Here is a 226,334-nt window from a genome sequence, read left to right as displayed (position 1 = left end):
CGCTCTTTCGCAGTGGAGGGCTACCCCCTCTGTGTCGGGCTCATACGGTACATAGCTTACTATCACGATGCTGCCTTTGATCGACACCTCGATCACGGCGCCGCGGTTCAGGAGGTCGTGGTGCGTCTGCACAGCCTGCAGTGCGTCGCCGACCGTCTCCGAGTGGCGCATCAGCGTCCCGAGCAGACCAAGTGAGGCAAGAGTGGTGCGCTGACCGACGAGGAGGCCGAAGTGGGCGCACCGCGTCTGTTCACCGGCCCAAGCGATTAAGCGCCCTAATGACGAGAACGAGATCGCTTCGATGCTGTCGAAGACCTGTGTATCGATGTCTACCTTCTCAAGCACGTCTCTATAGTCGATATTCAACTCGGTCAAAACATCGCAGATCGACTTTACGACGGAATTATGAAATAAATCAGCGTTTATTCCCTGAAGATAGACCGAATTTTCATCGTACTTAGGATTTTTGCATCCTACACCTGATCCGCCGTTCCGATCACCGCCAGACGACGCTTCGTAAGTCATGGCTGTGCCTCTAGCGTTTCTGAGTCATACAAAGGAAACTAATTGCAATTCAAGGATTTAGCAATAAGGGAAAATAGCAATGATTTAATCTATCAGGCGATAGAATATATTAACGTACGTTAATCAGCTTAGTTGTGCGCGAGTTATTTGAGCCTTCTGAGCGTGGTCTCGACCCGCTACTTGGCAATACCGGCCCCAAGAAGCCAAACTTCCTCACCTCGCGCCAGAGACGAACAGCGCTGAGCGGCGGGCAGCCGTCAGTTCGGCACTCGGCACTCATTGCTCGTGGGCGGCGGGATCGTCTGGCCTTCCTCGCCATTCGTGACGGGACTTGTGGAGTCCGACCCCTCCTACGCCGCGATCGCGTCCGTGTACCGGGCGGGACGGGCCAGCAGGATCGCCGTCCGGACTGCCATGCGCATCTGAGCCTCGGACGAGTCCCTCGCTGCCAAGACCGCGCGGGCGTGAGGATTAGCCTCCATGACCGCGCAGACATCGATGACGAGGCCGTCTGCAAGCTGGCGCGGGCCGGGCGTAGGGTCGTTCAGGTAGTCCGTCACGGCCGCGTCGAGCTGTTCGTCGGTGATGCGCTTGAGCTTGTAGAGGTTCTCGATGGTCGGAGTGGCAGCCATGATCGTCGGCTAGAACGGGCAGCTGGCGCGGAGGTTTCAGAGCGCCGCGCTCAGCGCTGTAGACAGCGGACCGAACTACCCGGGCCTCGCCAGCAGGATCGCGGTCCGCACAGCCATGCGCATCTGCGCCTCGGAGGCATCCGGATCCGCCAGTACCTTGCGGGCGTAAGGGCTGGCCAGCAGGATCGCGCAGACGTCGATAGCGATGCCCTCCGCGATCGTGCGCGTACCGGGCGTCGGATCGTTCAGGTAGTCCGTCACGGCTGCGTCGAGCCACTCGTCTGTGATCTCACCGGCGCGGAGGCGTTCCTCGATGGTGGGTGTCTTGGGCATCGTGAGCCCCATGGCTCGCACATCGAAGGGATGCGGGCCGGGCTTCTCTGGGGGAGCATGGCTCAGCTCGCCGCTCGCTGCCGGCTTCAGGGACCCGGAGCAAGCGCACACAGTCTAGTGCAGTCTAGCAGCCCGCCTCAGAGGCCCAGCCGGAGGCATTTGAATTAGGCCTCAACTCGCGCCCGCCGCGCGGCCCGCCGGACTGCTTCCAAGGACTTTTAGGAGGGGACGTTTCGCGTTCCATACACGCCCTTACGCATCCGGCGCACCCTCGCGCAGGACCCAGTCGGGCAAAGGAAGGCGGCCCAAAGTGCGAATCGGCCCGCCCTCATGCGCGAGATCGAGCCAGCAGCTAGTAACTGTGGCGGCGGTGAACACGCCGGGCCGTCCTTCGAGCCGACCGATGCGCAACTCCGACCCTAGTCACTGCCTTGATGACCAATCCGTCGCACGCCTCAGATGCCGCAACTCCGGCCCAAGAACTGCTGAGCGGGGTTGCCTTTGCGCCGCTCCCTAGTCCAAGTACGAGTGCCACGGCGACAGACAACCCCGCAAGTCCCAGATAACGCATCGTCATCTCCCTTGCCTCATCGCGACCCGAATGAGCACTGCCGTCCCACTATTAGCGTTTTTTGTGTACGCCGCTTGATCCAGTGAGACACGGCCATTGTTCCAGCCCGCCCGCTCTCACTGCGGCGGGCTCTTCTCTTGAGACGCATCCCTCGTCCCATGTCCGGGCTTGTGCGAACGGGCGGAGCTGTCCGCCCTCATCGAGGCTACAAAGGCCCTCCTAGAGCCTCAGAACCGGCCCAGGAAGCTCAGCCCTACAACTCAGAAGGCCCTACTGCTATAAACCGAATCGGGCCCTACGGGTCGGCCCCGAACGACCACGCGGGCGTGCCTCGCGGACTGCTGGGAGAGATCCCGATGTACCAGCACATTCTTGTCCCTACCGACGGGACGTCGATTTCCGCCTCGGCCGTCAAGAACGCCGTGTCGCTCGCCAAGGCTGTCGGGGCAAAGGTGACGGTGCTCACGGTAGTTGCGCGGTTCCCGGCAGTGCCTTTGGGGGCCTCGAACCCATACGTGGATGAGTTCACGCGACATGCCCATGCCGACGCCGATCGTAGTCTCACCGAGGCCGAGCAGGAAGCCAAGCGGGTCGGTGTCGCTTGCGAGGTCGTGAAAGTCGAACACCGGCAACCGTTTGAGGCCATTATCGAAACCGCCGAAGCCCGCGGCTGTGACCTCATCGCCATGGCCTCGCATGGCCGTCGTGGCTTTTCCGCCCTCGTCATCGGCAGCGAGACTATGAAGGTTCTCACGCATTCCAAACTGCCGGTTTTAATCTGCCGCTGATCGTCCACGACCCATCAAAGGCTGCCAGGCCTTCTCCACATCGTGGATCACGCTCGCGAGGTAGAATTTGATCCGGCGCACCGCCTGGGCATGGCTCCCCAAAATGGTGAGAGCGATGGTGCCGCCGACGTTGGTGGGCAAGGCGGATGAGTTCCTCGGCCTTGCTGGCAGCGATCCGTTCGGTCGCCGCGCGCAGGATCGTGCCCGAGAGTCCAATCGTGATCCTGATCTCGAACGCTGCCACCTCGGTCATGATCGGATCGGTGCCCCACCGACTCGATATCGGTCGTCGATGACCCCAGCCTCGATACTGTTCGGGCAGGGCTGCTAGTGCAGTGACGCCTTCAAAACGTACATAGCTCAGCGCGATTTCTCGTGCGTTTGCAGGCAATTAGCGGACGCGCACATGGTGTGTTCGTCGGCGTCTGTGCACTAGGCACGGCGGCGCTCGTCCGTTTGGTCGGCCTCTACAGAATAAATTCGCACACACGAGCGCAAATCGAGGTCGTTTCCCCGTGCAATAGACATGATCCAGCCGCGCACGACGTGCACTGTCCTGTCCGATCAAGCGCCGCGGAGCGGCGAACACTATCGTCCAAACTGAGCTGCTGGAAGGCCGTCACGGGCTTGTTCAGGCACGATCGCTCGTGGGCGCCGCGCCGGCCAATCTTACACGTCAGGGAGACGACGTCATGAAGCGCTTCATCATCGCAGTCTCCGCCATTGCCGCCCTGATCCTGACCAGCGTCGCCGCCGAGGCGCGCGGCTTCCGCGGCGGCGGTGGCGGCTTCCGCGGCGGCGGCTTCCACGGCGGAGGGTTCCGGGGGGCCGGGTTCCGCGGCGGAGGATTCCGGGGCGGCGGCTTCCACGGCGCACGGGTCGCGGGCGTGCGCGGGGGCTATCGTGGCGGCTACCGCGGCGGCTACGCCTACCGGGGCGGCTACGGCCGCTATGGCCGCTACGGCTACGGCCGGTACGGGCGCTACGGCTACGGTGCCTACGGCTATCGCTACCGGCCCTACGGCTATGGGCTGGCGGCCGGGGCCGTGGGCGCGGCGGCGGCCGCGGGCTACTACGGGTCCACCTATGGCGGCTGCGGTCCCTACCGCTACTGGGACTCCTATGCCGGCGTGTGCCGTCCGTACTGAGCGCGGCCGCAGCGACGACGCGATCTCCCCCAACGGGACGCCATAACGGCGGGGCCCCGACGACACCATCCCCGGACGCACGCGGAGCCTCCCTCATGCGCACCACGATCGCCGCGCTGCTCCTCGCCGCCGCGGGGTTGGCCTCGCCGTCAGCCCTGGCGCAGTCGGGCGGATACGCGCCGGAGCCGAACCTCCTCGTGCACGGGAACTATTGCGGCCTGGGCAACCGGGCGCCGCTGCCGCCGGTCGATGCGCTCGATGCGGCCTGCGCCCGCCACGACGCCTGCACGCCCACGGGCGGGCTGCCGTCCCGCCGCTGCAACCTGCGCCTGTTCCGGGAGGCGGACCTGATCTCGCGCGATCCGCGCCAGCCCGACGACGTGCGGGCCACGGCCGGCTTCATCGCCTTCGGCGCCTCGGTGCTGCCCTTCGACCCCGCGCCCCGGCCCGTGCTGGTCGGGGTTCCGGCGTGGACCGACCCCTATGCCGGCCGGCGCGTGCGCGCCGTGTACGTCTACTAGCACGTGTCGCCGGTCCGCGTGCGGCCGCGATCGCCGCCGGGACCGAACGACCCGTCGTCAGCATCCGATGATCCTCGCCATGCGGATCCTGTCACTCGCCGATGCCGTTGCCCAGATCCCCGACGGGGCCAGCCTGATGGTCGGCGGCTTCATGGGCGTCGGGACGCCCGAGCCGCTCATCGACGAACTCGTGCGGCAACACCGGCGGGATCTCACCGTCATCGCCAACGACACCGCCATGCCAGGTCGGGGCATCGGCAAGCTCGTCACGGCCGGGGCGCTGCGCAAGGCGGTCGTCAGCCATATCGGTCTCAACCCGGAGACCCAGGCGCAGATGCTCGCGCGGACGCTGGAGGTCGATCTCGTGCCGCAGGGCACGTTGGCCGAGCGCATCCGCGCGGGCGGGTGCGGCCTGGGCGGCGTCCTCACCCCGACCGGAATCGGGACCCTCGCCGAGGCGGGCAAGCGGCGGATCACGGTCGAGGACCGCGAGTACCTGCTCGAACCAGCCCTGCGCGCCGGGTTCGCGCTGATCCAGGCCTTCCTGTGCGATTACCTCGGCAACCTCACCTACGCGCTGACCGCGCGCAACTTCAATCCCCTGATGGCGATGGCGGCCGACACGGTGATCGTGTGCGCCGAGCACATCGTCCCGACCGGCGTCATTGCGCCCGACCACGTCGTCACGCCGGCGCCGCTGGTCGATCACGTCATCGCATGCGGGTGAGCCGATGGAACCGCAGGTCGTCATCGCCACGCGCATCGCCCGCGAACTCCGCGACGGGATGCTGGTGAATCTCGGGATCGGCATCCCGACGCTGGTCGCCAACCACGTCCCGCCCGGGATGACCGTCTTCTTTCAGTCCGAGAACGGCCTGATCGGCACCGGGCCGGTGCCGGAGCCCGGCATGGCCCTGCGCTGGCTGACCGATGCGGGCGGCAAGGCCGTGACGGCGCTGCCGGGCGCCTCCACCTTCGACAGCGCGACCTCCTTCGCGCTCATCCGCGGCGGGCACCTCGACCTCACGGTGCTCGGCGGCCTGCAGGTCGATCAGACGGGGCGGCTCGCCAACTGGATGGTGCCGGGCCGGATGGTCCCCGGCATGGGCGGGGCGATGGACCTCGTGACCGGGGCCAAGCGGGTTATCGTGGCGATGCAGCACACCGCCAAGGGCCGGCCGAAGGTGGTGCGGGACTGCACGCTGCCGCTCACGGCCGAGCGCCGCATCGACCTCCTGGTGACGGAGCTCGCGGTGATTGCCTTTCCGGACGGTCGCGCCACGCTCATTGAGACGGCACCGGGCGTGAGACTCGACGAGGTGCGCGCCGCCACGGATGCCGACCTCGCGATCGCTCTGGCCGAAGGAGCGTGACAGTCGGTCGCCATCGTCCCCGCTAGCCGCCTCCCGTAACGACAGCAGCTTCGCGACGTGAACCGTACCGCCTTCCGGTCGCAGCCGCACCGACGTCACGCAGCGCTCAAACAGCGCCAGCATCGCGGCATTGTCGGACATCACCTCGGCGGTGAACTCCGCGAGGCCCTGCTCGCGCGCGAGGGCGATGAGGTCGCGCATCAGCGCGGCGCCGGGGTCGCAGTCCTGCCACGCATCCGCGACGCGAAGGCCAATTCGGCGGTGTCCGGCGCCGGCACGATGAAGCGGCCGCTGCCGACGATCGCCGGTGCGTCGCCCTTCTGCGCCTCCGCCACCAGGGCGACGTGCACGAGGAAATCGACGCTGACGAAGTAGCCGGTCTCCCACTCGCTGAAGGCGCGCATGGGCGCGACGAATCGGAGGGCGCGGGCGCGGTCCGACCCGCGCGATGGCGGCGAGCAGGCCCTCCCGGTCGTCCGGAAGCAGCGCCCAAACAACGAGGGCGCGCCCGTGGCGCACGCGCTCCGCGGCGGCGTAGCGCAAGACCGGGACCGCGGCGGCCTGCTCTGTCATCAAGGCCCTCGTCTCTCAGAGTGGCGGCAGCGCATGGACGGCCTCGGCCGTGCCGGTCATGGTCAAGACGCTGCCCTCCTCGCGCGGGGTCGGCGCCGGCGCACCGACCTCGCCACTGCCGGCCCGACGACCGCGAGCAGCGTCTAGCCGTTTTGCGCCGCCCGCACGTGGCGCACGCGCCCGACCACGTGCTCGTGGTGGGCGTGGAGCCAGCGCCCATGCAGCGTCGGGATCAGCGAGGCAGCGGCCATCGGCACAGCCAAATCGGCACGGTCGGTCAATTGGGTCCCCTCGGACTGTGCGCAGATCCCGCTCGCGGCGAGCAGCAACAGCCCGGCTGCGTCATGCTTCGGGCTCACCATCGCGCGTCCCGTGATCGTGAGCCACGGCCCAACCCCGGACCGCGCCCATCCTTGTCCGCTCCGGCCCTGGCAGTTTGATCCAGATCAACGTTGCGCTGCAAAAACCCCGATCGCGGTGTCACGTTCGATCAAGCGGGGGTCGACGCCGTCCGTGAGATTAGCGCGCAAGACACCGCTGCGAGGCACGGTGGCGGGGCAGAGCGAACGGGCCCTCTGCTCGGGTCCTTTAGCGCGTGCTCCGGGCCGCTCGCCGATCCGTCGACGCCGCCCCGAGACGGGCTGAGCAGGAGAGTGCATCGTGGCGAGTTCGACGACGCAGGAGGCGCCGGCCCGGCATCGCCGGCACGAGAAGTACGAGCGCCTGGTCGCGGCCGCGCAGGCGCTGCCCCGGCTCAAGGTCGCGGTCGTGCACCCGTGCGACGAGGCCTCCCTCGGCGCGGCGCTGGAGGCGGCGGATCTCGGGCTGATCGAGCCGATCCTGGTCGGTCCCCGGCCGAAGCTCCTGGCGGCGGCCTCGGCGCTCGGCAAGGACCTGGCGGAATTCCGCGTCGTCGAGGCCGCCCACAGCCACGATTCGGCCGCCCGCGCGGTGGCGCTGGTGACCGCCGGCGAGGCCGAGGCGCTGATGAAGGGCAGCCTCCATACCGACGAGCTGATGGCGGCGGTGGTGCGGCGCGACGGCGGGCTGCGGACCGCCCGCCGCCTCAGCCACTGCTTCGTGATGGACGTGCCAAGCCACGACGAGCCGCTCATCGTCACGGACGCGGCCATCAACATCGCGCCCTCCCTGGAGGAGAAGCGCGACATCGTCCAGAACGCCATAGACCTCGCGCACGCCTTCGGGATCGAGACCGTGCGGGTCGCGGTCGTCTCGGCGATGGAGACGGTCAACCCGAAGGTCCCCTCGACGATCGAGGCCGCCGCGCTCTGCAAGATGGCGGATCGCGGCCAGATCACCGGCGCGGTCCTCGACGGGCCGCTCGCCCTCGACAACGCCATCGACCTCGGGGCGGCGGCGATCAAGAAGATCCGCTCGCCGGTCGCGGGCCGCGCCAACGTGCTCGTCGTGCCGGATCTCGAGGCCGGCAACATGCTGGCCAAGAGCCTGACCTTCCTGGCGGATGCGGACGCGGCCGGCATCGTGCTCGGCGCCCGGGTGCCCGTCATCCTGACGAGCCGCGCGGATTCCCGCCTGACCCGGCTCGCCTCCTGCGCGGTGGCCTCGCTCTTCTCCGCCGCGCAACGTGCGGCCAAGCCCTTACCCGAGGTCTGACGATGATCCCGGCCTTCCTGGTGCTCAATGCCGGCTCGTCGAGCCTGAAGTTCCAGGTCTTCGAGCCTGGGCCGGACGGCGCCCCCCGCCGGCTCTACCGCGGCCTGTTCGAGGGGCTCGGCGACGCGCCCCACCTCGTGGTGCGCGACAATACCGGCGCGGTGGTGGCCGACGAGCGCCTCGACAGCGGCGGCTTCGGTCACGAGGAGGCCCTGCTCCACGTCGCCGATTGGCTGATGGCCCACCGCAGCGGGCACCGGCTGGCGGCGGTCGGGCACCGGGTCGTGCATGGCGGCATGGCGCATGCGGGTCCGGTGCGGATCGACGACGCGGTGCTGGCGGCGCTGGAGCGCCTCGTACCGCTCGCACCCCTGCACCAGCCGCACAACCTGGAGCCGATCCGCATCCTGCGCCGGCAATTCCCAGACCTGCCGCAGGTCGCCTGCTTCGACACCGCCTTCCACCGCGGCCAGCCCGAGATCGCGCAACTCTTCGCCCTGCCGGTCGAGGTCGCCGACCTGGGCGTGCGCCGCTACGGCTTCCACGGCCTGTCCTACGCCTTCATCGCCGATCATCTCGCCGCGACCGATCCCGCCCTCGCGCAGGGCCGGGTGGTAGTGGCCCATCTGGGGAACGGCGCGAGCCTGTGCGCCCTCGACGGCGGGCGCAGCGTCGCCACCACGATGGGCTTCTCGGCCCTCGACGGCCTGCCGATGGGGACGCGCTGCGGCAGCCTCGATGCGGCCGTGGTGTTCTTCCTGCTGCGGGAGATGCGGCTGACCCCCGAGGCGGCCGAGCGCATGCTCTACACCCGCTCGGGGCTCCTCGGCGTCTCGGGCCTGTCGAACGACATGCGCACCTTGCGCGCCCGCGCGGCCGAGGATCCCCGCGCGCGGACCGCCATCGACCTCTTCGTCTACCGCATCGGGCGCGAACTCGGGTCCCTCGTCGCGGCGCTCGGCGGCATCGACGGTTTCGTCTTCACCGGGGGCATCGGCGAGAACGACGCCGCCACCCGGGCCGAGGTCTTGCGGGGCGCCGCCTGGGCGGGGTTCCGCCTCGACGAGGGCGCGAACGAAGCCGGCGGTCCGCAGATCACCCGCGGCCCCGGCCCCCAGGCCTTCGTCATCCCCACCGACGAGGAAGCCATGATCGCGCGGGGCATGCGCGAGGTGCTCGACGAGGCGCCCCTGCCGGCGCTGTGACACGAAGCGGGAGGCCATGATGGACACCCAGACGACGACCGTCACGCTCGCGAGCGAGCCCTTCATGTCGGCGGACGACCTCGCCGCCTACTCGGCCCGGATGCGGGCCGCCAAGGCCCTCAAGGAGCTGGAAGGGCAGGACCGCGCCGCCCTGGCGCGCGAGGAACTCGTCAAGCAACTCTCCGTGCCGATCCCGGTCACGCCCGAGAAGCTGCACGAGATCACCCAGCGGCTCCTCGACAAGCTGCGCATCGCCGCCGAGCAGGGCCAGAAGGAACTGCTGGTGATGCGCTTCCCGAACCTGATGTGCACCGACAAGGGCCGGGCCATCAACAATGCCGAAGCCGGCTGGGCCGAGACGCTGACGGGCCGGCCGCGCCAGGCCTACGAGTTCTGGCGCGACCGCCTGCACCCCGCCGGCTACGGCCTCAAGGCGATGATCGTCGACTGGCCGGACGGCATGCCGGGCGATGTCGGCTTCTTCCTCACCTGGGAGTCCACGCGCCACTGAGCGCCACCGCGACAGGACATGCGTCATGGCAGAAACCGGACGACCCGCGATTCCCCAAGGCCCCGCCCGACACCTCGCCCAAGGACCCGCCCAAGGCCCCGTCCAAGGACCCACTCAAGGCGCCGCGACGGCCGGCGGGCTGCCCCCGCTGCTCCCGCTCCAGGCCCGCATCGGCGAGGTCTACCGGGACCGCTGCGCCGCGGCGCTCGAGACCTACCTCGACGCCACGCGGGAGGCGAACCGCGCCTGGTTCGACGCCTTCAAGCCCGTGACGCCGGCGCAGGCCCTCGGCGACACCCTCACCTACTGGACCGACTTCGCCCAGCGCTCGCTCCTGTTCTGGGACACGCTCCGGCAGCGCGGCAACAACTGGCTCGCGCACGAGGCGGCCGGCAAGCCGCCGCTCCTCGCCTTCGACTGGGAGATGGTCGCCGATGCCCGCCGCTATCCGCGGCCGGTGAACTACGCCCTCGCGCGCATCCGGCCGCCGCCGCACCTGCGCACGGATGCCGAGAAGCGCCCCTACGTCATCATCGATCCGCGGGCCGGGCACGGGCCGGGCATCGGCGGATTCAAGCCCGATTCCGAGATCGGCGTGGCCCTGCGCGCCGGGCACCCGGTCTACGCGGTGATCTTCTTCGCCGAGCCGGTCCCGGGCCAGACGCTGGCCGACGTGGCGCAGGCCGAGGCCGCCTTCCTGCGCCTCGTGCGCGAGCGCCACCCGACGCGCGGCAAGCCCGTCATCGTCGGCAATTGCCAGGGCGGCTGGGCCGCGATGCTGGTGGGGGCGCTCGACCCCGAGGCCGCCGGCCCCATCGTGGTGAACGGGGCGCCGATGTCCTACTGGGCCGGCAACGACGCCGAGAACCCGATGCGCTACGCGGGCGGGATGCTCGGCGGGTCGTGGACGGCGCTCTTCGCCAGCGACCTCGGCGGCGGCGTCTTCGATGGCGCCCACCTCGTCGACAACTTCGAGTACCTGAACCCGGCCAACACGAATTTCGGCAAGTCCTACAACCTCTTTTCCAAGATCGACACCGAACAGGCGCGCTACCTCGAATTCGAGCGCTGGTGGGGCGGCTACTTCCTGATGAACCGGGAGGAGATCCGCTGGATCGTCGACAACCTGTTCGTCGGCAACCGGCTGGCGAACGGCGGCGCCGAGTGGGCCGAGGGCAAGGCCTTCGACCTCAAGGCGATCCGCTCGCCGATCATCCTGTTCGCCTCGCTCGGCGACAACATCACGCCGCCCCAGCAGGCCTTCAACTGGGTGGCCGACCTCTACCCGACGACGGAGGATCTCAAGGCGAACGGGCAGGTCATCGTCGGGCTGATGCACGAGAGCGTCGGGCATCTCGGCATCTTCGTCTCGGCGAGCGTCGCGCGCCGCGAGCACGCCCAGATCGTCGATCTCCTCGACTATATCGAGCACCTGCCGCCCGGCCTCTACGGCATGAAGGTCGAGGAGGAGCGCGTCGACGGGACGGTGCGCTACGACGTGGTGCTGCGCGAGTTGCAGGTCGAGGACCTGCAGACACTGCAGAAGTACGCCCGCAAGGACGAGGTGCCGTTCGCGGCGGTGAACCGGGTCTCGGAGTTGAACGCCGCCGCCTACGAGACCTTCGTGCATCCGGTGGTGAGCGCGCTCGTGCCGCAGGAGGTCGGGGCGCTGTCGCGGGCGCTGCATCCCCTGCGGGCCCGGCGCTGGGCGCTCTCCGACCTCAATCCGGCGCTCGCCTCCCTCGGCCCTTGCGCGGATCTCGTGAAGGCGCACCGGGTCCACCGGGACGACACGGGCGCCTGGGCCACGGCGGAGCGCCGGGCGGCGGCCGGGATCATGGCCGGGTGGGACCTCTACCGGCAGATGCGCGACGCCGCGGTCGAGAACCTGTTCTTCTCGGTCTACGCGACGATGAGCGTGGTCGCGCCGCGCGAGGAGGAGAAGGCGGCCGCCGCTCTCCCCGCCGAGGCGGCGCCGGCCCTCCATGACGCCATGAGCCGGATCGCGGAGGGCGGCTTCACCGAGGCGGCCGTGCGGGCCGGCCTGCTCGTCTCCCGCCTCGGCCGCAGGGAGCGGCGGCTGTCCACCTTCAAGCGCATCCGCGAACTCGTCGGCCGCGAGGTCGGCCTGCTCGACATGCCGGCGAGCGCCGCGGCCCAGGTGGTGCGCCAGCAATCGACCCTCGTCGAGCACGCCCCCGACAGCGCGATGGCCTCCCTGCCGGACCTCGTGCGGACGGCGGAGGAGCGCCGTCGCCTCCTCGCCGTCCTCGATCGCCTGATGGACCAGATCGACCTGGAGCCGGAGCAGCGGGCGATGATGCCGCGGTTCCGCGATCTCCTCGGGACGGCACCTGAGCCCGTCCCGGCGCCCGAACCCGCCCCCCGCCAGCGCAAGGCCGGCTGAGTTCGCCATCCGGCCGGGGCGCGAGCCGGCCGAGCCCGTTCCGGAGACGAGAGTCATGACGCAGATCCCTAACGGCAACGCCCTCGCCGGCAAGCGTGCCCTCGTGCTCGGCGTCGCCAACGCGCACTCGATCGCCTATGGCTGCGCCCGGGTGTTCCGGCGGCTCGGGGCGGAGATCGCCCTCACCTACCTCAACGAGAAGGCCAAGCCCTACGTCGAGCCGCTGGCGCGCGAACTCAACGCGCCGATCTTCGTGCCCTGCGACGTGCAGCGGGAGGGCGATCTCGAGGCGGTGTTCCGCCAGATCGCCGAGACCTGGGGCCGCCTCGACATCGCACTCCACTCCATCGCCTTCGCGCCGAAGGAGGATCTGCAGGGCCGGCTCGTCGACAGTTCTGGCGAGGGCTTCGGCATCGCTATGGACGTGTCCTGCCACTCCTTCATCCGCATGGCGCGCCTGGCCGCCCCGCTGATGACGGAGGGCGGCACGCTGCTCACCATGAGCTACCACGGCGCCAGCAAGGTCGTGCCGAACTACAACCTGATGGGGCCGGTCAAGGCGGCGCTGGAGAGCGCGGTGCGCTACCTCGCCTACGAACTCGGCGACCGCGACATCCGCGTCCATGCCGTGTCGCCCGGCCCCCTCAAGACCCGGGCGGCCTCGGGCCTGAAGGATTTCGACCTCCTGCTCAACGAGGCGGTGGCGCGCGCGCCCATCGGCGAACTCGTCGACATCGATGATGTCGGCCTCACCGCCGCCTACCTGACGACGCCCTTCGCCGCGCGCCTCACCGGCATGACGGTCTACGTCGACGGGGGCCTGAGCATCATGGCGTGAGCGGCGTCATGGCCGGACTCATCGCCGATCTCCAACGTCCCTGACGGAGGGCAACATGCGGGTCTTCCGGGATTTCGAAGAGATCAAAGCAGCCGTCGGGACGGAAGTCGGGGTGAGCGGCTGGATCGAGGTGACCCAGGAGCGGATCGAGAGTTTCGCTCATGCGACCGGCGACAATCAGTGGATCCACGTCGACGTCGAGCGGGCGGCGCGTGAATTGCCGACGGGAACCACGATTGCCCACGGGCTGCTCACCTTGAGTTTCGCGCCGGTATTCATCCGTGACGTGATGAGCCTGGAAGGATTGAGGAACACCCTCAATTATGGGGCGAACCGCATCCGCTACTTGGCTCCCGTGCCGGCCGGATCACGGCTGCGCGGCCGCACGACCATCGCTGCGGCGGAAGACGCCCCGCCGGACGGCTTGCGGGTCACCTACGGCATCACGTTCGAGATCGAGAACCACGAGCGTCCGGCCTGCGTTGCGGAGGTCATCGCGCTGCACTACCGTTGAGTCGCAGCGCCATCGCCGATGCGGCCGTGCCGGGCAGAAGCACCAGCCTCGCATTCTGACCGCCCCTGACCTCGAGGGTCTCGCCGAGCAATTGAACCGGCGAACCGACAAGTGGAGGCAGGCGATCGAGGGCGCCATAGTGGACCGGAGCGCGCTGCCCCACGCGCGGGCCAAGGCATTCGTGTCAGGACACGCTGTCGCGAATTCGAATATCCGGAAAAGGCCCGTAACCGGACGCTCTCGCAATGCATCGCAAACGTCCTGAAGGGGTCAGGGGCAGGCGCTTCAGCAAGGCTTAAAAAATTCCAGATCGCTCCGGCCTCGCGCCGTCGTTAGGGAAGATAAGCCTTTTGTGCATCGCCAGTATATAGCCGTCCCGCAAGGTCGCCCCTATTTCCTGGTAAAAAGAATGGGTCGCTTTTTAGGGGTGCACGACCGCGGGTGCACAAGCAGCAAAGCCAGGACTACCAGGCAGGTAGCTCGGTTCATCCTCGACCGCGCTCTCACCGTCAGTCACGGACACGCCGATGATCAAGGCCGCTGCTGCGAGGAGCGATCACATCGATCACAATATCACCAAGGCGCAGTCTGGCAGGATCGCTCGGTGCTTCCATCTCAGCTTTGCAGTCTTCGCGGGGGCGGAGCGACTCGTCCCGGGTTCACCAGCCATATGTCGGACGCGAACGATCCCGCATGACCAGCGCAACGACACCGCGTTGCGTCCACCGAAGCCCACTCAGATCCAAAGGCTGTGTTGGGGCCCATGTTAGGGCCAGAGTGCAAAAGGCTCAAGAAAAGCAAACAAATTCAAGCGCTTACGAAGCGCAGGTGGCGGAGAGGGAGGGATTCGAACCCCCGATGGACTTGCGCCCATGCCGCATTTCGAGTGCGGTGCATTCAACCGCTCTGCCACCTCTCCGGCGCCGCGCCTGGCCGCTCGGGCCGGGTTTCGCGTCGCGCCAGCGTCGCTTTCGCGTCGCAGGCGGGCGCCTTTAACACGGCATCGCGACCGGTCACAAGCGCCGATCGCGCGATGCCGCGAGAAAACGCGAGTCAGCCCGCGGAGCCCCGCCCCGAACCGGCGAGGCTCACCCGCCGGGCCGCCGGGAGGCGCGGCTCGGCGGCGCGCAGGCTGCGGCTGCGCGACTGCGCGTGCAGCACCGAGCCGGCGAGCCCCGCCGCCTGGATCAGGTCCGCCTCCTCGCAGGTCGCCGCGATGCGCAGCCCGATCTCGTGGGTGTGGCTCTTCCCGTACAGGTACGCGGCCAGCCGGGCCCGGGTGCGGGGCGGGATGTCCGCCACGATCGCGTCCACCGTCTCGCTGTCGCCCCGGTAGATCTGGCCGAGAACCGACAGAGGCACGGGACATTCCGCCTCGTCGGTCGACTGGGGTCGGGCGTTCGGCAGCGGCATGGCGCACCTGTGAGCGGGGATGCGGCAAGCCTGTGAGCGTACGATTAACAATCACTTAAACCGGCACCGAGCGAGCGCCGGAACCGCCACGAAGGCAAGTTGATCGGCAGAAAGGACGCAGGCCCGCCGCCCGCGACCCTGCGTCGGTCACGGGTGCCGATGGATCGGATCGACCCAGTAGACCGTCTCGGGCGGCTCCGCCGGCGCCACGTCGGGCAGATTGACCACCACCGCCTCGTTGTCCGAGCGCACCAGCACGCATTCGAGCGGCTCGTCCGGCGAGGCGTTGATCTCCTGGTGGGGGACGTAGGGCGGCACGTAGATGAAGTCACCCGGCCCCGCCTCGGCGGTGTATTCCAGGCGGTCGCCCCAGCGCATGCGAGCGCGCCCGCGCACGACGTAGATCACGCTCTCCAGCGCGCCGTGATGGTGCACCCCGGTCTTGGCGTCCGGCTGGATCGCCACGGTGCCGGCCCAGATCTTCTGCGCGCCGACCCGCGCGTGGTTGATCGCGGCCTGCCGGAACATCCCCGGCGTCTGGGCGGTGTTCGGGTCGAGCCGGTCGCCGGTGATCACCCGGACGCCGTCGTGCTTCCAGCGCGGCGACGCCTCGCCGTGATCGGGGTCGTGGGGCTCGTCCGCCATGTCGTCGGCTCCTCTCCGGTCGCCCCGTCATCCTGCGCCAGGCCGCGCCGCGGCGCCAGCGCAAAGCCGCCGCCCCTCGTTCGTTTTACCGAACGTCTAGGCCGCCAAGTCCCGGCGAATACCGGTGCGCGACCGCTCAGAAGGAGGGATCTTCTCGCGGAACCGTCTCGGCGCGAAGGCTTCTGCTCCCTCGATTTGTTCTATAGAAAGAACATTCCGGTTGACAGGGCGGAGCCCGCCTGGGATCTTCGCGGAGGACGGAGGGGGCGCCCCGCCGTGCCAGCGCGCCGGGGCCGCCCCGGCCTTCCCGGAGACCTGCGGCGATGCGGCCGATCCCGATGCGACGCGACCGCCTCCGCCACGCCGTGCGGGGCCCGGCCCGCACCCTCCTCGACGGCTGTCGCGGCTGAGCCTCGCCCGCGTCACCCCCCCGTCACCGCGCGCCGCAGCGGCGCGCCCCCCCGGCGCGCGCCGGCGAGAGGAGTCGTGTCACCATGTCGTCAGCCCGCATCGTGGAGGTCGGCGAGACCTCCGCCGGCATCGTCGTGCCCGAGGCCGAGGGATTCCGCTTCTTCGCCGCCCATCCGGATTTCGTCCGCCTCGAGGGCCGGATCTTCCGCAGCCCGCGCCACGCCACGCGCGCCGCGAGCGAGCTGAGGGCGCGTCGGGGCAAGCCCTCGCGCCACTGACCGCGCGCGGGCGGCCCCTCGTCCCGACGCCCGGGATGCCGACGCATCGGGCCGTCTCGACGCGTCGACACCGAGCCGAGGGCTCGGCGACGCGTCGAGAACGGAACCGGCGGTCACGTCCGTGACCGCCGGGATCAGCGGTTGCGCGCGAGGAGCAGGATCCAGCCGATGCCGATCGTCAGGACCAGGATGCCGATCGTCGCGAAGGCCGGGGTGCCGTGCTCCATGAGCTTCGGGGCGAGCTGCGTGGCGAAGGCCGCCACCACCAGCCCCACCGCCACCCGGGCCGCCGCCCGCTCGATCCCCCGGGTGAGCTTGTCCATGCCCTTGAGCTCGATCTCCACCGTGACGCGGCCCTGCTTCAGGCGCACCAGCATCAGGTGGACGAGGGTCGGCAGCTCGGAGGCGGCCCCGTAGAGGCCGGCGGCGAGCCCCTCGAACTTGCTCTTGACCTCCTTGAGCGAGAAGCGCGTGCGCATCGTGCGCTTCACGGTCGGGCCGGCCGCCGCGAAGAGGTCGAATTGCGGGTCGAGCTGGCGCATCACCCCGTCGGCCGTGACGAGGCCCTTGAACAGGATCGCCAGGTCGGTCGGCATGGCGAGGTCGTTCTCGCGCGCCATGGTCATGAAATCCGTGAGCACCACCCCGAGATTCAGGGTCGCCCCGTTGTGGCGCATCACGAAGGCCTGCGAGGCGGCCTCCAGGCGGGTCAGGTCGGGCGCGCTGCCGCCGGTCCAGTCGAGCAGCACCGCCATCAGCCCGTCCGCGTCCTCCTTCAGCATCGCCCCGATCAGGATCAGGAGCTGGGCCCGGCGGCGCTGCGACAGCCGCCCGATGATGCCGAAATCCACGAAGGCGATGCGGTTGCCGGTCAGGCAGAGCAGGTTGCCGGGATGCGGGTCGGCGTGGAAGACGCCCTCGATCAGCGACATCTGCAGGAAGGCGTCGGTGCCGCGCTGCGCCAGCACCACCCGGTCGTAGCCCTCCTCGTCCAGCCGCTTGATGTCGGTCGGGGGAATGCCGTGGATGAACTCCTGCACGAGCACCCGCTCGGAGGTCCATTCCCAGTAGATTTTCGGGAAGACAATGTCGTCCCGGTCCGCGAACAGCCCGGCGAGCAATTCGCAGTTGCGGGCCTCGTTCAGCAGGTCGAGTTCCTCGCGCAGGCCCTGCGCGATGTGGCGCATCTGCTCGTGCGGCCGGTAGCGCGTCATCTCCGGCCACTCGCTCTCGACGATGCGCGAGGCGTGCGAGAGCAGCCGCAGGTCGGCCTCGATGATCTTCTGCACGCCGGGGCGGCGCACCTTGACGATCACCTCCTCGCCGCTCTCCAGCCGCGCCCGGTAGACCTGGGCAATGGAGGCGGAGGCGAGCGGATTGGTGTCGAACTCGGAGAAGATCTCGCTCGGGGGAGCGCCGAGGTCGGCCTCGAGTTGCGGGCGGATCACCTCCCAGGGCACCGGCGCCACCCGGTCGTGGAGCTTGCCGAGTTCCTCCGTCCATTGCGGGGCGAGGAGGTCGGCCCGGCTCGCCAGCACTTGGCCGAGCTTGATGAAGGTCGGGCCCAGCGCCTCGATGGCGCGGCGCATCCGCTCGGGCTGCGACAGGCGCGTGAGGTCGACCGCCGGCGTGCTGCGCCAGGCGAGGCGCGGGATCGCCCGCAGGCCGAGGCGGTCCACGACCTGGTTCACGCCGAACCCGATCAGGATCCCGGCGATCTCCTGGAGGCGCTGCCGGTCGCGCGCCGCAACGAAAGCGGTTTTCAGCATGGATGCATCAGCTCAGCCCGGCTGCCATGGGAGGTGAAGCACAGTGTGGGGCTGCCGCGCTGCGCTCCTTGACGAAACAGGCGCGCCGCCCGGCGCCGGATCGAGTCATGCCCGGGTCGTTCGGGTAGGCCCTCAACTTGGCGGGACTTTGGCGGGCGGCGGACGGGCCGGGCTCCCCGGCAGGGCCGCGGGTACGGGAGCGGCACGGGACAGGCCACGGCGACATTCATTCCGTCCGGCGCGACGACGACGCTCGCGGTAGCGCATGCGCCGGGCCGGCACAACGTGGCGGATCCGCCACGGCCGCCGGCGGGCCGGCGGCGGAGACGGCAAAGAAAAGCCCCGCGGTCACCCGACCGCGGGGCCGAGAAGGGGCGGAAGGCCTCCCGCCCCTCGCTCTCGCGAAGCCCCGGACCAACGGTCACGGACGTGACCGTCGGTCCGGTTGCCGAAGTAACGCGAGAAGTGACGTCACATGCGGCCCGCGCCCGAGGCGCCGGCGCCGCCCGCCTTCCCGGCGCCGCCCGAGGCGCCCGCCGCGCCGCCCTGGCCACCGCCCTGGCCGCCGCGCATCGTGCTGCCGGTGGTCTCGGGCGCGCCGCCGCGGCCCTGGCCGCCCGAGCGGTCGCGCAGGCCCTGGGACTGGTCCTGGCCGCCGCGGCCCATCCGGTCCTGACCGGAGCGGTCCTGGCTCATGCGGTCGCTGCTGCCCTGCCCGCGCTCCTGACCGGCGCGCTGCTCGCTGCGCCCGCGCTCGCTCGTGCCGCGCTCCTCGCGGCGCTCGCCGGTGCGGATCTCGTCGCGCCCGCCGCGCACCGAACTCCGCTCGCTCGAGCGCACGTCGACCCGGTCGTGCCGCTCGCCGCGGATCCCGACGCTGCCGGTCGTGCTCGACCGCTCGGTGACCACGAGCCGGCGATATTCCGGCGAGCCGTAGACCACCCGCCGGCCGTGGACCACGACGTAGCGCGGCCCGCTATGCTCGCGGACGACGAGGCGGCGGTACTCGGGCGAGCCGACCCGCACGCGGCGGCCCTGGATCACCACGAATTCCGACCCGGCATGGCGCACGCCGCGCTTCTGGCGCTGCTCGATCACCACCAGGCGGCGGTACTCGGGCGAGCCGTAGACGACGCGCTGGCCCGCCACCGTCACCGTGCGACGCCCGCCGACGTGCTCCTCGCGGCTGCTGGTGCGCACGCTGCCGTGCTCCTCGCGGGTCCGCTCGGCATGCACGCCGCGCTCGTGCCGGACGCTGTCGCGGCCGCCCCGCATCTCCTCGCGGGCCTGGCGGCCGTCGCGGTCGCGCCCGTCCATCCCGGCCTCGTGCCGGCCGCGGCCCTCGCCCTTGTCGTCGCGGGCACCCATCTCCTGCCGGGCGCCGCGCTGGCCCGTGTTGCCTTGGCCCGTGTTGCCTTGGCTCATCTTGCCTTGGCCCGTGCCGGCCTGGCCCATGTTGCCCTGGCCCATGTTGCCCTCGCTGCCGTTCTCGCTGCGGGCGCCCTGCCCGCCGGCGCGCGTCGCCCCGCCGGACGAGGCATCGCCGGAGGACCGGCCGCCGGAGCCGCTGCCCGACATCGCGGCGCCCTGCCCGCCCGCGGACCCGCCCGGCGACCCGGCGCCGGTCTGGGCGAAGACCGAGGTGCTGATCAGCAGGGCGGCGAGGCCGACGGTCACGCGGCCCATGGACGATTTCGTCATGATGCTCCTCCGAGAGTGCAGAAAAATCTGCCTCAAAACGTCGTCTCATGACTATCGTTCCATTCCGCCGGCATACCTCGCCGCTATTGCCAAGGTGATCGTCATTCCTGTTCTGGTGAGTGGCAGGACAAGACAGATCGGAAGCGCCGCGCCGGGGCTCCGCCGGGGGCCGAACCGTGCGGCGCGCGGGCGCGCCGGCGGGAACCTTGCCGGGTGATTGGCGTTTTCGGGGACCGTGGCCGTGAGCCCGGCCACCCTGAGCCCGGCCACCCGCCGCGAGGGACGCATCGACGACATGCTGGCGGAGACCTCGACAGCGCCCGAGCGTGACTGGCTGGATCTCGGGTCCTCCCCGGCTCCCGCCCCTCCCCCGCCGCAGGCGCCGCCTCCCGGATGGTCCGCCCGGATCGCCGGAGAGGCCGTCCGCGTCGGACAGGCGGTCGCCGCGCGCTGGCAGCCGGCCCTCGCCGCCAGGGTCGCGCCCCTGCGCCTCACGGCGGGCCGCGCCGGCGCCCGCCTCGCCGCCCATCCCCTGGCGCGGCGCGCCCGCTCCGGCGCCGGAGCCGCGGCCGAGCGCCTCGCCGCCCTGCGCTGGAGCCGGCTCGCCCTCGCCCTCGGCCTGCTCCTCCTCGTGGGCTGCGCCGCGCTCCTCGCCGTGAGCGCCGCGACCCTGCCGCGCCTCGACGGGCCGGGCCCGGCCAGCGCGCCGGTCACCGTCAGGGCCGAGGACGGCGAAGTGCTCGCCACGCGGGGCAGCCTGCGGGGCAGGCCCCTGCCCGCCTCGGCCATCGCGCCGGCGATGCGGCGCGCGATCATCGCCGCCCAGGATCCGTGGTTCATGGATCCCCACCGGCTCGACGCCGCCGGCGTCGCGGCGGTGATCCGCGGCGCCTTCCGGGACACGATCAGCCCCGGCCCGCGCGAGGGCAGCGCGCGGCTCACCCAGCGCCTCGTGCGCACCCAGCTCCTCGGCGGCGAGCGCGGCCTCGTGCGCAAGCTGCAGGAAGCGATGCTGGTGCTCTGGCTGCAGGCGCGGGCCAGCCCCGACGAGATCGTGGCGCGCTTCCTGAGCGGTGCCGCCTTCGGCCCCGACCTGATCGGGCTCGACGCCGCGAGCGAGCGGCTGCTCGGCAAGGCCCCGCGCGACCTCACCACCGCGGAGGCCGCCCTCCTGGCCGGGCTCACCCTGCCCCCCGCCGACCTCCGGCCGGACCGCGACGTGGAGGCCTCCCGTGCCAGGGCCCGGGGCGTCCTCGACGCCATGGTGATGACGGGCGCCATCACGCGCCTGGAGGCGGAGGAGGCGGGCCGCGCGCTCGCGGCGATCAAGTCGCCCACCGCGACGGCGGTCACCCGCAGCGGGGTCGTCGACCTCGCCGTGCTGGCGGCCCGCGACCGCCTCGGCGACGAGGTGCGGAACGCCTCGCTGCGCATCTCCCTCGACCGGTCGCTCCAATCCGCCGCCGAGGCGGCCGTGAACAAGCGCCTCGACGCGGCGGCCAGGAACCGGGGCGACCGGGCCGGGCTGGTGGTCCTCGGCCCCGACGGGGCGATCCTCGCCGCGGTGAGCGGCGGCAGCCCGCTCGCGGCCGATCCGGCCGGGCGCGCCGCCGCGGAGGCGAGCCTGCGCCGGGTGACCCGCGACGGGCGCCCGGTCTACGACCGGCCCCAGGCGGCCACGCTCGACCCCGCGACCGTGCGGGCGCGGGCCTTCGCGCTGCTGTCCGGCCTCGCCCGCTTGCCCGAGGGCGTCGCGGCGGCACCCGCCGCCCGGGACGGCCTCGCGGTCGGGCCGGCCGGCGACGTCACCCTGGGCGTCTGGGTGGCGTCGGAGGACGAGGGCGCCGCGAGCGCGGGCCCGTCCGAGATCTTCCAGGACCTCGCCGCGAAGCTCCGGGACCGGAGCGAGCCGCCGCCGCGGGGGGCCGCCGCCCGCCGCACCTGGCAGCCCCCCGAGGAGCCGCGCCATCCCCCGCCGCTGCGCGGCACCGCGCGGGTGGTCGATACCGGCCGCCTCAAGGTCGAGGGCCAGCCGGTGCGGCTGTTCGGGGTCGAGGGCCAGGGCGGCCGCGCGGCCCGCGAGTTCCGCCAGTACCTGCGCCAGCGCGACGTCTCGTGCGAGCCGGCGGGCGAGGCGGAGGTCTATCGCTGCCGGGCGGGATCGCAGGACCTGTCCGAGGTCGTGCTGTTCAACGGGGCGGGGCGGGCCGCCCCCGGGGCCACGCCGGAGCTGCTCGCCGCGGAGGCGAACGCCAGGGCGCGCAAGGCCGGCATCTGGCAGGAGTGATCCGGGATCGGCCTGATCGAAGCGGCTCCCGGATCACGAGCCCGCGCGGCGCCTGAGCGCGGCGCCTGAGCGCGGCGCCTGAGCGCGGCGCCTGAGCGAAGCCGACATCCGCATGGCGAAGCAATCCGTCGGATGTCGTATGAACCGGGCGAGGACGCGCCCGGCGCGCCTTCCCGTGCGAAACACCGTTCCGCAACATTGACAAGTCGCGCGCGGGGCCGAAGCATGCGCCCGGGCTCGCCAGAAGGCCCGGACAGGGATCACCCGCGTGAGGAAAACGCTCCTAGCCGCCGCGTGCGTGGCCGCGTGGCACGGCGCGGCCTGCGCCCAGCAGGCCGCCCCGCCGGGCATCTCGGACGGGGTCGTCCGGATCGGGTTCCTGCTCGACATGTCGAGCGTCTACGCGGACGTCACCGGGCCGGGCAGCGCCGCGGCGGCGCGCATGGCGGTGGAGGATTTCGGCGGCAAGGTGCTGGGCGCGCCGATCGAGGTCCTGGTGGCCGACCACCAGAACAAGGCCGACATCGCCGCCGCGACCGCCCGGGCGTGGTTCGACACCGAGAAGGTCGACGCGATCCTCGACGTCGCCGCCTCCGCGACGGCGCTCGCGGCGGCGGACATCGCCAAGGCCAAGCACAGGATCATCGCCTTCAGCGGGCCGGGGGCCGTGCGGCTCACCAACGAGGCCTGCTCGCCCGTCTCGATCCACTGGGCCTACGACACCTACGCGCTCGCCAACGTGACGGCCCAGGCCACCGTGAAGGCGGGGGGCGATTCCTGGTTCTTCATCACGGCCGACTACGCCTTCGGGCACGACCTGGAGCGGGACGCGGGGGCGGTCGTCCGGGCCCAGGGCGGCACCGTGGCGGGGAGCGTGCGGGCCCCCCTCAACACCCCGGATTTCTCCTCGTTCCTGCTCCAGGCGCAGGCCTCCGGCGCCAAGGTGGTCGGGCTCGCCAATGCGGGCCGCGACACCACCAACGCCATCAAGCAGGCCGCCGAGTTCGGCCTGACCCAGGGCGGCCAGAAGCTCGCCGGGCTCCTCGTCTACATCAACGACGTGCACAGCCTCGGCCTCGCCCCGACCCAGGGCATGCTGCTGACCGAGGGCTTCTACTGGGACCTCGACGAGGGCACGCGCGCCTTCTCGAAGCGCTACTTCGCCCGGACCGGCCGGATGCCGAACATGTCCCAGGCGGGGGTCTACTCGACGGTGACGCACTACCTGAAGGCCGTCGCCAAGGCCGGCACCGACGAGACCGACGCGGTGATGCGGGCGATGCGCGAGACGCCGGTGGACGATTTCTACGCCCATGGCGGGCGCATCCGCGAGGACGGGCGCATGGTGCACGACATGTACCTGTTCGAGGTGAAGCGGCCCGGGGAATCGACCGGCGAGTGGGACCTCTACCGGCGCGTGGCGACCATCCCGGGCGATCAGGCCTTCCAGCCGCTCTCGGCCTCCCGCTGCCCGCTGGTGAAGAAGTGACCCCGCGCTGGCGCCGCCGCCCGGAGGGCTCGACCTGGGGCGAGTTCGGGCCCGACGACGAACTCGGCCGCCTCAACCTGCTGACGCCCGAGAAGGTGCGCCAGGGGGTGGCCGAGGTGCGCGAGGGCCTGACCTTCTGCCTGAGCCTGCCCCTCGACTACCCGGGCGGCAACGTGCTGAACCCGCGCCGCCACCCGCCGAAGATCACCCCGACCGTGCGGGCGAGCGGCCGCCCGAACTTCAACTTCCCGGTCTGCGAGGAGGTGCCCGACGCCACCGACGTGATCAGCGACGACCTCGCGGTGCTGCACCTGCAATACTCGACGCAGTGGGACGGCCTCTGCCACGTCGGCTCGCTCTTCGACGCGGACGGCGACGGCGTGCCGGAGCCCGTCTACTACAACGGCTTCCGGGCGGACCGGGACATCGCCGGGCCGAGCCGGGCCGAGGAGGCGGGGGCCCCCTCGCGCGCCCGGGCGCTCGGCATCGAGCGGCTCGCCGAGCGGGGCATGCAGGGCCGCGGCGTGATGATCGACCTGCGCGCCCATCTGGGCGACGCCCGCCAGGCGGTGGGCTACGCCACCCTGCGGTGGATCCTGGAGGCGGACCGCGTCGCGGTCGAGCCCGGCGACATGGTCTGCCTGCACACGGGCTTCGCCGAGCGGCTGCTGGGGATGAACCGGGCGCCCGATCCGGCGGAGGTGCACCGGCTCGGGGCCGGGCTCGACGGGCGCGATCCCGACCTCCTTGCCTGGATCACCGAGTCGGGCCTCTGCGCGCTGATCGCCGACAATTACGCGGTCGAGATCTATCCGGCCGGCCCGATGCGGGGCTGCTGCGCCACGCTGCCCCTCCACGAGCACTGCCTGTTCCGGCTCGGCGTCAATCTCGGCGAGCTGTGGCACCTCACCCCGCTGGCGACCTGGCTGCGGGCCAACGGGCGCTCGCGCTTCCTGCTCACCGCGCCGCCCCTGCGGCTGCCCGGGGCCGTCGGCTCGCCGACCACGCCGATCGCCACCGTGTAAGAGCGGGAGTGTCGGCCCGGCCCGACGCGGGCTTGAGCGAAGCCGACATCCGCATGGCGACCCCATCCGGCGGATGTCGCATCAGAAGTAGGAGCGCACCAGCCCGCTCACCAGCAGGTTCCAGCCGTCGATCAGGACGAAGAACAGCACCTTGAAGGGCAGCGAGATCACGGTGGGCGGCAGCATCATCATGCCCATCGACATCACCACCGTGGCCACGATCATGTCGATGACGAGGAAGGGCAGCGCGATCAGGAAGCCGATCTCGAAGCCGCGGCGCAGCTCCGAGATCATGAAGGCCGGGATCAGGATGCGCAGGTCGACCTTCTCGCCGGCCTCGGCCTTGGGGAAGTTGCGGCTGGCGAGGTCCGCGAAGGTCTGGAGGTCCTTCTCGCGCACGTGGGACTGCATGAACTCGCGGAACGGGTCGACGACCTTGCCGAAGGCGTCCTCCTCGCTGATGCGGTTCTCGGTGAGGGGCCGCACGCCCTCCTGCCACGCCCGGTCGAAGGTCGGCGCCATCACGTAGAAGGTCATGAACAGCGACAGGCTGACCATGAACAGGTTGGCGGGCGTGCTCTGAAGCCCGAGCCCGGAGCGCAGGAAGGACAGGGCGACCACGAAGCGCGTGAAGCTCGTCACCATCACGAGCAGGCCCGGCGCCACGGACAGGACCGTGAGGAGCGCGACCATCTGGATGATGCGCCCGCTCGCCGCGCCGTTCCCGGGCGGCAGCAGCGCGTCCAGGGACGGGAGGCCGGAGGCGGCCTGGGCGGCGGCGGGTCCCGCGGCGAGGAGCGCCAGGATCCCCGCGAGGGCGAGACAGGCGAGGGCCGGGAGGGCACGCGTCATCGGGAGGATCCGCCGCATCACTGGATGATCAGGGTCTCGACCACGAGCTCGTGCACGGCCCCCTTGGTCCGCAGCATCACGCGTTCGTTGAGGTCCTCGCGCAGGTGCATGAGGCCGCTCGCCCCCTGGATCTGCGCCAGCGACACGGTCCGCAGATAGGCCAGGATGTCCTGGCGGATCTCCGCCACGGCCACGTCGGGATTGGCCACCGCGCCGGTCCTGTAGATGATCGAGCCCTCCAGGCGCACCCACATCTCGCCGGAATCGACGAGGTTGGTGACCAGGGGACCGACGCTGCGGGTGCTGAGGTCGCCCGTGTAGGTCAGGACCTTCTCGGCCCGGGCCTGCTCCTCGGTCTTCTTCTTGTCGACCGCCTTTTCGACGGTGGTGAGCAGGTAGTAGCCGAGGCCTCCGCCGGTTCCGCCCGCGCCGAGCGTCAGCACGGCGAGGGCGAGGAGCCAGCCCTTGCCCTTCTTCGGCGCGGTCGTGGAATCGGGCGAATCGGCCATCGGGCGTGTCCGGGTCCGGGAGCCCGGGACGGGCCTCCGACGCCGCTCTCTTGCCGCCCGGAGCTTGCGCGAGGCAGGTGCCGGGGCCGGCCCGGGGACCTTCGACGAGGGCCCGGGGCCGTCAGCCGGCCGCCGCGGCCGGGAGCGCCGCCTGATCCTCGCCCATCACGGCGGCGGGCGGCCCGAAGCGGACGATGCGGCCCGCCTCCATCACGGCGACCTGGTCGGCCGCCATGTAGGTCGACGGGCGGTGGGCGACGATGATCGTGGTGCGGCCCGCCATCAGGCGGCGCACCGCCTCCTGCACCCGGGCCTCGGAGGCGGGATCGAGGGCGCTCGTCGCCTCGTCGAGGAGGAGGATCGGCGCGTCCTTCAGGAAGGCCCGCGCCAGCGTGACGCGCTGGCGCTCCCCGCCCGAGAGCCGCGCGCCGCCCGGCCCGACCCGGAAGGCGAGCCCCTCCGGCAGCGCCTCGACGAAATCCGCCGCCGCCGCGCGGGCCGCCTCCCGCACCTCCTCGGCCGTCGCGCCCGGGCGGCCGAAGGCGATGTTCGCCTCAATCGTGTCGTCGAACAGCATCACGTCCTGCGTCACCATGGCGATCGCGTCGCGCAGGGAGCGCAGCGTCACGGCGCGCAGGTCCTGGCCGTCGATGAGCACGCGGCCGGCGGTGACGTCCTGCAGCCGCGGGATCAGGTCGAGGAGCGTCGACTTGCCGGCGCCCGAGCGCCCGACGATGGCCGTCACCGTGCCGGGCCGGCACACGAGGTCGATCCCGCGCAGGACCGGCGCGCCCTCCCGGTGGGCGAAGACGACCCCCTCGAAGCGGATCTCCCCCGGGCCGACGCGGAGCGCGGGCGCCCCGGGATCGTCCCGGATCGCCGGCTCCTCGTCGAAGGCCTCGAAGTAGCGCTGCAGGGCGCCCGCCGCCTGCTGCAGCGTGGCGTTGAGGCCGCCGAGGGTCCGGGCGGGCTGCGAGGCGAGGAGCAGTGCGGTGACGAAGCCGGTGAAGTCGCCGATCGAGCGCTCCCCCGACATCACGCGGTCGCCGATCAGCACCATCACGGCGGCGACGCCGAGCCCGCCGCCGATCTCGAGCAGCGGATCGAGGCGCCCGCGGGCGTTGGCGGCCTTCATCTTCAGGCGCCGCACCTGCTCGAATCCCTCGCGGGCCCGGGCCGAGAGGAGATCCTCCAGCCCGTAGACCTTGGCGACCCGCGAGCCGAGCAGGCTCTCGCCGATCAGCCCCGCCGTCGTCCCCACGGTCTCGTGGATGGCGCGGGCGTAGCGGCGCAGCTTCTGGCCGATCTGGCTCACCGGCCGGGCGACGAGCGGGACCATCACCACCGACACCAGGGTCAGGAGCGGGTCCATCCACAGGAGCGCGGCCCCGAGCGCGATCAGCATGGCGAGGTCGCGCAGGAGCACCGTCGAGAGCCGCGTCAGCGCCTCGGTGACGGGCGCGAAATCGGCGGTGAAGCGCTGGGCGAGGGCCGCGGGGCTCTCCCGCGCGGTGCGCCCGACATCGGCGCGGACCAGCCGGGCGAACAGGTCCGAGAGCATGTCGGCCTCGACCCGCGTGACGATGCGGTTCGTCAGGACGAGCTGCGCCAGAAGCGCGGTGCCCCGGAAGGCGGTGGCGAGCAGGATCGCCGCCGGCACGTAGGAGAGCGAGGTGCGGTCGTTCGCCCCGTAGGCCTCGAAGGCGAAGCGCACGACCACCGGGTAGATGCCGGTCGAGGCGCCGACCACCGCGATGGCGAGGGCGAGCCAGGCGAGCGGCCCCTTCTGGCGCGAGAGCCAGCCGTGCCAGACCCGCAGGACCATCGCGCGCCGGGTCATCGCGCCGCGCCCTGCGCGTCAGTCGCGCCTCCGGCCGGATCGGCCGCCCGCGACGGGGCGCGCTCGCGCATCTTGGCCTCGCGCATCTTGGCCTCGCGCATTTTGGCCTCACGCATCTTGGCGATGCGCAGGAAGCGCCCGAAGGCGAGGATCGTCGCCATCGCGAAGCCGTCGGCCCCGGCGAGGAAGAGCCGGCGCAGGATGTAGAAGCGCAGGAAGGTCGAGGGAAACTCGACGAGGAGGCGGAGGGTCAGGGAGAGGCGCGAGCGCGGCGCCGAGGTGCGCGCGGCCAGCTCCGCCACGTAATTCGCCTTGGCGACGGCGTGGTTCCAGTCGCGGTAGGTGAAGTGCCATGCCACCGCACGAAGTCGCCGCGGCGCCTCGTCGGTGCGGATCTCCAGGTGATCCCAGTTGGGGTTGTCGATGGTGCGCGCGACGCGGCGGTCGTAGAGGTAGATCTGCTCGGTGCAGAACGCGAAGGGAGGCGGCCGGTCGCGGTGCGGCAGGGCCATGGCCTTGCGCACCTTGGCGAGCGCGGGCGGAGGGCCGGGCCGGAACAGCGCCCGGATCTCGCGCACCAGGGCGGGCGTCAGCACCTCGTCCGCATCCATGCTGAAGACGTGGTCGTGGCGGCACTCCCCCTCCCCGAACCGCCGCTGCGGCCCGAAACCCGCCCAGGGGTTGGTGACGACCCGCGCCCCGAGGGAGCGGGCGATCGTCGCGGTCGCGTCGGTCGAGCCCGAGTCGATCACGAGGATCTCGGCCCGCAGCGGCAGGGCGGAGCGGATCGCCGCCTCGATGCGGTCGGCCTCGTTGAAGGCCCGCATCAGGACCGTCAGCGGGATGGGTTCGTCGTCGGCTCTGGTCAATCGTCTCGGCTCCGGGCGCCCGCTTGAGCGGTGCGAGTGTGGCGGAACTTGGTCGGCGGTCCTCGCCCGGGCCGATCCGCGGGCCCGATCCGGTCCCGCCGCGCCGCGGAACGCCCGTCCCGGTCGGCACCGGCCCGACCGCCCGACGCCCGCGCTGACGCAGTGCGGGCCCCGTGCGCCGCCCCACCGCGCCAGCGCCGGGCAAGTCCCGCACGCGGCCCGTACTGTCGTTCGTGACAATGTGGGCGCCGGCCGATCGGGTGCGCAGGTCCGAGGATTGGGTCTGAACTTGCCATTTGTGAAGGCGCCGGCAGCGTGAATCGGCCATACTGACAAGGTCGGTCCGCGGCCCGTCGGCCACCCGGCCTGTCCGTCCGTCAATGCGGGAGCGCATCTGCGGGCGGGAGGGACGCGTCCGAGGCCCCCAAAGCGACTGCCCTGCCGGCCCCGCCGGCAGGGCACTTTTCGCGAGGGCCCCTGGCCCTTGACCCCTGGCCCTTGACCCCTGGCCCTTGACGCGGCGGCGGGACGCGGCAGATGTCGGGGCCGCGGAGGACCCGCCACACCCGAGAGGGGCCACCCGGTGGAGGATTATCGCGCCGAGCTGCTGCGCCAGGTCCGGGCCGGCGACATCGCCACCGGCGAGGCCGCGAGCGCCTGCCTGCCCGGCCTGCTGCGGCGCCTCGATCGGCACGAGCGCGGCGTCGCGAGGAACATCCCGGTCCTGTCCCTCTACCATCGCTGGCGTCGCCACAGATTGCGCCTTCAGGTTGCGGATGCGCGCTGGCACATCGAGCAGGGACGGGCCGCCCGGATGGGCGAGCTGCTCGGCCGCCGCTGAGGCCGGCCGCGCGCCCTGCCCCAACGAAGGCCGCGCGGCGCGCGGGCGCGCCGGCTTTGCGCCGCTGAGGCCGGCCGCGCGCCCTGCCCCAACGAAGGCCGCGCGGCGCGCGGGCGCGCCGGCTTTGCGCCGCGCCCTCCGGATGTTCTATGCTGAAATCGTGGGGAACCGTTCGGCAAGTTGCAGCTCAGCACAGAGACAATCTCCACTCGCTTGTGGGGCGGGCCGACCGGTGGGGGAGCGGGTGACAATCCGGTGATGCGGGATGTCTTGCGACATTGGGCCGGAACGGTCCGCGGCCGGACGCCGTCCCGGTCGAGGTCGTCGGGCCCGATCGCGAACCGGCTCGCGATCCTGTCGGCGGCCGTGCTGCTGTCCCTCGCGGCGATCATCGGGTTCGTCGCCTGGCGGAGCTACCAGGTCTCCCTGCGCGAGGCGCGGATCGACGCGGCCAACCTCGCCCGCGCCCTCGACCAGCACACGGCGCGCACGATCGAGGCGGTCGGGCTCAATCTCGGGATCGCGCAATTCGCGATGGAGCGCGACGGGCTCGAGACCTTCGCCCGCACCGGCCTGGCGCTCCTCACCCGGCTCGCGGCCGCCTCCTCGCCGATCCGGGACATCGCGGTCCTCGGCGCGGACGGGAGCGTCCTCGTCGGTACCCGCGAGCACGCCGAGCCGGCCGGGGACCGGAGCTACTTCACGGTCCACCGGGACGACCCGCTGGCCGGCCTCTTCATCAGCCCGGCCTTCCGCGACCGCGCCGGCGACGACCGGGCCATCGTGGTCAGCCGCCGCCTCGCCCTGCCGGACGGGCGGTTCGGGGGCGTGATCGCGGCGACCCTCGACGTCGACTATTTCCGCCGGTTCTACCGGACCATGGAGGTCGGCCCGGGCGGGGTCGTCGCGCTGCTCGGGGCGGACGGGCGCCCCCTCGTGGTCCATCCGTGGCGCGACGACGGCGGCGACCTGCCCCGCCTCGATCTCGCCGCCGCGCTGCCGCCCGGGGCGGAGGCCGGCCTCGTCACGGAGGCGGCCGATGCGCAGGGCGTCCTGCGCCTCGTCGCCTACCGCCGCGTGGAGGCGCTGCCGCTCGTCGCGGTGGTGGGTCTCGCCCGCGAGGACGCGCTCGGGTCCTGGCATCGCCAAGTGCTGGTCCTGACCGGGATCGCCCTGGCGGCGCTCGGCCTGACCTGGCTGATCGGGCTGCGGCTCGGTCGAACCCTGGCGCAGCAGCGGGCGAGCGAGACCCTGTTCCGGGCGATGTTCGAGGCGGCGAGCGAGGCGCAGTTCATCTGCCGGCTGGAGACGGACGGGTCGTTCCGGCTCGAAGCCTGCAACCGGGCCGCGGCGGCGCGGCTCGGCGCGGCGCCCGAGGCGCTGGTCGGGCGGCCCCTCGGCGGGGCGCTGCCGGCCGGGCGGGCCGCGCGGATCGAGGCGGACCTGCGCCGCTGCCTCGCCGCGGGCAATCCGATCCGCCTTCAGGAGAGCGGGGATGGGGCCGGGCGGGTCTTCGAGGAGGTGCTCACCCCCCTGCGGGACGAGGCGGGCCGGCTCGACCGCGTCCTGGCCTCGATCCGCGAGATCACCCACCTCAAGCGCGCCGAGGCGGAGACGCGCGAGGCGGTCCGCCGGCTGCTGATGGCCGAGGAGATCGCGCATGTCGGCCACTGGCGCATCGACCTGCGCGACGACAGCATGACCTGGTCGCGGGAGGTGTTCCGGATCCACGGCCTCGAACCCGGCAGCGTCGCGCCGACGCTCGCGGCCGCGCTCGGCTTCTGCCACCCGGACGACCGGCCCGCCGTGGCGGCCTCGATCGAGGCCCAGATCGCGTCGAAGCAGCCCGCCACCGACGCGATGCGCATCGTCCGGCCGGACGGCAGCATCCGCCACGTGGTCACCCGCGCCCTGTGCGAGTTCGGCCCGGACGGCGCCGTCGCGGCCCTGTTCGGCACGCTGAGCGACGTCACGGAGCTGCGCCGCGTCGAGCGCGAGGCGGCCGAGGCCGCCTCCCTCCTCGCCACCACGCTCGAGAGCATGGACCAGGGGCTGATCGTGGTCTCCCCCGAGGGCCGGATCGAGATCTGCAACGCGCGGGCGCTGGCGCTCCTCGGCCTGCCGCCCGAGCTGATGGCCGGGAAGCCCACGACCCACGAGGTGCTCGAGCACCAGTGGCGGAGCGGCGAGTTCGCCGGGGCCGAGGAGGAGGTGCGCCGCCTGATGCGCGCGGGCGGGATCGTGCCCGAGCCCCACACCTACACCCGCGTGCGGCCGAACGGGACCGTGCTGGAGATCCGCACCATGCCGATGGCCGGCGGCGGCCTCGTGCGGACCTACACCGACATCACGGCCCGGCGTCAGGCCGAGGAGGCCCTGCGCGAGAGCGAGAGCCGCCACCGGCTGATCGCCGAGAACGTCAGCGACGTCATCACCCTGCGCCGCGCCGGCGGGGACGGCGCCCTGCTCTACGTCTCACCCGCGATCCGGACCGTGCTCGGCTACGCGCCCGAGGACTTCGCCGCGCGGCCCGCAGAGTCCCTGCTCCACCCCGAGGACCGGGACCGGGTCGCGGCGGTCACCGCCGCCATCGACGCCGCGCGGCCCACCGCCACCAGCGTGCACCGGCTGCGTCACCGGGACGGGCACTGGGTCTTCGTCGAGACCGCCCTGACCTGGATGCAGGGGGAGGGCGCGCGGGGCGCGCGCATCCTCGCGGCGATGCGCGACGTCAGCCGGCGCGTCGCCGCCGAGGCGGCGGTGCGCGAGAGCGAGATGCTCTACCGGCTGCTCGCCGAGACCACGAGCGACGTGATCACCCGGCTCGACCTCGGCCTCGCGTGGCAATACGTGTCGCCGGCCTGCCGCGCGGTCCTCGGCTACGAGCCCGAGGACTTGCTGCGCCAGCGCCCCTCCGCGGTGGTCCATCCGGACGACCTGCCGGCCCTGCAGGACCTCGCGCGGCGCCTCGCCGCCGGCGAGATCGCGGGCGAGCATGTGACGACCACCTTCCGCACGCGCCACGGGCGCGGCGGCTTCGTGTGGACCGAGGCCGGCCTGAGCCTGATGCGGGACGAGGGCGGGGCGCCGGTCTCGATCGTCTGCTCCCTGCGCGACGTGACCGCCCGCAAGGCCGCCGAGGCCGCCCTGGAGGCCAGCGAGGCCCGCTACCGGTTCCTCTCGGAGAACGGCAGCGACATGATCGTCCAGGCCGACCGGGACAGCGTGCGCCGCTACGTCTCGCCGGCCTGCCGCGAGATCCTCGGCTACGAGCCGGAGGAGATCGTCGGCACCAAGCCCCTCGACGGCGTCCATCCGGACGACCGCGCCGCCCTCGCGGCGACCCTCGCGGACCTCGCCGCGGGGACGCGCGACGTCGCCACGAGCCGCCAGCGCTACCGGCGGCGGGACGGCAGCTACGTCTGGGTCGAGGCGAAGTTCCGCCTCCTGCGCGACGCGGAGGGACGGGCCGAGGGCTACGTCGCCTCGGTGCGCGACGTCTCCGAGCGCCAGCGCCAGGCCGAGGCGCTGGAACTCGCCCGCGACGCCGCCGAGCAGGCGAGCCGGGCCAAGACCGACTTCCTCGCCTCGATGAGCCACGAGATCCGCACGCCGCTCAACGGCATCCTCGGCTACACCGACCTCCTGCTCGACGATCCGAGCCTCGGCGGCGGGCAGCGCCGGCAGGCCGAGCGCATCCAGTCGGCCGGGGCGGCCCTGCTCACCATCGTCAACGACATCCTCGACTTCTCGAAGATCGAGGCCGGCCAGATCGAACTCGACCCGCAGCCCTTCCTGCTCGACGCCCTCCTCGACAACACGGTCTCGGTGGTGCGCGGCTTCGCCCGCAAGAAGGCGATCGCGGTGGCGGTCCGCCTCGACGGCGCGGCCCCGCGCACGCTGGTCGGCGACCAGGACCGCCTGCGCCAGATCCTGCTCAACCTCCTCAACAACGCGGTGAAGTTCACCCATGCGGGCTCGGTCACGCTGGCTGTGGCCTGCGAGAGCCCGCCGGGGGCGACGGCTTGCCTGCGCTTCGCCGTCAGCGACACCGGGATCGGGATCCCGCGGGACAAGCACGAGCGCCTGTTCCAGCGCTTCAGCCAGGTGGACAATTCGATCCGGAGGGATTTCGGCGGCACCGGCCTCGGGCTGGCGATCTCCAAGAACCTCGTCGAGCTGATGGGCGGCACGATCGGGGTGGAGAGCGTGGTCTCCGAGGGCACGACGTTCTGGTTCACCGTGACGCTGCCGGTGGGGGGCGCCGTCGCGGCGCCCGCCGCGCCGGGCCGCGCCGCCCTCGCCCAACTCCCCGCCCGGATCCTCCTGGTCGAGGACCTGGAGATCAACCAGGACATCGCCCGCGCCGTGCTGGAGGCGGCCGGGCACGAGGTCGACGTCGCCTCGGACGGGCTGGAGGCCATCGTGGCCGTGCAGGCCAAGTCCTTCGACCTCGTGCTGATGGACGTGCAGATGCCCGGCATGGACGGGCTCACCGCCACCCGCCACATCCGGGCGCTGCGCCCGCCGGTCTGCACCGTCCCGATCGTCGCCATGACGGCGAACGTGCTGCCGGCCCAGATCGCCGAGTTCCGCGCCGCGGGCATGGACGACCACGTCGGCAAGCCGTTCAAGCGCGACGACCTCCACCGGGTGGTGGCCCGCTGGAGCCGGGCCCAGGAGCGGGCGCGCCCGCTCCCCCCGGGCGCCCCCGACGGGCCCGTCCTCGACCGCGCCGTCTACGAATCGGCCCGCGGCCTGCTCGGCCCGCAGGGCGTGACGCGCCAGCTCGCCCGCCTCGTGGCCCAGCTCGACGAGCGGCTCGGGGAGGCGCGGCTCTCGCCGGAGGATCGGGACCGGCTCGCCGGCGACGCGCACGCCATCGTGGCGGCTTCGGGCCAGCTCGGCTTCGTCGAGCTCTCCCGCGCCTGCGCCGCGCTCGAGGCGGCCTGCGAGAGCGGGCTCGGCCTCGATCCGGCGGTGGCGCGGGTGCGCGCGGCGCGGCGCCGCGCGCTCCTGGCGATCGAGGGCCTGCGCGCGGTCGCCTGATCCGGGGGCGCGCGAGCCCCCGGGCGGCGGGGCGCCCCCGGCGCGGGCCCTGCCCGCGGCGACGGCGACACGCCCGGGGAATCCCCATAGGCTTCGCCGCTCCGGGAGAGGGACGGCCGCAGCCATGACCGAGACCAGCCGCGAGGCGATCCGCCGCCATTACGGGGAACCGAGCCCGCGGGCCGTGAACAAGCAGCTCGCGCGCCTCGACGCCCACGCGCGCGCCTTCATCGCGCTCTCGCCCTTCCTGGTGATCGCCTCCGCGGACGCGGCGGGGCGGGGCGACGCCACCCCGCGCGGCGACGCGCCCGGCTTCGTCGCCGCGCCGGACGACGCCACGCTGGTGATCCCGGACCGGCCCGGCAACCGGCGGGTCGACACGATGCTGAACGTCGCCGAGAACCCGCAGGTCGGGTTGCTCTTCCTGGTGCCGGGCATCGACGAGATGCTGCGCGTGAACGGCCGCGCCCGCCTCACCACCGACCCCGCCCTGCTCGCGCCGCTGGCGGTGGCCGGGCGCGCGCCGGTGGCGGGCCTGATCGTCGCGGTCGAGGAGGTATTCTTCCATTGCGGGAAGGCCGCGATGCGCGCGCAACTCTGGGCGCCGGAGGCGCGGGTCGAGCGCGCGCGCTTCCCGACGCTCGGGTGCATCCTCGCGGACCAGATCGCCGGCGAGGACGCGGCCGAAGCGGAGCGGGCCATCGAGGAGAGCTACCGCACCCGGCTCTACTGATCCGGGATCCGCTTGGTCGAAGCGGCTCCCGGATCAGGATCCTGCGCGGCGCCTGTGCGCGGCGCCTGAGCGAAGCCGACATCCGCATGGCCGAAATGGGAGATGGCAACGCCATCGACCGGATGTCGGATGAGGCGCCGCAGCGCCCCGCCCGCCCCGGATCGGGCCCTGGGCCACAAGCCCAAGGGGCCACAAGCCCAAGGGAACGCAAGCCAAATTGACCACTCGCCCGAGACGAACAAGCCAAACAAAAAACCCCGCCGCGCGCGCGACGGGGCCGAACCCTTGCGGGCCGCGATCTTACTGCTGGGTCTTCAAGTAGGCGACGAGGTCGTCGATCTTCTTGTCTTCCTTGAGTCCGGCGTAGATCATCTTGGTGCCGGAGACCAGGCCCTTCGGGTTGGCGAGCCACTTGTGCATGGTGGCCTCGTCCCAGGTCAGGCCCGAATCCTTGAGCGCGGCGGAGTAGCTGTAGCCCTCGTGGGTGCCGGCCTTGCGCCCGACGACGCCCTTCAGGTCGGGGCCGACGCCGTTCTTGCCGAAGGCGTGGCAGGCCTTGCACTGCGAGAACAGCTTCTCGCCGGCGGCGGCGTCCTGCGCCTGCGCCGTCAGGGGGGCGAGCAGCGCGAGGGCGGCACCGAGGATGAACTGACGCATGAGGGTCCCTCCGATAGGCCTCGATCGACGGCCAGATTGCCCGTGGGCGAGCGTGGATATGGCCTAGGTTTCGAGCTGGTAAAGTTAAAAACGCGACCGGGTCGATCCGGGTGCGTGCGGCGAAAAGAAGCTGCGCCGGCGGGCAAATCAATGGGACGAAAGTTCATGGCGCGACAACGCGTTGTGGCGCGTGCCGGTGCGTGCGGCGCGGGAGCGGTCTATACGGTTGCGGGAACGATGCGGGCCTCCGTCCCGCCGACCCCGAGGAGACGCCATGACGATCGCCTTCCCGGCCCCCGATCCCGCCATCCTCGCCCGCCGCGACGCGATCATCGAGGGCCTGCGCCCGCTGGTGGCGCCCGAGGCCCTGGTGACGAGCGAGGACGAGCGGCGCGCCTTCGAGACCGACGGGCTCACCGCCTATCGGCGCATGCCGCTCGCGGTGATCCTGCCCTCCAGCACGGCGGAGGTCGCCGCGGTGATGCGCTACTGCCACGCCGAGGGCGTGCGCGTGGTGCCCCGCGGCGCCGGCACCTCGCTGGCGGGCGGCGCCATCGCCCAGGAGGACGCGGTGATCCTCGGCGTCGCCAAGATGAACCAGGTGCTCTCCCTCGACTACCGCAACCGGACCGCCCGGGTGCAGGCCGGCATCACCAACCTGGCGATCAGCGGCGCGGTCGCGCACGAGGGCTTCTTCTACGCCCCCGACCCGTCGAGCCAGCTCGCCTGCACCATCGCGGGCAACATCGCGATGAATTCGGGCGGGGCCCACTGCCTGAAATACGGCGTCACCACCAACAACCTGCTCGGCGTGACGCTGGTCCTGGTGGACGGCACCGTGGTGGAGATCGGCGGCGAGCACCTCGACGGCGCGGGCTACGACCTCTTGGGCCTGATCTGCGGCTCGGAGGGGCAGCTCGGCGTGGTCACCGAGGCGACGGTGCGGATCCTGCGCGCCGCCGAGGGCGCGCGGCCGGCCCTGATGGGCTTCGGCTCGGTCGAGGCGGCGGGCGCCTGCACGGCCGCGATCATCGGCGCCGGCATCATCCCGGTGGCGATCGAGTACATGGACCGGGAGGCGATCACCATCTGCGAGGCCTTCGCCAAGGCCGGCTACCCCCTGGACGCCGAGGCGATGCTGATCATCGAGGTCGAGGGCTCGCCCGAGGAATGCGACGCGATGCTGGCGCGCATCGTCGAGATCGCCAGACCCTTCAACCCGACGAGCCTGAAAGTCTCGCAATCCGAGGCCGAGAGCGCGGCGATCTGGAAGGGACGCAAATCCGCCTTCGGGGCGACCGGCCGGATCTCGGACTACATCTGCATGGACGGCACCATCCCGACCGGGCAGCTCGCGCCGGTGCTGGAGCGGATCGGCGAGATCACGCGGCATTACGGGCTGCGCTGCGCCAACGTCTTCCACGCGGGCGACGGCAACCTGCACCCGCTGATCCTGTTCGACATCAACACGCCCGGCGAGATGGAGAAGGCCGAGAAGGCCGGCGAGGACATGCTCAAGCTCTGCGTCGAGGTGGGCGGCTGCCTCACGGGCGAGCACGGCGTCGGCATCGAGAAGCGCGACCTGATGAACGTGCAGTACGCGCCCGAGGACCTCGCCCAGCAGATGCGGGTGCGGGCCGTGTTCGACCCGGCCTGGTTGATGAACCCCGCCAAGGTGTTTCCGCTGGAGGGGCGCATCGCCGCCTGACGGGACCGGGGCCCGCCCGGGGGGATCGGCGCCGCCCGGGCGCGGCGCTGCGGCGCCGACTCGCGCCGAGCGTCACAAAAAACCCGAACTCCCCGGGCACCTCCGGCCGGGTTCCCGCCCGCCGATCGGGTCAGCGCCCGCAAAGACGGGCTCGATCGTCGCGGGCCACATCGCTCTCGGGGCTTGCCAGTGATCATCCGCCACCACGCCGCGACCGACGCCTTCACGCGCCTGCACCGGACCTTCACGGTCCATCTCGGCATCGCCCTGGTCTTCGCCTGGGGCACCGCCCTGGCGGCGGCCTGCTACGCGCCCTGGGTGCGCAACATCCGTCCCCTGCTCGATCCGGGCAGCGGCCGGGTCGAGAGCACGCTGTCCTTCCTGTTCGCGATGCCGGTGGTGCTGACCCTCGCCTGGGCGGCGGCGCAGTTCGGCCGCGAGACCCTGCGGCGCACGCAGCTGCTCGCGAACGCGGCGGCGGAATTCGCCCTCGCCGCCGCGGTCGCCTTCGGGGTGTTCTACGTCGCGATCGACCGGGCCGTGGCGGCCCTCTCCCTCGGGTTCTGAGCGGATGGCGCCGGGAGCGCCGATCCGGCGGGTGCCGCCGATGCCGGCCTCCTGGCGCGACTTCTGGAACCGCGACACTCCGATCTACGTCAACGATCGGCACCGGTCGCGGCACTACGCGGGTCTCGCCGAGGATCTCGTCGGGCTCGTGCCCGGTCCGCGGGCGACCCTGCTCGATTACGGCAGCGGCGAGGCCCTCTCGGCCGATCGGGTCGCCCGCGCCTGCGCCCGGCTCTACCTCTGCGACGCGGCCCCCCGGGTGCGCTCCGGGCTCTCCCGCCGCTTCGGGGCGGAGCCCCGCATCGTGGTCCTGGCGCCGGAGGACCTCCCCGCCCTGCCCGATCGCGGCCTCGACCTGATCGTCGCCCATTCGGTGGCGCAGTACCTGACCGCGGAGGAGTTCGCGGGGCTGCTGCGGCTCTGGCACGCCAAGCTGAGGCCCGGCGGCCTGCTGATCGTGGCCGACGTCATCCCGCCCGACCTCGGCCCGCTGGCGGATGCCCTCGCGCTCCTCGGCTTCGGCTATCGCGAGGGATTCCTCGCGGCGGCCCTCGCCGGGCTCCTGCGCACCGCCCTGTCGGATTACCCGTCCCTGCGCCGCCGCCTCGGCCTCACCCGCTACGACCGTGACGAGATGCTGGCGCGGCTGCGGGAGGCGGGGTTCGACGCCGAGCCCCGCGCCAATCTCGGACATAACCGGCGCCGCCTCGCCTTCGCGGCCCGCCGCCCTGCGGCGCGGGCGCCCGCTTGAAAGGCGCCGGCCGGCGCCGATCTCCCGTCCTCGACGCGAATCCCACCGAGGCCGAGGCGATGCCGCTCTCCCGCCGCTCCCTCCTCGCCGGCGCGGCCGCCCTGGCCCTGCCGCGCCGCGCCCGCGCCGCCGAGGATGCCGAGGTCGCGGTGATCGGGGCCGGGGCGGCCGGGCTCGCGGCCGCCGCCGCGGTCACGCGGGCGGGGCACAGCGTCGCGGTGCTGGAGGCGCGGGCCAGGATCGGCGGGCGCGCCTTCACGGATGGCAGCCTGGGCCCGGACCGGGCCTTCGACGCCGGCGGGCAGTACATCCACTGGGCCGAGCGCAATCCCTGGAAGGCGGTCGCGCTCGCGGACGGCGTGCGGCTCACCACGGACGAGGCGGGTCCCTGGCCGAGCCTGATCATCGACGGCGCGCCGGCGACCGACGAGACCCGCCGCCGCCGGCGCGCGGGTTTCGTGCAGCTCACCGCCCTGCTCGACCGGGACCATCCCGGCGAGGACCGCTCGATCGGCGAGGCGGCCCGGGCCGTCGACCCGGCCCTCGGGCAGGCGGCGGCCGGGCTGACGCGGCTCTCGCTCGGGGAGGAGCCCGACCGGGTCTCCCTGCACGATTACGACCAGCTCTGGGCCGGCGAGGATCTCTGGGTCGACGGCTACGGGGCCCTCGTCGCCCGCCACCACGCGGGCCTGCCGGTCCGCACCGGCTGCCCCGTGCGGCGGGTGGATTGGAGCGGCCCGGGCGTCGCCCTCGACACGCCGGCGGGCCGCCTGCGCGCGGCCGTGGCGATCGTCACCGTGCCGGTCGGCGTGCTGGCGGCCGGGGCGCTTCGCTTCACCCCCGAGCTTCCCGCCGATCTCGCCGCGGCGATCGACGGCCTGCGCATGGGCGCCTACACCAAGGTCGCCCTCGCCCTCGATCCGGCGCGGGCCGGGGACCCGCGCGACGCGGTGATCCTGCGCTCGGCGCGGGGCGACGCGCCCGACCTCACGGCCTATCTGGAGATGCGCCCCTTCGGCCGCCCGCTGGCGGTGCTGCACCTGGGGGGCGACGCCGCCCGCCTGCTCTGCGAGGCCGGCGAGGCGGCCGCGGTGGCGGCGGCCACGGACGCGTTCGCCAGCGTGTTCGGCGCGACCGCGCGGGCGAGCGTGACCGCCGGGCGCCTCGCCGCGTGGTGGACCGACCCCTTCGCGCGCGGCAGCTACTCGCTCGCCCGGCCGGGCCGGGCCGGTGCCCGGGCGGCCCTGCGACGGCCGGTCGGCGAGCGCCTGTTCTTCGCCGGGGAGGCCGCTTCGGGCGGCGGCGCGATGACGGTGGGGGGCGCGACCTTGGACGGCGAGCGGGCGGCCGCGGCGGCGCTGGCGGCGCTCGGCCACTGAGCCGCCCGGGTGGGCAGGGGCGGCGCGCGCCCTATATGAGGAAGGGAGCGGCCCCGGGGCGACGCGATGGCGCGATCCGTCCCGCGCCGGGCCGCCGGGCAGAAAGGCCGATGGATGTCGGGAGAGAACAGCGCGACCCGCGACCGCGCCGAGACTCGCGCCGCCCGCGCGCAGATGCAGGCGGAGGCGGCCGCGGTCGCCTGGGCGGATCTGGAGAAGGCGAACCGCCAGCGCGACGAGAACATGGCCCGCCTGCGGGCGATGCGCCTCACCAAGGAGGCCGAGGCCGCCGAGGCAGCCCGGGCCGCCCCGCCCCGCAAGGCGCGCAAGCGCTGAGGATCACCCGCCGGAGCGGCCGCCGCTTCGGCGGCGGGAATGATGGGGGGACCGGAATCCGAGCAGAACCGCGCCGGGCCGTTCTGCTCAGGCCCCGGCGCGAGGCGTCAGTGCAAGGCGCGCCGGGGCTCCCCGGTGCGCTGCTCTTCCCAGGCTTCGAGGTTGGAGCGGGTGACGCCGCCGTCGCAGAGGCGGCTGCTGAGGTCGATGAAGGCCCGCTCGCGCGATTCGAGATCCTCCGCGCTGCCGGTCTCGTCGTCCTCCGCGTCCTCGGCGCTCGCGAAGCGATCGAAGGCGGCCGAGAGCTGCGCGAAGGCGAGGGCGACCGGCATGGTGCGGAAGATGGTGACGAAGTCGTCGTCCACGTCCCCGGTACAGAGGTCCCGCATTCGCACCGCGTAGCCATCCGCGTGCTCGGCGATCTCGTATTGCCAGTGACGGCCTTCGCAGGCTGCTAGGATCATCGCGCTCTCCCGCCCGTGCCCCTTGTCGAATGCGGGGCGCGCCAGGGTGGTTCCGCGCGGGGCGCGCTGCCCTTGCCGGAAACGCACCGGATCAGCGCCGCGTGCCGGCCTCGAAGACCGCCCGGCCGCCCACCCGCAGCTGGGTGCCGTTCCCCAGATCGACGAAGCCCGGCGCCGGCCCGGCCCGCAGGGGCTCCGGGCGCGGCGCCTCGCGGCAGCCCGGCCGGTCGGGGAGCCGCACGCCGGGCGGGGCGTCCTGCGGGCAGAGACGCGGGCGCGCCTCCCCGCCCCGCGCGGCCCCCGCCGCGGCGACGAGCCCGAGCAGGACGAGGAGGGCGGCACGGGGTGGGCGCATGGGCCGAGCCTCTGCGGGCGTGAGGAGGGCGCGCGGCGACGCCTCGCGGGGATGCGCGGCGCGCGGGCGCGGCGTCAAGGGACGCGCTGCCCCATATCGGCCGTGGTGATCTGGAGCGTGCGCGGCCGCCCGTCGCGCAGGATGGTCAGTTCCAGGGTCCGGCCGACGCCCGCCTCCTGGATCGCCGCCGTGAGGTCGGCCAGGCGGTGGACCGGGCGGTTGTTGACCCCGACGATGATGTCGCCCAGTTCGCCCGTGGCCGGGTCGACGCCGCGCAGGCCGGCGGCGGCGGCCGGCGATCCGCGCAGCACGCGCACCACCGCGACCCCGTCGATGCCGAGCCGGGCGGCCGCCTCCTCCTGCGCCGCCACGATGCCGATCCCCGGGCTCGGCGCGCGGCCCGTGCGGATCAGGTCCGGCACGACGCGGTTGACGACGTCGATCGGCACCGCGAAGCCGATGCCGGCGCTCGCGCCCGAGGGCGAGAAGATGGCCGTGTTGACCCCGATCACCCGCCCGGCCGAGTCGAGGAGCGGCCCACCGGAATTGCCCGGGTTGATCGCCGCGTCGGTCTGGATCACGCCCGAGAGCTCCCGCCCCTCCTGGGTCGGCAGGCGCCGCTGCAGGGCGCTGATCACCCCCGAGGTCAGGGTGTGGTCGAGCCCGAACGGGTTGCCGATCGCGTAGACGAACTGCCCGACCTTGAGGTCGGCGGAGCTGCCGATGGCGATGGGCGGCGGCATGGCGCTCACCCGCCCGAGGCGCAGCACCGCGAGGTCGTAGTTGGGCGCCGCGCCGACCAGGGTCGCCGGCACGATCTCGCCGCTCGACAGCCGCACCGAGATCTCCGAGCCGCCCTGGATGACGTGGTTGTTGGTGACCACGTGGCCGCCCGCGTCCCAGACGAAGCCGGTCCCGGTCTGCTCGCTCCCCTGCCCGCCCTGCTCGGTGCCGTCCGTGCCCTGGCGCATCAGGTCCTGCACGCTGGGGGCGCGGCGCGCGAAGACGTAGACAACCGAGGGGGCGGCGCGCTCGAACAGCGCCACGGTGGCGGCCTCGGCGGGGGCGAGGTCGCCGCGCGGGGTGACGGCCCGCGGCTGCTCCACCGAGAACAGCAGGGCGGTCAGGTAGGGCTGCGCCACGAACAGGGCGAGCAGCCCCAGCGCGGCGCCGAGGGCGATCCGCACGAAACGATCCGGCACGTTGGCACTCCCCGGCAGCCGATCCGCCCCGCAACTGGGCTTTGCCCCTAACTGGACCAGCCGCGGGGCATCTTCAATGCGCGGGTTTCCCGCCCTCCGCGTCGGCTACGGAAAGGATGCAACCGCCGAACGCATTAAGCCGTCGTCAGCTATCGCGGGCGAGTCGCCGCCGTGGTATCCGTTCGGCGGCCATCATATCGCGCAGCAGAGGCGGCCGTCGTGCAGGGTCATCGGTGACATGAATGCTGCCGCGCCGCGCACCGCCCCTCTGGATTTACATCGTCGGTCTGAACCTGACTTTACTGGTGCCGGCGCTGGCGGTGACGGCCGTTCTGCTGCACCGGTGGGTCGTGGCGGAGCAGGCGCGCCTGGAGAACGCCACCGCCGCCCGCAACGCGCAGGCGCTGGAGAAGGTCGACCGGTTCCTCGCCTCGCAGATCGCGATGTTGCAGGCACTGGCGACCTCCCCGGCCCTGGAGGCCGGTGACCTCGCGCGGTTCAACCGGCAGGCCACCGCCCTCTACGCGCTGCAGGGCACGAACATCATCCTGCGGGACCGGACCGGGCAGGAGTTCGTCAACACCCACGTCCCCTTCGGCACCGCGCTTCCGAGCATCCTGCGCGACGTCGACGCCGCAATCGTGGCGACGGGGGCGCCGGCGGTGTCGGACTTCCTGATCGGCGCCGTGTCGCGGGAGCCGGTGGTGCGCGTGAGCGTGCCGGTGACGCGGGAGCAGGGCGTCGCCTACATCCTCAGCGCGAGCATCCCGGCCGGGCAGATCGGCGCGCTGATCCGCGAGGCCGGCGTCGCCCCGCCCTATTCGGGCTCGGTGAGCGACCGCCGCGGCATCATCATCGGGCGCTCGGCCGCGACCGAGTCCGCGGCCGGCAAGCCCCTGCCGGGCTTCGGCGAGATCGCGGGCGAGCGCGGCAGCTGGAGCGGCCGGAACATCGTCGGCGAGCTGGTCTTCGGGACGTACCAGCGCTCGGCCCTGTCGGGCTGGACCTTCACGGTCGGGATCGAGCGGCAGGCCCTGCAGGCGCCGCTGACCGCGTCGCTGCGGGTGCTGGTGCCGGTCATGGTCGGCCTCGGCCTCCTGGCCGCGGCGATGTCGGTCCTGGTCGGGCGCCGGATCCTGCGCGCCAACGACGTCCTGCTCGCGGGGGCCCGTGCCCTGGCGCGGGGCGAGGTGATCGCCCCGGCCTCGACCAGGGTGGGCGAGGCCGACCAGATCGGCGTCGCCCTCGCCTCCGCCTCCCTGCAGCTGCGGATGCAGGCGGACGCCCTCCAGGCGATCAACCGGGACCTGGAGCGCCGCGTCGCCGTCCGCACGCGCGAGCTTGCCGGCAAGGAGGCGCTGCTGACCATGACCCTGGACGCGATGGACCAGGGGCTCGTCATGGTGGACGGGGCCGGCATCGTCGCGGTGACGAACCGGCGCGCCGCCGACCTCCTCGGCCTCGACCCCGCCTTCCTGGCCTCGCGGCCGAGCTGCGAGGCGATGCGCGAGGCGCTGCAGGCCAGGGGCGAGTTCGCCGCCCTCGACCCGGCGATCCGGGACGGGCTCCGGGACCGGGACCTCGACCGGATCGGCGCCCGCTACGAGCGCGTGCGGCCGAACGGCCAGGTGCTCGAGGTCGCCAACACGGCCACGGCGGATGGCGGGATCCTGCGCATCTACACCGACGTGACCGCCCGCAAGGCGGTCGAGACGGCGCTCGCCGAGGCGCACCGGCTCGCCCAGCAGGCCCGCCGCGCCGCCGAGGCCGCGAGCGCCGCCAAGACCGACTTCCTGGCGACCATGAGCCACGAGATCCGCACGCCCCTGACCGCGGTGCTGGGCTACGCGGATCTGCTGACGGCGCGCAGCGACCTCGAGACCGAGCAGGCGCGGCTGGTCGGCCGGATCGTGACCGCCGGCGAGGCGCTGCGGACGATCGTGGACGACGTCCTCGACTTCTCCCGGATCGAGGCGGGCCGCGTCGACCTCGCCCCATGGCCCTTCTCCCTCGCCGACCTGATCGAGGAGGCGCTGGCCCTGGTCCGCCCCGAGGCGGACCGCAAGGGCCTGCCGATCGCCGTCGCGATCGAGCCCGGCCTGCCGCCGCGCCTCGTCGGCGACGTCGACCGGCTGCGGCAGATCCTGCTCAACCTCCTCAACAATGCGGTGAAGTTCACGCCGGCCGGCAGCATCGGGCTCGCGGTGGCGCGGGACCCGACCGGCCCTGCCGAGGGGGGCGGGCTGCTGATCTCCGTCCGCGACACCGGGATCGGCATCCCGGCGGACAAGCACGCGCGCCTGTTCGAGCGCTTCAGCCAGGTGGACGGCTCGATCCAGCGGCAATACGGCGGGACCGGGCTGGGGCTGGCGATCAGCCGCCGCCTCGTCGAGGCGATGCACGGGCGCATCGGCGTCGAGAGCCGCGAGGGCGAGGGCTCGACCTTCTGGTTCCGCCTCGCCCTGCCGGCCGCCGAGCCGGACGCGGATCCGCGCGGCGGCGGTCCGGCGGAGCGGCCGCGGGTCGGGCCGGGGCGCATCCTCCTGGCCGACGACGTCGCCATCAACCAGGAGATCGTCCGCCGGGTGCTGGAGGCCCGCGGGCACGTCGTCGAGGCCGTCGACGACGGGGCGGCGGCGATCCGGGCCGTGCAGGAGGGCCGCTACGACCTCGTCCTGATGGACGTGCAGATGCCGGGGACGGACGGGCTCACGGCGACCCGCCGGATCCGGCAGCTGCCGGGCGACCGGGGCCGCGTGCCGATCCTGGCGCTCACCGCGAACGTGCTGCCCGCCCAGGTCGCGGCGTTCCGCGCCGCCGGCATGGACGACCACATCGGCAAGCCGTTCCGCCGCGACGACTTCGTCGCGACGGTGGAGCGCTGGCTCTCCGGGCCGCTGCGGGCGCCGCGCCGGGCGGCCGGTTGAGGCTCGCGGCGAGCGCGCGGGCGACGATCATCGGCGGGAACCGGGAGCCGGGCGTGGCGATCGAGACCGGCCGCGCGCCCTCCCCCTTATGCGGCGGGATCCGCCCGGCCGGCGATCCGACGCGGCGGCGCGGCGCCCTCCTCCCACCTTCATCCCATTGGCCCTCCTCGCGGCGGCGCCTATAGTTGAGGGCAGCACCACCGAACGAGGGCCCCAGGCCGATGACCCGCATCCCGGATTTCTCGGACATCGCCTTCTCGGCGCCGGGCGAGGTCGCGCCGGCGGCGGCCCCGGGTGAGCCCTGGATGACGCCCGAGGGCATCCCGGTGAAGGGCCGCTACGGCCCGGAGGATCGTCGGGGCCTCGACTTCCTCGACACGTATCCGGGCGTCGCGCCCTTCCTTCGCGGCCCCTACCCGACCATGTACGTCACCCAGCCCTGGACGATCCGGCAATATGCCGGCTTCTCCACGGCCGAGGACTCGAATGCCTTCTACCGGCGCAACCTCGCGGCGGGCCAGAAGGGGCTCTCGGTCGCCTTCGACCTCGCCACCCACCGCGGCTACGATTCCGACCATCCCCGCGTCTCGGGCGACGTCGGCATGGCCGGGGTCGCGATCGATTCCATCTACGACATGCGCACCCTGTTCGCGGGCATCCCCCTCGACCAGATGACCGTGTCGATGACCATGAACGGCGCCGTGCTGCCGATCATGGCGCTCTACATCGTCGCCGCCGAGGAGCAGGGCGTGCCTCCGGGCAAGCTCGCCGGCACCATCCAGAACGACATCCTCAAGGAGTTCATGGTCCGCAACACCTACATCTACCCGCCGGCCGGCTCGATGCGGATCATCTCGGACATCTTCGCCTACACCTCGGCCCACATGCCGAAGTTCAACTCGATCTCGATCTCCGGCTACCACATGCAGGAGGCGGGGGCGACGCAGGACCTCGAACTCGGCTACACGCTGGCGGACGGGGTCGAGTACATCCGGGCGGGCCTCGCCGCCGGCCTCACCATCGACCAGTTCGCGCCGCGCCTGTCCTTCTTCTGGGCGATCGGCATGAACTTCTTCATGGAGGTCGCCAAGATGCGGGCCGCGCGCCTGCTCTGGGCCAAGCTCGTGAAGGAGTTCGGGCCGAAATCGGACAAGTCCCTGGCCCTGCGCACCCACTCGCAGACGAGCGGCTGGTCGCTCACCGCGCAGGACGTGTTCAACAACGTCACCCGCACCTGCGTCGAGGCGATGGCGGCGACGCAGGGCGGCACGCAGTCGCTGCACACCAACGCCCTCGACGAGGCGCTGGCGCTGCCGACCGACTTCTCGGCCCGGATCGCGCGCAACACCCAGCTCTTCCTGCAGCAGGAGAGCGGCACCACCCGGATCATCGATCCCTGGGGCGGCTCCTACTACGTCGAGCGCCTGACCCGCGACCTCGCGGGGCGCGCCTGGGAGCACATTCGGGAGGTCGAGGGCCTGGGCGGCATGGCCAAGGCGATCGAGGCCGGCATCCCGAAGCTGCGCATCGAGGAGGCCGCGGCCCGCGCCCAGGCCCGGATCGATTCCGGCCAGCAGACCATCGTGGGCGTCAACAAGTTCAAGCCGGACGGCGACCGGCCGCTCGAGCTCCTGCGCGTCGACAACGGCAACGTCCGGGCGATGCAGATCGACAAGCTCAAGCGGCTGCGCGCCGAGCGGGACGAGGCGGCGGTGGCGGCGGCGCTCGACGCGCTGACCCGGGCCGCCTCGGGCAAGGAGAACCTGCTGGCGCTCGCCGTGGAGGCGGCGCGGGCCAAGGCGACGGTCGGGGAGATCTCGGCAGCGCTGGAGCGGGCCTGGGGCCGGCACCAGGCCGAGATCCGCTCGATCTCGGGCGTCTACAAGCGGGAGATGGGGGGCATGTCGGGGGCGGTCGAGCGGGTGCGCAAGCTGGTCGAGGCCTTCGAGGAGGCGGATGGGCGCCGCCCCCGCATCCTCGTCGCCAAGATGGGCCAGGACGGGCACGACCGGGGCCAGAAGGTGATCGCCTCGGCCTTCGCGGATCTCGGCTTCGACGTCGATATCGGGCCGCTCTTCGCCACGCCCGAGGAGGCGGCGCGGCAGGCGGTGGAGAACGACGTGCACATCGTGGGCGTCTCGTCGCTGGCGGCCGGCCACCTCACGCTCGTCCCCGAGCTGAAGGCGGCGCTGGTCGCGGCCGGCCGGCCCGACGTGATGATCGTGGTCGGCGGCGTGATCCCGCCGGGGGATTTCGAGGCGCTGCGCAAGGCCGGCGCCTCGGCGATCTTCCCGCCCGGCACCGTCATCGCGGAAGCCGCCGCGACCCTGATCGCCGAACTCAACCAGCGCCTCGGCTACGCCGCCCGGGAGGCGGCCGAGTAGGCCGGCCGCAAAACGGTCACGGTTGTCCGGCCTGAGACGGGAGCTCCTCCCGCCTCTCACACCCGGGTTCGCGCGTGCAGGCCGGTGCCTCCGACATCCTCGACGACACCGCCTTCTCGCGTCCGGGCGGCCAGAAGGTCAGCCTGCGCTGGCTCGCCGCCTGCCTGCTCACCGGCATCGCCGGCGCCGCCCTGCTCGGCCTCGCCCTCGACCTCGCCGCCTCGGACGGCATCGTCGCGGTCCCGCCCGACCTCGCCCTGCACCCGCGTGCCGAGGCGGGCGTGCCCGGCGAGGCCGGGACCGCGCCCGCGGAATTCGCCGCGCGCAAGGGCGACCGGCTGGTGCGCGACGAGGTCGTGGTGGCGGCCAAGCGCGAGTTCCGCGCGCCGCTGAGCGAGACCGTCGGCGAGCGCGAGGTGATCCGCGTCCACCAAGTGGTGCAGGTGGCCACGGACCTGTCGCTGCGCGCCCCCGAGGCGCCGATCCCGCCCTTCGACCCGATGCGCGGCGCCGGGAGCGAGGCCGTCACCGAGGAGACCGGCAGCGATCCGGCCGAGACCGCCGTGACCCTGGTGCGCTCGCCCCTGGCGGAGGCGCCGGAGACCGAGGCCCCCGCCCTCTCGGACGAGGAGGTCGACGCGCTCGTGGCCGAGACGCAGCGCCTCGCCGGGGGACCGGGGCCGCTGCCCCCTGCCTTCCCGCCGGAGCGGATGCTCTCGCGGGCCCTGCGCCTCGGGGCGGGCCGCGAGGAGGACGAGGCCCCCGCGGGGGCGATCGACGTGAAGATCCTGCCGGAGAACCTGACCGAGATCGCCGAGACCGCGGCGGCCGCGGCCGGCCCCCTGTTCGAGACCCGCGAGGCGGTGATCGGCAAGGATCAGGCCCTGGCGGCGATCCTGCGCGAGACCGGCGCCGGGCCCGACCGGGTCGCCGCGATCCTGGCGGCGCTCAGCCCGCGCGCGCGGGACGAGCTGCCCGAGGGCCAGCACCTGCGCCTGCTGATCGCGCGCGAGGGCCCGACGCCGGGGATCGCCCGGGTGACGCTCTACGGCGAGGACGGGATCGAGGAGATCGCCGCCGCCAACGACCGCGGCGGCTTCGTGTCGGTGGCACCGCCGCGGCCGGGGGCGCCGGCGGCCGAGGAGGAGGGCGGCGTTAGCCTCTACGAGAGCCTCTACGGCGCGGCGCTGAAGAACGGGGTCCCGCCCGGCGTCATCGAGGACCTCGTGCGCGTCCTGGCCTCCGGCAGCGACCTGCAGAGCCGCACCGGGCCCGGCGACCACGTCGAACTCCTCTTCACCGCCGACGAGGATTCCAAGCCGGAACTGCTCTTCGCGGCCCTGCGCAGCCGCGGGGAGACGCAGAGCCTCTACCGGTTCCGGGGGCCGGGAACGGGCGAGGTCGAGTACCTCGACGCGGAGGGCCGCTCGACGCGCAAGTTCCTGATCCGGCGGCCGGTGGCCGAGGGGCGGATCAGCTCCCCGTACGGGGCGCGCCTGCACCCGATCCTCGGCTATTACCGGATGCACAACGGCGTCGATTGGGCGGCGACCCGGGGCACGCCGATCATGGCGACGGGCGACGGCGTGGTGATCGCGGCGGGCGCCCGCTCGGGCTACGGCAACCGCGTCGAGATCCAGCACGCCAACAACTACGCCACCGCCTACAACCACATGGCCCGGATCGCGCGCGGCATCGTGCCGGGGGCGCGGGTGCATCTCGGCCAGGTGATCGGGTCGGTCGGCACCACCGGCCTCTCGACGGGGCCGCACGTCCACTACGAGGTCGCGATCAACGGGCGCTTCGTCGACCCGATGAAGATCCGGCTGCCGAGCGCGCACGCGCTCACCGGGCCGGCCCTCGCCGCGTTCCGGGCGGTCGAGGAGCAGGTCGACGGGCTGCGCCACCGCCACGGCACCGCCGCCGCGGCGCGGATGTGATCCGGGATCCGCTTGGATCAACCGGATCCCGGATCACATCCGCGCGGCGCCTGAGCGAAGCCCACATCCGCCAACCCGAAGGGATTTTTCGGAGGTGGAATGAGCGGCCCGCGCGGCCGGGGAAGAGTCTTCCACGCGGCGGCAGCCCCGGAGCAGGGACTTCTCCGAACCGAGCGAAGTTCGAAAAGCGCGTCCATTGATTGCGCGGGCTCGCGACGCGAGATTCCGCCCCATGAGCGAGCGCCCCGACACCGGCTACGATCCCTACGGCGAGCGGTTGACCGCCGTGCCGGCGAGCCCGACGGAGGCCGGCGACCGGCGCGCGCGCCGAGTGGCGATCGCGGTGTTCTGGAGCCTCGCGCTGCTGCTCGTCGTGGGACGGGTCACGCTCGGCGGCGCGCCGCAGGCCGGGAGCCCGATGCAGGTCACCGCCGCGAGCGGCGCGACCGCGATCCGCTGAGGCGCGAGGCCGTCAGACCAGGTCCGCGAGCGGGACCGTGACGCCGGCGAGGAGGTCGGCCCGCGGCACCAGGACGGAATCGGGTCCGTGGTCGCGGATCTCGGCGTAGCCCGCCTCGCCGCGCGGCCCGCGATGCACCCGCGCCTGCCGCTCCTGGGCCGCGATCACCCAGGACTCGGCAATGCCGGAGCGGGCGTAGAGCCGGGCCTTGCGGCCGAGATCGTAGGCGAGGCTCGAAGCGGCCACCTCGATCACCAGCAGAATCTCGGGCCGGCGCAGATCCTCGGCGCTGAAGCGGCGCAGCGCCGGATCTTCGCGGCCCGGGGGAACGTGGATGGTCTTGGCAGCTCGATGGTCTTGGCAGCTCGATGGTCTTGGCGGCTCGATGGTCTTGGCGGCTCGCTCGGTCTCCCGCACAGACTAACACCTGCGACCTGCGCGGGACCAGCAACCGGAGATGGCGTCCGGTCGCGCCTGCGCCGATTGACGGCGCTGCCGCGCCGCCTAGTTCCCGTGCGCTTGGACGGTGGACCGGCCCTGGGCAGCGGCACCGCAGCGCGGCACGGCCGCGCCCGAGGGAGGGGCAGGATCGCCATGATGCGTCTCACCGTGAACGGGTCCGTGCGCGAGGTCGACGCGGAGCCCGACACGCCCCTGCTCTGGGTGCTCCGCGAGCAGGTCGGGCTGACCGGAACCAAGTACGGCTGCGGCATCGCGCAATGCGGGGCCTGCACGGTTCACATCGACGGGCAGGCCGTGCGCTCCTGCTCGGTCCCGGTCTCGTCGCTGGGCGAATCCCAGAGGATCGTCACCATCGAGGGGCTGAGCCCCGACCGCTCGCACCCGGTCCAGAAGGCCTGGGCCGCCCTCGACGTGCCGCAATGCGGCTTCTGCCAATCCGGCATGATCATGGCCTCGGCGGCGCTGCTGGCGCAGAACCCGCGGCCCTCCGACGAGGAGATCCGCCGGGAGATCACCAATATCTGCCGCTGCGGCACCTACAACCGCGTGCTCGCCGGGATCCGCCTCGCCGCCGAGGGCGGCGAGAGCGGGCGCGGCTGAGGGAGGCCGGGATGACGCAGGACCTGAACCGAGCCCCGTCCCGCCGCGGCGTCCTGGCCGCCGCCGCCGCCGTCGCCGGCGGCTTCAGCCTCGGCTTCCACGTTCCCGGCGCGGGCGCCGAGGAGGCCGCGCCGGGCGCCGCCGCGGCCTCCGCGCCCGAGATCAATGCCTGGGTGGTGGTGAGGCCCGACGAGACCGTGGTGATCCGCATCGCCCGCTCCGAGATGGGCCAGGGCACCCTGACGGGCCTCGCCCAGCTCGTGGCCGAGGAGCTCGGCTGCGACTGGGACCGGGTCACGACCGAGTACCCGACGCCGGGCCAGAACCTCGCCCGCCGCCGCGTCTGGGGCGATTTCTCGACCGGCGGCAGCCGCGGCATCCGCGAATCCTACGTCGCGGTCCGCCAGGGCGGCGCCGCCGCCCGCCTGATGCTGGTCTCCGCGGCGGCGGCCGGATGGGGCGTGCCGGCCGGGGAGTGCCGGGTCGAGAAGGGCGTGATCGCGCATCCGGGCTCGGGCCGCACCACGACCTTCGGAGCGGTCGCCTCCCGCGCCGCCGCCATGCCGCCGCCCAAGGACGTTCCCCTCAAGGATCCGAAGGACTGGACCATCGCCGGCAAGCCGCTGAAGCGGCTCGACACCGCCGCCAAGCTCGACGGCAGCCAGGTCTACGGCATGGACCTGCGGCTCGACGGCATGCTCAACGCCGCGATCCGCGACTGCCCGGTGGTGGGCGGCCGGGTCAGGAGCTTCGACGCCGCCGCGGTGGAGCGGATGCCCGGCGTCAGGAAGGTGGTGCCGGTCGGGGAGACCGCCGTCGCGGTGGTGGCCGACACCTTCTGGCGGGCCAGGACCGCCGTCGAGGCGCTGCCGATCGTCTGGGACGAGGGCCCGAACGCCGCCGCGTCGAGCGCGACCATCGCCGCCATGCTGCGGGAGGGCCTCGACGCCGAGGAGGCCTTCGTCGGCAACAAGACCGGCGACGCCAAGGCGGCCCTGCGGGACGCCGCCAGGGTGGTCGAGGCGACCTACGCGGTCCCGTTCCAGAACCACGCCACCATGGAGCCGATGAACGCCACCGCCCGCTGGACGCCGGAGCGGTGCGAGGTCTGGACGCCGACCCAGAACGGCGAGGCGGCGCTGGCCGCGGCGGCCGAGGCGGCCGGCCTCTCCCCGCGGCAATGCGAGGTCTACAAGATCCACCTCGGCGGCGGCTTCGGGCGGCGCGGCGCGACGCAGGACTGGGTGCGGCAGGCGGTGCTGATCGCCCGGGAGATGCCCGGGACGCCGATCAAGCTGATCTGGACCCGCGAGGAGGACATGACGCACGGCCGCTACCACCCGGTCACGCAGTGCCGGATGCGCGCCGCCCTCGACCGGGACGGACAGCTCACGGGCCTGCACATGCGCATCTCCGGCCAGTCGATCCTGGCGGCGATCGTGCCGGGCCGGCTCGGGCCGGACGGCAAGGATCCGGTGACCTTCCAGGGCCTCAATCCCGGCGGGGCCGAGGCAGCGATCGGCTACACGATCCCCAACCTCCTGATCGACCACGCGATGCGCAACCCGCACATCCTGCCGGGCTTCTGGCGGGGCGTGAACACCAACCCGAACGCCATCTACCTCGAGTGCTTCATGGACGAGGTGGCGCACGCGGCCGGGCAGGATCCCCTCGCCTTCCGCCGCAAGCTGATGGCGAACCATCCCAAGCACCTCGCGGTGCTGAACGCGGTCGCGGAGCGGATCGGCTGGGATCGCCCGCCGCCCGCGGGCGTGCATCGCGGCCTCGCCCAGATCATGGGCTTCGGCAGCTACGTGGCGGGCGCCGCCGAGGTGTCGCTGCGCGACGACGGCGGCGTCCGGATCCACCGGATCGTCGCGGCGACGGATCCGGGCGTGGCGGTCAACCCGCAGCAGATCGCCGCCCAGGTCGAGGGCTCCTTCGTGTACGGGCTCTCGGCGGCCCTCCACGGCGAGTGCACGGTCAAGGACGGGCGCATCGAGCAGACCAACTTCGACACCTACCCGGTGATGCGGATGGACGAGATGCCGGCGGTCGAGGCGATCCTGATGCCCTCGGGCGGCTTCATCGGCGGCGTCGGCGAGCCGACCATCGCGGTCGCGGCGCCGGCGGTCCTCAACGCCGTCTTCGCGGCCACGGGCAAGCGGGTGCGCCAGCTCCCGCTGCGCAACACGGACCTGCGGCGCGCGTGAAGGGTCTCGGCGCGCTCCTCCTCGGCGGGGCGGCGCTCGCCGTCCTGCCCGCGGCCCGGGCGGCGCCGCTGCGGGCGCCGCCGGGCGCCTCCTCCTGCTCGGGCTGCCACGCGGCCCACGGCGAGGGCGCCTTCGGGCCGATCGCCGGCCGTCCGGCGGCGGAGATCGAGGAGGCCCTCGCGGCCTACCGGGCGGGCGCGCGCCCGGCCAGCGTGATGACCCGGATCGCCAAGGGCTTCACGCCCGAGGAGAGCCGGGCCATCGCCGTCTATCTCTCGCAGCAGGGGGCGCCGTGACGCGGACCACGCGACGGATCGTGCTCGGCGGGCTCGCCGGCCTCGCGCTCGGCCGGCCGGCCCTGGCCGAGGGCGCGGGGGGCCGCGTCGTCATCGTCGGGGGCGGCTTCGGCGGCGCCTCGGCGGCCCGGGCCCTGCGCGACGCGGGCGCCGCGGTCACCCTGGTCGAGGCCGAGCCCGGCTACACGGCCTGCCCCTTCAGCAACGAGGTCATCGTCGGCCTGCAGCCGATGGCGGCGCAGCGTTTCGGCTACGAGGGCCTCAGGGCCGCCGGCATCGCGGTGGTGCAGGACCGTGCGACCGGCATCGACGGGGCGAGGCGGAGCGTCGCCCTGGCGGGGGGCGGCAGCCTCGCCTACGACCGGCTGATCCTCTCGCCCGGGATCGCCCTGCGCTTCGACGCGATCCCCGGCTACAACGAGGCCGCCGCCGAGGCGATGCCCCATGCCTGGAAGGCCGGGGCGCAGACCGACCTCCTCGCCCGGCAGCTCGCCGCGATGCCGGATGGCGGCACGGTGGTGATGGCGGTGCCGGGCAACCCGTATCGCTGCCCGCCCGGCCCCTACGAGCGCGCCAGCCTGATCGCCTGGCTGCTCAAGGCCCGCAAGCCCCGCTCCAAGCTGATCGTGCTCGACGCCAAGGACACGTTCTCGAAGCAGAAGCTGTTCCAGGCGGCCTGGACGGCGCTCTATCCCGACCACCTGGAATACGTGCCGCTCGCGGAGGGCGGGCAGGTCACGGCGGTGGATCCGGCCGGGATGACCGTCAGGACCGACTTCCAGGACTACCGGGCGGACGTCGCCTGCATCATCCCCCCGCAGCGGGCGGCGCCGATCGCCGCGGCGGCGGGTGTGGCCGACCGGTCGGGCTGGTGCCCGATCGACCCGGTCACCTTCGAGTCCCGCCTCGTGCCCGGCATCCATGTCATCGGCGACGCCGCGATCGCCGGGGCGATGCCGAAATCCGCCTTCTCGGCCAATGCCCAGGCGAAGGTCTGCGCGCAGGCCGTCGCCGACCTCCTCGCCGGGCGCGCGCCCGCCGCCCCGAAGCTGATCAACACCTGCTACAGCCTCGTCGCCCCCGGCTACGGCATCTCCGTCGCGGGGGTGTACCACCCGGCGAACGGCGTGCTGGCCGATGTCGAGGGCGCGGGCGGGACCAGCCCGCTCGACGCGCCCGCGGCGGTCCGGGCCGAGGAGGCCGCCGAGGCGGCGGCGTGGTACCGGACCATCACGGGCGAGGTCTTCGGGTGAGGCGCTGCGCTAGAGCATTTTCCGACGAAGTGGATGCCGGTTCGTCGCGGACAATGCGGCAAGATCAAAGATCGAGAGCGGCACCCGATTGCAACGTGATCGGGTTGCCGCTCTAGAACAGGTGGATGGCGTGGGGCGCGAGCAGGCCGACCCCGAGCATGCCGATCCCGGCCACGCCGAGCAGGCCGCCCGCCACCGCGAGCGCCACGATCCCGGTGATGACCTGGGCGGAGGCGAGCACGATGCCGATCTGGAAGGCCGCCGAGGCGACCTCGTAATGGTGGTAGCGCGCGAGCGCGAGGTCGCGCCTCTCCTCGGCCTCCTTGGCGCGCGCGGCGAGTTCCTTGCGCCCCTCCCCGGTGGAGGGCTCGGATTCCCAGCGCGCGATCGTCTTCTGCCAATCCTCGACCTGCTTCCTGACCGCGTCCGGCGCCGCGCCGGCCTCGAGCGCCGCCTGCTCCGAGGCCGTCCGCACCATCGTGGCGCGAATCGTCTTGGCCTGGAAGAACGACCACAGATTGCTCGCCTGGACGTTCGCCCCGAGCGCGTCCGTCTGCGCGCTCTTGGCGAAGGTCTCGCCCAGCGCCAGGAACAGCGCCAGAACCGAGATCAGCAGCGCCACCTTCTTGTTCGACCCCTCGACCGACCCGTGACCGCCCGACATCGTCGTCTCCCTGCGTCAGCGCGGCTCCCTCATACGCGACCGGGCGGCGAGCGCCAGGGGCCTCATTGCCACTTCCCTCGGCGCGGGCGGTGAGGCAGGCGGTGCGGGACGACCCGCCACCGTTCCCGAGGACGCCCCGATGGTTCCGATCCGCCCGCTGCTCCCCGTCATCGCCCTCGCCGCCCTGCCCGCGCAGGCCGCCTCCCCGGCCGCGCCCAGCCCCTGGCCCGACACCTACCTGAGCCGCGTCGAGGCGACGGCGGTGGTTCAGACGCTGAACGCCCAGCTCCTCGCGGCGCGCAGCGCCACCGCGACCCTCGAAGCGTGGTGCGGGGCCCATCGCCTCGCCCCGGAGCCCCGCCTCGTCGCCCGCCTCGTGCGCGAGATCGACCGCCCCGCCAGCCCCGAGACCCGCCAGCGCCTGCAGGTCGGCCCCGACGAGCCGGTGCACTACCGCCGGGTGCGCCTCGCCTGCGGCGAGCACGTCCTGTCGGAAGCGGACAATTGGTACGTTCCGGCGCGCCTCACGCCGGAGATGAACCGGGTGCTTGAGACCACCGACACGCCGTTCGGCCGCGCCGTGCAGGAGCTGAAGCCGACCCGCCAGACGGTGGAGAGCCGCCTCCTGTGGCAGCCCCTTCCCGAGGGCTGGGATCAGGCCGCGCCGGCGGGCGGCGCCTGCGGGCCGCTCCCGATCCCGGAGGCCCTGTTCAGCCACCGGGCCGTGCTGTTCACGGCCGCCCGCCAGCCCTTCTCGGAGGTGGTGGAGACCTACGCGCGGGCCGTCCTCGACTTCCCGCGGGCGCCGCGTCCCGCGGATCCCGCCTGCCTCAAACCCTGACGAGGCCACCCGATGCCCCGCTACTTCTTCGCGACCCGCGTCGGCGAGGACCTTCTCCCCGACCGGGACGGCCGGGTCCTGCGCGACGCGGACGAGGCCTGGGAGGTCGCCCGCGCGCTGATCCGGGAGGTGCTGCGCGAGAGCGCCGCCTCCTCCCGCCTGCTCTCGGCGAGCCTCGAAGTCACCGACGAGACCGGGCTCGTCCTGTTCGAGTTCCCCTTCGCCGAGGCGCTCGATCCCGGTTCCGGACCGGACGGGACGCTGCATTAGGCCCCGCCCGGTGGTCATGCCACATCCGATCGATCCCTTCGGGATGTCGGATGTGGGCTTCGCTCAGGCGCCGCGCGGGCTCGTGATCCGCTCGATCCCTTCGGGATGTCGGATGTGGGCTTCGCTCAGGCGCCGCGCGGGCGCGGGATCCGGGATCCGCTGCGATCAACCGCATCCCGGATCAGCGGTCGCATCGCCCCGGCGGCCGGCCGCCCTCAATCGCCATCGACGGACCGGCGATGGGCGGCGTCGGTCTCGAACGCGATGTTCGTCCGAAGGTACTCGACCAACTTGGCGTCCGCGCGCAGGGCCGCGAGGCGGTCGCGCAACACCGTGAGGCCCGGCGGCGCCCCGAACGGGCCCGCGGGGGCGAGCAGCCGCCCGAGCACGGCGCTGACCAGAAGCGACCGGTCGCAGCCGCGATGCGCCGCGAGGCGCGCCAGCGCGGGGAGGAGCTCGTCGGCCGCGCGCTCGTTCCGGGCGGACGCGACGGCGGTGAAGCGGCGGATCATGGAGCCCTCCGGTCTCGGCCGCGCGGGGCGAGGCAGCACAACCGGAAGGGAGTGTAATCGAAGATCTCGCGCCCCGCGCTACTGCTCGGCGACCTCCTCCGCGGCTCCCGCGGGCGCGAGGCGGATCCAGGCGTCGAGGGCGATGCGGATGCCCTGGCCGGCGGCGGCGACGAGCGTCATCGAGGCGGCGAGTTTCAGGAAAAGCGACGCATCCGACATTGGGGAACTCTTCATCCGTGACCCAGCGGGCGCCCACCCCGACCGCGCCTCCAACCCGGAGGCGCGGCCGACGATCGGGGCCGCGGGCGACACGTTCGTCCAGCATTTCGGCGGAACCATGGAGAGTGTACTTCCGGCAGGACGTGAAGTCCCCCCGTCGATTTCGGGAGAGGCGTGCGCTTAAATTCGTCTTAAACGAATGAGGATTTCAGATTAACCTGCCGGGACGCGAAGGACCGGGACGGCCGTGATCTCGCGTGCGGACCTGGTTGCCGGGCAATGTCGCGCGAGGGGTCGCGACGATCCTGGACGAGACCGCTCCGACGCGACGCCGACGGCGCGCACGCCTCCCCGGAGGAGGCGCCGCGCTCAACCTACGCACGAGGTCAAGCCAGTCTCTCGCGCCCCCGTCGAGGGCGGCAGGGCGGTCGAAGCCGCGCCGCGAGGCACGCGGTGTCCGGCACCGGTCCGGCGCCGGACCTCCGGCACCGCTCCGCGCGGACGAGCGCGCGCCGGTCGCTCAGGCCGCCAGGGCGAGGGCGTCGGAGGGCGCCTCGGCCGCCATGAACTGGGCGCGGGCGAGCTCCGCGAAGCGCCCGCCCCGGGCCACCAGCTCGTCGAAGCTGCCCGCCTCGACGATGCGCCCGGCCTCGAAGACCAGGATGCGGTCGGCGTTGCGGATCGTGGCGAGGCGGTGGGCGATCACGAAGGTGGTGCGGCCCCGCATGACGGCGTCCAGCGCGCCCTGCAGCTTGCGCTCGGTGGCGGCGTCGAGGGCGCTCGTCGCCTCGTCCAGGATCAGGACCGGCGGGTCCTTGAGCAGGGCGCGGGCGATCGACAGCCGCTGGCGCTCGCCGCCGGAGAGCGAGCGGCCGCGCTCGCCGATCACCGTGTCGAGGCCGTCCGGCTGGCGGGCCAGGAAATCGCTCGCCTGCGCCCGCTCCAGCGCCTCCAGCATCTCGGCGTCGGTGGCGTCCGGGCGGCCGACCTGCAGGTTCTCGCGGATCGAGCGGGCGAACAGCATCGGCTCCTGGAACACGACGCCGATATTGTGGCGCAGGGAGGCCACCGAGAGGTCGCGGATGTCCTCGCCGTCGATGCGGATCGTGCCCGTCGCGGGATCGAAGGCGCGGTGGAGCAGGCTCAGGGTCGTCGACTTGCCGGAGCCGGTCGTGCCCACGAGGGCGACGGTCTCGCCGGGCGCGACCGCGAAGCTGATCCCGTCGAGGGCGCGGCGGCGGCCGTCATACGAGAAGGTGACGTCCTCGAACGCGACCGCGCCGGCGATGCGCCCGGCGGCGCGGGCGCCCGGGCGGTCGTGGACGGCCGGCACCGTGTCGAGGATGTCGAAGAATTCCTGCATCTTGGGCGCCTGCATGAACAGCCCGTTGACGAAGGAGACGACCTGGTCGAGGCGCCCGACCAGGAGCGTGGCGAGGCTCATGAAGGAGACGACGTCCCCGACGCTGGCCTGGCCGCGGAAGTGCAGGGCGAGGCCGGTGACGAAGATCGCCGTCATGGTCAGGGTGGCCGAGGCGCGGGTCGCCACCGAGGCGAGCGCCCACCAGGACAGGACCGGGGTCTGCGCGTCGAGGAGGTTGCGGATGATCCCGCGCATCGCGTCCTTCTCGGCCTTGGCGCGGGTGAAGGACTGGATCACCGCGACGTTGCCGAGGGCGTCGGAGGCGTGCTCGGCGAGGCCGGAATGGTACTGCTCCACCCTCCCCTGCAGGGTCTCGGTCCGGCGCAGCACGAAGGCGGTGAGGGCCGTGAAGGCCGCGACGAGGACGAGCAGGATCGCGCCGAGCTGCCAGTTCAGGAACAGCGTCATCGGCAGCAGCACGGTCAGCGAGAGGAGCGCGGCGCAATGGTCGCGGAAGAAGCCGAGCCAGAGCCAGGCCATGCCGTTCGTCCCCTCGAGCATGGCCTTGAGCACCCGGCCCGAATGGTTCGCGGAGTGGAAGGCGAGCGGCAGGTCGAGGACGTGCTCGAAGTAGCCGGCCATCGCGCCGAGGCGGCGGCGATGCGCGAGGCGGTCGGCGTGGAGCGCGATCAGCACCCCGGCCGCGATGGTGAAGAAGCCGAAGCCCACCCAGGCGCCGACGAGCAGCGTCAGCTCGCCGAAGCCCGGCGCGCCCTCGGCCCCCGCCGGCAACCGGGTGACCCGGTCGATGATGCGGCCGAACAGCACCGGCTCGGCGAAGGCCGCCGCGGCGAGCGCGACGTTGGCCACGGTGAGCAGGACGCCGAGGCGCAGGTCGGGTCCGAGCAGGCGCATCACCCGCGCGTAGAGACGCATCAGACGCATGTGGTCGAGACTCCGAAACCCCCTGGCGCGGATCCTCTCGGGAACCCGGCGCGCCGCCGCTCCGTCGGCCGATCCTGGTATCGCGCATCCCGCCTGAACGCCGCATGACGGTCGGGCCGCCGCGCCGCGCCTTTACGCTTCGTTGAGCCGGCCCGCCTTAACCTTAAAGGCAGCCCCGGCGTCCCGCGGGGCCTCGGGGACCCGTCGGCGCCATGGATCTCGCAACCGGCCTCGGCCTGATCGGCGGCTTCGCCGTGGTCATCGTGCTGATCCTCGTCGACGGCGGCCACTTCGCGTCCTACGTCGACAAGCACGCCCTGATCGTGATCTTCGGCGGCGCCACCGCCGCCACGATGCTGCGCTTCCCCTTCTCGGTCATCGTGCACGGCGTGCCGATGGGCCTGCGCTACGCCTTCAGCATGCGGGCCGTCCGGCCGCGCGACCTGATCGAGGAGATCACCCGGATCGCCGAGGTGGTGCGCAAGTCGGGCCCGATGGCGCTGGAGAACATGGAGATCTCCGACCCGTTCCTGGCCCAGGGCGTGCGCTACATCGCGGACGGCTACGACCGCGACTTCATCCGCGACACGATGGAGCGCGACCGCGACAACTTCCTCATGCACCTGGAGGAAGGCTCCAAGGTCTACCGCGCCTTCGGCGATTGCGCCCCGGCCTGGGGCATGATCGGCACCATCCTGGGCATGGTGTCGATGTTCGCCAACATGTCGGACCCCTCCAAGCTCGGCCCGGCCATGGCGACGGCGCTGCTCGCCACGCTCTACGGCGCGCTCATCGCCAACATGATCACGCTGCCGATCGCCGACAAGCTGCACGTCAAGCTGGAAGAGGAGGACGTGTCGCGCTCGCTGATCATCGACGGGGTCCTGCTGATCCGCGACGCCAAGAGCGCCTCCCTGGTGCGCGAGATGCTGATCGCCTACCTGCCCCACAACCACCGCGAGGAGCTCGCCGCCGAAGCGGCGTGAGCCTCTCCCGAGCCGGAGGGTGGATCGGTGGCCAGACGCAAGCGGGGCGGCGCCCACGGGGGCCACGGCTGGTTCGTGACCTTCGCCGACCTGATGGCGCTCCTGATGAGCTTCTTCGTGATGGTCTGCGCCTACTCGACGCAGGACCAGCGCAAGCTCCAGGCGGTCGCGGGCTCGTTCCGGGACGCGTTCGGCGTCAACAAGGAGAGCCGCTTCAACGGCATCATCGAGAAGGACGGGCTGCCGAGCGCCACGCGCCTGCGCGACCTGCGCCCGGTGACGCCCGACAAGGCCTCCGACCGCACGACGCCGCCGCTGCCCGACGAGGTCTTCGACAACGGCGTGCCTCAGAACGGCTTCCGGGACGGGTTCGGGCTCGCGATGGCGAGCCTGCGCCAGGCCCTGCAGGACCTGCCCGACATCGCCGAACTCTCGAAGAACGTGCTGATCCACGAGACGGCGCGGGGCCTCGACGTCTCGCTGGTGGACCAGGACGGCCGCTCGATGTTCCCGGACGGCTCGACCCGGCCGAACGACCGCACCCGCCAGGTGCTGGAGCGGCTCGCCCCGGCGATCCGGCGGATGTCGAACAAGATCGCGATCTCGGGCTACACCGCGGCGACCCGCCCGGGGCTGCGCGCCCCGGCCCCGCCCTGGGAGCTCTCGGCGGGCCGGGCGATCAGCGTGCGCGAGATCCTGGCGAGCAACGGCGTGCCGGACGAGCGCTTCACGGTGGTGTCGGGCAAGGCCGACACCGAGCCGCTCTTCCCGGACAACCCCTACATCGCGGCCAACCGCCGGGTGACGATCACGCTCCTGCGCGACACCCCGCCCCTGCCGCCGGGCCAGGGCTTTCCGTGAGCCGCCGGGCGCGTGCGCCGAGAGGGCGGCGTTCCCGGGCTTCCCAACAGGATCGGGTGCCTCAAGACGTCCGACGAGGTCGCGGACCCGGCAATTCTGGATCAACCTCGAAGAACGGACGAAGGCCGGACGGTCAAGGCACCCATTCCCTTCGTCGCGCTGAGGCGCCGACGATCGAGGATCGGCCGTGAAGCCAGCCTCGAAGCACGACGCAGGTCTGTCCGATCCGATCAGGTGAACTTCGAGGATGCCGCCCTTGGCGTGCCGAGGTCCTCTGCGCCCCGAGCACCGGTGACCGGCGCGACACGCTCCGCTCGGCCCCCTTCTACTTCGCCACGAGCAGCGTCCAGTAGACCTTGTACTTCGAGCCGGGCGCGTAGGCGGTGGCGATGCCCATGCGGGTCGCCTCGGGCGAGAGCAGCACCGCGTTGTGCGCCGGGCTGTCGCGCCAGCCGGAGAAGGCCTCGGCCAGCGTGTGGTAGCCCGCCGAGAGATTCGCCTGCGGGGCCGCGAAGCCCATCCGGGCCGCCACCGTGCGGACGATGTCGGTCTGGCTCGGGCGGTCCGCCGCCGCCATCGCGGCGCTCTCGGTCTCGGCGAGGCGCTGCAGCCCCGGATCCAGCGCCAGGGCCGGCAGACCCTTGTTGCGCCGGTAGGCCCCGATCATGTCGCGGGCCGTGTCGAGGTCGAGCTGCGCGCTCGCGCTCGTCATCGGCCAGTACAGGCTCGGTCCGGGCGGCGTCTGGCGGGCGACCTCGTTCCCCGCGCAGGAGGCGAGCGCCAGCGCGAGCCCGGCCAGGGCGGCGAAACGGAGGGGCGGCAGGGCAGGTCTCACGGCACGGTCTCGGGGCTCCGGCGGCGCTCGCCCGCGGCCGGGGCGCGCGGCGCCGGTTCGTCCGCCGGGATGATCGCCGGCACCAGGCCCTGCGCGATCTGCCCGAGGGCGTCCCGGACCGGCTCCAGCCCCTGCACGGTGACGATGCTCGCTCCGGGCCCGAGATTGGGGATCAATCCCTCGTCCGACAAGGTCTTGAACACCGCGAAATTGAGGTCGCTCTGCACCTTCAGCTGCAGGCCGACGTCGTTGATCATCGCGATCAGCTCGAATTCGAGGTAGGGATCGCCGATCTTGCGGAAGACCACGCGGGGCGGCGGCTCCTTCAGCACGTCCGCATGGGCCTTGGCGCAGCCCGCGATCAGCTCGGCCGCCCGCACCGGGTCCTGGTTGCGCAGCACGCTCACCGTGACGGTCACCCGGCCGGTCCGGTCGCCCCGCACCCGGTTCTTCACCACGCCGGAGATCAGGTTCGAGTTCGGCACGATCACGGAGGAGCGGTCGAAGGTCTGGATCTCCGTCGAGCGCACGCTGATGCGCCGGACGTAGCCCTCGTTGTCGCCGATCACCACCAGGTCCCCGACCCGGATCGGCCGCTCCCAGAGCAGGAGCAGGCCCGAGACGAAGTTGTTGACGATCGATTGCAGGCCGAAACCGATACCGACCGACAGGGCGCCGGCCACGATCGTGATCTTCTCCAGGCTGAGCCCGAGATACGAGAAGGCGATGGCGAGGGAGACCAGGAAGCCGACGTAGCCGGTGACCGTGGCGATCGAGTTGCGCAGGCCCGGGTCCAGGTCGGTGGCGGGCAGGTAGGTGTTCTCCAGCCAGCTCTTGACCACCCGGGAGATGGCCAGCCCGAGCATGAACAGGCCGAGCGCGAACACGATCGTCGAGAGCGAGATCGTCACGTCGCCGACCTTGAAGCCGAAGAAGGCGGCCCGGAACGAGGCGTAGATGTCGGTCGAATCCACGCCCCAGGTCGCCAGCAGCAGCACGGCCGCCGCCGTGATCAGCGCGACCCGGACGAGGCCGCCCATCAGCACCGCGATCTGGTTGAGGGACTTCTTGCGCAGGCCGGTATTGGCCTGGAGCACGGTGGCGATGTGGGAGTCGTTCTGCAGCGTGCTGCCGATGAAGGCGTCCGCGCTGGTGATGGCAAGGTAGAGCAGGGCGACCGCGATCGCGGTCCACATCAGCTGGTCGATCAGGAAGGACGAGAGCGCGATGTAGCCGGTCAGCGCGCAGGCCCCCACCGACGCGGCGATGATCCAGCCGAGGATGCGCAGGGGGCCGCCGATCCCGGAGCTCGATTCGGCCGCGATGTAGGGGCCGAGGCAGGCCTCCTCGGTCTCCGCCCGGGCCGCGAAGCGGCGCAGGCCCTCGGCCAGCACCACCGCGACGACGGCTGCGAAGACGCCCCGGGTGACGATGCTGATCGGCAGGCCGACCGCGATCGTCTCGTTGAACTCCTCGATGGTGCGCCCGATCGTGATCACGAAGGCGATGCCGACGACGAGGCGGACCAGGCGTTCGGCGGTCGCGTCCTCCATGGCGACGAGGCGCCAGTCGGGCTTGTCCGGCGAGAGCAGCGCGTCCGTCACCGCCTCGACCAGGGCCACGAAGGCGAGCGCGGCCAGGATGCCGTGCACCACGTCGGTCAGGCGCTCCGGCACGAGTTCCGTCGCCTCGATCGCGATGCCCACCACGAAGCTGCCGACGACGGCCGGGACCGCCCCGGCCAGCACGACGCGCCAGGCGGCCAGGACCTTGGCGCGGCGGGAGGGCGCCTTGGCCGCGTCGGCGCGCGCGTCGCGCCGCCCCAGGCGCGGGGCGATGTGGCGCCGCCCGACATACAGCGCCACCGAGATCCCGATGGCGAGCGCCACCACGACGAGGCGCAAAGGCGTGGCGTTGCGGCGCAGCTGCGCGATGGTGTCGTCGAGCGCCGCCTGCGCGGTCTTGAGGTCGCGCGGCAGGGTGGAGGCGGCCCGGGTCCACAGGTGCGGACTCAGGAGCCCGTCCGTGCGCTCGAACAGGGCGCGCGTGAAGGCGGCGCGGCGGCGGTTGCTGATCTGGTCGATGATCTGGTCGCTCTGCACGAGGAGCGAGCGGGCGAGCCGCATCGTCTCGTCGACCTCGGCCACGCCGGCCTCGCGCTGGGCGCGCTCCTGGGCCACGTCGGCGGCCTCGGCGCCCTCCTTCGGCTTGGGGCCGAGCTGGTTCAGCCGCTCCTTGGCGGCGTCGAGGCGCGGGGTCAGGGTCTCGATGACGTGGCGCAGCCGCTCGGCGACCGGGTCGATGCCCTCGCGCAGGAGCGCGAGGTCGTCCTTGTTGAGGTCGTGGTGGGTGAGGGCCTGCTCGCGCTGGTCGAGATCCGCCTTCTCCGAATCGAGCTGGGCGCGGATCTGCTTGATCTGCTCGGAGATCGGCGTCGGCGGCGGCTTCGGCGCGTCGGCGGGTTTGGGGGCGGCATCCGGCGCGGCCGCCGCGCCGGCCGGCGCCGCGGGAGCCTGCGCGGCGGCCGGCGCCTTGGCGTCCGGCTTCGCCGCGGGTCCCGGCTGGGCGGCCGCGAGGCCCGGTGCCAGCACGGCGAGGGCCAGCAGGGCGGCGATCCAACGGCGCAACGGTGTCATGGCGATCCTTCTCGGCTGACGGGCGAGCACGGGGCGGACCCGCCCCGCGCCCCCGCCCCCCGCCGCGGCGGCCCGGAGCCGCGACGGCCCCGGGCCACAGGACCCTAACGCAGCGGAGGCGGGAGGGGCGCCCGGACATCGCCTCGCAATGGGGCGAAAAATCGCCGGCCCCCGACCGCGCGGGCACCGATACAAGTTGGGGGCGCGACACCGCGGGCGAGGCCCCGAACCTTCACAACCCTGTCATGGTGCTTCTAGAATGAGTGCGCAATGGACTCGGCCCTTCCGGTCTGCTGTGAGCCGATGGCGTCGCTCATCTCGGTCCAGCAGCACAGAGGCCCGGCACGATCCCGGGCTCCGACGATCCGCGGCAACCGCCCGCCGGGCGGCCGTGCCGGCCTTCCGCCGTGTCCCCTCACTCCCCCCGGACAGAGCGTGAGGTAGGCGATGCGTCCCATCTCCTCCCTCCGCGAGCGTCGCGAGACCCGGCTCCCCGCCGGGCCCCCTCGCCGCTTCCGGCCAGTTGCCAGGGAAGGATGATGCTGGATCTTCAAACCCTCGTGCTGAACGCGGATTACCGGCCGCTCTCCTACAACCCGCTCTCGCTGTGGTCGTGGAAGGACGCGTTCACCGCCCTGTTCCTCGATCGCGTCACCCTGGTGGCGAGCTACGACGTCGAGGCCCGCTCTCCGAGTCGCTCGCTCAAGGTGCCGAGCGTGGTGGCGCTGAAGAACTACGTGGCGATGGCCCGCTCGCCCGCCTTCACGCGCTACAACATCTACCTGCGCGACACGTTCAGCTGCCAGTATTGCGGGATCCGGCTCCCGGCCGGCGGGCTGACCTTCGACCACGTGGTGCCGCGCTCGCGCGGCGGGCAGTCGAGCTGGGAGAACGTCGTGGCGGCCTGCAGCCCCTGCAACCTGCGCAAGGCGAACCGCACGCCGGAGGAGGCGGAGATGCCCCTCCTCAACCCGCCGCGCCGGCCGAGCCGCTACGAACTGCACCGCCGCCAGCCCGAATTCGACCACCGGCAGTACCACCACACGTGGCTCGACTACCTCTACTGGGACAGCGAGCTGGAGACCTGATCCCGACGGTCATGTCTCGTGACCGCTGGGTCGGGTCTCGAATTGTCGTCGAGCCAGCGGTCGGCGCCGGCCATTCGAGAGGGTCGACGGCCCGATGCGTCAGCATCCTGGGCCGGTGGGACGGGGCCGTCGCGGCGTGCCGCCTCACTCCTCGGGGAAGACGGGCGGCGGCTCGTTGTAGATCGGCAGGCGGTCGTTGCGGGGCATCCAGGCGTGGTAGACCGCGCCGTCCGTCTCGCCGTAGCCGACCGGCTGCACCCGGATCGGGCCGCGCCAGGACCGGGCGGGGGGCGGGCCGAAGCCGTCGCGCACGGGGCGGGGATAGGCCGCGGCGGAGGCGGGCACTCGGGCCGGGTGCGGCCGGGCGCCGGCCGGATGGCGGGGGAACGGCACCTCCGGCATCCCGTCCGCCGAAGCGGGAGCGGCGAGCGCGGCGAGGAGGCCGGCGATCAGGAGCGGGCGACGCATTGGCGAGGTCTCACGGGCCAGGTCTCACGGGCCAGGTCTCACGGGCGGGGTCCCGCGGGCGGAGTCTCCGGGACCGCCCGGAGCATCGCCGGCCCGGGCCAGCGGAGCGTTAAGCGGCGCCCGCGATCGCCCGTTATGGTTTCCGGCTCACTGCGCGGTGACGCCCCCGTCGATGACGAGCTCGGCGCCGGTGACGAAGCCGGATTCGTCCGCCGCCAGGTAGGCGGCGAGCGCGGCGATCTCGTCGGCCCGGGCGTTGCGGCCGAGGGGAACCGAGGCGCGCAGGCGCTCTCGCAGGGCCTCCGGGTCCCGCCCGCCCGCCGCGAGGTCGTGCAGCATGTCGGTCTCGGTGAAGCCCGGATGGATCGAGTTGCAGCGGATCCCGTAGCCCTGCCGGGCGCAGTGCAGGGCCACCGACTTGGTCAGCAGGCGCACCGCCCCCTTGGAGGCGTTGTAGGCGGCGAGGTTGTGGCCGCCGATGATGCCGGAGACCGAGGACAGGTTGATGATCGCCCCGCCGCGGCCCGCGGGCGGCTTCATCACCCGGACCGCGTGGCGGCAGCCCAGGAACGTGCCGTCGACGTTGACGGCCTGCACCCGGCGCCACTGCTCCAGCGTCACGGATTCGATCGTCGCCACGACCGCGATGCCGGCGCAGTTGACGACGACGTCGAGCTCGCCCTCGCGCGCGACCGCCTCGTCGGTGGCGTCCTGCCACGCCGCGTCCTGCGTCACGTCGAGGGGCGCGAAGCGGAAGACCGGGTTCGTCGCGGCGGCCCGGGCGCCGGCCTCGGCGTCGATGTCGGCGAGGATCACCGCGGCGGCGCCCTCCTCGGCGAAGCGCCGCGCGGTCGCGAGCCCGATCCCGCGGGCGCCGCCGGTGACGAGCGCGACCTTGCCGGAGAGACGCCGCATGGCCCGAACCCCGTGCCTCGCCCCCTCGGGCGGGGCGCGAGACTGGGACGGTTCGGGCCCGCCCGCAAGGCGGGACTCAGAATTTCAGCGCCGCGCCGCCGCGCACGGTGTTGATGTTCGCCTTGTGCCCGTCGAAGTCGTTGAACTGGACGAACTGGTACTCCGCGCGGAGCAGGATGTTCGCCGTCATGGCGAATTCCATGCCGGCGCCGGCCGCGATGCCGCCCACGATCTTCTCCCGCGAGCGGACCAGCAGGTGGGGCGCGCTCGGAGTGCTCGCGCCGGGATTCGTCTGATCGAAATTGCTGTAGCCGGAATAGTTGACGTAAGCAGGCCTCGCCGCACTCTGATTGCTCTTGTAGGTCGCCTGATCGTACTCGATCGGCTGAACGCCGATCGTCTCGCTGATCTGGGCCCGCCCGATCGCGAAACCGCCGGTGACGAAGGGCATGAAATTGCCCGCATCGTAGCCGAAGCGGGCGCGCAGCGTGGCGTAATCGTCGATGCGGGTGCTCGCATTGCCGGTCAGGTAGACGGCGCGCCACCAGCCGTCGCTGCCGACGATCGCGCGCCCGATCTCGTCCGAGGTCCAGCCGCGCGCGCTCAGGTGGGTGTAGTCGAGCTCGGCGCCCGCCACGAACTCGTCGAGCTGGAAGTTGATGCCCACGTAGGCGCCGAAGGTCGTGCTGTCGCGCCGCATCGATCCCGGATGCAGGAGCGTCGAGGCGTTGAGATCGGACTCGAACTTCGTCTGACGCAGGTAATTGGCGACCGGGGCCTGGAACACGCTGCCGAAGCCGAAGCTGGTGCTGGTCCAGCCGCCATGGCCGCCGAAGTAGAACCCGTCCCAGTTCCCCGCCGGCGCGGGCGCGTCGTAGCTCGTGCCGCGCAGCGTGGCGAAATCGAGATCGGCCGCGCGCGCCGGTGTGAGGCCGCAGACGCACAATCCCGCGAGCAAAGTTGAGGTCACGATACGCATGAGGGCGGTCCCCCGACGGGTGCGTCGGCTTCGGTAGTGGATCTCGATGCCGCATAATCCGCTGGTAACCTTAAGATAGTCTTGCGCCACTACCTCCTCGCGGCCGCAATCTCGAAAGCGAGAGGCCCGGAGCGGGGGCTCCGGGCCTCTGCGGTGAACGGATCGATCTCCCGAGCCATGCCCGATCCGCTCGGTCGCTTCGGGATGGCGGATGTCGGCTTCGCTCGGGCCCCGCGCGGGCTTGCTGAGACGGGATCCGCTTCGATCAAGCTGATCCCGTCTCAGTAGGCGCCGGGCGGGCCCATGAGATCCCCGAAGGGCTTCGCGCCGAAGGCCCAGCGCAGGCCGACCCGGACCTCGTTCGCCGTGATGTCCTTCAGGCGCGTGTTGCCGCCATAGGCGTCGAAGCCGGTCCGCGCCTTGCCGATGTCGAGGTAGCGGTAGCTGGCGTCGAGGCTCAGGCCGTTGCCGAAATCGTAGGACAGGCCGGCCATCGCCGCCCAGGCGAAGGTCGTGATCGTCCGGCTCGCGCGGGCGTCCCGCGTCTGCGGCCCGATCACGTAGGTGGGCTGCGTGTCGCCGCAGGTGACCGTGAGGCAGGTGGTCTGGGTCCAGCCGTCGTGGAAGCGCTTCTCGGCGAAGCCCACCCCGGCGCCGACATAGGGGGTGAAGCCCCACCACGTGCCGAGGTCGGCGTAGACGTTGAACAGGCCGGTCAGCACGTCGAGCTTGCCGCCCTCCTCGTTGAAGCCCTCGACGTAGCGGGTGCGGGAGCTGGTGTCGTGGAAGCGGGTGCCCCCGCGCGCGTCCAGGGTGAAGTCCGCCCGCAGGAAGCTGTTGACCCGGTAGCCGATGCCGCCGCCGCCGCCCTGGCTGCTGCCCAGGCGCAGGTTCTCCAGCTTGGCGCCCGGCGTGCCCGGCAGGGTGTCGTCGCCCGGCCGGTTGAAGTCGCTCGCCGTGAAGTCGCCGCGCAGGTACCAGCTGCCGCCGATCTCGACCGGCGCCGGCGGGGGAGGCGCGGGCGGCAGGGCGGGCGGGAGCAGGTCGGCGGCCTGGGCGGCGGCCGCGCCCAGCAGCACGAAGCCCAGCGCCATCACCGGCCGGCAATCAGGCCATCCACGCATGCGATCACCCTCTTCCTCTGGCGGCCCGCGGCAGGGCGGTCAGGACCACAGCGGAATGTCGTAAACTACAAAGGTTAGAGAGGGATTAACCCTAATCCGACCTCGTCCGGGCCGGCCGTGACGGCGGTTTCCGCACGAGCACGCGCGGCGCCGTCGGAGGACGGCGCCGCGCGACCGCGATGATCCGGCCCGGATCCTCGCTCAGTACTTGCGGACGATCGGCCCGGGAGGCGGCGCCGGCTCGAAGCTGGCGACCGGGACCGGTACCGGCGCCACGACCGGCCCGCCGAGCATCCAGCGCATGCCGATCTTGATGTCGTGGGACTCGATGTCCTTGAGCGTGTAGACCGTGCTGAGCGGCGGATTCACGCAGCCGGGGAAGCAGTCGAGCCGGCCGGAGCGCGCCTCGCCCATGTTCAGGTAGCGGTAGGCCAGTTCGAGCTTCAGGTTCGGCGAGACCGCGTAGCCGAGACCGGCGTGGACGGCCCAGGCGAGGTTGGTCTTGGCGTTCGACGGGCCGTAGCCGAACCCGCCCGCCGCGTCGCCCAGCCCCTCGTCCGTGACGCTGCCGAACATGTGGTGCGCGACGCCGACGCCCGCGCCGATGAAGGGCGTCACGCCGTACCACGTGCCGAGATCGGCGTAGACGTTGGCGAGGGACACCACCGTCGAGAGCTTGCCGGTGTCGCGGTTGTACAGGTTCTGGCCCGGGCCCACGCCCGGCGACACGTCCTTGGACACGAACCGCCAATCCGCCTGCGAGCGGTACTCGCCGCTGATGTCGGCGCGGAGCCAGGGATTGAACTGGTAGCCGACGCCGGCTCCGATGAAGAACTGGTCGGAGAGGTGATCCTGAATCGTCTTGTACTTGTAGGGCTTGGCCGGAACGGTGACGTCCTCGGCGATGGTCTGCCGCAGGTCGGTGATGCCGACGCCGACATCGCCGCGCAGGTACCAGCCCCCGCCGACCTCGACGGGCGGCGGAGGGGGCGGCGGGGGCGGGAGCAGGTCGGCGGCGTGGACGAAGCCCGGCACGCCGATGCCCGCCGCGAGCGTGACGATGCGCGCCAGCGCGCGTGGCTTGGAGCGGCCCATGACGAATCCTTGATCTCAGGGCCGTGCTGCACCTCAGGCGGCCCCTCCGGGATAGCGTCATGACTTTCGACGCAAGAAGTAAACTTACGTTTAACGTTAAACCTTAGGCTTACTGCAGGGGTGCACTCCACGCGGCGCGTGTCCGCGCCGCCGGGCGGCGCTCAGGCCGCCGCCTGCCGCAGGGCTTCCACCACCTCGTCGACGACTTCGACCACGAGGTCGCGGTTGTCGCCCTCGGCCATCACGCGGATCACCGGCTCGGTCCCGGAGGGGCGGATCACCAGCCGCCCGGCATTGCCCAGGCGCTGGCGCGCGCCCTCGATGGCGGTGACGACGGAATCCTGGCGCAGCGGCTCGCCCGCCCGGTAGCGCACGTTCTTGAGCACCTGCGGCAGCGGGTCGAAGCAGTGGCAGACCTCGCTCACCGGCCGCTGCTGGCGCTGCACCACGGTGAGGAGCTGCAGGGCCGCCACGAGCCCGTCCCCGGTCGTGGCGTAATCGGACATGATGATGTGGCCGGACTGCTCGCCGCCGAGATTGTAACCGTGCTCGCGCATGTATTCGAGCACGTAGCGGTCGCCGACGGCGGTGCGCACCAGGCCGAGGCCGAGCTCGCCGAGATAGCGCTCGAGGCCGAGATTGGACATGATCGTGGCGACGATGCCGGGCTGGGTGAGGCGCTGGTCCTCCTTCCAGGAGCGGGCGACCACGGCCATCAGCTGGTCGCCGTCGACCCGCTGGCCCTTCTCGTCCACGACGAGCACCCGGTCGGCGTCCCCGTCGAGGGCGATGCCGATGTCGGCGCGCAGCTCGCGCACCTTGCGCACCAGGGCGTCGGGGGCCGTCGAGCCGACGTCGCGGTTGATGTTGAACCCGTCCGGCTCGGTGCCGATGGCGATCACCTCCGCGCCCAGCTCCCACAGGGTCTCGGGGGCGACCCGGTAGGCGGCGCCGTTGGCGCAGTCGACGACGACCCGCAGCCCCTCCAGGGTGATGCTGCGCGGCAGGGTGCGCTTGGCGAACTCGATGTAGCGCGCGTGCACGCTCTCGATCCGCTTGGCGCGCCCGAGATCGGCGGAGCCCGACAGGCGCTTCTGCAGGTCGGCGTCGAGCAGGCGCTCGATCTCGTGCTCGACCTCGTCGCTGAGCTTGAACCCGTCCGGCCCGAACAGCTTGATGCCGTTATCCTCGTAGGGATTGTGGGAGGCCGAGATCATCACCCCGATATCGGCGCGCATCGAGCGGGTGAGCATCGCCACGGCGGGGGTCGGCATCGGCCCGAGCAGCAGCACGTCCATGCCGACCGAGGTGAAGCCCGCGACGAGCGCGGTCTCGATCATGTAGCCGGAGAGGCGGGTGTCCTTGCCGATCACCACGCGGTGGCGATGGTCGCCGCGCTGGAAGAGCAACCCGGCGGCCTGCCCGACCTTGAGCGCCAGTTCCGGGGTGATGACGCCGTTCGCGCGGCCCCGGATGCCGTCGGTTCCGAAGTATTTGCGCAACGTCGTCCCTCCTGTGCCGTGCTGGGCCCGGTTCGCGCCCCGCAAGGCCGGTGCCGGACGAGAGTCTTAGCCGAGCCATGGCCGCGTCCACAATCGGCACGGGAATTCACCGCGGCGCGGCGGCCGCCTTCACCGGGAGGCCTGGGCGGAGCGGGATCCGCGCTCGGGCGTCCAGTCGAGTTCGACGACGGCCTGCCCCTCCTCGCGATTGAAGCGGAGCGCGGCCTGCCGCATGGCCCGCAGGGCCAGGGCCCCGTCGGCCCGCGGGCATTGCACCGGCTCGTGGGCGCGCCGCTCCTCGTCGAGGGCGTGCGCGAAGGCCGCGCCCACCCGGTCGATCGCGTCGACGGTCGTGAACGGCAGCGACACGTACACGACCTGCTGCGGCCCCCGGGCGAGGCAGTAGCGCCAGTCGGCGAGGGCCGGACCCGTCAGCAGCAGGAGACCGAGGGCGAGGAGGGATCGTCTCATCGGGAAGGGTCCGGCGCGCCTGGCAGCGCTCGCTCCCCGCACTCGCCGTCCCATTGCGGCGCCAGAAAGGCGCTGCGGCGCAGGATTGGCGCCGGGGCGCTCGCACGGTCACGCCTCGGCCCGCTCCGCCTCCTCGATCGGGAGGGTCCAGACGAGGTTTCCGGCATCGTCCGTGAGCCAGGCGAGGTTGGCCTCGTCGCAGAAGAACTCGTCGGCCCGGCCGAGCGCGCAGGCCGAGGCCTCGCGGACGCTCGCCGCCTCGATGGACACGTCGCGCAAGGCGCGCCCGACCGTGCCGTGCCTGCCGCGTGCGGCGACGCGAAGACGGAAGGTTGGCATGCCGTCTGAAGCTCCCGTAAGGTCAGGTGGCCTGCATCTATGGCCTTGTTCGCAGGGAATGCGCAAGCATCCCGCCCGGGTGGGAGCCCACGCGGGCAACGCCGCGCAGCGTTGACAAGCCCGCGAGGCGGCTTAGGCCTCGCCGGGCGGGACCGGAGGACGTCGGATGAGGGTTGCCTGCCTGGGCGAGTGCATGGTGGAGCTGGCGGAGCGCCCCGACGGTGCGCTCAGCCGCGGCTTCGGGGGCGACACGCTCAACACCGCCCTGTACCTCGCCCGGCTCGGCGTGACGGTGGACTATGTCACGGCGCTCGGCGACGATCCCTGGAGCGACGAGATGACGCAAGCCTGGGCGCGCGAGGGGATCGGCCTCGGCCGCGTGCGCCGCCTGCCCGGGCGGATGCCGGGCCTCTACATCATCCGGACCGACGCGGCGGGCGAGCGCAGCTTCCACTACTGGCGCGACAGCGCCGCGGCCCGCGACCTGTTCACCGAGCCGCTCGCCGGGGCGACCCGGGAGGCGCTCGCCGGCTACGACCTCGTCTACCTGTCCGGGATCAGCCTGTCGCTCTACGGGCCCGCCGGGCGCGCGGCCCTGGACGAGACCCTGGCGGCGCTGCAGGGCCGGGGCGGCCGGGTCGCCTTCGACACCAATTACCGCCCCCGCGGCTGGCCCGACCGGGAGGAGGCGCGCGCCGTCTTCCGGGCCGCGCTGGCCCGCGCCGACCTGATCTTCGCCTCGGTCGAGGATCTCGACTGGCTCTACGGCGAGACCGGCGAGGCGGAGGTGCTGCGCCACCGCGGCCGGGCCGAGATCGTGCTCAAGGAATCGAGCGCCCGCGTTCCGGCGGCGCGGCTCCTGCACGGGGATCGCGAGGAGACCGTGCCGGCGAGCCCCGTCGAGACCGTCGTCGACACCACGGCCGCGGGCGACAGCTTCGCGGCCGGCTACATCGCCGCCCGGCTCGCCGGCCTGCCGCCCTCCGACGCCGCGGCCTGCGGCCACCGCCTCGCGGGCGCGGTGATCGGGCATCGCGGCGCCGTCATCCCGCCCGCCGCGATGCCCGCCCTGCCCTTCCGATCCCCCGGAGAGACCCCCGCATGACGAGTCCCGCCGCATCCCGCGAAGATCAGGCCCGCCAAGATCAGTCACGCCAAGAGCCGACCCGCCAAGAGCCGACCCGCCAAGATCAGGCCCGCCAAGAGCCGACCCGCCAAGCCCGCCTCGAAGCCCTGCTGGCCGAGTCGCCCGTGATCCCGGTGATCACGGTGCCGGAGCTCGCCCACGCCGTCCCCCTCGCCCGGGCCCTGGTGGCGGGGGGCATCCGGACCCTGGAGATCACCCTGCGCACCCCGGTCGCCCGCGACGCCGCGCGGGCGATCATGGCGGAGGTGCCGGACGCCGTGGTCGGGATCGGCACGGTGCTGACGCCCGACGACCTGGAGGCGGCCCGGGCGCTCGGCGCCCGCTTCGCCCTCAGCCCGGGCGCCACGCCGGACCTGCTGCGGGCCGCCGCGGAGAGCGACCTCGCCTTCATGCCGGGCGTCGCCACCCCCTCCGAGCTGATGCAGGTGCTGGCGGCGGGGTTCCGAATCGCCAAGTTCTTCCCCGCCGTGCCGGCGGGCGGGCAGGCGGCCCTGAAGGCCCTCGCCGGTCCCTTCCCGCAGGCGCGCTTCTGCCCCACCGGCGGCATCGCCGAGGCGGACGCGAAATCCTGGCTGGCGCTGCCGAACGTGGTCGCGGTCGGCGGCTCCTGGCTCGCCCCCGAGGCGGAGATCCGCGAAGGCCGCTTCGAGGCGATCACCGCGCGTGCAAGGCGCACGCTCGCCGGGCTGGCATGAGCGGGACGCCCGCCCGCCATCTCGCCCCTGGCGCCGGCCGCCCGCCGGCGCTACATGAGGGGGGCGGGGCTGCGGGGTGCGTCAGGAGACACATATCCCCGGGGCCTTATCGACTCCCTCGGGAGCTGTCCCCGCCCTGGTCCGTGGACCGGGGCACACGGCGCCCACCTACGCTGTAGGTTTCCCGGGATCGATCCTCCAACGGCTTTCGTGGCTCCGCGCTCCTCCATGACAGACGACATCCTGGTCCCGACCGACAAGGCCAGCCTCCGCCGGGAGGCCCTGGCGCGGCGGGACGGGCTCGACGCGGCCTATCGGGCCGAGGCGTCCCGGCGCATCGCCGAGGCGGTGCTCGCTTTGCCCGCCCTGGCCGGCGCCGGCCTCGTCAGCGCCTATTGGCCGATCCGCAGCGAGGTCGACGTGCGCCCGCTGATCGCCGCCCTGCGCGACCGCGGCCAGGCCGTCGCCCTGCCGCAGGTCACGCCGGCCGGCCTGGTCTTCCGCCAGGTGGCCGAGGACGACGCGCTCAGCGCCGGCGGCTTCGGGCTGAGCGAGCCGGGGCCGGAGGCGGCCGAGGTGCGGCCCCGGGCCCTGCTGGTGCCGCTCGCCGCCTTCGACCGCCGCCTGCACCGCATCGGCTACGGGAAAGGCTACTACGACCGGGCGCTCGCGGACCTGTCCCGGGACGGGCCGATCCTCACCGTCGGCGTCGCCTTCGCGGTGCAGGAGATCGCGCAGGTGCCGGAGGGCCCGCACGATCACAGCCTCGACCACATCGTTACCGAGGCGGGCGTGATCGGGCCCGCCACGAGCCCCAGCCTGCCCGCCGGAGTCTGAGCCATGCGCCTCCTCTTCCTCGGCGACGTGGTGGGGCGGCCCGGCCGCCAGGTGGTGGCGGAGCGGCTGCCGGGCCTGCGGGAGCGCTGGAAGCTCGACTGCGTCGTCATCAACGGCGAGAACGCGGCCGGGGGCTTCGGCATCACCGAGGCGATCTGCGACGAACTCATCGACGCGGGCGCCGACGCCGTCACCCTCGGCAACCATTCCTTCGACCAGCGCGAGGCCCTGGTCTTCATCGCGCGCCAGCCGCGGCTGGTGCGCCCGGCCAATTACCCGCCGGGCACGCCCGGGCGCGGCGCCACCGTGATCGAGACCCGGGCGGGGGGGCGCGTCCTCGTCGTCAACGTGATGGGCCGGATCTTCCTCGATCCCCTCGACGATCCCTTCGCGGCGGCGGACCGGGAGGTCTCGGCCTGCCCCCTCGGCAGCGCCGCCGACGCGGTGATCGTGGACGTCCACGCGGAGGCCACCAGCGAGAAGGAGGCCTTCGGCCACTTCCTCGACGGGCGCGCCTCGCTGGTGGTCGGCACCCACACCCACGTCCCCACCGCCGACCACCGCATCCTGCCGGGCGGCACCGCCTACCAATCCGACGCGGGCATGTGCGGCGATTTCGATTCGGTGCTCGGCATGCAGAAGGACGAGCCCCTGCGGCGCTTCCTGCAGAAGACGCCGGGATCGCGGCTGGAGGCGGCGACCGGCGAGGGCACGCTCTGCGGACTCGCCGTCGAGACCGACGACGAGACCGGGCTCGCCCGCCGCGTCCACGCCGTGCGGCTCGGGCCGCACCTGGAGGAGGCCTGGCCCCGGGACTGGGACTGAGAGGTCGAGGATCTCCCGGTCTCCGGGACGACGATGCCGCCGGGATTCGAGGACCTGGACGAGGCCGCGGAGCTGTCCGGCCGGGATCGCCTCCGCAGAGCGGGCCATGAGCCCGCAGCTTCATGGCATCCGCACTGGTCCTCGGCATGAGGGAGGGGCGCGGGGTCCGGCGGTCGCGTGCGGTGGCGCCTCGGCAATCGGGTCGGCACGCCGATCGAACGCCATCGGCCGCACCGGCGCGATCGCCATCCATCCTCTTTCCCCGGACCGTCGGAGCCGGACGATCCCCTGTCAGCCTCCGAGATCCCGCACCGGCCGATCTCCTACGTGGTCCGGCCGAAGCCGCGCCGGCTTGATCCCGGGCCGGCCAATCGGCACAGTGCCGCCGGTTTCCCCCGGGATCGGTCGGGGCCGGAGACCGATCCGCGCGGCGAGTCCCGCCGCGGCCCACGCGAGCTGAGACGAACCACGCGATGGCGGCGAGTGCTGCGTCCCCTCCCCTGACATCGCCCCGGATCTTCCTCGTCCGCATGGCGGTGTTCCTGATCCTGGTCGGTTTCCTCGCCTTCGTGCTCTACCGCCAGATCGTGCCGGCCTTCCTGGCCAATCCCGGGCTCAACGGCCTGATCCTGGGCGTCCTGTTCATCGCGATCCTGCTCGCCTTCGGGCAGGTGCGGCGCCTGTTCCGCGAGATCCGCTTCGTCAATCGCACGGCGATGCGGGAGACGAATCCGGGCGAGCCGCGGGTGATCGCCCCGCTCGCCCCCGTGATCCGCGACGCCGCCGCGGGCGAGTCCGTGCCCGCCGCGGGGTTCCGCCCGCTCCTCGACACCGTGGCCTCGCGCCTCGACGAGGGCCGCGAGGCTCTGCGCTACATCGCCGGCATCCTGATCCTGCTCGGCCTGCTCGGCACCTTCTGGGGCCTCATCGACACGCTCTCGGCGGTCGGCAACGTGATCCGCTCGATGCGCGCCGGCGGGGGCGACGCCGCCGTGATGTTCGACGAGCTGAAGAGCGGGCTCGCGGTGCCGCTCTCCGGCATCGGGCTCGCCTTCTCGGCCTCCCTGTTCGGCCTCGCCGGCTCGCTCACCATCGGGTTCCTCGACCTCCAGGCGGGCCAGGCGCATACGCGCTTCTACAACGAGCTGGAGGATTGGCTGGTCGCCCGCGCCGGCCCGGAGGCGGCCGGCGCGCCGCAGGCGCCGAACCGCAGCTCCGAGGCGTCCCTGCGCGACCTCGCCGAGGCGGTGACCCGCCTCTCCGCCCTGGTCGGCGACAGCACGGGCAACAGCCGCGCCAGCACCCAGGCGATGGCGAACCTCGCCGAGGGCATCCAGGGCCTCGTCCAGCACATGCGCGCCGAGCAGCAGATGATCCGCGACTGGGTCGAGGCCCAGGCGAGCCGCGAGCGCGAACTCAAGCAGGTGCTCGACCGCCTGGGCCGGGAGCGCGTGGGATGACGCGCCGGGACGGGATCTGATGGCCGGCCGCCTCCTGCGCCGCGAGCGCGCCCTCAACGTCTGGCCGGGCTACGTCGACGCGCTGACGACCTTGCTGCTCTCGGTGGTGTTCCTGCTGACGATCTTCGTCACCGGGCAGTTCTTCCTGTCGCAGGAAATCTCCGGGCGCGACACGGTGCTGGGCCGGCTCAACCGGCAGATCGCCGAACTGACCGACCTCCTCGCCCTCGAACGCTCCGGGCGGCGCACCCTGGAGGAGACGGCCGCCTCGCTCCGGGCCAACCTGCAGGAATCGGAGACGGAGCGGCGGCGCCTGCAGGACGCGCTGTCGGCCGACCAGGGCGCGCAGGGCAAGGCGAGCGATCTCGGGCGCCAGCTCGAGGCGGAGAAGGGCGCGACCAACCGGGCCCTGTCGCAGGTCGAGCTCCTGAACCAGCAGATCGCGGCGATGCGCCAGCAGCTCGCGGCGCTGGAGGACGCGCTCGCCGCCTCGGAGACCCGGGACCGGGAGAGCCAGGCCCGGATCGCCGATCTCGGCAGCCGCCTGAACGTGGCCCTGGCCCAGCGGGTGCAGGAACTGGCCCGCTACCGCTCGGACTTTTTCGGGCGCCTGCGGCAGATCCTCGGCAACCGCTCCGACATCCGCATCGTGGGCGACCGCTTCGTGCTGCAATCGGAGGTGCTGTTCGCGGCCGGTCAGGCCACGCTGCGGCCCGAGGCCGGGGCGGAGCTCGACCGCATCGCCGCGGCGATCATCGAACTCGGCCGGCAGATCCCGCCCGACATCCCGTGGGTGCTGCGGGTGGACGGCCACACCGATGCGCGGCCGATCAGCTCGGCGACCTTCCCGTCGAACTGGGCGCTGTCGGCGGCCCGGTCGATCGCGGTGGTGCAGTACATGGTGGGACGGGGGATCCCGCCCCAGCGCCTGCTCGCGGGCGCCTTCGGCGAGTTCCAGCCCCTCGACACCGGCGCGACCGAGGAGGCCTACGCCCGCAACCGGCGCATCGAGCTGAAGCTCACCGAGCGCTGAGCGGCGGGCAGGACATCGCCGGGTGAGGCCGGGGCACGCCCCGTCGGGTTCTCCGGCCGGATCCCCGGCGGAGTTGCGCCGGGCAACTCTGCTTCACTGTCCTTCGTGCATCGTTTTCGCTGACGCGGTGCTTCGGTTCGCCGCCGAACCGATGGCCGCTTCGGCGCATGATGCCTAGCCGACCCGCAGCCGCCAGATGTCCTCGGCGTATTCCCGCATGGTGCGGTCCGAGGAGAACCACGCCGTTCGGGCGGTGTTGAGGATCGCCGCCCGCCACCAGCCGCGCGGATCGCGCCACGCGGCGTCGACCGCGCGCTGGACCCGCCAGTAATCGTCGAAATCGGCGGTCAGCAGGTAGCGGTCCGGGCCGGCGAGTTCGTCCACGAGCGGCCTGAACCGGCCCGGCTCCTCGGGCGAGAAGCCCCCGGAGGCGACGAGGTCGAGGGCGGCCGCCAGCCGCGGCGAGGCCGCGATCGCCCGCGCCGCGTGGCCGCCCTGCGCCTTGGTGGCCCGCACCCCGGCCGCGTCGAGGCCGAAGATGAAGATGTTCTCGGCCCCGACATGCTCCCTGATCTCGATGTTGGCGCCGTCGAGGGTGCCGATCGTCAGCGCGCCGTTGAGCGCGAGCTTCATGTTGCCGGTGCCGGAGGCTTCGAGCCCCGCCGTCGAGATCTGCTCGGAGAGGTCGGCCGCCGGGATGATCGCCTCGGCGAGGCTGACCGAGTAGTTCGGCAGGAAGGCGACCTGCAGCCGGCCCGCCACCGCCGGATCGGCGTTGACGCGCTTGGCCACGTCGCAGGCAAGCCGGATGATCAGCTTGGCTTGGCTGTAGCTCGGCGCCGCCTTGCCGCCGAAGAGCTTCACCCGGGCCGGCCAGTCGCGCCCCGGCTCGGCGAGGATCGCCTGGTAGAGCGCCACCGTCTCCAGGATGTTGAGGAGCTGGCGCTTGTACTCGTGGATGCGCTTGATCTGGACGTCGAACAGGGCGGCCGGATCGAGGGCGATGCCGGTGCGCTCCCTCACGACCCGGGCCAGGGCCTCCTTGCGCTCGCGCCGCACGGCGGCGTAGCGCGCCTGGAAACCGGCATCGTCGGCGACCGCGGCGAGCCCGGCGAGGGCGGTCGGATCGTCGAGGAGCGCCTCGCCCACCACCTCCGCGGCGAGCGCGGTCAGGCCCGGATTGGCGTTGTGGAGCCAGCGCCGGAAGGTGATGCCGTTCGTCTTGTTGACGATCTTGTCGGTGTCGAGGGCGTGGAGGGGCGCGAAGACCGTCCTGCGCATCAGCTCCGTGTGCAGGGCGGAGACGCCGTTCACCCGGCGCGCGCCCAGGAAGGCGAGGTGGCCCATGCGCACGCGCTTGCCGTGCGTCTCCTCGATCAGCGAGACCTCGGCGAGCTGGCCCGCATCGACCCGGCCGTGCTTGGAGAGCTCCTCCAGGTGCATCCAGTTGATCAGGTAGATGATCTGCATGTGGCGCGGCAGCAGCCGCTCCATCAGCTCGACCGGCCAGGTCTCCAGCGCCTCGGGCAGGAGCGTGTGGTTCGTGTAGCCGAGGGTGTGCGTGGTGACGTGCCACGCATCCTCCCAGGACAGGCCGTGCTCGTCCACGAGGAGCCGCATCAGCTCCGGCACCGCGATGGCCGGATGGGTGTCGTTGAGCTGGATCGCCGCGTGGTCGGGCAGCGTGCTCAGGTCGCCACGCTCGACGACGTGGCGGCGCACGAGGTCCTGCAGCGAGGCCGAGGTGAAGAAGAATTCCTGGCGCAGGCGCAGCTCCTGCCCGGCCGGCGTGCCGTCGCTCGGGTAGAGCACCCGGGAGATCGCCTCGACCCGGTCGCGCTCGGCCATCGCCCCGACATGGTCGCCGCCGTTGAAGCGGGCGAGGTCGACGGGCTCGGCGGCCCGCGCCTGCCACAGGCGCAGCACGTTGACGTGCCTGCCCCGGAATCCGACCACCGGCGTGTCGAAGGGCACGGCCCGCACGATCTCGGCCGGGCGCCAGACGCGGCGGATCGCGCCGTCCGGCAGCACCGTCATGGCGACATCGCCGCCGAACCCGACCTGGCAGGCCGCGTCGGGCCGCTCGAACTCCCAGGGATTGCCCTCGGCGAGCCAGGTCTCGGGCACCTCGCGCTGGACGCCGTCCTCGATCAGCTGACGGAACAGGCCGTGGTCGTAGCGGATGCCGTAGCCGTAGGTCGGAATCGCGAGGCTCGCCATGCTCTCCATGAAGCAGGCGGCGAGCCGGCCCAGGCCCCCGTTGCCGAGCGCCGCGTCGGGCTCGGCGCCCGCCACCGCGTCGAGATCGACGCCGAGCGAGGCCAGGGCCGCCCGCGCCGTCCCGGTCAGGCCGAGATTGCCCATCACGTCGGAGAGGAGCCGCCCGATCAGGAACTCGAGCGACAGGTAGTGCACGCGCTTGGGCGGCACCGCCGGGCTGTCCGAGGCCAGGCAGGCATCCACGACCCGGTCGCGCAGGGCGAGCGCGGTCGCGACGAACCAGTCGCGGTCGCGGGCGGTCGCGGGCGACCTGCCGAGCGCGTAGGCGAGCTTGCCCAGAATTGCATCGCGCAGGAGCGAGACATCGTCCGCGCTGGACGGAGGGCTCGCGGCCGGCGGCCGCCAGAACAGCTGCGGCTCGGCCGCAGGGGCGGTCTCTGGTCGCCGATCACCGGCCAGTAGAGCTTCGTTCAGCACCTCGGAACCCCCTTCAGCGCCGACGATCCTCTTCTCTGCCCCGCGCTCTTGGTCGCGTTGCGGGCAGCAGATCATCGGCCGAACTGCTTCATCGTGTGACGTCTTTTTCATCATGTCGAGACGGCCGGAGCGCTTGACGACAAGTCTCCCGGCGTGTGGCCGTCGCGACACGTGGCACCGAAACCCGACGCGACTGTGGCCGAGGCGGGCTGAAGGCGTCATGAACGGTCGCGACGCCCCGGAAGCCGTGCCGTTCGGACGGGTTTCCCGCAGAGTCAGGGCGGATCATCGCCCACGAACGCCGTGGCCGCGGTGCGGTTCCTCACGCCCCGGGGTCGCGGGGAGCGTCGGCGAACCGTCACGGGGGGCGGCTAGCCTGCCGCGGCGCGGGAACCGCCGCCGCCCTTTCGGTTTGCATGGTTTCGATTTGCTTGACCGGGCGCCGCGCGCAAGCCCGCCCGCGCGCCGCGCCCGGACGCGGCCCCGCCCCTGAACCCGCGACGCGCACGGAGGCGAGCGATGCCCGGTGAACTCTGGTGGAAGGCCGGGACGGTCTACCAAATCTATCCCCGCTCCTTCCAGGACGCGAACGGCGACGGGGTCGGCGACCTCAAGGGCATCACCGCCCGGCTCGACTACCTCGCCTGGCTCGGGGTCGACGCGCTCTGGCTCTCGCCGGTCTGCCGCTCGCCGATGGCCGATTACGGCTACGACGTCTCCGATTACTGCGACATCGACCCGCTCTTCGGCACGCTCGCGGATTTCGACGCGCTCGTCGCCGAGGCGCACCGGCGCCGCCTGCGGGTGATCATGGATTTCGTGCCCAACCACACCTCGATCGCGCATCCGTGGTTCCGCGAGAGCCGCGCCTCCCGCGACAACGCGCGGCGCGACTGGTACATCTGGCGCGACCCGAAGCCCGACGGCGCGCCCCCCAACAACTGGGTGAGCAATTTCGGCGGGCCGGCCTGGACCCTCGACCCGGCCACCGGTCAGTCCTACTACCACGCCTTCCTGAAGGAGCAGCCCGACCTCAACTGGCGCAACCCGGAGGTGCGCCGGGCCATGCTGGACGTGCTGCGCTTCTGGCTCGACCGCGGCGTCGACGGGTTCCGGGTCGACGTGATCTGGCACCTGATCAAGGACGCCGCGCTGCGGGACAACCCGCCGAACCCCGACTACGTCCCGGGCGACGCCGAGATCAACAGCCTCACGCCCCTCTACTCCGCCGACCAGCCGGAGGTGATGGAGGTCGTCGCCGAGATGCGCGCGGTGCTCGACGGCTACGACGAGCGGGTGCTGATCGGCGAGATCTATCTGCCGCTGGAGCGGCTGATGGCCTATTACGGCGTCGACCTGTCCGGCGCGCACCTGCCGTTCAACTTTCAGTTGATCCAGGCCCGCTGGCACGCCGAGACGATCGCCGCGCTCGTCGCCGAGTACGAGGCGGCCCTGCCGGAGGGCGGCTGGCCGAACTGGGTGCTCGGCAACCACGACCAGCCGCGCATCGCCGCCCGCGTCGGGGCCGCGCAGGCCCGGGTCGCCGCGGTGCTGCTCCTCACCCTGCGGGGCACGCCGACGCTCTATTACGGCGACGAGATCGGGCTCGCCCGCGTGCCGATCCCGCCCGGGCGGGCCCGCGACCCCTGGGAGCGCAACGAGCCCGGCCGCGGCCGCGACCCGGCGCGCACGCCGATGCAGTGGGACCGCACGCCCCGGGCGGGGTTCTCCAGCGCCGAGCCGTGGCTGCCGCTCGATCCCGGGGCCGCGACCTGCAACGTCGAGGTGCTGCGCGACGATCCCGGCTCGATCCTCACCCTCTACCGCCGCCTCCTGGCCCTGCGGCGCGAGCACGCCGCCCTGAGCCTCGGCCTCTACCGGGCGGTCTTTGTCGCGCGGGACGTCCTCGTCTACGAGCGCGCGCACGGGGACGAGGTCCTGCACATCCTCCTGAATTTCGGGCACGCCCCTTGCACCGTGCCGCTGCCGCCGGATCACGCCTGGCGCGTCCTGCTGTCGAGTTCGGGCAGCCGCATCGCCGAGAGGCCGGCCGACGGCCATCTCGCACTCGCGGGAGACGAGGCCCTCGTCCTCCTGAGGGAGCCGCTTTCACCCGAAAATGTCTAGCTTCACTTAAGTGAAACTTCGCGGAAATTCCGTCGAAGCTCTGCCACGCGGGTCAGAAACTCTCGGTTTCGCACGATATCGCGCGATTTACGCTTGAATCCCTGCTGCGATGCGATATTGTGCAACGCGGCGGAACCGGACGCGCAAGCGCGCGTTGCCGGCCAAACACAGGCGCCGTGGCGACGTCCGCCAGCATCCTTGCGGCCCGCGGCGTGGGGGCATTCTCGATGATCGGCTCGGCGTGCGCGCGCTCCGTTTCCCCTGCGCCGGTCCCGTCGTCACCATCCCCCTTCCTCCGCAGCCCCGGCTCGCTGCGCCAGCGCATCCTCTTCGCCACGCCCGAGATGGCGGATTTCCTGAAGACCGGTGGCCTCGGCGAGGTGGCGGCGGCGCTGCCGCGGGCGCTGCGCCAGCACTACGACGTGCGCATCCTGATCCCGGGCTACCGCCAGGTCGTCGACCGCTACGCCGACATCCCGGTCGTCGCCCAGCTGCCGGGCCGGGACGGGCTCGCGCCCTCGGCGCTCGGCCTCGTCGAGACCGGGGACGGCATGCCGGTCTACGTGCTGCTCAACGCCGAGCTCTACGACCGGGCGGGCTCGCCCTACGGCGACCAGGGCGGCGACTTCGCCGACAACGACCTGCGCTTCGCGCGCCTCAGCCTCGCCGCCGTGGAACTCGCGAAGGGTGCCGATCCGGACTGGCAGGCCGACCTCCTCCACCTCAACGACTGGCAGACGGCGCTCGCCCCCGCCTACCTGGCCTGGCAGGGCCTGCGGGTGCCGAGCATCCTCACCGTGCACAACCTCGCCTATCAGGGTCTGTTCCCGCGGGAGAATCTCGCCCGGCTCGGCGTGCCGGAGGGCGCCTTCCAGATCGACGGCGTCGAGTTCTACGGCAAGCTCTCCTTCCTGAAAGCGGGGCTGTTCTACGCCTCGCACGTGACGACGGTGAGCGAGACCTACGCGCAGGAGATCACCTCGCCGGAATTCGGCTGCGGCCTCGACGGGCTGCTGCGCACCCGGGCCGGCCAGGGCCGCCTCACCGGAATCCTCAACGGGATCGACGAGATCTGGGATCCGCGGACGGACCCCCATCTCGCCACCGCCTTCGAGGCGGATGACTGGAAGGGCAAGCGCGCGAACGCCGACGCGGTGCGCGAGCGCTTCGGGCTCGGCGTCTCGCGCGGCCCGCTCTTCGCGATCGTGTCGCGGCTCGTCCACCAGAAGGGTGTCGACCTCACGCTCGCGGCGGCGGAAGCGATCGTGGCGGAGGGCGGCCAGCTCGTCGTCACCGGCCAGGGCGAGCCGCGCTTCGAGAGCGCCTTCATGGACCTCGCGCGCCGTCACCCGGGGGCGGTGGGCGTGCGGATCGGCTTCGACGAGACCGACGCGCACCGGATGTTCGCGGGCAGCGACTTCCTGCTGATGCCGTCGCGCTTCGAGCCCTGCGGGCTGGCCCAGATGTACGCGCAGCGCTTCGGCTCGCTGCCGATCGCGCGCCGGGTCGGCGGCCTCGCCGACACGGTGGAGGACGGGGTCACGGGCTTCCTGTTCGGCGAGGCGACGCTGAAGGGCCTCACCGGCGCGATCCGCCGCGCCCTCGACACCTTCGCGTCGAAGCGCCACCTCAACACGATGCGGCGCACCGCGATGGCCCGCACCTTCGGCTGGGACAAGGCGGCGCTGAGCTACAGCGGCCTCTACGCCCGCACCATGGGCAACGGCGTCGAGATGCTGCGCCCGCGGGCGGCGTGAGGGCCGGATCCTCCGGGCCCGTCCTCGCCCCGAGAGATCGAACGCCTCCCGATGTCCGGCCCTCACGCGCGCGCGATGATCCGGGATCCGCTTGATCAAGCGGATCCCGGATCATCCTCCGCCTCCGGGCCTCAGCCCCGCTCGCGCAGGTAATCCTCGGTCATCCGCGGCGGCGGGGCGGCGTGGGGGTCGAAGCCCTCGGCGAGCACGTGGGAGACCCGGCAGGTCTCGCACATCATCAGCGCGCGCAGGCGGTCCTGGCCGGCCGTCCCGGCGAACATCCAGTGCTTGTCCTGCAGCCGCCCGATGATCCGCTCGACCGTGCTGCGGGTGCCGAACGGCTTGGCGCAGGCCACGCAGGCGAACGGCTCCTCCTCCTTGAGGACGCGGCGCGGCGCCGCCCAGGCCGCGAAGTCGAGCCGCGGCTCCAGGGTGATGACGTCTTCCGGGCAGGTCGCGGCGCAGAGGCCGCACTGCACGCAGAGGCTCTCCGAGAAGCTCAGGAGCGGACGGTCCGGATCGTCGCTGAGCGCGCCGGTCGGGCAGGCGCCCACGCAGGCGTGGCAGAGCGTGCAGGCCTCGGTGCGGAAGTCGAGCCCGCCGAAGGGCGCCCCGGGATCGAGGGGGATCCGGTCGACCGGGCGCGGCGCCGCGTGGTGCAATTCGCGAAGGGTGAGCCGCAGCACCTCGCGCGCCTCCCCCTCCGGCACGAAGCCCGCCGGCGCGGCCGTCGCGGTGCCGCGGGGGCCCGCCGCCAGCGCCGCCCCGAGCGCGTCCGGGTCGTCGGTCTCGATCAGCGACACGACCGGGGCGCCGTCCGCGGGGCCGTAGCCCAGCGCCTGCAGGATCGCGTCGGCCCGCGCCAGGACGCCCCGGAGCGGGGTCAGGTCGTGCTTCGGCCGCGCCCGCGCCAGGAGCCGCACCCCGGTCGCCCCGAAGGCGAAGGCGCCGGTGAGCAGGTCGAGCCCGGCCTGAGTCACCTCGTTGACCCTGACCGGCAGGACGTGGGCCGGCAGGCCGGCGCCGAAGCGGGCGAGCGCGTCGATCAGCGCCTCGCCGTGATCGCCGTCGTGGAGGAGCACCACGGCGCCCTCCCCGCCCGCCGCCGCGTAGGCGCGCAGGAGGCGGCGAAGGCGCCGCAGCAGCGCGTCGGCGGGCGGGAGCGTGGCGGCGGCCGCGCCGGTCGGGCAGACCGAGGCGCAGGATCCGCAGCCCGCGCACACGAAGGGATCGACCGCCACGTGGTCGCCGGCCGGCGCGATCGCCCCGGTCGGGCAGACGTCGAGGCAGCGGCTGCAGCCGGTGATGCGCGAGCGCGCATGCGCGCAGAGCCCGTCCTTGAAGGCGATGAAGCGGGTCTTGTCGAAGGTGCCGACGAGGTGCGAGGCCTCGAACAAGACCGCGGCCACGGCCGCCGGGTCGCGGGGATCCGCCCGCAGGTAGCCGCTGCGCAGGGCGTGGGCCGGGAAGAGCGGCGCCTCCCCCGAGACGTCGATCACGATGTCGCAGGTCGAGGTCGCGCCGTCGTGGCCTTCCCCGAACAGGAGGCGCTCCCGCGAGGAGGGGCGCGGCAGGGCGTAGGCGTCGATGCCGAGCGTGAAGGCGCCGAGATGCCCGCCGGCCCGGCGGATCGTGCCCTTGAGGACCGGGAACTCCGCCCCGCGCGGGGGCACCACGTCGCCGGGCCGGGTCAGCAGCACCGTGACGTCGAGGTGATCGGCGAGGCGGCGCCCGACCTCGATCGCGGTCTCGTCCCGCCCGTAGACGAGCGCCACGCCCCGGCTCTCGAAGCTCACCACGGGCGCGGGCGGCATCGGCTCCGCGGCGGCGGCGAGGAGCGCCGCCATCTTGGGGCCGGCCGCGGCGCCCTCGGCGGACCAGCCCGCCGCCTCGCGGATATTGGCGTAGGCGACGCGGTCCTGCGCCCCGACCTCCTCGACCAGTTCGTCGAAGAGCGGGGCCTGCAGGGTGCAGGCCAGGGTCACCGGATCGCCGGAGGCGAGGAGCCGCCGCGCGCGGTCGAGCTCGCGGGTGCAGAGCGCCTCGCCGGTCTCGACCCGGCCGCCGCAGCCGCGGCCGATCGCCTCCGCGTCGAGCGGGATGGTCCCCTCGCAGGAACAGGCAATCACGACGCGATCCGGCACGGTGTTGTCCTCGGCCTCGACTGGAATTCGGGCCTCTTGCAGGCCGTCCCGCCCCTATATAGGAGGCGTTGAAAAGTGCGACCCGACACGTGCGCGCAGGGTTGTTCCGGCGCGCGGGGGTTCTCCGCCGCGGGGGTTCTCCGCCATGTCCGCCGCCCACTCCGCCACGCCGCAGCCCCTCGCGACCGGCCTGATGCTGCCGCCGCCCTTCACCCTGGTCACGCTCGATCCGCCCGGATCGGCGCAGGCCGAGGCCTGCCGCCGGGCCGCGGACGCGGACGCGGCCGGCACCCTCATCCTCTCGGCCGGGGAGCGCGTGATCGAGGCGGCGGTCGTGCTCGCCCCCGAGGAGCCCCTCCGCCTCGCCCGCCGCGCGGCGCTGATCGGGATGGGCGCGCTCGCCGACGCGCTCGGCAGCCACGCCCCTCCCGACAAGCCGGTCGCGGTCGAGTGGCCGCTGACCCTGCGCTTCGACGGGGCGCGCCTCGGCGGCGGGCGCCTCGCCTGGCCGGAGGCCTGCGGCGAGGACGAGGTACCGGACTGGCTCGTCTTCTCCTGCATGCTGATCGCCTCGAAGCGTCACGCCGGCGATCCCGGCCTCACGCCGGACTCGACCTCGCTGGAGGAGGAGGGGTTCGCGCCCGAGACCGCCGGGCCGATCGTCGAGAGCTTCGCCCAGTACCTGATGAAGGGCCTCTCCGACCTGGAGGAGGACGGCTTCGCCTTCGCCCTCGCGCGCTACCGCGCCGTCCTGGCCGAGCCGCCGGGCGAGCGCCTCACCATCGACGGGCACGGCGACGCCCTGGCGGTCGGCCCGGAGGGGACGCGCCCGCGGCCGCTCGGGGAGGCGCTGCGCGCGCCCGCCTGGCTCGATCCGGCGACCGGAGCACCGCGCCTGTGACCCGCCTGAAGCTGCCCCGCACGCTGCGCCTCGACGCCTCCGACACGCTCGTCTTCGCGCGGGCCGCCGAACCCGGCGAATGGGCGGTGACCGGCTCCTTCCTGTTCCTCGACGCCGATCCGGCCGCCCTGGCGCCCAAGGCGCGGATCGCCTTCCGCTCCGGCTTCCTCGGCATCGCCTCGTTCGGCTTCTCGACCCTCGTGGTGGTCAGCGAGGCGAGCGAGGCCGAGCGGGAGGCCGCCACCGAGGCGCTCGCGGCCCAGATCCACGCGCGGCTCGGCGCCCCGAGCCTCGCCGCCGCGCGGGAGGCCGCGGCCGAGGAGATCGCCGCCGCCGCCGCCCTCTGCCAGCCTCCGGTGAATTCCGTTCTGGCGCTCCACCGCGCCGTCGAGGCCGGGGAGATCCGCGAGCAGTACCGGGTGCTGCGCCCCCGCGAGGGGGCCGTGCCGGGCGCCGACCGCCGCCACGCCTACGCGCGCGCCTTCGACTTCGCCGAGACCGACGACGAGCCCGAGGAGGCGGTCGACCTCGTCGGCCTGATGGGGAGCCGGGCGCCGTGACGGAATTCTGGGTCTCGAGCGGCCACCACCTCGCCCGGCGCCAGGAGGGCGGCGGGCTCGCGGTGACGGACGAGCTGCTCCTCGCCTACCTGGCGCGGCCGGAACTCGTGCCCCCGCCGGAGGCCTGCGCAGCCGAGCGGGCGCTGCACGCGCGCCTGCGGGCCGCGCCGCGCCGCGCCGTGGCGCCGGAGGAGGTCGCCGCCGTCGCGGATGCCGACGCGCGCGAGAATTGGCAGGTCGTGCTCGCCTTCCGCGACCGGCTGCTGGCGGCCCGTTCGGTCGAGGACGCGTATCTCGACCTCGTGCGCCGGGGCGGCGGGGGGACGCCGCCGCTCTTCCTCAACCAGCTCGTCCACCTCATCCTGCGCAACGCCCTCGACGGCTGCCAGGACCCCTACGTGCTGCGGGCGGGCGAGCTGTTCTTCCGTCCGCAGGCGGTCTCGGTGCAGGCGGTCTCGGCGACGGAAGGCGCGCTGCTCCTGGCGGATGCCGAGCTGGTCGACCTGGAGGAGGGCCGCGCCCGGCCCTCGCCCCTCGTCGCCATGCTGGGCCGCGAGCCGATCGGCGACCTCGACGTGCTGACGCCCGAGACGGCCTGGACCTACTGGAGCCGCTCGGACGCCTTCACGATGGCGCTCAATCTCGGCTCCGATCCGCGCAGCCGCGAGGGGCTCGCCCGGGTGATCGAGGCCTGGATCCGCCACCTCCTGCACCGCCGGGTGAGCGTGGCGCCGGTCGCCCGGATCGAGGACCGGGACTGGCGCTGGTTCGTCGGCCTCGACGCGGAGGCGACCCGGATCGGCAACGCGCTCTGGCGCGGCGAGGCCCTGCCCGAGGAGACCCGCGCCCGGGTGCTCGCCCTGTTCACGCTCGCCTTCGCGGAGACGGCCGGCCTCGACCCACGGCTGGGAGACCAGCCGGTCTACCTCCTGCTCGCCATGAATCCGGATCGCCGCGTCACCGTGAAGCCCCAGAACCTGATCGCCGGCCTCCCGCTCGTCGGAGAACCCCTGTGAGCGAGGCGGATCCGCGCCGCGCGGGCGTCGCGCCCCGCTACGAGGTCGGGGTGATCGTCGCCAAGCGCCGCCTCAAGGGGCCCTGGGCGAGCCATGCCTGGCTCCCCGTCGCCGCCCTCCCGGGCCGGCCGGAGACGCCGCCCTGGACCCGCCTCGGCGCGAGCGAGGCGGAGGAGACCTTCTACGCCGGCAGCGTCACGGTCGCGCTGCACCCGGCCGAGACCGCCCATTACGGCGACAACCTCGCCTCCGCGCAGCCCTCGCTGTGGATCGCGCTGCGCCCGGTCGGCCCGGAGACCTACGAGATCGCCACGGTGACGGCGGATCCCTACGAGGGCGAGGCGCTGGCGGAGGGGATCGGCGAGATCGTCGAGGCGGTGCCGATGCCGCCCGAGATGCAGGCCTGGCTCGCGGCCTACTACGCGGCCCACCACGTCGAGCGCCCGTTCGAGAAGCGCAAGCGCGACCGCGCCGACCCGGAGGCGCTCGCCCGCCAGGGGCGGCGCCGGGACGACGAGCGGTGAGCGGGGATTTCCTGTCGCGGTGGTCGCGCCTCAAGCGCGACGGCGCGCGCCCGGTGCGGGAGACCCCGGACCGCGCGGGCGAGACCGCGCCCCCGCCAGGGCCGGACGCGGCCGAGCCGGAGCTGCCGCCCGAGGAGCTGGCGAGGCTGCCCTCCCTCGACGCGCTGACCCCGCAGACCGACCTCGCGCAGTTCCTGCGGGCGGGCGTGCCGAGGGCGCTGCGCAACGCGGCGCTGCGGCGGATGTGGTCCCTCGACCCCGCCATCCGCGACTTCGTGAGCGAGGCCCGCGAATACGCCTGGGACTGGAACGTCCCGGGCGACGTCCCGGGCGCCGGGCCGCTCCTGCCGACCGACGACGTCGCCGCGATGGTCGAGCGCGTGATCGCGGGGGAGCCCGCCCGAGCCGCGCCCGGGCACGACCCCGCGGATGGGCCATCCGGGCGCGAGAGCGTCGTCACCCCGGCGCTCCCCGGCCCCCAAGCCCCGCCCGCTCTCGAGCTCGCGCGGGAGGAGGCCGCGCGGGAGGAGGCCAGGCGGGAGGAGGCCGGGCGGGAGGAGGCCCCGGATGCGGCCGAGACCGGCCCGGACGCCCCGCCCCGCCACGCGGCCGAGCCGGCGCAGATCCGCCCGGAAGCCCCGGAAAACGCCGCGAAGCGGCGCCGCGCCCGCCGCCACGGCGGCGCGATGCCGCTTTGAGGCATTAAAAAGTAGGATTGCGGCGCGGCCGCCACGGTATATGGTGCAAATTGCAAAACGCGGCGGATCGACCGCGAGGCGAGGGTGGAGATGCGAGGGGTCGGGCACGTCGAAGTGGACCGAGCCCTCGGTGTGGACGCGCTGGTGGCGGATCAGGACCCGAATGTCGACGAGATCGACGTGTTGCGCGCGCGCCTCTACGGCGGGCTCGCGGCGATCCTGGGCCAAGCGCCGGATGCGGGCCTCATCGAGGCGCTGCGCGGGGTGAGCGGCAACGATACGCCGCTCGGGCAGGCGCACGCCGCCCTGGCGGATGCGGCCGCCGAGGCCGACCTTCGCGCCGTGGAACGCGACTATTTCGAGCTCTTCATCGGCGTCGGGCGCGGCAAGATCCTGCCCTACGCCTCCTATTACCTCACCGGCTTCCTCAACGAGCGCCCGCTGGCCCGGCTGCGCGAGGATCTGGCGCGGCTCGGCATCGAGCGCGACCCGCGGGTGAGCGAACCCGAGGACCACATCGCGATTCTCCTCGAGGTGATGGCCGCGCTGGCGGAGCGGCGCTTCGGGGCGGAATCGCCAAGCGAGCAGCTCTTCTTCGAGCGCCACCTGAAACCCTGGGCGCGCCGCCTCTTCGAGGACATCGAGACCGAGGCGGCGACGCCCCTCTACCGGGCGGTCGGAGCGCTCGGGCGGAGTTTCATCGAGATCGAGACCGCTGCCTTCGCCATCGACGCGTGAGGCCGGTCACCGCAACCGAGGAGCGGGACATGAAATCGGACAGGAATGACCAGCTTGGCCGCAGGCAATTCTTTCGCGCGCTCGGCGGTGGCACCGCGGCCGCGGCCGCGGCCCTGGTCTCGCCGCTCTCGACCGGGGAGGCCAAGGCCTACGATCCGGGCTCGGAGGAGACCCGCGCACGCTACCGGGAGACGGACCACGTGAAGGCCTTCTACCGGACCAACGGCTACGAGACCCTGAAGAAGTGAGGGCGCGATGCTGAAGAAGCGCAGAGACGGCGCCGCGGGCCGCGCGGCCCCCTCCCCGGCCGCCGGCGCCCATCATTCCCTGGCCGCAGGTGCTCTGCCGGAGACCCTGGATCGCCGCAGCTTCCTGCGCCGCTCCGGGCTCGCCGCGGGCGGACTCGCGGCCGCCGGGAGCCTCCGGCTCGGCGCCGTGCGTCCCGCCCGGGCCGCCGGCTCGGCGGTGAGCGGGCCCGAGGTGACGATCCGCAAGAACATCTGCACGCATTGCTCGGTCGGCTGCACGGTAACGGCCGAGGTGGTGAACGGGGTCTGGGTCGGCCAGGAACCCTCCTGGGCGAGCCCGATCAACCGCGGCACCCACTGCGCCAAGGGCGCGGCGATCCGCGAACTGGTGCACGGCGAGCGCCGCCTGAAATACCCGATCAAGCTTGAGAACGGCGAGTGGAAGCGGATCTCCTGGGAGCAGGCGATCGACGAGATCGGCGCCAAGCTCCTCGCCATCCGCGAGAAGAGCGGCGCGGATTCGGTCTACTGGCTCGGCTCGGCCAAGTTCACGAATGAGGCGTCCTACCTGTTCCGCAAGTTCGGGGCGTTCTGGGGCACCAACAACGTCGACCATCAGGCCCGGATTTGCCACTCGACCACCGTGGCGGGCGTCGCCAACACCTGGGGCTACGGCGCCCAGACCAATTCCTACAACGATATCCGCAACGCCAAGACCATGATCATCATGGGCGGCAACCCGGCCGAGGCGCATCCGATCTCGATGCAGCACGTGCTCTCGGGCAAGGAGATCAACCGGGCGAACCTGATCGTCATCGACCCGCGCTTCACCCGCACGGCCGCCCACGCCACCGAGTACGTCCGCCTGCGCTCGGGCACCGACATCCCGGTGATCTGGGGCATGCTCTGGCACATCTTCCAGAACGGCTGGGAGGACAAGGAGTTCATCCGCAGCCGCGTCTACGCCATGGAGGATGTCCGCAAGGAGGTCGCCAAGTGGACCCCCGAGGAGGTCGAGCGGGTCTCCGGCGTGCCGGGCGAGCAGCTGCGGCGCGTGGCCGAACTCTTCGCCAAGGAGAAGCCCGCGACCCTGATCTGGTGCATGGGCGCGACCCAGCACACGGTCGGCACCGCCAACGTGCGGGCCTTCTGCATCCTGTGCCTCGCGACCGGCAACGTCGGCAAGCCCGGCACGGGCGCCAACATCTTCCGCGGGCACACCAACGTCCAGGGCGCGACCGATCTCGGCCTCGATGTGACGACGCTGCCGCTCTATTACGGGCTCGTCGAGGGCGGCTGGCGGCACTGGGCCCGGGTCTGGGACGTCGAGTACGAGTGGCTGCAATCGCGCTTCGACGAGGTGCCGACGCTGGCCGGGCGCAAGGCGCGCTCGCGCAAGGAGAACATGGAGGCGCCCGGGATCACCTCGACGCGCTGGTTCGACGCCGTCACCTTGCCGGCCGACCAGGTCGACCAGCGGGCGCCCCTGCGGGCCATGATGGTGTTCGGCCACGGCGGCAACACCGTGACGCGCCTGCCCGAGGCCGTGAAGGGCATGAGCGCCCTCGACCTCCTGGTCGTGGCCGACCCGCACCCGACCACCTTCGCGGCGCTCGACGCGCGGCGGGACAACACCTACCTCTTGCCGATCTGCACCTCGCTGGAGATGGACGGGTCGCGCACGGCCTCGAACCGCTCGCTGCAATGGGGCGAGCAGATCGTGAAGCCCGCCTTCGAATCGAAGAACGACTACGAGGTGATCTACCGGCTCGCCGCCAAGCTCGGCTTCGCCGACCGGATGTTCAAGAACATCAAGGTAACGGACGGCGTGCCGGAGGCGGAGGACCTGCTGCGGGAGATCAACCGCGGCGGCTGGTCGACGGGCTATTGCGGGCAGAGCCCGGAGCGCCTGAAGGCGCACATGCGCAACCAGCACAAGTTCGATCTCGTGACGCTGCGCGCGCCCAAGGACGATCCGGAGGTCGGCGGCGACTATTACGGCCTGCCCTGGCCGTGCTGGGGCAAGCCGGAGATCCGCCATCCCGGCACGCACATCCTCTACAACACGGCCCTGCACGTGAAGGACGGCGGCGGCACCTTCCGGGCGCGGTTCGGCACCGAGCGCAACGGCCAGACCCTGCTGGCCGAGGATTCCTTCTCCGTCGGCTCCGACCTGACAGACGGCTACCCCGAATTCACCATGGGTGTCTTCAAGAAGCTCGGCTGGGACAGGGACCTGACGCCCGAGGAGATGGCCGTCATCACCCGGATCGGCGGCAATAACATCGACGCGGTGAGCTGGGCCACCGACCTGTCGGGCGGCATCCAGCGGGTCTGCCTGGAGCACGGCGTCACGCCCTTCGGCAATGGCAAGGCGAGGGCGAATGCCTGGAACCTGCCCGACCCGGTGCCGGTGCACCGGGAGCCGATCTACTCGCCCCGGCCCGACCTCGTCGCCAAGTACCCGACCCGGCCCGACGAGCGCCAGTTCCGCATGCCGAACCTCGGCTTCTCGGTCCAGAAGGCGGCGGTGGACCGGGCCATCGCCAGGGACTTCCCGATCATCCTGTCGTCGGGCCGCCTCGTCGAGTACGAGGGCGGCGGCGAGGAGACGCGCTCGAACCCCTGGCTCGCCGAGTTGCAGCAGGACATGTTCGTGGAGGTGAACACGCAGGACGCGGCCGAGCGCGGCATCAGGGACGGGCAGTTCGTCTGGGTCTACGGCCCGGAGAACGGCGCCAAGACCAAGGTGAAGGCGCTGGTGACCGACCGGGTGGCGAAGGGCGTGGCCTGGATGCCGTTCCACTTCTCGGGCTGGTACCAGGGCAAGGACATGCGCGCCTTCTACCCGAAGGGCACCGACCCCGTGGTGCTGGGCGAGAGCGTCAACACGGTCACGACCTACGGCTTCGACCCCGTCACGGGGATGCAGGAGACCAAGGTCACCCTCTGCCAGATCCAGGCCGCGTAAGGATGTGAGGCCAAGACCATGGCGCGAATGAAGTTCCTCTGCGACGCCGACCGCTGCATCGAGTGCAACGCCTGCGTCACCGCCTGCAAGAACGAGCACGAGGTGCCCTGGGGCATCAACCGGCGCCGGGTGATCACGCTCAACGACGGCAAGCCGGGCGAGCGCTCGGTGTCGATGGCCTGCATGCACTGCACGGACGCGCCCTGCGCGGCCGTCTGCCCGGTCAACTGCTTCTACACGACGGCGGACGCGGTCGTGCTGCACTCCAAGGACCTCTGCATCGGCTGCGGCTACTGCTTCTACGCCTGCCCGTTCGGGGCGCCGCAATATCCGCGCGTCGGGAACTTCGGCTCCCGCGGCAAGATGGACAAGTGCACCTACTGCTCGGGCGGCCCGGAGCCCGACCTCTCGACGGTCGAGTACGAGAAGTACGGCTCGAACCGCCTGGCCGAGGGCAAGCTGCCGCTCTGCGCCGAGATGTGCTCGACCAAGGCCCTGCTCGCCGGCGACGGCGAGATGATCGCCCAGATCTACAAGGAGCGGGTGATCAAGCGGGGCTACGGCTCGGGGGCCTGGGGCTGGAAGACGGCCTACCGCGAGACCGTCGCGATCTGATGCCTGAACGGAAGGAAGGCGCCATGCGGCGAGGTCTGACGCATCTCGGGATCCTGGTGATGGCCGCCCTGATCTGGGCGGTCGTCGGTCTGGCCGGCCCGGCCCGCGCGGTCGACGCCCCGGACGGCGCCCCGAACCCCACCACCTCCTCGGTCAACGAGGACCTGCTGTTCCGGCAGGCCCCCAAGATCGGCGGGCGCATCTCGATTCCCGACCAGAAGGCCGCGAACCTGATCCAGCCGCAAGGGCGCGAGTGGCGGAGGTTCCACGAATCCTGGATGCCCTGGGTCGGGGGATTGGTCATCCTCGGCATGGTGGCGGCGCTCGCCCTGTTCTACTTCACCCGCGGGCGCATCCGACTCGACCACACCGAGGAATCCGGCCGCAAGCTGCTGCGCTTCAACGTGTTCGAGCGCTTCTCGCACTGGATGACGGCGTTCTGCTTCATCCTGCTGGGGCTGTCGGGGTTGAACTACATCTTCGGCAAGCGCCTGCTGATGCCGCTGATCGGGCCCGACGCCTTCGCGGCCCTGTCGCAATGGGCGAAGTACGCGCACGTCTTCCTGGCCTGGCCGTTCATGCTCGGCGTGCTGTTCATGGCCGTGCTGTGGGTGCGCGACAACATCCCCAACCGCATCGACATCGAGTGGCTGAAGAAGGGCGGCGGCTTCCTGAGCGACGCGCATCCCCACGCCGAGCGCTTCAATGCCGGCCAGAAGCTGGTCTTCTGGATGGTGGTCGGCTTCGGCACCGCCATGGGCGCCACCGGGCTGATGATGCTGTTTCCCTTCGCGCTCACCGACATCAACGGGATGCAGGTGATGCAGGTGGTGCACTCGCTGATCGGCGTCGTCTTCGTCGCCGGCATCCTGGCCCACATCTACATCGGCTCGCTCGGGATGGAGGGCGCCTACGACGCCATGGGCAGCGGCGAGGTCGATATCGCCTGGGCGCGGGTGCACCACGACCTCTGGGTCAAGGAGCAGCTCGCCAAGAACGCGGACGGGCCTCAGCTCGGCCGCGGGCAGGTGCCGGCGGAATAGCGCCCGCGCGCCGGAGCGCCGCCTCCGGCGCCCGGGTGCGCGAGGGATCGGACGGCGGGGGCCGCGGCCGCGCGAACCGATGCGGCCACGGCGCTCGCGAGGCGAGACGCGGGAGAGAGGTGCGATGAAAGCCTTCGTGGTGGCCGTGATCGTGGCCGTTGCGCTGGCGGCGGGGGCGGCCTTCGTGCTGACCGCGAACCAGGAATACGCCTACCAGGCCTTCGCGACCTCGGGGGCGCGGGTCTCGAACCCGGGAACCAACCTCGTCGGCCCGAACTGGACCGGCGACCCCAAGGATTCGGCGCCGGGCCACAAGCACCTGGAGGCGGGATCGTGACGCGAGGCGCAGACCACCCCATGGCGCATTCCCTGCTGCGCGCGGCGCTCGCCGCGTCCTGCCTGCTGCTGCCGGCGGCGTCCCTCGCCCAGAGCGACGGGGCCTCCGCGCGCGGGCCGAAGGACCTCTGCCAGGAACTCGTCGCCTTCGTGCATCCGCCCGCCCCGCCCCCGCCGCCGGCGGGCCAGCCGCAGGCGGGGCAGGCGCCGCAGGCAGGGCAGGCGGGACAGGCGCCGCAGGCGGGACAGGCGCCGCAGGCCGCGGGCCAGCCGCAGCCCGCCGGGCAGTCCCAGCCGTCGAACGTGGCCGTCCAGGCGCCCAACCAGGGCGGACAGGCGCCCCTGCCCTCGAACGCGGCCGGCGAGACGCAGCAGAAATCGGGCCTCAGCGGCCCGGTCCCGAATAGCGGGCCGGGCGCCGCAGGCCCGCAGGGTCAGACCCAGAACGCCGCCGCGCCGACGAGCAACCAGGCGCCGCCGCCGGCCGGCAAACCGACGCCCGCGATGATCGAGCAGGTCGACGCCGCGGCGGCGAGCAGGGACGTGGGCGCCTGCCGCTCCGCCGCGCAGGCGATGCGCCGTGCCGGGGTGGTGATGCCGGCCCCGCTCCTCGCCCTCGCGGCGCTCGACCCGAAGTTCTTCGCCGGCAACCCGTGAGCGCCCGCGCGCGGCCAGTGCGGCGCGCCATCGTCGGCCGCGTCCCGTCCAGGATGGCTGGCGCGGGCTCGCCTCCGACCCGGGTGAGCGGATCCGCTCACGCGCCCAGCCAGTCGCGCGCCCTCGCGAGGTCCGCCTGCATCAGGCCGTGGCCGCCCGGGAGCACCTCGTGGGTGACCGCCGCGCCGGCCGCCCGCAGCCGGCGGGCGAGGTCGGCGGCGTTCGCCGCCGGCACGATCGGGTCCATGCGGCCCGAGAGGATCAGCACGGGAGTGCCGCCGAGGTCGCCCGCGGGCGGGTCGGTGAGCGGCACCATGGCGCGCAGCAGGACCGCCCCGGCGAGCAGGCCCGGGTGGCGCAGCAGCAGCGCCGCCGCGATGTTGGCGCCGTTCGAGAAGCCGACCGCCACGGGCGCGGCGAGGCCGTAGACCTCCCGCGCCTCGCCCACGAAGGCGGCGAGGTCGTCGGCGCGGCGGCGCAGATCCGCCTCGTCGAACACGCCCTCGGCGAGGCGCCGGAAGAAGCGCGGCATGCCGCTCTCCAGCACCGGCCCGCGGGGCGAGAGCAGGGCGGCGCCGGGCGAGAGCGCGCGGCCGAGCGGGATCAGGTCGGATTCGTCGCCGCCGGTGCCGTGCAGGAGGAGCAGCGGGGCGCGCTCCGGCGCGGTCGCGGGCTCGTGGCGGTGGATGACTTCGGCGAGGGACATCGGGCACCTCTGCGCGCGGGCGCGGTGGGGCGGCGCGGCGGCGCGGACGCGGCGCCGACCGGCCGTGGGCTTCAGGCGAGGGCTTTCGGGGGATGCGTGCGGGGATCCCCGCACGCGGGTGCGGGGGGACCCCACACGCGGGTGCGGGGGGACCCCACACGCGGGTGCGGGGGGACCCCACACGCGGGTGCGGGGGGACCCCGCACCCGGACGGGCGGGCCTCAGGCCAGCGCCGGCAACACGCGCTCGATCTCGCCGCGATGCGGCTCCAGGAAGCCCGGCAGCTTCAGCGCCTCGCCGAGATGCGCGGCGGCCTCGTCCACGGCGAAGCCGGGGCTGTCCGTCGCGATCTCGAACAGCACCCCGCCCGGCTCGCGGAAATAGACCGAGCGGAAGTAGTTGCGGTCGCGCTGCTCCGTGACCTGGACGCCGTGCGCCTCGGTCAGCCGGCGCACCATCGCGGCCTGCGCCGCGTCGTCCGCCGCCCGGAAGGCGATGTGGTGGACCGAGCCGCCGCCCGGCCGGCCCCGCAGGAACTCGCCCACCGCCCGAAGGGTCACGTGGCCGCCCCGACCGGCATCGCCGCTGAACCGCGCGAGCGCCCCCTCCCGTCCCGTCTCCGTCAGGCCGAACACGTCGGTGAGGATCCGCGCCGTCGGCCCGTCCTCGCGCAGGAGCAGGGTGACGCCGTGGAAGCCGCGGATCGCGTGCTCGGCCGGGACGTCGCCGCCGGTCCAGGCCGGCTCCGCCTCCGCGCCCGGCACCCCGACCAGGGCGAGCGCCATCCCGTCCGGGTCGCGGAAGGGCAGCACCGTCTCGCCGAAGACCCGGGCGGGCGCCTCGTGCGGCACGCCCGCCGCGATGAAGCGGTGGGTCCAGTAGCCGATCGCGCCCTGCGGCACCCGGAACGCCGTCTCCTGCGTCTCGCCGATGCCGACCCGGCCCGGCGCCACGTTGTCCCAAGGGAAGAAGGTCAGGATCGTGCCGGGCGCCCCGGCCTCGTCGCCGTAATAGAGGTGGTAGGTGCCCGGATCGTCGAAATTCACCGTCCGCTTCACGAGCCGCAGGCCGAGCACGCGGGTGTAGAAGTCGAGGTTGCGGCGGGCCGGACCGGAGATCGCCGTCACGTGGTGAAGACCGTTTGCCATCTCTGCCTCCTTGGGGATCGCTCCCCCGGGGATCTCCCCCGTGGCGGACCGCCCCGCGCGGTCCCGTTCGGATGAGGCGAATCTAGGATTTGCCCTCGCGGCCCGAAACGGAAACGATGGAAAGGCATCGTTTCGGAAAATGGCGAATGGCACTCCCGGATTTCGAGGCCTGGGCGATCTTCGCCCGGGTCGCCCAGGCGGGCTCCTTCTCGCGGGCCGCGGCGGAGCTCGCGCTCTCCACCGCCACGGTCTCGAAGGCGGTGAGCCGGCTGGAGGCCCGGCTCGGGGCGAGCCTGTTCCACCGCACCTCCCGGCGGCTCGCGCTCACCGAGACCGGCCGGGCGGCCCTGGAGGGCGCGGCCCGGATCGTCGCCGCCGGGGAGGCGGTGGAGGCGGATGTGCAGACCGGCGCGCGGGAGCCGCGCGGGCTCGTCCGGCTGGCGGCCCCGATGTCCTTCGGGCTGGCGCATCTGGCGCCGCGCCTGCCGGACTTCCTGGCGGACTTCCCGCAGGTGTCGGTCGATCTCCACCTCAGCGACGCGCAGGTCGACCTGGTCGGCGGCGGCTTCGATCTCGGCCTGCGCATCGCGGCCCTGTCGGATTCCTCGCTGCGGGTGCGCCGCCTGTGCGGCGTGCGCCGCTCGCTGGTGGCGGCGCCCGCCTACCTCGCCCGGGCGGGCCGGCCCGGACACCCGCGCGACCTCGCCCGCCACGCCTGCCTCGGCTACGCCTACCTGCCCAATCCCGAGCGCTGGCACTTCACCGGCCCGGGGGGCGAGGTCGCGGTCGCGCCCGCGGGGCGGCTGCGGGCCAACAACGCCGACGCGCTGACCCCCGCCCTGCTGGCGGGGTTCGGCCTCGCGGTGCAGCCCGACTTCCTGATCTTCGACGACCTCGCCTCGGGCCGCCTGGAGCGGTTGCTGCCGGAATGGTCCCCTCCCCCGATCGCCCTCAACCTCGTGATGCCGCCGGGCGCCCTGCGGCCGGCGCGGGTCGTGGCGCTGATCGCCTTCCTCGAGCGTCAGTTCGCGGCCGCGCCCTGGGCGAGTTGACGGGGGATGTCGGCGCGGGCCCGAGGCTGCTCCTCAGCCCGCGAGATAGCCCGCGGCGAGGAGCGCGAAGCCGGCGACGCCCGACAGGGCGAGGCGCAGCCGCCCGAGCCAGCGGGGCACGAGGCCGCGGCGCGGCATGTCCTGGTCGATCGCGCCCCAGATCAGCACCAGGGCGCCGAGCAGGCGCAGGTCCCACGGGCCCGGGGCGGCGAGCGCCGCCCAGGCCAGGAGGGAGGGCACCACGGCGACGACGTAGTCCGCCTGGCGGCCCCCGCGCGAAGCGGCGCCCCAGCGGATCCCGCCCAGGAAGGAGGCGATCACGGCCGCGTAGGCGGCGAGGGCCGGCCGCACGGCGAGCCCGGCCACCTCGCCCCGGCCGAGGAGCAGCAGCAGGGCGAGGCCGAGGAACGGGATCAGCCCGGCCGCGCCGAGGACGAGAGCCCCGGCCGGGGCGGGTGCGTCGCGGTCCATTCAGTCCCTCCGGAAGATCAGGCTGGCGATCCAGCCGGACAGCAGCGCGAGCGCGCCCGTCCCGATACCGTAGAGCAGGGACCAGTCCCGGGCGATGCCGGCGAGGCTGGCCTCGATGCCGGTCTTCACGAGGTCGAAGCGCAGGCTCTCCTGTGCCAGGGGCACCGTCCCGGAGAGCAGCGTGACCGCGACGTCGTAGGTGCCGACCGGCGCCGCGGCCGGGAGCGCCACGGTGGCGCGGAACACGGAGGGCGACAGGAAGCGCGCGCCGTCCTCGTTCTCCACGAAGAGCCGCGCCCGGCGGCGCAGGCGCAGCAGCGCCTCCCGGAACGGATCGTCGTCCGAGGGGGCCGCGGTCAGGTCGGGCGATTCGACGATGGCCTGCAGCCCGAGCCGCAGGCGGCGGCGGGTGGCAGCGTCCGCCACCTCGGCCAGTGGCCGCGACGCGAGGACGGCCAGGAAGGCGGGCACCTCGGCGAATTTCTGCTGCGCGCGGTTGACCCAGAGCGGGCCGAGGGCCTGCCTCTCGCGCACGGTGAGCGACTGGCGCGGGCCCCGGACCGTGATCACCACGTCGTAGCGCCCCTGCCGGGCCGCCGCCTGCCCGTCCCGCTCGATCGCGCCGAACACCGCGAGCGAGGCGCCCGCGTAGGTCGAGGTGACGGCGAGGCGCGTGAAGGACAGGCTGACGACCAGGCTCTCGGCGGCGGCCGGGGCGGCGAGCGCGGCGAGGCCCGCGGCGAGGCCCAGGCGGACCAGGACCGGGCGGAGTTGGGCCGGGCGCGATCGGGCCGGGCGCGATCGGGCCCGCGCCGCCATCAGCGGCCCTCGACCGCGGCGATCGAGAAGGGCTCGGCCGGATGCAGGGCGAGTTCGAGCACGAAGCGCAGGTCCACCGCCAGGACCAGCACGGCGAGGAGCAGCCGGAACGTATCCGCCCGCAGGTTGCGGCCGAGCCGCGCCCCGAACTGGGCGCCGAACACGCTGCCGGCGATCAGGATCACCGCCAGTACGATGTCGACCGCTTGGTTCTGCACCGCGTGCAGCACCAGTGCCACGAAGGTCGTCCACAGGATCTGGAACTGCGAGGTGCCGACGACGACGCCGGTCGGGACCCGCAGCAGGTAGAGCAGAGCCGGCACCAGGATGAAGCCGCCGCCGATGCCGAGCACCGCGCCCGCGAACCCGACGAAGAGGGCGAGGCCGAGGATGGGCAGCACGCTCGCGTAGAGGCGCGAGCGCGGGAAGCGCATCCGCAGGGGCCATGCCATGTAGGCGGGATGCTCGCGCCCCGCGCGCGGCGGCGCGGCGCGCCCGCCCCGGCGCGCCCACAGGTCGCGCAGGGATTCCCTCAGCATCAGCCCGCCCACGACCGAGAACAGCGTCACGTAGGCGAGGGTGATGAACAGGTCGAGTTGCCCGGCCCGGCGCATCGCCGCGAAGAACCAGACCCCGAGCGCCGTGCCGAGGAGCCCGCCGCCGACGAGGACCAGGCCGAGCCGGATGTCCAGGGCGCCGCGGCGCAGGGCGGCGAGCACGCTCGTGGTGGAGGAGGCGACGATGGGCGCCGTCTGGGTGGCGACCGCGATGGCGGGCGGGATCCCGAGCACGATCAGGATCGGCGTCATCAGGAAGCCGCCGCCGATCCCGAACACTCCCGAGACGAATCCCACGGCCGCGCCGAGCCCGAGGAGCATCAGCACGCTCACGGGCATCTCGGCGATCGGGAGGTAGATCTGCACGGGCGCGACGTCCGGGCGGAGGAATCCCGAGGCTAGGTGGGGCCCGATGAACGGAGCGTGACCGGGGCGGCTGGCCGCGCGAGGCGGTGCCGGCCCGTCCGACTACACTCCGGTCCCGGTGAACTTCCCGGCCGGCTTCGCCTCGGAGCGGCGCGGCGCGCCCAGGCTGGGGGGCGGCGCGCCGATCAGGGAGACCGGGCCGGCGGCCTGGGCGGCCGGTTCGCCCTGCGACGCGGGCGGGTCGTTCACGGCCGGGTCGGCGGGCTTCGGCTTCCACGCCTCCGCGGCGGCCTTCGCGCCGGCGAGGTCCTTGGCCGGGAGCTTGGCCGCGACCTCGTCGCGCTTGCGCCCGGCATCCTCGTCGCCCTGGGCCGCCGCCGCCGCGAACCAGCCGTAGGATTGCGGGAGGTCCTGAGGCACGCCGAGGCCGCGGGCGAGCAGCACCGCCAGGTTGTACTGGCTGTCGCGCACGCCGTGCTCCGCCGCGCGGCGGAACCAGGTCGCGGCCGCGCCGTAATCGGGCTTGCCGCCGGGGGCGCCCGATTCCGCGAGCAGCACCGCGAGATTGTGCATGGCCCGGACATGCCCCTGGTCGGCGGCTTTCCCGTACCATTGCCGGGCCTGGGCGGCGTCGCGGGTGACGCCCATGCCCTTCTCGTACTGGCTGCCGAGCCGGTACTGGGCCGGCGCGTAGCCGCTCGCGCCGAGGCGCTCGAACAGCTTGGCCGCCAGGGTGAGATCCCTCACCATGCCGCGGCCGTCGGCCTCGCGGCTCGCGATCTCGTAGAGGGCGGCGCCGTCCCCCTCCAGGGCCGCCTGGCGCAGGCTGGCGAGCGAGGGGGGCAGGCCGGCGAGGTCCGGGGCCAGGGAGGCGGCGGCCGCCACCTTGGGAACCGGCGCCTTCTCGGGCGCCGGGTCGGGACGGGCGGCCGTCGCCGCGGGCTCGCGCGCCGGGGCCGGCACCTCGCCGAGCGCCTGGGTGGTGGACGGATCGCCGGGCGTCGCCTCGGGCTGCGGCTTGGCGGCGACGGTGGGGACGGGGGCGGCCTGCTCGGGCGCGCCGCCGGAGCCGTTCAGCGCCTGCAGGGCGCCGAGGGCCAGAACCACGGCGGCGAGGCCGAGGAGCAGCGGCCGGCGACGGCGCTCCATGGTCGCGCGCAGCTGGCCCACCAGCCCCGGCCCGGCAGCGATCTCCGGACGGGGGCTCCGCTCGTCCCGGGCGGCCGCCCGCGCCGCGCGGGAACCGGCCTTGCCGCCCGCGGCCTCGACGGCGGCGGCCTGCGCGGCGCGGCGGGCCGCCGCGATGAAGTTCGCCTTGATGTCCGCGGGCGGAAGCTCCGGGACCGGCTCGGCCGTTCCGGGGGCCGGGCGCGGCGGACGCGGCCGGCTGGCCCCGGGCTCCAGAATCTCCTCGCTCGGCGGCACGGCGGCCGGCGCCTGGGCGGCCGCGGGCGCCTGGGGGGCCGCGGGCGCCTGGGGGGCCCGCGCGGCGGACGGCGCCGCGGCGGCCGGGAGCGCGGTGCTCTCCTGCAGCGCCTCGCGCACCGGCGCCTCCCGGCGCCGGGCCGCCGCCCCGAGCGGGCGCTCCGCCTCGATCTGCGACAGGCGCGAGACCAAGCTCTCCAGGGCCGTGTGGACGCCCTCCATGGTCGCCTGCATGCGGCGCTCGGAGGCCTCCTGCTGCGCGCGCAGCTCCGTCAGGGTGGCCTGAAGGGCGCTGAGCTGGTCCGCCGCCGGTCCCGCCGTCCCGGGCAGGCCCGCGCCGATCGTGTCGGCGACCGCGTGGCGGGCGGCCCGCTCGGCGGCGGCCTGGATCGGCGCCTCGTCGCGCAGCTGGGCCACCTGGGCGAGCAGGTCGCTCATGGTGCGCTCCAGCCCGGCCAGGGCCGGATCGCGGCCGCGCGTGTCGAGGCGCGCCGCGAGCGCCAGCACCTGCTTCTCCAGGCCGTCGAGCCCCTCGCCGCCGGAGCCGTCGCCGATCCGGTCGAGCTTGTCGGCGAGGCTGCGCAGCATGCCGTGGATCGAGGCGAGGTCGCCCCCGGCCATGGCGGGCCGGCGCAGGGAGGCGCCGATCTCGTCGAGCCGCTCGATCACGCCGCCGGAGCCGGCGCTCGCGACCCTGTCCACCTTCTCGGACAGGGCCTCGATGCGCCCGATGATGTCGTCCGTGGCGGCCGGCTCCTTGGCGGAGGCGTGCGCGGCGGCCTGCTCGCGCAGGGCGTCGAGCTTGCGGTCGAGATCCGCGAGGCCGCGGGTGATGGCGGGCGGGGCCTCGTCCGGCGCCCGCAGGCCGCTGCGGATCTCCTCCAGGAGCGGCCTGATCTCGGCCACCAGCGGGCGCTGCTCGGCGACGCCGCTCGTGAGCGCGGCGACCCGGGCATTCACCTCCTCGACGGAGCGCGCGAGGCTCTGGATGCGCTCGGGCGCGGCCAGGCTCGCGAGTTGCTGGCGGATCCCGTCGAGTTCGCGGAAGAGGCTGGCGATCGCGTCCCGGTTGGCGAGGCTGCCCGCATCGGCGGAGCCGAGGGCGCCGTCGATCTTGCGCGAGAGGCGCTCGAGATCCTGCGCGAGGCGGCCGTGGACATCGGCGGCCACGTCGTCGGCGAGCCGGCCGACCTGGACCCGCATGAGGTCGATCGGGCCGACCACGGCCGCGAGGTCCTCGGGCTGGCGGGCCCGCTGCACCTCGTCGGCGAGGGTGCGGATCGCCTGCTCCATCGCGCCGAGGTCGCGGCTCGTGGCGAGGCCGGTCACCGCCTCGCGCAGGCGCGTCGTCTCGGCCTGGAGCCCGGCGATGGCCGGGGAGAGCGCGACGGTGGCCGCCGCGGCGGAATCCGCCGCGCGGGTGAGATCGCGGCGCATCGCGTCGACCACGTCGTCGGCTGACTCGCCGGCGTCGAGTTGCTGCTGGCGCTCGCGGATCTCCGCGACGGCGGCCCGCAGCTCCTCCTGCACCGGCACGCCGCGGCGGCCGATCGGCCTCTGGCCGCTCGCCGCGATGCGCTCGCCCAGAGAGGTGATGCGCGCCTCGAACTGCTTCAGCATCTCCTGGAGGGCGGCGGTGTCGGAACTGCCGACGCTCGCCCGCAGCACCGCCTGAAGGCGCCCTTCGAGCCCGTCGACGGCGCGGAGCACCGCTTGGTCGACGGCCTCGCGGCTCTCGGCGAGCCGCCGGTCGAGCTCCTCGCGCAGGACGTCGTGCAGGTGCGCCGGATGCGACGCCCCGGGCTGCTCGCGCAGGAGATGGGCCAGCCGGGTCTCGAGTCCCTGGACGGCGCGGGCCACGGTCCGGTCCGCACCGTCGAGGCTCTCGTCGAGGCGGCGGTCGATCTCGTCCAGGCGGCGGGTCATCGCCGCGAAGGCGCCGCTCAAGTCCTGAGTCTGTGGGCGGATGCCGGCGGGCTGCGGCCCCCCTGCCGGGGCATGGCCTGCGGCGGCATGGCCTGCGGCGGCATGGCCTGCGGGCGCTTGGCCTGCGGGCGCTTGGCCCGCGGCGGATTGGCCCGCGGGGGCCGCGCCGCGCCGCGATTCGGGGCGGGTCGGCCAGTCCCTGGCCTCGGGACGCCGGTTGCCGCGGGCGGGTGCGCGGCCGTCCCGGGCTCGCGATTTCCCGCCCGCGCGGGCGGTTTCCTGAGACATCGCCGCGGCGAGCCACTCCTCGACCGAGAGGCCGGCACGGCGGGCCGCTTCCCGCGCGGCGTCCCGGACATCGGGGTCGAAGGCGTCGAGGCTGGGGGGAGCGTTCCGTCTCATGAGCGGCTCGGGACCTGTGAGGATCGGCGCGGCGCCGTCGCCGTATGGGCGGAGGGGCAGGTGCCTCGCCCGAAGCAACGATGAAGGCATAGTCAACGGGTTGAGGTACGGGGACCCCGAGCCGGACTTTGTCCCAATCACAGTAAACAAGGTGTTAAGTGGGCCTCCGCGGCCCGGATCGCCGGCCGATCCGGCGAGTCGCACGACCACCCGCACAGCGAATTGAGTGATTTTTGTTCACAACCACAGATCGAGCTGGTGCGTCGCGACGCCCGGCCCGCCAGCGGTGAGGCCGCCTGCGGCACCACGAAACGGTAAGCTGAAATTCTCGGCAACGTGTTGATACATTGGGCATTTTACCGTAAATAACACACGCCCAAGTTGACGTTACCTTTCCCTAAGGTAGGTCAGGTGACCTTCTTTGTGTCATAGTTCCGGCCGGGCGCGGCGTAAGGGGCGCCCGGGCCTCGACGCAAAATGCGGGGTTGTTGGATGGCATATGAACGACAGGGGGAAACGATGAGGATGGCATCCGGACGGACGAACACCCCCGCTTCGCGGTCGGGGCGCAGCGCCTCGAGCCGGCACACCGCCCCCGCGACACTGACGATCGGTGATCTGGCGGAAGAGTTCGGCGTGACGCTCCGGGCCCTGCGGTTCTACGAGGCGAAGGGCCTTCTGCACCCGCAGCGGCGCGGCACCACGCGGCTCTACACCGAAGAGGACCGCAGCCGCCTCGCCACGATCCTGCGGGGGAAGGAACTCGGGTTCACGCTTCGCGAGATCGCCGCCATGGTGGACGGCGAGGAGATCGGCGAGGGCGGCACCACGCCCACCCTGGCCCTGACCCCGGCGCAGGTCGAGGAGCAGATCGCCCATCTGGAGAACCAGAAGGCGGAGATCGAGCGCGCCCTCGAGGCCCTGCGCAGCTACGGCAAGGCCAAGGCGAGCGCCTGACGGGCGCTGGCGGGGGACGCCCGGCGCGGCGCGGCGCGTCCCTCGCCCGATCATGCTCGCCGGCCGCGTGACGGCCCGGCGGGACCCGCGACGCGATCGCGCCGCAGCGAGGCCGCCTCGCTGCGGCCTTCGTCGTTGGCGCAGCCGGGGAGCCCGCGGCGAGGCGCGCGATCCGACGGGGATGCGGGGAGCTCGGACAGGAGGGGATCTCCGGGCGGCGAGGGCGTCGTCCTATCTACACCGGCGCCTCGCGCAGGTTCCTCTCGCGCGTGATGCGATCGGACCGCGCGGTTGCGGCGGCGCGGCGCTTCCGGTTTGATGGCGGGCCCGCTTCGGCCCGCGATCGCCGTTCCGCATGACCCTGCGAACACTTTTTGTCCTTCTGGTCCTCGTCGCCCTGCCGGCCCGGGCGGAGGCGCCCCTGCGCGGCCATGGCGGCCCGGTGCGGGCGCTCGCGGTATCGCCGGACGGGCGCGTCGCGATCTCGGGGAGCTTCGATCAATCCGCGATCCTCTGGGCCATCGACGAGGGCGCCGCGCTGGCGGTACTGCGCTTCCACGACGGTGCCGTGAACGCGGCCGCGGCGCTGCCCGACGGGCGGATGGCGACCGGGGGCGAGGATGGCCGCGTCGCGCTCTGGCGGCTCGGCAGCGCCGAGCCCGTCGCGGTGTTCGCGGACCATGCGGGGCCGATCGCCGGGCTCGCCGTCTCGCCGGACGGGGCGCGGCTCGCCTCCGCCTCCTGGGACGGGACGGCGCGGATCCGCCCGCTGCCGGGCGCGGACGGGCCGGCCCCTGACCGGCCCGGGCGGGTGGCGAGCGAGCATCGCGGCAACGTGAACGGGGTCGCCTTCCTGCCCGACGGCCGCCTCGTCACGGTGGGGTACGACGCGGCGCTGCGCGTCGTCCCGGAAGACGGGCCCGCCCTGACCGTCACGCTGCCGACGCCGCTCAACGCGGTGGCGACCGCGCCGGACGGCGAGATCGCCGCGGCGGGCGCCGACGGCACCGTGCGCCTCCTCGGCCCGGACGGGCGCGAGCGCGCCGCGGTGGCGATCCCGCCCCGCCCGGTCATCGCGCTCGCGGTCTCGCCCGATGGCGGCCGGATCGCCGCCGCGACGGTCGGGGGCGCGGTCGCGATCATCGATCGGCGCGCCGCCAAGGTCCTGTTCACCCTGGTCGGTCCGGGCCTGCCGGTTTGGTCCCTCGCTTTCCGCTCGGACCGGGAATTGCTCACCGGCGGGAGCGACCGGCTGGTGCGCCGCTGGGACCTGCGCACCGGCGAGCCGATCGGCCCGCTGGCGATGGCGGCCCCGGCGGACGGACTCGCCGCCTTCCGGGGCGAGCGGGGCGCGGAGGTGTTCCGCGCCTGCGCGGCCTGCCACACGCTCGGGCCGGACGGCGGCAACCGCGCCGGGCCGACGCTGCACGGGATCTTCGGCCGCCGGATCGCCACCGCCCCCGGTTACGGTTACTCGGAAGCGTTGCGCCGCCTCGACCTCGTCTGGTCCCCCGAGACGGTGGCGCGGCTCTTCGAGGTCGGGCCGTCGCGCTACACGCCGGGCACGAAGATGCCCGAGCAGACGATCGGGGATCCCCGCGACCGCGAGGCCCTGGTGCGCTTCCTCGAGAGGGCGACGCGCTGAGCGCGCGCCGCGATGCCGCCGCGTTGCCGGGAGAGGCGCGCCCCTTGCACCTCGGCGAGCGCGCTCAGCGCGCGGCTTGGGCCTGGGCGAGCGCGCTCAGCGCGCGGCTTGCGCCTCGGCGAGGCGGGCGGCGTAGCGGGCGATCAGATCCACTTCCAGGTTGACCCGGTCGCCGGCCCGGCGCTCGCCCCAGGTCGTTGCCGCCAGGGTGTGGGGGATCAGCAGGACCGTGAAGGTGTCGCCCGCGACGCCGTTCACGGTGAGGGAGGTGCCGTCGAGGCTGACCGAGCCCTTCTCGGCGATGAAGCGCGCGAGGTCGGGCGGGGCGCGGAGCACGAAGCGGTCGCTCGCCGCGGAGGCGTCGCCCTCCCCGCCCGTGACCGCCTCCCGCGCCAGGATCTCGGCGAGGCCGTCGACGTGTCCCGTGACGAGGTGGCCGCCGAGCTCGTCGCCCATGCGCAGCGACCGCTCCAGGTTGAGGCGGGTGCCCGGCTGCCAGGCGCCGGCCGTGGTGCGGGCGAGCGTCTCGGCCGCGGCGTCGACCGTGAAGCGGCAGCCGCCCTCCTGCGGGATGATCTCCACCGCCGTCAGGCACGGGCCCGAACAGGCGATCGAGGCGCCCACCGCGATCGTGGCGGGATCGTAGCCGCAGGCGATGGTGATGCGCCGCAGGCGGTCGCCGCCCTCGACGGCGATCACCCGTCCGACGTCGGAGACGAGGCCGGTGAACATGAGGAACTCCGCGCGTAGGTGGTGAGGCGGTCCGGGCCGAGGGGCCGCTCGGCGACGCGGCGCAGGCCGCCGGCGAGGCGGGCCGCGAGGGCCGGGCCGATCGCCGGCTTGCCCGGCTGGCCGAGGGGCGCGGCCCCGGTGAGGAGGAGGCAGGAATCGACGAGGTCGGCCGCCGCGAGCGCGTCCGCCAGGGTCGGTCCCCCCTCGCAGAACACCCGGGTGATGCCCCGCGCGCCGAGCGCGCGCAGGGAGGCGGCGAGGTCGGGGCGCCCGTCCGGACCGGCGGGCAGGCGCAGCACCTCGGCGCCCGCCTCCCGCAGGGCCCGCTCGGCCGCGGGCGGGGCCGCGGCGCCGGCCAGGATCAGGGTTTGGGCGCGGCCGCCCGGGCGCAGCAGCCGCGCGCCGGGCGGGAGCTGCAGCTGCGGATCCAGCACGACCGGCAGCGGCGAGCGGTCGCCGAGGCCCGGCAGGCGCACGGTGAGCGCCGGATCGTCCGCGAGCGCCGTCCCGATGCCGACCAGGATCGCGTCGCTGTGGGCGCGCAGCCGGTGAACCTCGGCGTTGGCGAGGGCGCCGGTGATCAGGAGTCGCCCCGCCCCGCCCGCCGCGAAGCCGTCCGCGGTGCGGGCGAGCTTGAGGCAGAGGGCCGGCCGGCCCGTCGTCACCCGCATCACGTGCCCGGCATGGTCGCGGGCGGCCTCCTCGGCGCAGGGACCGACCGTCACGGCGACCCCCCCGGCGCGCAGGCGCCCGTGGCCGCGCCCGGCGACGCGGGGATCCGGGTCGTTCATGGCGCTCACCACCCGGGCGACGCCCGCCGCCAGCACCGCGTCGGCGCAGGGCGAGGTGCGGCCGTGATGCGAGCAGGGCTCCAGGGTGACGTAGAGCGTGGCGCCCCGGGCCGCCTCCCCGGCCTCCGCCAGGGCGACGCGCTCCGCGTGCGGTCGCCCGCCGGGCTGGGTCACGCCCTGCGCCAGGATCCGCTCCGCGCCCGGCGGGCCGGCGACCAGCACGGCGCCGACCGAGGGATTCGGCCAGGTCCGCCCGAGATGGCGACGGCCGAGCGCCAGGGCGAGGCGCATGTAGCGCCGGTCGAGGGAGGCCTGCCGGTCGGGTCCGGGCTCGGCCCGGTCGGGCCCGGGCTCGGCGGACGCGCTCACGCGCGCGACCGGGCGCGCCGTGCCGGCGCCTCGCCGCCCTCCCCCGGCGCAGCCGCCGGCCCGGGCGCGGCCTCGTCCGGCGGCTCCGGCTCGCCCCCGGGGCGCCCCGCCCCGTTGAGGCGCCCGAGCAGCTCCTCGAAGTCGCGGGCCTCGCGGAAATTCTTGTAGACCGAGGCGAAGCGCACGTAGGCGACGTCGTCGAGGGCCTTCAGCCCCTCCATGACGAGTTCGCCGATCGCCTCGCTGCTCACCTCCGCCTCGCCGCCGCTCTCGAGCTGGCGGGCGATGCCGCTCACCAGCCGCTCGACGCGGTCGGCCTCGACCGGGCGCTTGCGCAGGGCGACGTCGATCGAGCGCTGCAGCTTGTCGCGGTCGAACGGGACCCTGCGCCCCGAGCGCTTCACCACGGTGAGGTCCCGCAGCTGCACCCGCTCGAAGGTGGTGAAGCGCCCGCCGCAATCCGGGCAGATCCGGCGGCGCCGGATGGCCGAGGCGTCGTCGCTCGGCCGGGAATCCTTCACCTGCGTGTCGAGGCCGCCGCAATAGGGGCACCGCATCGACCGCCGACCCTCCGTGAGGCGCCCCCGGCCCGGGGCGGCGCGCATGAACGACGAGGGCCGGGCCCGCTGCCACGGGCCCGGCCCTCGAATCGCGTGTTAATCGATCAGGCGTAGATGGGGAAGCGGTCCGTGAGGGCGTGGACCTCCTCCAGCACCTTCTTCTCGGCCGCGCCGTCGCCCGCCTCGCCCGCCCGGGCGAGGCCGTCGAGCACCGTCACGATGAGCTCGCCCACCTTCTTGAACTCGGCGACGCCGAAGCCGCGGGAGGTGGCGGCCGGGGTGCCGAGGCGGATGCCCGAGGTCACGGTCGGCTTCTGCGGGTCGAACGGCACGCCGTTCTTGTTGCAGGTGATGCCGGCGCGCGAGAGGGCCGCCTCGGCCGCCTTGCCGGTCAGGTTCTTGGGCCGCATGTCCACCAGCATCAGGTGGTTGTCGGTGCCGCCGGTGGTGATGTCGAAGCCGCCCGAGATGATCGTGTCGGCCAGCGCCTTGGCGTTCTCCACCACCTGCTTGGCGTAGATCTTGAAGTCGGGCGAGAGCGCCTCGCCGAAGGCCACCGCCTTGCCGGCGATGACGTGCATCAGCGGGCCGCCCTGGAGGCCCGGGAACACGGCCGAGTTGATCTTCTTGGCCAGAGCCTCGTCGTTCGTCAGGACCATGCCGCCGCGCGGGCCGCGCAGCGTCTTGTGCGTGGTCGTGGTGACGACGTGGGCGTGCGGGAACGGCGAGGGATGCACGCCGCCCGCCACGAGACCGGCGAAATGGGCCATGTCGACGAAGAACACGGCGCCGACGCTGTCGGCGATCTCGCGGAACTTGGCGAAGTCCCAGTGGCGGGGATAGCCCGAGCCGCCCGCGATGATCACCTTGGGCTTGTGCTCCTCGGCGAGCTTGGCGACCTGCTCCATGTCGATGCGCTGGTCCTCGCGGCGCACCGTGTAGGAGACCGGCTTGAACCACTTGCCCGAGACGTTCGGGGGCGCACCGTGGGTGAGGTGGCCGCCCGCCGCGAGGTCGAGGCCCAGGAAGGTGTCGCCCGGCTGCATCGTGGCCATGAACACGGCCTGGTTCGCCTGGCTGCCGGAATTCGGCTGCACGTTGGCGAAGTCGCAGCCGAACAGGCGCTTGGCGCGCTCGATGGCGAGGTTCTCGGCAATGTCGACGAACTCGCAGCCGCCGTAGTAGCGGCGGCCCGGATAGCCCTCCGCGTACTTGTTGGTGAGCACCGAGCCCTGCGCCTCCAGCACCGCCCGCGACACGATGTTCTCGGAGGCGATCAGCTCGATCTCGTGCTGCTGCCGGCCGAGCTCCTGTTGCACCGCGCGGGACAGTTCCGGATCGACGTCAGCGAGGGAAGCCGAGAAGAACGAATTCGACAGGGGAGTCTTGGCGGTGCCCGCGCTCATGTTGACCTCGACTGCTGGAGTGTTTCGTCCCGTGGACGGATGGTTGAGCCATGTCGTCCCGTTGGCCGGGTTTTACACGGGGGTGAAACCGCGGCCAAGACCGGCCCCGGGCCGCCGCGGCGGATCGGGGTGCGGCCCGCGCGCGCGGGATCCCGTCCCGTGCAGATCCCGGCGCGGTGCCCGCCCACGGGCGCCGTCCGGGTGCCCGGCATCTCCCCGCCGTGGTAGCCGCTCAAGCCGTTTTAAGTCAAGGAAGACAAAGAACAGAAAAACTTAATGCCCTGACAGAAAAACTTGGCATGCCAGCGGCCGGGCGCGCCGTCGACGCTGTTCGTCAGTAGTGGGGCGGTGGCGGCTCCTCGCCGGGCGCGGTCGGGCGCTCGGCCATCTCGCGCAGGCGCTCCTGGAGCGCGGCGACCTGCCGCGCGAGCTGGTCGAGCTGGGTCCACTGGGCGGCGACCATGCGGCTCAGGTCCTCGAGAGCCCGCTCCTGGTGCGCCACCCGGATCTCCAGGTCGTCGAGGCGGGTCTCCGGCTCGGCCATGCTGCCCTCCGAAAGGGAACGGCCCGGGCGAGGCCCGGGCCGGGTCATCGGCGTCGCGGCCCGGGCCCGGACCTCCGCGGGACGCGGCGCGTCAGTTGGTCTGGCCGTCGTCCTCGTCCGCGAAGTTGCGCGGGGCCTGCGCGGCCGCCGTCATCGCGGCGGTCGGGGCGCCGACGCCGTCGCGCTTGTAGATGTCGTCGCGGAACTGCACGAGGCCGTCCGGCGTGGACCAGGCGGTGATGTAGGTCCAGTAGACCGGGATCGGCGCCAGCGGGCGGGCATCGACGCGCTGGCCGCTCTGGATGATCGCCTCGATCGTCTCCGGGTTGCCCTGCGGCGTCCCCTGCAGGATCCAGGCGACGTAGTCGCGCACGTTCTGCACGCGCACGCAGCCCGAGGAGACGAAGCGGAAATCGTCGCCGAAGATGCCCTTGGCGGGCGTGTCGTGCATGTAGACGCCGTGCGGGTTCGGGATGTTGATCCGCACGAAGCCCATCGAGTTGAGGTCGACGCCGGGATCCTGGCGGAAGCGGTAGCGGGTCGCCTCGTCGGAGCGCCAGTTCACCTGCGACGGGGCGATCTCGCGCTCGCCGTCGAAGATCCGAATCTTGTTGTCGGTCAGGTAGTTCGGCTCCTTCTGCATCTTCGGGATCAAGTCCTTCTTGATGATCGAAGCCGGGACGGTCCAGTAGGGGTTGAAGTTCACCTCTTGGATCTTGGCGTTCATGATCGGCGACTGGCGGTCGATCTTGCCGACGCCGGCGGCGTGGCGGGTCGCGACGTGGTCGCCCTCGACCGTCTCGACCAGGGCGGCCGGGATGTTCACGATCACGTAGCGGGCGCCGAGATTGCCCGAATAGGAGCGCAGCCGCACGGCGTTGAGTTCGAGCTGGCGCAGCCGCACGTCCGCCGGCACGTTCATGGCCTGGACGGTGGTGAGGTTCATCGCGCCGGTCTCGTTGAGGCCGTGCCGGGCCTGGAACCGGCGCACCCCCGCCTCGACGTAGGAATCGTAGATCGGCGAGGAGCCCGCCGCCGGATCGAGGTCGCCCGAGACGATGAGGCGCTGGCGCAGGGCCACCACGGCGGGGCTCTTCGTCCCGACCCGCAGCCGGTCGGCGCCGGAGACCGGCTGCCAGCCGCCGCGGGCGACGATGTCGCGGTAGCGCTCGATCATCTGCTCGGTCGCGGCGAGCGTCTGCGGCGAGAGGATCGGCGTGTTCGAGCGCTGAACCCGCATCGTGGCGGCGGAATCGTAGTTCTGCGCCCATTCGGCCTGGGCGAGGCCGCGCTCCTCGGCCAGGGCCGGAAGAGCGACGGCGGTCAGCAGCGCCAGGCCAAGCGAACCGCTGAGGGAAGCGCGTGTCAGCATGGGACGAAAGCTCGTGAACCTTTGGGGAGGACGAACCGGGGCGGGCGGCACGTCACCGCTCGACCCGACCGTGGCCGGATGCGGTTAAGACTCCATGGCGACCCGGCCAGATTGTGGCGGAACGGCTCAGGTCACGGGGAGACGCCGCCTTCGGTGTGGACTGCGGCGCTGCGGCAACAGGCGGTGGCACGGTCACGATTCTGCGACCGGGCGCGCGTGGCGGGGGGCGGCCGGATCGGCTAGAGCAGCCCCATGACGACTCCCATGCCGACGGAGCGGCCGGGGCAGCCCAGGCGGCGCGGCGCGGCGCAGCATCCGTCGAGGCGCCGCGGCGCGGCGCCGGACCCATCGAGGCGGCGCGCCGCCGCGCGGGGCGCGTGGCCGCGGCGCCTGCGGGCGCCCCTGGCCGTGCTCGCGCTCTACGGGCTGGTGCTGCAGGCCTTCCTCGCCGGCATGGCCCCGGGTTCGGCCGCGCGCGCCGCGGGGATGGTCTGCGCGGAGCACGGGCCGGCGGCCGAGCATCCGGGCCCGCTCGCGGCGCATTCCTGCTGCGCGGCCGCCTGCGCGGCGCAGGCGACGCCCCTGCCTCCCCCGGCCGCGGCCCGGGCCGCCCCGGGGCGGGCGGCGATCCGGCTGGCCTGGCGGCCGGCCGCGCACGCCCTGGCGAGTCGGCCCCCGGCCCGCCCCGCCTCGGCCCGAGGTCCTCCCCTCGCGTGAGCGCGGCCGCCCGGCCGCCCCGGTCCGCGGCCCCGCGGGCCGCCCCGATCCCTCACGCGAACGGATTCCCACGATGTCGTGCCTTCTCCGCGGCGGCCTGACCGCCCTCCTGATCGCCTCCTCCGTCCCCGCCCTCGCCCACGCCGTGCTGGAGCGGCGCCAGGCGGGGCCCAACCAGCCCTACCGGGCCGTGGTGCAGATCGGCCATGGCTGCGACGGCAAGGCCACCACCCGGGTCACCGTCACGGTGCCGGAGGGCGTGGTCGGCGCCAAGCCGATGCCGAAGCCCGGCTGGACGCTCACCACCGTGACCGGTCCCTATTCCCGCGCCTATCCGCACTACCACGGCGAGATCCGCGAGGGGGTCAAGGAGATCACCTGGAGCGGGGGCAACCTGCCCGACGACCAGTTCGACGAGTTCACCTTCCAGGCCCGGATCTCGGACGCGTTCAAGCCCGGCGAGACGGTCTATTTCCCGGTCCGGCAGGAATGCGGCGAGGCGCGCATCGCCTGGACGGAGATCCCGGTCGCGGGCCAGAACGCGCACGACCTGAAGACGCCCGCGCCGGGCGTGCGGATCGTGGCGGCCGCCCCGGTCACGGCCCAACAGGTCGCGGCCCAGGCGGCTCCGGCGATCCAGGCGGGCGACCTGACGATCGAGGGGCCGTGGATCCGCGCGACGCCGGGCGGCGCCAAGGTGGCGGGCGGCTACCTGCGGGTGACCAACCGGGGCAGCGCCCCCGACCGGCTCGTCGGCGCCTCGATCCCCCTCGCGGCCCGCGGCGAGATCCACGAGATGTCGGTGGCGAACGGGGTGATGCGGATGGCGCCGGTCGAGGGCGGCCTGACGATCGAGCCCGGCAAGACCGTGGAGCTGAAGCCCGGCGGCTATCACCTGATGTTCATGGACCTGACGGGGGCCGCCAAGGCGGGCGAGGCGATCGAGGGCACGCTGACCTTCGCGCGGGCCGGCACCGTCAAGGTGACGTTCCAGGTCGGCGCGATCGGCGCGTCCGGGCCGGCCGCGCAGGAGCACCAGCACTGAGGAGCGGGACGGGGCGCCCTCGCGGCGCCCCTCCGGCCACCCACCCGCGGGTCATCCGACATCCGGCTGATTGCTCCGCCATGCGGATGTCGGCGTCGCTCAGGCGCCGCGCGGGCTTGGCATACCCAATCCGCTCGATCCCTTCGGGATGGCGGATTGGGGCTTCGCTCAGGCGCCGCGCGGGCTTGTTACCCGCTCTCCGGACGTGATCGTCCGGACAGCGGATCAGTCCACCCACTCGCCCCGGCGCATCACCGGCTCGGCGCCGCCCTCGGCGGTGAGGCCGTCGACGTCGACCGCGGCCGAACCGATCATCCAGTCGATGTGGATCAGGCTGCGGTTGGCGCCGCGGGCCGCGAGATCCTCCTCGGACAGGCCCTGGCCGCCCTCGCGGAAGCACTTGCTGTAGGCTTGGCCGAGCGCGATGTGGCTCGCCGCGTTCTCGTCGTAGAGGGTGTTGAAGAACAGCAGCCCCGAGGCCGAGATCGGCGAGGAGGCCGGCACCAGGGCGACCTCGCCCAGCCGGCGGGCGCCCTCGTCGGTGTCGAGCACGCGGGCGAGCACGTCGGCGCCCCTGCGCGCCGTCGCCTCGACGATCCGCCCATCCTCGAAGCGCACCGCGATGTCCTCGATCAGGGTGCCCTGGTAGGAGAGCGGCTTCGTCGCCGCCACCCGCCCCTCGACCCGCAGCCGGTGGGGGGTGGTGAAGACCTCCTCGGTCGGGATGTTGGCGTTGCAGATGATGCCGCTGCGCGAGGCCGAGGCGCCGCCGCACCATTCGTGGTCGTCGGCGAGCCCGACCGTCAGGTCGGTGCCCGGACCCTGGAAGCGCAGGGCCGCGTAGCCCCGCCCGTTGAGCCGGTCGGTCCGGCGGCGCAGGGCGGCGTTGTGCGCCGCCCAGGCCGCGACCGGATCCTCGCCGTCGACCCGCGAGGCGGCGAAGATCGCGTCCCACAGGCGCGCCACCGCCTCCTCCTCGGGCAGGCCCGGGAAGACGGCGCGGGCCCAGGCCGGCGTGGCCGCCGAGACGATGGTCCAGTTGGTCGCGAAGGTGGCGATCAGCTCCAGCGCCGGCTGGTAGGCCCGCGAGCGGGCGCGGTTGGCGCGCGCCACCTTGTCGGGATCCTGGCCGGACAGGAGCGAGGGATCGTCGCCCACGATGGCGAGCCGGGCGGCGCCGTTCCGGTAGGCGCTGGCCATGCCCTCGTAGAGCCAGCCCGCGGCGCGGTCGAAGGCGTCGTCGGGGGCGTGCGCGAAGCGGGCGAGCGTGGCCGCGTCGTCGCCGTAGAGCGTCGTCACCAGGGACGCGCCCGCCCGGTAGGCCTCGGCGGTGATGCGTCGGGCGAGGCCGAGGGCTTCGAGCGGCGCCGTCATCACCAGTTCCTGGCCGGGCCGCAGCCCGAGCCCGACCCGCACCGCGACCTCGGCGAGGCGGTCGAGGCGGGTTTCGTGCGCGCGGCTCATGGAAACGTGAACATTCATCGGCATTCCCTCGTGAAACGACCCTGTCGCGGTCAGCCTATCCGTCACGCGAGCCGCGTCCAGGCGATCCCGCCGAGATCCTCCCGGAACGCGAAGCGGGCGAGGTGCTCGGCCACCACGGCCTCCAGCCGCGCCAGGGCCTCGGCGTCGGGAGCCCTCACCCGCAGGGTCAGGCCCTCGGAATCGGCCTCGAACACGGCCTCGCGCCCCTCTCCGAAGGGGACGACGCCCCGCTCCGGGGAGAACGCCGTCTCGGGGAAGCGGTGGCTCCAGTGCTTGCAGAGCTGGGTCAGGTAACGGCTGCCCTGGGTCGTGTCGACCCGGGCCTGCGCGGTCAGCAACGACGCCCCGCTCATGCGCCCTCGGCCTCCCGCAGGGCCGCCCAGATCGCCCGGGGCGTGGCCGGCATGTTGATGTGGGCGACGCCCCGGGCCCGCAGGGCGTCGACGAGGGCGTTCATCACCGAGGGCAGCGCGCCGGCGCAGCCGGCCTCGCCGCAGCCCTTGACGCCGAGCGGGTTGGTCTTGGCCGGAACCGGGTGGCTCTCGAAGCTCATCGGGGGCGCGTCGGCGGCGCGCGGCAGGCAGTAATCCATGAACGAGCCGGTCACGAGCTGGCCCTGCTCGTCGTAGGCCGTGCGCTCCATCAGCGCCTGGCCGATGCCCTGGATCACGCCGCCGTGGATCTGGCCCTCGACGAGGAGCGGGTTCACCACCGTGCCGAAATCGTTGACCGTGGTGTAGCGCACCACCGCGGCGACGCCCGTCTCGGGATCGACCTCGACCTCGGCGACGTGGCAGCCGTTCGGGAAGGCCGAGGGGGAGGCCTCGTGCACGTGGGCGACGTCGAGGCTGCGCGGCGCCTGCGGGTCGGGCAGGCCCTCGCGCAGCTTGGCGGCGAGGTCGAGGAGCCCGATGCCGCGATCGGTGCCCGCGACGACGAAGCGGCCGTCCTCGAAGACGATGTCGGCCGGGCCGGCCTCCAGCACGGCAGCGGCGGCCGCCCTGCCCTTCTCGATCACGAGGGCGCTCGCCTCCACGATGGCGGCGCCGCTCGCCATCAGCGACTTCGACCCGCCGGTGCCGCCGCCCGCGATGAGCTGGTCGCTGTCGCCCTGGAGCAGGCGGACCTTGTCGAGGGGGATGCCGAGGCGGTCGTGCAGCACCTGCGCGAAGGGCGTGGCGTGGCCCTGGCCGTAATCGAGGGTGCCGGTGATGATCGTCACGGTGCCGTCCGCCTCGAAGCGCAGGCCGCCCATCTCGTTCATCGGCGGCGCGGTGATCTCCAGGTAGTCGCCGATGCCGATGCCGCGCAGCAGGCCGCGCGCCTCGCTCTCGGCGCGGCGGGCCGGGAAACCGTCCCAATCCGCGGCGGCGAGGGCCCGGTCGAGCACGGCCGGGAAGTCGCCGCTGTCGTAGGTCATGCCCGAGGGGGCCGCGTAGGGCATGTCCTCCGGGCGGATCTGGTTGAGGCGGCGCAGGGCCACCCGGTCGCGGCCGGTCTCGGCGGCGGCGTTCTCGATCAGGCGCTCGATGAAGTAGTTGCCCTCCGGGCGGCCCGCGCCCCGATAGGCCCCGATCGGCGTGGTGTTGGTGTAGAGGCAGGCGACCGCCACGTCGAAGACCGGCGTGCGGTAGACGCCGACCATGTTGCGGGCGATGTTCACGGTCTGGAACAGCGGCGAGAGCGGGTTGAGGTAGGCCCCCATATTGGCCCGGCCGCGCACCCGGAAGGCCAGGAAGCGGCCCTCCGCGTCGAGGGCGAGCTCCGCCGTCACCGCGACGTCGCGGCCGTGATGGTCGGAGAGGAAGCTCTCGGAGCGCAGGTCCGTCCACTTGACGGGCCGCCCCAGCACCTTGGCGGCGTGGAGGAGCGGCAGGTACTCGGGATAGACCGGCGCCTTCATGCCGAAGGAGCCGCCGACATGGCCGGTGACCACCCGGACCTTGTCGCGCCCCGTCTTGAGCACCCCGTCCGCGAGGCTGTTGCGCAGGCCGAAGACGCCCTGGGAGCCCACATGCAGGGTGTAGCGCCCGTCCCCCGGCTCGTAGACGCCGATCGCCGCGCGCGGCTCCATCGGGTTGATGACGAGGCGGTTGTTGACGAGGTCGAGGCAGGTGACGTGCGCCGCGGCCGCGAAGGCGGCGTCGGTGGCGGCGCGGTCGCCGAGGGCGAAGTCGAGGGCGAGGTTGCCGGGCGCCTCGTCGTGGATGAGCGGCGCGTCGGGCGCGGCCGCCTCCTCGGCGGTGGTCACCACCGGCAGGTCCTCGATGTCGAGGATCACGGCCTCGGCGGCGTCGCGGGCCTCCGCCAGGGTCTCGGCGACCACGAGAGCCACCGGCTCGCCCGCGTAGCGCACCCGGTCGGTGGCGAGCGAGGGCTGGGGCGGCTTGCGCATCGGCGAGCCGTCCTGGTTGGTGAAGGCCATGCTGTTGCCGATGCGGCCGTAGCCGTCGAGATCCGCCGCCGTGAACACGCCGAGCACGCCCGGCATCGCGCGGGCGGCCTCGGCGTCGATCCCGTTCAGCCGCCCATGCGCCACCGGGCTGCGCACGAAGACCGCGCGGGCCTGCCCCTCAAGGGCGAGGTCGTCCGTGTAACGCCCCTGCCCCTGCACCAGCACGGGATCCTCGGCCCGCGGCACCGGCTGACCGATGCCGAACTGCTGGGGGGCCGCAAAGTCGCGCGCGTCGGGACGGGCATTCATGCCGAACTCTCCGGAGGGTCGCTTCCCAGCTAGCGATTCGGCGCGATCCTGCAAGGTCGCCGGGAGCGGGGCGGCCCCGCCGTGGGGGCACGGCTCGGCCGCCGCGGGCGCCAATCAGCCCGGTTCCCGCTCCTGCGCGGCCCGCTCCGCCCTCTCTCGGGCGCGGGCCGCCCAGACGGCGCCGAGCCGCGCGCGCAGGCGCTCCGCGAGCACGCTCCAGGGCCGGCCGGCGGCCCTCGCCATCGCCGCGCGGCTCATCGCCTCCAACCGCTCCGGCGCGGCCGCCAGGGCCCGCAGGTGGTCGAGGAAGCCCGGAACGCAGCGCTCCTGCGGGACGACGACGCCGCTGACGCCCGACTCGACCGCCTCGGCCACCGCCCCGCAGGCGGCCACGATCGGCACCACGCCGTGGACCATGGCCTCCAGCACGGTGAGCGGGAGCCCCTCGTAGCGGGACGGCAGCAGCAGGATATCGGCCCAGCGGTAGATCTCGGAGAGGCCGGCATCGTCGTAGACCGGCGGTTCGAGGTGCGCGTGCCGGCTGAGGGTCAGGTGGGCGTCGGTCAACACCGCCTTCCCGACCACCCGGATCTCGAAGCGCGGGTCCGGGTCGAGCGCGTCGATGATCTCGGCCAGCCGGTCGAGACCCTTCTGGGTATCGAGGCGGCCCAGGTAGAGCAGGCGCAGGGGGCGACCGGCCGGGGCGCGCGGCGCGACGGCGCGGTGCGGATCGGGCTCCAGCGAGGGCGCGTTCGGCAGGGCCAGGATCTTGTCGCGCGGGATGCCGAGGCTCGCCATCTCGCAGGCCATCCCCTCCGAGCAGGTCAGGACGAGGTCGATCGCGTGCTCGTAGGCGAGGGCGAGCATCGGATGGCCGCAGGCGGCGCCGATGCGCGACTTGTCGAACAGGTGCAGGTAGGTCGCCGTGGTGACGCCCCGGCGCCGCAGCCCGCTGAACAATCCCATGATCTCGGCCGAGTGGCAGCTCACCACGAGTTCGAACGTGGTCAGGACATTCGCGAAGTCGCGGGCCCAGGCCTCGTCCAGGATCCTGGGCAGCTGCGTGCCCAGGAAGGAATCGCCCGCCCAGGCGGCGATGCGGCCCCCGGCGTCGACGAGGTAGATGTCGTCGAAGGCCTCGAGCGCGCGGTGCGCCCGGTAGGCGACGTCGCTCCCGAGCAGGATCAGGCTGGTGCGCAGCCCCTGGCGGCGCAACTCGCGGGCGAGGCAGAACGTGACCTTCTCGACGCCGCCGAAATCGCAATGCGGCAGCACGCAGGCGACGCGGCCCTCGCGCGCCTCGGCCACCGGCGGGAGCAGGGCGCCGTCGAACTGGGCGCGGGCGCGCGGCGCCATGGCGTCGAGCGGGCGGGAGCCGAGGAAGACCTCCTCGACCAGGTTGCTCGGACGGCCGCGCAGGGCGTGGCAGCGCAGGTGCAGGCAGAACTGGACGAAGTCCGTCACCGCCACGTCCTTCAGGGTCTCCGCCGCCATCGCCCGCGGCGGGAGGCGGATCTCCAGGGCGGCGACGCGGTAATTGGCGCCGTGGATCGGCAGTTCCGTGATCCAGGCGTCCTTCTCGTCGAGGGCGATCGCCTGCAGGAGCTTCTGCGAGACGGCGAGGAGGTGGCAGTGCGGCGAGAAGCCGTGCCCGCGCCGGACCCGGATGGCGTCGTCGTCCGAGGCCGCGAGGGTCAGCGACACGAAGTTGTGGCCGGCGAGGGCCCGCTCGATCTCCAGGCAGAGCCAGCGCGTCAGGCCCGCCCCGCGCAGCAGGGCAAGCGTCCGGCCGGTCGTCGACAGGAGGTACTGGCCCGCCCAGACGAAGGCCGGCTCGCGGATCGCCTGCCAGATCCGCGTCTCGAAGGCCTGCTGGTCCATGCGCGGGCCGCCGCGCTGCAGGTCGCTCGCCATCTCCACGCTCGCCTCGTCGGACAGGCGCACGGCGAAGCGCGGCAGCGCGTCGTGCTCCCGCGCGACGAAGGCGTTCACCTGGAACAGCGCCTCGTGCTTGCGGCGCAGGTATTCCCGGATCTGCGTGTCCGAGCGGGTCGAGTCGGCGAGCATGCTCTCCGCCCGCTTCCGGTAGGACAGGCCGAGATTCGGCAGGTGGCGGCCGCGGAAGCCGCGCCCCACGGCCGAGAGCCAGAAATCCCAATCCTCGTAGCCGAGCCGCATCCCCTCGTCGAAGCGCAGACCCGCCTCGATCATGCGGCGCCGGATCAGGCTGCCGGCCTCGCACAGGTTGACGACCGAGGCCGCGTAGGCGTTGAAGTCGCCGCTGTAATCGTGGAAGGCCCGCACACCGAACATCCGGATGTCCGGGTAGAACCAATCCGCCTCGGGATGAAGGAGCAGCGCCTCCTGCATCGCCGCGATGCCGTAGGGGGCGAGGAGGTTGTCGGCATCGAGGAAGTAGACGCCCTCCGCCGCCGGGAGCCGGCGGAGCGCGAAGGCGATGCCGCGGTTGCGGGCCGCGCTGAGGCCGCCATTGGCCTGCCTCACGCAGTGGATGTTGGGCCAGCGCGCGCAGAAGGCGGTCAGCGTCGTGAAGGTCTGCGGGTCGGGGCACCCGTCGTCGACCAGGACCACGTCCACGTCCGCGAACCGCGACTGGCGCGTGAGCGAGGCGACCGCCTCGCGCACCAGCCCGCTGTGCTTGAAGACCGGGACGATCACCGCCAGGCGCGGGCGCGCCGGGGAGGACGGCGCATCCGCCGGGGCGCGGGGCACGGGATCGGCGCTCATGCCCGGCGCGTCCCGCGGACCACCGCGAGGTGGAGGAAGTGCGCCAGGGCGTGCCGCGTCCCGGCGCCGGCCCGGCGCGTCCCCAGGTAGATGTCGAAGCAGTCGCCGAGCGGGCCGGGCGCCTCGAACAGGACCTGCCCGGTCTCGCGCGCCCGGAGCCGCAGCCAGGCCGCGCGCCCGTCGAATCCCTCGCGCGCGGCCAGCACGTCGCCCGGGCGCGGGCTGCCGTGCCGCAGCCAGCGCCGCGGAGCGGCGCCGCGGGGGGCCGGCCTCGGGCCTACCGGAAGCCCGGAGGGGGCCGCGAACAGGCCGAACTCCGTCGGGTCGGCCTCGTCGTGGGCGAGCGCGACATCCGCCAGCACGGCCCGCACGCCTTCGATCCGCACGTGGCGGATGACGGCGACGTGCGGCGCCTCGTCGGCCGGGTGCAGGAACAGGCCCGACCCGACGCCCATGTATCGCAGCAGTTCGGGCCGCGGCTCCGGCAGCCCGCCGCCAAAGGCCGCGCGCTCGAGCAGTTCGTCGATCCGCACGTGGCTCGGCGCCTCCGGCGCTGCCTCCCCGTCCGCCGGCCGGCCCCAGCCACGGGAGGGCAGCCGCAGGCCCGGCACGCCCGCGTAGATGCGCAGCGCCAGGGGGCGCTGCCCCACCGCGCCGTCCGAGGTCACGGCCCGCAGGCGCGGATCCGCCGTCTCCTCGCCCAGGCTGAGGGCGAGGCGGGGCGCGGTGCCGCGCTCCCAGAGGAGCTCGACCTCGACCGGCTCGTCCAGGGGGCGCGCCGTCACGGGGCAGTCGAAGCGGTTCCAGCCGGGATCGAGGGTGGCGGCCGCAACGGTCCAGGTCCCCAGCAGGTCCCGCGAATGCGCGGCGCGCAGGCGGATCGCCACGCTCGCGCGCGTCTGGCGGTCCGCCGCGGCGAGGTGGAGTTCGAAAGCGTGCACGGCGCGGAACTCGCGCTTGGAATTCTGGCTGAGCCCGGTGACCTGCGGCAGCTCGGCCGGGCACAGGACGGCGTCTCCCGGGGGCAGGAACAGGCCGAGGCGGGGCTGCGGCGGCACGGCCTGATCGACGATGCGCTGCGCCGCGTGGAGCGCCTCGACATGCTCCGTGACGATCTGCTGGAGCCGCCCGATCTCCAGCTGCCCGGCGCCGAGATCGGCGAGGAAGCGCTCCGACAGCCCCAGCGCGCGGTCGAGCTGCCACGCCGCCACCCCGTCCGGTCCCGCGGCGGAGAGGTCGAACACCGCGTCCGCGCCGGGGACCTGCGGGGCGATCTGCCTCAGCCGGGCCACGGCCTTCGGAAACCTCTCGATGAAGTCGCGGTCCAGGATCGCGCCGAGGATCGGTCGGGCGAGGAGCGCGTCGTCCGGCCGCCCCGCGGCGTCGGAGATCTCGAAGCCCCTCAGGGCATCGATCTGCTTCTCCGACAAGGCCACGCAATGGGCGGCCGCGGCGGCCGCCGGCAGGTGCTGGCGCAGGCGGTCGAGAACCACGAAGGCGTGGCGGGGCGGCCAAGTCGCGGCCGGGGCGGCATCGCCCGGGTCCGGGACGACGAGGCCCGCTTGTCTATCGCTCGGCATCTGGGGAAGTCCGACCGGCTGGGATCCGATGGGGGGTGATGGGGCCGCGGCCACCTTACCTTGGGTCATCTAGCCCGTGCCGAAGCCTCCGCCAAGGCGTCGGCTCCCGATGACGGCTTCGGCGCACGATCCCGCGGCGGCGGCCGCGCCTTCCCGGCGACCGGGCCGCGACGTGGCGCGCGCGCGGGTTTGACCCCATCATTCCCTAGAGTAATGTGGGGCCGGGTCGTTCGGCGCGTTCGGCGGCACGCGCGGGGAGGCGGCCTCGCGCCCACCCCCGCCGGACGGATGCGGGCTCCCGCGCGTTCACCAGCCTGAGAGGGCGTAATGTACAGAAGATACGTCTCTCTTGGTCAGAATTGTGAGGTAGCCTTCCAGTTCCGGAGGATCTTCGGCACCGACAGTTCAAGTTTCTTCTCCTGGAACGTCACGAATTTCGAAGCCGCAATCCGGCTCATCGACGATGATTTTGAGGGGATCTTGCAGGAGTGCAACCTCGAACGGCACGCCGACGGCCGCATGGTGCGGGACAAGGGCTATGATTACTTGTTCCACTCGCCATTCGCGACCCCGGAGCCGCGCGACGATCCCGATTTCGCGGCGACGTTGACGCGCTGGCGGGAACGCACGCTGCACCTGGTCGCGAAATTTCGCGAGGCGTACCGCGCTCCGTGGCGGACCGCCTACTTCTACGTGACGGACCAGGCGGCGTGCCGCTCCCGGGCGGTCCGGCTGCGCGACGCGCTTCGCGCCAGGCATGAGGCGGACAACTTCGTCCTGGTGCTGCTGCAGGACGAGGGGATGCGGGAGGAGCCGTGGGGCGAACCCTGCCTGGCGAACCATTATCTGCAGCGCCTTGCGCCCTGGCACGATGCCAGCGACGGCCACGTGTCGTCCTATGACCGCGCCTTCCGCGCCCACCCGTTCGACGGCGCCGTCGCCTACGCGGGCTACTGATCCACCGCGACTCGGAAGGGATCGACCCCGGGCGGGCCGCGCTCCCGGGAACCTCGGCCCCGGTGGGCCGCGGCGGCCGGACTGGCCTGGACGAGGCCTTCGTCACACGGTGCCTCCGGACCGCGGTCGCGGTTGCGCGCCTTCGGCGCTTCCGCGATCGCCCGCAACAGGCCATCTGTTCACCGCGCGAACGGCATCGTCTCCGCCGCAACAGACATCCCGAGGACCGATCTCATGAGATGCGACATCGTCGTCGTGCTGTACGAAGCAGAGCTCGCCCTGGCCCTCCTGCAGGCAGAATCGATCGCAAAATTCATCGATCCGGCCTCGGTGGACAGGATCATATACTGCATCAACGACGAGGATCCGCGAACCACCAGCGATTTTATTTATAGCAAAATATATCCATTGCTCGAAAAGGTCGGGATACGGACTTGCATGCTTTTCAGAGAGCACTTTACACTTAAGACGGGCAATGGATATTGCCTGCAACAGATTCAGAAGCTTGAAACAGCGTTTAGAGTGCAGACTGATTTTTATGTGGCGATCGACACGAAAAACTTCCTTGTCAAAAATTTCAGCCTGTCGGATTTGTTCGTCGGCTCTTATCCGGCGACATTCCTCGAATCCTACGAGGAAAACGACTTCAGACGATACATGAAAAGCATGTACCTCGCCTACTGGTCTGTCCCGGATCCGCACACCGATATTCATCTGCCGGCCATGGCGACACCGTTCGTTTTCGAAGCGGACCTCGTGCGCGGCATGATCGCCGAGATCGAGAGGCGGGAGCGGACCTCCTTCGGACCGTTCTTTGAGAGGAATTTCGGCGCGAGCGGCGGCTACTCCGAATTTCTCTTGTACTCAGCCTACTTGTACAGCCAGCGGCAGCGCGCGGGCCGATCCCGGAGCTTCTCGCTCACGAGTTGGGGCGACACCCCCGTCGCTCCCGAAGAGATTCACGTCCTCGTCGACACGGCGAGGAACAATCCGGACTGGAAGATGTGCGGCATCCACAAGGCCCGCCTCGGGCCGGATCCGCAGCGGACCCTGGATGAGATCCGAGCAGCGATCGGCCTCTGATCCGGGATCCGCTCGATCAAAGCGGATCCCGGATCACAAGCCTGCGCGGCGCCTGAGCGCGGCGCCTGAGCGAAGCCGACATCCGCATGGCCGATATGGAAGATGGCGAAGCCATCAATCGGATGTCGGATGTCGCGCTGCGCGTCGCGGGCAGGGCGGACGCGGTCGGCCCGCCCGCCGCGGCAGCGCGGCGCGGACGGCCGCAGGCCGGCATCATTGCAACGGCGCCGAGGAGACGAGCCGCCCCTGATCGTTGCACCACATTCTCAGCGATCCGTCGTCCGAGCGTTTCACCATCGCGCAATAGCCGTCCTGGATGTCGCTGGGCGTCGGGGACCTGTCCGACACGAGGGGCCGCTGCCGGACGGGCCCGTCGGAGATGACGCCGCCGACCGCCAGGAGCGAGCCATCCTGCTGCCCCACGACCGAGACGCGCCGAAGGTCGGAGACCACGTTCTCGCCACGGACGCTGCCGGCGGCGAACAGGGTGTCTCGGATCTCGACGAAGAGCGGACCGGGATCCATGAACTTCAGGTTGTAGGAAATCTGGCTCTGCGCATCGAGTTTGTGCGGCTTCGAGGCGAACCTGACATTCTGAAGCGTCAAAGCCGTGCCGCGACCGCTGACTTCGATGTCCGCGTGGAGGCCGCGAGCGGAGCGGGAGTTGCCGCCGAAGGCGGTGCCACCACTCAGGAGCACGCGTCGCCCGAGCGACGTGCTGTCGGCGGTGAACTGCATGCCTCCTTTGGCATTGTAGTCGATGCTCCCACCAACGACTTTGAGATCGGTCGAGTAGGCGACGATGCCGTAGCCCCCGGTCGAGGCGTAGATATTCGGATTGAGGAGGAACATCTGCCCGTCGCCCGAGGACCGCATGTTCCCGGCCGCATTCGTAGCCCAATCGCAATCGAGAAAGCGCCAATCAACCGTCGAATTTGTATCGGTTCCCCATCCTCCATTGTTCGAAAACGTCGAACGACTGGCTTCGAGAAAGCCCTGGAACGGTCCGGAAGCGATGCCCGAACCTGGCAGGTTGTAGAACACCATGTCGTCAAGTCGAAGCCAGGGCGTGAAAACACCGGCCTGACTTCGGACCAGCTCAAGGCCGTGGGCCGAAGCAGGCCCGCTATGGCCATCTTGGCTGGTCAGTCGAAAATGAGACAGGCTCACGTTGCCCTGCGGGAATCCGTACTTGTTGGAGAAATCGACGCCCTTGGCGTCGAATGTGAGGAGCGCTTTGCCGGATTTCGCCTTCAGGTAGAGGGTCGTGGAATGCGATCCCGCGCCTCGGACGTCGATCTGGCCCGATATCGTGAGCGGAGCCGTCAAGCAGTTGCCCGTCGGGAGCAGCAGGCGCTTGCCCGCTCCCTGGGCCGCCGACGTCTGCGCGGCGTCGATCGCCGCCTGCAGGGCCGCGGTATCGTCCGTGCCCGACCGGTTGCCGGCATCGTAGTCGCACTTCGCGCCGTAGTCCTTGGCATTGATCTCGTCGGCGAATCGATCCCTCAGCTGTCGCCGCGCGAGCGCTCCGGCGGGCTGGACGGATTTCTCCGACACGTCATCCGGCCCACTCGACAGGAGGGGCGGGAGTCCCTGCTGTTCAGCGAGAACCTGGGAGCACGAGAGCAGGAGGGATGCGAGGGTTGCTATTCTCAGCATGTGTGAGGATTCCGCCGGTTCAGCGATGGAAGGGTGGAGCGCGCTCCAGGTCAGCAGGAAAGTTCCGTGACGGAGGCGCGCCGAGTCCCGAGCGCTTCCGCGCCGCGCGGGCGCGGCGCTGACGGCATCCGCGCGCGCCGACCGTCCGCCACGACTGTGTCGCACCCGTCGGCGACCGGCTCGCGCCGACGGCTCCCCCGCTCGCCGCATCGCCCCCGGCGCGGCCAGGTCGGCGTGCGGCCCCGATGGCGATACGAGCGGCCGCGGGACCGGGCTCCTGCGCGCGGGTGCCGAACCGGCTCGCGGAGCGAGCCCGACACGACGCGCCCCCCGCCGGGTCGAGAGGCCGAGGCCCCGTCAAATCCCCTCAGGACATCCAGTCCGACAGCCCCCTACAGCGCGCCCAAGCGCGCATAGGCATCATAGACGCGAAAGTAAGTCTCGATGAGCCCTTGCCAATCGTAGTTCCGTGGTGTCGCGGTCTCCCCGATCGTTTCAGGTTCGAGCGAGATCTCGCGGCCGCGGATCGTGTCACTTTCCTGAATCGAGCCGCCATATCTCTGAAAAAAGCCGGACATGACGGGAATTTGAATGCTGTCGAGTGTGTACGGAAACGTACCTAGCCGATCGGAGCTTGGATTATTCAGGCCGGCGGCCCGCATCATTCGCCTTAGAAGCTCGAACAGGACCTCGTCACGAGGGTGATTTGGCGTAAAGAACAACTTCTGCTCGCGAAAACGCTCCGCGATGAAGTCGCTCATTTTGATGTCCAGGCCCTCCTCCCGGCTCTCAAGCTCGGCCAGCGAGGCCCCGGCCGGGTCATCCGCGAAGAGCGGGCCATCGGGACTGGTGATATCGGCCACGATGGCCTGCACCGGTCGCCCGTTCTGCCAGCCCTCGCGAATAATCGGCAGATGATAATCGCTGAGCGGACCCGTGATCTTGCCGCGCGACGTGTATATATAGCCAATCGTTGGAAAATAACCTTCAAAATAGACGTTAGGCCAAGAAAAACAGCGCTCGCGCATCACCGCTTTCAATCTGCTGGTCCGCAAGAACGCGACGCCGTAATCTTCGGCAATTCTCTGGCAGAAAAGTATGTCGCAACGATTGGCCTGCGTTAAAACACGGTCTTCATCCTGTTCCGTATATAGCCAAACCGGTGAAAATTCCACAAATTCAACATCCGCCCCCAAATGTCGCGACAGGGCGTCCAATGTTTGCGCCTGGCAATTTCCAAGAAAACCAATTCGCGCCGCCATAACTCACCCCCGCGTCCACCTTCGTATTAATGATTCCGATAGCAGTTACGACGAAAGCGGCAATTCGCCCACTGTCGTGCGGTCAGACGGCGAGGTGCGCAGGCTCTCGTGCCCGTCGGCCCGGCCCGGGGCGCCCACGGCGGCTCCCCTCGACCCGCGGTTCCGTGGCCGACGACGAACCGCTGAGGGTGCATTCTGTCCAATCTCACCTCGTCCGTGCGGACGGCGATGAGGACGGATCCATAGCTCAGCTTCCGGCACCTTCCAACGCAGGTCTGGCGGCTCCTCGGCCGATGACACGAATGGCACACGCAAACGGATGTCGCAACGCATCGTCCCCGCGGGAGGCGGAGCGCGCAACTCGGTCCGACGACGGCGTTCGCGGATCGAGGACGGGGGCTCGGCCGGGTCGGACGACGCGGCCGGATCAGCCCGCCGGGCCGAGGCACGGCCCCTCCCTGCTCTCGCGCCGGCCTCGACCCGACGCGTCGCCCGGGGCGGGCGCCGTGTCCGAACGCTCCCGCCCCTTGCCGAATGCCGCTCCCGACCCGCGCAACCGCGCGACGGGGCCGGCGCGCACCAACTTCCAGGCGAGTGCCGGCACCCGCACCTCCGCCGCGCGCGACCGCAGGCCCCGGCTGAGGTTGCCAAAGCGGAGTGTTGGACGTATGAAGCTGCCCGATCCGGGGCCGTCCCGAGACTCGGGCCAATGGTTCGAGCGCTTTTGATTGAGCTTCTTTGCAAGCAACGAAGCTAACCGGCCGTTCGGCGAGCCGGGTGGCATCTCGCCACTGCAATTGTTGGATGACCGGATGTCGCGCTACTCCATTCTGATCCTCGGCGGCAGCCACATGTTTCCTATGAAGCATGCAGTTGACCGAGCTGGCCCCGAATCGACGAAGAACGAGTACATCTTCAAGCCGATCGCGGACTTCAGGCCCGACGCGCGGATCGTCGACCCCATCGACGGTGGATGGACCGACTACACGCTCAATGCCGATCTCGACGCGTGGATGGCACAGGGGATCCACGCGGACCGGCTGGCACTGACGATTTCCGGCAGCGATTACCTGTCCCTGTGCATCAGCAACAGGCCCGTGCACTTCGATGTCACACTGCCCGAACAGCCGGATCTGGAGGAAATCGAGGGCGCGCTGATGATCCCGCATGCGGAGATCATGCGCAAGATGCGGGCCGAAATCAGGCACATCGTGCTCGGTGTGGAGCTGATCCGTGCACGGTGTTCGGTGCCGATCACTTATCTCGAGTCACCGCCGCCGATCGAGGACAACGATCACATCATTGCGCATGCGGGCTGGGCGGCGGGCGGCATCCAGGCCTGGGGCGTCTCGCGTCCCATCTTGCGCTACAAGCTGTGGCGGATCCACTCGCGCGTCGTCGCGGACGCCTGCCTCGCCAACGGCATCGAGTTCCTGCCGTTGCCGCCCGAGGTGCTGAACGAGCGGGGCTATATGTCGGAGAAGGCGATCGCCAACGACGTCATGCACGCCAATGAATGGTTCGGCTCACGCATGGCTGCCCAACTCGACGCGGTGTACGGCTCAGCCCAATGACCCATCCCTACCGGACCGCCCCCGATCACAGTTTCTGGCACCGCGCGGTCGTGGAGGTCGACAACGTCGACCCGGTCGTCGCCCCGAGCTTCACGATCGATCGCTTCTCTCGCGTGGCCACCGCCGGGAGCTGCTTTGCCCAGCATATCGCCCGCTATCTGCAGGACGTCGGCATTCCGCGCTACACGACCGAGGAGTGCCACCCGGAGGTCGGTGCCTATGCAACCGATTTTCACTATCACCAGTACACGGCCCGTTACGGCAACGTCTACACGGCACGGCAGCTCTACCAGCTTTTCCTGCGCGCCCATGGGCAATTCGCGCCGCTTGAGAGCGCTTGGCCGACGGAGCGCGGCTTCGCCGATCCATTCCGTCCCGGCATCCCGGAAGGCTTCGCCAGCCGCCGCGAACTCGAGCGCGACGTGGCCAAGCACCTCGCCGCCGTCCGTCGCATGTTCGAGGAACTCGACGTCCTGATATTCACGCTCGGGCTGACGGAATCCTGGGTCTCACTGCTCGACGGGAGCGTGTTCCCGTCCTGCCCCGGAACGATCGCCGGGACGTTCGAGCCAGCCAAGTACCGCTTTCACAATTTCACGATGCGCGAGGTCGTCGACGACCTCACGGGCTTCATCGCCGCGCTCAGGAGCGTGAACAAGCGAGCCAAGGTGTTGCTCACGGTCTCCCCGGTTCCACTCGTCGCGACGGCGAACGGCGGCCACGTGCTGACCGCCACCACCTACTCGAAATCGGTTCTTCGCGTGGCCGCGGAGGAGGTGGCCGCCGCACATGCCGAGGTGGATTACTTCCCGTCATACGAGATCATCATGGGGCCGCAGGCCCGCGGACGCTTCTTCGCTCAAGACCTGCGAACGGTGACGGAGGAGGGCGTGGCGACGGTGATGAACCTGTTCAGGAGGCACTACCTCGGCAGCATGCACAGCTTCCGGTCGCCCGTGCCGGCAGCGGCCCTCTCCCGCCCGCTCCCGAGCCCGTCCGCCGCATCCCCGGCCGCCGCGCCCGGCGACACGGAGGCGGCCCGCCGGCAGCTCGAGCTCATCTGCGAGGAAATGGCGAACGACGACAGGGCAAGGGCATGAGGGTGGCCTGACCGGCCGGCCCGGCCGCGCCGGAGACCCGTGAGCACGAGCGCACAACGCTGACCACGATCGAGGGGGGTCAGCCCGGTCGAGCGGCCCGCGCTTGCGCCCGATGCAGGCCCTGCAGCCCCTCGGCGCAGCCCCTGGGCGACGGGCCGCGGGCGCCGTCGCGGCTCCGGCCGGTTTCTCGGAGCGGTGCCGCCCGGGTCCTGGGGCCGTCCAGGGTGGCGGCCTCGTGCGCCGACCGGATCGCGGCGCGCGAGCCGGGTAGCCGCGAGTGCATCCCGCCGGCCGGCCGCGAACCGCGCGCGGCGGGGCGCACGCCGTGCGGGCCGGTCCCGCGGCCGCGCTCCGAACGTCGATCCCTCGGCGAGCCGTCGCCGGTCCGATGACGGATTCCCCGATCCCTTGACACCTCCTCAGGTCGTCATATAGCCGGTCCGCACTGGTGTGCCTGGGGCGAATGCGGCGGCGACGCGGCAGATGAGTTGCGCACCCGCTCTCTTGACAAGTGCTGTTCCGTTGGAGACTCGCTGATGTTAAGCTTGAATGAAATCGGTCTCAAGCATGGAACAGACAAGGCCAGCAATGTTCACGATTATCTGAATTTCTATGAAAAGAGACTTGCTCACTTAAGAGAGGAGTCTTTCACCCTGTTCGAGATCGGGGTCTATCAGGGCGCCTCGGTTCGAATGTGGGAGGAGTTTTTCCCGAACGCGACGATCGTTGGCCTCGACATCAATCCGGCGACCCAGGCGGCGGAAGCGGGTCGGATCAAAATGCGCATCGGCGATCAGTCAAGTGTGAAGTTTTTGTTCAGCGTTATCAACGAATTCGGACCTCCTCGCATCGTGATCGACGACGGTTCGCATCGCTGGGATCACCAAATTCAAACATTGAACATCCTGCTGCCTTTCGTCCCGGCCGGCGGACGCTACATCGTCGAGGACATTCACACCAGCTCCGATCATATGAAAAAAGATTATCAGGGTTTTTCGCAGGTAAGCGGATTCGAGTATCTGAGCCGTCTGTCCCATCTGATCTGCACGCACGACGTTGCCGGCCCTTCCGAGATCTTCGACAACTTTTTGTATAGCCATTACCAAGAGATTGAGTCGGTGGAGTTCGCCCGTCGCACCGCAATCATCAACAAGAAGAGCTTCTGAGGCCCCGGAGTGACGCGCCGCCGCCGAGGCGGCGGCGCTTCTGGGCCCGCTGCGGCTCCCGGACGGTCGAAGCAACTCCTCGGGTCCAGAAGAGCAAGAGCGGACGGTAATGGAAGATGTGAACCTTGCCGCGTCTCGACGCGAGTCGCTCGATCAGATCGGACTTCGTCTCGGCACTCTTCGGGCGTCCAACGTTCACGACTATCTGCGGCGCTACGAAGCATTATTGCGCCCGAAACTTTCGCGCCCGATCAAGATTCTCGATCTATCGTTGTTGGAGATCACCGGCGCGCGCGCGCTGGCGGAGTTCATCGAAACAGGATTGATCGTCGTCAGCGTCGGTCCGGAGCGCGAGATCCCGGACCTCGAGCTCGCCGATCATCCGCGCCTCCTCCTGACGCGCGGCGATTGCCGCGATCCGGCTTACCTCTGCAGCCTTCACGCGTACGGCCCGTTCGACCTCATTCTGGAGAACGACCGGCACGTGGTCGAGGATCAGCTGATCGCACTGGAATACCTGTTCCCCGCGTTGGCGCCGGGCGGATCCTTCGTCTTCGAGAGCGCGTTCGCCTCGACAGCGGAAACGCCGCGCCTGAGCGAGGCGGGGATCACGGGCATCATCGACGTCGCGCGAGACCTCGGGACCAGCTTGACGGCCAGAGAGCCGAGGATCCGGCAGTTCGACGACGAGATCGTCACGAAGGCGCTCGATGCCGTGATCTTCGAGAGGTCGAACATCACCCTGAGGCGCACCGACAAGCCGAAGAACGCGCCGGTGATCCTGCACGCCAAACCGTTCGCGGAGATCGGCGACGGCGTCGTGGAAGCGCTCGAGAGCAAGCCGTACACGCGCACGGACCCGGTTGTCCAAACCCGGCTGGCTTGGATGACCGAGCGGCTGCTGGAGCGCGTCGGAAAGGTCGAGCATCCCCCGGCGGGCCAGATCGGCACCGTGAGCAACGCCATCATCTTCGGCGAAGGCATCATCGTCGATCGCGCCGGCCGCCTGGTGGTCGAGAGCTTGATGAACGAGCGGGACGTTCCGCGTCTTCCCTACATCAAGAAGCTGCACGGCGACCGCTACGCGATGCTGGACCACGATCAGGTCGAGCATCTGAGCGGCGAGAACATCGTTGCCGTCAAGCAGCGCTGGGATACCAATTACGGCCATTGGCTTGTCGAAACCCTGCCCAGGGTCGGCCTGCTGGCGGAGCGCATGCCGCTGGACAGCTGCAAGCTGCTCATCACCGCTTGGTCGGACGCAATGGCGAGCGTGATGCGGCAGTCGCTCGTCCTATGTGGCGCGACGAACGAAAACATCCTCCAGGTGTCTGGCGCCCCCCTGTCGGTCGACAAACTGATCTATGTGACGCCGATCTCCAGCCATCCATTTGTTTTCCACCCTTACTCGGCGAGATTTTTGCGGTCGCTCGCCGTCAAGCACATGGAGCGCATCGGGGTGTCCGGCGCCCAGCCGACCAAGGTGTACGTCTCTCGAAACAAGGGAAATTCGCGCCGCATCGTCAACGAGGACGAGATCGCTGCGATCCTCACGTCGCGTGGATACAGGATCGTTTATCCTGAGAATCACACTTTCTATGAGCAACTCGAGATTTTCGCGAATTGTACGCATATCGTGGGAAACCTCGGTGCCGCGTTGACGAACGTTGCCTTCGCACGCGACGGAGTCGGCCTTCTTGCGCTCGCCTCGGAGTTCATGCCGGACGATTTCTTCTGGGATCTCACCAGTCAGCGCGGGGGGAGGTATTTCTCCATTCACGGCACAGCGGTGGAGAAACACGATGAAGGTCATCGATCGGAAATGAATGCTTGGTTCGTGCTGGATATCCCGAATTTTGTCGAGATGCTCGACCGGTTCGAAGCCGAAGTTGCTTGAAGCGGTTGGAGCGCGCGTCGCGCATTCGGCGGCTCTGCCACGATCGGCGCGGCGGGACCGCGTCGGGGCAGAGAGCTCGCGACCCCGCGGTTGAGTGGCCCGAGCGGGTTGGTTTGGGACAGCCCGGTCCGGCGCGCGGCCGCGAAGCCCGATGAGGCCGGCGCCGCCTGCCTCGCTGAACGGACCGCCGTCGAGAAGGTCTCGGATTCCGAGGGGCCGACGTCGAGCCCGGGACGCCGTCCGATCGTGGCAGGTCACGATGAGAGGCGCCGCAGGGTTTCCCGCTTCTGCTCAACCATAACCGGCAGCAATACGGCCGGGCCAGCCGGCCGTGAGTCGCTCGCCCATGGACCCGCCCCCGCGACGTCGGGGATCGCCTCGTGGCCTTTGTGGCGCGCCTCACCGGAGCTGCCGGTACCCCTTGCCTCCGCCCATGGCCAGGAGGGGCAGGGTCATGGCCTGTTGCCAGCACCAAGCGCTGACCAGCAGGGGCCATGCAAGAGGCACCAGAGAAGCGCCGATCATCACGGTGAAATCGGACGCCAGCTCGTGGCCGGGCGGCTTAGCTTCCACGACCGGCGGTCGCTGATGCTTGATGAGAACGTCATTGAGCGCCTCGCCCATCAGATCTCGAAACGGTACATTGAGATCCTGCGCCAGCTGACTCAACTCCGACCAGCCGGCACGATTCAGATGAATCTGCGCGCCATCCCGCTCCGATGAGAACTTGTCAGGATCCGCTGCGAGACTTTCACAACTCCGGTCGACCACGGGGCCCTGCCGGAGTTCCGTCGCGGAGACCCCCACGATCGGCTGCGGCTTCGAGCCCTTCTCCGGTGAAAGGCCCATCAACGAGGGACGCGTTGGCTTTGCCATGGGGGATGACGCCTCAAGCGTGGCGGGGAAAGGAGCGGGCGAGCTCGGACACGGTCGACCACACCGCGGCGATCTCCGCCGCCGCGCGGCCGTCCGGATCGTACTCGTCGACGGACTGGCCGGAGATGAGGGCATGCGACAGGCTCGCCCGTTGGGAGACCTGCCCCGGGAGAACAGGCGCTCCCATGTTGGTCAGGACGGCGCGCGTCTCCGCCACGGCGCTCGTCTGCCGCTCTCCGCGTCCGGGTGGTGGAGCCGCGTTGATCACGCAGGCCATCGGTGCTTTGAGGCTGCGCGCCATCGCGAGCGTCGCGCCGACCGCGTCGAGATCGAACGGGCCGGGTCGCACCGGGATCAGCGTCAGCGTTGCCCGGCTCATGAGAGCAGAGACCAGGGAGGTATTATGAGGTGGGCTGTCGATCACGGCCCAGCGAATGCCCTCGCGGCGAGCTGTGCAGAGAACCTCCGGTACGGCCTGTGCACTGGCGCGGGTCAGGCGTAGCGTTCCGGCCGATCGTCGCCCGTGCCACATGGAGAGGGAGCCCTGCGGATCGGTATCGACGAGGAGCACTCTACCGTCACGCTCGGCGAGGGCGCTCAGATGCACGGCAAGCGTGCTCTTGCCAGCCCCGCCCTTCTGAGCTGCGATTAGGATCACATGCACAGCCGCTCTCCCGAGGAGCTCTCAGCATTCATGAGAACTGCATTGCTGGAAGGCTAAGTTCACGTACAGTCTATTCTGACCCATGGGAACGTATCATGGGGTCGGTGCTAAATGCAGGCGCCGATGTGCCGTTCGCGCTAAACTCGGCTTCATACTGTGCGAGCGCATAGTTAATGGACGATTAACGTCGGAAACTAACATGGTAGGCTTGCAGGCGTGACAGTAGAGTGCCGTCGAGCGGCCTACCGCAAACTTGGATGCAGATCGCCGAAGGGGCGCAGGGCAGCGGGAATTGCGGCCCGTCACGCGGCAGCGGAGCCGGTGAAGACCCGGGAACACAGCCGATACGACATCCGACGGATTGCTTCGCCATCTCCGATTTCGGCCATGCGGATGTCGGCTTCGCTCAGGCGCCGCGCACAGGCGCCACGCAGGCGCGTGATCCGCTTCGATCAAGCGGATCCCGGATCAATCGCGGGCTGCTCCTGTGCCCGCCAGCCGGCTTGACGGGCCGTCACTGGTCAACTACTGGTATGACCAACGTCATATAACGATGCGACGGGATGGAAATTGCTCGCCCCAATGAGGGTCGGTCCGGCTTCGAAGTCGTCTTCGCGTTCCTGCGCGAGCGGCTGCTGGCCGGTGCCCTGCGCCCCGGCGATCGCTTGATCCCGGAGCGCGAACTGGCCGCTCAGCTGGGCGTCAGTCGACCGATCGTCCGCGAGGCGCTGCGCGCACTCACCGCGCTCGGCATCGTGGAAATCCGGGAGCGCATGGGGACCATCGTCCGCAAGCCAGACGTCACCGTCCTCAACGACTTCTTCGCCTTCGCGCTCGCCCAGCAGGACGGGCTCGCGGACGACGTCATGCAGGCGCGCATCGCCGTCGAATGCCAATCGATCCGGCTCGCGTGTCAGAACGCGACCGTCTCGGACCTCGAGCGCCTGCAGCGGGCGCTGCAGCGAATCGTCGAGACCATCGACGACCCCGAGGCAGGCGGCGCGGCCGACTACGCCTTTCATCGCGCGATCGTGGCCGCAGGAGGCTCCAGCACCCTCGGCGTGCTGCACGACTCCATGGCGCATGTCCTGATGCGCTCGCACGTCGACCGGCGCCGCCTCGTGCAGGTCGTCGAACCCATGCGGTCCTACCTCATTGAGGACCACCGCCGGATCTTCGACGCCATCGCCGCCCGAGACCCGGCGCGGGCGGACGCGGTTCTGCGCGAGCACTTCGCGATCGGGGACGGCTTGCGACGGCAGGCAGCACTGGCCGCCTCCGCGCACGTGAGCGCCGCGAGGGCCGGCTGAAGGGGGGACGCGGACGTGAGGGAGAACGACAAGGCGGGCTGCGTCGGCTTCATCGGGCTCGGCACGATGGGGCGCGAGATGGTCCGCAACCTGCTCAAGGCCGGCCACGCCGTGCAGGCCTACGACGTGCGTGCCGAGGCCGTGGCGGAGCTCGCGAGCGACGGAGCCGTCACGGCGACGAGCCCGGCCGACGCGGCGCGGGGCGCGGACCTCGCGATCACCATGCTGCCCGACACGCCTCACGTCGAGGCGGTGGTCTACGGGGAGCAGGGCCTTCTCAAGGCCCCCCCGGCCGGTCGACTGATCGTCGATATGAGCACGATCTCGCCCGTCGCCGTCCGGCGCATGGCGGCGGATCTCGCGGCGGTCGGCATCGCCTTCCTCGACGCGCCGGTCTCCGGCGGCCCGGTGGGCGCGAAGAACGCGGCTCTCTCGATCATGGTCGGCGGCGAGGCCGAAGCCTTCGCGAGGGCCGGGCGGTTCTTCCGCGCCATGGGCACCACGATCACCCACGTCGGGAACGCCGGTGCGGGCCAAGCGGTCAAGCTGTGCAACCAGCTCATCTGCGGCATCAACATCCAGGCGATCTGCGAGGCGCTGGCGCTCGCGCGCGCGTCGGGCGTCGATCTCGAACAGCTGCGGCACGTGCTGCTCGGCGGCTCCGCGGCCTCCTGGATGCTCGACCGGCTCGGGCCTCAGATGATCGCGGGCGATGCCTCCGCGGGCTTCCGCATCGACCTCATGCTCAAAGACCTGCGCCTCGTCCTCGAGCAAGCCGGTGCCCTCGACGTGCCCCTGCCGGCGACCGCGCTCGTGACGAGCCAGTACGTGGAGGCGCGCGCCCACGGCGAGGGCGCGAACGGCAACCAGGCGCTGTTCCGCGTCTACGACCGCATGACCGGTCGGGCGGCAGGCTGAGGCACGGGATCGCGGCCGGTGTCCCTCGACCTCGACTTCGGCGCCGTCCTCGAACGGTGGCCGAGCTTCCTCGACGGTGCGCTGCTCACCCTTGAACTCTCCGGCATTGCGACGGCAGTCGGCGGCGCGCTCGGCGGGATCACGGCGATCGGCCGCAGGAGCCGGCACGCGGCATTGCGCCGCCTCTGCGAGGTCTACGTCGAAGCGATCCGCAACACGCCGCTCCTCGTCCAGATCTTCCTCGTCTACTTCGGCCTCGCGAGTCTCGGCTTCCGCTTCTCGGCCCTAACCGTCGCCGCGCTCGCACTCACCATCAACGTCGGTGCCTACACCACCGAGATCGTGCGCGCCGGGCTCGACGCGATCCCCCGCGGCCAGATCGAGGCGGCGGAGGGTCTCGCCCTGTCGCGCGCGCAGATCTATCGGCACGTCGTGCTGCTACCCGCGATCGAGCGGGTCTATCCCTCGCTCACGAGCCAGTTCGTGCTCCTGATGCTCGCCTCCTCCGTGACCTCGCAGATCTCCGCCGAGGAGCTGACGGCGGTGGCGAACTACATCCAGTCCGACACGTACCGGGCCTTCGAGACCTACATCGTGGTGGCGCTGATCTACGTCGCGCTCTCCTTCATCATGCGTGCGGGCTTCTGGGGGCTGGGTCTCGTCCTGTTCCCGCGGCGGCGACGCCTCGGTACCCCGCTGTGAGGTGCTGAGATGTCCGGCTCCCTCAACGCGAACCACCTGCTCTTCCTCGGCCAGGGTGCGCTCTGGACGATCGGATTGTCGCTCATCGCCCTCGTCGGCGGCGGCGCGCTCGGCTTCGTCATCGCCCTGTGCCGCATCTCGGCTCTGCGCGCGGTGCGCTTCGCCAGCGGCGCCTACGTCCAGCTCATCCAAGGCACGCCGCTCCTCGTCATCATGTTCCTGACCTTCTTCGGCCTGCCGCCGCTGGGTCTGAGGGTGTCGCCGCTCACCGCGGCCGGCGCCTCGCTGACGATCTACGTCGGGGCCTACCTCGGCGAGATCTGGCGCGGTGCCATCCAGTCCGTGCCGCGCCCGCAATGGGAAGCGGCCGAGGGACTCGCCCTCTCGCGCGCCCAGCGCATGACGAAGGTCATCCTGCCCCAGGCCGTGCGCATCGCGACCCCGCCAACCGTCGGCTTCATGGTGCAGATTGTGAAGAACACCTCGCTCGCCTCAGTGGTCGGCTTCGTCGAATTGGCTCGCGCGGGCCAGATCATCAATAATTCCCTGTTCGAACCCTTTCTGATCTACGCAATCATCGCGGCCGTGTACTTCGCCATGTGCTTTCCCCTGTCGCGGCTCAGCCAGCGCCTCGAGAGGCGAGGCGCGCGCGGCCGCACCACCCTGATGCCGGCCTGATGGAGATGCCGCGCGCCATGCCCGATACCCCAGCAGGTCAGACGCCGGCGCCCGTCGTCACCCTGCGCGACGTCCACAAGAGCTTCGGCACCCTCAAGGTGCTCGACGGCGTCTCGTTCGAGGTGCCGCGCGGTACGGTGACGGCGATCATCGGCCGCTCGGGTTCGGGCAAGTCGACGGCGCTGCGCTGCATCGACCGCTTCGAAACCATCGATCGCGGCGAGATCCGCGTCTGCGGTCATCGCGTCGACGATCCCGGCCTCGATCTCCGGGCGCTGCGCCAGGACGTCGGCATCGTCTTCCAGAGCTACAACCTGTTCCCGCACCTCACCATCGAGGAGAACATCACCCTCGCACCAACTTCGGTGAAGGGCACACCGCGCGCGGAGGCCCGCGCGCTCGCTGCCGAGGTGCTCGCGCGGGTCGGCCTCGCTGACAAGCTGCAGGCCTATCCGGAGCAGCTGTCCGGTGGGCAGCAGCAGCGAGCCGCGATCGCCCGCTCGCTCGCCATGCAGCCGAAGGTCATGCTGTTCGATGAGGTGACCTCAGCTCTCGATCCGGAGCTCACGGGCGAGGTCCTCAAGGTCATCGAAGGACTCGCCGCATCCGGGATGACCATGGTCATGGTCACGCACGAGATGGGGTTCGCGCGCGGCATCGCCGACGAGGTCGTGTTCATGCATCGGGGGCGCGTTCACGAGCGGGGTCCCGCCACGATCCTCGCATCGCCGACGACCCCGGAGCTCATGCAGTTCGTGGGCTCCGGTCTGTGAGCCAACACTCAGAACCACGGAGGGAGACGATCATGAGACGCCCGATCCTCGCCGCGCTGCTCGCGGCTACCGCGTTCGTTGCGATGCCATTCGCGGCGCATGCCGACCTTCTCGACGACGTGCTGAGTGCCAAGAAGATCCGCGTCGCCACCGATCTCGCGATACCGCCATCCGGCATGATCGACGCGAATCTGAAGCCGACCGGCTCGGACGTCGAAACCGCACAGCTCCTCGCCAAGGACCTCGGCCTCGAACTCGAATTCGTGCAGACGACGGGGGCGACCCGCATCCCGAACGTGCAGACGAACAAGGCGGATCTGATCATCTCCACGCTCTCCGTCACGCCCGAGCGCGCGAAGGTGATCGACTTCACCAAGCCCTACGCGGCGCTGCAATCCGTGGTCGGCTGCCTCAAGTCGGTCGAGGCAAAGAGCTGGCCCGACCTGAAGGGCAAGACGATCGCGGTCTCGCGCGGCACGACGCAGGACACCACGCTCACCAACATGAAGGATCGCGACCTCCGGCTGGCGCGCTACGACGATGATGCGACGATGGTCACGGCGGCGGTGTCGGGGCAGGCGGATTGCATCGCCACCTCGGCCACGATCGTCAACCAGATCGGCGTGAAGAACCCGTCGCGCGTCTACGAGCCAAAGGTGCCGATTACGACGTTCGACCTCGCGATGGGCGTGCGCAAGGGTGAGCCCCGGTTCGTCGAAAAGCTCAACGCGTGGATCGAGACGAACCTGAAGAACGGCAAGCTCAACGCGATCTACAAGAAGTTCCACGGCTCGGAGCTGCCGCCCGAGATGCGCGGCTCGTGAAGCGCGACAACCGCCACGCTTTTCCGATCGCGGCGGCAATCCCGCCGCGGTCAGCAATCAACGGAGCGAAGTGACATGCGACTCGTGATCGGATCGGACCACGCCGGCTGGATGCTCAAGGGAGCGGTGATCGACCACGTGCGCTCGCTGGGCCATGAGCTCATCGACGTCGGCTCGTTCGACGAGCATCCCGTCGACTTCCCCGACATCGCGCGCGAGGTCGCCCGCAAGGTGACCTCCGGCGAGGCTGACCGCGGCCTGATGGTCTGCGGGACCGGCGTCGGCGCCTCGATCGCGGCGAACAAGATGAAGGGCATCCGGGCCGCCGTGTGCCACGACGTCCACTCCGCGCATCAGTGCGTCGAGCACGACGACGTCAACGTGATGTGCATCGGCGCCCAGATCGTGGGGCCTTGGCTCGCCAAGGACCTGATCGCCGCCTATCTCACGGCCGAGTTCTCCACCGACGCGGATTTCCGCCGTCGGGTCGAGAAGTTGCACGCCATGGACGCGGAAGGTTGACGCGCGCGGAGGACGCATCGGTGATCCTCGTGTTCGGCTCGATCAACGTCGATCTCGTCGCGCGCGTCGCCGCGATCCCCCGCCCTGGGGAGACGGTGCTGGCGCCGCGCTACGCGACGCTGTTTGGTGGCAAGGGGGCGAACCAAGCGGTGGCTGCCGCGCGCGTCTCGGAGCCGGGGCGGGTCGCCATGATCGGGTGCGTCGGCGACGATCCCTTCGGCCGGATGTGCCGCGAAAACTTGGCCGCGAACGGCGTGGCCGTCGCGTGTGTCGCTCAAGGCGCGGAGCCGACGGGGTGCGCCTTCATCACGGTCGATGCGGCCGCCGAGAACGCGATTACGGTGGCGAGCGGAGCCAACGCGGCCCTGACCGCCTCCGCCCTGCCCGAGGCGATGCTGGTGCCCGGCGCGACGCTCGTCCTCCAGATGGAAGTTCCCGTCGCGGCCTCGCTATCCGCCGCGCAACGGGTCCGCGCCGTGGGAGGGCGCGTCATCTGGAACCTCGCACCCGTGCCGGAAACCCTGTCTCCCGTCGAATTGCGCGCGCTTCTCGCGGCGACGGACGTGCTCGTCGTGAACGAGCACGAGGCGCGCGCAGCGAGCCGACTGCTCGGGCCGCCGGATGGCGCACTGAGCCAAGGCGCCCTGAGCCAAGCGGCCGCCACGCTCGCGCTCGCTGGACCGCTCACCTGTGTGGTGACCGCGGGAGCCGAGGGAGCACTGGCGGTCGAGCCGGGTGGCTCGCACCATGCCGCGGCTGCCGTAGCAGTCCGGCCGGTCGACACGACGGGGGCGGGCGACACCTTCGTCGGCATTCTGGCCGCAGGCCTCGACGAGGGACGGACCCTGCACACGGCGATGGCCCGAGCGTGTCGCGGCGCGTCGCTCGCGTGTCTGACGGAAGGTGCACAGGCTGGCATGCCGACCTCAGACCAGTTGCAGCCGTAGCGATCCGGACGCGCGTGTCTCGATGCAGCTCTCCCAGGCGAAGGATGAGACCTGTGCGCGAGGCGCTCGAAACACGGCGTCTTGCGCCTTCCTTCTCTGAAAAGATACCGGGAATGATGGCTCCCCAGAGTCGCGCACTGGTCTCACCGATGCGGAACGGCGACGGCGAAGCCGGCCAGGGCGCGGTCCATGGCTTGCGTGCAGACGCGCGGCAGAACGAGGGCGACGTCCTCACCCATGGCGGGCCGCACGGCCTCGAACAGCTAGGCAGAGGCGAAGCGCGTGTCGGCGATCCCGGGCGGGCGCCGCACGAAGGGCCGATCCTGTCGTTCCTGACCAGGGCCTCCGATCGCACGACGACGATGATTGTCCGGGCAGTAAGCTGAGCAATAAGCAGAACTCCTCCATTCATGCCGCCCACCAGCCTGTCATGGTTAACCACTTGTTAACCATCAGGTCTGATCATCAGATCTCTGCGAGGAGTCGGAGATGACGCGATCCCAGAAGCTTCGCCTCAAACGCTGGATCATGCGAGAGATTGATCGAGCTCTACCAAAAGCACAAATAGACCCTTCTCAGTACGCCCGCATGGCTGCTCCTGAAGGCTCGACTTGTGGTTTAAGCGAACCTGGTCGGTAACCCACTTGAGGAACGCGCAGGAACGACACTCGCGTCCGCGGCACAAGCACCGGCACTGCCCTGGATCCGCGACACTTGCCCTGCCTGGCGAAGGGAGCGGGGGACGGCCATGGATCGTGTCCCCTGGCGTGGCGTCGCTGCGGCGCGGCCACCACGGTCACCGGTTGGGGCCGGTCTGATCAAGCTGCCGGGGTCGGCAGGTTGACGAGGGGGTCATCGCTGATCGGGGCGATGCGTTCCAGGGAGATGGAGCGGGCGCGCTGGACGGCCCTTCGTCGTTCTGTTCGAGCAGGATTGCGCCGACGAGGCGGGCGATGGCGGCCTCGCTGCGAAAGTGCCGGCCACCTCGGCCCGGCATTTGATCTCGCCGTTGGGGCACGCCAGCGGGTTCGTAACCGGTGTGACGATGGCGGTGCCGCGGTTCGGCCGGGACGCAGGTCCTGGCGTATGGTGCGACCATCCGGGACAGAGGCACCGGGAGCACGAGGTGCGGAGGTCTGGACGCCGGACGCGGCGACCGAGCGGCTGCGCCGGCTCGTGGCGCCGCGCAATCAGGTCTCCGCCATCGCGCGCGGCGCAAAACGAGACCCACGCGATGCGGCACGCCCACCGCGTGCCGCCGTGCCCGCACGCCGATCCGTTCAGTCGGGTCGGCCGGGCTTGGCCGGGGCGGCAGGCGTTGCCCGAGGACGCGCACGCGGCCGTACGGCGGCGGCTGCGCGAACTCGACACGCTGCGCGATGATCGCGCCGTCCTCGACCCGGCGATCGTGGTCCCGTTCCTGATCTACGGGGTGCTCGGCACCTGGGCCTGCCGCCGGACGGGGCACGGCGGGCTCACCAACGCGGTCGCCTTCGCCTGGGACCTCGGGGTCACGTTCCCGCTGCTCGCCGCCTGAGACCCAGGACGTGGCGGCCCGCGGCGGTGCCGGACGGCGTTATGGTGGCGGCGGCAATCGTGGGGGCAATTATGGCTCAAGCGTCCTCCGGCCATCGCGGGCGGCGGGTCTTCCTCGTCGGCGCGACGGGCACGATCGGTCGCGCCACCGCGCGGGCTCTCGCGGCGCGCGGTCACGACGTGGTCTGCTTCGTCAGGCCCCGCCCCGGCCGGTCGCCCGGGTCGGATGCTGCCGTGCGCCTCGGGCTGCCCGCGGGCGCCGCCGTCCGGTTCGGCAACGTGACCGATCCTGCCTCGCTCGCGCATGACGGCCTGCGCGGCGAGCCCTTCGACACGCTGGTCTCGTGCCTGGCCTCGCGCACCGGGCGCCCACGCGACGCCTGGGCGATCGATCACGACGCCCATCTGGCGCTGCTGGCCGCGGCCAGGACGTCCGGCATCGGGCACATGGTCCTGCTCTCGGCGATCTGCGTGCAGAAGCCGCTGCTCGCGTTTCAGCAGGCCAAGCTGGCCTTCGAGCGCGCCCTGATCGCCTCGGGGACCGACTACACGATCGTCAGACCCACCGCCTTCTTCAAGTCGCTCTCCGGGCAGGTCGAGCGCGTCAGGCGGGGCAGGCCGTGGCTGCTGTTCGGCGACGGCGCGCTCACAGCCTGCAAGCCGATCAGCGACGACGATCTCGCCCGCTACCTCGCCGAGTGCGTCGAGGAGCGCGAGCGGCGCAACCGCGTGCTCCCGATCGGCGGACCGGGCGAGGCGATCACGCCCCGGCAGCAGGGCGAGGCGCTGTTCGCCCTGCTCGGCCACTCCCCGCGCTTCCGGCACGTTCCGGTGGTTCTGCTGGACGCCGTTGTCGGCGGGCTGTCCGCGTGCGGCCGCGTGATCCCCTCGCTGGCCGACAAGGCCGAGCTCGCGCGGATCGGGCGCTACTACGCCACGGAGTCGATGCTCGTTCTGGATCCCGCCTCGGGCCGGTACGACGCGGCGGCGACGCCCAGCACCGGGTCCGAGACGCTGTTCGACTACTACGCGCGCCTGCTCCGGGGCGAGGCCGAGGCCGAGCGCGGCGATCACGCCGTGTTCTGACCGCGTCCCCCGGCCCGGCTGCCGGCTCTCGCTCAGGACATGGATCGGCTCCGAAGCGCGCCCGCGGCCAGGCAACCCCTGTTCGACCGCCGAGAACGGAAATCGAGGTGGGCCGTGGCTTCGCTCCTCCGCGCCGCAGCGTCGACATCGCCGGCCGCGCCCGCTCCGCAGAACCGCGAGAGCCTGCAGGCGACGTCGGACGAAACGGGCGCAAACGGGCGAGAGGGACCCCAAGCGGCCCCTCGTGAGGCGGGTCGGGAGTGTCCGGATCCGAGAGTTGTCCGGACACCTGTTCTCCCGGCACCGATCCCCTGGCGTCAGGTTCCCTGCAGGGCCGCTTTCACCTTGGCCGGCGAGAACGGCACTGACCGCAGCCGAGCGCCCGTCGCGTCGAAGATCGCGTTCGAGATCGCCGCCGGCACGATCGCTGCGGACGGCTCGCCCGCGCCCCACGGCTTCTCGGTCGGCCGATCGATCAAGTCGGCCACCACCTGCGGCACGTCCGGGAAGCTGAGGATCGGGTAGCTCGCCCAGTCCAGACTCGTGACGGCGCTCCGGTCGAAGGTGATCTCCTCCATCAGCACTCGGCTCACCGTCTGAATGACGTTGCCGTCGAGCTGGTTGCGCACACCGTCCGGGTTGATGATCTGACCGCAATCCTGGGCCACGAAGAAGCGCGGCACCCGCACCTGACCCGTCTTGCGGTCGACCTCGACCTCGGCCACGCCCGCCACGTAGGTGCGGTTGAGCTCGTAGCGCACGTAGGAGAGCCCGCGGCCGCGCAACACCTCGGCCTTGGCGTCCTCCTTCGCAGGCGAGGGCCGCGCCTGCCAGCCGGCCAGCTCGGCCACGCGCCTGAGCACCGCGATGCCGCGGGGGTCCTTCAGGGCGCGCAACCGGTAGTCCAGCGGATCGGCGCCGGCCGCCGCCGCGCACTCGTCCAGAAAGGCCTCGTTGGCGAAGGTGTTCTGCATCCGCCCCGGCGTGCGGATCCAGGAGGGGCGGAACGGCGTGTCGGCGAGCCGGTGACACACCGTGCGCACGTTCGGAAAGCCGTAGGGCAGCGCCGAGTTCTGAATGACGTTGCCCGGCGCCATCGTGGTCTCGTGCGGCAGGCCCGCCAGGGTCGCGGCCACCAGCGGCACATTGCCGGCAGCCCCTTCCGGCACGTGGAACTGTGAGGACCACGCGGCAACGTTGCCCGCCGCGTCGAGCCCGGCCTTGAGATCGATCAGGGTCGGCGGACCTTTGGGATCCCAGCCATGCTCGTCCGCCCGCGACCATTGCACCCGCACCGGCCGGCCGACGGCCCGCGCGAGCAGCGCCGCGTCCCCGGCCGCGTCCTCGTGCCCGTTGCGGCCGTAGCAGCCCGAACCCTCGACGTAGATGCAGCGCACCGCCTCCGGCGCGAGCCCGGTCATCGCTGCGAGTTGCATGCGCAGCGCATGCGTCATCTGCGAGGCGGTCCAGCAGGTCAGCAACCCTTCCTTGAACTCGGCCACGGCGCAGGAGGGGCCGATCGAGCCGTGCGTGTGGATGGCAAAGTCGTAGGTCGCCTGGAGCACCTTGGACGCGCTGGCGAGCGCAGCCTCCGCGTCGCCCGTGCTGCTGGTGACGTCGTCCTTGGTCACTTTCGTGGCGCGCACGTGCTCCCAGAGCCGATCCTGCGCGGGCAGGCCCTCCCAGGCGGACCACGTGGCCTTGAGCTGACGGGCTGCTTTGATGGCCGCCCACTCGCGTTCCGCGACGACGGCCAGGAAGCTGCCCCGGCGCACGACCTCGATCAGCCCCGGGATGTCCGCCACGGAGCCGTCATCGACGCCCTCGAGCGTCGCCCCGATCGCCGGCGGACGGACCACGCGGGCGTGCACCATGCCGGGCACGCGGAAATCCTGCATGTAGGTGAAGCGGCCGGTCATCTTCTCGGGGATGTCGAGCCGCGGCACCGACTTGCCGACGAGCGCGAAGTGCGCCGGGTCCTTCGTGGTGATGGCCGGGTCGACTTTGGTCTCGAAGCGCCCGTCCCTCAGGAGGTCCGCGTAGGAGACGCCGGTGCCCCCCGCCTTCGGCCTCACACCGCCGTTCTCGGTCACGAGCGCGTCGACCGGTGCACCGAGCCGCTCGCTCGCGAGTTGGACGAGGCGAGCGCGGGCGGTGGCCGCAGCGTGCCGGATCTCGACGCCGCCCTTCTGGATCGAGAGGCTGCCGTAGGTTGGTCCCTGGTCGGGGGTGAGCGCGGTATCGCCCTGCACGACGGTGACGTGGTCGAGCGGCAGGTCGAGCTCCTCGGCGGCGATCTGCGCCATCGCGGTCTCGATCCCGGTGCCGAGATCGACCTTGCCGGAGAAGATCGTCGCCCGACCGTCGCGCCCGAGTGCCAGGAAGCTGTCGACCTGGTCCGGCGCGATGGCTTTCGAGAAGCCATTCGTAGCGACCGAGGCAGCGGTCTGCGCCAGCGCGGAGCGGCCCGCGAGGGAGAAGCCGACCACGAGCGCGCCACCCTGCAACAGGGCACGGCGCGAGAACACGGGTGCGTTCATGACGGCCTCCCTCAGAGCGACTGGGCAGCGCGCTGGACCGCGCGCACGATCCGCAGGTGGCTGCCGCAGCGGCAGAGATTGCCCGCCAGGGCCTGCCGGATCGCGGCCTCGTCGGGCTTGCGGTTCTGGTTCAGCAGGGCTGCCGACTGCATGATCATGCCGTTGATGCAGTAGCCGCACTGCGCGGCCTGCTCGGCGATGAAGGCGGCCTGCACCGGATGCGGCGTCTCCGGCGAGCCGAGCCCCTCGAGGGTGACGATCCTGGCCTCGGGCTTGAGGCTCGACACCGGAGTGATGCAGGACCGCACGGCTCGCCCGTCGACGTGGACCGTGCAGGCCCCGCATTGGCCGAGCCCGCAGCCGAACCGCGGTCCGTGCAGGCCAAGGTCGTCCCGGAGCACGTAGAGCAGCGGCGTGTCCGGGTCATCGACGCTCACGGGCGCAGCGCGCCCGTTCACAGTGAGAGACATCTGGTGGGCCATGGGGCGTCTCCCTGGAACCATTGTGGTCTCGCCTGCCTGTATCTGGTGCAGTTTCGAGGCAAGGCGATCGGGTGGCGGGCATCGTTCGTCAGAGCCGCGCCCCCGGTCTGGACTTGGCGGGAGGGAGCGTCGATGCGGTCTCCAAAGCGCGTCCATCTCATTGCCGCGCTGGCCCTCGCCGTGGCGGCGGGACGGGTTGGCGCCGAGGAGCGGCCGGCGAAGGACTGGCCCGCAGCCTCACGGGCGGCCGCGGACGCGATCGTGGCGAAGTACGGCCCACCCCAGGAGCAGACCGCGACCCTGCTGATCTGGCACCGGAACGGCCCGTGGATCCGCACGGTCGTGCACAAGGTCGGGGCGGAGCACGACTTCCCGATCAAGCACCAGGACGTGCTGGAGCAGAGCCTGCCCTACAAGGTGCCGCTGAACCTCTACAGCGCGCTGGCGACGTTCAACGGCAGCGTCATTCCCGACCGGACCCGGGGCACGCTCACCGCCTTCGGCGCCAGTGAAGCCGAAACCATCCTGTCCCTCAACCTCGCGCAGGCGGTCGTACGGGGTGAGATGAATGCCGAGCAGGCCCGCGACGCGCAGGTGGCGGCCGAGCGCGATCTCGCGAACGGCAAGACGCCGGAGATCGCGGCGAAACTCAGGATCGAGCAGCAGCAGGAGGGCGACGTTTCAGACCCAGACACGGCAATGATCCTGCCGCCGGGCCGCACGCCATAGGTCTCTCCGACTCTCTCGAAATCCGCGGTTGGAGCCGCGGGCGGAGGCCGGCGACCGAGGTGCAGGTGAGCGGCCGGGGCGGGCGCACCTCAGAAGGAGTGCGGCCGGAGGGAGCGGAGTAGCGCCTCCATTGTAGCCGATCGTTCCGTAGCTCCGAGAATCAAAGGGAGGAAGCCCGATGAGGCACCTACCGTCGCAGCGTGCATTCCAGAGTTTGATTGTGGCTGGCACGCTCTCGATCACGCCAGCATTTGCACAAGATCGTCCTACTGTCGCCGTGGTGGCAACAGGCGGCACTATTGCGATGAAGCTTGATCCCGTCTCGCATGCGCCGGTTCCTGCTGTCTCCGGCGAGGATCTTGTCGCAGCCGTACCGCATCTGAAGGAGATCGCAAATATCCGAGTCGTGGAATTCAGCAACATTCCAAGCGACTACATGGGTCCGGATCGCTGGCCTAACCTGACCAAGAAAGTCGAGGAGGTCCTTGCCGACCCGACCGTCAAAGGCGTCGTCATCTCGCATGGGACGGACACCCTCGACCAGACCGCCTACTTCCTGGACCTGACGCTCAAGAGCGATAAGCCGGTGGTCGCGGTCGGCGCACAGCGGAACGCCTCCGACTGGGACACCGATGGCCCGCGGAACCTCCTGAATGCGGTCCGGCAGGTCCTGGCCGAGGACTCGAGGGGCAAGGGCGTGACGATCACGATGAACAGTTACATCAACGCCGCCCGCTACGCTCGGAAAACCCACACCAGCAATGTTCAGACCTTCACATCCGGAGATGTGGGTGCTCTCGGCTACGTCGACGAGGACAAGGTCGTGTACTACTACACGGGCCCTCGTCGGCAGAACGTTGATCTCCCTGAGCGGCTGCCGCGGGTCGATCTGCTCGCGATGTATGCCGGGGCGGACGGCAGCTATGTGCGACACGCGGCTGACACGGGGGCTGAGGCCGTCGTCGTTGAAGCTTATGGCTGGGGTAACATGAACGAGGCCATGCTCGACGCCATCAAGTACGCAGTCGATAAGGGCGTTCCTGTCGTGGTGGCGACGAAGGTCGAAAACGGACGCGCGCTGCCGGTATACGGCTTCAAGGGTGGAGGCAAAACGCTTCAGAGCGTCGGTGCAGTTTTCGCGGGCGACCTCTCCGGCGATAAGGCCCGCGTTCTTACCATGTTGGCCCTGCCGACCGCCAAAGATCAGAAGAAGCTGCAGGCTTTCTTCGACAAGTAGGCGGCGGCTGTTCTGGCCAGGCACGGCCGGCTGATTGCGGCCGGTCGTGGGGCGCCTTCCGGAAAGGCGCTTTTCAAGATCCGTCTCTCGCGCGGCGCGCGGGGTCCGGCGCGCGCGGACGCTGCGGTCGAGGAGCGGGCGATCGGGCCGAGACGGCGGGGTTGCAGGGGCTGTTTGCGGGCCTCAGGGAAAGTGCAGCACAACGCCGAAATTCAGCTGCGTGTCCGAGCTCGCGCCAGTCTCCGGCGCAGCTGGAAAACCTGAATTTGACGAGGATGGATGGTGGGGGAAGTAGGACTCGAACCTACGAAGGCATAGCCAGCGGATTTACAGTCCGCCCCCTTTGCCGCTCGGGACATTCCCCCATCGCGGCGAGGCCGCGAGGTCGGCGCGCGCGGCGTCGACGGCGGTCCTTATGGTGGAGCCCCCCTGTGCCTGTCAAGCACCTCAGGTCGCCTCGGCGGCGTCGCACAGGCGGAGCTGGACGCGCTCGCTGCCCCGCCAGCGGTCGCGGGCGAGCGTGCCCGCGGCGTGGATGTCGCGGCCGATGCCCCGCAGCAGGAACCGGCCCAGCGGCCCCTCGGCGGCCCGGAAGGCGATGGCCGGGACCGTGACGCCGTCGCGCCCGCGCAGCTGCACCTTCACGTGCCCGGTGCCGACCATCCGCGCGTCGGCGACGCGGTGGCGGGCCAGCGCGAAGACCGGCTCGGGCGCGCCCTGGCCGAAGGGTCCGGCGCGCTCCAGGGCGGCGATCAGGTCGGGCTGCACGCCGCCGGCCGACAGCGTCCCGTCGATCAGCAGCGCCTCGGCGGCGCGCGCCTCGCCCACCGACGCGGCGAGGTCCCGGGCAAGCGCGTCGCGGAACCGGTCGAGGTCGACGGCAGCGATGGTGACGCCCGCCGCCATGGCGTGGCCCCCGCCCTTGGCGGCGAGGCCGCACTCGACGGCGCGGCGCACCGCCCGCCCGAGATCGGCGCCGACGATGGAGCGGCCCGACCCGGTCGCGCTGCCGTCCTGGCGCAGGGCGAAGGCGAAGGCCGGGCGGCCGAAGCGCTCCTTGAGGCGCGCCGCGATCAGCCCGACCACCCCCGGATGCCAGTCGGGGCTGCCGGTCACGATGACCGCCTGGTCGGGCTCGCGCTCCAGGCGAAGGGCCGTCAGCGCCTCGGCCTCGGCCACGGCGGCGGCCTCGATCGCCTGCCGCTCGCGGTTGAGCTGATCCAGCTGCGCGGCGATGCCGGCCGCCTCGATCGGGTCCTCGCAGAGGAGGAGGCGCGCGCCGAGCGTCGCGTCGCCGATGCGCCCGCCCGCATTGATGCGCGGCCCGACCAGGAAGCCGAGATGCCAGGCCTGGGGCGGCTCCCCGAGGCCGGCCGCGTCGAGGAGGGCCGCGAGGCCGAGGCGCCCGCGGCCCCGCATCACCGCGAGCCCCTGGCGCACGAAGGCCCGGTTGAGCCCGGCGAGCGGCACCACGTCCGCCACGGTGGCGAGGGCCACGAGGTCGAGCCCGGTCATCAGGTCGGGCAGGTCGACGCCGTCGCGGCGCAGCCGGCGCTTGAGGGCCACGAGGGTGAGGAACACCACCCCGGCCGCGCAGAGGTGGCCGAGGCCCGAGAGGTCGTCGAGCCGGTTCGGATTCACCACCGCCCGGGCGGGCGGCAGGGATTCGGGCGCGCCGTGATGGTCGAGGACGATCACGTCGAGCCCGAGCCGCGCCGCCTCGGCCAGGGGCGCGTGGCCGGCCGTGCCGCAATCGACCGTGACGAGGAGGCGCGCGCCCTCCCCGGCCAGCACGCGCACCGCCTCGACGTTCGGCCCGTAGCCCTCGGTGATCCGGTCCGGGATGTGGAGCCGGTACGGCACGCCGAGGTCGCGCAGGGCGCCGGCGAGGAGCGCGGCGCTCGCCGCGCCGTCGACGTCGTAATCGCCGAAGATCGCGACCTTCTCGCGCCGCAGCACCGCGTGGGCGAGCCGGTCGGCGGCCGCCTCCATGTCGAGGAGCACGGCCGGGTCCGGCATCAGGTCGCGCAGGCGCGGCTCCAGGAAGAGCGGCACGTCCCGCGGCGCGACGCCCCGCCCGGCCAGCACCCGCGCCAGCACCTCCGGCAGGCCGTGGCTCTGGGCGATGGTCGCGGCCGCCTGCTGGGGCGGGCCGTCCGCGCAGCGCTCGCGCCAGGGCCGGCCGAGCACCGAGCGGTGGACGTCGAGGAGCGGGCGGGGAAGGTCGATCAGGGCTGTCACCGGACCAGTCTAGCGGGATTCGCCCGGCCCGGCTGCCGCCGCGGCGCGACACTCGCGCGGCGCGATGCGCGCGGCAGGTCCCGGAAACGCGAAAGCGGGGCGCGAGGCCCCGCTTCCCGGTCGGCGCGGCGCGCGGCGCCGGCTCACATGACATCCGGTTGATCGCTTCGCGATGCGGATGTCGGCTTTGCTCAGGCGCCGCGCGGGCTTGTCATACCAAATCCGCTTGATCCCTTCGGGATGGCGGATTTGGGCTTCGCTCAGGCGCCGCGCAGGCTTGGGATACGCGATCCGCGTCGATCAAGCGGATCGCGTCTCACATGTTCTTGACGATGTCGTCGACCACCTTCTTGGCGTCGCCGAACAGCATCATGGTGTTGTCGCGGAAGAAGACCTCGTTCTCGACGCCCGCGTAGCCCGAGCCCATGCCGCGCTTGATGAACAGCACGGTCTTGGCCTTCTCCACGTCGAGGATCGGCATGCCGTAGATCGGCGATTGCGGATCGGTCTTGGCGGCCGGGTTGGTGACGTCGTTGGCGCCGATCACGAAGGCCACGTCGGCCTGCGGGAACTCGCCGTTGATGTCCTCCAGCTCGAAGACCTCGTCGTAGGGGACGTTGGCCTCGGCGAGCAGCACGTTCATGTGGCCCGGCATGCGGCCCGCCACCGGGTGGATGGCGTACTTGACCTCGACGCCCTCCTTCTTGAGCTGGTCGGCCATCTCGCGCAGGGCGTGCTGGGCCTGGGCCACCGCCATGCCGTAGCCCGGCACGATGATGACCTTCTCGGCGTTCTTCATGATGAAGGCCGCGTCGTCGGCCGAGCCCTGCTTGACCGGCCGCGTCTCGACCTTGCCGCCGGCCGCCGCGGCGCTGTCCCCGCCGAAGCCGCCGAGGATGACCGAGATGAACGAGCGGTTCATCGCGTGGCACATGATGTAGGACAGGATCGCACCCGACGAGCCGACCAGCGACCCGGTGATGATCAGCGCGAGGTTGCCCAGCGTGAAGCCGATGCCCGCGGCCGCCCAGCCCGAGTAGGAGTTGAGCATCGAGACGACGACCGGCATGTCGGCGCCGCCGATCGGGATGATCAGGAGCCCGCCCAGCGCGAAGGACAGGAGCACGATCAGCCAGAACACGACCTTGCTCTCGCCGCCGATGAAGGCGGCGAGGAGGCCGAGCAGCAGGAGGCCGAGCGCGATGTTGATCGCGTGCCGCTGCGGCAGCATGATCGGCTTGCCCGACATCCGTCCGTCGAGCTTCAGGAAGGCGATCACCGAGCCCGTGAAGGTGATGGCGCCGATGGCGACGCCGAGCCCCATCTCGAACAGGGATTGCTTGTGGATGTGGCCGCCTTCCAGGATGCCGAAGGCCTGGGGCGCGTAGAGGGCGCCCGCCGCCACCGCCACGGCCGCGAGGCCGACGAGCGAGTGGAAGGCCGCGACGAGCTGCGGCATCGCCGTCATCGGCACGCGCCGGGCGATCACCGCGCCGGCGCCGCCGCCGATCCCGAGGCCGAGCAGCACCAGGAACCACGCCCCGATCCCCGCCGGCGGATGGCCGATCAGCGTGGTCAGGATCGCGATGCCCATGCCGATCATGCCGTACAGGTTGCCCTGCCGCGACGTGGTCGGGTGCGAGAGGCCCCGCAGCGCCATGATGAACAGGACGCCGGCGACGATGTAGAGAAGAGACGATACGTTCTCCGACATCGCGTCACGCCTTCTTCTTGTACATGGCGAGCATGCGTTGGGTGACGAGGAATCCGCCGAAGATGTTCACGCTCGCGAAGACGAGGCCGAGGAAGCCGAAGAAGCGTGCGACGCCGGTGCCCTTCTCGACGAGCGGGACGCCCACCGCGAGGAGCGCGCCGACCACGATCACCGAGGAGATCGCGTTGGTGACGGACATGAGCGGGGTGTGAAGGGCCGGGGTCACCGACCACACCACGTAGTAGCCGACGAAGATCGCCAGCACGAAGATGGCGAGGCGGAACACGGTCGGGTCGACCGCACCGTGGGTGGCGGCGGCGATGCCGTGGCCGGCCGCGTCGGCGATGGCCTGGGCCTGGTCGGCGGCCTTGGCGGCGATGTCGGCGGCGGTGCGGGCGGCGGCGGCCGCCGCGCGCGCCTGCTCGGCCGCCTGGTCTGGGGGAAGCGTGGCCATGACGGTCTCCGCGAGGATCAGGCTTTGGGCTGGAAGTTCGGGTGGACGACGGCGCCGTCGCGCGTCAGGCAGGTCGCCTTGACGAGTTCGTCGTCCCACTTCACGGCGAGGCTCTTCGAAGCCTTGTCGATCAGGGTCTCGACGAAGGCGTAGAGGTTGCGTGCGTAGAGGCTCGACGAGGTGGCGGCGAGGCGGCCCGGCACGTTGGCGTAGGCCACGATCTTCACGCCGTTCGGGGTCTCGACGATCTCGTCGGCCCTGGCGCCCTCCACGTTGCCGCCGCGCTCGATGGCGAGGTCGACCAGCACCGCCCCGGGCCGCATGGAGGCGATCATGTCGGCGGTGACGAGGCGCGGGGCCGGGCGGCCCGGGATCAGCGCCGTGGTGATGACGATGTCCTGCTTGGCGATGTGGCTCGCCACCAGCTCGGCCTGCTTGCGGCGGTACTCGGCCGACATCTCCTTGGCGTAGCCGCCCGCGGTCTCGGCCTGCTTGAACTCCTCGTCCTCGACCGCGACGAACTTGGCGCCGAGGGATTCGACCTGCTCCTTGGCGGCGGGCCGCACGTCGGTCGCGGTGACGACGGCGCCCATGCGCCGGGCCGTAGCGATCGCCTGCAGGCCCGCGACGCCCGCCCCCATCACGAAGATGCGGGCGGCCGGCACGGTGCCGGCGGCGGTCATCATCATGGGCAGCGCCCGGCCGTAGACGGCGGCGCCGTCGACCACCGCCCGGTAGCCGGCGAGGTTGGCCTGGCTCGACAGGACGTCCATGACCTGGGCGCGGGTGATGCGCGGCATCAGCTCCATGGCGATGGCGGCGACGCCCGCATCCGCCATGGCCTTCACCTCGGCCTCGTGGCCGTAGGGATCCATGATGCCGACCACGAGGGAGCCGCGCCTGAGAACCGGCAGCTCCTCGGCGGCGGGCCTGCGCACCCGCAGCACGATGTCGGCGTCCCGCGCGGCGGCGGCCGCGTCCGGCGCGATCGTGGCGCCGGCGGCCTCGAACTCGCCGTCGGGAAGCCCCGCCCTGCCCCCCGCCCCGGCCTGGACCGTCACGTCGGCGCCGAGAGCTTTGAATTTCTTGACCGTCTCGGGGATCGCCGCGACGCGCGGCTCCGCCGGGTCGGTCTCCGATAGCACCGCGATCCGCATCCATCCACCCTTCGGTCGCGTGTGGAGAGCGGCCGCCGGCGACGCCGGCACCGAGGGGAGACCCACACAACCGTGAAGCTGATTCCTCCCGCTAAGATCGCCTCTAGTGGATTTTCATCGGGTTTGAAAGCGGCAGAGACGGTGTCGCACAATGGTAAAGGCCGCCGCCTCGTCGCGAGGCGGCGGCCCGGTGTCGTCCGAACTCGGTGCGGGGCGTCAGTAGAGCGCGAGCAAAATCGCCAGCAGCACCGCCACGGCGGCCGGCGCGCGCCAGCCGAGGGCCGGGGCGAGGGCCCCGACGGCGCCGGCCACGCCCGAGATCACGACGCCGAAGATCGCGGTGAGCCACGCCTCGCGCACGCCGCCGATGGCGAGCGAGAGCACCCAGCAGATCACCACGGTGGTGGCGATCTCCACGAAGCGCACGAAGCCGCGATAGGTCGCCTCGTGGGTGGAGCCGTCCATCGAGGGACCGTAGGCGTCGTTGGAGGCGTGGTTGGTGCTAGCCATGCTGCGGGGCCCCGGTCTTCTTGGATGTTTGGTCGCGCTTTAGCGCATGGTCAGGGTCGCCGCAATGCGCGATGGGCGAAGGGCACCCTCGCCATTCGGGTGAGGCGGTCCCGGGCCCGGCGGGAGCCGGGCCCCTCACGCCGGCAGCGGCAGGCCGGCCGCGTCGAGCACCACCCTCTGCCGCGAGGCGAGGTCGTCGAGGGAGAAGCGGTCGATCTCGGCCTCGAACAGGCGGTGATAGTTCAGCTCGGAGCGCAGGTGCAGGAAGACGGCGCCGAGCCCGACCGCCGCCCGGTCCATGAACACGAATTCGCGCGGCACCGTCACCGGGCCGCGATCCTTGAGGGCGCGGTGGACCTCGAAGGCTTGGCGCCGGCCGTACTCGCCGGGCTTCACCCCGTCCGCCACCGTGCGCACCCGGTCCTCCAGCAGCGGGCCGTAGATGAACTTCGCCCAGATGTTGAGGATGTCGATCAGCTCGCGGTTCAGCCGCTTGAAGCCCCAGCTCTCGTAGGCGTGGACGATGCGGTCCTGGTCGCCGTGCAGCAGGCCCCGGTAGAGGTCGACCACGCCGCCGACGAAGCGGGGATGGAAGATCCGGATGCAGCCGTAATCGAGCAGGTTGATGCCCGCCGGCTCGCCCCCTTCCGAGAAGACCGTGTAATTGCCCAGGTGCGGATCGCCGTGGATCACCGCGGCGCGGCTGAAGGGATGCCACCACGCCTTGAACATCGCGTGGGCGAGGCGGTTGCGGATGTCGAGGGGCGCCTGCGCGTAGGTCAGGATCTTCTCGCCATCGAGCCAGCCGAGGGTCAGCAGGCGCTTCGTCGAGAGGGCCGGATGTGCCACCGGCACCCGCACGTTCGGCATGTCGCGCAGCACCTCGGCGTAGAGGGCGGCGTGCTTGGCCTCGCGCTGGTAGTCGAGCTCCTCGCGCACCCGGTCGCCGATCTCCTTGGCGATCTCGCGGGTGTCGATGGCCACGCGCAGGCGCCGGTGCAGCGCGAAGGCCATTTCGAGCTGCTTCAGGTCCGCCTCCACGGCGGATTGCATGTCTGGATACTGCAGCTTGCAGGCGAGGGCCTCGCCCTCGCGGCTCACCGCGCGGTGGACCTGGCCCAGGGAGGCGGCCGCGGCGGGCCGCAGGTCGAAGCTCGCGAAGCGGCCCTGCCAGTCGGGGCCGAGCTCCGCGGCCATGCGGCGCTTCACGAAGGCCGCCCCCATCGGGGGCGCCTCGGATTGCAGCTTCTGCAGCTCCTGGGCGTATTCGGGCGGCAGCAGGTCCGGCACGGTGGCGAGGAGCTGCGCCACCTTCATGATCGGGCCCTTGAGGCCGCCGAGCGCTTGGGCGAGGGCGGCGGCGTTCGACAGGTCCTCGCCCTTGAGGCCGAGGAGGCGCGCACCGGCCATCCGGGCCGCCACGCCCCCCATATTGGCGCCGACCCGGGCGTAGCGGGCGGCGCGGGCGGAGAAGCGGTTGGCTTCGGTATCGGAGGCGGACATGCAGGGGCTCGGGACGCGCTGGACGGCTCTCAGATAAGCCCCCGCCCCGGTCCCGCTAGGCCACCGGGCGGGAAGGTCGCACCGGCCCGTCAGGATTGGCGCAGGGCGCTGCGCAGGACGCGGATCATCTCCTCCACCGCCCCGTCGCGGTCGTTGCTGCGCACCGCGTAGTTCACGGACGCATCGAGGTGGTCGCTGATGAGCTGGAGCGCCGCCTCGCGCACGGCCGCCGTGATCGCGTTCATCTGCTGGACCTCGTCCAGGCAGTAGCGGTCCTCGGTGACCATGGCCTGGAGCCCGCGCACCTGGCCCTCGATCCGCTTCAGGCGCTGCAGGATCGGTCGTTTCTCGTCGTCGGTGCGACGGATCTGAAGGCGCCCGTCCTGATACGTGTAATCCATGGTGGTCCGATCCGGTTCGTCCGCGGCCCGCAGGCGAGGAGAGCGGGGCGTGACCATTCGCGTTCGCAGGGACGACCGCCGTTCTGTCTCTACGGAAGACTCCGATCCTCCATTCGGCCCCTCGCGGTCAAGACCATTTGGAGGGCGTCGCCAAGTATTTCCGCACCCGTGCCCAACCGGAGACAGATCGGCGGCCCATTCCGGCCTGCTCCGAACGACCTAGTCCCCCCGCCGCGCAGATTCCAGCCCCGGTTTCGCGACCGAGCTCGGCCCTGGAGTCCGTCGAGGCCCTGCCCTGTTATAACGCGGCCGCCGCGCATTATCTCCCGATTTAGGGAAAAAGCGGCAATCATGTTCTCGCGGCGGGGGCGCCTCACGCCTCCATGGCTTCGAGCTCGGCGATCATGCCCTCGATCATCGAGAGGCCGATCTGCCAGAAGGAGGGGTCGCGGGCATCGAGCCCGAAGGGCGCCAGGAGTTCGCCGTAGGGCTTGGTGCCGCCGGCCGAGAGCAGCGCGAAGTAGCGCGCGACGAAGCCCTCCTCGGCTCGCTGGTAGACCCCGTACAGGGAGTTCACCAGGCAATCGCCGAAGGCGTAGGCGTAGACGTAGAACGGCGAGTGGATGAAGTGCGGGATGTAGGCCCAGAACGGCTCGTAGCCCTCGTCGAGGCGGATCGCCGGCCCGAGGCTCTCGGCCTGGACCGACATCCACAGCGCGCAGATCTGCTCGGCCGTGAGTTCGCCGTCCCGGCGCGCGAGGTGGAGCCGGCGCTCGAAGACGTAGAAGGCGATCTGGCGCACCACCGTGTTGATCATGTCCTCCACCTTGGCGGCGAGGAGCGCCCGGCGCTGATGCGGCTCCCGGGTGGCGTCGAGGACGCGGCGGAAGGTCAGCATCTCGCCGAACACGCTCGCGGTCTCGGCGAGCGTCAGCGGGGTCGGGGCCATCAGGGCGCCGTTCCCGGCCGCCAGCACCTGGTGGACGCCGTGCCCGAGTTCGTGGGCGAGGGTCATCACGTCGCGCGGCTTGCCCTGGTAGTTCACCAGCACGTAGGGATGGGCGGAGGGCACGGTCGGGTGCGCGAAGGCGCCCGGGGCCTTGCCGGGGCGCACCGGCGCGTCGATCCAGCCGCCCTCGAAGAAGGTGCGGGCGATCTCGGCCATCCGGGGCGAGAAGGCGCCGTAGGCGGAGAGCACGGTCTCGCGGGCCTCGGCCCAGGGAATCGTGCGCTGCTCGACCTTCGGCAGGGGCGCGTTGCGGTCCCAGTAGGCGAGGCTGTCGCGCTGGAACCAGCGGGCCTTCAGCCGGTAGTAGCGGTGCGAGAGGCGCGGATAGGCCGCCGTCACCGCCTCGACCAGGGCGGCCACCACCTCGGGCTCGACGCGGTTGGCGAGGTGGCGCGAATCCGCCACGTCGCCGAAGCGCCGCCAGCGGTCCGAGATCTCCTTGTCCTTGGCGAGCGTGTTGGTGATCAGGGTGAAGACGCGCAGGTTCGCCCGGAACACCCCGCTCAGGGCCTCGGCGGCGTCGCGGCGCAGGCCCTCGTCGGCGTCCTGGAGCTTGTTGAGGGTCGGCTCCAGGGTCAGCTGCTCGCCGCGCAGGGGGAAGCGCAGCGAGGCGATGGTCTCGTCGAAGAGCCGGTTCCAGGCCGACCGGCCGGTCACCGACTTCTCCAGCAGCAGCTTCTCGAGGTCGTCGGAGAGCTGGTGGGGCTTCTCGCGGCGAATATCCTCCAGCCAGGGCCGGTAGCGGGCGAGCGGCGGCAGGGCGGCGGCGGCGTCGATGTCCGCGTCCGGCACCCGGTTCAGTTCGAGCGTGAAGAACAGGAGGTCGCTCGACGCGGCGGTCAGGCGCTCCTGGGTGTCGCCGTAGAACTTGGCGCGGACGGGGTCGGTCGTGTTGCCCGAATAGACGAGGCCCGCGAAGGAAATCAGCCGGCCCATGAGGTCCTCGATGGCCTCGTAGGCGGCCACCGCCGTGCCGAGCTGGTCGGCGGCGCCCTCCCCGGCCGCCAGCGCGGCGACGCGGCCCCGATAGGTCTCGGCGAAGCTCCGGCACTCCGCCTCGGCGCGGGCGAGGTCGCGGGCGAAGGCCGGGTCGTCGAGGCCCGCGTAGAGATCCGAGAGGTCCCACTCCGGCAGCGGCCCGAGATCGACGGCGCGGGCCGTCGCCTGGGCCGTGCTCAAGGAACCTTCCGACGGCACCGCGGCTCGGGTCGACATGGCTTCGCGTCCTCTCAGGGTTCTCACAGACAACGCCGTCATATCGGCAGCCTCGCCCCCGCGATCAACCGAGCGCTCCTCCCAATCGGGTGAACGGGCCCGGGGGGCCGCCCGGCGTGTCGCAACGGCAACGGTTTGTTGGCGTTAAGCGCCACTTTACGGTTGTGGGCGAGCATCCGGCTCGAAACGAAACAACCACGCGATTCGCTCGGGCGGGCGGTCGGGCCGAGGCTCCGCCGGGACCCGCCGTCGTCGCAGAACCCGAAAGGACCCGGATGTCGACCACGGTGCTCATCGTCGATGATGATCCGGTGCAGCGTCGCCTCGCCGAGGCGATGGTGCGGCGCCTGGGCTTCGAGGCCGCCGTGGCGGAGGGCGGCGAGGCCGCGCTCGCGGTCCTGCGCGCGCCCGACACCCGCGTCGACGTGGTGCTCCTCGACCTCGTCATGCCGGGCGGCCTCGACGGCCTCGGCGTGCTGGCCGAGATGCGCAAGGCCGGGCTCGACGTCCCGGTGATCGTCCAGACCGCGAACGGCTCGATCGACGCCGTGGTCACGGCGATGCGCGCGGGCGCGACCGACTTCGTGGTCAAGCCCGCGGGCGCCGAGCGCCTGCAGGTCTCGATCAAGAACGCCCTCCAGGTGGACCAGCTCCAGGACGAGATCCGGCGCATGCGGCGCCGGGCCTCGGGGGCGCTGAGCTTCAAGGACCTGACCTCGAAGAGCCCCGACATGGGGCGGGTGATCCGGCTCGCCGAGCGGGCCGCGAAGTCGAACATCCCGGTGCTGATCGAGGGCGAGTCGGGCGTCGGCAAGGAGGTGCTGGCCCGCGCCATCCAGGGCTCGGGCGAGCGCAGGGGCAAGCCCTTCGTCACGGTCAATTGCGGGGCGATCCCCGACAACCTCGTCGAATCGACGCTGTTCGGCCACGAGAAGGGGGCGTTCACGGGGGCCACCGAGCGCCATGTCGGCAAGTTCGTGGAAGCGTCGGGCGGCACCCTGTTTCTCGACGAGATCGGCGAATTGCCCCTCGACGCCCAGGTGAAGCTGCTGCGCGCCCTGCAGGAGGGCGAGGTCGACCCGGTCGGCGGGCGCAAGAGCGTGCGGGTCGACATCAGGCTGATCTCCGCCACCAACCGCTCGCTGCTCGACCTCGTGAAGCAGGGGAGGTTCCGCGAGGACCTCTACTACCGGCTCAACGTCTTCCCGATGACGCTGCCGCCCCTGCGGGCGCGCCGGGAGGACATCCCGGACCTCGCCCGCTCCTTCTGCGCGCGCTTCGCCGCCGAGGAGGGCAAGCGGGTGCGGGGCATCACCGCCGAGGCGATGGCGCTGCTCACCCGCTACGAGTGGCCCGGCAACGTCCGCCAGCTCGAGAACGCGCTCTTCCGCGCCGTGGTCCTGGCCGACGGCGACGAACTCACCGTGGCGGAGTTCCCGCAGATCGCCGCCCAGGTCGACGGTTTCGAGGTGCGCATCCCCGCCGCCCCGAGCCTGCCGGAGGCGGTGGCGAGCGCGGCGCCCCTGCGCGAGATCGTCCGGGTCGAAGTGCGCGATCCGCACGCGATCTCCCTCGTCGCCGAGGAGACCGGGGAGATGAAGACCATGGAGGGGCTGGAGGGCGAGATCATCCGCTACGCCCTGCAATTCTACCGCGGGCGGATGTCCGAGGTCTCCCGCCGCCTCGGCATCGGCCGCTCGACCCTCTACCGCAAGCTCAAGGATCTCGGGATCGACGAGGACAAGGCGGAGGACGCGGCCTGACACCCGGGGGCGCCTTTCCGGCACCGCAGCGCCTTTCTGGCGCCGCACGAGTGTTCCATACCGGGACCGAGTGGCATGTGTGCGAGGGCACGCCCTGTTCGGGGGCGTCCGTTAGCTTAAGTGTCGGTTGAGACGACTTCGCGCGGCCGGGGGGCTGGCCACGCGCTCCAGGAGATGAGCATGCTCCCCAGGCGCAGGGCCGCCGCGCTCCTCGCGGTGCTGATGGCGGGAGCCGCGGGCCTCGCCGGCGCGCGGGCCCAGGACGCGTCCCAACCGGCGACCGCGCCCGCCGCGGCCACGCCGGCGGCGCCCGCCGCCCCGGCGCCCGCCGCCCCGGCACCCGCCGCCGAGGCGCCCGTCGCCCCGGCGCCCGCCCCCGAGGCGCCGGCCGTCGAGGCCGCCAAGCCGCCGCTCCCGGACGATCCGGTCGCGGCGGCGATCGCCACCAAGCTCGCGGAGCCGAACCTGACGCTCCTGCGCCGCTTCGGCCGCAGGGAGCGGGAGGCGCTGCAGGCCTTCTACGCGCTCGGAGCGTTCAAGCCGATCTGGATCGTCGATCGCGCCTGGACGGAGGCCGCCAGGGCGGTGATCGCGCGGCTCGGCGCCGCCGCGGAGGACGGGCTCGATCCCCTGGACTACCCGGTGCCGGCCCTCGGCGTGCCGACGGCGAGCCCGGCGGACCTCGCCGACGCGGAGCTTCGGCTCTCGGCCGCCGCCGCCCTCTACGCGCGGGACGCCCGCGGCGGGCGCCTCGACCCGCCGCGCCTGTCGCGCCTGATCACGCCGAAGCTCGACCTGCCCCTCGCCGACGCGGTGCTGCCGAAACTCGCCACGGCCGGGGCCGGCGCGGACGCGCTCCTGCACGCCTACAACCCGGCCCAGCCCGGCTACCTCGCCCTGAAGGCGCGGCTCGCGGCCCTGCGCGCCCGCCAGCCCGGCGGCGCGGCGCCGATGGTGCGGCTGCCGAAGGGGCCGGTGCTCAAGCCCGGCATGCGCGACGCCCGCGTGCCGCTGATCCGGGCCCGGTTCGGGCTCGGCAGCGCCGACGACGCCACCGCCTACGATGCGGCCGTGGCCGGCGCCATCGAACGCTTCCAGCGCGAGCGCGGCCTCGCCGCGACCGGCATCCTCGATCCGCGCACCGTCGCGGCGCTGGCCGGCCCGTCGCCCGGGCGGCAGGAGGCCGACCTCCTCGCCAACATGGAGCGCTGGCGCTGGCTGCCGGCCGAGCTCGGGCGGAAATACGTCTGGGTCAACATCCCCGACCTCAAGGTGCGGGTGATGGAGGGCGGCCGCGTCGTCGACGAGGCGCGGGTCATCGTCGGCAAGCCCGATTCGCCGACCCCGATCTTCTCGGGCGAGATGAGCTACGCGGTGGTCAATCCGTCCTGGAACGTGCCGCCCTCGATCCTCAAGAACGAGTTCCTGCCGCGGCTCGCCCGCGACCCGAGCTACGCGGCGCGCCTCGGCTACCAGGTCGTGCGCAAGGGCAACAGCATCGCGGTGCGCCAGCCGCCGGGCGAGCGCAACGCCCTCGGCTTCATCAAGTTCATGTTCCCGAACGAGCACGCGGTCTACCTGCACGACACGCCCAACCGCACGCTCTTCGCGCGCGGCGCCCGGGCGCTCAGCCACGGCTGCGTGCGGGTGGACGATCCGTTCCGCTTCGCCGAGGTGGTGCTCGGCCCGACCTGGCCGACCGAGCGGCTGAAGAAGCTGATCGGCAAGGGCGAGCGCACCGTCATGCTGCCCGAGAAGCTCCCGGTCCACCTCGCCTACTTCACCCTCGTCGCCGACGAGGCGGGCGGCCTGCGCGAGGCCGAGGACCTCTACGGCATCAATGCCCGCGTGAAGGTGGCGCTCGGCCTCTCGAACGAGGCGCTGCCGCCCTCGCCGGAGGCCCTGAAGCGGGAGAAGGAGAAGGCGAAGGTCCGGGCGCTGCCCGCGCAGGCGCCGGCTCCGGCGCGCGACGCCCGGCCGGTCCGGGACGCGCACGCCCCGCGCCTCGCGGCGCCCGCGCCCCGGGTCGCCACCCAGGCACCCCGGCGCAGCCGGCCCCTCGTCACCGCGGATCCGCGGGTCGTCCAGCCGGCCCCCGACGACTTCGCGCCGCCCCCGGCGCCCCCCTCGTCGGGCTGGTGGTGAGGTCCCGCGCCCCGGCCGATTTTCGCCACGGTTAAGCCTTACCCCTCGCGACCAATGCGGCGCGGGGCGCCGGTAACCGTCCGTTCACGGTTATGGGTAACCCTGCGTTCACCATGGCGGCCGCGACGGCGGCATCGGCGGGGGCGGAGACGAACGTGCGAGCGCAGCGGACCAGCCGCCGACCGGCGGCGACTTCCCGTGAGGCCCGGCTCCGCTGCGAGACGCCGCGACGGGCCCTGCGCCGGACCGGCCTCGTCGCCGCCGCGGTGGCGGCGGGCCTGCTCGGCGGCACGCGCGGCACCCAGGACGCGGTGGCCAACGGCGACACCCGCACGATCACCATCTTCCACGAGCACACCAAGGAGAACGCGACCGTCACGTTCAAGCGCGATGGCCGCTACGACCGGGCCGCCCTGGAGCAGCTCAACTGGCTCCTGCGCGACTGGCGCATCGACCAGCCGACCCGGATGGATCCGCGGCTCTTCGACGTGGTCTGGGAGGCGCACCGCGCCACCGGCTCGCAGGACGCGATCCACGTGGTCTCGGCCTACCGCTCGCCGCAGACCAACGCCGCCCTGCGGCGCCGCTCCCGCGCCGTCGCCGAGCACAGCCAGCACATGCTCGGCAAGGCGATGGACTTCTACCTGTCCGACGTGTCGGTCGATCAGGTCCGCGAGATCGGCATGCGGATGCAGCGCGGCGGCGTCGGCTGGTACCCGCACGCCTACAATCCCTTCGTGCATCTCGACGTCGGCTCGGTGCGCTCCTGGCCGCGCATGCCCTACGACCAACTCGCCCGCCTGTTCCCGGACGGCCGCACCGTCCACCTGCCGCGGGACGGCCGCCAGATGCCGGGCTACGAGGTGGCGAAGGCCGAGATCCTCGCCCGCGGCGGCTCGGTGATGGGCTACAGCCAAGCGGTCGCCGCCCTCGACGAGGAGGACAGCCCGAGCGTGATCGGGCAGTTCTTCAGCATGCTGTTCGGCGGGGCGAAGCCCGCCGGCGGGGCCGCGCCGCCTCCCGCCCCCGCCCGGGTGCGCCCGGTGGCCCTCGCGAGCGCGGCGGCGGACGATGCCGGCACCCGCGGGGTCATGGCCTACGCGCCGGTGCCGGACCCGCGCGCCGCGCTGCTGCGCCCGCCGCCCCCGGCCGCGCCCGCGCCCGCGCCGGTGGCGGCCGTCCCGCCGCCCGCGCCCGCCCCGGCGAGCGCGGCCGCCGCGCCGGAACCGGCCGCGGCCGAGCCGGCCGGCGCCCCCCTGCCGCCGCGCCGCCCGGTGGAATTCGCCGGCCTCGCCGAGGCCCTTGTGGCCGTGCCGCTGCCGCCGCCGCGGCCGGCCGCGGTCCAGGTGGCCTCCGCGGATCCGGCGGCCCTCGGGCCGCTCCTGCCGGCGCGACCGGCGCGCTCCCCGGCCGCGGAGGCCGCGGCGGGCGACGCGAAGGCGCAGCTGCGCGCGCTGTTCGCGGCCGCGGCGGACCCGGCCGCCTCCCCGCGCGGCGGCGTCCGGCTCTCCGAGACCCGGACGACGCTGCGCGGCGCGCTGCCCGCCGGGCTCGTCGCCGCGCCGGCCGACGCGGTCGCCGCCCGGTTCCAGCCCCGCGGCCCGGCCGAGATCGATGCCGGGCACTTCTCGGGTTCCGCCCTCAAGCCGGGCGCCCGCTGACGGGCGGACCGTCGCCGGAGCGCCGGCCCATCCCCCCTCCCGTCGAGCCATGCCGTGTCCCTCCTCGCCGCGTCCGCCCGGGATCTCGCCCTCGCCTATCGCGGGACGCCCGTCCTCGACGGCGTCGACCTCGCGCTCGCGGGCGGCGAGATCCTGGCGCTGCTCGGCCCGAACGGCGCCGGCAAGACCAGCCTGATGCGGCTCCTCGCCGGGCGGCTCACCCCGGCCCGCGGCAGCGTGCGGATCCTCGGCCGGGACCCGGCGGCGGACCGGGCGGTGCGCGGCGCGATCGGCTGGGTGCCGCAGGAGATCGCCCTCTATCCCCGCCTCACCGTGGCCGAGAACCTCGACGTGTTCGCGCGGCTCGCCGGGCTCGGGCGGGGGGAGCGGGCGCGGGCGGCGGCGCGGGCGGTGGAGCGGACGGGCCTCGCCGAGGTGGCGGACCGCCTCGTCGGCACCCTGTCGGGCGGCTACCAGCGGCGCACCAACATCGCGGCGGCGCTGCTCGCCGAGCCGCGCGTGGTCCTGCTCGACGAGCCGACCCAGGGCGTCGACCGGGTCGCCCGGGCGGCGATCCACGGCATGCTGGAGCGGCTGCGCCGGAGCGGGACCGCGATCCTCATCGCCACGCACGATTTCGCCGAGGCCGAGCGCCTCGCCGACCGGGTCGCCTTCCTGCGCGACGGGCGCATCCGCCTGGAGGGCCGCCTCGACGCGCTGCTCTCCACCCTCCGGGCCGGCCCGCCCGAGCACGAGGCGGCGCTCGGCGAGCCGGCCGGGCCGGGCGCCGCGGCGGCGCTGCGGGCGGCGGGCTTCCACCCGGCGGGCGCGCTGACCTGGCGGGCGATCGACGCGGTGGCGGGCGGGCGGGACGGGGCGGCGCTCCTCGCCTACCTGCGCAAGAAGGGCGTGCCGGTGCGCGAGATCCGGGTGAGGGAGCCGGGCCTCGAAGCGCTCTACCTCGACATCGTCGGCGCCTCGCACGCCCTGCCGGAGGCCGAGCCGCGATGATCGCCGCCGCCTTCCGGGTGATGCTCCTGACCCTGCTGCGCGACCGCGCCGCCCTGGTCATGGCCTTCGTGCTGCCGACCGTGATCTTCTCGGTCTTCGCGGCGATCTTCTCCGGCGCGGTCGGGGACCGGGTGCGCATCCATCTCGGCCTGAGCGACGCCGCCCGGACCGCCAGCACCGAGCGCCTCGCCGCGGCGCTGGAGCGCGACCCGGCGCTGCGGGTGAGCCGGCTGACCGGCGACCCGCTGGCGGCGGTGCGCCGCGGGGAGGTGGACGTCGCGCTGGTGCTGCGCGCCGACCTCGCGGGCGGCGGCGCGGGGACCGGGCAGCCGGCGCCCCTCCTCCTGGTGGAGAGCCCGGCCCGCGCGCTGGCGACGCCGATCGCCCTCGGCCAAGTGCAGCGCGTGCTCAACGAATCGCTGCCCGACGTGGTGCTGTCCCGGGTCGTCGCGGACGTGGAGCGGGCGGGCAAGATCGGCCCCGACGAGCGGGCCTTCCTCGACCAGACCTTCGCGGAGAGCCGGGCCAAGCGCGAGGCCTTCTCCTTCGCCTCGCTGGTCGAGCGGACGACCACCGCGCGGGCGGGCAGCAACGACCGGGTCGGCTACTATGCGGGGGCGATCACCGCGGTGTTCCTGCTCTTCGCGGCGATGCAGGGGGCGCTCTCGCTGGTGGAGGAGCGCCAATCCGGCATCGCCGACCGGCTCGCGGCCGGGCCGGGCGGGCTGCCGGTCGTGGTGCTCGGCAAGTTCCTGTTCCTGGTCGCGCAGGGGCTCGGCCAGGGGGCCCTGATCTTCGCGGCGGCCTCCCTGCTCTACGGCGTCTCGGTCGGGCCGAACCTCCTGGCCTGGCTCGTCACCGGGATCCTGGTCTCCGGCATGGCGGCCGGGCTCGGCCTCGCCGCCTGCGCGGCCGCGCGCACGCGCCAGCAGGCGCATCTCGTCTCGACCTTCGGGGTGCTGCTGCTCTCGGCGATCGGCGGCAGCATGGTGCCGCGCTTCCTGATGCCGCCGTGGCTCCAGACGCTCGGCTGGTTCACGCCGAACGCCTGGGCGATCGAGGCCTTCCAGGGCGCCCTCGGCGAGGGTGCCGCGGCGGCCTGGCCGGCCTGGGCCGTGCTCGCCGGCATCGCGGCGGCGGGGCTCGCGGCGGCCTTGACGCTGGTCTCGCGCCGGATCGTCTGAGGCGGGTGCCGGGCCGGGCTCAGGGCTGCGGACGCAGGGTCGCGGCGGGCGCCTCGTCCAGCTCGTCCGCCGGAACGATCCAGGGCTCGCGCAGGGCCGCCTCGCGCCACGCCGCGAGGGCCGGCAGGCCCAGCACCGCCTCCATGTAGGCCCGAACCTCCGGATCGACCGCGACCGCGTAGGTGTCGAGGCGCGTCACCACCGGGGCGAACATCGCGTCCGCCCCGCTGAAGGCCCCGAACAGGAAGGGACCGCCCGCACCGAAGCGCGCGCGGGCGTCGCGCCAGATCGCGGTGACGCGGGCGACGTCGGCCGCCACGGCCGGGCCGCGGTCCCGCGCGGCGTAGCGGCGGCCGAGATTCATCGGCAGGGCGGCGCGCAGGGCCTGGAATCCGGAATGCATCTCGGCCGAGATCGCCCGCGCGTGGGCCCGCGCCGCGCGCTCTCCCGGCCAGATCCCGGCCTCGGGCCAGCGCTCGGCCGCGTATTCGAGGATGGCGAGGGACTCCCAGACCGTGACCTCGCCGTCGATCAGCACCGGCACCCGCCCGGCCGGCGAATGGGCGAGGATGCGCGCGCGCGTGTCGGGCTGGTCGAGGGGGATCAGCACCTCGTCGAACGGGATGCCGGCGTGCCGCAGCGCGAGCCAGGGCCGCAGGGACCAGGACGAGTAGACCTTGTTGGCGATGACGAGCGTCGGCACGGGCGGGCTCCTTCGGCGCGACCATCGCACCGGCGGGGCCGCCACTCCAACCAAATCCCGTGATCACCGCGATCGCGCGGGCGAATGGGACGCGCCGCGACCCGGTGGCCCGCCCGCGCCGGGAGCGCGATCGTGCCGGCCCCGCGGCAGGACGACATCTCCGCCTGCCCGCCTATCTGTCCTCGTCGCGACCGGAGATCGTCCTCGTCATGCCGCGCCTCCTCCCCGCCCTGCTCGTCGTCCTGAGCCTGCCGGCCCTCGCGGGCGAGGATCCCTGGGCGGCCCTGAAGCGGGACGGCACCGTCGCGCTCCTGCGCCACGCCCGGGCGCCCGGCTTCGGCGACCCGCCGGGCTTGCGGCTCGACGATTGCGCGACCCAGCGCAACCTCTCGGACGAGGGACGCGCCCAGGCCCGGCAGATCGGCGAGGGCTTCCGCCGGCACGGGATCGCGGTCGGCGCGGTGCTGGCGAGCCGCTGGTGCCGGGCGCAGGAGACCGCCCGCCTCGCCTTCGGCCGCGCCGAGGGCTTCCCGCCGCTCGATTCGGTCTTCGCGCAGGGCGACGGCGAGGCGCAGAGCCGCGCCGTGCGCGCCCGGATCGCGGCCTGGCGGGGGCCCGGCATCCTGGCCCTCGTCACCCACCAGGTGAACATCACGGCGCTCACCGGCCTCGTGCCGGCCGAGGGCGAGGTGGTGGTGCTGCGCGCCGGGCCGGACGGGACCCCGGCGGTGATCGGCCGGCTCACCCCCTGAGCCCCCGCGCGACCCGGTGTAGCGTTGACCGTCCCGCGGGGCGGCCTAGCTTTGGGTGAGGCGCGCGCATCCGCGAGGCGCGCCCCGGGGAGTGACGTCGGTGATGGGCTCTGGATCGGCGGTCGCCGTGGTCGGCGGAGGGTTGGGCGGGCTGGCAGCGGCCTGCGTGGCGGCGGCGCGCGGCCACAGGGTCACGCTCTACGACAAGAATTCCTGGATCGGCGGCAAGGCCGCGGTGCTGCACGAGGGCGGCTTCCGCTTCGACATGGGGCCGACCATCCTGACGGTGCCCCGCGTGCTGGAGCGGATCTTCGGCGAGGCCGGACGCTCCGTGCACGACTACATGGACCTGCGCCGCCTCGACCCGCAATGGCGCTGCTTCTTCGACGACGGCAGCCGCATCGACCTCGTCGAGAACGTCGCCCGCATGGCGGAATCCATGGACCGCTTCGTGCCCGGCGCCGGGGCCGGCGAGGGCTACAAGCGCTTCATCGGCATCTCCGAGCACCTGCACGGGATCTCGGAGCGGTTCTTCTTCTGGAAGCCGGTCGAGGACCTGTTCGACACGATCAACATCCGCGCGAACATGAACCCCGGCACGCTGCGCGACGTTCTGTCCCTGCGCATGCATGCCTCGGTCGCGAGCACCATCCGGGGCAAGGTGCGGGACGCGCGGCTCGCCCAGATGCTCGATCACTTCGTGCAATATGTCGGGTCCTCGCCCTACGGGGCACCGGCCGTGCTCTGCGCCATCGCGCACATGCAGACCGCCGAGGGGGTCTGGTACCCGATGGGCGGCACCCGCGCGGTGGCCGAGGGGCTGATGAGGCTCGCCACCGAACTCGGCGCCGTGCTGAAGCCCGACAGCGAGGTCGAGGGGCTCGCGATCGAGAACGGCGCCGTGCGGGGGCTGCGGACCCGCGAGGGCGTGGCGCGCTTCGACCGCGTGATCTCGAACATGGATTCGGTGCGCACCTACCGCGAACTCGTCGGCGGCGAGGTCGGCCGGAGCTACGAGAAGAAGAGCTTCGAGCCGGCCTGCTCGGGCGTGGTGCTCTATCTCGGGCTCAGCAGGCGCTACGACCACCTCGCCCATCACGACTTCGTGTTCTCGCGCGATCCGGAGGAGGAGTTCGACGCCATCTACCGGAAGGGCGAGCCCGCCCCCGACCCGACCGCCTACCTGGCGGCGCCGAGCGCCACCGACCCGTCGGTGTCGCCCGCGGGCGGCGAGGCGCTCTACGTACTGGTCCACACGCCCTACCTGCGCCCGCACCACGACTGGTCGCAGATGCTGCCGGCCTACCGGAGGGTGATCCTCGACAAGCTCAAGCGGACGGCCGGCCTGCACGACATCGAGGAGCGGATCGTGGTCGAGCGGCACCTCACCCCGGCCGACATCCACGCCCGCTACAAGGTGCTGAACGGGGCGATCTACGGCCTCGCCTCGCACGGGCGGATCATGGGCGCGTTCAAGCCGGGCAACCGCTCGCGGGACGTGCAGGGCCTCTACCTCGCGGGCGGGGCCGCGCATCCGGGCCCGGGCATGCCGATGGTGATGATGTCGGGCTGGATCGCCGCCGACGCCATGGACCAGGACGCCCGCGGCGAGGCCCTGCGGACCGCCTCGTGAGCGGTCGCGGGCCGGACGACCCGACGCGTCGGCGCTCCGCCCTCGCGTGGCGCTTCATGGCGGCCTACTTCGACCGCTACCTGCGGCGCCACCTCACGGCGCTGCGCCTGAGCCGCTGGGGGGCGCCGGACCTGCGCGGCCATCCCGGGCCGCTCGTGGTCTACTGCAACCACCCGGCCTGGTGGGACGCCGCCGTGCTCATCGTGCTGGCCGAGCGCTGCTTCCCGGACCGCGAGGGCTACGCTCCCTTCGACGCGCAGATGCTGGCGAAGTACGGCGTCTTCGGGCGGATCGGCGCCTTCGGGGTCGATCCGGCCTCGCGCCGGGGCGCCGCCGCCTTCCTCACCGCCTCGCGCCGCATCCTCTCCCGCCAGGAGCGGGCGCTCTGGGTCACGGCGCAGGGCCGGTTCAGCGACGTGCGCGAGCGGCCGCTCGGGCTGCGCCCGGGTGTGGCGCACCTGCCCGAGGTCGCGCCGGACGCGCTGTTCCTGCCCCTCGCCCTCGAATACGCGTTCTGGTCCGAGCGGGGGGCCGAGGCCTTCGCGGCCTTCGGCCCGGCGCTCGCGGGCCGGGACCTCCTCGCCCTGCCCCGCGCGGCGCGGCTGGAGCGGCTGGAGGGGGCGCTCACGGGCGTGCTCGACCGGCTGAGCGCGGACGTGATGAGCCGCGACCCGGCCCGCTTCGTCGCCCTCACCGAGGGACGCCGCGGCGTCGGGGGCATCTACGATCTCGGGCGGCGGGTCGCGGCCGCCCTCGCCGGGCGGCGCTTCGAGCCCGGCCACGGCAAGGGCTGAGACCGTGACGCTCCTGGCCCTCCTCGCCCTCGTCCTGGCGCTGATCCCGGCGGTGCTCGCCATCGGCAACCTCGCGTCCCTGCGCGCCCCGCGCCCGGAGCCGGGCGAGGGATTGGTCTCGATCCTGATCCCGGCGCGCAACGAGGCCGCCAACCTGCCGGCGACGCTCGCCGCGGCCCTGGCGAGCCGGCAGGTGGCGGTCGAGGTGGTGGTGGCGGACGATCACTCGACGGACGGCACGCCCGATCTCGTGGCGGCGCGCGCCGCCGAGGATCCGCGGCTGCGCCTCCTGCGCGTGCCGCCGCTTCCCCCCGGCTGGACGGGGAAGAACCACGCCTGCCAGCGCCTCGCCGAGGCCGCGCGGGGCGACCACCTGCTCTTCATCGACGCGGATGTGCACCTCGCTCCGGACGCCGCGGCGGCGCTGGCGGCGCGGGCGCGCCGCGGCGGGGCCGGGCTGGTGAGCGGCGTGCCGCGGCAGGTGACCGGCACCCTGGGCGAGGCGCTGACCGTGCCGATGATCAACTTCCTGCTCCTCGGCTACCTGCCGGTCCCGCTCGCCCGGCTCGTCAACCACCCGGCGCTGGGCGCGGCCTGCGGGCAGCTGGTGCTGGCCGACGCGACGGCCTACCGGGCGGCGGGCGGGCACGAGGCGATCCGCACCAGCCTGCACGACGGCGTGCAGCTGCCGCGGGTCTTCCGGCGGGCGGGCCTGCGCACCGACCTCGTCGACGGGGCGCCGCTCGCGACCTGCCGCATGTATGCGGGGCTCGCCCAGGCCTGGGCCGGCTTCTCGAAGAACGCGCACGAGGGCATGGCGACGAAGCGGGGGCTGCCGGTCTGGACGCTGCTCCTGTTCGGCGGGCAGGTTCTTCCCTGGCTGCTGCTCGCCCTCGGCGACGCGGGCGCGCTCGCCGCCGCGACGGTCTCGCTCGCCACGCGGGTCGCGGTGACCGCGAAGGCGCGCGAGGCGTGGTGGACGGTGCCGCTGCACCCGGTCAGCGTGCTGCTGACGCTCGCCCTGCAGTGGAACGCGCTCCTGCGCCCCGGCCCGGCGGGGGTGGCGAGCTGGAAGGGCCGGACCTATCCGGCCGCGTAGGGGGCGGAGGGACCCCGTCCCTCCGCCGGGAGTTCAGGGGGCGGTGAGCCCCCGCGGGCAGGGAGCAGGGTATGACGGAGATCCGGCACCTCGACGGGGCGGCCCTGGCGGCGCGCTACAGCGACGGCGCGCTCTCGCCGCGGGAGGTGGTGGCGGACAGCCTCGCCCGGATCGCGGCGCACGAGCCCGCCATCAACGCCTTCGTCCTGGTCGACGCGGAGGCGGCCCTGGCGCGGGCCGCCGAGTCGGAGGCCCGCTGGCGCGCCGGCACCCCGCGCGGCCCCCTGGACGGTATCCCGGTCACGATCAAGGACAACATCGCCTGGGCGGGCCATCCGATGCGGCGCGGCTCGCCCACGACCTCGCCGGAGCCCCTCGCCGCGAGCGCGCCCGCGACCGAGCGCCTGCTCGAGGCGGGCGCGATCCCGCTCGGCAAGACGACGATGCCGGAATTCGGCTGGAAGGGCCTCGGCGACTCGACCCTGACCGGCCCGACCCGCAATCCCTGGGACCTGTCCCGCACCACGGGAGGCTCCTCGGCCGGGGCCGCGGCGGCGGCGGCGCTCGATCTCGGCCTCGCGCATCTGGGCACGGACGGGGCGGGCTCGATCCGCATCCCGGCCGCCTTCTGCGGCGTCTTCGGGCTGAAACCCTCCTACGGGCGGGTGCCGGCCTACCCGCCCTCCCCGTTCGGGCCGGTGGCGCATCTCGGCCCGCTCGCGCGGCGGGTCTCCGACGCGGCGCTGATGCTGCGGGCGATCGCGCGGCCCGACGCGCGCGACATGCTGGCCTGGCTCTCGGAGCCGCCGGATTACGCGGCCGGCCTCGCGGCGGGCGTGCGCGGCCTGCGGATCGCCTGGAGCCCGCGGCTCGGCTACGCGGCGCGGGTCGACCCGGAGGTCGAGGCGCTGACCGCGCGGGCGGCATCCGCCTTCGCGGAGCTCGGCGCGACCGTGGAGGAGGCGGATCCGGGCTTCGCCGACCCGGTCGAGACGCTCAACGGCATCTGGCTCGTCGGCGCCTGGAGCGTGCTGCGCACCATCCCGGAGGCGCAGCGCGGGGCGGTCGAGCCGGCCCTGCGCGCGGCGGCCGAGCGCGGCAGCCGGATCTCGGCGCCGGATTTCCTGGCCGCGCTCAACGCGCGGGCCGCGATCTTCACCGCGATGGCGCGGTTCCACGCCCGCTACGACCTGCTGCTGACCCCCGCGGTGGCCGTGCCCGCGCTCCCGGTCGGGCGGCTCACGCCGGCGGACGGGAGCGAGGGCGACGACTGGCTCGCCTGGACGCCGTTCTCCTACCCGTTCAACCTCACCGGTCAGCCGGCGGCGAGCGTGCCCTGCGGTCTCAGCGCGGCGGGGCTCCCGGTCGGGCTGCAGATCGTCGGCCCGATGGGCGAGGACGCGCGGGTGCTGGCGGCGGCGCGGGCCTTCGAGGCGGCGCGGCCCTGGCCCGCGATCGAGGCGCCGCGCCCCGCGCCGTGAGCGTCGACGCCCCGCCCCGCTGGCTCTGCGACGAGATGCTGGGGCGGCTCGCGCGCCTGCTGCGCGCGGCGGGCCACGACGCGCGGCTCGCCGCGCCGGGCACGCCCGACCGCGACCTCCTGGCGCTCGCGGCCGCGGAGGAGAGGATCCTCCTCACCCGCGACCGGCGCCTCGCCCGGGAGGCGCGGGCGCGCGCGCTCCTGATCCGGGAGGAGCGGCCGGAGGCGCAGGCCCGGCAGCTGTCGCGGCTGCGCGCGATCGACTGGCACCTCGCCCGCTTCAGCCGCTGCCTGGTCGACAACGCCCCGTTGCGAGCGGCCCCGGCCGAGGAGGTTGCCGCCCTGCCGGCGGCGGCACGGGCCGGACCCGGCCCGTTCCGGGCCTGCCCGTCCTGCGGGCGCCTCTACTGGCCCGGCAGCCACGTGCGGCGGATGCTGGACCGGCTCGACCGGCTCGCGGGCGACGCGGCCGTGGAGCGCGCCGAGGAGGCCCCCCTCACCAGCCGATCGTGCCCGGCCCGCCCTTGAACGGCCCGACCACCGCGCCGGTGATCCAGCCGCCGTAGAAGCCGCCGGGCTGGGGCGTCACCCGCTCGTCGCCGACGAAGCAGGCCTCCATGGGGCCGGCGTAGAAGGCGAGGTAGTGGGCGATCGGCCGGAATCCCGGCATCGGCGCGGGGTAGGCCCAGGCCGCGCCCGGGACGGTGCGGCCGCCGGCCGTCACGTCGTGCAGGACGGCGCGCCCCTTCCACTCGCACAGGCTGGCGGGCCGGGGCGGGCCGAGCACGCCCGGCAGGACCGAGTCGGGCGGGAAGTAGTAGGTCGGCGGATGGCTGGTTTCCAGCACGCGGAACCCGGCCCGGGTCTGCGCGATGGTGATTCCGCCGAGGACGACGGCGAGGCGCTCGGCCACGGGCTCCAGGCGCGGCGGGCGCGGGTAGGCCCAGACGCTCTCCTGGCCCGGGCCCGGGGGGATCGGCTGCGGCGGCATGCGGGCCTCCTCTCGCCCGGGAGGATGCGCCGGCCCCGCGCCGCCGGCCCCGCGTCACGATGCCCGAGGCTTCGGCCGCCGAGGCCCCTGCCTCCGCCCCGAACCCCCTGCCTCGGCCCCGGGGCATTTGCCTCGGCGGCCGCCACGCGGTTTATGGCCTCGCCCCCGTCGCGGGCCCGACCCGCGCGGCGGGAGGCTGCGCCGCCGCTTCCGGAGAGCCGAACCGTGACCGACACCGCCCACGCGCTGTTCCTCGACTTTGACGGCACCCTCGTCGACATCGCTCCCCGGCCCGACGCGGTCGTCGTGCCGCCGGCGCTGCCGCCCGCCCTCGCGGCCCTGCGGGCGCGGCTCGGCGGCGCGCTCGCCATCGTGACCGGCCGGCCGATCGCGACCATCGACGGGTTCCTGGCGCCCGAGCGCTTCGACGTGGGCGGGCTGCACGGGGTGGAGATGCGGCGGGGCGACGCCGTCGCGGGCTGCGAGCCCGCCGCCCACCCCTCCCTGCGCGCGGGGGTCGAGGCGCTGAAGCGGCAGGCCGCCGCACTCGATCGGGTGCTGATCGAGGACAAGGGGTGCTCGGTGGCGGTGCATTGGCGCCTCGCCACGCCGGGCGACGCGGACCGGGCGCAGGCGGCGGTGGAGCGGCTGGCGGCCGATCTCGGCAGCGCCTACCGGCTGCAGCTCGGCAAGGCGGTGGGCGAGATCCTGCCCGCCAGCGCCACCAAGGGCCACGCCATCCGGCAGTTCCAGGAGCGGCCGCCCTATGCGGGGCGCCGCGCCGTCTTCCTCGGCGACGACCTCACGGACGAGAAGGCCTTCGCGACCGTGAACGCGGATGGCGGCATCAGCGTGCGCGTCGGCGGCGGCGAGACGATCGCGCAGCGCCGGCTCGCCGCCCCGGAGGACGTGCGGGCGCTCGTCCTGCGCTGGGCCGAGGGCGCGCCCGTCGATCCGGACAGCCTGCCGCGGGCGTGACCCCGGCCTCTCGGCAGCGGCGGGCGGGCGTGCTAACCCGGCCCTCCGTTCGTGACACGAGGACCCTTGTCCGCGATGCGCCCCTCCTCCCTCCTCCGTGCCGGAGCCCTGTTGATCGCCATGAGCAGCGCCGCCTCCTCCGCCGATTTCGTCACCACCGCCTCGGGCCTGAAGTACAAGGACGACGTGGTCGGCACCGGGCCGCAGCCCCAGGCCGGCCAGAGGGTCAGCGTGCACTACACGGGCTGGCTCGATGACAAGGGCCGCAAGGGGAAGAAGTTCGACAGCTCGGTCGATCGCGGCCAGCCGCTGGAATTCGCGGTCGGCACCGGCCAGGTCATCAAGGGCTGGGACGAGGGCCTCTCGACCATGAAGGTCGGCGGCAAGCGCACCCTCCTGATCCCGCCGGATCTCGGCTACGGCGCGCGCGGCGCCGGCGGCGTCATCCCGCCGAACGCGACCCTGATCTTCGACGTCGAGCTGCTCGGCGTGCGCTGAGGCGCGCCGCCGGCCGCCCGCCGCGGCGCGGGCGGCCGGCCCGGGATCGCCCGCCGCTCGCGACGTCCCGCGCCGGCGCCGCCCTTCGCGGCAGACCGGGACCGCCGCATCTCGGCCGGCGCAGCCATCTCGGTCCGACGGCCTCCAGCGTTTTACTTTCGCTTAACTTTTGCCGATCGTCCGCGCGGCCCGCACGATTGCGCCCTCGGAGCACCGGGACAGCGACCCGACGGCAAGAGATCTTCTGCTCATTTCATACGCTTTCCGGAAGTGATCTTCCGGACAGCGTCTGCCAAGCCCGCGCGGCGCTTGAGCGACGCCGACATCCGCATTGCCGAAATGGGAGATGGCGAAGCAATCAGCCGGATGTCGTATCACGTGATGTTTGCCTCACTGTCGCGCCGATCTTCGCCGCGCACTGTGGCGGCCTTGCCACAGACGACTCGCTCCGGGTGATCTAACCTTACGTCAGCCTCGTCGGAGAGCCTGTCGTGAACAGGGTTGCTGCTTCCGGATTGCTGGCCGTGCTCGCCGCCACGGGCGCGCAGGCCGCCGATCTGCCTCGCCGCGCGGCGCCGCCGGTCGTCGCGCCCGTGCCGACCTTCACCTGGACGGGCGCGTATTTCGGCGCGAACGTCGCGGGCCTCGTGGACGGGAATTTCCTGCTGCGGAGCCTCGCTCCCCTGCCCGGCGCGGCGTCGCGCCCCTCGGCGGGCGGGTTCGTGGCGGGGGGACGGTCGGGTACAATTACCAGTTCGCGCCCGAGAACGGCTTCGTCGCCGGCCTCGAGGGCGATATCGGCTACAGCGGCGTCCGGCACACCGGCATCATCGCCGCGGCGGGTCTGGGCACCGCGAATGGCCGCCTGCAGACGGACACGTACCACGCCACGATCCGCGGGCGAATCGGTTACGCCTGGGGCCCGGTCCTGGTCTACGCCACGGGCGGCTGGGCCTTCACGGAATTCAACGCCGAGGGCGTCGCGGCGACGCAGCGGTTCGGTCTCGGCGCCGGCCGGCCGTTCGTCGGGGCCTTCGCGGGCCCGGTCCGCCGCTCGATCCCGCTCGACGGCTACACGGTGGGCGGCGGCGTCGCCTACAAGATCACGCCGGACTGGTCGCTCAAGGCCGAGTATCTCTTCGCGGAGCTCGACCGCAGGGTGGCGTTCCGGGCCGGAGGAACGCCGGTGCGGGCGCGGGTCGGCCTCGACGCGCACCTGATGCGGATCGGCGCCGACTACCGGTTCAGCCTGTTCTGAGCCGGGGTGCGGATCGCGGCGCGGGCCCGGCTCGTCGGGAGGGGGAGCCCCCGCCTCACACCTCCAGCCATTCCCGCCGCACGGCCTCGTCGGCCATCAGCGCGGCGGGCGTGCCCTCGAAGACGACGCGGCCGTGGCCCATCACGTAGAGCCGCCGCGACAGCTTCAGGGCGATCGTCAGCTTCTGCTCGACCAGGAGAACGGAGACGCCCCGGGCCGCGATCTCGGCGACGAGCTCGCCGACGCGCGCCACCATCTGGGGCGAGAGCCCCTCCGTCGGCTCGTCGATCATGATCAGCTCGGGATTGCCCATCAGGGTGCGGCAGATGGTGAGCATCTGCTGCTCGCCCCCCGACAGCACGCCCCCCGGCGTGTCGATGCGCTCCTCGAGCCGCGGGAAGAGCCGGAAGATGTCGGCCTCGGTCCAGCGCGCGCCCGAGCCCGCCTTCTCGCCGAGGGCGAGGTTCTGGCGCACCGTGAGCTTGGGGAAGATCGCCCGCTCCTCCGGCACGTAGCCGAGGCCGCGGCGCGCGACGAGGTGGGGTTTCAGCCCGGCGATCGGCCGGCCCTTGAAGCGGATCGTGCCGCGCGGGGCGACATCCCCCATGATGGCCTTCAGGGTCGTCGAGCGGCCGACCCCGTTGCGGCCGAGGATCGAGACGATCTCCCCCGCCCCGACCGTGAAGCTCACGCCCTGCAGGATGTGGCTCTTGCCGTAATAGGCGTGCAGGTCCTCGACCTCGAGCAGGGCCGGGCCGGGCGGCGAGGCGGCGGCGTTCATGCGGCGACCCCCAGATAGGCTTCCTGCACGGCGCGATTGCCCCGGATGCGGGCCGGCGTGTCGGTGGCGATGAGGCGGCCGTAGACGAGCACCGAGATGCGGTCGGCGAGGCCGAACACCACCGCCATGTCGTGCTCGACCATCAGCAGGGTGCGCCCGGCCGTGACCTCGCGGATCAGCGCGGTGGCGTGCTCGCTCTCGCTGTGGCTCATGCCGGCCATGGGCTCGTCGAGCAGGATCACCCGGGCGTCGCTCGCGATGCTGATGCCGATCTCCAGGGCCCGCTGCTCCGCGTAGGCGAGCATGCCGGCCGGCATCGCGGCGCGGTGGCCGAGGCGGATGCTGTCGAGGATCGCCGCCGTGCGGTCGGCGACGCCCGGCAGGCGCTCGACGCTGCGCCAGAAGACCGGCCGGTGGCCCATGGCGCGCAGCACCGCGCAGCGCACGTTCTCCCAGACGGTGAGCTTGGGGAAGATGTTGGTGACCTGGAAGCTGCGCGCGAGGCCGCGCCGGTTGATGGCGGCGGGCCGCACCCCGGTGATGTCGGCGCCCTCCAGCCGGATGGTGCCGCTCGTCGGGGCGAGGCGGCCGCTGATCAGGTTGAACAGGGTCGACTTGCCGGCCCCGTTCGGTCCGATGATGGCGTGGCGCTCGCCCGCCGGGACGGCGAGGTCGATGCCCGCGATGATCTGCGTCGGCCCGAAGGACTTGGTGACGCCGGCGAGTTCGAGGGCGGGCGCGCTCATCGGGAGGCGGCCTCCGGACCGGCCGGCGCGGCCTCGTGCCACGCGGCCGCCACGCGGGGGGACGCGGCGCGCAGGCCGAGGATGCCCGCCGCGAGGGCGGCCGCGGCGAGGAGCCAGGGCAGTGGCGAGGCGACGTCGAGGGCGAGGCCGAACAGGCGCAGGGCGCTGCCCTCGCCGGCCTTCACGAGGGCGTGGAAGCTCATCTCGATCAGGCCGATCAGGCCGAGGACCAGCGCGAGCGCGGGCGGCAGGGCGAGGGCGTAGGCCGGCAGGAGCCGGTGGGCGGTGCCGGCGCGCAGCAGGGGACCGTGCATCAGGGCGAGCCCGGCGAGGCCGCCCGGGGCGAACATCACGATCGCGATGAACAGGAGCCCGAAATACAGCTGCCAGACCTCGGTCAGGTCGGAGAGCGACACCTGCAGGATCGTCACCACCACGGCGCCGATCACCGGCCCGACGAAGTGGCCGATGCCGCCGATGAAGGCGGCGAGCAGCACCACCCCCGACTGGTTGAGGCTGAGATACGAGACGTTGACGATCTCGAAGTTGATGGCCGCGAGCGCCCCCGCCACGCCCGCGAAGCCGGCCGAGAGGCAGAAGGCGATCAGGCGCACGGTGCGGGGCTCGTAGCCGATGAACTCGACCCGCTCCGGGTTCTCCCGCACGGCGTTGCACAGCCGCCCGAGCGGCGTCCGGGTGATCCCGTACATCAGCAGGGCGCAGATCAGGCACCAGCCGGCGATCAGGTAGTAGACCTGGATCTGCGGCCCGAAGCTGAGGTCGAACAGGCGCAGCATCTTGGTGCGGTTGGTGGTGACGCCCTCCTCGCCGCCGAAGAAGCTGTGCAGGATGTGCGAGCCCGAGGCGACGAGTTCGGCGAGGCCGAGCGAGATCATCGCGAAGACGGTGCCGGCGCGCCGCGTCGAGACCGCCCCGAAGACGAGGCCGAAGCCGAGCCCGGTCGCCGCGCCGACGAGCGGCATGACCGCGAGGGGGATGGGCAGGCGCCCGGCCGCGACGGCGTTCATGGCGTGGACCGTGAAGAACGCGCCGAGCCCGTAATAGACCGCGTGCCCGAAGGAGAGCAGCCCGGTCTGGCCGAGCAGCATGTTGTAGGACAGGGCGAACACGATCGCGATGCCCATCAGGCTCAGCATCGTGAGGGCGGTGCCGCCGGAGAAGACCTGCGGGGCGGCCGCGAGGATCGCGGCGGCGGCGAGCCAGGGGGCGACCCGGCCGAGCAGGCCGCGGCGCGGCGGCGCCGCCGCGGCGGCCGGCCGGCCCGCGGCCCAGTCGGGGGCGGCGCCGTGAGCGAGATCGGTCATGCTTCGCGGTTCCCGAGCAGCCCGGTCGGTCGCACGATCAGCACGATCACGAGCAGGAGGTAGGGGATCACCGGCCCGACCTGCGCGATCGTGACCGTCCAGAGGTCGCCGAGCACCCCGGCCCCCGGCGCCGCCGCGATCCCGAGCGCGGCGGCCACGCTCGCCGGCGAGACGTCGAGGGAGACCGCGAAGGTCTGGACGAGGCCGATCAGCAGGGAGGCCACGAAGGCGCCGGTGAGCGAGCCGAGCCCGCCCACCACCACGACCACGAACAGGATCGGGCCGAGCAGGCCCGCCATGTTCGCCTGGGTAACCAGGGCCGGCCCCGCGATGACCCCCGCCACCGCCGCGAGCCCGGTGCCGATGCCGAAGACCAGCATGAAGACCTTGGCGACGTCGTGGCCGAGCATCGCCACCATGCTCGGATGGGTCAGCGCCGCCTGGATGATCAGCCCGATCCGGGTGCGGGTCAGGACGAGGAGCAGCCCGGCGAAGATCGTCACCGAGACGACCAGCATGAACAGCTTGTAGGCCGGGTAGTTGGTGTCGAAGATGGTGAAGGCGGGAAAATCGAGGAGCGCCGGGACCCGGTAATCGACCGGCAGCTTGCCCCAGACCATCTGCACCGCCTCCTCGATGACGTAGGCGAGGCCGAAGGTGAAGAGGAGTTCGGGGACGTGGCCGTGCCGGTGCACGTTGCGCAGGCCGAAGCGCTCGATCAGCGCCCCGATGCCGCCGACCGCCAGGGGTGCCACCACGAGCCCGACCCAGAAGCCGGTGAAGCGGCTGATCTGATAGCCGAAGAACGCGCCGAGCATGTAGAAGCTCGCATGCGCGAAGTTGAGCACGCCCATCATGCTGAAGATGAGCGTCAACCCGCTCGCCATCAGGAACAGCAGCATGCCGTAGAGCACGCCGTTCAGAGTCGAGACGATGAGAAGTTCGAGCAAACTGCGATCTCCTGCAGCGCGGTCGCGGCTCTTCGCGGGGTCACCATGCGCTCGCGGCAGCGCCCGCCGCGGGGATGGGCGGAGGCGGCCACGCGGTCTCCGCCGCCGCGTCCATCGCCGCGCGGGCGGGGCGGGCCGCGAGACCTCGCCCCTGCGCCGCGCGACGCTCGCTCCCGAGGGGCCGTCGCGCAAGGCCGACGACCGCCTCCCGACCTTCCGCCCTCAGCTCGGCCGGTCCATCTTGCAGGTGGTCGGCAGCAGCGTGTCCTTCGCGCTGACCTCGCCCGCCGCCTTCCAGCCCCAGCCGGTATTCTCGCTGTCGAATTGCTTGGCGGTGTCCACGGGGCCGAATTGCGAGATGTAGATCGGCTGGAAGAGCTGGTGGTCGTCCGGCCGCATGAAGCTGTCCTGGCCGTAGAGCGTGTCGTTGTGGATGGATTCCAGCGCCTTCGCGATCGCCTTCGGGTCGGTCGACTTCGCCTCGCCGGCGGCCTTGGCGAGGATGTTCATCAGGTTGACGATGCGGGGATAGGTCAGCTCCTGGCCGACCCGGGCCCGGAACGCCTTCTCGAACTCCTGCCCGGCCGGGTACGGGATGTTGGCGTAGCCCTCGGCGACCTGGAAGACCCGGTCGGCCAGATTCGTCTGCTTGATCGCGGTCGGCGATCCCGACCCGCCGCCGTAATACGTGTAGAAATTGGCCTGAAGCCCGGCATCGGCCGCTGCCTTGAGCAGCAGCGCCATGTCCTGGCCCCAGTTGCCGGTGATGACCGTGTCGGCGCCGGACGCTTTCACCTTGGCGACGTAGGGCGAGAAGTCGTTGACCTTCTGCAGCGGCGCGACCTCGTCGCCGACGATCTGCACGTCCGGACGCTTCTCCTTCAGCATCGCGCGCGCCGCGCTGCGCACCGCCTGCCCGAACGAGTAATCCTGGTTGATCAGGTAGACCTTCTTGACCTCGGGCTTGCCCTTCAGGAAATTCGTCAGGGCCCCCATCTTGATGTCGGAATTGGCGTCGAACCGGAAGTGCCAGTAGCTGCACTTCGCGTTGGTCAGCACGGGATCGACGGCGGCGTAGTTGAGGTAGACGACCTCCTTGCCAGGGTTGCGATCGTTGTACTTGTTGACGAAGTCGACGATGGCGGAGGCCACGCTCGAACCGTTGCCCTGTACGACGACGCGGGCGCCGGAATCGATCGCCTTCTGAAGCTGGACGAGGCTCTCCTGCGGATTGAGCTTGTTGTCGTAGCCGAGGACTTCGAGCTTCAGGTCGGGGTTGTTGGCGTTGAGGCGCTCGGCCATGAACTGGAAGGTCTTGAGGCCGGCCTCGCCGGTGCCGGCGCCGCCGCCGGACAGCGGATCGATGAAGGCGATCTTGAGGGTGGCGGGCGCGGCCAGCGCCGCCCCGGCCGCGAGCGCCAGGATGCCGGCCGCGGCGGTGCGTGCGATCGATCTCAACAAGGGCGTCTCCTCCGGGTGGCGTTTTCGTCTTGATTGTCATCGTACCGCGCGCCGTGTTCGGCGTCGCCGTCGGGCCGGCCGCCGGCGCGACGGCCGGGCGGCCAGGGCCGAACCCTGCCCGCGCACCCGGGACGGGTCAAGACGCGAAATAGCGGTCCGCATCGCGAAACGGGTTGCCGGAATGGCGGCGGATCGGCAGGGTTGCGCCCGGGGCCGCGGGCGCGGCCATGCCAGACGGGGCTGAACATGTCAGAGGCTCTCGCGCCGGGCCGCGACACGCCGCGCGGCCGCGCCGCGGCCGGGTGGCGGGATCCCGCGCGCTCCGACGGCGAGGACGGCGACCGCCAGTTCGTCACCGCCCTCGCCCGAGGGTTGCAGGTGCTGCGCGCCTTCCGGGACGCGTCCGAGTGGCTCGGCAACCGGGAGATCGCGGCGCGCACCGGCCTGCCGAAGCCGACCGTGTCGCGCCTGACGCACACGCTGCTGGCGCTCGGCTACCTCGTCCACGGGGAGGATGGCGAGCGCTACGGGCTGGGGCCGGCGGTGCTCGCCCTCTCGGCCGCCTTCCTGCGCCAGAACTCCTTCCCGCAGATGGCGAAGCCCTACCTGCAGGACCTCGCCACGGCGGTCCAGGCCCACGTGGCGCTGGGCCTGCGCGACGGGCTGCACAGCGTCTACATCCAGCTCTGGCGCGGCGTCGGCCAGACCATCACCATCTCGCGGGAGGTCGGCTTCCACCTCCCGCTCGCCCGCAGCGCCATGGGCATGGCGACGCTCGCGGGCATGGACGAGGCCGAGCGCGCGCCCCTGCTCGCGCGCCTGCGCGCGGAGGCCGGGGCCGAGTGGCCGCGCCTGGAGGGGACCATCGCCCGCTGCCAGGCGGAGGTGGCCGAGCGCGGCTTCTGCGTCGGCGTCGGCATCTGGCACCCCGAGATCAACGCGGTGGCGGCCCCGATCCACAGCCCGGGGGCCCAGGGCCTGTTCGCGGTCAATGTCAGCGGTCCGGCCTTCGTGATGACGGAGGCGGTGCTGCGCCGCGAGACCGGGCCCAGACTCCTGGAGACGATCGCCCGGATGCGGGCGCTCGGCATCGTCGAGTAGCGCGCCGGGCGGCGCGCAGGCCGGAGGCGGGGCCGGGACCGGCCAGGGGTCGGCCGAGGGGTCGGCCAAGGGACCGGCCGAGGGACCGGCCGAGGGACCGGCCGAGGGACCGGCCGAGGGGCCGGCCGAGGGGCCGGCCAAGGGACCAGCCAGGGGAAATGCAGCATGGCCCTCCGACTCGTCACCGCACTCGCGCTCGCGCTCCTCCTGCCCGCGGCGGCCCCGGCGGCCCCGGAGCGCGGCGGGGCGCCGGCCGCCGGCCCGGACGCGGCGGCGCCGGACGGGCTCGACGTGATGGCGTTCATCCCCGAGCCCCTGCGCGCCGGCATCCGCGCGCGACGATCCACGGCCGACCTCACGCCCTACCTGCGCGAGGCCCTGGCGACGGGGCGTGCCCTGCGATTCCCGGCCGGCACCTACCCGGTCTGCGGCAGCCTGCCCCAGGCGAGCGGCCAACTCCTGCTCGGCGAGGGCGTGACCTCGACTATCCTGAAGGTCGGGCCGTGCTACCAGGGCTCCGCCGCCGTCATCGAGGTGGCGGTGGGCGACAGTTCCGGGATCGACCGGATCGGCATCGTCTTCGACCAGAGCGGGGCCACCAGCCGCGACACCCTGCGCCGCTACCCCTGGGCCATCGATGTGCGGAACGCCAGCCGCTACAAGATCGGCCATCTGCGCCTCTCGAACGCCTGGAACGGCATCAACGGGCACCAGCCGGTCGAGGGCCCGAATCCTGGCGGATTGCAGATCGACCTGCTCGAACTCGGGATGTTCAACCAGGGCCTGCTGATCGACGGCGCCCTCGACTTCGTGCACGTGACCTCGGTGCATTGCTTCCCGTTCGACTTCGCGGCCGATCCCGAGCTGATGGCCGTGTGGGGCGATGGGCAGGGCACCTGCGTGGAGTTCGGGCGGGCGGACGGGCTCGACGTCAAGGCGATCACGACCTTCCAGAACAAGGTCGTGGCCAGGGCGCACGGCTGCTGCACGGCCCAGGGCTGCTGCAAGGGCGCCGCCCGCCACATCGCCCAGATCCAGCTCGACGGAGACCGCGCCGCCTACATCCACGAGGACGGCGACGTGATGCTCGGCCAGGTCAGCTCGACCAAGGGGGCCGATGCGCGGGCGGACGGGCCGGCGCTGCTGCTGAAGGGCGGCACGGTGCTGGTGCAGAGCCTGCGGCTCACCGGCGGCACCCTGGCGCCGAGCCTCCGGGTGACGGGCGGCCTCCTCAGCGTGCTCGGGGGCCATGTCGAGCAGCTGGTCGGCCGCTTCCCGGCCGCGGAGGTCACGGGCGGCCGCCTGATGATGAGCAACACGGCGCTGACCTTGCAGGAGGGCGCGCGGCTCGAGGCCGGGTTCCTGTCCCAGGACGGAGGGGGCGTCCTGGTGGCGACGAACAACACCGCGCTGAACGCCCCGGGCGCGGGGGCGCTGGTGAGGATCGGGACAGACCTCGCGGGCCACCGCGTCGCCGGCAACGACTTCAACGGCTGGGGTTACGGGCTGCCGCCGGGGGCGCGGCGCGGCCAGTACGGCCCGAACCGGGTCGCGCCGTTCCCCTGGACGCCGGTGCTGGCGCGGCAGGCGCCCGGCGCGCCGCCGCGCGGCGCCGCCCAGCAGGGGCGCTACTGGTACGCGGAGGACGGCCTCCATTTCGAGGGCCGGGTCGTCGCGCCGGCCGATCCCTCCTGGCGCCCGCGCCTCCCGCTCAGGATCGGCGGCCTGCCGGTGCGGGGCGATGCCAGCTTGGCCTCCCGGCCCGTCACCCTGGGCGAGATCGGCGGCCTCGGCCCCATCCCGCTCACCGCCTTCCTGTCCGCCGCCGACGGCGCGATCGTCGTGACGGGGCCGGGCGACGCGCCCGCCCGGGGCTCGACCGGCGCGCCGGATCCCGGCGGCCCACTCGCGATCGGCTTCTCCGGCTTCCTGCCCCTGCGCTGAGCGGCGGTCGCCGCCCCGGCCCGGTTCTCCCGGCCCGCTCTCCCGGAACCCGGACCCCGCGCAGGGGCGCCGTCTCCGGCTCGGCACGCGGCAGCGCCCCGCGACGGCGGCCGAAACGCACTCTAGGTTAGATTATTAAACTCTAAGGCATGCCTCTCTCGACCGCCTCGACGCCTCGCTCGCATCCGGAGATTTGCCGATCGTCGCGATCTGCCTGGCTCCGGACACGGGCAGCTTCTCAAGACATGAAATGATCCATCCGTTGCATGAACAAATCAATTTTCGCTGCTTTCGATTGCGCCTGACGAAAATTCTTCCTCTCTTACGGCTTACCGGCGCAAATACATTGTAAGATAGGCGCGAGGGATTGCGCTATGACTGTCCGCGGCCGCCGAGTCGTGGCCGATGATCAGTGAGGATCTAACATGAATACCTTCAGTGAAGATGATGTCGTGAATAGCTGGATTTACAATATCCCCCAATATTATGATCATTTCGTGTTCGCCGACAATGCCGCGGCGACGGCGCGCGGGACGTTCCTCGGTGAGGACACCGCCGACCCGAACGCGAGCGGGACCGCGATCTACACGGAACTCACCAACCTTCCGACCGCGGTCTCCAGCATCCTCCAGCACAGCCAGAAGCGCGCCAACTTCAACCCGGCCACGCTCACCCCGGAGGCCCTGGCGGCAGCGTTCAACGGCTACGTCACCGAGATCGGCAACAACCCGTTCTTCGGCCTCTTGACGAACAACACTACCAAGCAGACCTTTGAGAGCAAAGATTACAACCTTCTTATCGATCAAATCAGCAATCTATACACGGGAGTATCGTCGAAAGATCTTCAGACGATCAAGACGGCCATCGCCGACATGGCGAAATCCGTCTTCGGCCAGGAACATTCACAACAATGGAAGAACTTGTTCTCGCAATCGACGATTGATATGAGCAATCTGTCACAACCGAAGCTCTATGTCTACTATACAGCGCTGTACATGGCGCACGACAAGAACGGCAAATCGGAAGTCTCGAAGCAGAGCTACGAGGTGCGCCGCACCGAGTTCTCGGTTCTGACTCTGAAAATCAAGGCCAATGCCGGCCGGCTGGTGGCGCTCGATACGACGGACGTCAATGGCTGGCTGGACAATGCCACGAGTCCCACCAACGCCGGCAGGAAGCTCTGCTTCGAGGCGTAACCCGCCCGAGGCCGCCCGCCGGCGAGCGGGAGCCGGCACCGCGGATCCCCGGGAGGGCGCCCCGTTCGCCGGGGCGCCCTCCTCCCGCCGCGAACCGTCCCGGCGCCCCCACGGTCAGCGCGCGTGCTTGGTCAGGCACGCGAACAGGCCGATCACCTGGTCGACGAGGTCGCACGGCAGGTGCTGGCAGGTCGCCAGCAGCCTCGCCTCCCGCTCCGAGATCGCGCGATCGGCCGCGAGGTCCGGCGCGCCGCGCCCCAGGAGCAGCCAGTCCAGCGAGACGTCGAGCACCTCGCATATGCGCACGGCGTGCTCGGTCGAGATCTCCCCGCCGCCAACCCAGCGCGTCACGGAACTCGGATTGACGTCGAGTTCCGCCGCAAACGCGTAGAGCTTGGTCCTCCCCCGCAGCGCCAACGCCATCTGAAGCCGTTTTCCGCGCTCTCTCGGCATGGTCCGGATCCTGCGAAGCTGCCGGCCGGGGCATACGTCCGAGATCGCTCCATGACAATCGTCGGCTCCGCGCCCGCCGACCGAATAATCATGGGTGACATGTCAGTTTGTGCGCCAGCGCACCCACAGATTATGCGCCCGCAGGCACGGCGCTATATATACGTCATGAGCATATGTATTTTAATGGTTTGCCCTGAGCCGCGGCGCAAGCACCCGACAATATGCCGTTCGCGTCAATCGGGAGCAAGCATTGCCGCCTCGCCTGGACTTGCCTCGACGCTGGACTTGCCTTGACGGAGGATGAGCGTGGCCGGCCGCGCGCCGCGCGGGGCCGCGCGCCGCGCGGGGTGGATCTGCCGGCGCCTGCGCGCGTAGAGCTTGTGGGACGAGATCCGGAGGCCCCATGACCGAGACTGCCCGCACCGCCCTCGACACCCGCCTCGACACCCGCAAGATCGCCTACCAGCTGCCGCAGCCGGGCGGCATGGTGCCGGACATCTTCGTGGGCGGCGCCCTCGCCCTCGACGGCGACGAGCGCGACTGGGTGCCCCAATCGGCGGACGTCGCCTTCAAGCCCCTCGTGCTCTGCGTGAGCCAGGGCTACTACGTGAACATCCTGCGGGTGCGGGCGGCGGGCGTGCTGTCGCGGCACCGGCACAGCGGGCCGGTCCACGCCTTCACCCTGCGCGGGCGCTGGCGCTACCTGGAGCACGAGTGGGAGGCGACGCCCGGCGACTACGCCTTCGAGCCCCCCGGCGAGACCCACACGCTGGTCGTGCCCGACGACGTGACCGAGATGGCCACCCTGTTCCACGTCACGGGCGGCTACACCTACGTCGATCCCTACGGCCAGGCGCTCGGCTACGAGGACGTCTTCACCAAGCTCGACGCGGTGCGCCGGCACTACGAGCGGATCGGGCTCGGCGCCGCCCATGCCGACCGCCTGATCCGCTGACGCCGCTGGACAGGCCCCGTCCACCCTGCCAGTCTCGCGCGAAACACGATTTCGCAGGGTGGAAACGCGGATGATCAGTGCGGACCTGAGGGGGAAATCCGTCCTGGTGACCGGGGCAGCGTCGGGGATCGGGCTCGCGGCCGCGACCCTGTTCGCGCGCTGCGGCGCGGCGGTCGCCCTCAATCACCTGGCCGAGGACGGGCGCGGGCCGGAGGCCGCCGCGCGCCTCGCGGCGGAGGGCTACCGCGTCACGGCCGTCGCCGGCAGCGTCGCGCAGGCGGGCGAGGCGGAGGCGCTGGTCGGCCGGGCGGTCGAGGCGCTCGGCGGCCTCAACGTCCTGATCAACAATGCCGGCACCTCCGGCACCGCCCAGCCGATCCCCTTCGCCGATCTCGACGCGATGACGGAGGAGTTCTGGCAGACGATCCTCTCGACCAACCTGATCGGCCCGTACCGCTGCGCGCGCGCCGCGGCGCCTGCCCTCCGGGCCCGGCGCGGCGCCATCGTCAACACGGCCTCGGTGGCCGGCCTCGGCCGGCGCGGCTCCAGCATCGCCTACTCGGCCAGCAAGGCGGGGCTCGTGAACCTCACCCGCAGCCTCGCCCGGGCGCTCGCCCCCGAGGTGCGGGTCAACGCGGTCGCGCCGGGCCTGGTCGAGACGCCCTGGACCGAGGCCTGGCCGGCCGAGCGCAAGCAGGCGACCCTGTCGCGCACCCTGCTGGCGCGGCTCGCCAAGCCCGAGGACATCGCCGAGGCGATGCTCTTCCTGGCCGCGGGCGCGGCCTACGTGACCGGCGAGACCCTGGTGGTCGACGGCGGCAGCGACTGACGCGGGGAGGCACGCATGTCCGCCACCACCCTCTCGGGCAAGACCGTCATCACCTGCGCCCTCACGGGCTCGTTCGACACGCCGTCCCGGAACCCGGCCGTGCCGGTCTCCCCGCAGGAGATCGCGCGCTCGGCCCTGGAGGCGGCCGAGGCCGGGGCCGCCGTGGTCCACATCCACGTGCGCGACCCCGGCACCGCCAAGCCGAGCATGGACCTCGCCCTCTACCGCGAGGTCGTCGAGCGCATCCGCGAGCGCGACGAGGCGGTGATCCTCAACCTGACGACCGGAGCGGGCGGGCGCTTCGTGCCAGGCCCCGACGAGGAGCCGGCCCGGGCGGGCCCGGGCACCAGCCTCGCCTCGCCGGAGGCCCGGACCCGGCACGTGACGGCGCTGCGCCCGGAGATCTGCACTCTCGACGTGGCGACGATGAATTTCGGCGAGCACGCCTTCCTCAACACGCCGGGCCACCTGCGCGAGATGGCGGCGCGCATCCGCGACGCCGGCGCGCGGCCGGAGATCGAGGTGTTCGATCTCGGCCAGATCGAACTCGCCAAGCAGCTGATCGCCGAGGGCTACCTCGACCGGCCGCCCCTGTTCCAGATCTGCCTCGGGATCCCCTGGGGGGCGCCGGCGACGCCGGAGACGCTGCTGCAGATGCGCGACCGGCTGCCGCCGGACGCGATCTGGTCGGCCTTCGGGATCTCGCGGGCGGAGTTTCCGATCCTGGCGCTCGCCGCCACGGCCGGCGGCCACGTGCGGGTCGGGCTGGAGGACAATCTCTACCTCTCGCGCGGCCGGCTGGCCCCGAGCAACGCCGCCCTCGTCGAGAAGGCGGTGGCGCTCCTGGCCCTGCTCGATCGCGCTCCGGCGACCCCGGACGAGGCCCGCGCGTTGCTCGGCCTCCCGTCCCGCGAGGCGCCGGCGGACCGGGGCCGGGCGGGAGGCGGCTGAGCACCCCCGGGAGGCCGGTCCGGCCGCACGGTCCGGCGATTCGCCTGCCGGACCGGTCGCCGGAGGCGTCATGCGGATGTCGGCTTCGCTCACGCGCGGCGCGGGCTCGTGATCCGCTGTCCGGACGTGATCGTCCGGACCGCGGATCACTCCTCGACGACCGCGTCCTTGCCGCCGCCCATCGCCTCGACCAGCGAGACGACTCGCCGGCGCAGGAGCGGATCGTTCACGCGCTGGAAGGCGCGGACGAGCTGGAGGTCCTGACTCGTCCAGAACAGGTCGACGCTCGGGGCGCGCGCCGCGTCGCCGCGCTCCTCGTCGTGGCCGTTCTCGCTGCGCGGCGCGCCCTCGTAGAAAAATCCCACGGGCACGCCGAGCATTTCGGCGATCTGCTGCAGCCGGCTCGCACTGATGCGGTTGGCGCCCTTCTCGTACTTCTGGATCTGCTGGAAGGTGACGGCGAGCGCATCCCCCAGCTTCTCCTGACTTACCCCCATGAGAAGCCGCCGCACCCGCACCCGGTGGCCAACATGACGATCGATCGGATCCGGTGCTTTCTTCAAGTCCTGCTCCACACCCCGCACGGTGGCCTTACGGGCGTGCGCTCCCGATTCGGGCGCCCGCGGCCAGCAGGACCGACCCTAGAAGCAATGCGACGAAAAACAAATCGCCAAAACGTGCGTAGATCGTACTTTCCCCTAGGTCGTGCGGCAGCCTCACATCGAGGACGCCCTCCGCCCCGACTGGGAGCATGCCAGTCACCCGTCCGTAAGGATCGACCATGGCCGAGATGCCCGTGTTGGCAGCACGCGCGAGCGGCAGACCTTCCTCTACGGCACGCAGCCGGGCCTGGGCGAAATGCTGCCGCGGCCCGGGCGTGTCGCCGAACCAGCCGTCGTTGGTCAGGTTGAGGATCAGTCCGGCCCGCGGGCTCACCGAGGGCACGACGGCGCCGGGGAAGATGACCTCGTAGCAGATCGAGGCCGCGGCGGCCGGCAGGCCCGGCACCGAGAACGGGCGCCTCGCGCCCTCGGCGGCGGTGAAGCCGCCCGGCACGGACACGAATTGCCGCAGGCCGAGCGCGCGCAGGATGCGGTCGACCGGGGCGGGCAGGTACTCCCCGAACGGGACGAGGTGGTGCTTGTCGTAGGGCACGCCGACGAAGCCCTCGGCGCCGATGACCAGGATGCCGTTGTAGAAGTGCAGGCGCTCCCCCGGCAGGGGCTCGTCCGCGCGCGCGGCGCCGGTGACGAGGTACTTGCCCGGCGGCAGGGCGGCGGTGATCTGGCCGAGCGCCCGGGGCTCGCGCTGGATCAGGAACGGGAAGGCCGATTCGGGCCAGATCAGGTGGGTGACGTCGGCGAGCCCGCTCGATCCGGGGCCGGTCGCGCTGTCGCTGAGGCCGAGGTAGCGCTGAAGAATGCCCTCGCGGTTGCGCGGGTTGAAGCGCGCGTCCTGGGGGATGTCGGGCTGGACGAGGCGAAGCCGCACGCCCGGCACCTCCGGCACCTTGCCGGCGGGGACGCGCAGGGCGCCCGCCCCGGCGAGGAGCGCGAGTCCCGCCAGGGCGGCCAGCGTCGGCCAGCGGCGCGCCCGGGCGGTCGCGCCGGTGGCCAGCGTGGCGGGCGCCGCCCCGATCAGGACGGCGAGCAGGGTCAGGCCGTAGAGCCCGACGACGGAGGCCGCCTGCATCAGCCAGAGGTTCTGGCCGAGCGCCATGCCGAGGGTGTTCCAGGGGAAGCCCGTGAACAGGTGCCCGCGCAGCCACTCGGAGGCGGCGAGGCCGGCCGCCAGGGCGGCGATCCGCCCGGCGCCCCGCGACCAGACGAGCCGCGCCAGGGCGAAGCCGAGCCCGAAGAACAGCCCGAGCAGGGCGGGCAGGCCGAGCACGCCGAGGGGCATGAGCAGGGCGAACTCGTCGGCATCGACCAGAAAGGCGGCGCCGAGCCACCACAGCCCGGCGACGAAGTAGCCGAAGCCCCAGGCCCAGCCGATCGCCCCGGCGCTGGCCGCCGTGGCGAGGACGCGGTGCAGCCGGCCGCTCCCCGTCGCGGCGCCGTCGAGGAGCCAGACCGCCGGGACGAGCGCCACCGCCAGGGCGGGCAGGACCCCGAAGGGCGGCATGGCCAGGGCGCCGCAGGCGCCCGCCAGCCACGCCAGCGCGAGCCGGCGCCAGCCGCCCGCCAGGGCGAAGCGGTCCGCGAGGGCTCCGAGCCGCGAGGGCGCCGCGAAATCCGTTCCGTCTGGCCGCATGGGGTGATTCGCCGTGGTCGAGTGAGGCCGCTGGTCCGGCGCGAGGCGGTGAGGCCCCGGCCGCACTGGCCCGGGAAGATGAAGGGACGATAACAGTGGCGCCGCCGAGGCCGCCGAGGCCGCCGCGGGCGCGCGAGGCCCTCCCGGGGCGCGCCGCCACCGCCCCCGCGCGGGCCGGCGATCGCGGGAGCGCGCCCGGGGCCTCTCCCGCGCGCCTGGACGTGCCCGGACGGGTCGGGGGGCGCCTCCGGATTCGCTCCGCGGGGACGGGCGGGGGCCGAGGGCCCCCACCCTCACGCCCCGGCGTCGACCGGGGCGCCGCTGCCGTTGAGCGTGCGGGGTGCCGGCAGGGCCAGGGGCTCCTCCGGGGCGGCGAGCTTGGCCGGGCCGTGGTGGAGGCGAAGCCGCTTGATGCGGCGCGGATCGGCGTCCAGCACCTCGACCTCGAAGTCGCCCGGAACCGCCACGACCTCGCCCCGGGACGGCACCCGCCCGGTGATGGTGACGACGAGGCCGCCGATCGTGTCGACCTCCTCGGCGAGTTCGCCCACCGCCCCGGCGATGTCGAAGCCGGTCGCCTCCGCGACGTCGTCGAGGCTCGCGCGCGCATCCGCCACGTAGATCTCGGCCTCGCCGTCGACCCGCAGCACCCGGTGCCCCTCGGCCACGTCGTGCTCGTCCTCGATGTCGCCGACCACGACCTCGATCAGGTCCTCGATCGAGATCAGCCCGTCGGTCCCGCCATACTCGTCGATGACGAGGGCCATGTGGGTCCGGCTGGCCTGCATCCGCACCAGGAGGTCGATCGCCGGCATCGAGGGCGGCACGTAGAGCACGGGCCGCAGGATCCGCGTGGCGGCGAGGGAGAGGTCGAGATCGACCTCGCACAGGTCGGGCGTCCGGGCGAGGTGCGGCCGGCGCGCCCGCCCGTCCCCCTGGATCACCGGCGGCGGCTCGGCCGCGGGCTTGGCCGGAGAGTTGGCCGGGGAGTTGGCCGGGGATTTGGCGCCGTGGGCCGCGCCGGCCTCGGCGCGGGTGGCGAGGTGGTCGACGAAGTCGCGGATGTGGACCATGCCGCGGGGATCGTCCAGGGTGTCGCCGTAGACCGGCAGGCGCGAATGGCCCGCCGTCCGGAACACCTTCAGGAGTTCGCCGAGGGAGATCTCCGCCGGCACGGCGACGATGTCGGCCCGCGGCACCATCACGTCGTCGACCCGCACCCGGTGCAGGCTCAGCACGTTCTTCAGCATCGCCCGCTCGACGGGCGAGAAGGCGTGATCGCCCGACTGCGCCTCCGCCAGCGCGTCGGTGATCTCGTCGCGCGGAGCCTCCCGCGGCTTCAGGTGGAAGATGGTGAGGAGACGGTCATACCACGGCTCACGGGCCGGACTGTCCTCGTCCGGGGCGGGCTGGGCGGTCGCGGCGGCGCCACGACTTCGATCGTTGCTCATGTCTCTCTGGTCTGGAATTGCAGGATCCGCGGCTCATTCCGCGGGCTCGCCGTAGGGATCCGGAACGCCGAGCCGCGCCAGGGCCGCGGCCTCCAGAGCCTCCATCGCCTCGGCCTCGGCCTCGCCGGTCTCATGATCCTGGCCCAGGAGATGGAGCGTGCCATGAACCAGCAGATGCGCGAGATGGTGGCCGAGAGGCTTCGACTGCTCCCCACTCTCGCGCAGCATCGTGTCATACGCAAGAACCACGTCGCCGAGGGGCCGCGGCGCCCCGCCATGGGCGTGGCCGGCCGGGAAGGAGAGCACGTTCGTCGGCTTGTCCTTGCCGCGCCATGTGCGGTTGAGCTCCTGCACCGCCTCGTCGTCGGTGAGCAGGACGCTCACCTCGACCGCCTCCGCGGGCGGCAGGATCGCCAGGGCCGCCTCGACGGCGCGGCGCACGAAGGGGCCGAGATCCGGGATGGCCGCCTCCCAGCGCTCGTCCTCCAGGACGACGTCGATCTCGTTCTCCACGGCTCAGGCCCCGCGGCGCGGGGCGGGACGGTCCTCGGCCCCGGCGCGGCTCGTATCCGCCTCGTAGGCGCTGACGATCCGCCGCACCAGGTCGTGCCGGACCACGTCCGCGTCCTTGAAGGTGACGCGCCCGATCCCCTCCACGCCCTCCAGGATGCGGACCGCCTCGACGAGGCCGGATTTCTGGCCGGGCGGAAGGTCGATCTGGCTCGGATCGCCCGTCACGATCATCCGCGAGTTCTCGCCCAGGCGGGTCAGGAACATCTTCATCTGCATGGAGGTGGTGTTCTGCGCCTCGTCCAGCAGCACCACCGCATTGGTGAGGGTGCGCCCGCGCATGAAGGCGAGCGGCGCGATCTCGATCATGCCGGTCTGCAGGCCCCGGTCGACGTGGCGCGCCTCCATGAAGTCGTAGAGCGCGTCGTAGATCGGGCGGAGATAGGGATCGACCTTCTCGCGCATGTCGCCGGGCAGGAAGCCGAGGCGCTCGCCCGCCTCGACGGCCGGGCGCGACAGGATCAGCCGCTCCGCGTGGCCCTGCTCCAGGAGCGAGACCGCGTGGCCGACCGCCAGCCAGGTCTTGCCGGTGCCGGCCGGCCCCTCGGCGAAGACGAGTTCGTTGGCGCGCAGGGCCTTGATGTAGGCGTCCTGCGCGGCGTTGCGGGCCCGCACGGCCCCGCGGCGGCGGGTGGCGATCTGGTCGAACTGCGCGCGCTCGCCGTTCGACGGGGCCTCGCTCGCCGGAAACAGGCTGCCCTGCAGGGAGGCCTCCTGGATGACGCCGTCGACGTCGCCGAGGGTCAGCGGCAGCCCGCCGCCGTCGCGCACCCGGGCATAGAGGGTCTCCAGCACGATCCGGGCCCGCTCGGCGGCTTCCGGCGTGCCCTTGACCACCACGTGGTTGCCGAGCGCGGTCGCGGTCACGCCGAGCCGCCGCTCCAGATGCGCCACGTTCTGGTCGTACTGGCCGAAGACCAGGCTGGCGAGGCGGTTGTCGTCGAAGGTGAGCGCGATCTCGGCGGCCTCGCTCAGGCCAGCGACCGGCCTGCCCGGCCCCTCGCGCCCCCGTCCGCCGCGTCCCGCGTTGTCGCCCGGTCGCACATGCGTCCCCTATGCTGCGGCGGCCGGGGCCGCCTCGGCCCGTTCCCCGAACAGGCTGTTCGATCCGGCGCGGGTGAGGCGCACCGGCAGGATCGTCCCGATCACCGCCGGCTCCGCCTCGATCTGCACCGCCTGGAGGTAGGGCGACTTGCCGGCGACCTGGCCCGGATGCCGGCCGGGCTTCTCGATCAGCACCTCGACCGTGCGGCCGAGGCTGGCGAGGTTGAAGGCCCGGGCCTGCCCGTCGATCAGCGCCTGCAACGCGGCGAGGCGCTCGCGCTTGACCGCCTCCGGCACCGCGTCGGCGCTCTCCGCCGCGGGCGTGCCCGGGCGCGGGCTGTACTTGAACGAGAAGGCGCCCGAGAAGCCGATCTCCGCCACGAGCCGCATCGTCTCGGCGTGGTCCGCGTCGGTCTCGCCCGGGAAGCCGACGATGAAGTCGGAGGTGAGGGCGATGTCCGGCCGCGCCGCCCGGATCCGGTCGATCAGCCGCCGGTAGGTGTCCGCGTCGTGCCGGCGGTTCATGGCCGCCAGAATGCGGTCGGAGCCCGACTGCACCGGAAGGTGCAGGTAGGGCATCACCGCCGGGCAGTCCCGGTGGGCCGCGATCAGGTCGTCGTCCATGTCCCGCGGGTGGCTGGTCGTGTAGCGCAGCCGCGCGATGCCCGGCACCTCCGCGAGGCGGCGCATCAGGCGCCCGAGGGACCACGGGCGCCCGTCCGGCCCCTCGCCGTGGAAGGCGTTCACGTTCTGGCCGATCAGGGTGAGTTCCCGCGCGCCGCCCGCGGCCAGCCGCTCGGCCTCGGCGAGGATCTTCGCCACGGGCCGCGACACCTCCGCCCCCCGCGTGTAGGGCACGACGCAGAAGGCGCAGAACTTGTCGCAGCCCTCCTGCACGGTGAGGAAGGCGGAGGGACCGGCGACGCGGCGCGGGGGCAGGTGGTCGAACTTGTCGTCGAGGGGGAACTCGGTGTCGACGACCTTGCCGTCCCGGGCGCGGGCCAGGAGCTCCGGCAGCCGGTGGTAGCTCTGGGGTCCCACCACCACGTCGACGGCGGGGGCCCGGTGGATGATCTCGCGGCCCTCCGCCTGCGCCACGCAGCCCGCCACCACGATCGTGGTCTCGCGCCCCGCCCCGGCCCGCTCGCCCTTCAGGTCCCGCACCCGGCCGAGTTCGGAATAGACCTTCTCGGCCGCCTTCTCGCGGATGTGGCAGGTGTTGAGGATGACGACGTCCGCCTCCTCCATCGCCTCCGTCTCGGCGAAGCCCTCGCGGCCGAGGAGGTCGACCATCCGGGCCGCGTCGTAGACGTTCATCTGGCAGCCGTAGGATTTGACGAACGCTTTCTTCAACGAACCGGCCTTCGCGGATAGGGGGAATGGGGCGACAGCCCCGTCATGTACGCGGTCGCGGCCGGAATGAGAATAGGGCGATGCCGCGCAGCGTCCCGCGCGGGCGGCGCCGGTTCGCCGGAGAAAAGAACGGCACGTCAGCGGCTTGGCCCGAATGGCGACCGCCCCCGGCCGGATCCCGCGAGGCACGGCCTCGGCCGGGCCCGCGGCGGGTCATCCGGGATCCGGGCGCCCGCGCCGCGAGCGTCCCGGGGGCGGCCCTGGGCAGAACGGCGTCGGGCGATTCTGCTCAGGCCCTTGTCTCCGCATCATGTTTCGCTGACGCGGTGCTTCGGTTCGCCGCCGAAGCGGCGACCGCGTCGGCGCAAGCTGCTCGGATCACGAATGTTGCGCGGATTCAGTAGCCGCGCGCCCGCGGCGAGGTCGGGTCGAGGTAGTCGAGGCCCGAGAGGTCGACCGTGACGGCGGCGCGGCGGGCGCCGATGAACGGCCCGTTGGTGATCGGGTCGGGCAGCACGCCGAAGCCGCCGAAGCGCTCGCGGTTGGCGATGTAGGGCGGCGAGGCGAGGTACGAGGCGGTGATGAAGTGCGGGTTCGTCGCCGGGTTGGAGACGGCGCCGGAATTCGCCTCCACGACGTTGCCGGCATCGAGCCAGCTGCGCGGGCGCACCCGGATGGCGAGGCCCTGGCCGCCGCGGGTGCTGCGGATGACGTAGGAATCCTGGGCCTGGGAGGCGGCGGTCTCGGCGCCGAGCGCCGCGAGGGAGAGAAGGCCGATCAGGGCCAGTCTGGACGTGCGCATGGCGGAACCTCGTTGTCGCGCCGCACCCTAGGCGGCGAGGTCATAAGGAAAGGTCAGCGGCTTGCCTCAGGATGACGTCCGAGCGCGGCCGTGGTTCCGGGCTCCTGCAACGCTTGGGCCGATTGTCGCACTTTCGCCGCATTCTTCCGGTCGCGCCCCTTTCGGGGCGCCAGCGCGGCGGCGAGCGGCGGGGGCGGCGCGCAGACCGGCCGGGCCGGCCGCGTCAGCAGATCGACGATCCCGGCGGGCAGCAGGACGCTGGGGCGCGCGGTCAGGCGGTCGATGGCGCAGCCGACCGCCGCGGGCTCGGGCGGCAGGCCCAGCGGCGCGCAGAGCCAGCCGTCGAGGCGCATTCCCGTGTCGAGGAGGCGGAAGGCCGTGCAGGCGCGGCGCCCTTCCGGCCCCGAGAGCGTCGCCTCGACGGTCTCGACCGGCCCGAAGCGGCTCTCGATCGCGCCGCGGTCGCCCGCGCGCAGGACGGCGAGCCCGTCATGCTCCGCGGCGCGGCGGGCGAGGGTCACGAACAGGCTCGCCTCCGGGTCGGGGGACTCGGCCAGGGTCAGGCGCAGGAAGGGCTGCTCGATGCTGCCGAACGCGCCGGCGACGAGGCTGTCCTCGCGCAGGCCGAGCCTCGGCCGGCGGCGGGCGGTGGCGCGCACCTCCTCGTCGCCCTCCAGGGCGTAGCGGTCCGCCGCCACGCCCTCCCAGGGGGGCGCGGCCGCGACCGCGGCGGCCTGCGCCTCGGCCTCCGCCTGCCGCCGCTCGCCCGCCAGGATGCTCAGGAGCGCGATCACGGCGGCCGCGCCGACGCAGCGCCGCAGCAGGCGCCAGCCCCCGCCGCCCGCCGCCCGCGGCAGCGGGCGCGGCAGGACGGGCTCGGCGGGACCGAGATCCCGGGCCAGGGCCCGGCCGGCCCGCGTGAGGGCCGCGTCATCGAAATCCCGATGCCTCACGGGGCCTCCGAACGCTCGCGCGGCCGTCGCGCGGCCGCCCCGCCATGCAAGCGCGCAGGCCTCGCCATCCGGTTGGCGCCGGCGCGCCGTCCACGGAAGCGCGCGAACGTGGTGAACAATCCGTCACCGCATGACGGCCGCGCGATTCTGTTGCCGGCGCGGCCAAGCGGCCCTTGACAGATCCGCCGCCGCGCGGTGTTGGTGCGCTCGGCCGTGCCTCCGATGAGCGGAGCACCGTCCGGGGACGATTCACCGCGCCATGCGTGCCGCGTCGCAGACGACGAAAACGAAAGCCCTGACGGCGGTCATCGCCGGCTGAAGCCTCGCGTCGTCCTCGGATCCCTCCCCGTCCGCGGCGGACGGAGGCCGGGCTCCTTCGAGCGAGGCCCGATCACGATCTCCGGGGAGGGTCGCCGCCAAGCTGGAGTGAGTGAGATGGGTTACAAGGTCGCCGTCGTGGGAGCCACCGGCAATGTCGGCCGGGAGATGCTGGACATCCTGGCGGAGCGCGCCTTCCCGGCCGATACGGTCGTGGCGCTGGCCTCGCGCCGCAGCCTGGGCCAGGAGGTCTCCTTCGGCGACAGGACGCTGAAGGTCCAGGCCCTCGACCAGTACGACTTCTCCGACACGGACATCTGCCTGATGTCGGCGGGCGGCGAGACCTCGAAGGAATGGTCGCCGCGGATCGGCGCGCAGGGCTGCGTGGTGATCGATAATTCCTCGGCCTTCCGCTACGATTCCGACGTGCCGCTGATCGTGCCGGAGGTGAACGCGGACGCGGTCGTCGGCTTCTCGAAGAAGAACATCATCGCCAACCCGAACTGCTCGACCGCGCAGCTCGTGGTGGCGCTGAAGCCGCTGCACGACGCCGCCACCATCAAGCGCGTCGTCGTCGCCACCTACCAGTCGGTCTCCGGCGCCGGCAAGGACGCCATGGACGAGCTGTTCAACCAGACCCGCGCCGTCTTCACGGCCGGCGAGGTCAAGGTCCAGAAGTTCACCAAGCGGATCGCCTTCAACGTCATCCCCCACATCGACGTCTTCATGGAGGACGGCTCCACCAAGGAGGAGTGGAAGATGGTGGCCGAGACCAAGAAGATGCTGGATCCCAAGATCAAGCTGACGGCGACCTGCGTGCGGGTGCCGGTGTTCATCGGCCATTCGGAGGCGGTGAACGTGGAGTTCGAGCGGCCGATCAGCGCCGAGGAGGCGCGCGAGATCCTGCGCTCGGCGCCCGGCGTGCTGGTCGACGACAAGCGCGAGCCGGGCGGCTACATCACGCCCCACGAGGCGGCGGGCGAGGACGCGACCTACGTGTCGCGCATCCGCGAGGACATCACGGTCGAGAACGGCCTGTCCTTCTGGTGCGTCTCCGACAACCTGCGCAAGGGCGCGGCGCTGAACACGGTCCAGATCGCCGAGGTGCTGATCAACCGCAAGCTGATCAGCCCGAAGACCAAGGCGGCCTGAGGGCCCCCGGCCGGATCCGCGGCCGCGCCGGCGAGGTGCTCCGGCGCGGCCGCCTTTTGCCCCCAGCCCCGGACACCCGCATGGCCCCGACCGTCCTCTCCATCCGCGACGACCTCCTCGCCGTGCTGGAGCGGCTCGGCGTCCCGGCCTCCTTCGCCGGGACGGGCCTGCCGGTCCGCTCGCCCATCGACGGGCTGGTGATCGGCCACCTGCCCGAGACCCGAGAGGCCGGGCCGGCCATCGCGGCGGCCGCGGAGGCCTTCCCGGCCTGGCGCAGGGTGCCGGCGCCCCGCCGCGGCGAGCTGGTGCGGCTCCTCGGCGAGGAGTTGCGGGCCGCCAAGGCCGATCTCGGCCGGCTCGTCACCCTGGAGGCCGGCAAGATCCTCTCCGAGGGCCTCGGCGAGGTCCAGGAGATGATCGACATCTGCGACTTCGCGGTCGGCCTCTCGCGCCAGCTCCACGGCCTCACCATCGCGACCGAGCGCCCGGACCACCGCATGATGGAGGTCTGGCACCCGCTCGGGCCCTGCGGGGTGATCACGGCCTTCAACTTCCCGGTGGCGGTCTGGTCCTGGAACGCGGCGCTCGCCCTGGTCTGCGGCGATCCGGTGGTCTGGAAGCCCTCGGAGAAGACGCCGCTCACGGCCCTGGCCGTCCAGGCCATCGCCGGGCGCGCGCTCGCGCGCTTCGGGCCCGAGGCGCCCCCCGGGCTGCTCTCGGTGCTGATCGGCGGGCGGGCCCTGGGCGAGGCGCTGGTGGCCGATCCGCGCATCCCCCTCGTCTCGGCCACCGGCTCGACCGCGATGGGGCGGCAAGTGGCGCCGATCCTGGCCGCGCGCTTCGCGCGGGCCATCCTGGAACTCGGCGGCAACAACGCCGCGATCATCGCGCCCTCGGCGGATCTCGACCTCGCGCTGCGGGCCGTCGCCTTCGCGGCGATGGGCACGGCCGGCCAGCGCTGCACCACGCTGCGGCGCCTCTTCGTGCACGAGAGCGTCGCCGGGAGCTTCCTGCCGCGGCTGCGGCAGGCCTACGCCTCGGTGCGGATCGGCGACCCTCGCGACCCGGCGACGCTGGTCGGCCCACTGATCGACGTCGCGGCGGCCGAGGCCATGGCCCGCGCCCTCGACGAGGCCCGCGCCCTCGGCGCCGCGATCCATGGCGGGCAGCGCCTGACCGACATCCGCGGCGAGGAGGCGGCCTATCTCCGCCCGGCCCTGGTCGAGATGCAGGCGCAGGCCGGCCCGATGCTGCGCGAGACCTTCGCGCCGATCCTCTACGTGGTGCCCTACCGCGACCTCGCCGAGGCGATCGCGGCCCAGAACGCGGTGGCGGCGGGCCTCTCCTCCTCGATCTTCACCCGCGACCTCGGGGAGGCCGAGACCTTCCTGTCGGCGGCCGGGTCCGATTGCGGCATCGCCAACGTCAATATCGGCCCCTCGGGCGCCGAGATCGGCGGGGCCTTCGGCGGCGAGAAGGAGACGGGCGGCGGGCGCGAGGCCGGCTCGGATGCCTGGAAGGCCTACATGCGGCGGGCGACGAACACGATCAATTACGGCCGCGCCCTGCCCCTCGCCCAGGGCGTCAGCTTCGATCTCTGATCCCGACGGCCCTGTCTCATGACCGTCGGTTCGGTTCCCGAATGTTCGTCACGCCACCGGCTTGCGTCGACGATTCATGATGGTCGACGGCCCGATGCGGCAGCATCCTGGGCCGCCGGGGCGAGGCGCGTCCGCTCTCGCCTCCTCCAAGCGGAATTGCCCCATGCAATTCTGCTCGGTCTCTTGGTCTCGCATCGTGTTTCGCCGACGCGGTCCTTCGGTTCGCCGCCGCACCGCTGAGCCCTTCGGCCCCGGCCGGCGGAATGAGGCTCAGGCCGGCATCGCCCGCTCGATCAGCCGCGCCCACAGGGACACGCCGTAGGGCGTGGCCGCGTCGTTGAAATCGTAGGCCGGGTGGTGCAGGCCGGGCCCGTCGCCGGTGCCGAGGAAGATGTAGGCGCCCGGCCGCTCCTCCAGCATGTAGGAGAAGTCCTCCGCCCCCATCATCGGGTCGACGGCGCGGTTCACCCCGGCCTCGCCCGCGACCTCCTCGGCCACGTCGGCCATGAAGGTGGCCTGATCCGGGTGGTTGTCGGTCACCGGGTAGCCCCGCACGTAGTGGGTCGCGGCGCGCGCCCCGAAGGCCTGGGCGATCCCGGCCGCGAGCGCGCCGATCCGCGCCTCGCACAGCGCCCGCACCGGCTCGGCGAGGCAGCGCACCGTCCCGTTCAGCACCGCCGTCTGCGGGATGACGTTGAAGGCCTCGCCCGCCCGCACGGTCGTCACCGACACCACCGCGGAGGCGATCGGGTCGGCGTTGCGCGCCACCACCGATTGCAGGGCCGTGATGATCTGGGCGGCGACCACCACCGTGTCGATGCAGTCGTGCGGCGCGGCCGCGTGGCCGCCGCGCCCCTCGATCGTGATCGTGAAGCGGTCCGCCGCCGCCATGATCGGCCCGGGCCGGATCGCGAAGGAGCCGAGGGGCAGTCCCGGCTTGTTGTGCAGCCCGTAGACCTCCTGGATGCCGAAGCGCTCCATGAGGCCGTCCTTCACCATGGCGGCGCCGCCCCCGCCGCCCTCCTCCGCCGGCTGGAAGATCACCACCGCCGTGCCGTCGAAGTTGCGGGTCTCGGCGAGGTACCGGGCCGCGCCGAGCAGCATCGCGGTGTGGCCGTCATGGCCGCAGGCGTGCATCGTGCCGGGCACGGTCGAGCGGTAGGGCAGCTGGGTCGCCTCCTCGATCGGCAGCGCGTCCATGTCGGCGCGCAGCCCGATCGTGCGGCCGGACTCGGCCCTGCGGCCCCGGATGAGGCCGACGACGCCGGTCTTGCCGAGCCCGGTCACCACCTCGTCGCAGCCGAAGGCGCGCAGCTTCTCGGCGACGATGCCGGCGGTGCGGTCCACCGCGTAGAGGAGTTCCGGGTGCTGGTGGAAGTCGCGGCGCCAGCCCGTGATCTCGTCGGCGAGGGCGGAAACGCGGTTGATGACGGGCATGGCGGACTCTGGGGTGAGCGGGGATGGGCCGCCGCACAGCAAGCCCCGGGCCAGGGAGCAGGTCAACTCCGGCGCGCATTGCGCCCCGCGCATGGCCGGCCGCGCGGCCGGCCCGGCGACCCGCGCCCGGTGCAAGCTGGACCCTGGCCGGGGCGGTGGTCTAACTCTGCGCCGCGGCCCGGGCGCGGCCGCCCGGGGAGATCGCGATGAGTGAGACGGTGGAGATCCGCAGCGGCGACACCCGCGCCCGCATCGCCCTCGACGGCGCCGAGCCGGTCTCCTGGCAGGTGGCGGGCCGCGAATGCCTGTGGGGCGGCGACCCCGCGCACTGGAACCGCCACGCTCCCTGGCTCTTCCCGGTCGTCGGCGCCTCGGCGGAGGGGCAGGTGACGGTCGCGGGCCGCGCCTACCCGATGGGGCAGCACGGCTTCGCCCGCGACAGCCGCTTCACCCTGGTCGAGCAGGGTCCCGACCACGTCCGCCTGCGGCTCGAGGAGAGCGAGGCGACGCTGGCGCGCTACCCGTTCCGGTTCCGGCTCGAGATCACGGCGCGCCTGCGCCCGGGCGAACTCGCCCTCGCCTGCGAGGTGGCCAATCCGGGCGAGGAGCCCCTCCCCTACGCCCTCGGCTTCCACCCGGCCTTCCCGTGGCCCTTCGCGGGCGGCGAGCGCCGGGCGGGGGGCGGCTACGCGGTGCAGTTCGAGCGGGCCGAGTCGCCCGCCGTGCCGGAGGTGGGCCCGGGCGGGCTGCTGCGGCGCGAGCGGCGCCCGGTGCCGCTCGACGGCGATCTCCTGGCGCTCGATCCGGAGACCTTCACGGAGGCCCTGGTCTTCCTCGCCGCGCGCAGCCGCTGGATGCGCTTCGTCGCCCCCTCCGGCGCCGCGATCCGGCTCGAGGCGGAGGATTTCCCGCACCTCGCCGTCTGGACGCGGCCGAGTGCCCCCTTCCTCTCCCTCGAATGCTGGACCGGCCACGCGGATTGGGTCGGGTTCTCGGGCGAGCTCGCCGAGCGCGACTCGCAGCGCCTGCTCGCCCCAGGCGCGCAGGCGCGGCACGGGGTGGTGCTGGCCTTCGAGCCGGGCTGAGGGCGGGCGCAACCCGCGGTGGATGGCGGGCGCGTCGTCAACGGAGCCTCAACGGCTGCCGGGTCTGCTGGGGCGGCCGTCCCGGCGGGGCGGCGCCACCAGGGACCCGCGCCGTGCTCCAGACCACGCCCCCCGACCTCCTCCCCGGCGCCGCGGACGTGCGGGAGGCGGTCGCCTCCTGGCTGACCCTGCTCGCGCGCGAGCGCCGCTTCTCGCCCAACACCGTCGAGGCCTATGCGCGGGACCTGCGCCAGTTCCTGGCCCACCGCGCGCGGGCGGGAACCCAGCCCGACATCCCGTCCCTCGTCGCCCTCAAGCCGCGCGACCTGCGCGCCTTCATGGCCGCGCGCCGGGCCGAGGGGATCGGCGGGCGCAGCCTGATGCGGGCGCTCGCATCCCTGCGCTCCTTCGCCCGCCACCTGGAGCGGGAGGGGCACGGCACGGTCTCGGCCCTCTCCGCCGTGCGCTCGCCCAAGGTGGAGCGGCGGCTGCCGCGGCCCCTGCCGGTCGCCGCCGCGGTGGCGCTGGCGAGCCCCGACATCCGGGCCGGCGAGGACCGCCCCGACTGGGTGCTCGCCCGCGACGCGGCGGTGCTCGCGCTGCTCTACGGGGCGGGGCTGCGCATCGGCGAGGCGCTGGGCCTGCGGCGCAAGGATGCGCCGGTCGGCGGCCTCGACACGCTCACCATCGTGGGCAAGGGGCAGAAGACCCGCATGGTGCCGGTGATCGCCCCGGTCCAGGCCGCCCTGGCCGAGTACCTCGCCGCCTGCCCCTACGCGCTCGCGCCGGACGGCCCGCTCTTCGTCGGGCAGAAGGGCGGCCCGCTCTCGCCCCGCGTGGTGCAGCTCGCGGTCGCGTCCCTGCGCGGCGCCCTCGGCCTGCCCGACAGCGCGACGCCCCACGCCCTGCGCCACTCCTTCGCCACGCATCTCCTCGCGCGGCAGGGGGACCTGCGCGCGATCCAGGACCTGCTCGGCCACGCCTCGCTGGCCACCACGCAGATCTACACCAAGGTCGATTCCGCCCGCCTGATGAGCGCCTTCGAGGCGGCGCATCCGCGGGCCGGGCGGATGTGATCCGGGATCCGCTTGATCGAAGCGGATCCCGGATCAAAAGCCCGCGCGGCGACTGAGCGAGGCCCACATCCGCCATCCCGAAGGGATCAAGCGGATCCCGAGCCCGCGCGGCGCCTGAGCGAAGCCCACATCCGCCATCCCGAAGGGATCAAGCGGATGTGGGATGAGCGGGGCCGGGCGCCGCCCGGACCCGCTCAGGCCCCGGCCGCGTCCCACGGGCGCGCCGCGCCGTCCGGATCCTGCCCGGCCATCATCAGCCCGAGCCGCGTCAGGTCGAGGCGCTCGGACTCGAGCGCCGGTGACAGGCGGGAGCGCACCATCACGGCGATCCGGTCGCTCAGCGCGAGGAGTTCGTCGAGATCCTCCGAGATCAGCACGATGCCGGCCCCGCGCAGCCGCGCGTCGAGGAGGCGGCGGTGCACCTCCGCCACGGCCCCGACGTCGAGGCCCCGGGTCGGCTGGGCGGCGACGATCAGGCCCGGCGCGCCGTCGAGGGCGCGGGCCAGGATCGCCTTCTGCATGTTGCCGCCCGAGAGGAGCCGGATCGGCGCGTCCGGGCCCGGGCAGCGGATGTCGTAGTCGCGGATCGCGGCCTCTGCGCGCGCCCGGATCGCGGGAAAGCGCAGCAGTCCCGCCCGCTGGAAGCGGGTGCGGATCCCCTCCGCCGCGATGGTCTCGGCCACCGACATCGTCGCCACCACGCCCTCGTGGTGGCGGTCCTCCGGGATGCGGCCGATGCCGAGGGCCACGGCCTGCTTCGGCGCGAAGCGGCGGAGCACCTGCCCGTTCACGCGCACCGTGCCGGCGCTCGGCCGGGCGAGCCCGAACAGGAGCCGCGCCAGGGCGGCCTGGCCGTTGCCCGCCACCCCGGCGATGCCGAGGATCTCGCCCTCGCGCAGGGACAGGCTCGCCCCGTCGAGGCGGTTGCGGGCATCCGGCCCGGCGACGCTCACGCCGTCGAGGGCCAGCACCTCGCGGCCGGGGGCCCGCGCCTGCCGGCGCGAGGCCGGCACCGCCCGGCCGACCATCAGCTCGGCGAGGACCGCCCGGTCGGCGCCGGCGGTCGGGCGCTCGGCCACCTTGCGCCCGCCGCGCAGCACCGCGACGCGGTCGCTCCCGCCCAGCACCTCGCCGAGCTTGTGCGAGATGAAGGCGACGGCGAGCCCCTGCCCGGCGAGCGCCCGCAGGGTCGCGAACAGGCCCTCGCTCTCGGCCGGGGTGAGCACCGCGGTCGGCTCGTCGAGGATCAGCACGCGCGCGTCGCGGTAGAGCGCCTTCAGGATCTCGACCCGCTGGCGCTCGCCGACCGCGAGCCGGGCGACCGGCACGTCGAGGTCGACGCCGAGGCCCGAGCGCCGCATCAGCCCGTCCAGGCGGCGGCGCGCGGCGGCGACGCGGCGGCCGGGGCGCCAGAGCGGCTCGGTGCCGAGCGTGACGTTCTCGAACCCGGTCAGTGCCTCGGCCAGGGCGAAGTGCTGGTGCACCATGCCGATTCCCGCCGCGAGCGCCGCCCGCGGCCGGCCGGGCGGGAGCGCGACGAGGCGGCCGTCCGGGCCGGCGACGCGCACGCTCCCCGCATCGGCCGTGTAATGGCCGAACAGGATGCTCATCAGCGTCGTCTTGCCGGCGCCGTTCTCGCCGAGGAGCGCCAGGATCTCCCCTTGCTTCAGGTCGAGGTCGATGGCGTCGTTGGCGACGAGCGATCCGAAGCGCTTGGTGATCCCGCGCAATTCCAGCACGACCCGCCCGGACCCGTCAGGCCCGGGACGGGAGGGGGCTCGGCCGCTCACCTCAGGCGCTGGATTTCGGCTCGGAATCGTTCACCGCCACCGTGAAGGAACCGCCGCGGATCTCCTTCTCCTTGGCGAGGACGAGATCGATCACCGGCTGCGGCACCAGCTTCGGATCGAGCGGGGCGAGCGAGCAGCCGCCCTTGGCCATGTGGCTCCAGGGGCCGTAATCCTCCGCCGTGAAGCTGCCCTCGATGACCTTGGCGACGGCGCGGTCGATCGTCGGCTCCATGTGCCAGAGGGCCGAGGCGATCACCGTGCCCGGGTATTGCGCGGCCGTGTCGATGACGTTGCCGATCGCCTTGACGCCGCGCTCCTTGGCGGCGTCGGAGACGCCGAAGCGCTCCGCGTAGAGCACGTCGGCCCTGCGCTCGATCATGGCGAAGGCGGTCTCCTTCGCCTTGGGCGGGTCGTACCAGGAATTGATGAAGGAGACCAGGAACTTGACGTCCGGATTGACGGACCGGGCGCCGGCCATGAAGGCGTGCATCAGCCGGTTCACCTCCGGGATGGCGTAGCCGCCGACCATGCCGATGATGTTGGTCCTCGTCTCCTTCCCGGCCACGATCCCGGTCAGGTAGGAGGCGTCCTGGATGTAGTTGTCGAAGACCGAGAGGTTGGGCGCCTGCGCCGGGAAGGACGAGCCCATCAGGAAGGCGGTGGACTTGTAGTCGGCGGCGATCCGGCGCGCCGGCCGCTCCAGGCCGAAGGCCTCGCCGATGATCAGGTCCTTCCTGCCCTCCGCGTATTCGCGCAGGACGCGCTCGGCATCGGTGTTGGCGACGTTCTCGGAATACGCGTAGGTGATGTCGCCGCGCGCCTGCGCCGCCTTGAGGGCGAGGTGGATGCGGCTGATCCATTGCTGCTCGATCGGCACCGAGGCGACGAGGGCGACGGCGATGGGCTTCGCCTTCGCGGCGCGGGCGCCGCCGCATCCGAGCCCCGCGAGGGCCGCCCCGCCCGCCGCCAGCAGCGTGCGCCGGCTCAGCTGTCGTCCCCGGTCCGTCATGGTCCTCCTCCCCGAAAGCCCGGGCAGGCGACCATGGCGGGCGGCGCGGCGCAAGCCGTTTCGGCAGGCAATCCTGACCGGTTTGCGCTCAGCGGCCGAGGCTGACGCGTCCGTCTCGCCGCCACCGGCCCGGCGGCCTCTCCGGCGGATGGGGCTCAGGCCGTCACGGTGAAGCAGGTCCCCAGGCAGGGCTCGACCTCGATCCGCGCGTTGATCTGCTCCAGCATCGCCCGCACGAGCTTCATGCCGAGGCCGGTGCCGCGGGCCGGGGCCTCGGCCCAGCCCGTCGGCAGTCCGCGCCCCTCGTCGCGCACCGAGAGGCGCACGCGGCCCTCCGCCTGGGAGGCGACGCTCACGGAGACCCGCCCGCCCTCCGCGCCGTCATAGGCGTACTTGAAGGCGTTGGTGACGAGTTCGGTGGCGATCAGCGAGAGGGCCACCGCCTTGCGGTAGGGCACCATCAGGCCCTGCTCGGCATCGAGTTCCAGCGTGTGGCGATCCCCGGCCATGGCCGAGAGGTCCGCGCACAGGTTCTCGATGGTCTGCCCGAGATCGACCTCGTCCACGCTCTCCGTCTGGTAGAGGCTGTCATGCACGCGGGCGACGCTCATCACCCGCCCCATCGTCTCCGAGAAGGCCTGCTGGGCCGCCGGATCCTTCACCTGGCGCCGCTGCATGTGCAGGAAGGCCGAGACGATCTGCAGCGAGTTCTTGACCCGGTGGTCGATCTCCTTGGCGAGCAGGTCCTTCTCGGCGAGCAGCGCCTCCTTCTCGGCGAGCAGGCCGGTGAGTTCGGCGATCTTGCGCCGCTGGCGCAGCACCACCCCCTCCACCGCCTGGGCCAGCGCCTCGGCCATGCCGACCTGCCACTCGGCGAAGGGCTCGGCGGCGCCGCGCCGCTCCTCCACCCAGCGCTCGAAGGAGCGGCGCGGCAGCATCGTGGCGGTGCCGGCGGCGGCGAGGACGGGCTTGCGCGGGTCGCCGCCCCAGGTGACCGTGCTCGACACCTCCGGCCGAAACCAGAGCAGGAGATGATCGCGGGCCGGATCGACGAAGGCCGCGAGCAAGCCGCTCGCGATCTCCGCGTAGGGCCGGGTCGGCGGGTGCTCCGCCGCGAACTCCGTGGCCGCGTAGCTCGACCGTTCGGCCGGCAGGCGCGCGCGCAGATGCGCCGCGATGGCCAGGATCGCCGCGTCCGGGGGCGCGGCGCCGAGCCGGCGCACGGCGCCCTGCGCGACGATGGCCGCCCCGGTCGCGCCGAAGAGGTCGAGGAGCGTCGTCTCGCCGGAGGTGAGCGCCGTGAGCACGTCGTCCGAGCGGGCGAGCGCGCGCACGAGCCGGCTCTCGGCCGCCAGATGCGCTTGCTGCTCGCGCCGGAGACGGCGGCTCTCCAATTCGTGCAGCCGCAGCGCCAGGGCGTCGGTCAGCAGGCCCGCGGCGGCGCGCGTCTCGGGGGCGACGTAGTGCGGCTTGCGGTGATGCCCGATCATCAGGCCCCAGAGCCGGCCCTCGAGCAGGATCGAGACCGACATGGAGCCGTTCACCCCGAGATTGCGCTGGTACTCCAGGTGGATCGGCGACAGGCTGCGGCTCTGCGCGAAGGTCAGGTCGATCGGCCCCGGCGCGTCCGGGCCCGCCAGCAGCGGGACCGGCACGTAGTCGCGGTCGATGACGAAGCGGCTCTTCGCCCGCGCGTAGAGGGCGCGTGCCTGGGCCGGGATGTCGGAGGCGGGGAAGTGCAGCCCGAGGAGCGAGCGGTCCCAGGCGGGATCCCGCGCCTCCGCGATGGCCTCGCCGTTCCAGTCCGCGTCGAAGCGGTAGATCAGGATGCAGTCGAAGCCGGTGAGGCGCCGCGCCTCCCGGGCGGCGACGCGGGCCGCCTCGGCCAGCGTCTCGGCCGCCCGCAGGTGACCGATCGCCTCCTCGACCTCGGCGAGGCTCGCCGCCGCGAAATCCGCCGGATCGGCCGGCACCCGTTCGAGCTCGACGATCACCCGCGCCCCGCTGCGATGCGCCAGCACCTCGTGCGGGGCACCCCCGGGCGCCAGGGCCGTGCGCCAGCGCAGGATCCGCCCCGCCTCCCAGGCGGAGGCGGCGGCCGCGCGGATCGCCGCGACGAGCGGGTCCGGCAGCAGGCCGGCGAGCGGGCGGCCGAGCGGCGCGGCGCCGAGGGTCTCGGCCGCATTGGCGCTGCAGGCGGCCACGGTCAGGGTCGCCGCGTCGCAGGCGAGCAGGACGGCGTGCGGCTGGATCGCGCCGGGGACGTGGATCGGCTCCCGCGCGCAGAGATCGGGATCGATCGGCTCCGCCCGGACGCGCTGGTCGACCGCGACGCGGACCGCCTCACGGGCCTCCGAGACGGTGACCTGCCCGACGGGCCGCGTCACGATCCAGTAGCGGCCGGGCGTCGCCGAGCCGCGCAGGGCGACGCGGACCCGCAGCGGCTGCGGATCGAAGCCGTAGGCGAAGGAGAACACCTCGTCGAGGACGCCCCGCCGCACCCCCTCGCGGAAGCGGCCGTAGAAGGCGGGCAGGCGCGTGCAGGGCGCGACGTCGCGGAAGAAGTTGCGGCCGACGACGCGCTCCGCCGACCGGCCCGAGAACACGCTCTCGGCCCGGTTGTAGAGGAGGATCGTCCCGTCGGAATCGACCTGGACGACGCCCAGGTCGAGGGCGTCGATCTCCCCGGTCGAGAGGGCGTCGAGCCGCGCGGCTTCCGCGGCCAGCGCGCGGTCGGACATCGTGTTCATCACAGCGGTCTAATCTTATCGGCTTAAGCTGAAGCCGAAAAGTGCCGGGCTGACGCCGCGCCCGGCCGCGCGACGGGGCGGGCCTCGCCAGGGACGATCCGTCGCGACCGCCCACCCTGCCGCCGCTCCCCCCGCATCGCGCCGCCCCGTGCTCCTCGACCGCCAGGAAGCGCGGGCGATTGCGATTGGTTCCGCGGTCAGCCGCCCGCCGGTTCGGCGAGGAGCCCCGCCACGAAGGCGTCGAGCCCGACCTGCCGGGTGCGGCGCAGGCGCTCGGCGCTGAGGATCGCCTCCAGGGTCTTGAAGGAGCGGTCGAGGTCGTCGTTGACGAGGACGTAGTCGTATTCCGACCAGCGCTCGATCTCGCTGCGGGCATTGCGCAGGCGCCGCTCGATCGTCTCGCGGGAATCCTCGGCCCGGCGCTCCAGGCGGCGGCGCAGCTCCGCCATGCTGGGCGGCAGGATGAAGATCGTCACCACGTCGTCGCGCAGCTTGGCGCGCACCTGCCGCGTGCCCTGGTAATCGATGTCGAAGATCATGTCGCGGCCGGCCGCGAGCGCCCGCTCGACCGGGCGGCGCGGCGTTCCGTAGAAATTGCCGTGCACCTCGGCCCATTCGAGCATGTCGTCGCGCTCGCGCAGCTGCTCGAAGGTCTCCCGGTCGATGAAGCGGTAGTGCTGGCCGTCGATCTCGGAGGGCCGCCGGGCCCTGGTCGTCACCGAGACCGAGAGCTCGAGCCCCCATTCGGGCTGCTGGGCGAGGGCGCGGGTCAGCGTCGTCTTGCCCGCCCCCGAGGGCGAGGACAGGATCAGGACCAGACCGCGCCGCGACACCGGCGTCTGCGACCCCACGCTCATCTGCACTCGATTCTCCCGGGCCTCGTCGCGCCAGCTTACCGTTCGACCGTTAAGGACCCGCGGCGGCCGGGCCCCCTACTCGACGTTCTGCACCTGCTCGCGGAATTGCTCAACGACGGCCTTGAGGTCGAGGCCGATGCGCGAGAGCGCCACGTCGTTGGCCTTGGCGCAGAGCGTGTTGGCCTCGCGGCCGAATTCCTGGGCCAGGAAGTCGAGCCGCCGCCCGACCGCCCCGCCGGCCTCCAGCAGGGTGAGGGCCGCCGCCACGTGGGTGCGCAGGCGGTCGATCTCCTCGCGCACGTCGGCCCGCGAGGCGAGCAGCACCGCCTCCTGGTGCAGGCGCGCCGCGTCGAAGGCGGAGAGCTCCATCAGCGCGGCGATCTGGGCCGCGAGCTTGGCGCGGATCGCCTCGGGCTGGCGCGCCGGGCAGGCATCGGCCGCATCCGCCAGGGCGGCGATGGTCGCGAGCTGCTCGGCGATGAGGCCGGCGAGCGCCCGGCCCTCCTCGGCCCGCATGCCCGCCAGCGCCTCCGCGAGGCGCGCGCCCGCCGCCGAGAGGTCGCTCTGCAGGGCGCCCGCATCCTCGCGCACCTCCTCGGATTCGATGACGCCGCGCACCTGCAGCAGCCCGTCCAGGGTCGCGGGCGCGACGCCCTCCGGCCGCGGCAGCCGGGCCACCGCCTCGATCAGGGAGGCGAGCAGCGCCTCGTTGACGCGCACGCGCGGCGCGGACTCGGCGCGCGAGAGCGTCAGGGCGAGCTGGCACTGGCCGCGGGCGAGGCGCCTCTGCAGGCGGCCCCGCACCTCCTCGCCGAGGGCCTCGAAGCCCGGGGGCACCCGCACCCGCACGTCGAGGCCGCGGCCGTTGACGCTCCTGACCTCCCAGGCCCAGTGGACCGGGCCGGTCACGCCCGCCTCGCGGGCGAAGCCCGTCATGCTCGCGATCGCCATCGCTCCGGCCTCGTCAGGGATTGCGCAGGACCGGAACGGTCTTGGGATAGGTCAGGTCGTAGGTCTTGTTGCGCAGAGGATCGCGCGCCGTCCCCTCCGAGGCGTCGAAGCCCCGCGGCTTCGCGTTGGGATCGGCCGCGTCGTAGGCCAGGGGTGCCGCGCCGAGCCCCCGCGTGGCGGGCAGCGCGGAGGGATCGGCCGCCGGCGGCTCGACCTTGTCGACGGAGGTGGCCGCGGCCGGGTCGGTCGCGGCCTTCGCCTTCTCGGCCGCCCGCCAGCGGGCGACGTTGCGATTGTGCGCGTCGAGGCTCTCGGCGAAGGCGTGGCCCCCGGTGCCGTCGGCCACGAAGTAGAGCTCCCGGGTGCGCGACGGGTTCGCCACCGCCTCCAGGGCGGCGCGGCCCGGATTGGCGATCGGCCCGGGCGGCAGGCCCTCGATCACGTAGGTGTTGTAGGGGGTCGGGCGCTCGATCTCCGAGCGCAGGATGCCCCGCCCGAGGGTGCCGCGCCCGCCGACCAGCCCGTACACGATGGTCGGGTCGGATTGCAGCTTCATGCGCTTCTGCAGGCGGTTGACGAAGACGCCGGCGACCCGCGGGCGCTCGTCGGCCCGGCCCGTCTCCTTCTCGACGATCGACGCGAGGGTCACCAGTTCCTGGGGCGTCTTGACCGGGATGTCGGGCGAGCGCCGGGCCCAGACCTGGTTCAGCACCTCGCGCTGCTTGGCGCGCATCAGGTTGATGATCTTCTGGCGGCTGTCGCCGCGCTCGAACTTGTAGGTGTCGGGCAGGAGCGAGCCCTCGGGCGGGACCTCGCCGATCTCGCCGGTGAGTATGTCGTTGTCGTTGAGCCGGGCGACGATCTGCTCGCTGGTGAGCCCTTCCGGGAAGGTCACGGCGTGCTGGACGGGACGGCCCTGGACCAGGGTGTCGATCACGTCGTCGATGCTGGCATGGGCCCTGAAGTTGAACTCGCCGGCCTTGAGCGGCTGCTTGCGGGCGAAGCGGGCCGTCAGCTCGAACAGGGCCGGGTGGTCGATCACGCCCTCGCGGGCGAGCAGCGCCGCCATCTCGCCGACGCTGGAGCGCGGCGGCACCACCACCACCTTGTCGTTGGCGAGCGGGCCGGCCTCATTGACCTGGCGGTTGAGCACGACGAGCCCGAGCATCGCCCCGAGCCCCAGGATGGCGAAGAGCGTGAGGAAGCCGCTGATCGCCGAGAGCAGGCCGCCGCGCTCGCGCGGGGGCGGTTCCGGCGGGGGCGGCGCCGCGGTCGGCTTGATCGCCTCGCTGGGGCTGCGGGGGGCGAGACGGCTCGGCGGGGCCGGCTGATCCGGCGCGCTCGGCGGGGGCGCGTCGGTCTTTCGGGTACGGAACATGGCGGTCCTGTTGTGGCGGTCCCCGAGGCGGGACGCGCGTGGCCGGCCCGCGGGTCCGGGACCGCCCGACCCTACCAGCCTTTATGGCGAAATGGAGCCGGGCCCGCCCGACGCGGACGGGCGCGCCGCGCGATCCGGACTGCAACGCCCGGTTGGCCGGGTGCACGCGCGACCGGATCGGCTTGATTGCGGCGGCGCTTCGCTGCGCCCGTTCGAGCGAGACCCCCGACGCGTCGCGCCGCCGGACGCCGAACCGGCCGGCATCCCGGCTCGGGGGCGCTCGCGGCCTCCGCCGAAATGGCCACCGGGTCGTCAGCTCCGATGACCGTCACAGAACCAACCGCCCGACTGACCCCGGGCACATCCGATCAGGTGCAGTGCGGGCGCGCGGCGCAAGAGAGACGGAGATGCGAGAGAGACAGGACGTGCCACGCATTCGCAATTCATGAAGCGTCGAAGAGAAGCCGGTCAAGAATGCGACCAGATGGACAATACTGCGTCATCAATATTGATAAATGCCATGCGAATCCGCTGATCACATGATCACCGTGCAATGCACGACTGGAAATACATTCCTAGAAAAAGCAGTTTATCATTAAAGAGAAAATACATTGCAATTAATTCACGCATTTCGATTTCGTAAGCAGAGCGGCGATCCGAAGACCTTGCCGGTTTTGGTCGCCATGAGCAGCGCTTCGATCCGTGAGAAATCCGACATTGTCTGCAGGAGGACAGAATGACGACGGGAATCAGAGGCTTGAGCAATCGCTCCGACGCGGGAGTGTCTTTCGTAAACACTGAAAACTCACGAGATGATCGCTATATCCATCCAAATACAAAAGATTATAGTGTCTATGCCTGGATCTCACAGCACCGCGAACGCCCATTGGTTGTACAAACCAAAAAAGGCACGCTCAAGATTTGGGATAGCGACTGGAAGATATACGGAAATTGGAACGGGCAATCCGATTTTACCCTGATACCAGATGCGAAGAATACGCAGGATTATTTTATAAACGTCGACGAGTCTGGGGATATCTATTTATCCATCGGCGAAGGCACGAAGAACCGCTATCTTCAGGTCACGGCGATCAAATGCATCAAACCGTCCGAGCCGGTGGCGAGCGGCCCGCCGGCCTTCTTCCTGGCCATCCTGGGCGGCGCCGCCGCTTTCGCCGTGACCGTCGGCACCGCAGGAATCGGTGCGGGTGCGATCGTGCTCTCCGTGGCAGGAGGCGCCATCGGCGGCCTGGCCGGCGCCACCTCGATCTATCCGGAATTGAACAAGATTTTCGACGGGCTTCCCGACGATATCTTCCTGAGCGTGAACGGCAACAAGTTCTGGCCTCAAAACCAGAATTTCGTCAGCATGAAATCGCAAGAGAGAAAAGAAGTCAATATGATGTTCCAAATGACGGACGAGATGAAGCTTGAAATCTACGATTGGGACGTGATTCGCAATGATGTATTAGGCTCGCGCACTTTCCATAAAAGCAGGCCAGAAGATATTGGCGGCTTCATCATGTTCGGCAACAACGAGGGAGCATTGTATGAGGTCGAATGTGCGATTGTTTATGCCTAGAGCATTTTTCGACGAAGTGGATGCCGGTTCGGCGGAGACAACGCGGCGAAATCAACACACTAAAGCAGGGTTCCGTTGCAACTTGATCGAACCCTGCTCTCGAGCATCTCACGCTGACGTGAATGCCGGTTGGTCGGAAATGCGGTGAATCAAGGACCGAGAGCCGCGCCCGATGGCGACGCGATCGGGCGCAGCTCCAGGCTGGCGCATGGTCATGTCCCTTGACCCCCGGTTCCGTTCTCGCATTGTCGTCGCGCGATCGGCGTGTCTCGAGATTTCGAAAGGGTCGACGGCCCGGTGCGTCAGCATCCCGGCCGTTGGTCTTCTCTCGGTCTTTCTGGCCTTCGGCGCTTCGTTCCGATTTGGGCCGAAGCGGGGTGATCCGGATTGCCGGTGATCGGTTCGGCGCGAGATCCGGGCAAGGCCGCACCGCCTGTCCGGTGTCCGCCCGCTTGCCGGACCCGGTTCGTCGCGGTCCGCACGGAACCCTCGATCGCCGTGCCGGGACCAGGTCCCTGCCGTGAGGACCGGGCGGGACCGGCGGTCCGGGAGCCCGCGCCGCCGTCAGGCCACCCGCCTCAGGATCAGCGAGGCGTTGGTGCCGCCGAAGCCGAAGGAGTTCGAGAGCACCACGTCGACCTTGCGGCGGCGCGCCTCGTGCGGGACGAGATCGATCGCGGTCTGGACCGAGGGGTTGTCGAGGTTCAGGGTCGGCGGCACGACCTGGTCGCGGATCGCCAGCACGGAGAAGATCGCCTCGATGGCGCCCGCCGCGCCGAGCAGGTGCCCGGTGGCCGACTTGGTCGAGGACATCGAGACGCCGCGCGCCTCGCCGATCAGGCGCTCGACCGCCTTCAGCTCCAGCTCGTCGCCGAGCGGCGTCGAGGTGCCGTGGGCGTTGATGTAGTCGATGTCGGAGGGCGCGATCCCGGCCCGCTTCACCGCCGCGCTCATGCAGCGATAGGCCCCGTCCCCGTCCGGCGACGGCGAGGTGATGTGGTAGGCGTCGCCCGAGAGGCCGTAGCCCACCACCTCGGCGTAGATCCGGGCGCCGCGGGCCTTGGCGTGCTCGTATTCCTCCAGCACCAGCACGCCCGCCCCCTCGCCCATCACGAAGCCGTCGCGGTCGCGGTCGTAGGGGCGGGAGGCCTGCTGCGGCCGGTCGTTGAAGCCGGTCGAGAGGGCGCGGCAGGCGGCGAAGCCGGCGAGCGACAGCCGGTTGATCGGCGATTCGGCGCCGCCGGCCAGCATCACGTCCGCGTCGCCGAGCGCGATCAGGCGGGCGGCGTCGCCCACCGCGTGGGCGCCCGTGGAGCAGGCCGTGACCACCGCGTGGTTCGGGCCCTTGAGCCCGTGCGCGATGGAGACCTGGCCCGAGGCGAGGTTGATGATCCGGCCCGGGATGAAGAAGGGCGAGATCCGCCGCGGGCCCTTCTCGAACAGCGTCACGGAGGCGTCGTAGATGCCGCCGATGCCGCCGATGCCGGACCCGATCAGCACGCCGGTGGCGCACTGGTCCTCGTGGGTGGTCGGGTGCCAGCCGGCATCGTCGAGGGCCTGCGCGGAGGCCGCCATCGCGTAGACGATGAAGGGATCGACCTTCCGCTGCTCCTTGGGCTCCATGTAGGCGTCGGGGTTGAAGGCCCCCTCACCCGCATTGCCGAGCGGAACCGAGCAGGCGATCTGGCAGGAGAGATCCGAGACGTCGAAGGCCTCCACGCGGGCAGCCCCGCTCTGCCCCTCGATGAGGCGGCGCCACGTGATGTCGACGCCGCTTCCGAGCGGCGACACCATCCCGAGGCCCGTGACGACGACCCGACGCATCGCGTTATCCCAAACCCGTCTCAAACCGCATTCCGCCCGGCCGCCGCACGGCCGAGCCGCTCGATCCCGCGTCCGACCCTCAGCCGGAGTTCTTCTCCAGGAACTTGATCGCGTCGCCGACCGTCTGGATCGTCTCGGCCGCGTCGTCCGGGATCTCGACGTTGAACTCTTCCTCGAACGCCATCACCAGCTCGACCGTGTCGAGGCTGTCGGCCCCGAGATCGTCGATGAAGTTCGCGTTCTCGGTCACCTTCTCGGCCTCCACGCCGAGGTGCTCGACAACGATCTTCTTCACCCGGTCCGCGATATCGCTCATCTGATGGTCCTCGGTTCTTCTCGTGGTGAGGGAGGCGCCGCTGCTGGCGAGCCGGTGCTCCCCGGGAAGCTGGTGGTGCGGCCGGTTTTGCCGGCCGCGCGGTGTGATGGGAAGCCGCACGCGGCCGGACCGCTCAATCCCCTTGTGCGGCCGGCCGGGTGCTTAACACAGGGCTTCCGCCCTGGCGAGGGCCGGTTCAGCGCCGGTTCAGGCACCCGGGCGGCGTGCTGCGCGCTCAGATCATGGCCATTCCGCCGTTCACGTGCAGGGTGTGGCCGGTGACGTAACCCGCCTCGTCGGAGGCGAGGAAGACCGCCGCCGCCGCGACCTCGCCGCCCTCGCCGAGCCGCCCCATCGGGACGGTGGCCAGGATGGCCTCGCGCTGCTTCGCGTTGAGCGCGTCGGTCATCGGCGAGGCGATGAAGCCCGGCGCGATGCAGTTCACGGTGATCTTGCGGCTCGCCACCTCGGCGGCCAGGGCCTTGGTCAGGCCGACGAGGCCGGCCTTGGCGGCGGCGTAGTTGCCCTGGCCGGCATTGCCGGTCGAGCCCACCACCGAGCCGATATTGACGATGCGGCCGGAGCGGCGGCGCATCATGCCCTTCACGGCCGCCCGCGACAGGCGGAACGCCGCCGTGAGGTTGACCGCGATGACGCTGTCCCACTCCTCGTCCTTCATGCGCAGGAAGAGGTTGTCGCGGGTGATGCCGGCATTGTTGACGAGGATGTCGAGCCCGCCGAGCGCCGCTTCCGCCGCCGGCACCAGCGCCTCGACGGCGGCGGTGTCGGAGAGGTCGGCCGGGACGACGTGGACGCGCGCGCCGCCGAGTTCCGCCGCCAGCGCGTCGAGCGCCTCGCGGCGGGTGCCGGAGATCGCCACCTGCGCCCCCTGCGCGTGGAAGGCCCGCGCGATGGCGCCGCCGAGGCCGCCGGTGGCGCCGGTGACGAGGGCCTTGCGGCCGGTGAGGTCGAACATGCTCGTGAGGCCCCGCTCAGAGGGTGAAGGCGTCGATGTCGGCCGGCGCGCCGATCGCGACCGCGCCGGCGCCCGGCGCGATGCGCTTCACGAGGCCGGTCAGGACCTTGCCGGAGCCGACCTCGCAGAAGGCGTCCACGCCGGACGCCGCCATGGCGGCGACGCATTCGCGCCAGCGCACCGTCCCGGTCACCTGCCGGACCAGCGCGTCGCGGATCGCGGCGGGCTCGCGGATCGGCGCGGCCAGGATGTTGGCCACGACCGGCACCTTGGCGGCGCCGAGCTGAACTTGGTCGAGGGCCGCCCGCATCGTCTCGGCGGCGGGACTCATCAGGCGGCAATGGAAGGGGGCGGAGACGTTCAGCATCACGGCGCGCTTGGCGCCGCGCGCCTGCGCCAGGGCGACCGCCCGCTCGACCGCCGCCACGTGGCCGGAGACCACGACCTGGCCGGCGCCGTTGTCGTTGGCGACGTCGCAGACCTCGCCCTGCTCGGCCTCGCCGGCGATCTCCTCGACGGTCTCGATCGGCAGGCCCAGCAGCGCCGCCATCGCCCCGGTGCCGACCGGGACCGCCCGCTGCATCGCCTCGCCGCGCAGGCGCAGCAGCCGCGCCGTGTCGGCGACCGAGAGGGCGCCCGCCGCCGCGAGCGCGCTGTACTCGCCGAGCGAGTGGCCGGCCACGAACGCCACGTCGCGGGCGAGGTCGAGCCCGCGCTCGGCCTCCAGCACCCGCAGCACCGCGAGGCTCGCGGCCATCAAAGCCGGCTGGGCGTTGGCCGTCAGGGTCAGTTCCTCGGCCGGCCCCTCGAACATCAGGCGCGACAGGCTCTGTCCGAGCGCCTCGTCGACCTCGGCGAAGACCGCCCGGGCCGCCGCGTGGCTCTGGCCGAGCGCCGCGCCCATGCCGACGGCTTGGCTGCCCTGTCCGGGAAAGATGAAGGCGCGCGACACGGCTGCGGGTTCCTGCCCTGGGTTGGTTCTTCGATTGGGGCGCGGCACTCGCACCGCTTGGCCCGCCAGTCAAGCGCGGCCGGAGAGGTTCCTCGTCTCAGGCGGCGATGAGGCCGAAATGCAGGGCGACCAGGAGACCGAGCCCGAGGGCGATGCGGTAGAGCACGAAGGGCCAGGCCGAGAAGCGCTCGAGCACGCGCATCAGCAGCCAGATCGCCGCGAAGGCCGAGACGCTCGCCACCGCGAGCCCGACCGCGAGCACGCTCCAGCCCGCGGCGCCGAGCCCGGCCTTGTGCAGGATCCAGATCTCGCGCAGGCCCGCGAGCAGGATTGCCGGCAGCCCGAGGATGAAGGAGATGCGCGCCGCGTCGGCCCGCTGGAAGCCGAGCATGAGGGCGCCGGTGAGGGTCGATCCCGAGCGCGAGACCCCCGGGACGAGGGCGCAGACCTGGGCGAGGCCGACCGCCAGCATGTCGCGCAGCTTCGCCGAGCCCGCCGGCCGCACGTGGCGGGCCGCCGCCTCCGCCAGGGCGAGCAGCAGGCCCATGACCACGCAGGCCCAGGCGATGACCGGCAGGGTGCGCAGCGGCGAGTTGCAGGCGTTCAGCACCGGCGACAGCAGCACGCCCGCGATCACGATCGGGACCGTGGCGAGGGCGATGCCGACCGCGAAGCGGAAGTCGGGGCTGTAATAATCCTTGCGGATCACCGCCGTGACCGAGCCGACGGCGATCTCGCGCACGTCGCGCCAGTAGTAGCTCACCACGGCCGCCAGCGCCGCGAGCTGCATCGCGGCCGAGAAGGCCGAGCCCGGATCCTGCCAGCCGAGGAGCCCCGGCACCACGCGCATATGCGCGGTCGAGGAGATCGGCAGGAGTTCGGTCAGACCCTGCACGACCCCGAGCACGGCCACCCGGACATAGCCGAGGGAGACGAAACCGGTATCGATGCCCTGCACGCAGGCATCCGTCGCGCCATTGGCCACCATCGTTCTCCTGTCGCTGCCGCCGCGCGGGCGCCCCCTCGCGGGTGCAATCCCCTTGCGGGCGCAAGCCCGCCCCGCGGGAGAAAACCCGCCCCGGGCGGCGCCTTTGACGCGCGCAAAGTGTCCGGCTGAAGGCAGGCCCGACCCGTGGCGGCGGGGCCGCGCTTCGGCTATGCGCGGACCGCCGACACGGAACCGCCCATGCACCGCCACCTCGTCCACACCCGCGCCCTCGACTTCTGGCTCGCGCGGGGCGCGATCGGGGTCGTGGCCGCGCTCCAATTCCTCGTCGTCAACGACCTCACCATCGGGCCGCGCTGGCTCGCCCCCGGCCTCGAACTGGCGCTGCTGCTGCCGCTCTCGGCCGCGACGGCCTGGAACCAGCGCCGGGCCAGCCGGGCGACGACGGACGCCCACTGGCAGATCGTGGCCCGGCACCGCCGCCTGATCCGCCGCACCGCGCTGGTGCTGACCGTCCTCGTCACCATCATGAACACCGCCGCGCTGGTGGCGCTCGTGCGCGCGCTCCTGGCCGGCAAGGCCGGCACCGCCCCGACCCTCCTGCTCGACGCCCTCAACATCTGGTCGACGAACGTCATCATCTTCGCGCTCTGGTACTGGGCCTCGGACCGCGGCGGCCCGGCCCTGCGCAGCTTCCGCACCGAGCGGGGCGCCGATTTCCTGTTCCCCCAGATGACGATCGAGAAGGCCGGGGAGACCGGCTTCGTGCCGGGCTTCGTCGATTACCTGTTCCTCTCCTTCACCAACGCGACCGCCTTCTCCCCCACCGACACGCTGCCGCTCACGCAGCGGGCCAAGCTCCTGATGATGGCGGAGGCGTCGATCTCGCTCCTCACCGTCGCGCTCGTGGCCGCGCGGGCGGTGAACATCCTGTCCTGACGCGCCGGCGGGGAGCGCCGCGGGGCTTTCCCCGGCGGGACGCCCGGGCCGCGCTCAGGCCGCGCTCGCGCGGGGGGCTGCCGGGGCTGGCTCCAGCCGCCAGAGCTCGGGCCGGGCCATCAGCTCGGCCACGAAGGCGAAGGTCAGGGCGTGGGTCGGGCAATTGGCGACGATCCGCGCGCGCAGGGGCCGCCCGGCGAGCGCGAGGTCGCCGAGGAGGTCGAGCACGCGGTGGCGCACCGGCTCGTCCGGGAAGCGGGCGCCGCCGAGGATGCGTCCGCCCAGCACCACGGCGACCCGCCCCGGCCGGGCGCCGCGCAGCAGCGGCTCCGGCGCGGTGACGGTCATCCGGGACAGGGTCCAGGGCGAGATCGGGTGCTGGCACTCGGGCCGGGGCTCGGCGGGAGTGGGGCCGGTGCAGCCGGTGACGGTCTGGCTGTGGAACGAGCGCAGCCAGAGCCGGTGCCGCAGGTCCGGCGGCAGCAGGCGCGTGGCCAGCCGGCTGCGCAGGGCGGCCCGCCAGAGCACCGAGGCGTTGCCGAAGCTGCGGCTCGGCGCGATGGCGCTCCGGAAGGTCTCGGGATCGATCGCGCCCGACCAGCGCAGGACGCCGAAGCCGGGCATGCGGTCGGTGCTGACATCGACGCAGCAGCGGTCGCAGGGCTCCCCCCGCACGAAGCCGTGCGCGTCGCTGACCTCGAACGGCGCCAGCAGGGCGATGGCGTGGCGGGCGGCGGCCTGACGGCGCAGCCCGGCCCGCCCGATCAGGCCGCACCAGGGGCCGGCCGAGCCGTCGAGGATCGGGATCTCCCCGCCCGCCACCGTGACGGCGGCGTTGTCGATGCCGCAGCTCGCGAGGCTCGCCATCAGGTGCTCGACGGTGCGCAGCCGACCCCCGGCCCCGAGATCGAGCGCGGTGCTCATCCGGCTCGGCACCCGCACGCGCCACGTCGCCGGGGTGAAATCCGCCGCCTGACGCAGCGTTCGGAACCGGATGCCGAAATCGGGGGGCGCCGGCTCCACGATCACCCGGCACGTCCTCCCCGTGTGGAGCCCCGGGCCTACGACCTCGAAAGGTGCGGCGAGTGTCGCCTGATCTTCCCCGGACGCGGCACGTCCGTGCCCGCACCGGTCCTTCCCACGCCCCTCTCGCACGTGCCGGCCCGCCTCGCCCCCGATCCCGCCCCCCATCGCGCCGGATAGCGGCGTCGGTCAAGTCGCAAGCAGACCAAAAAGGGGGCGTGGCGGATCTGGTCTGTGGCTCGACTGTGCGGGTGGAGGGCGGGAGGCTGGTTTCATTTCCCCTATCGTTGCCGGCCGAACGGTCTGACGAGGAAGACGACGTCGCCGCACGATCGGGACGAGCCGCCCACCATGCATGAAAGTGCCGGTCATCCGCCATCCGGTCGATGGCTTCGCCATCTCCCGTTTCGGCCATGCGGATGTCGGCGTCGCTCGGGCGCCGCGCGGGCTCGTGATCCGGCATCCGCTTCGATCAAGCCGATCCCGGATCAGCCGAGGCGCTTGCACAATTATTCGCAAGTCGGGTTGTGGAGGGCTGCCGGCCGCGGCCAAGACCCGCGCAGCAACAAAAAAGGCCGCCCTTGCGGAACGGCCCGGAGTCTAGGGAGGAAACGCCCACAGGGGCGGCGTGGTCACGACGCCATCGTGACGACGCATGTCTTGCATCGCA

The 226,334-nt window shown here is 72.2% G+C and carries 202 protein-coding genes, 2 tRNA genes, 1 other RNA gene and 1 pseudogene (1 of these 206 cut by a window edge); 108 read left to right on the top strand and 98 right to left on the bottom strand.

The window, feature by feature from the left end:
- The 3 genes from MET2598_RS0108660 to MET2598_RS0108650 all read right to left on the bottom strand — a co-directional run.
- Positions 1 to 525, bottom strand: the beginning of a protein-coding gene (locus MET2598_RS0108660; protein ID WP_084673794.1) for an AraC family transcriptional regulator. Its footprint begins 579 nt before the window's first position; only the first 525 of its 1,104 coding nucleotides appear in the window; it begins with the start codon at positions 523 to 525; its stop codon lies off the left edge, out of view.
- 350 nt (positions 526 to 875) lie between these two features.
- Positions 876 to 1,157, bottom strand: coding sequence for a hypothetical protein (locus tag MET2598_RS0108655; RefSeq protein ID WP_018260551.1), 282 nt, complete (start codon positions 1,155 to 1,157; stop codon positions 876 to 878).
- A 75-nt stretch (positions 1,158 to 1,232) separates the two neighbouring features.
- Positions 1,233 to 1,502, bottom strand: a complete 270-nt coding sequence (locus tag MET2598_RS0108650) for a hypothetical protein (RefSeq protein ID WP_018260550.1) — start codon at positions 1,500 to 1,502, stop codon at positions 1,233 to 1,235.
- A gap of 915 nt (positions 1,503 to 2,417) precedes the next feature.
- Between MET2598_RS0108650 and MET2598_RS0108645 the strand changes: the two genes are divergently transcribed.
- The gene (locus MET2598_RS0108645) at positions 2,418 to 2,849 is read left to right on the top strand and encodes a universal stress protein (protein WP_018260549.1); all 432 of its coding nucleotides are present in this window, start codon (positions 2,418 to 2,420) and stop codon (positions 2,847 to 2,849) included.
- Here the strand turns inward: MET2598_RS0108645 and MET2598_RS42675 are convergent.
- A complete protein-coding gene (locus MET2598_RS42675) occupies positions 2,835 to 2,990 on the bottom strand; it encodes a hypothetical protein (protein ID WP_236728689.1) in 156 nt (51 codons plus the stop codon). The genes MET2598_RS0108645 and MET2598_RS42675 overlap by 15 nt on opposite strands.
- Before the next feature lie 551 nt (positions 2,991 to 3,541).
- On the opposite strand from MET2598_RS42675, the gene MET2598_RS0108640 reads away from it, so the two are divergent.
- From MET2598_RS0108640 to MET2598_RS0108625, 4 genes are all read left to right on the top strand, one after another.
- A complete protein-coding gene (locus MET2598_RS0108640; protein ID WP_018260548.1) occupies positions 3,542 to 3,997 on the top strand; it encodes a hypothetical protein in 456 nt (151 codons plus the stop codon).
- A gap of 95 nt (positions 3,998 to 4,092) precedes the next feature.
- A complete protein-coding gene (locus MET2598_RS0108635) occupies positions 4,093 to 4,518 on the top strand; it encodes a hypothetical protein (RefSeq protein WP_018260547.1) in 426 nt (141 codons plus the stop codon).
- Between the two features lie 79 nt (positions 4,519 to 4,597).
- A complete protein-coding gene (locus MET2598_RS0108630) occupies positions 4,598 to 5,245 on the top strand; it encodes a CoA transferase subunit A (protein ID WP_026190601.1) in 648 nt (215 codons plus the stop codon).
- A gap of 4 nt (positions 5,246 to 5,249) precedes the next feature.
- Positions 5,250 to 5,891 carry a 3-oxoacid CoA-transferase subunit B gene (locus MET2598_RS0108625; RefSeq protein ID WP_018260545.1) on the top strand — a complete coding sequence of 214 codons (642 nt, stop codon included), beginning with the start codon at positions 5,250 to 5,252 and terminating at the stop codon, positions 5,889 to 5,891.
- A 200-nt stretch (positions 5,892 to 6,091) separates the two neighbouring features.
- On the opposite strand, the gene MET2598_RS42095 is transcribed toward MET2598_RS0108625, so the two are convergent.
- Both MET2598_RS42095 and MET2598_RS38820 read right to left on the bottom strand, forming a co-directional pair.
- The gene (locus tag MET2598_RS42095; protein ID WP_026190600.1) at positions 6,092 to 6,295 is read right to left on the bottom strand and encodes a hypothetical protein; all 204 of its coding nucleotides are present in this window, start codon (positions 6,293 to 6,295) and stop codon (positions 6,092 to 6,094) included.
- A 312-nt stretch (positions 6,296 to 6,607) separates the two neighbouring features.
- Positions 6,608 to 6,826 (bottom strand): hypothetical protein, encoded by a 219-nt coding sequence (locus MET2598_RS38820; protein ID WP_018260544.1) that lies wholly within the window; start codon positions 6,824 to 6,826, stop codon positions 6,608 to 6,610.
- A 298-nt stretch (positions 6,827 to 7,124) separates the two neighbouring features.
- On the opposite strand from MET2598_RS38820, the gene MET2598_RS0108610 reads away from it, so the two are divergent.
- From MET2598_RS0108610 to MET2598_RS0108585, 6 genes are read left to right on the top strand one after another with little or no spacing between them, the layout of a single operon-like run.
- Complete coding sequence (locus MET2598_RS0108610; protein ID WP_018260543.1) at positions 7,125 to 8,099, top strand: phosphate acetyltransferase; 975 nt, start codon at positions 7,125 to 7,127, stop codon at positions 8,097 to 8,099.
- 2 nt (positions 8,100 to 8,101) lie between these two features.
- Positions 8,102 to 9,304: an acetate/propionate family kinase gene (locus MET2598_RS0108605; RefSeq protein WP_018260542.1), complete on the top strand. Its 1,203-nt coding sequence runs from the start codon at positions 8,102 to 8,104 to the stop codon at positions 9,302 to 9,304.
- A 19-nt stretch (positions 9,305 to 9,323) separates the two neighbouring features.
- Entirely contained in the window at positions 9,324 to 9,815 is a 492-nt protein-coding gene (locus MET2598_RS0108600; protein ID WP_018260541.1) for a hypothetical protein, read from the top strand.
- A 25-nt stretch (positions 9,816 to 9,840) separates the two neighbouring features.
- The gene (locus tag MET2598_RS0108595; RefSeq protein WP_018260540.1) at positions 9,841 to 12,222 is read left to right on the top strand and encodes a DUF3141 domain-containing protein; all 2,382 of its coding nucleotides are present in this window, start codon (positions 9,841 to 9,843) and stop codon (positions 12,220 to 12,222) included.
- A 55-nt stretch (positions 12,223 to 12,277) separates the two neighbouring features.
- Entirely contained in the window at positions 12,278 to 13,060 is a 783-nt protein-coding gene (fabI, locus tag MET2598_RS0108590) for an enoyl-ACP reductase FabI (RefSeq protein ID WP_018260539.1), read from the top strand.
- 55 nt (positions 13,061 to 13,115) lie between these two features.
- Positions 13,116 to 13,574 carry a MaoC family dehydratase gene (locus MET2598_RS0108585; RefSeq protein ID WP_018260538.1) on the top strand — a complete coding sequence of 153 codons (459 nt, stop codon included), beginning with the start codon at positions 13,116 to 13,118 and terminating at the stop codon, positions 13,572 to 13,574.
- 829 nt (positions 13,575 to 14,403) lie between these two features.
- On the opposite strand, the gene MET2598_RS0108580 is transcribed toward MET2598_RS0108585, so the two are convergent.
- From MET2598_RS0108580 to MET2598_RS0108570, 3 genes are all read right to left on the bottom strand, one after another.
- Positions 14,404 to 14,493, bottom strand: a tRNA-Ser gene (locus MET2598_RS0108580).
- Positions 14,494 to 14,627: 134 nt separating this feature from the next.
- Positions 14,628 to 14,936 (bottom strand): hypothetical protein, encoded by a 309-nt coding sequence (locus MET2598_RS0108575; protein ID WP_018260537.1) that lies wholly within the window; start codon positions 14,934 to 14,936, stop codon positions 14,628 to 14,630.
- Between the two features lie 198 nt (positions 14,937 to 15,134).
- Complete coding sequence (locus MET2598_RS0108570; RefSeq protein ID WP_012332829.1) at positions 15,135 to 15,632, bottom strand: cupin domain-containing protein; 498 nt, start codon at positions 15,630 to 15,632, stop codon at positions 15,135 to 15,137.
- A 494-nt stretch (positions 15,633 to 16,126) separates the two neighbouring features.
- Here MET2598_RS0108570 and MET2598_RS0108560 point away from each other — a divergent pair, with 494 nt between their 5' ends.
- Complete coding sequence (locus MET2598_RS0108560; protein WP_012332830.1) at positions 16,127 to 16,321, top strand: hypothetical protein; 195 nt, start codon at positions 16,127 to 16,129, stop codon at positions 16,319 to 16,321.
- Positions 16,322 to 16,455: 134 nt separating this feature from the next.
- Here MET2598_RS0108560 and MET2598_RS0108555 read toward each other — a convergent pair whose 3' ends face one another.
- Entirely contained in the window at positions 16,456 to 18,090 is a 1,635-nt protein-coding gene (locus tag MET2598_RS0108555; protein ID WP_012332831.1) for an ABC1 kinase family protein, read from the bottom strand.
- Between the two features lie 471 nt (positions 18,091 to 18,561).
- Entirely contained in the window at positions 18,562 to 19,791 is a 1,230-nt protein-coding gene (locus MET2598_RS0108550; RefSeq protein WP_236728688.1) for a hypothetical protein, read from the bottom strand.
- On the opposite strand from MET2598_RS0108550, the gene MET2598_RS40845 reads away from it, so the two are divergent.
- The 4 genes from MET2598_RS40845 to MET2598_RS0108535 all read left to right on the top strand — a co-directional run bounded on the left by MET2598_RS40845 (position 19,775) and on the right by MET2598_RS0108535 (position 24,592).
- Entirely contained in the window at positions 19,775 to 20,008 is a 234-nt protein-coding gene (locus tag MET2598_RS40845; RefSeq protein WP_150108665.1) for a hypothetical protein, read from the top strand. The two genes, MET2598_RS0108550 and MET2598_RS40845, sit on opposite strands and share 17 nt — an antisense overlap.
- A gap of 24 nt (positions 20,009 to 20,032) precedes the next feature.
- Complete coding sequence (locus MET2598_RS0108545) at positions 20,033 to 22,078, top strand: transglycosylase domain-containing protein (RefSeq protein ID WP_157182105.1); 2,046 nt, start codon at positions 20,033 to 20,035, stop codon at positions 22,076 to 22,078.
- 268 nt (positions 22,079 to 22,346) lie between these two features.
- Positions 22,347 to 23,567 (top strand): ABC transporter substrate-binding protein, encoded by a 1,221-nt coding sequence (locus MET2598_RS0108540; RefSeq protein WP_012332834.1) that lies wholly within the window; start codon positions 22,347 to 22,349, stop codon positions 23,565 to 23,567.
- Positions 23,564 to 24,592, top strand: a complete 1,029-nt coding sequence (locus tag MET2598_RS0108535) for a cyclase family protein (RefSeq protein WP_018260533.1) — start codon at positions 23,564 to 23,566, stop codon at positions 24,590 to 24,592. Before MET2598_RS0108540 ends, MET2598_RS0108535 begins: the two co-directional genes overlap by 4 nt.
- An 81-nt stretch (positions 24,593 to 24,673) precedes the next feature.
- Here the strand turns inward: MET2598_RS0108535 and fliP are convergent, their stop codons facing one another.
- From fliP to MET2598_RS36150, 4 genes are all read right to left on the bottom strand, one after another.
- Entirely contained in the window at positions 24,674 to 25,444 is a 771-nt protein-coding gene (fliP, locus tag MET2598_RS0108530; protein WP_026190598.1) for a flagellar type III secretion system pore protein FliP, read from the bottom strand.
- A 17-nt stretch (positions 25,445 to 25,461) separates the two neighbouring features.
- Positions 25,462 to 25,953, bottom strand: coding sequence for a flagellar basal body-associated FliL family protein (locus MET2598_RS0108525; RefSeq protein WP_018260532.1), 492 nt, complete (start codon positions 25,951 to 25,953; stop codon positions 25,462 to 25,464).
- 121 nt (positions 25,954 to 26,074) lie between these two features.
- Positions 26,075 to 27,793 carry an ABC transporter ATP-binding protein gene (locus tag MET2598_RS0108520; protein WP_012332838.1) on the bottom strand — a complete coding sequence of 573 codons (1,719 nt, stop codon included), beginning with the start codon at positions 27,791 to 27,793 and terminating at the stop codon, positions 26,075 to 26,077.
- Positions 27,790 to 28,662, bottom strand: a complete 873-nt coding sequence (locus tag MET2598_RS36150; RefSeq protein WP_018260531.1) for a glycosyltransferase family 2 protein — start codon at positions 28,660 to 28,662, stop codon at positions 27,790 to 27,792. The genes MET2598_RS0108520 and MET2598_RS36150 overlap by 4 nt, the downstream gene beginning before the upstream one ends.
- Positions 28,663 to 29,245: 583 nt before the next feature.
- Here MET2598_RS36150 and MET2598_RS0108510 point away from each other — a divergent pair.
- The 3 genes from MET2598_RS0108510 (at position 29,246) to MET2598_RS0108500 (ending at position 35,285) form a co-directional block, all read left to right on the top strand.
- Positions 29,246 to 29,503, top strand: a complete 258-nt coding sequence (locus MET2598_RS0108510) for a hypothetical protein (RefSeq protein ID WP_012332840.1) — start codon at positions 29,246 to 29,248, stop codon at positions 29,501 to 29,503.
- A gap of 366 nt (positions 29,504 to 29,869) precedes the next feature.
- The gene (locus MET2598_RS0108505; protein ID WP_236728687.1) at positions 29,870 to 34,552 is read left to right on the top strand and encodes a PAS domain S-box protein; all 4,683 of its coding nucleotides are present in this window, start codon (positions 29,870 to 29,872) and stop codon (positions 34,550 to 34,552) included.
- Between the two features lie 124 nt (positions 34,553 to 34,676).
- The gene (locus MET2598_RS0108500) at positions 34,677 to 35,285 is read left to right on the top strand and encodes a pyridoxamine 5'-phosphate oxidase family protein (protein WP_018260529.1); all 609 of its coding nucleotides are present in this window, start codon (positions 34,677 to 34,679) and stop codon (positions 35,283 to 35,285) included.
- Positions 35,286 to 35,585: 300 nt separating this feature from the next.
- Here MET2598_RS0108500 and MET2598_RS0108495 read toward each other — a convergent pair whose 3' ends face one another.
- Positions 35,586 to 35,942: a c-type cytochrome gene (locus MET2598_RS0108495; protein WP_018260528.1), complete on the bottom strand. Its 357-nt coding sequence runs from the start codon at positions 35,940 to 35,942 to the stop codon at positions 35,586 to 35,588.
- Between the two features lie 274 nt (positions 35,943 to 36,216).
- Here MET2598_RS0108495 and MET2598_RS0108490 point away from each other — a divergent pair, with 274 nt between their 5' ends.
- The 5 genes from MET2598_RS0108490 to MET2598_RS0108470 all read left to right on the top strand — a co-directional run bounded on the left by MET2598_RS0108490 (position 36,217) and on the right by MET2598_RS0108470 (position 40,683).
- Positions 36,217 to 37,650 carry an FAD-linked oxidase C-terminal domain-containing protein gene (locus MET2598_RS0108490; protein ID WP_012332844.1) on the top strand — a complete coding sequence of 478 codons (1,434 nt, stop codon included), beginning with the start codon at positions 36,217 to 36,219 and terminating at the stop codon, positions 37,648 to 37,650.
- A 189-nt stretch (positions 37,651 to 37,839) separates the two neighbouring features.
- Positions 37,840 to 38,217, top strand: a complete 378-nt coding sequence (locus MET2598_RS0108485) for a hypothetical protein (RefSeq protein ID WP_012332845.1) — start codon at positions 37,840 to 37,842, stop codon at positions 38,215 to 38,217.
- Between the two features lie 40 nt (positions 38,218 to 38,257).
- Positions 38,258 to 38,968: a class I SAM-dependent methyltransferase gene (locus MET2598_RS0108480; protein ID WP_026190597.1), complete on the top strand. Its 711-nt coding sequence runs from the start codon at positions 38,258 to 38,260 to the stop codon at positions 38,966 to 38,968.
- Positions 38,969 to 39,027: 59 nt separating this feature from the next.
- Positions 39,028 to 40,347, top strand: coding sequence for a flavin monoamine oxidase family protein (locus MET2598_RS0108475; protein WP_012332847.1), 1,320 nt, complete (start codon positions 39,028 to 39,030; stop codon positions 40,345 to 40,347).
- Positions 40,348 to 40,461: 114 nt separating this feature from the next.
- The gene (locus MET2598_RS0108470; RefSeq protein ID WP_012332848.1) at positions 40,462 to 40,683 is read left to right on the top strand and encodes a hypothetical protein; all 222 of its coding nucleotides are present in this window, start codon (positions 40,462 to 40,464) and stop codon (positions 40,681 to 40,683) included.
- A gap of 107 nt (positions 40,684 to 40,790) precedes the next feature.
- Here the strand turns inward: MET2598_RS0108470 and MET2598_RS0108465 are convergent, their stop codons facing one another.
- The 3 genes from MET2598_RS0108465 to MET2598_RS0108455 all read right to left on the bottom strand — a co-directional run bounded on the left by MET2598_RS0108465 (position 40,791) and on the right by MET2598_RS0108455 (position 42,704).
- Positions 40,791 to 41,147 (bottom strand): hypothetical protein, encoded by a 357-nt coding sequence (locus MET2598_RS0108465; RefSeq protein WP_012332849.1) that lies wholly within the window; start codon positions 41,145 to 41,147, stop codon positions 40,791 to 40,793.
- 91 nt (positions 41,148 to 41,238) lie between these two features.
- On the bottom strand, positions 41,239 to 41,502 hold the full coding sequence (locus MET2598_RS0108460; protein WP_018260526.1) for a hypothetical protein: 264 nt from the start codon (positions 41,500 to 41,502) through the stop codon (positions 41,239 to 41,241).
- A 74-nt stretch (positions 41,503 to 41,576) separates the two neighbouring features.
- Positions 41,577 to 42,704, bottom strand: coding sequence for a S1C family serine protease (locus MET2598_RS0108455; RefSeq protein ID WP_026190596.1), 1,128 nt, complete (start codon positions 42,702 to 42,704; stop codon positions 41,577 to 41,579).
- Positions 42,705 to 42,946: 242 nt separating this feature from the next.
- On the opposite strand from MET2598_RS0108455, the gene MET2598_RS0108450 reads away from it, so the two are divergent.
- The 4 genes from MET2598_RS0108450 (at position 42,947) to MET2598_RS0108435 (ending at position 50,415) form a co-directional block, all read left to right on the top strand.
- On the top strand, positions 42,947 to 45,631 hold the full coding sequence (locus MET2598_RS0108450; protein ID WP_018260524.1) for an ATP-binding protein: 2,685 nt from the start codon (positions 42,947 to 42,949) through the stop codon (positions 45,629 to 45,631).
- Positions 45,632 to 45,852: 221 nt separating this feature from the next.
- Positions 45,853 to 48,015 carry a methylmalonyl-CoA mutase gene (gene scpA, locus MET2598_RS0108445; protein ID WP_018260523.1) on the top strand — a complete coding sequence of 721 codons (2,163 nt, stop codon included), beginning with the start codon at positions 45,853 to 45,855 and terminating at the stop codon, positions 48,013 to 48,015.
- 74 nt (positions 48,016 to 48,089) lie between these two features.
- Positions 48,090 to 49,955: a M23 family metallopeptidase gene (locus tag MET2598_RS0108440; RefSeq protein WP_018260522.1), complete on the top strand. Its 1,866-nt coding sequence runs from the start codon at positions 48,090 to 48,092 to the stop codon at positions 49,953 to 49,955.
- A gap of 232 nt (positions 49,956 to 50,187) precedes the next feature.
- Positions 50,188 to 50,415 (top strand): hypothetical protein, encoded by a 228-nt coding sequence (locus MET2598_RS0108435; RefSeq protein ID WP_012332855.1) that lies wholly within the window; start codon positions 50,188 to 50,190, stop codon positions 50,413 to 50,415.
- A gap of 12 nt (positions 50,416 to 50,427) precedes the next feature.
- Here the strand turns inward: MET2598_RS0108435 and MET2598_RS0108430 are convergent, their stop codons facing one another.
- Positions 50,428 to 50,832, bottom strand: a complete 405-nt coding sequence (locus MET2598_RS0108430) for a Uma2 family endonuclease (protein WP_236728686.1) — start codon at positions 50,830 to 50,832, stop codon at positions 50,428 to 50,430.
- Positions 50,833 to 51,009: 177 nt separating this feature from the next.
- Between MET2598_RS0108430 and MET2598_RS0108425 the strand changes: the two genes are divergently transcribed.
- Genes MET2598_RS0108425 through MET2598_RS0108410 form a run of 4 tightly spaced genes read left to right on the top strand, consistent with a single transcriptional unit; the run spans position 51,010 to position 55,239 of the window.
- The gene (locus tag MET2598_RS0108425; protein WP_012332857.1) at positions 51,010 to 51,477 is read left to right on the top strand and encodes a (2Fe-2S)-binding protein; all 468 of its coding nucleotides are present in this window, start codon (positions 51,010 to 51,012) and stop codon (positions 51,475 to 51,477) included.
- Positions 51,478 to 51,488: 11 nt separating this feature from the next.
- Complete coding sequence (locus tag MET2598_RS0108420; protein WP_012332858.1) at positions 51,489 to 53,690, top strand: xanthine dehydrogenase family protein molybdopterin-binding subunit; 2,202 nt, start codon at positions 51,489 to 51,491, stop codon at positions 53,688 to 53,690.
- Positions 53,687 to 53,986 (top strand): c-type cytochrome, encoded by a 300-nt coding sequence (locus tag MET2598_RS0108415; protein ID WP_018260520.1) that lies wholly within the window; start codon positions 53,687 to 53,689, stop codon positions 53,984 to 53,986. Before MET2598_RS0108420 ends, MET2598_RS0108415 begins: the two co-directional genes overlap by 4 nt.
- Positions 53,983 to 55,239 (top strand): NAD(P)/FAD-dependent oxidoreductase, encoded by a 1,257-nt coding sequence (locus MET2598_RS0108410; RefSeq protein ID WP_084673792.1) that lies wholly within the window; start codon positions 53,983 to 53,985, stop codon positions 55,237 to 55,239. The genes MET2598_RS0108415 and MET2598_RS0108410 overlap by 4 nt, the downstream gene beginning before the upstream one ends.
- Positions 55,240 to 55,351: 112 nt before the next feature.
- Here the strand turns inward: MET2598_RS0108410 and MET2598_RS0108405 are convergent, their stop codons facing one another.
- On the bottom strand, positions 55,352 to 55,903 hold the full coding sequence (locus MET2598_RS0108405; RefSeq protein WP_012332861.1) for a DUF4337 domain-containing protein: 552 nt from the start codon (positions 55,901 to 55,903) through the stop codon (positions 55,352 to 55,354).
- Positions 55,904 to 56,042: 139 nt separating this feature from the next.
- Here MET2598_RS0108405 and MET2598_RS0108400 point away from each other — a divergent pair, with 139 nt between their 5' ends.
- Both MET2598_RS0108400 and MET2598_RS0108395 read left to right on the top strand, forming a co-directional pair.
- Entirely contained in the window at positions 56,043 to 56,744 is a 702-nt protein-coding gene (locus MET2598_RS0108400; RefSeq protein ID WP_018260518.1) for a hypothetical protein, read from the top strand.
- A gap of 12 nt (positions 56,745 to 56,756) precedes the next feature.
- On the top strand, positions 56,757 to 57,014 hold the full coding sequence (locus MET2598_RS0108395; RefSeq protein WP_018260517.1) for a DUF6894 family protein: 258 nt from the start codon (positions 56,757 to 56,759) through the stop codon (positions 57,012 to 57,014).
- A gap of 215 nt (positions 57,015 to 57,229) precedes the next feature.
- Here the strand turns inward: MET2598_RS0108395 and MET2598_RS0108390 are convergent, their stop codons facing one another.
- The 3 genes from MET2598_RS0108390 to MET2598_RS0108380 form a co-directional block, all read right to left on the bottom strand.
- Positions 57,230 to 57,526 carry a hypothetical protein gene (locus tag MET2598_RS0108390; RefSeq protein WP_018260516.1) on the bottom strand — a complete coding sequence of 99 codons (297 nt, stop codon included), beginning with the start codon at positions 57,524 to 57,526 and terminating at the stop codon, positions 57,230 to 57,232.
- A gap of 78 nt (positions 57,527 to 57,604) precedes the next feature.
- Positions 57,605 to 57,745 carry a hypothetical protein gene (locus MET2598_RS42090; RefSeq protein WP_018260515.1) on the bottom strand — a complete coding sequence of 47 codons (141 nt, stop codon included), beginning with the start codon at positions 57,743 to 57,745 and terminating at the stop codon, positions 57,605 to 57,607.
- Between the two features lie 520 nt (positions 57,746 to 58,265).
- Positions 58,266 to 60,053, bottom strand: a complete 1,788-nt coding sequence (locus MET2598_RS0108380; protein WP_018260514.1) for a glucan ABC transporter ATP-binding protein/ permease — start codon at positions 60,051 to 60,053, stop codon at positions 58,266 to 58,268.
- Between the two features lie 212 nt (positions 60,054 to 60,265).
- On the opposite strand from MET2598_RS0108380, the gene MET2598_RS0108375 reads away from it, so the two are divergent.
- Together MET2598_RS0108375 and MET2598_RS0108370 are read left to right on the top strand one after the other, a co-directional pair.
- A complete protein-coding gene (locus MET2598_RS0108375) occupies positions 60,266 to 61,039 on the top strand; it encodes a motility protein A (protein ID WP_012332867.1) in 774 nt (257 codons plus the stop codon).
- Between the two features lie 27 nt (positions 61,040 to 61,066).
- Positions 61,067 to 61,900: an OmpA/MotB family protein gene (locus tag MET2598_RS0108370; RefSeq protein WP_012332868.1), complete on the top strand. Its 834-nt coding sequence runs from the start codon at positions 61,067 to 61,069 to the stop codon at positions 61,898 to 61,900.
- A gap of 325 nt (positions 61,901 to 62,225) precedes the next feature.
- Here the strand turns inward: MET2598_RS0108370 and MET2598_RS0108365 are convergent, their stop codons facing one another.
- Positions 62,226 to 62,735 (bottom strand): CAP domain-containing protein, encoded by a 510-nt coding sequence (locus MET2598_RS0108365; protein WP_012332869.1) that lies wholly within the window; start codon positions 62,733 to 62,735, stop codon positions 62,226 to 62,228.
- Positions 62,732 to 65,371, bottom strand: a complete 2,640-nt coding sequence (locus tag MET2598_RS0108360; protein ID WP_026190594.1) for a DUF3772 domain-containing protein — start codon at positions 65,369 to 65,371, stop codon at positions 62,732 to 62,734. Before MET2598_RS0108360 ends, MET2598_RS0108365 begins: the two co-directional genes overlap by 4 nt.
- Before the next feature lie 539 nt (positions 65,372 to 65,910).
- On the opposite strand from MET2598_RS0108360, the gene MET2598_RS0108355 reads away from it, so the two are divergent.
- A complete protein-coding gene (locus MET2598_RS0108355) occupies positions 65,911 to 66,459 on the top strand; it encodes an HNH endonuclease (protein ID WP_018260512.1) in 549 nt (182 codons plus the stop codon).
- A gap of 144 nt (positions 66,460 to 66,603) precedes the next feature.
- Here the strand turns inward: MET2598_RS0108355 and MET2598_RS0108350 are convergent, their stop codons facing one another.
- The 8 genes from MET2598_RS0108350 to MET2598_RS0108315 all read right to left on the bottom strand — a co-directional run bounded on the left by MET2598_RS0108350 (position 66,604) and on the right by MET2598_RS0108315 (position 73,352).
- Positions 66,604 to 66,927: a hypothetical protein gene (locus tag MET2598_RS0108350; protein ID WP_012332872.1), complete on the bottom strand. Its 324-nt coding sequence runs from the start codon at positions 66,925 to 66,927 to the stop codon at positions 66,604 to 66,606.
- Positions 66,928 to 67,074: 147 nt separating this feature from the next.
- Positions 67,075 to 67,842 (bottom strand): glucose 1-dehydrogenase, encoded by a 768-nt coding sequence (locus MET2598_RS0108345; protein ID WP_018260511.1) that lies wholly within the window; start codon positions 67,840 to 67,842, stop codon positions 67,075 to 67,077.
- A gap of 76 nt (positions 67,843 to 67,918) precedes the next feature.
- Positions 67,919 to 68,821 (bottom strand): outer membrane protein, encoded by a 903-nt coding sequence (locus MET2598_RS0108340; protein ID WP_012332874.1) that lies wholly within the window; start codon positions 68,819 to 68,821, stop codon positions 67,919 to 67,921.
- A 281-nt stretch (positions 68,822 to 69,102) separates the two neighbouring features.
- Positions 69,103 to 69,945 (bottom strand): outer membrane protein, encoded by an 843-nt coding sequence (locus tag MET2598_RS0108335; protein ID WP_236728685.1) that lies wholly within the window; start codon positions 69,943 to 69,945, stop codon positions 69,103 to 69,105.
- A 201-nt stretch (positions 69,946 to 70,146) separates the two neighbouring features.
- Positions 70,147 to 71,040: an outer membrane protein gene (locus tag MET2598_RS0108330; RefSeq protein WP_018260508.1), complete on the bottom strand. Its 894-nt coding sequence runs from the start codon at positions 71,038 to 71,040 to the stop codon at positions 70,147 to 70,149.
- A 161-nt stretch (positions 71,041 to 71,201) separates the two neighbouring features.
- Positions 71,202 to 72,542: a phosphoglucosamine mutase gene (gene glmM, locus MET2598_RS0108325; protein ID WP_012332877.1), complete on the bottom strand. Its 1,341-nt coding sequence runs from the start codon at positions 72,540 to 72,542 to the stop codon at positions 71,202 to 71,204.
- Between the two features lie 129 nt (positions 72,543 to 72,671).
- Positions 72,672 to 73,013: a hypothetical protein gene (locus tag MET2598_RS0108320; protein ID WP_018260507.1), complete on the bottom strand. Its 342-nt coding sequence runs from the start codon at positions 73,011 to 73,013 to the stop codon at positions 72,672 to 72,674.
- Positions 73,014 to 73,121: 108 nt separating this feature from the next.
- On the bottom strand, positions 73,122 to 73,352 hold the full coding sequence (locus MET2598_RS0108315) for a hypothetical protein (protein ID WP_018260506.1): 231 nt from the start codon (positions 73,350 to 73,352) through the stop codon (positions 73,122 to 73,124).
- Between the two features lie 166 nt (positions 73,353 to 73,518).
- On the opposite strand from MET2598_RS0108315, the gene MET2598_RS0108310 reads away from it, so the two are divergent.
- From MET2598_RS0108310 to MET2598_RS0108285, 7 genes are all read left to right on the top strand, one after another.
- On the top strand, positions 73,519 to 74,457 hold the full coding sequence (locus tag MET2598_RS0108310) for a sugar kinase (RefSeq protein WP_012332880.1): 939 nt from the start codon (positions 73,519 to 73,521) through the stop codon (positions 74,455 to 74,457).
- Complete coding sequence (eda, locus tag MET2598_RS36145) at positions 74,454 to 75,194, top strand: bifunctional 4-hydroxy-2-oxoglutarate aldolase/2-dehydro-3-deoxy-phosphogluconate aldolase (protein ID WP_012332881.1); 741 nt, start codon at positions 74,454 to 74,456, stop codon at positions 75,192 to 75,194. Before MET2598_RS0108310 ends, eda begins: the two co-directional genes overlap by 4 nt.
- Before the next feature lie 63 nt (positions 75,195 to 75,257).
- Positions 75,258 to 75,415: non-coding RNA, 6S RNA (ssrS, locus tag MET2598_RS38390), on the top strand.
- Positions 75,416 to 75,422: 7 nt separating this feature from the next.
- Positions 75,423 to 76,031 carry a 5-formyltetrahydrofolate cyclo-ligase gene (locus MET2598_RS0108300; RefSeq protein ID WP_012332882.1) on the top strand — a complete coding sequence of 203 codons (609 nt, stop codon included), beginning with the start codon at positions 75,423 to 75,425 and terminating at the stop codon, positions 76,029 to 76,031.
- 3 nt (positions 76,032 to 76,034) lie between these two features.
- Positions 76,035 to 76,856: a TIGR00282 family metallophosphoesterase gene (locus tag MET2598_RS0108295; RefSeq protein WP_012332883.1), complete on the top strand. Its 822-nt coding sequence runs from the start codon at positions 76,035 to 76,037 to the stop codon at positions 76,854 to 76,856.
- Between the two features lie 473 nt (positions 76,857 to 77,329).
- On the top strand, positions 77,330 to 78,316 hold the full coding sequence (locus tag MET2598_RS0108290) for a MotA/TolQ/ExbB proton channel family protein (RefSeq protein ID WP_012332884.1): 987 nt from the start codon (positions 77,330 to 77,332) through the stop codon (positions 78,314 to 78,316).
- 19 nt (positions 78,317 to 78,335) lie between these two features.
- Entirely contained in the window at positions 78,336 to 79,349 is a 1,014-nt protein-coding gene (locus tag MET2598_RS0108285; protein WP_018260502.1) for a peptidoglycan -binding protein, read from the top strand.
- Between the two features lie 174 nt (positions 79,350 to 79,523).
- On the opposite strand, the gene MET2598_RS0108280 is transcribed toward MET2598_RS0108285, so the two are convergent.
- Complete coding sequence (locus MET2598_RS0108280) at positions 79,524 to 82,046, bottom strand: glycogen/starch/alpha-glucan phosphorylase (RefSeq protein WP_018260501.1); 2,523 nt, start codon at positions 82,044 to 82,046, stop codon at positions 79,524 to 79,526.
- 519 nt (positions 82,047 to 82,565) lie between these two features.
- On the opposite strand from MET2598_RS0108280, the gene MET2598_RS0108275 reads away from it, so the two are divergent.
- Together MET2598_RS0108275 and glgA are read left to right on the top strand one after the other, a co-directional pair.
- On the top strand, positions 82,566 to 84,173 hold the full coding sequence (locus tag MET2598_RS0108275; RefSeq protein ID WP_018260500.1) for an alpha-amylase family glycosyl hydrolase: 1,608 nt from the start codon (positions 82,566 to 82,568) through the stop codon (positions 84,171 to 84,173).
- A 227-nt stretch (positions 84,174 to 84,400) separates the two neighbouring features.
- The gene (glgA, locus tag MET2598_RS0108270; protein WP_012332888.1) at positions 84,401 to 85,930 is read left to right on the top strand and encodes a glycogen synthase GlgA; all 1,530 of its coding nucleotides are present in this window, start codon (positions 84,401 to 84,403) and stop codon (positions 85,928 to 85,930) included.
- Positions 85,931 to 86,061: 131 nt separating this feature from the next.
- On the opposite strand, the gene MET2598_RS0108265 is transcribed toward glgA, so the two are convergent.
- Positions 86,062 to 88,074 (bottom strand): 4Fe-4S binding protein, encoded by a 2,013-nt coding sequence (locus tag MET2598_RS0108265; RefSeq protein WP_018260498.1) that lies wholly within the window; start codon positions 88,072 to 88,074, stop codon positions 86,062 to 86,064.
- A 145-nt stretch (positions 88,075 to 88,219) separates the two neighbouring features.
- Here MET2598_RS0108265 and MET2598_RS0108260 point away from each other — a divergent pair, with 145 nt between their 5' ends.
- From MET2598_RS0108260 to MET2598_RS0108205, 12 genes are all read left to right on the top strand, one after another.
- Positions 88,220 to 88,975, top strand: coding sequence for a biotin/lipoate--protein ligase family protein (locus MET2598_RS0108260; RefSeq protein WP_018260497.1), 756 nt, complete (start codon positions 88,220 to 88,222; stop codon positions 88,973 to 88,975).
- A complete protein-coding gene (locus MET2598_RS0108255; protein WP_012332891.1) occupies positions 88,972 to 89,535 on the top strand; it encodes a DUF6505 family protein in 564 nt (187 codons plus the stop codon). Before MET2598_RS0108260 ends, MET2598_RS0108255 begins: the two co-directional genes overlap by 4 nt.
- A complete protein-coding gene (locus tag MET2598_RS0108250) occupies positions 89,532 to 90,551 on the top strand; it encodes a DUF6352 family protein (RefSeq protein ID WP_018260496.1) in 1,020 nt (339 codons plus the stop codon). Before MET2598_RS0108255 ends, MET2598_RS0108250 begins: the two co-directional genes overlap by 4 nt.
- Positions 90,548 to 91,075 carry a DUF3305 domain-containing protein gene (locus MET2598_RS0108245; protein WP_012332893.1) on the top strand — a complete coding sequence of 176 codons (528 nt, stop codon included), beginning with the start codon at positions 90,548 to 90,550 and terminating at the stop codon, positions 91,073 to 91,075. Before MET2598_RS0108250 ends, MET2598_RS0108245 begins: the two co-directional genes overlap by 4 nt.
- Positions 91,072 to 91,773 (top strand): DUF3306 domain-containing protein, encoded by a 702-nt coding sequence (locus MET2598_RS0108240; protein WP_018260495.1) that lies wholly within the window; start codon positions 91,072 to 91,074, stop codon positions 91,771 to 91,773. Before MET2598_RS0108245 ends, MET2598_RS0108240 begins: the two co-directional genes overlap by 4 nt.
- Before the next feature lie 90 nt (positions 91,774 to 91,863).
- A complete protein-coding gene (locus MET2598_RS0108235) occupies positions 91,864 to 92,511 on the top strand; it encodes a TorD/DmsD family molecular chaperone (RefSeq protein WP_442918990.1) in 648 nt (215 codons plus the stop codon).
- Between the two features lie 29 nt (positions 92,512 to 92,540).
- Positions 92,541 to 92,759, top strand: coding sequence for a formate dehydrogenase (locus MET2598_RS0108230; RefSeq protein ID WP_018260493.1), 219 nt, complete (start codon positions 92,541 to 92,543; stop codon positions 92,757 to 92,759).
- A gap of 7 nt (positions 92,760 to 92,766) precedes the next feature.
- Complete coding sequence (locus MET2598_RS0108225; protein WP_018260492.1) at positions 92,767 to 95,730, top strand: formate dehydrogenase subunit alpha; 2,964 nt, start codon at positions 92,767 to 92,769, stop codon at positions 95,728 to 95,730.
- 18 nt (positions 95,731 to 95,748) lie between these two features.
- Positions 95,749 to 96,345: a formate dehydrogenase FDH3 subunit beta gene (fdh3B, locus tag MET2598_RS0108220; RefSeq protein ID WP_012332898.1), complete on the top strand. Its 597-nt coding sequence runs from the start codon at positions 95,749 to 95,751 to the stop codon at positions 96,343 to 96,345.
- A gap of 23 nt (positions 96,346 to 96,368) precedes the next feature.
- On the top strand, positions 96,369 to 97,388 hold the full coding sequence (locus MET2598_RS0108215) for a formate dehydrogenase subunit gamma (protein ID WP_018260490.1): 1,020 nt from the start codon (positions 96,369 to 96,371) through the stop codon (positions 97,386 to 97,388).
- Positions 97,389 to 97,512: 124 nt separating this feature from the next.
- Positions 97,513 to 97,725: a hypothetical protein gene (locus MET2598_RS0108210; RefSeq protein WP_012332900.1), complete on the top strand. Its 213-nt coding sequence runs from the start codon at positions 97,513 to 97,515 to the stop codon at positions 97,723 to 97,725.
- 20 nt (positions 97,726 to 97,745) lie between these two features.
- A complete protein-coding gene (locus tag MET2598_RS0108205; RefSeq protein ID WP_018260489.1) occupies positions 97,746 to 98,381 on the top strand; it encodes a hypothetical protein in 636 nt (211 codons plus the stop codon).
- Positions 98,382 to 98,478: 97 nt separating this feature from the next.
- Here the strand turns inward: MET2598_RS0108205 and MET2598_RS0108200 are convergent, their stop codons facing one another.
- Together MET2598_RS0108200 and MET2598_RS0108195 are read right to left on the bottom strand one after the other, a co-directional pair.
- Entirely contained in the window at positions 98,479 to 99,087 is a 609-nt protein-coding gene (locus tag MET2598_RS0108200; protein ID WP_018260488.1) for an alpha/beta hydrolase, read from the bottom strand.
- Positions 99,088 to 99,308: 221 nt separating this feature from the next.
- Complete coding sequence (locus MET2598_RS0108195) at positions 99,309 to 100,235, bottom strand: ring-cleaving dioxygenase (protein ID WP_026190593.1); 927 nt, start codon at positions 100,233 to 100,235, stop codon at positions 99,309 to 99,311.
- A gap of 146 nt (positions 100,236 to 100,381) precedes the next feature.
- Between MET2598_RS0108195 and MET2598_RS0108190 the strand changes: the two genes are divergently transcribed.
- Positions 100,382 to 101,287: a LysR family transcriptional regulator gene (locus MET2598_RS0108190; protein WP_018260486.1), complete on the top strand. Its 906-nt coding sequence runs from the start codon at positions 100,382 to 100,384 to the stop codon at positions 101,285 to 101,287.
- Positions 101,288 to 101,320: 33 nt separating this feature from the next.
- Here the strand turns inward: MET2598_RS0108190 and MET2598_RS0108185 are convergent, their stop codons facing one another.
- From MET2598_RS0108185 to MET2598_RS0108170, 4 genes are all read right to left on the bottom strand, one after another.
- Positions 101,321 to 101,758, bottom strand: coding sequence for a DUF3429 domain-containing protein (locus tag MET2598_RS0108185; RefSeq protein WP_018260485.1), 438 nt, complete (start codon positions 101,756 to 101,758; stop codon positions 101,321 to 101,323).
- Positions 101,759 to 102,577: a TIGR02186 family protein gene (locus MET2598_RS0108180; protein ID WP_012332906.1), complete on the bottom strand. Its 819-nt coding sequence runs from the start codon at positions 102,575 to 102,577 to the stop codon at positions 101,759 to 101,761.
- Entirely contained in the window at positions 102,577 to 103,500 is a 924-nt protein-coding gene (locus MET2598_RS0108175; RefSeq protein WP_012332907.1) for a sulfite exporter TauE/SafE family protein, read from the bottom strand. The genes MET2598_RS0108180 and MET2598_RS0108175 overlap by 1 nt, the downstream gene beginning before the upstream one ends.
- 102 nt (positions 103,501 to 103,602) lie before the next feature.
- On the bottom strand, positions 103,603 to 106,851 hold the full coding sequence (locus MET2598_RS0108170) for an SEL1-like repeat protein (protein ID WP_018260484.1): 3,249 nt from the start codon (positions 106,849 to 106,851) through the stop codon (positions 103,603 to 103,605).
- A 1,005-nt stretch (positions 106,852 to 107,856) separates the two neighbouring features.
- Between MET2598_RS0108170 and MET2598_RS0108165 the strand changes: the two genes are divergently transcribed.
- On the top strand, positions 107,857 to 108,210 hold the full coding sequence (locus tag MET2598_RS0108165) for a MerR family transcriptional regulator (RefSeq protein ID WP_265576649.1): 354 nt from the start codon (positions 107,857 to 107,859) through the stop codon (positions 108,208 to 108,210).
- 355 nt (positions 108,211 to 108,565) lie between these two features.
- Positions 108,566 to 109,855: a c-type cytochrome gene (locus MET2598_RS0108160; protein WP_018260482.1), complete on the top strand. Its 1,290-nt coding sequence runs from the start codon at positions 108,566 to 108,568 to the stop codon at positions 109,853 to 109,855.
- 96 nt (positions 109,856 to 109,951) lie between these two features.
- On the opposite strand, the gene MET2598_RS0108155 is transcribed toward MET2598_RS0108160, so the two are convergent.
- From MET2598_RS0108155 to MET2598_RS0108130, 6 genes are all read right to left on the bottom strand, one after another.
- Entirely contained in the window at positions 109,952 to 110,587 is a 636-nt protein-coding gene (locus MET2598_RS0108155; protein WP_018260481.1) for a riboflavin synthase, read from the bottom strand.
- Positions 110,551 to 111,747: a bifunctional diaminohydroxyphosphoribosylaminopyrimidine deaminase/5-amino-6-(5-phosphoribosylamino)uracil reductase RibD gene (ribD, locus tag MET2598_RS0108150; RefSeq protein WP_012332912.1), complete on the bottom strand. Its 1,197-nt coding sequence runs from the start codon at positions 111,745 to 111,747 to the stop codon at positions 110,551 to 110,553. The genes MET2598_RS0108155 and ribD overlap by 37 nt, the downstream gene beginning before the upstream one ends.
- A complete protein-coding gene (gene nrdR / locus MET2598_RS0108145; RefSeq protein ID WP_012332913.1) occupies positions 111,744 to 112,304 on the bottom strand; it encodes a transcriptional regulator NrdR in 561 nt (186 codons plus the stop codon). The genes ribD and nrdR overlap by 4 nt, the downstream gene beginning before the upstream one ends.
- 107 nt (positions 112,305 to 112,411) lie before the next feature.
- The gene (glyA, locus tag MET2598_RS0108140; RefSeq protein WP_012332914.1) at positions 112,412 to 113,713 is read right to left on the bottom strand and encodes a serine hydroxymethyltransferase; all 1,302 of its coding nucleotides are present in this window, start codon (positions 113,711 to 113,713) and stop codon (positions 112,412 to 112,414) included.
- 334 nt (positions 113,714 to 114,047) lie between these two features.
- Positions 114,048 to 114,257, bottom strand: coding sequence for a SlyX family protein (locus MET2598_RS0108135; RefSeq protein WP_012332915.1), 210 nt, complete (start codon positions 114,255 to 114,257; stop codon positions 114,048 to 114,050).
- A 91-nt stretch (positions 114,258 to 114,348) separates the two neighbouring features.
- Positions 114,349 to 115,629, bottom strand: a complete 1,281-nt coding sequence (locus MET2598_RS0108130; RefSeq protein ID WP_012332916.1) for a L,D-transpeptidase family protein — start codon at positions 115,627 to 115,629, stop codon at positions 114,349 to 114,351.
- A 252-nt stretch (positions 115,630 to 115,881) separates the two neighbouring features.
- Here MET2598_RS0108130 and MET2598_RS36140 point away from each other — a divergent pair, with 252 nt between their 5' ends.
- Positions 115,882 to 116,346: a hypothetical protein gene (locus MET2598_RS36140; protein WP_026190591.1), complete on the top strand. Its 465-nt coding sequence runs from the start codon at positions 115,882 to 115,884 to the stop codon at positions 116,344 to 116,346.
- A gap of 73 nt (positions 116,347 to 116,419) precedes the next feature.
- The gene (locus tag MET2598_RS0108120) at positions 116,420 to 117,391 is read left to right on the top strand and encodes a DUF1775 domain-containing protein (RefSeq protein ID WP_018260479.1); all 972 of its coding nucleotides are present in this window, start codon (positions 116,420 to 116,422) and stop codon (positions 117,389 to 117,391) included.
- Between the two features lie 225 nt (positions 117,392 to 117,616).
- Here the strand turns inward: MET2598_RS0108120 and MET2598_RS0108115 are convergent, their stop codons facing one another.
- The 5 genes from MET2598_RS0108115 to MET2598_RS0108095 form a co-directional block, all read right to left on the bottom strand.
- Entirely contained in the window at positions 117,617 to 118,873 is a 1,257-nt protein-coding gene (locus tag MET2598_RS0108115) for an aminopeptidase (protein ID WP_085984611.1), read from the bottom strand.
- A gap of 44 nt (positions 118,874 to 118,917) precedes the next feature.
- Positions 118,918 to 119,214 (bottom strand): DUF2218 domain-containing protein, encoded by a 297-nt coding sequence (locus tag MET2598_RS0108110; RefSeq protein ID WP_012332920.1) that lies wholly within the window; start codon positions 119,212 to 119,214, stop codon positions 118,918 to 118,920.
- Positions 119,215 to 119,225: 11 nt separating this feature from the next.
- Complete coding sequence (locus MET2598_RS0108105; protein WP_018260477.1) at positions 119,226 to 121,580, bottom strand: xanthine dehydrogenase family protein molybdopterin-binding subunit; 2,355 nt, start codon at positions 121,578 to 121,580, stop codon at positions 119,226 to 119,228.
- A gap of 114 nt (positions 121,581 to 121,694) precedes the next feature.
- Positions 121,695 to 124,328: a glycosyltransferase gene (locus MET2598_RS0108100; RefSeq protein ID WP_018260476.1), complete on the bottom strand. Its 2,634-nt coding sequence runs from the start codon at positions 124,326 to 124,328 to the stop codon at positions 121,695 to 121,697.
- Complete coding sequence (locus MET2598_RS0108095; protein WP_018260475.1) at positions 124,325 to 125,908, bottom strand: DUF6212 domain-containing protein; 1,584 nt, start codon at positions 125,906 to 125,908, stop codon at positions 124,325 to 124,327. Before MET2598_RS0108095 ends, MET2598_RS0108100 begins: the two co-directional genes overlap by 4 nt.
- Positions 125,909 to 126,235: 327 nt before the next feature.
- On the opposite strand from MET2598_RS0108095, the gene MET2598_RS0108090 reads away from it, so the two are divergent.
- Positions 126,236 to 126,865 (top strand): DUF1796 family putative cysteine peptidase, encoded by a 630-nt coding sequence (locus MET2598_RS0108090; RefSeq protein ID WP_018260474.1) that lies wholly within the window; start codon positions 126,236 to 126,238, stop codon positions 126,863 to 126,865.
- Positions 126,866 to 126,997: 132 nt separating this feature from the next.
- A complete protein-coding gene (locus MET2598_RS0108085) occupies positions 126,998 to 127,948 on the top strand; it encodes a DUF6492 family protein (RefSeq protein WP_150108667.1) in 951 nt (316 codons plus the stop codon).
- A gap of 213 nt (positions 127,949 to 128,161) precedes the next feature.
- Here the strand turns inward: MET2598_RS0108085 and MET2598_RS0108080 are convergent, their stop codons facing one another.
- A complete protein-coding gene (locus tag MET2598_RS0108080) occupies positions 128,162 to 129,505 on the bottom strand; it encodes a glycosyl hydrolase family 28-related protein (protein WP_236728683.1) in 1,344 nt (447 codons plus the stop codon).
- Positions 129,506 to 129,999: 494 nt separating this feature from the next.
- Positions 130,000 to 130,869: a WcbI family polysaccharide biosynthesis putative acetyltransferase gene (locus tag MET2598_RS0108075; protein WP_198293006.1), complete on the bottom strand. Its 870-nt coding sequence runs from the start codon at positions 130,867 to 130,869 to the stop codon at positions 130,000 to 130,002.
- Between the two features lie 728 nt (positions 130,870 to 131,597).
- Here MET2598_RS0108075 and MET2598_RS0108070 point away from each other — a divergent pair.
- From MET2598_RS0108070 to MET2598_RS0108055, 4 genes are all read left to right on the top strand, one after another.
- Complete coding sequence (locus MET2598_RS0108070; RefSeq protein WP_236728682.1) at positions 131,598 to 132,443, top strand: hypothetical protein; 846 nt, start codon at positions 131,598 to 131,600, stop codon at positions 132,441 to 132,443.
- Positions 132,440 to 133,543: a GSCFA domain-containing protein gene (locus MET2598_RS0108065; RefSeq protein ID WP_018260471.1), complete on the top strand. Its 1,104-nt coding sequence runs from the start codon at positions 132,440 to 132,442 to the stop codon at positions 133,541 to 133,543. The genes MET2598_RS0108070 and MET2598_RS0108065 overlap by 4 nt, the downstream gene beginning before the upstream one ends.
- A 536-nt stretch (positions 133,544 to 134,079) precedes the next feature.
- A complete protein-coding gene (locus MET2598_RS0108060) occupies positions 134,080 to 134,709 on the top strand; it encodes a class I SAM-dependent methyltransferase (RefSeq protein ID WP_012332930.1) in 630 nt (209 codons plus the stop codon).
- A 109-nt stretch (positions 134,710 to 134,818) separates the two neighbouring features.
- Entirely contained in the window at positions 134,819 to 136,606 is a 1,788-nt protein-coding gene (locus tag MET2598_RS0108055) for a glycosyltransferase family 61 protein (protein ID WP_012332931.1), read from the top strand.
- A 399-nt stretch (positions 136,607 to 137,005) separates the two neighbouring features.
- Here the strand turns inward: MET2598_RS0108055 and MET2598_RS42670 are convergent, their stop codons facing one another.
- A complete protein-coding gene (locus tag MET2598_RS42670) occupies positions 137,006 to 137,482 on the bottom strand; it encodes a hypothetical protein (protein ID WP_236728681.1) in 477 nt (158 codons plus the stop codon).
- 13 nt (positions 137,483 to 137,495) lie between these two features.
- Positions 137,496 to 138,140: a ParA family protein gene (locus MET2598_RS0108045; RefSeq protein ID WP_269083039.1), complete on the bottom strand. Its 645-nt coding sequence runs from the start codon at positions 138,138 to 138,140 to the stop codon at positions 137,496 to 137,498.
- A gap of 569 nt (positions 138,141 to 138,709) precedes the next feature.
- Between MET2598_RS0108045 and MET2598_RS0108040 the strand changes: the two genes are divergently transcribed.
- The 9 genes from MET2598_RS0108040 (at position 138,710) to MET2598_RS36135 (ending at position 145,206) form a co-directional block, all read left to right on the top strand.
- The gene (locus tag MET2598_RS0108040) at positions 138,710 to 139,456 is read left to right on the top strand and encodes a FadR/GntR family transcriptional regulator (RefSeq protein ID WP_012332934.1); all 747 of its coding nucleotides are present in this window, start codon (positions 138,710 to 138,712) and stop codon (positions 139,454 to 139,456) included.
- Between the two features lie 15 nt (positions 139,457 to 139,471).
- The gene (locus MET2598_RS0108035) at positions 139,472 to 140,374 is read left to right on the top strand and encodes an NAD(P)-dependent oxidoreductase (RefSeq protein ID WP_018260468.1); all 903 of its coding nucleotides are present in this window, start codon (positions 139,472 to 139,474) and stop codon (positions 140,372 to 140,374) included.
- An 18-nt stretch (positions 140,375 to 140,392) separates the two neighbouring features.
- Positions 140,393 to 141,076 (top strand): amino acid ABC transporter permease, encoded by a 684-nt coding sequence (locus MET2598_RS0108030; protein ID WP_012332936.1) that lies wholly within the window; start codon positions 140,393 to 140,395, stop codon positions 141,074 to 141,076.
- A gap of 9 nt (positions 141,077 to 141,085) precedes the next feature.
- The gene (locus MET2598_RS0108025) at positions 141,086 to 141,754 is read left to right on the top strand and encodes an amino acid ABC transporter permease (RefSeq protein WP_012332937.1); all 669 of its coding nucleotides are present in this window, start codon (positions 141,086 to 141,088) and stop codon (positions 141,752 to 141,754) included.
- The gene (locus MET2598_RS0108020; protein WP_012332938.1) at positions 141,754 to 142,527 is read left to right on the top strand and encodes an amino acid ABC transporter ATP-binding protein; all 774 of its coding nucleotides are present in this window, start codon (positions 141,754 to 141,756) and stop codon (positions 142,525 to 142,527) included. Before MET2598_RS0108025 ends, MET2598_RS0108020 begins: the two co-directional genes overlap by 1 nt.
- A gap of 83 nt (positions 142,528 to 142,610) precedes the next feature.
- A complete protein-coding gene (locus MET2598_RS0108015) occupies positions 142,611 to 143,351 on the top strand; it encodes a transporter substrate-binding domain-containing protein (RefSeq protein ID WP_085984610.1) in 741 nt (246 codons plus the stop codon).
- 75 nt (positions 143,352 to 143,426) lie between these two features.
- The gene (gene rpiB / locus MET2598_RS0108010) at positions 143,427 to 143,873 is read left to right on the top strand and encodes a ribose 5-phosphate isomerase B (RefSeq protein ID WP_012332940.1); all 447 of its coding nucleotides are present in this window, start codon (positions 143,427 to 143,429) and stop codon (positions 143,871 to 143,873) included.
- A 20-nt stretch (positions 143,874 to 143,893) separates the two neighbouring features.
- On the top strand, positions 143,894 to 144,820 hold the full coding sequence (locus tag MET2598_RS0108005) for a ribokinase (protein WP_018260466.1): 927 nt from the start codon (positions 143,894 to 143,896) through the stop codon (positions 144,818 to 144,820).
- 53 nt (positions 144,821 to 144,873) lie between these two features.
- Complete coding sequence (locus MET2598_RS36135) at positions 144,874 to 145,206, top strand: hypothetical protein (RefSeq protein ID WP_157182103.1); 333 nt, start codon at positions 144,874 to 144,876, stop codon at positions 145,204 to 145,206.
- Between the two features lie 432 nt (positions 145,207 to 145,638).
- Here the strand turns inward: MET2598_RS36135 and MET2598_RS40835 are convergent.
- Positions 145,639 to 145,852: pseudogene (locus tag MET2598_RS40835) on the bottom strand (IS256 family transposase); the annotation flags it as partial.
- A gap of 202 nt (positions 145,853 to 146,054) precedes the next feature.
- On the opposite strand from MET2598_RS40835, the gene MET2598_RS42665 reads away from it, so the two are divergent.
- Entirely contained in the window at positions 146,055 to 146,357 is a 303-nt protein-coding gene (locus MET2598_RS42665; protein ID WP_018260464.1) for a hypothetical protein, read from the top strand.
- A gap of 71 nt (positions 146,358 to 146,428) precedes the next feature.
- A complete protein-coding gene (locus MET2598_RS0107990) occupies positions 146,429 to 147,442 on the top strand; it encodes an NAD(P)H-binding protein (RefSeq protein ID WP_026190588.1) in 1,014 nt (337 codons plus the stop codon).
- A 317-nt stretch (positions 147,443 to 147,759) separates the two neighbouring features.
- Here MET2598_RS0107990 and MET2598_RS0107985 read toward each other — a convergent pair whose 3' ends face one another.
- Both MET2598_RS0107985 and MET2598_RS0107980 read right to left on the bottom strand, forming a co-directional pair.
- Entirely contained in the window at positions 147,760 to 149,982 is a 2,223-nt protein-coding gene (locus tag MET2598_RS0107985) for a xanthine dehydrogenase family protein molybdopterin-binding subunit (protein ID WP_018260462.1), read from the bottom strand.
- Between the two features lie 11 nt (positions 149,983 to 149,993).
- Positions 149,994 to 150,464 carry a (2Fe-2S)-binding protein gene (locus MET2598_RS0107980; protein ID WP_012332944.1) on the bottom strand — a complete coding sequence of 157 codons (471 nt, stop codon included), beginning with the start codon at positions 150,462 to 150,464 and terminating at the stop codon, positions 149,994 to 149,996.
- 132 nt (positions 150,465 to 150,596) lie between these two features.
- Between MET2598_RS0107980 and MET2598_RS0107975 the strand changes: the two genes are divergently transcribed.
- Positions 150,597 to 151,193 (top strand): hypothetical protein, encoded by a 597-nt coding sequence (locus tag MET2598_RS0107975; protein WP_018260461.1) that lies wholly within the window; start codon positions 150,597 to 150,599, stop codon positions 151,191 to 151,193.
- 178 nt (positions 151,194 to 151,371) lie between these two features.
- Positions 151,372 to 152,430 carry an asparaginase gene (locus tag MET2598_RS0107970; protein ID WP_026190587.1) on the top strand — a complete coding sequence of 353 codons (1,059 nt, stop codon included), beginning with the start codon at positions 151,372 to 151,374 and terminating at the stop codon, positions 152,428 to 152,430.
- Positions 152,431 to 152,710: 280 nt separating this feature from the next.
- On the opposite strand, the gene MET2598_RS0107965 is transcribed toward MET2598_RS0107970, so the two are convergent.
- From MET2598_RS0107965 to MET2598_RS0107925, 9 genes are all read right to left on the bottom strand, one after another.
- A tRNA-Tyr gene (locus tag MET2598_RS0107965) sits at positions 152,711 to 152,795 on the bottom strand.
- A gap of 82 nt (positions 152,796 to 152,877) precedes the next feature.
- A complete protein-coding gene (gene recJ / locus MET2598_RS0107960; protein WP_012332947.1) occupies positions 152,878 to 154,671 on the bottom strand; it encodes a single-stranded-DNA-specific exonuclease RecJ in 1,794 nt (597 codons plus the stop codon).
- Between the two features lie 316 nt (positions 154,672 to 154,987).
- On the bottom strand, positions 154,988 to 156,385 hold the full coding sequence (locus MET2598_RS0107955; RefSeq protein WP_012332948.1) for an NAD(P)(+) transhydrogenase (Re/Si-specific) subunit beta: 1,398 nt from the start codon (positions 156,383 to 156,385) through the stop codon (positions 154,988 to 154,990).
- A 4-nt stretch (positions 156,386 to 156,389) separates the two neighbouring features.
- On the bottom strand, positions 156,390 to 156,839 hold the full coding sequence (locus MET2598_RS0107950; protein WP_012332949.1) for a proton-translocating transhydrogenase family protein: 450 nt from the start codon (positions 156,837 to 156,839) through the stop codon (positions 156,390 to 156,392).
- Between the two features lie 17 nt (positions 156,840 to 156,856).
- Positions 156,857 to 157,996, bottom strand: coding sequence for a Re/Si-specific NAD(P)(+) transhydrogenase subunit alpha (locus tag MET2598_RS0107945; RefSeq protein ID WP_018260459.1), 1,140 nt, complete (start codon positions 157,994 to 157,996; stop codon positions 156,857 to 156,859).
- A gap of 216 nt (positions 157,997 to 158,212) precedes the next feature.
- On the bottom strand, positions 158,213 to 158,506 hold the full coding sequence (locus MET2598_RS0107940) for an aa3-type cytochrome c oxidase subunit IV (RefSeq protein ID WP_018260458.1): 294 nt from the start codon (positions 158,504 to 158,506) through the stop codon (positions 158,213 to 158,215).
- Positions 158,507 to 158,641: 135 nt separating this feature from the next.
- On the bottom strand, positions 158,642 to 160,009 hold the full coding sequence (locus MET2598_RS0107935; protein WP_018260457.1) for an ABC1 kinase family protein: 1,368 nt from the start codon (positions 160,007 to 160,009) through the stop codon (positions 158,642 to 158,644).
- Between the two features lie 89 nt (positions 160,010 to 160,098).
- A complete protein-coding gene (locus MET2598_RS0107930; protein WP_012332953.1) occupies positions 160,099 to 160,410 on the bottom strand; it encodes a metal-sensitive transcriptional regulator in 312 nt (103 codons plus the stop codon).
- 373 nt (positions 160,411 to 160,783) lie between these two features.
- Positions 160,784 to 162,634, bottom strand: a complete 1,851-nt coding sequence (locus MET2598_RS0107925) for a M3 family oligoendopeptidase (protein WP_026190586.1) — start codon at positions 162,632 to 162,634, stop codon at positions 160,784 to 160,786.
- 275 nt (positions 162,635 to 162,909) lie between these two features.
- On the opposite strand from MET2598_RS0107925, the gene MET2598_RS0107920 reads away from it, so the two are divergent.
- The 5 genes from MET2598_RS0107920 (at position 162,910) to MET2598_RS0107900 (ending at position 170,398) form a co-directional block, all read left to right on the top strand.
- Complete coding sequence (locus MET2598_RS0107920; RefSeq protein WP_012332955.1) at positions 162,910 to 164,397, top strand: sigma-54-dependent transcriptional regulator; 1,488 nt, start codon at positions 162,910 to 162,912, stop codon at positions 164,395 to 164,397.
- A gap of 180 nt (positions 164,398 to 164,577) precedes the next feature.
- On the top strand, positions 164,578 to 166,542 hold the full coding sequence (locus MET2598_RS0107915) for a L,D-transpeptidase family protein (protein ID WP_020493642.1): 1,965 nt from the start codon (positions 164,578 to 164,580) through the stop codon (positions 166,540 to 166,542).
- 155 nt (positions 166,543 to 166,697) lie between these two features.
- On the top strand, positions 166,698 to 168,203 hold the full coding sequence (locus MET2598_RS0107910) for a DUF882 domain-containing protein (RefSeq protein WP_018260454.1): 1,506 nt from the start codon (positions 166,698 to 166,700) through the stop codon (positions 168,201 to 168,203).
- Positions 168,204 to 168,257: 54 nt separating this feature from the next.
- Positions 168,258 to 169,214 (top strand): ABC transporter ATP-binding protein, encoded by a 957-nt coding sequence (locus MET2598_RS0107905; RefSeq protein ID WP_012332958.1) that lies wholly within the window; start codon positions 168,258 to 168,260, stop codon positions 169,212 to 169,214.
- Positions 169,211 to 170,398 carry an ABC transporter permease gene (locus MET2598_RS0107900; protein ID WP_012332959.1) on the top strand — a complete coding sequence of 396 codons (1,188 nt, stop codon included), beginning with the start codon at positions 169,211 to 169,213 and terminating at the stop codon, positions 170,396 to 170,398. The genes MET2598_RS0107905 and MET2598_RS0107900 overlap by 4 nt, the downstream gene beginning before the upstream one ends.
- 19 nt (positions 170,399 to 170,417) lie before the next feature.
- Here the strand turns inward: MET2598_RS0107900 and MET2598_RS0107895 are convergent, their stop codons facing one another.
- Entirely contained in the window at positions 170,418 to 171,101 is a 684-nt protein-coding gene (locus MET2598_RS0107895; protein ID WP_018260453.1) for a glutathione S-transferase family protein, read from the bottom strand.
- 209 nt (positions 171,102 to 171,310) lie between these two features.
- Between MET2598_RS0107895 and MET2598_RS0107890 the strand changes: the two genes are divergently transcribed.
- From MET2598_RS0107890 to MET2598_RS0107865, 6 genes are all read left to right on the top strand, one after another.
- Positions 171,311 to 171,853: a histidine phosphatase family protein gene (locus MET2598_RS0107890; RefSeq protein WP_012332961.1), complete on the top strand. Its 543-nt coding sequence runs from the start codon at positions 171,311 to 171,313 to the stop codon at positions 171,851 to 171,853.
- Positions 171,854 to 171,956: 103 nt separating this feature from the next.
- Positions 171,957 to 173,486, top strand: coding sequence for a phytoene desaturase family protein (locus MET2598_RS0107885; protein ID WP_026190585.1), 1,530 nt, complete (start codon positions 171,957 to 171,959; stop codon positions 173,484 to 173,486).
- A gap of 56 nt (positions 173,487 to 173,542) precedes the next feature.
- Positions 173,543 to 174,280, top strand: coding sequence for a lysophospholipid acyltransferase family protein (locus tag MET2598_RS0107880; RefSeq protein ID WP_198293057.1), 738 nt, complete (start codon positions 173,543 to 173,545; stop codon positions 174,278 to 174,280).
- A 4-nt stretch (positions 174,281 to 174,284) separates the two neighbouring features.
- Positions 174,285 to 175,379: a glycosyltransferase gene (locus MET2598_RS0107875; RefSeq protein ID WP_018260450.1), complete on the top strand. Its 1,095-nt coding sequence runs from the start codon at positions 174,285 to 174,287 to the stop codon at positions 175,377 to 175,379.
- A gap of 71 nt (positions 175,380 to 175,450) precedes the next feature.
- Positions 175,451 to 176,860, top strand: a complete 1,410-nt coding sequence (locus MET2598_RS0107870) for an amidase (RefSeq protein ID WP_012332965.1) — start codon at positions 175,451 to 175,453, stop codon at positions 176,858 to 176,860.
- Positions 176,857 to 177,387: a Mut7-C RNAse domain-containing protein gene (locus MET2598_RS0107865; RefSeq protein ID WP_012332966.1), complete on the top strand. Its 531-nt coding sequence runs from the start codon at positions 176,857 to 176,859 to the stop codon at positions 177,385 to 177,387. Before MET2598_RS0107870 ends, MET2598_RS0107865 begins: the two co-directional genes overlap by 4 nt.
- Here MET2598_RS0107865 and MET2598_RS0107860 read toward each other — a convergent pair.
- On the bottom strand, positions 177,356 to 177,850 hold the full coding sequence (locus tag MET2598_RS0107860; RefSeq protein WP_012332967.1) for a DUF427 domain-containing protein: 495 nt from the start codon (positions 177,848 to 177,850) through the stop codon (positions 177,356 to 177,358). The genes MET2598_RS0107865 and MET2598_RS0107860 overlap by 32 nt on opposite strands.
- A gap of 225 nt (positions 177,851 to 178,075) precedes the next feature.
- Between MET2598_RS0107860 and otsB the strand changes: the two genes are divergently transcribed.
- From otsB to MET2598_RS38810, 3 genes are all read left to right on the top strand, one after another.
- Entirely contained in the window at positions 178,076 to 178,828 is a 753-nt protein-coding gene (otsB, locus tag MET2598_RS0107855) for a trehalose-phosphatase (protein WP_012332968.1), read from the top strand.
- A gap of 75 nt (positions 178,829 to 178,903) precedes the next feature.
- Positions 178,904 to 179,326 (top strand): FKBP-type peptidyl-prolyl cis-trans isomerase, encoded by a 423-nt coding sequence (locus MET2598_RS0107850; RefSeq protein WP_012332969.1) that lies wholly within the window; start codon positions 178,904 to 178,906, stop codon positions 179,324 to 179,326.
- Between the two features lie 385 nt (positions 179,327 to 179,711).
- On the top strand, positions 179,712 to 180,584 hold the full coding sequence (locus tag MET2598_RS38810) for an outer membrane protein (protein ID WP_084673791.1): 873 nt from the start codon (positions 179,712 to 179,714) through the stop codon (positions 180,582 to 180,584).
- 55 nt (positions 180,585 to 180,639) lie between these two features.
- Here the strand turns inward: MET2598_RS38810 and MET2598_RS0107840 are convergent, their stop codons facing one another.
- The 5 genes from MET2598_RS0107840 to MET2598_RS0107820 all read right to left on the bottom strand — a co-directional run bounded on the left by MET2598_RS0107840 (position 180,640) and on the right by MET2598_RS0107820 (position 185,844).
- A complete protein-coding gene (locus tag MET2598_RS0107840; RefSeq protein WP_026190584.1) occupies positions 180,640 to 181,332 on the bottom strand; it encodes an ABC transporter ATP-binding protein in 693 nt (230 codons plus the stop codon).
- A 29-nt stretch (positions 181,333 to 181,361) separates the two neighbouring features.
- The gene (locus tag MET2598_RS0107835; RefSeq protein WP_018260446.1) at positions 181,362 to 182,111 is read right to left on the bottom strand and encodes an ABC transporter ATP-binding protein; all 750 of its coding nucleotides are present in this window, start codon (positions 182,109 to 182,111) and stop codon (positions 181,362 to 181,364) included.
- Positions 182,108 to 183,436, bottom strand: a complete 1,329-nt coding sequence (locus tag MET2598_RS0107830) for a branched-chain amino acid ABC transporter permease (RefSeq protein ID WP_012332973.1) — start codon at positions 183,434 to 183,436, stop codon at positions 182,108 to 182,110. Before MET2598_RS0107830 ends, MET2598_RS0107835 begins: the two co-directional genes overlap by 4 nt.
- Entirely contained in the window at positions 183,433 to 184,386 is a 954-nt protein-coding gene (locus tag MET2598_RS0107825) for a branched-chain amino acid ABC transporter permease (RefSeq protein WP_012332974.1), read from the bottom strand. Before MET2598_RS0107825 ends, MET2598_RS0107830 begins: the two co-directional genes overlap by 4 nt.
- 222 nt (positions 184,387 to 184,608) lie before the next feature.
- Complete coding sequence (locus MET2598_RS0107820; RefSeq protein ID WP_012332975.1) at positions 184,609 to 185,844, bottom strand: branched-chain amino acid ABC transporter substrate-binding protein; 1,236 nt, start codon at positions 185,842 to 185,844, stop codon at positions 184,609 to 184,611.
- Between the two features lie 249 nt (positions 185,845 to 186,093).
- Between MET2598_RS0107820 and MET2598_RS0107815 the strand changes: the two genes are divergently transcribed.
- The 3 genes from MET2598_RS0107815 to MET2598_RS0107805 all read left to right on the top strand — a co-directional run bounded on the left by MET2598_RS0107815 (position 186,094) and on the right by MET2598_RS0107805 (position 190,088).
- Positions 186,094 to 186,948: an IclR family transcriptional regulator gene (locus tag MET2598_RS0107815; protein ID WP_018260445.1), complete on the top strand. Its 855-nt coding sequence runs from the start codon at positions 186,094 to 186,096 to the stop codon at positions 186,946 to 186,948.
- A 165-nt stretch (positions 186,949 to 187,113) separates the two neighbouring features.
- Positions 187,114 to 188,892 carry a hypothetical protein gene (locus MET2598_RS0107810; RefSeq protein ID WP_018260444.1) on the top strand — a complete coding sequence of 593 codons (1,779 nt, stop codon included), beginning with the start codon at positions 187,114 to 187,116 and terminating at the stop codon, positions 188,890 to 188,892.
- A 425-nt stretch (positions 188,893 to 189,317) separates the two neighbouring features.
- On the top strand, positions 189,318 to 190,088 hold the full coding sequence (locus MET2598_RS0107805; protein ID WP_012332978.1) for a hypothetical protein: 771 nt from the start codon (positions 189,318 to 189,320) through the stop codon (positions 190,086 to 190,088).
- A 114-nt stretch (positions 190,089 to 190,202) separates the two neighbouring features.
- Here the strand turns inward: MET2598_RS0107805 and MET2598_RS0107800 are convergent, their stop codons facing one another.
- Positions 190,203 to 190,511 carry a helix-turn-helix domain-containing protein gene (locus tag MET2598_RS0107800; RefSeq protein ID WP_018260442.1) on the bottom strand — a complete coding sequence of 103 codons (309 nt, stop codon included), beginning with the start codon at positions 190,509 to 190,511 and terminating at the stop codon, positions 190,203 to 190,205.
- Positions 190,512 to 190,944: 433 nt separating this feature from the next.
- Between MET2598_RS0107800 and MET2598_RS0107795 the strand changes: the two genes are divergently transcribed.
- The 3 genes from MET2598_RS0107795 to MET2598_RS0107785 all read left to right on the top strand — a co-directional run bounded on the left by MET2598_RS0107795 (position 190,945) and on the right by MET2598_RS0107785 (position 193,276).
- A complete protein-coding gene (locus tag MET2598_RS0107795; protein WP_018260441.1) occupies positions 190,945 to 191,496 on the top strand; it encodes a 2,4'-dihydroxyacetophenone dioxygenase family protein in 552 nt (183 codons plus the stop codon).
- A gap of 70 nt (positions 191,497 to 191,566) precedes the next feature.
- On the top strand, positions 191,567 to 192,325 hold the full coding sequence (locus tag MET2598_RS0107790) for an SDR family NAD(P)-dependent oxidoreductase (RefSeq protein WP_018260440.1): 759 nt from the start codon (positions 191,567 to 191,569) through the stop codon (positions 192,323 to 192,325).
- Between the two features lie 15 nt (positions 192,326 to 192,340).
- On the top strand, positions 192,341 to 193,276 hold the full coding sequence (locus MET2598_RS0107785; RefSeq protein WP_018260439.1) for a 3-keto-5-aminohexanoate cleavage protein: 936 nt from the start codon (positions 192,341 to 192,343) through the stop codon (positions 193,274 to 193,276).
- A 146-nt stretch (positions 193,277 to 193,422) separates the two neighbouring features.
- Here the strand turns inward: MET2598_RS0107785 and MET2598_RS36130 are convergent, their stop codons facing one another.
- From MET2598_RS36130 to MET2598_RS0107745, 8 genes are all read right to left on the bottom strand, one after another.
- Entirely contained in the window at positions 193,423 to 193,851 is a 429-nt protein-coding gene (locus MET2598_RS36130; protein WP_036270309.1) for a helix-turn-helix domain-containing protein, read from the bottom strand.
- A gap of 16 nt (positions 193,852 to 193,867) precedes the next feature.
- Positions 193,868 to 195,529: an apolipoprotein N-acyltransferase gene (lnt, locus tag MET2598_RS0107775; RefSeq protein ID WP_018260437.1), complete on the bottom strand. Its 1,662-nt coding sequence runs from the start codon at positions 195,527 to 195,529 to the stop codon at positions 193,868 to 193,870.
- A gap of 293 nt (positions 195,530 to 195,822) precedes the next feature.
- The gene (locus MET2598_RS0107770; RefSeq protein ID WP_018260436.1) at positions 195,823 to 196,980 is read right to left on the bottom strand and encodes a hemolysin family protein; all 1,158 of its coding nucleotides are present in this window, start codon (positions 196,978 to 196,980) and stop codon (positions 195,823 to 195,825) included.
- A 33-nt stretch (positions 196,981 to 197,013) separates the two neighbouring features.
- Complete coding sequence (gene ybeY, locus MET2598_RS0107765) at positions 197,014 to 197,493, bottom strand: rRNA maturation RNase YbeY (RefSeq protein ID WP_012332986.1); 480 nt, start codon at positions 197,491 to 197,493, stop codon at positions 197,014 to 197,016.
- 3 nt (positions 197,494 to 197,496) lie between these two features.
- Complete coding sequence (locus MET2598_RS0107760) at positions 197,497 to 198,594, bottom strand: PhoH family protein (protein ID WP_012332987.1); 1,098 nt, start codon at positions 198,592 to 198,594, stop codon at positions 197,497 to 197,499.
- Positions 198,595 to 198,603: 9 nt separating this feature from the next.
- A complete protein-coding gene (gene miaB / locus MET2598_RS0107755; protein WP_012332988.1) occupies positions 198,604 to 199,947 on the bottom strand; it encodes a tRNA (N6-isopentenyl adenosine(37)-C2)-methylthiotransferase MiaB in 1,344 nt (447 codons plus the stop codon).
- A 397-nt stretch (positions 199,948 to 200,344) separates the two neighbouring features.
- Positions 200,345 to 200,749 carry a hypothetical protein gene (locus MET2598_RS0107750; RefSeq protein ID WP_012332989.1) on the bottom strand — a complete coding sequence of 135 codons (405 nt, stop codon included), beginning with the start codon at positions 200,747 to 200,749 and terminating at the stop codon, positions 200,345 to 200,347.
- Positions 200,750 to 200,802: 53 nt separating this feature from the next.
- On the bottom strand, positions 200,803 to 201,702 hold the full coding sequence (locus MET2598_RS0107745) for a hypothetical protein (protein ID WP_018260435.1): 900 nt from the start codon (positions 201,700 to 201,702) through the stop codon (positions 200,803 to 200,805).
- Between the two features lie 435 nt (positions 201,703 to 202,137).
- On the opposite strand from MET2598_RS0107745, the gene MET2598_RS0107740 reads away from it, so the two are divergent.
- Together MET2598_RS0107740 and amaB are read left to right on the top strand one after the other, a co-directional pair.
- Positions 202,138 to 203,172 carry an aspartate-semialdehyde dehydrogenase gene (locus tag MET2598_RS0107740; protein ID WP_018260434.1) on the top strand — a complete coding sequence of 345 codons (1,035 nt, stop codon included), beginning with the start codon at positions 202,138 to 202,140 and terminating at the stop codon, positions 203,170 to 203,172.
- Between the two features lie 80 nt (positions 203,173 to 203,252).
- Positions 203,253 to 204,773 (top strand): L-piperidine-6-carboxylate dehydrogenase, encoded by a 1,521-nt coding sequence (gene amaB / locus MET2598_RS0107735; RefSeq protein WP_018260433.1) that lies wholly within the window; start codon positions 203,253 to 203,255, stop codon positions 204,771 to 204,773.
- A gap of 270 nt (positions 204,774 to 205,043) precedes the next feature.
- Here the strand turns inward: amaB and MET2598_RS0107730 are convergent, their stop codons facing one another.
- Positions 205,044 to 206,210: a M20 aminoacylase family protein gene (locus MET2598_RS0107730; protein ID WP_018260432.1), complete on the bottom strand. Its 1,167-nt coding sequence runs from the start codon at positions 206,208 to 206,210 to the stop codon at positions 205,044 to 205,046.
- A gap of 206 nt (positions 206,211 to 206,416) precedes the next feature.
- Here MET2598_RS0107730 and MET2598_RS0107725 point away from each other — a divergent pair, with 206 nt between their 5' ends.
- Complete coding sequence (locus MET2598_RS0107725) at positions 206,417 to 207,295, top strand: aldose 1-epimerase family protein (RefSeq protein WP_018260431.1); 879 nt, start codon at positions 206,417 to 206,419, stop codon at positions 207,293 to 207,295.
- A 113-nt stretch (positions 207,296 to 207,408) separates the two neighbouring features.
- Positions 207,409 to 208,371: a tyrosine recombinase XerC gene (locus tag MET2598_RS0107720; protein WP_012332995.1), complete on the top strand. Its 963-nt coding sequence runs from the start codon at positions 207,409 to 207,411 to the stop codon at positions 208,369 to 208,371.
- Between the two features lie 194 nt (positions 208,372 to 208,565).
- On the opposite strand, the gene MET2598_RS0107715 is transcribed toward MET2598_RS0107720, so the two are convergent.
- The 6 genes from MET2598_RS0107715 to mltG form a co-directional block, all read right to left on the bottom strand.
- On the bottom strand, positions 208,566 to 210,110 hold the full coding sequence (locus tag MET2598_RS0107715; RefSeq protein ID WP_018260430.1) for an ABC transporter ATP-binding protein: 1,545 nt from the start codon (positions 210,108 to 210,110) through the stop codon (positions 208,566 to 208,568).
- A 52-nt stretch (positions 210,111 to 210,162) separates the two neighbouring features.
- Positions 210,163 to 211,170 (bottom strand): BMP family protein, encoded by a 1,008-nt coding sequence (locus MET2598_RS0107710; protein ID WP_018260429.1) that lies wholly within the window; start codon positions 211,168 to 211,170, stop codon positions 210,163 to 210,165.
- 155 nt (positions 211,171 to 211,325) lie between these two features.
- Entirely contained in the window at positions 211,326 to 213,920 is a 2,595-nt protein-coding gene (locus MET2598_RS0107705) for a histidine kinase dimerization/phosphoacceptor domain -containing protein (protein WP_012332998.1), read from the bottom strand.
- A 197-nt stretch (positions 213,921 to 214,117) separates the two neighbouring features.
- Positions 214,118 to 214,777, bottom strand: a complete 660-nt coding sequence (gene gmk / locus MET2598_RS0107700) for a guanylate kinase (protein ID WP_012332999.1) — start codon at positions 214,775 to 214,777, stop codon at positions 214,118 to 214,120.
- 75 nt (positions 214,778 to 214,852) lie between these two features.
- Entirely contained in the window at positions 214,853 to 215,728 is an 876-nt protein-coding gene (locus MET2598_RS0107695; RefSeq protein ID WP_018260427.1) for a YicC/YloC family endoribonuclease, read from the bottom strand.
- Positions 215,729 to 215,741: 13 nt separating this feature from the next.
- On the bottom strand, positions 215,742 to 217,106 hold the full coding sequence (mltG, locus tag MET2598_RS0107690; RefSeq protein ID WP_012333001.1) for an endolytic transglycosylase MltG: 1,365 nt from the start codon (positions 217,104 to 217,106) through the stop codon (positions 215,742 to 215,744).
- Between the two features lie 736 nt (positions 217,107 to 217,842).
- On the opposite strand from mltG, the gene MET2598_RS42085 reads away from it, so the two are divergent.
- Entirely contained in the window at positions 217,843 to 218,688 is an 846-nt protein-coding gene (locus MET2598_RS42085; protein ID WP_198293005.1) for a hypothetical protein, read from the top strand.
- A 564-nt stretch (positions 218,689 to 219,252) separates the two neighbouring features.
- Here the strand turns inward: MET2598_RS42085 and fabF are convergent.
- From fabF to MET2598_RS0107660, 5 genes are all read right to left on the bottom strand, one after another.
- Positions 219,253 to 220,512, bottom strand: coding sequence for a beta-ketoacyl-ACP synthase II (gene fabF, locus MET2598_RS0107680; RefSeq protein ID WP_012333003.1), 1,260 nt, complete (start codon positions 220,510 to 220,512; stop codon positions 219,253 to 219,255).
- Positions 220,513 to 220,591: 79 nt separating this feature from the next.
- A complete protein-coding gene (locus tag MET2598_RS0107675) occupies positions 220,592 to 220,828 on the bottom strand; it encodes an acyl carrier protein (RefSeq protein ID WP_012333004.1) in 237 nt (78 codons plus the stop codon).
- A 235-nt stretch (positions 220,829 to 221,063) separates the two neighbouring features.
- Positions 221,064 to 221,804, bottom strand: a complete 741-nt coding sequence (fabG, locus tag MET2598_RS0107670) for a 3-oxoacyl-[acyl-carrier-protein] reductase (protein ID WP_012333005.1) — start codon at positions 221,802 to 221,804, stop codon at positions 221,064 to 221,066.
- A 16-nt stretch (positions 221,805 to 221,820) separates the two neighbouring features.
- Positions 221,821 to 222,756: an ACP S-malonyltransferase gene (gene fabD / locus MET2598_RS0107665; protein WP_012333006.1), complete on the bottom strand. Its 936-nt coding sequence runs from the start codon at positions 222,754 to 222,756 to the stop codon at positions 221,821 to 221,823.
- A 97-nt stretch (positions 222,757 to 222,853) separates the two neighbouring features.
- Positions 222,854 to 223,744: an undecaprenyl-diphosphate phosphatase gene (locus MET2598_RS0107660; protein ID WP_018260425.1), complete on the bottom strand. Its 891-nt coding sequence runs from the start codon at positions 223,742 to 223,744 to the stop codon at positions 222,854 to 222,856.
- Positions 223,745 to 223,942: 198 nt separating this feature from the next.
- Here MET2598_RS0107660 and MET2598_RS0107655 point away from each other — a divergent pair, with 198 nt between their 5' ends.
- The gene (locus tag MET2598_RS0107655; protein WP_026190582.1) at positions 223,943 to 224,641 is read left to right on the top strand and encodes a hypothetical protein; all 699 of its coding nucleotides are present in this window, start codon (positions 223,943 to 223,945) and stop codon (positions 224,639 to 224,641) included.
- Between the two features lie 54 nt (positions 224,642 to 224,695).
- Here MET2598_RS0107655 and MET2598_RS0107650 read toward each other — a convergent pair whose 3' ends face one another.
- Positions 224,696 to 225,832, bottom strand: a complete 1,137-nt coding sequence (locus MET2598_RS0107650) for a UDP-3-O-acyl-N-acetylglucosamine deacetylase (RefSeq protein ID WP_084673789.1) — start codon at positions 225,830 to 225,832, stop codon at positions 224,696 to 224,698.
- Positions 225,833 to 226,334 lie beyond the last annotated feature (502 nt).

The organism is Methylobacterium sp. WSM2598, assembly GCF_000379105.1.
In the GTDB taxonomy this organism is placed as follows: domain Bacteria; phylum Pseudomonadota; class Alphaproteobacteria; order Rhizobiales; family Beijerinckiaceae; genus Methylobacterium.
Note: the sequence above shows the minus strand (reverse complement) of the source record. Positions and strands in the feature narration are given on the sequence as shown.

Coding starts and splice junctions, on each gene's coding strand:
- MET2598_RS0108655 (WP_018260551.1), bottom strand. CDS start 1,157: ATGGCTGCCACTCCGACCATCGAGAACCTCTACAAGCTCAAGCGCATC.
- MET2598_RS0108650 (WP_018260550.1), bottom strand. CDS start 1,502: ATGGGGCTCACGATGCCCAAGACACCCACCATCGAGGAACGCCTCCGC.
- MET2598_RS0108645 (WP_018260549.1), top strand. CDS start 2,418: ATGTACCAGCACATTCTTGTCCCTACCGACGGGACGTCGATTTCCGCC.
- MET2598_RS0108640 (WP_018260548.1), top strand. CDS start 3,542: ATGAAGCGCTTCATCATCGCAGTCTCCGCCATTGCCGCCCTGATCCTG.
- MET2598_RS0108635 (WP_018260547.1), top strand. CDS start 4,093: ATGCGCACCACGATCGCCGCGCTGCTCCTCGCCGCCGCGGGGTTGGCC.
- MET2598_RS0108630 (WP_026190601.1), top strand. CDS start 4,598: ATGCGGATCCTGTCACTCGCCGATGCCGTTGCCCAGATCCCCGACGGG.
- MET2598_RS0108625 (WP_018260545.1), top strand. CDS start 5,250: ATGGAACCGCAGGTCGTCATCGCCACGCGCATCGCCCGCGAACTCCGC.
- MET2598_RS42095 (WP_026190600.1), bottom strand. CDS start 6,295: ATGCGCGCCTTCAGCGAGTGGGAGACCGGCTACTTCGTCAGCGTCGAT.
- MET2598_RS38820 (WP_018260544.1), bottom strand. CDS start 6,826: ATGGTGAGCCCGAAGCATGACGCAGCCGGGCTGTTGCTGCTCGCCGCG.
- MET2598_RS0108605 (WP_018260542.1), top strand. CDS start 8,102: ATGATCCCGGCCTTCCTGGTGCTCAATGCCGGCTCGTCGAGCCTGAAG.
- MET2598_RS0108600 (WP_018260541.1), top strand. CDS start 9,324: ATGGACACCCAGACGACGACCGTCACGCTCGCGAGCGAGCCCTTCATG.
- MET2598_RS0108595 (WP_018260540.1), top strand. CDS start 9,841: ATGGCAGAAACCGGACGACCCGCGATTCCCCAAGGCCCCGCCCGACAC.
- fabI (WP_018260539.1), top strand. CDS start 12,278: ATGACGCAGATCCCTAACGGCAACGCCCTCGCCGGCAAGCGTGCCCTC.
- MET2598_RS0108585 (WP_018260538.1), top strand. CDS start 13,116: ATGCGGGTCTTCCGGGATTTCGAAGAGATCAAAGCAGCCGTCGGGACG.
- MET2598_RS0108570 (WP_012332829.1), bottom strand. CDS start 15,632: ATGGCGGACGAGCCCCACGACCCCGATCACGGCGAGGCGTCGCCGCGC.
- MET2598_RS0108560 (WP_012332830.1), top strand. CDS start 16,127: ATGTCGTCAGCCCGCATCGTGGAGGTCGGCGAGACCTCCGCCGGCATC.
- MET2598_RS0108555 (WP_012332831.1), bottom strand. CDS start 18,090: ATGCTGAAAACCGCTTTCGTTGCGGCGCGCGACCGGCAGCGCCTCCAG.
- MET2598_RS40845 (WP_150108665.1), top strand. CDS start 19,775: ATGGACGATTTCGTCATGATGCTCCTCCGAGAGTGCAGAAAAATCTGC.
- MET2598_RS0108550 (WP_236728688.1), bottom strand. CDS start 19,791: ATGACGAAATCGTCCATGGGCCGCGTGACCGTCGGCCTCGCCGCCCTG.
- fliP (WP_026190598.1), bottom strand. CDS start 25,444: ATGACGCGTGCCCTCCCGGCCCTCGCCTGTCTCGCCCTCGCGGGGATC.
- MET2598_RS0108525 (WP_018260532.1), bottom strand. CDS start 25,953: ATGGCCGATTCGCCCGATTCCACGACCGCGCCGAAGAAGGGCAAGGGC.
- MET2598_RS0108520 (WP_012332838.1), bottom strand. CDS start 27,793: ATGACCCGGCGCGCGATGGTCCTGCGGGTCTGGCACGGCTGGCTCTCG.
- MET2598_RS0108500 (WP_018260529.1), top strand. CDS start 34,677: ATGACCGAGACCAGCCGCGAGGCGATCCGCCGCCATTACGGGGAACCG.
- MET2598_RS0108495 (WP_018260528.1), bottom strand. CDS start 35,942: ATGCGTCAGTTCATCCTCGGTGCCGCCCTCGCGCTGCTCGCCCCCCTG.
- MET2598_RS0108490 (WP_012332844.1), top strand. CDS start 36,217: ATGACGATCGCCTTCCCGGCCCCCGATCCCGCCATCCTCGCCCGCCGC.
- MET2598_RS0108480 (WP_026190597.1), top strand. CDS start 38,258: ATGCCGGCCTCCTGGCGCGACTTCTGGAACCGCGACACTCCGATCTAC.
- MET2598_RS0108475 (WP_012332847.1), top strand. CDS start 39,028: ATGCCGCTCTCCCGCCGCTCCCTCCTCGCCGGCGCGGCCGCCCTGGCC.
- MET2598_RS0108470 (WP_012332848.1), top strand. CDS start 40,462: ATGTCGGGAGAGAACAGCGCGACCCGCGACCGCGCCGAGACTCGCGCC.
- MET2598_RS0108465 (WP_012332849.1), bottom strand. CDS start 41,147: ATGATCCTAGCAGCCTGCGAAGGCCGTCACTGGCAATACGAGATCGCC.
- MET2598_RS0108460 (WP_018260526.1), bottom strand. CDS start 41,502: ATGCGCCCACCCCGTGCCGCCCTCCTCGTCCTGCTCGGGCTCGTCGCC.
- MET2598_RS0108450 (WP_018260524.1), top strand. CDS start 42,947: ATGCTGCCGCGCCGCGCACCGCCCCTCTGGATTTACATCGTCGGTCTG.
- scpA (WP_018260523.1), top strand. CDS start 45,853: ATGACCCGCATCCCGGATTTCTCGGACATCGCCTTCTCGGCGCCGGGC.
- MET2598_RS0108435 (WP_012332855.1), top strand. CDS start 50,188: ATGAGCGAGCGCCCCGACACCGGCTACGATCCCTACGGCGAGCGGTTG.
- MET2598_RS0108425 (WP_012332857.1), top strand. CDS start 51,010: ATGATGCGTCTCACCGTGAACGGGTCCGTGCGCGAGGTCGACGCGGAG.
- MET2598_RS0108420 (WP_012332858.1), top strand. CDS start 51,489: ATGACGCAGGACCTGAACCGAGCCCCGTCCCGCCGCGGCGTCCTGGCC.
- MET2598_RS0108405 (WP_012332861.1), bottom strand. CDS start 55,903: ATGTCGGGCGGTCACGGGTCGGTCGAGGGGTCGAACAAGAAGGTGGCG.
- MET2598_RS0108400 (WP_018260518.1), top strand. CDS start 56,043: ATGGTTCCGATCCGCCCGCTGCTCCCCGTCATCGCCCTCGCCGCCCTG.
- MET2598_RS0108395 (WP_018260517.1), top strand. CDS start 56,757: ATGCCCCGCTACTTCTTCGCGACCCGCGTCGGCGAGGACCTTCTCCCC.
- MET2598_RS0108390 (WP_018260516.1), bottom strand. CDS start 57,526: ATGATCCGCCGCTTCACCGCCGTCGCGTCCGCCCGGAACGAGCGCGCG.
- MET2598_RS42090 (WP_018260515.1), bottom strand. CDS start 57,745: ATGTCGGATGCGTCGCTTTTCCTGAAACTCGCCGCCTCGATGACGCTC.
- MET2598_RS0108380 (WP_018260514.1), bottom strand. CDS start 60,053: ATGCGTCTGATGCGTCTCTACGCGCGGGTGATGCGCCTGCTCGGACCC.
- MET2598_RS0108375 (WP_012332867.1), top strand. CDS start 60,266: ATGGATCTCGCAACCGGCCTCGGCCTGATCGGCGGCTTCGCCGTGGTC.
- MET2598_RS0108360 (WP_026190594.1), bottom strand. CDS start 65,371: ATGACACCGTTGCGCCGTTGGATCGCCGCCCTGCTGGCCCTCGCCGTG.
- MET2598_RS0108355 (WP_018260512.1), top strand. CDS start 65,911: ATGCTGGATCTTCAAACCCTCGTGCTGAACGCGGATTACCGGCCGCTC.
- MET2598_RS0108350 (WP_012332872.1), bottom strand. CDS start 66,927: ATGCGTCGCCCGCTCCTGATCGCCGGCCTCCTCGCCGCGCTCGCCGCT.
- MET2598_RS0108345 (WP_018260511.1), bottom strand. CDS start 67,842: ATGCGGCGTCTCTCCGGCAAGGTCGCGCTCGTCACCGGCGGCGCCCGC.
- MET2598_RS0108340 (WP_012332874.1), bottom strand. CDS start 68,821: ATGCGTATCGTGACCTCAACTTTGCTCGCGGGATTGTGCGTCTGCGGC.
- MET2598_RS0108335 (WP_236728685.1), bottom strand. CDS start 69,945: ATGCGTGGATGGCCTGATTGCCGGCCGGTGATGGCGCTGGGCTTCGTG.
- MET2598_RS0108330 (WP_018260508.1), bottom strand. CDS start 71,040: ATGGGCCGCTCCAAGCCACGCGCGCTGGCGCGCATCGTCACGCTCGCG.
- MET2598_RS0108320 (WP_018260507.1), bottom strand. CDS start 73,013: ATGAGACGATCCCTCCTCGCCCTCGGTCTCCTGCTGCTGACGGGTCCG.
- MET2598_RS0108315 (WP_018260506.1), bottom strand. CDS start 73,352: ATGCCAACCTTCCGTCTTCGCGTCGCCGCACGCGGCAGGCACGGCACG.
- MET2598_RS0108310 (WP_012332880.1), top strand. CDS start 73,519: ATGAGGGTTGCCTGCCTGGGCGAGTGCATGGTGGAGCTGGCGGAGCGC.
- eda (WP_012332881.1), top strand. CDS start 74,454: ATGACGAGTCCCGCCGCATCCCGCGAAGATCAGGCCCGCCAAGATCAG.
- MET2598_RS0108300 (WP_012332882.1), top strand. CDS start 75,423: ATGACAGACGACATCCTGGTCCCGACCGACAAGGCCAGCCTCCGCCGG.
- MET2598_RS0108295 (WP_012332883.1), top strand. CDS start 76,035: ATGCGCCTCCTCTTCCTCGGCGACGTGGTGGGGCGGCCCGGCCGCCAG.
- MET2598_RS0108290 (WP_012332884.1), top strand. CDS start 77,330: ATGGCGGCGAGTGCTGCGTCCCCTCCCCTGACATCGCCCCGGATCTTC.
- MET2598_RS0108285 (WP_018260502.1), top strand. CDS start 78,336: ATGGCCGGCCGCCTCCTGCGCCGCGAGCGCGCCCTCAACGTCTGGCCG.
- MET2598_RS0108275 (WP_018260500.1), top strand. CDS start 82,566: ATGCCCGGTGAACTCTGGTGGAAGGCCGGGACGGTCTACCAAATCTAT.
- glgA (WP_012332888.1), top strand. CDS start 84,401: ATGATCGGCTCGGCGTGCGCGCGCTCCGTTTCCCCTGCGCCGGTCCCG.
- MET2598_RS0108260 (WP_018260497.1), top strand. CDS start 88,220: ATGTCCGCCGCCCACTCCGCCACGCCGCAGCCCCTCGCGACCGGCCTG.
- MET2598_RS0108235 (WP_442918990.1), top strand. CDS start 91,864: ATGCGAGGGGTCGGGCACGTCGAAGTGGACCGAGCCCTCGGTGTGGAC.
- MET2598_RS0108230 (WP_018260493.1), top strand. CDS start 92,541: ATGAAATCGGACAGGAATGACCAGCTTGGCCGCAGGCAATTCTTTCGC.
- MET2598_RS0108225 (WP_018260492.1), top strand. CDS start 92,767: ATGCTGAAGAAGCGCAGAGACGGCGCCGCGGGCCGCGCGGCCCCCTCC.
- fdh3B (WP_012332898.1), top strand. CDS start 95,749: ATGGCGCGAATGAAGTTCCTCTGCGACGCCGACCGCTGCATCGAGTGC.
- MET2598_RS0108215 (WP_018260490.1), top strand. CDS start 96,369: ATGCGGCGAGGTCTGACGCATCTCGGGATCCTGGTGATGGCCGCCCTG.
- MET2598_RS0108210 (WP_012332900.1), top strand. CDS start 97,513: ATGAAAGCCTTCGTGGTGGCCGTGATCGTGGCCGTTGCGCTGGCGGCG.
- MET2598_RS0108205 (WP_018260489.1), top strand. CDS start 97,746: ATGGCGCATTCCCTGCTGCGCGCGGCGCTCGCCGCGTCCTGCCTGCTG.
- MET2598_RS0108200 (WP_018260488.1), bottom strand. CDS start 99,087: ATGTCCCTCGCCGAAGTCATCCACCGCCACGAGCCCGCGACCGCGCCG.
- MET2598_RS0108195 (WP_026190593.1), bottom strand. CDS start 100,235: ATGGCAAACGGTCTTCACCACGTGACGGCGATCTCCGGTCCGGCCCGC.
- MET2598_RS0108190 (WP_018260486.1), top strand. CDS start 100,382: ATGGCACTCCCGGATTTCGAGGCCTGGGCGATCTTCGCCCGGGTCGCC.
- MET2598_RS0108185 (WP_018260485.1), bottom strand. CDS start 101,758: ATGGACCGCGACGCACCCGCCCCGGCCGGGGCTCTCGTCCTCGGCGCG.
- MET2598_RS0108180 (WP_012332906.1), bottom strand. CDS start 102,577: ATGGCGGCGCGGGCCCGATCGCGCCCGGCCCGATCGCGCCCGGCCCAA.
- MET2598_RS0108170 (WP_018260484.1), bottom strand. CDS start 106,851: ATGACCCGCCGCCTGGACGAGATCGACCGCCGCCTCGACGAGAGCCTC.
- MET2598_RS0108160 (WP_018260482.1), top strand. CDS start 108,566: ATGACCCTGCGAACACTTTTTGTCCTTCTGGTCCTCGTCGCCCTGCCG.
- MET2598_RS0108155 (WP_018260481.1), bottom strand. CDS start 110,587: ATGTTCACCGGCCTCGTCTCCGACGTCGGACGGGTGATCGCCGTCGAG.
- nrdR (WP_012332913.1), bottom strand. CDS start 112,304: ATGCGGTGCCCCTATTGCGGCGGCCTCGACACGCAGGTGAAGGATTCC.
- glyA (WP_012332914.1), bottom strand. CDS start 113,713: ATGAGCGCGGGCACCGCCAAGACTCCCCTGTCGAATTCGTTCTTCTCG.
- MET2598_RS0108135 (WP_012332915.1), bottom strand. CDS start 114,257: ATGGCCGAGCCGGAGACCCGCCTCGACGACCTGGAGATCCGGGTGGCG.
- MET2598_RS0108130 (WP_012332916.1), bottom strand. CDS start 115,629: ATGCTGACACGCGCTTCCCTCAGCGGTTCGCTTGGCCTGGCGCTGCTG.
- MET2598_RS36140 (WP_026190591.1), top strand. CDS start 115,882: ATGACGACTCCCATGCCGACGGAGCGGCCGGGGCAGCCCAGGCGGCGC.
- MET2598_RS0108120 (WP_018260479.1), top strand. CDS start 116,420: ATGTCGTGCCTTCTCCGCGGCGGCCTGACCGCCCTCCTGATCGCCTCC.
- MET2598_RS0108115 (WP_085984611.1), bottom strand. CDS start 118,873: ATGAATGTTCACGTTTCCATGAGCCGCGCGCACGAAACCCGCCTCGAC.
- MET2598_RS0108105 (WP_018260477.1), bottom strand. CDS start 121,580: ATGAATGCCCGTCCCGACGCGCGCGACTTTGCGGCCCCCCAGCAGTTC.
- MET2598_RS0108100 (WP_018260476.1), bottom strand. CDS start 124,328: ATGAGCGCCGATCCCGTGCCCCGCGCCCCGGCGGATGCGCCGTCCTCC.
- MET2598_RS0108095 (WP_018260475.1), bottom strand. CDS start 125,908: ATGCCGAGCGATAGACAAGCGGGCCTCGTCGTCCCGGACCCGGGCGAT.
- MET2598_RS0108090 (WP_018260474.1), top strand. CDS start 126,236: ATGTACAGAAGATACGTCTCTCTTGGTCAGAATTGTGAGGTAGCCTTC.
- MET2598_RS0108075 (WP_198293006.1), bottom strand. CDS start 130,869: ATGGCGGCGCGAATTGGTTTTCTTGGAAATTGCCAGGCGCAAACATTG.
- MET2598_RS0108065 (WP_018260471.1), top strand. CDS start 132,440: ATGACCCATCCCTACCGGACCGCCCCCGATCACAGTTTCTGGCACCGC.
- MET2598_RS0108060 (WP_012332930.1), top strand. CDS start 134,080: ATGTTAAGCTTGAATGAAATCGGTCTCAAGCATGGAACAGACAAGGCC.
- MET2598_RS0108055 (WP_012332931.1), top strand. CDS start 134,819: ATGGAAGATGTGAACCTTGCCGCGTCTCGACGCGAGTCGCTCGATCAG.
- MET2598_RS42670 (WP_236728681.1), bottom strand. CDS start 137,482: ATGGCAAAGCCAACGCGTCCCTCGTTGATGGGCCTTTCACCGGAGAAG.
- MET2598_RS0108040 (WP_012332934.1), top strand. CDS start 138,710: ATGGAAATTGCTCGCCCCAATGAGGGTCGGTCCGGCTTCGAAGTCGTC.
- MET2598_RS0108025 (WP_012332937.1), top strand. CDS start 141,086: ATGTCCGGCTCCCTCAACGCGAACCACCTGCTCTTCCTCGGCCAGGGT.
- MET2598_RS0108020 (WP_012332938.1), top strand. CDS start 141,754: ATGGAGATGCCGCGCGCCATGCCCGATACCCCAGCAGGTCAGACGCCG.
- MET2598_RS0108015 (WP_085984610.1), top strand. CDS start 142,611: ATGCCATTCGCGGCGCATGCCGACCTTCTCGACGACGTGCTGAGTGCC.
- rpiB (WP_012332940.1), top strand. CDS start 143,427: ATGCGACTCGTGATCGGATCGGACCACGCCGGCTGGATGCTCAAGGGA.
- MET2598_RS42665 (WP_018260464.1), top strand. CDS start 146,055: ATGCGGCACGCCCACCGCGTGCCGCCGTGCCCGCACGCCGATCCGTTC.
- MET2598_RS0107990 (WP_026190588.1), top strand. CDS start 146,429: ATGGCTCAAGCGTCCTCCGGCCATCGCGGGCGGCGGGTCTTCCTCGTC.
- MET2598_RS0107985 (WP_018260462.1), bottom strand. CDS start 149,982: ATGAACGCACCCGTGTTCTCGCGCCGTGCCCTGTTGCAGGGTGGCGCG.
- MET2598_RS0107980 (WP_012332944.1), bottom strand. CDS start 150,464: ATGGCCCACCAGATGTCTCTCACTGTGAACGGGCGCGCTGCGCCCGTG.
- MET2598_RS0107975 (WP_018260461.1), top strand. CDS start 150,597: ATGCGGTCTCCAAAGCGCGTCCATCTCATTGCCGCGCTGGCCCTCGCC.
- MET2598_RS0107970 (WP_026190587.1), top strand. CDS start 151,372: ATGAGGCACCTACCGTCGCAGCGTGCATTCCAGAGTTTGATTGTGGCT.
- MET2598_RS0107955 (WP_012332948.1), bottom strand. CDS start 156,385: ATGTCGGAGAACGTATCGTCTCTTCTCTACATCGTCGCCGGCGTCCTG.
- MET2598_RS0107950 (WP_012332949.1), bottom strand. CDS start 156,839: ATGGCCACGCTTCCCCCAGACCAGGCGGCCGAGCAGGCGCGCGCGGCG.
- MET2598_RS0107945 (WP_018260459.1), bottom strand. CDS start 157,996: ATGCGGATCGCGGTGCTATCGGAGACCGACCCGGCGGAGCCGCGCGTC.
- MET2598_RS0107940 (WP_018260458.1), bottom strand. CDS start 158,506: ATGGCTAGCACCAACCACGCCTCCAACGACGCCTACGGTCCCTCGATG.
- MET2598_RS0107935 (WP_018260457.1), bottom strand. CDS start 160,009: ATGTCCGCCTCCGATACCGAAGCCAACCGCTTCTCCGCCCGCGCCGCC.
- MET2598_RS0107930 (WP_012332953.1), bottom strand. CDS start 160,410: ATGGATTACACGTATCAGGACGGGCGCCTTCAGATCCGTCGCACCGAC.
- MET2598_RS0107925 (WP_026190586.1), bottom strand. CDS start 162,634: ATGTCGACCCGAGCCGCGGTGCCGTCGGAAGGTTCCTTGAGCACGGCC.
- MET2598_RS0107920 (WP_012332955.1), top strand. CDS start 162,910: ATGTCGACCACGGTGCTCATCGTCGATGATGATCCGGTGCAGCGTCGC.
- MET2598_RS0107915 (WP_020493642.1), top strand. CDS start 164,578: ATGCTCCCCAGGCGCAGGGCCGCCGCGCTCCTCGCGGTGCTGATGGCG.
- MET2598_RS0107900 (WP_012332959.1), top strand. CDS start 169,211: ATGATCGCCGCCGCCTTCCGGGTGATGCTCCTGACCCTGCTGCGCGAC.
- MET2598_RS0107890 (WP_012332961.1), top strand. CDS start 171,311: ATGCCGCGCCTCCTCCCCGCCCTGCTCGTCGTCCTGAGCCTGCCGGCC.
- MET2598_RS0107885 (WP_026190585.1), top strand. CDS start 171,957: ATGGGCTCTGGATCGGCGGTCGCCGTGGTCGGCGGAGGGTTGGGCGGG.
- MET2598_RS0107880 (WP_198293057.1), top strand. CDS start 173,543: ATGGCGGCCTACTTCGACCGCTACCTGCGGCGCCACCTCACGGCGCTG.
- MET2598_RS0107870 (WP_012332965.1), top strand. CDS start 175,451: ATGACGGAGATCCGGCACCTCGACGGGGCGGCCCTGGCGGCGCGCTAC.
- MET2598_RS0107860 (WP_012332967.1), bottom strand. CDS start 177,850: ATGCCGCCGCAGCCGATCCCCCCGGGCCCGGGCCAGGAGAGCGTCTGG.
- MET2598_RS0107850 (WP_012332969.1), top strand. CDS start 178,904: ATGCGCCCCTCCTCCCTCCTCCGTGCCGGAGCCCTGTTGATCGCCATG.
- MET2598_RS0107835 (WP_018260446.1), bottom strand. CDS start 182,111: ATGAGCGCGCCCGCCCTCGAACTCGCCGGCGTCACCAAGTCCTTCGGG.
- MET2598_RS0107830 (WP_012332973.1), bottom strand. CDS start 183,436: ATGACCGATCTCGCTCACGGCGCCGCCCCCGACTGGGCCGCGGGCCGG.
- MET2598_RS0107815 (WP_018260445.1), top strand. CDS start 186,094: ATGTCAGAGGCTCTCGCGCCGGGCCGCGACACGCCGCGCGGCCGCGCC.
- MET2598_RS0107810 (WP_018260444.1), top strand. CDS start 187,114: ATGGCCCTCCGACTCGTCACCGCACTCGCGCTCGCGCTCCTCCTGCCC.
- MET2598_RS0107805 (WP_012332978.1), top strand. CDS start 189,318: ATGAATACCTTCAGTGAAGATGATGTCGTGAATAGCTGGATTTACAAT.
- MET2598_RS0107800 (WP_018260442.1), bottom strand. CDS start 190,511: ATGGCGTTGGCGCTGCGGGGGAGGACCAAGCTCTACGCGTTTGCGGCG.
- MET2598_RS0107795 (WP_018260441.1), top strand. CDS start 190,945: ATGACCGAGACTGCCCGCACCGCCCTCGACACCCGCCTCGACACCCGC.
- MET2598_RS0107790 (WP_018260440.1), top strand. CDS start 191,567: ATGATCAGTGCGGACCTGAGGGGGAAATCCGTCCTGGTGACCGGGGCA.
- MET2598_RS0107785 (WP_018260439.1), top strand. CDS start 192,341: ATGTCCGCCACCACCCTCTCGGGCAAGACCGTCATCACCTGCGCCCTC.
- lnt (WP_018260437.1), bottom strand. CDS start 195,529: ATGCGGCCAGACGGAACGGATTTCGCGGCGCCCTCGCGGCTCGGAGCC.
- MET2598_RS0107770 (WP_018260436.1), bottom strand. CDS start 196,980: ATGAGCAACGATCGAAGTCGTGGCGCCGCCGCGACCGCCCAGCCCGCC.
- MET2598_RS0107750 (WP_012332989.1), bottom strand. CDS start 200,749: ATGCGCACGTCCAGACTGGCCCTGATCGGCCTTCTCTCCCTCGCGGCG.
- MET2598_RS0107740 (WP_018260434.1), top strand. CDS start 202,138: ATGGGTTACAAGGTCGCCGTCGTGGGAGCCACCGGCAATGTCGGCCGG.
- amaB (WP_018260433.1), top strand. CDS start 203,253: ATGGCCCCGACCGTCCTCTCCATCCGCGACGACCTCCTCGCCGTGCTG.
- MET2598_RS0107730 (WP_018260432.1), bottom strand. CDS start 206,210: ATGCCCGTCATCAACCGCGTTTCCGCCCTCGCCGACGAGATCACGGGC.
- MET2598_RS0107725 (WP_018260431.1), top strand. CDS start 206,417: ATGAGTGAGACGGTGGAGATCCGCAGCGGCGACACCCGCGCCCGCATC.
- MET2598_RS0107710 (WP_018260429.1), bottom strand. CDS start 211,170: ATGACGGACCGGGGACGACAGCTGAGCCGGCGCACGCTGCTGGCGGCG.
- MET2598_RS0107705 (WP_012332998.1), bottom strand. CDS start 213,920: ATGAACACGATGTCCGACCGCGCGCTGGCCGCGGAAGCCGCGCGGCTC.
- gmk (WP_012332999.1), bottom strand. CDS start 214,777: ATGAGCGTGGGGTCGCAGACGCCGGTGTCGCGGCGCGGTCTGGTCCTG.
- MET2598_RS0107695 (WP_018260427.1), bottom strand. CDS start 215,728: ATGGCGATCGCGAGCATGACGGGCTTCGCCCGCGAGGCGGGCGTGACC.
- mltG (WP_012333001.1), bottom strand. CDS start 217,106: ATGTTCCGTACCCGAAAGACCGACGCGCCCCCGCCGAGCGCGCCGGAT.
- MET2598_RS42085 (WP_198293005.1), top strand. CDS start 217,843: ATGACGACGGGAATCAGAGGCTTGAGCAATCGCTCCGACGCGGGAGTG.
- fabF (WP_012333003.1), bottom strand. CDS start 220,512: ATGCGTCGGGTCGTCGTCACGGGCCTCGGGATGGTGTCGCCGCTCGGA.
- MET2598_RS0107675 (WP_012333004.1), bottom strand. CDS start 220,828: ATGAGCGATATCGCGGACCGGGTGAAGAAGATCGTTGTCGAGCACCTC.
- fabG (WP_012333005.1), bottom strand. CDS start 221,804: ATGTTCGACCTCACCGGCCGCAAGGCCCTCGTCACCGGCGCCACCGGC.
- MET2598_RS0107660 (WP_018260425.1), bottom strand. CDS start 223,744: ATGGTGGCCAATGGCGCGACGGATGCCTGCGTGCAGGGCATCGATACC.
- MET2598_RS0107655 (WP_026190582.1), top strand. CDS start 223,943: ATGCACCGCCACCTCGTCCACACCCGCGCCCTCGACTTCTGGCTCGCG.
- MET2598_RS0107650 (WP_084673789.1), bottom strand. CDS start 225,832: ATGGGGGGCGGGATCGGGGGCGAGGCGGGCCGGCACGTGCGAGAGGGG.